The following is a 182,817-nucleotide window of genomic DNA, read 5'->3' on the forward strand; positions in this document are numbered from 1 at the left end:
AACGGTGCGCGAACACGGGCTTGTCGCGCATCAGGAATCGGCCAACACCAAAGGCAAGAACGCCTCGGACATCGGCCTCGTGATCGACGCCATGGACATCCTGCACACCGGGCGTTTCGACGGTTTCGTGCTGGTCTCCTCCGATAGCGACTTTACCGCGCTCGCCAACCGCATCCGCGAACAGGGGCTCGACGTGATCGGCATCGGCGAAGGCAAGACCCCGGAATCGCTGCGCAACGTCTGCAATCGCTTTATCCTGATCGAGAATATCGTCGACGAACCCACGCCCGAGAAATCCGGCGCCCCCGCGAAATCCGGCAAACGTCCGGTGACCGAGGCGATCCCGCTCATCCTCTCTGCGATGGAGAAGATCGAACAGGACGATGAATGGTATGCGCTCGGCCCCCTTGGCCAATATATCACCGCCGAACATTCCGATTTCGACACCCGTTCCTACGGGCACAAGAAACTCTCGGACCTCGTGAAAAGCCTCAAGCGCTTCGAGACCCGCAAGACCGGCAATCAACTCATGGTGCGGCGCGTCGACTGATCGGGCCCGAAACCCCAACAACGTCATGCCCGGCCCATCCGCGGCAAACGCTATCGACAAGGAAATGCGCAAGCGCCTTACGCGTAACCGACCGCCCCTTTTCGGGCAGCGCGTCGTGTTTCGCGCGATAAACCGATGTCTCCGCATCCGTCAGGAACCCACAGCGCGCCACCACCACGTCAAGGCCTGTGGAAAACAGCGTCCGCTCCATCTTGCGCGCCGCGAGAACAACCGGCCACGCGATGAGACCAAGAATCCGGTCCGCCAATCCGCGCGCCGGGAAAAGAAGGGCGGTCGAGGTCACAGCCACCTTCCTGACCCCGGCGTCCCATGCCGCCTCTGCAATCGCCTCTGCCGAGTCTGGATAGACCGACGCCGCCTTGCGTGTCGGGCTGCGTCCCCCAAGGGTCGAGATCACCGCGTCCTGCCCGTGCAGGACTTTCCGCAGGAACCGCGCATCGCACGGGTCTCCGATCACGACGCTAAGCCTCGGGTCCGTCTCTCGCGGCCATTTGGCGACGGAGCGCACGACCGCCGTCACTTCTGCTCCCTCGTCCAACGCCCGCCGCAAGACAAGACGCCCCGTGCGCCCATTGGCGCCAAGAATGACAAGCTTCATATCTGTTCCGATCTTTTCTCTGGTGGCGGGTCCGGCCCATGCTCCGGCCCCGCGCCGCATTGCTCTTTCAAGCGAAACCGTAATACATACGGATTTCGACAGTAAATTTCGAAAATCTGTTGCCTAGCATACGCAAATAGAAGACTGAGACCGTGATGTCCTTCGACTGGAACCATGCCCGCACCTTCCTTGCCGCAGCCGATGCGGGTTCGCTCTCTGCCGCCGCGCGCCTCCTAAACCAGACGCAGCCCACCGTGAGCCGCCAGATTGCCGCCCTTGAGACAGCGCTCGGCGTGACGCTGTTTGAACGCACCGGCCGCTCTGTCCATCTCACGCAGGCCGGGATTGAACTTGTCGAGCATGTCCGCGCGATGCAGGCCGGTGCCAACCTCGTGTCGCTCTCCGCCTCCGGAAAATCGCAATCCATCGAAGGACAGGTCCGCATCACGGCCTCTGACATGGTCGCGGCGCATCTCTTGCCGCCGGTCCTCAAATCGCTCCGCCGTGCCGCTCCACAGCTCGAGATCGACGTGATCGCCGACAACGGCGTCAAGGATCTTGTCCAGCGCGAAGCCGATATCGCAATCCGCCATGCGCGCCCCGAACAACCAGGCCTCGTGACGCGGCGCCTGCGGGACGAAATGCTCCGCTTCTATGCAAGCGAGTCTTATCTCAAAGCCCATGGTGACCCACGCCCCGACGCCCTCGCCCATCACCAGTTCCTGAGCTTTGTCGATGCCGACCGCATGCTCGGCTATCTCTGCCCGCTCGGGCTTGATCTCACCCGCGCGAACTTCCGCATCACAGCGTCAACGCAACTCGCCGCATGGGAACTGGCGCGCAGTGGGCTTGGCATGATGATCATGCACGAAAGCGTCGCCAAAGCATGCCCGGACATGCGCCCGGTCCTGACGGAGATCGAGCCGTTTACCATCCCTGTCTGGCTCGTGGCGCATCGCGAATTGAAGACAAGCCGCCGTATTCGCATGACCTTTGACCTCCTCGCTGACGCCCTCTCCTAACGGGTTCGACCCCCCCGAAACCCATCCGGAGCCCGCCAGATATCCGCTCATCGCAGGGAATCCGTGACCGAAGCGCCAAAATGACCTATGGTAAACTTAGAAAAAAAAGGGGGATTCGATGAAAACGCTAAAGATGCGCGCGCTCGCCACGGCCTGCGCCTTAGTCACCGCCGCCAATGGCGGCATGGTCTCGGCGGACGGCTATACCGTCGCAACGCCGGACCCTGCCCCGACTGCCTCGATACCCGATGTGAACTGGACCGGCTTCTACGGCGGCCTGTTTGTCGGCCATGGCAACGGCGATTCCAACCACTGTGACCAGAGTGCCCCCGGGAATTGCTCCGTCCCGCCGACCGTCGCGAACCAAGTCAGCACCGACCCAAGCGGCGCTGTCTTCGGGATCATGGCTGGCTATAACTACCAGATGGCCAACGACATCGTTCTCGGCATCGAATTCGACTACGCCAAGAGCAATATGGACGCAACATCGCCCAGTTTCGGCCTATTCAACTGCGTCACGAACTGCACGACGGATATCGAGAACATGGCGACGCTCCGGGTCCGCGCAGGCTATGCCGTTGACAATCTCCTGCCCTACGTCACCGCTGGTATCGCAAGCACCGAATACACCGCGACGATCAATGGCACCGGCTCATCGAACCGCGTGACAAGCGCGGTCTACGGCGTCGGTCTCGAATACATGCTGAACGAAAAATGGACCGTGCGCGGCGAATTCCTGCAAGTGCATGATCCGGGCTTGATCGACTATGACGTGGTCAACTCTTGCTTGGCGCCCGGCTGTGCGATCGTGGATAACACCTACCGCATGTTCCGTTTCGGCGCGACCTACCGGTTCTAAGACCACATCGGGGGCGGGCCGCACACCCGCCTCTCACCGTTCCGCGCCGTAGCGCGCCATGAACATCTCGACCGCGCCCGTCAGGACGCGCTCTATCTCCGCTTCGCCGAAATCCTCGTCCATACCAAAAACGAGACGCGGGAAAAGATCGGCCTTGCAAAGCTCCGGGAACTGGCTCGCAGCAAGGTCGAAATCCTCGATCCGCACTTCCCCGCGCGCCGCCGCCTCCTTGAGATAGCATTTCAACCCTTCATGCAGAAACGCAGGCCCGGTCTCATAGAACTTGCGGCCCAGCTCTGGAAAACGATCCGATTCCGCGACCGCGATGCGAAAGACCCGCCGTCCGAACTCGGTCAACATAAAGCTCATCATGCCGCGTCCGACCTGCGGCAACACGGTCTCGGGCGGGGCGTTAAAGTCAAGGCAGGAGGCCATGCGCTCTGCCTGCCCCGCCATCTCGAGCCGCGCCATCTCCATGAAAAGCGCTGATTTATCAGGGAAGTAGCTATAGAGAGTCGCCTTGGAAACCGACGCCGCGCGTGCGATATCATCGACGCTCGCGCCTTCGAAACCGTCGCGCAGGAAAACATCCCGCGCCCCATCCAGAACCTGATCGAATTTGCGCCCTTTGCGGATTTCGGGCTTTTGCACGGTCATCGCGTCCCCCCTTGCACGTGGCTCTGCGCGCCAGACTTCGAATATAAACTGTTCGGTTCAGTTTCGACAAGAACCCCCCTTGCATTCCCGCTCTGCATTCGTATTTTAGAATCGTTCTAAACTGACGGATTCCGATATGCGTTTCTTCTCTCAACGCCGCCATTTCAATGATCTTTCCGAACAAGAGATCATCGCCCTCGCCATTTCCTCCGAAGAAGACGATGCCCGCATTTATCGCTCTTATGCCGAGATCCTGCGCGTCGACTATCCGGCCACGGCCAAGGTCTTCGACGGCATGGCAGCCGAGGAAGACGAGCACCGTAAGCGTCTGATCGACCTTCATACCGACCGCTTTGGCCAAGTGATCCCCCTGATCCGGCGCGAACATGTCGCCGGGTTCTATGCCCGCCGTCCCGTCTGGCTCGTCGAGAATCTTGGCATCGAACGTATTCGCACCGAGGCCGCCGCGATGGAACGGGACGCCGAGCACTTCTACCTCGCCGCCGCCAAGCGCAGCACCGATGCCACCACCCGCGCGCTTCTCGGCGATCTTGCCGCCGCCGAGGCCGGACATCAGGACGCCGCGCAAGACCTCGAGCGCACGCACCTCGATGACGACTGCCGCGCCTCCGAAGACGAGATGGCCAAACGCCAATTCCTCCTGACATGGGTGCAACCCGGTCTCGCAGGCCTCATGGACGGCTCCGTCTCGACCCTTGCCCCGATCTTTGCCACCGCCTTCGCGACCCACGACCCGTGGACAACCTTCCTCGTCGGTCTCGCCGCCTCTGTTGGGGCGGGCATCTCCATGGGCTTTACCGAGGCCGCCTCCGACGATGGCGAATTGTCGGGCCGTGGCTCTCCGATCAAACGCGGCTTTGCCTCGGGTATCATGACGACGCTCGGCGGCTTGGGCCACGCCCTGCCCTACCTGATCCCCGATTTCTGGACCGCGACGACCATCGCCATCCTGATCGTCTTCGTCGAACTTTGGGCCATCGCGTGGATTCAGAACCGATTCATGGAAACGCCCTTCTTCCGCGCCGCCTTTCAGGTCGTGCTCGGCGGCGCGCTTGTCTTCGCCGCCGGTGTCCTGATCGGCAGCGGTTAGGGCGCAGGCGCTGCATACAAACAATTGACCTCGCCGCCGGGGATGCTACGAGTCGCCCATGCTGGCGATCTTCCTCAAAACGCTCCCCTTCTTTGCCGTGATCGGCGTAGGCTACTGGGCCGGGCGCACCCGTTTCTTTAGCGAAGAGGCGACGGGCTACCTGACCAAGTTCGTCTTCTACTTCGCGCTCTCCGCGATGCTGTTCCGCTTTGCCGCGAACCTGTCACTGGCCGAGGTGCTCGACTGGACACTGGTCGGCGCCTATCTCTGGGGCACGGCAGTCGTCTACGCCATCGCCTCCGCCATCGCCTTCCTACGCAAGCTCGATGTCGCCACCACAGCGATCGAGGCCCAATGCGCGGTGATCGGCAATGTGGGGTTCCTAGGCGTGCCGATGCTCGCCCTTCTCTTGGGCGAAGCGGCGATCGGCCCGGTCATGCTCGTCCTCGCGGTCGATTTGATCGTCTTTTCCTCGCTGATCGTGATCCTCATCACTGGCTCGCGTGAAGGCCACCTGCGTCTCTCGATCCTCAAGACCGTCGGTATGGGCCTGCTCAAGAACCCTATGATCGTCGCCATCACGCTTGGCCTCGCATGGTCGGCGCTGGAAATTCCGATCCCCGGCCCCCTGAACGAATTCCTCGCCATCCTCGGCGGCGCCGCCACCCCCGGAGCGCTCTTTGCCATCGGTGCCTCGCTCGCCTCGAAATCCGCCGAGCGCGCCCATGTCGCGCTCTGGCTCTCCTTCTGCAAACTGGCCCTGCATCCGCTCTTTGTCGCCATTGGCGCGCTCTGGCTCTTCCCCGTGGACACCTACTCCGCCGGGGTCATCATTTCCGCTGCTGCGCTTCCTGTCGCGGGCAATGTCTATATGCTCGCCCAACACTATAACGTCGCCCCGCACCGCGCCTCGGCGGCGATCCTCTTCTCCACAGTCCTCAGCATCGCGACCGTTTCCCTCATCATAGGATGGGTAACGACGCTATGAGGAGATAATGGGGCGGTTTTGCTTGCGCCGCTCCGCACCGCTGCGATAGCCCTTGTGGGGTCAGGTCAGCGAAAAGGAAATAAACCATGGAAATCCTCTCCGAAAACAAGGCGTTCGGTGGAACGCAAGGTGTCTACAAGCACAACTCCCATTCCTGCCGCTGTGATATGACCTTCGGGCTCTTCCTCCCGGAAGAGGCGCAATACGGCGCGGTCCCGGTGCTCTGGTATCTCTCCGGCCTGACCTGCACCCACGAGAACGCCATGACCAAGGCCGCGGCCCAAGGATGGGCCGCCGAGCAGGGCATCGCGCTGGTCTTCCCCGACACCTCTCCGCGCGGCGAAGGTGTTGCGGACGACGACGCCTATGATCTCGGTCAGGGCGCGGGCTTCTACGTCAACGCCACACAAGAGCCCTGGGCCAAGCACTTCAACATGTGGGACTACATCACCGAAGATCTCCCCTCGATGTTGCAGGAAAACCTGCCCCTCGACATGACCCGACAGGCGATCACCGGCCACTCAATGGGCGGCCACGGCGCGCTCACCATGGCCATGTCGCTTCCGGGACGGTTCCGCTCGGTCTCGGCCTTCGCGCCGATCTGCAACCCGACCGGCTCCGACTGGGGCCGCAAACAGCTTTCCGCCTATCTCGGTGACGACGAGAGCACATGGGCCGCCCATGACGCCTCCCTCTTGATGACCGAGAAGGGCTTTGACGGCCCGGTCCTCATCGACCAAGGCACAGAGGATCAGTTCCTCGATCTTCTGCGCCCCGAAACGCTGGCCTCTGCGGCCGCCCTGCGTCGTAAGGAAATCACCCACCGGATGCAGAAAGGCTATGACCATAGCTATTTCTTCGTCTCGAGCTTCATGGAAGAGCATATCGCCTTCCACGCTGAAGCCCTCTACGCAGACTAACCCCCGACGCCGGAGCCTCCCCTTGTCCCATTACGATCTCATCATCATAGGCTCCGGCCCCGCAGGTCGGGCCGCCGCCATTCAGGCCGGCAAACTCAAGCGCCGCGTGCTTCTCGTCGATGGCAATGAACGGCTCGGCGGCGTATCGGTCCATACCGGCACCATCCCGTCCAAGACGCTGCGCGAAACCGTGCTGAACCTCTCGGGCTGGCGCGAACGCTCTTTCTATGGCCGGGGCTACCGCGCCAAGGAAGAAATCAGCGCCGAAGACCTCAAGGCGCGCTTGCACATGACCCTCGACCAAGAGGTCGACGCGCTCGAACACCAGCTGAACCGCAACCATGTCGATACAATGATTGGCCGCGCGGTCTTTACCGGACCAAACGAGATCAAGGTGACCCGCGAGGCGGGCAAGATCGTGACCCTCACCGCCGACAAGTTCCTGATCTCGACCGGGACAGTGACCTACCGCCCCGACAACATCCCCTTCAACGGCACGACCATCGTCGATAGCGACGAGTTCCTCGAGATGGGCCAGATCCCCCGGAGCCTGATCGTTGTCGGCGCGGGCGTGATCGGCGTCGAATACGCCTCCATGTTTGCCGCCCTCGATGTCACCGTGACATTGATCGAACCGCGCGAGACCTTCCTCGACTTCATCGACAGCTATACCGTCGCCGAATTCACCCATCAGGTGCGCGACAACGGCATGAGCCTGCGCCTCGGCTCTGCCATCGAAAAGGTCGAGGACGCCGGAGAGCATGTCGAGGTCAGCCTCGAGAACGGCCGCCACGTGCGCGCCGAAATGCTCCTCTTCGCCGCTGGACGCATGGGCGCAACCGCAGGCCTCGGCCTCGACAAGGTGGGCCTTGAGACCGACCACCGGGGCCGGATCGAAGTTGACCGCAAAAGCTATCAGACCGCCGTGCCGCATATCTATGCCGCCGGTGACGTGATCGGCCACCCCTCGCTGGCCTCGACCTCCCTGCAACAGGGCCGCGTCGCCGCCTGCCACGCGCTCGAAACACCGACCCTGCCCGAGAGCCCGTGGTTCCCCTACGGGATCTATTCCGTCCCCGAAATCTCGACCTGTGGCATGTCCGAAGAAGAGGTCAAGGAACGCGGCATCCCCTACGAGGTCGGCATCGCCCGCTTCCGCGAAACCTCTCGCGGCCACATCATGGGCCTGCACCACGGCATGCTGAAAATGCTCGTCAGCCTCAAGACCCGCCGCCTCCTCGGCGTGCAAATCGTCGGCGAAGGCGCGACCGAGTTGATCCACATCGCCCAGGCCGTTTTGAACCTCAAAGGCACCGTCGATTACTTCGTCGAAAACACCTTCAACTACCCCACCCTCGCCGAAGCCTACCGCGTCGCCGGTCTGGATGCCTTCAACCGCATGCCGATCCCGGAGGAATACAAGGTCAAGAAGGCGGGCAAAAAGAAGGCAGCCAAGTGAGCCTCTACATCGACGCCGATGCCTGCCCCGTAAAGGCCGAGGCCGAGCGTGTCGGCACACGCCACAAGACCCGCATCTACATCGTCTCCAACGGCGGCCTGCGCCCCTCGCAAAACCCGCTGGTGGAAACCGTGATCGTCCCCGAAGGCCCCGACGTGGCCGACATGTGGATCGCCGAACGCGCTGGCCCCGGCGATGTGGTCATCACCGGCGACATCCCCCTTGCCGCCAAATGCGTCGAGGCGGGCGCGCGCGTCCTCAAACATAACGGTGAGGCGCTGACACAGGCCAATATCGGCAACATCCTCGCCACCCGCGATCTCATGGCCGACCTGCGCGCCGCCGATCCCTTCCGCCAAGGCGGCGGCAAAGGCTTTACCAAGGCCGACCGCTCCCGCTTCCTCGACGCGCTCGAACGCGAGTTGCGCGCCGCCGCGCGGGGCTGACCCGACGTCCTGTCGCAATCGGGCTAGACCGCCCGTTTCCGACACGGCACCCTCGCCCCATGAATACGCGCATCCCCCTCGGACCGCTCTCCGCCCTCATGGCGACGGTCTTCTTCTCGATCAATGACGTCACGATCAAGTTCCTCTCGGGCGATTATGCCCTGCACGAGATCGTCCTCATCCGCTCCCTGATCGGCCTGTCCCTCCTCCTCGCCATCATCGTCCCGCTTCAGGGCGGCTTTTCCGTCCTGCGCACACGCCGCCTTCCGGCCCATATGCTGCGCGGGGTCTGCGTCGTCTTTGCCAACACCTCCTTCTTCCTCGGCCTCTCGGTCCTGCCGCTGGCCGACGCGGTCGCGGTGTTCTTCGTCTCCCCCCTCATCATCACAGCCTTCTCCGCCCTCTTCCTCGGCGAGAAGATCGGCCCCCGCCGCCTTGGCGCGGTCGCGGCGGGGATGGTCGGCGTCCTCATCATGGTCCGCCCCGGCACCGAAGGCTTCAACGCCGCCCTCCTGTTCCCGGTCGCCGCCGCCTTTGCCTATGCAACGCTTCACGTCATGACCCGCAAGATCGGCGGCACCGAAAGCGCCGCGACCATGGCCGTCTATATCCAGATGGTCTTTGTGATCGTCTCCGGCACGGTCGGCCTCACGGTCGGCCATGGCGCCTATGAGGACGCGGGCGGCGAAATGCTCTCCTTCCTCCTGCGGACATGGCACCCGCCAGCCGCATCCGATCTCTGGCTCCTCGTCCTTCTTGGCGTGGCAAGCGCGGGCGGGGGCTTTTTCATCTCACAGGCCTACCGTCTCTCCGAAGCAAGCCTCATCGCTCCGCTCGAATACGCCGCCATGCCCATGGCCGTGGCCTTTGGCGTGATCGTCTTTGACGAATGGCCCGAACCCGCCACATGGGCAGGCATGGCGCTTATCATCGGGGCCGGGCTCTTCACCTTCTGGCGCGAGGCCCAGCTTCCTGCCGATCCGGCTCTGGACCACCCCCGCACCCGCCGTTAGGGTCGCCCCAAACGCGAGCAACCCAAAGGCCCCCCATGCCCATCGACGCTGTCATCTTCGACATCGGCAATGTCCTCATTCGCTGGAACCCCGAGGCCTACTACGACTCGGTGATCGGCCCTGACCGCCGCCGCGCCTTCTTTGACGAGGTGCCACTTCACCAAGAACACCTGCGCGTTGACGAGGGTGCGTCCTTGCGCGATGTGGTCTATCCGCTGGCGGACCGCTTCCCCCACTGGGGCGATGAAATTCGCATGTGGCACGACAACTGGAACGATCTCGCCGCGCCTGACATTCCCCATTCCGTGCGCCTTCTGCGCGCGCTCAAGGCCCAAGGCACACCGGTCTTCGCCCTGACCAATTTCGGGCATGATAACTACCCCCGCTCGCAAGAGGCCTTTCCTTTCCTGACCCTCTTCGACCGCGAATATGTCTCGGGCCGCCTGCAAATGATCAAGCCCAACGCCGAGATCTACGCCCATGTCGAGGCCGACTGCGGCATCGCGCCCGAGCGCCTGCTCTTTGCCGATGACCGCCCCGAGAATATCGACGCCGCCGCCGCGCGCGGCTGGCAAACCCATCTTTTCGAACACCCCCAAGGCTGGGCCGCAAGGCTTGTCGCCGAGGGGCTCCTAACCCCGGAGGACGCCGCATGACCACGATCATCTCCTTTGCCGAAGGCGAAGCCAATCTCGATTGGATCAAACTGACCGACGCGCTCGCCGCAGGCCACGATCTCCCCAAGGCCGAGATTTCCGATAGCTTCCTCTACCGGGGCAAGGACACGCTCCTGCAACGCCAAGCCTGGATCGACGGCATGGGGATCGGCGTCAAATCCGCAACCGTTTTCCCCGGCAACCCGGCCCAAGGCGTGCCGATGATCCACGGCGGCGTGACGCTCTATGACGACGCGCATGGCATCCTCGAGGCGCTGATCGACTTTCACCTCGTGACCAAGTGGAAGACGGCAGGCGACAGCCTCCTCGCCGCGCGCCGTCTCGCGCGCCCCGATAGCCGCAAGATCCTTATCGTCGGCGCGGGCACCGTGGGCCGAAACCTGCATGCCGCCTATTCCGCCGCCTTCCCCGACGCGCAATTTACCGTCTGGAACCGGACGCAGGCCAATGCCGAAAAAATGGCCGAGGAGATCGAGGGGCTCGCCGTGGCAAACGATCTGGAAACTGCCGTGGGCGAGGCCGACATCATCACCTCCGCCACCATGTCGACGGAGCCAATCCTACGCGGCGACTGGCTCCAACCCGGCCAGCACGTCGACCTGATCGGCGCCTACCGCCCCGACATGCGCGAAATCGACAACACCGCCCTGACCCGCGCCCGGCTCTTCGTCGATAGCTACGACACCACGCTCGACCATATCGGCGAGATGAAGATTCCGCTCGCCGAGGGCGTGATCTCCCGCGACGACATCATCGCCGACTACTACAGTCTTGCGGATTTCACCCGCCAGAGCGACGACGAGATCACCCTCTTCAAGAATGGCGGCGGCGCGCATCTCGACCTGATGACAAGCCGCTTTATCCTCGACCAATTCAAGGGCGCCTAAGGCCTGAGAATTGCCAAAATCATAGACCAAGCGATGTCAAAATCGCTTGGTCCGCCCCGTTAACCCGTGCGGTGCGTTAACCTCCCCGAACATACCCAATACAGACGCGATACCGACGTAATACCGACGTTGGATATGCCGTTAACCTTTGCTCAGGCCGGGGTCGCCGATAGCGACCTCTCGCGGATCGGAAGATGCACGATCGCGCTAAACGCACCGACCCCGACCCCAATCCACCAGACCATCGTGTAGTCGCCAAACGCGTCATACATCCGCCCCCCGAGCCACACCCCGAGGAAGCTGCCGAGCTGGTGGCTGAAGAACACGATCCCATAAAGCGTCCCCATGTAGCGCAGCCCGTAAATATGCGCGACAAGCCCGCTCGTGAGAGGCACTGTAGCAAGCCACAAAGACCCCATCACAATCGAGAAGATGATGACCGAGGTTGGCGTGATCGGCATCATGATGAAAAGCGCCGCGGCAATGGTGCGGCCCGTGTAAATCCCTGCAAGCAAATACTTTTTTGAGTAGGTCTTGCCAAGGTAGCCGGCGAATAGCGTGCCCCCGATATTGGCCAGCCCGATGAGCGAGATCGCCACCGCGCCAAGCGTCGAGGTGGTCGAAACACCGACCGAGGCAAGCGTGCCCGACGGGTCAATCGCGCCACACATCTCGGTGATCATCGCCGGGAAATGCGCGGTGATAAAGGCAAGCTGATAGCCACAGGAAAAGAAGCCAAGGAAGATCAGCGTATAGGACGGATCGCGAAACGCCTTGCGGAGAATCTCGCCCATGCTCTCTTCAAGTTCCGCCTTGCTCGCCACCGGTGCGCGCATCAGCGGCAGCATCAACAAGACCGTCAAAATCGCCGCCGCAAAGATCAGGAACGTGCTCTGCCACGTCATGAACCCCAACATCCACTCCGCCATCGGCGCCCCGAACACCTGCCCGGCCGAACCCGCAGCAGTCGCGATGGCAAGCGACATAGAGCGGTTCTCGTCCGAGCTGGCCCGCCCGACGACCGCGAGAATGACGCCAAAACCCGTGCCCGCAATGCCGAAACCAACAAGGATTTCATAGAGTTGATGCGCGCCCGGCGTGACTGCGAAAGACGAGAGCACAAGCCCCGCCGCATAGATCAGCGCGCCCATGATGATGGCTTTACGATCCCCGATCTTCTCGGCAATCGCGCCAAAAATCGGCTGGCCGATCCCCCATGCAAGGTTCTGGATCGCGATGGCCAGCGAGAATTCCGCCCGCGCCCATCCGAACTCATCTGCAATCGGGATCTGGAAGACCCCGAAACTCGCCCGGATCGCAAAGGACACGAGGATGATGATACAGCCGACGATAAGCACCGGCGTCATAAGCGGTGTCTTCTGATCCATGGGAGCACTCCTGTTGCGCACGCGAACCATAGCCGCCCCACTCCGATGGTCAATTCAGCAAATGTGTATGGCACCATCGCATATCCTTATGCTCATCAGCACCTTTTCACGCCCGCGCCCATTCGCTAAGGGAAAGACATGACGCGCCTGTCCGACATCTACGCCGCCAAGGTGGCCTCCGGCGAACTGCACGCCGACGACGCGCAGGAAGCAATCCTGCCCGAGTTCGACCGCATCCGCGAAGCTGTTGAAACACCTGTGAAAAAAGGCTGGTTCCGCAAGGCCAAGCCGGAATCAGTCAAGGGGCTCTACCTCTGGGGCGGCGTCGGGCGCGGCAAGTCGATGATGATGGATCTCTTCGTAGAGTCGCTGAGCGTGCCGGTCCGCCGGGTGCATTTTCATGCCTTCATGCAGGAAATCCATACCGGCATGCACGAGGCCCGCCAACGTGGCGTCGAAGACGCGCTCGCCCCTGTCGCCGAGGCCGTCGCCGAGAGCGTGCGCGTCCTCGCCTTTGACGAAATGCAGATCACCGACATCACCGACGCCATGATTGTCGGGCGCTTGTTCGAATTCCTCTTTGATGCAGGCGTGGTCGTGGTCACCACTTCGAACCGCATCCCCGATGATCTCTACAAGGACGGCCTCAACCGCCAGCTTTTCTTACCCTTCATCGACCTCATCAAGGAACGCCTGACGGTCTGGGAAATGGCCTCGCCGCGCGATTACCGCCAGAACCGCCTGCAAGGAAATCAGGTCTATTTCGTCCAAGCCAACCGCGAGGCCCGCGCCGATATCGATGCGATCTGGAAAGACCTGACGGGCGGCGAAGCCGAACCGCTTGTATTGACCGTGAAGGGCCGCGCGGTGACCATCCCTGCCTATCGTAACGGCATTGGACGTGCGCGGTTCTATGATCTCTGCGGCGCAATGCTTGGCCCCGGCGACTATCTCGCCATTGCCGACGCTGTGAAGGTTCTCATCCTCGAAAATATCCCAACCCTGTCGCGTTCGAATTTCAACGAGGCCAAGCGTTTCGTGACATTGATCGACGCGCTGTATGAGGCGAAGGTGCGGCTGATCTGTTCCGCGGCGGCAGAACCGGAGATGCTCTATCTCGAAGGCGAAGGCACGTTTGAATTTGAACGTACAGCAAGCCGCCTGCGCGAGATGCAGGACGAGAATTGGGGGCGTGACGAAGGCTAAGGCTCGACCTGCACGCGCCATTTACCTTTTCTTGACGATGCCCCCCTAAAACGGTGAGCATCGCACCAAACGCGGAAAGGGGACGCCGAAGCATCCCCTTTAACCTGCCTGCCTGTCCCGTAAGCCTGCGATGGCGTCCTGTTTTGGTGCTTAGTGATTCGCAAGGATCGCCGAAAACTGATTCGACTATAGGCGCGGTGATTCGCACCCGTCAACCGGGTGATTCGCAAAAACCGAATCGCTTAACCGTTTTCCTGTAGCACCCGCCCAGCAAGGTAGAGCGATCCACAGATCAAAACCCGCGCGCCCGGTGACTCTGCCGCAATCGCTTTGAGAGCCTCCAGAACGCTCTCTGCCGTTGTTGCCTTCATGCCCACAGCCGTCGCTGCCTCCGCGGTCTCTTCTGCCGGAAGCGTGTTCGCCTCGCCCGGAATCGACACCGCCGTGAGGCTCGCCGCCTCGGCCGCCAGCGGCGCAAGATAGCCCTTGATGTCTTTGGTGTTGAGCATCCCGCAGATGAGATGCGTCGGGCGTGTCGGCAAACCCGCGAGCACTTTGCCAAGCGCCTGCCCCGCCGCCGCGTTGTGCCCGCCGTCGAGCCACAACTCGATCTCCGGCGCAGCCTCGACCAAGGGCCCTTTGCGCAGCCGCTGCATTCGCGCGGGCCACTCCGCTCCGGTCATCGCCGCTTCGCAAGCCGCCTCATCCGCGCCGCGATGGCGCAGCGCCGCGATGGCCGCGCCTGCGTTTTGCACCTGGTGCGCCCCGAGAAGGGCTGGCAAAGGCAGGTCGAGTAACCCGGTCTCATCCTGATAAACAAGCCGCCCACGTTCCTCCCAGACATGCCACTGCTGCCCATAGGCAATCAACGGTGCTCCAAGACGCGCTGCCGTGGCTTCGATCACATCCATCGCCTCGTCCGGCTGGGGGCCAACCACACAAGGCACGCCGCGCTTGATGATCCCAGCCTTCTCGCCGGCGATCTTGGCAAGCGTATCACCAAGGAATTGCTCATGGTCGATCGAGATCGGCGTGATGATGGTGAGCGCGGGGTTCGCGATTACGTTGGTCGCATCCAACCGCCCGCCAAGGCCAACCTCAAGAAGCGTATAGTCCGCCTGCGTCCGCGCGAACGCCAGAAGCGCTGCTGCCGTGGTGATCTCGAAATAGGTGATATTCTCGCCGCCATTTTTGGCATAGCACTCGTCAAGAACCTCGGTGAGGTGTCCCTCGCCGATCAAATCCCCGGCAAGGCGAATTCGCTCATGAAACCGCGCCAGATGCGGCGAGGTATAGGCATGAACCGATTGCCCCATCGCCTCAAGCCCCGCGCGGATCATCGCCTGCGTCGATCCCTTGCCATTGGTCCCGGCGATATGGATCACCGGCGGTAGGCGCTCCTCTGGGTGTTCCAACGCCTCGAGCAATCGCCACATCCGGTCAAGCGTCAGGTCGATAATCTTGGGATGCAACGCCATCATGCGCGCAAGGATGGCGTCGGAGGTCTGGTCGGTCTCGGTCATGGGAAGGGTCCGCGAATTGCTGTCGCGCCGCTCATAAAGCAAAGGGGCCCGCGATCAAACACCGCAAGCCCCCTTTCATCCCATAAAAGCGACAGGCTTACCCCTCTTTCGCGGGCGCCTCGTCTTTCGCAACATCTTCCGGCTTCGGCGCGGGCAGGTCGCCCTTGACCGCCGGCGGCAGGCCAAGAAGCATCCGCGTGATGGTAATCAACTCGTCCCGCATCTCGCCGCGCGGCGTCACCCGATCAAGCATCCCGTGATCGAGAAGGTATTCCGCGCGCTGAAACCCCTCTGGGAGCTTTTCGCGGATGGTCTGTTCAATAACCCGCGGCCCGGCAAAACAAATAAGGGCGTTCGGCTCGGCAATCTGCACATCGCCCAGCATCGCATAGGACGCCGTGACGCCGCCCGTGGTCGGATGGGTGAGCACGACGATATAAGGCAGCCCCGCTTCCTTGAGCATCTGTACCGCGACGGTCGTGCGCGGCATCTGCATGAGCGACAGGATACCTTCCTGCATACGCGCGCCGCCAGCGGCCGAGAAAAGAACCAACGGGCGCTTGAGCTTCACTGCGCGCTCGGCGGCGGCGATGATCGCGTTGCCGACATACATCCCCATCGAGCCGCCCATGAACGAAAAGTCCTGACAGGCGGCGACAATCGGTGTGCGCCCGATTTCGCCCTCGGCAACAAGCATCGCTTCCTTCTCGCCGGTGTTTTTCTGCGCCGCTTTCATGCGGTCGGGATATTTTTTCTGATCCCGGAAATGCAACGGATCAGCGAGCGGCGCAGGCACATCGACCTCGGTAAAGATGCCGCCGTCGAAAAGCGCGGAGAACCGATCACGCGGTGTGATCGCCATGTGATGCCCGCAATGGGTGCAGACATTGAGGTTCGCGGAAAGCTCGCGGTGAAAGAGCATCGTGCCGCATTCGTCGCATTTGGACCAAAGGTTGTCCGGCGTTTCGCGGCGCGAAAAGATCGAGTTGATCCGAGGGCGGACGTAGTTGGTGATCCAGTTCATGCGCGCAATCCTTCATGCCATGGAGCGGTTTCTGTCAGATAAGACCCTGCGTCAGGAAATGCAATCAACGCCGTATTGCAACACGTGCCACAAGCCAGCCGCACAGGATCACCAGACCCTCAAGCGGCAAGATAGCCCGTAGGGCCTCGGTATCCTCCGGGCCAAAGGGATAAACGTAGAGCGCGAGCCCGTCCCAGTGATTGCGCATCGCAGAGAACATCATCGCGCTGACATTGTTGAGAAAATGCAGCGCCAGCGCGGGGCCAAGGTTCCCCGCCCGCGCCGTCAGGTCCGCCGCCGCAAGCCCGAAAAGCCCTGACCACGCCGCAAGCCAGATTGCGTTCTCGCCATAGGTCGACGGTTCGTAGTGCAGCGCACCGAAGAGGATCGAGGGAATCACCATCCAAGCAATTGGCGACGAAAACCGCGCCGCAATCTGGCTCTGGAGATACCCCCGGAACAGGAGTTCCTCGGTCCCGATCTGGATAAAGATCAGGAGGAGAGACAGCGGCAAGAGCCGCACCCACGCCCCGAACGCCATGTTCCCGACCGGCTCTGCGCCGCCTGGCGAGGGAATGAGGAACACCACGAGGAAAAGCAGAAGCGCGAGCCGCCCGACCCTTGTGAAATCACGCAGGACAACCCCGAGCGGCCCCGTCAGCGCCGCAAGATTACGACCGTTCAGGAGCCGCGCCGCCAGCACCACCACGATCAAAAGCGGCACAAAATTCCCCAGCATCGCCCAAATGGCCCGCGCAAAACTACCATCGCGCAGTTCGATCCGCAGGGCATTCCACGCGGGAAGGCTCGCAAGTGTTTGGAAATAAGCAATGTTGAGGGCAAGAAAGCCAAGCACAATCAGGACAATAGCAGCCACGAGACGCCAAAGCTCCGCTGTGGGACGGGCCGAGGCAACAAGCGCTTCATGTGGGCGATAGGCAGACATGCTAACGGCATTGCCCGTTTTGCCGACCTCTGGCAAGAGGAGGTGCAGCGGATTGTCGGAACAGCTGATAAAATGATGAAAATCGGTCGCAATTCATCATTGTGAGTTTGTTTCGCTCCAACCAATCCGATACAAAATGAACAATACCGCAGCAGCATTGTTTCTCAGGGTGAAACAAAAATGGGACGGTCGGAGCAGTTGAGAGATGAGTAAGAACGGTGTTGGGGTCCTGCAAAGCATTTATCAACGCGCCGTGTCGCGCTATTGGGCGCGAAGCGCACGGTTGGCCGCCAAGACCGATCTCAGCACCCTGCGCAAGCAACGCGCCCGCGCCCGGACCTTGCGCCACTACCTCGACACCCTGATTGCGATCTCAGAGAGCCGACTCGCCCTGCCGATGATCGGCTCGAACGCCTTTCCAGTACCGCATGGCACCGAATGGTCCTGGCGGCCCGAGGCTTGGCGCGAGCCGCTACCGATCAAGGGGCGCTCCTCCGTCGGCAACCGCGAGATGCTCGGCGACGAAGTTACGCTATTCCACGATTGTCGGCTTTCCGAACTGACCCTGCGCCAGCTTCGTAATCACCGCGAAGCCGATCTTGCACCTTTCGGGCTGCGCATGGACGTGTTCCGTTTCGACGGCTCCTTCCTGTCGCTGGCCATCGACCTGCCGCCAGAAGCCGTGCAGGGCCTAACGCGCAACCACCTCATCCGCCTCGACACCAATGTCGAGATGGAAAAACCGCTCGAGATATTCGCCCGCCTCAACATCAAGCACGGCCCGAACACAGAACAGATCGTGCGCGAACTACCTCTCGACGCCGAGGAAATCTCGGTCGAGTTCGATCTCGCCTACTCCAAACTGAACGAAAAACGGGTCGAACGCGCCTGGCTTGACCTGATCTTCGAAGGACCGGAGATGAACGAGGTAATCTTGCGCGATCTGACCTTCGCCCGACGGCCCCGCGCCGAACTCTGACCCTTTCAGGAGAGCCGACCATGAGCGACTGGACGCTGACCAAAACCCGCCTGTCTCAAGGTGTCTGGGAAGGGGCATTGACGCGCGATGCCGACTCTGGCCCGGCACCAGAGATCCGTGCAACGCACCTCAACGAAACTGTGACCGGGGTCGAACTCAAGGAAGACGTCGCTCACGGTCGTTGGGTGCTGCGCATTCCGATCCCGACCGAGGCAATCGCCGACGGGGTGCAGACCATCCTAGTTCACGACAAGCAAACAGGTGATCTGCTCGACAACATCACACTGATCGCTGGCGAAGCTCTGGCGGGTGACATTCGCGCCGAGATGACGCTCCTGCGCGCAGAACTCGACATGCTCAAACGCGCCTTTCGCCGCCACTGCGTCGAGACGATGTAAATCCAGATCAGTAATGCGCGGTATATCCGCCATCCACGGCCAAGACCTGCCCTGTCACATAGCTTGCGGCCGGTGACGCCAAGAAAAGGATCGCCGGGGCAAGCTCTTCCGGATCGCCCCATCTCCCAAGCGATGTGGCCGCCTCAAGCCGCGCCTGAATGGCGGGATTCTTCGCGGCCTCCCGGTTCGGTTCTGTCAGAAAGAACCCCGGTGCGATTGCATTGACGTTGATACCCTGCGGACCAAGCTCAGCCGCAAGCGCGCGGGTCAAACCGTTGATACCTGCCTTTGCGGTCGTATAGGCAGCATCGCCAGCCTGCGCGATGATCCCCGCAATGGAGGAAATATTCACGATCCGCCCGCCCGGCCCCATCATCGCCGCGGCCTTCTGACAGATCATGAAGGGCGACACGAGGTCCACATCGAGCAACCGATGAACGTCTTCCCGGCTGAACTCCTGAAGGGCCCGACGGTCCCGCATCCCGACGTTGTTGACGAGGATATCAAGACCGCCCTCCTCAGCGATCTCGGCAAAAGCGGCTGCAACCGCCGCCGCGTCCGACACATCAAAAGGCAGTGCTTTGGCCTTGCCTCCCGCTTCTACGATCTCCTGAGCCGCGCGCGCCGTCGTGCCTCTGTCGCGCCCGTTGATCCAGACCATCGCGCCCGCCTCGGCCAAGAGACGCGCCGCAGCAAAACCAAGCCCGCTATTTGACCCGGTCACAAGCGCCTTGCGCCCTGCGAGAGAAAACACACCGTAGTGGGCCATGAAATGCTCCTGTCTGAACCGATTTCATACTGCCAAGGACGCCCGGTGCCTACAAACCCAAAAGCGTCCTGCCGCAACGACACGACGGGCTGACGCGGCGTTTTGGGGTGACAAGCCACGGGGCTTCGGGTCTCCTGCGAGGCAACATATTCAGGGAGGCACCCATGACAGAGTATCCGCATCTGTTGGCACCGCTTGATCTTGGCTTTACCACGCTCAAGAACCGCGTGCTCATGGGCTCGATGCATACCGGGCTCGAAGAAACCAAGGACTGGAACCGCGTCGCCGAGTTCTACGCCGAGCGCGCGCGCGGCCAGGTCGGCCTGATCGTCACCGGCGGCATGGCGCCCAACCGCGAAGGCGGCGTCTTTCCCGGCGCGGCGGGCCTTTTCTCCGACGAGGACATCGCCAACCACAAGATTGTGACGGATCGCGTCCACGATGCGGGCGGCAAGATCGCGATGCAGATCCTTCACGCGGGCCGCTATGCCTATAGCCCCGAATGTGTGTCCTCCTCCGCCGTGAAATCGCCGATCTCCCCTTTCCCGCCAAAGGAACTCGACGAAGACGGGATCGAAAAACAGATCGCGGATTTCGTCACCGCCACGACCCGCGCCCGCGAAGCCGGGTATGACGGGGTCGAGATCATGGGCTCTGAGGGGTATTTCCTGAACCAGTTCCTCGTCACCCATGTCAACAAGCGCACCGATCGTTGGGGCGGCTCCTATGAGAACCGCATGCGCCTTCCGGTCGAAGTCGTGCGCCGTTGTCGCGAAGCAGTGGGCGAGGACTTCATCATCATTTATCGCTTGTCGATGATCGACCTCATACCCAACGGATCGACCCACGCAGAAGTCGTGCAACTCGCCAAGGCCATCGAGGAGGCCGGCGCAACGATCCTCAATACCGGCATCGGCTGGCACGAGGCGCGCATCCCCACCATCGCCACCTCCGTCCCCCGCCGCGCCTTTGCCTGGGTCACGAAAAAACTTATGGGCAAGGTCTCGATCCCGGTCATCACATCGAACCGCATCAACATGCCGGATGTTGCCGAGGATGTGCTCGCCGAGGGTTGCGCCGACATGGTGTCGATGGCGCGCCCATTCCTCGCCGATGCCGACTTCGTCGCCAAGGCCGCGTCCGGCAAAACGGATCAAATCGCGCCCTGTATCGGCTGCAATCAGGCCTGCCTTGATCATACTTTCTCGGGCAAGCTAACGACTTGTCTTGTCAATCCGCGCGCCTGTCACGAGACCGACCTCGAAATCACAAAGACGGATCACCCCAAGACCATCGCCGTGGTTGGTTCCGGCCCTGCAGGCCTTTCCGCCGCCATCACCTCCGCCCAGCGCGGCCATGATGTGACGCTGTTCGATAAAGCAAACACCATCGGCGGCCAGCTCAACATCGCAAAACAAATCCCCGGCAAGGAAGAGTTCTGGGGGCTGGTTGATTGGTATGAAACCATGGTGGCCGAGTCTGGCGTGACCCTGCGCCTAGGCGAGGAAGCGACATCTGAAACACTGATGAATTTCGACGAGGTCGTGATCGCAACCGGAATCATCCCGCGCGACCCCGGCATTCCCGGGCAGGATCGCGCCAATGTGCTCTCCTATGTCGATGTGCTGCGCGACAAGAAACCTGTCGGGAAGAAAGTCGCCGTCATCGGCGCAGGCGGCATCGGGTTCGACGTATCGGAGTTCCTTGTCCACGAAGGCGAGAGCCTGACCGAGAACCTTCCTGAGTGGATGGTCGAATGGGGCGTTGGTGACCCGGAAGAGGTCCGCGGCGGTCTCGCCCCCGCAGGTCCGCAACCGCACGCGCCCGCGCGTCAAGTCTATCTCATGCAGCGCAAAGCAAAGGCCCTTGGCAAAGGGCTTGGCAAGACGACGGGCTGGATCCATCGCGCCGCGCTCAAGATGAAGAATGTCGAGATGATCGGCGGCGTGAACTACGAGAAGATCGACGACGCGGGCCTGCATATTTCCTTCGGCGAGGCGCGTGAGAACCCGCGTGTCTTGGATGTCGATACCGTGGTGATCTGCGCCGGGCAACTTTCCGAACGTTCCCTCGCCGACGCGCTCGAGGAAAAAGGCGTGACCGCGCATGTCATCGGTGGCGCGGATGTCGCGGCCGAGCTGGACGCCAAGCGTGCGATCAATCAGGGTACCCGGCTCGCCGCCACGCTCTAGGTGGCATTTACCATTCGCTAACCATGTCCCGTTAACACTCATTAAGCGTGTGAACGGGGAGTGAAACATGGTGGCTCGCGCCTATACCGTTGCCTTCGAAGGGGTCGATGCGCACCCCGTCGAGGTGCAATGCGCCGTCTCCAACGGGTTGCCGGCGTTCTCCATCGTTGGTTTGCCCGACAAGGCCGTCTCAGAGGCACGTGACCGCGTGCGCGCGGCGCTCAACGCAATGGCCATCGCGCTGCCCTCAAAAAGGATCACGATCAACCTCTCCCCCGCCGATCTGCCCAAGGAAGGAAGCCATTTCGACCTCCCCGTTGCTGTGGCCCTCCTCGCCGCGCTCAACATCATCCCCGAGGATGCCGCCGAGAGCTGTGTCGCGCTTGGGGAATTGTCGCTCGACGGTTCACTTGTTCCAGTGACCGGAGCACTCCCCGCCGCGATGTCCGCTGCCGAAACAGGGCGCAGCTTGCTCTGTCCAGAACCTTCCGGTCCAGAAGCCGCATGGGTCGGCGCGGCACAGGTCATCGCCGCGCGTTCCCTCGCAGACGTGGTGCGCCACTACACAGGTCAATCGCCCCTCCCCCCATCTGAGCCAGGCGAGGTATCGACCGACCCACTCTCAATCGACATGCGCGACGTGAAGGGGCAGGAACGCGCCAAGCGCGCGCTTGAGATCGCCGCCGCCGGGCGGCATCATTTCTTCATGGTCGGCAGTCCCGGCTCAGGCAAATCCATGCTCGCCGCGCGCTTGCCCACGATCCTCCCCCCCCTGACCCCGGCAGAGGCGCTTGAAACCTCGATGATCCATTCCATTGCCGGGCTTCTCGACGCGGGCGGCATCTCGCGCCAGCGGCCCTTCCGGGAGCCACATCACACCGCGTCGATGGCGGCGATCGTCGGCGGTGGTCGCCGCGCAAGCCCCGGCGAGATCAGCCTCGCGCATAACGGCGTCTTGTTCATGGATGAGTTCCCGGAATACTCCCGCTCGGTCCTCGAGACCTTGCGCCAACCCATCGAGACCGGCTCCGTCATGGTCGCCCGCGCCAATGCTCATGTCTCCTACCCGTGTCGGTTCATGCTGGTCGCAGCTGCCAATCCCTGCCGCTGTGGCGAGATGTTCGACCCCAACAAGGCCTGTTCGCGCGCGCCGGTGTGCGGCGAGGACTACCTCGGGCGAATCTCCGGCCCCCTGATGGACCGCTTCGATCTCCGCCTCGAAGTGCCCCCGGTGAGCTTTCAAGACCTTGATCTCCCCGCCAGCGGTGAAACGTCCGCGACCATCGCCGCCCGGGTCGCCGCCGCCCGCGAGACGCAGGCGGCACGCTATGAAGACATCCCCGGCACCCGCGCCAATGCCGATATTCACGGCGCCCTACTAGAGGAAATCACCGCACCGGATAGCGACGGGCGCGCCTTTCTCAACAGCGTCGCAGAGAAGATGGGGCTTTCGGCACGCGGCTATCATCGTATCTTACGAGTCGCGCGCACTATCGCCGATCTTGATGACGCGGACCAAATCAAGCGTCCACATATCGCCGAAGCCGTCAGCTTCCGGCTTCTGTCTGCCAAAGAGAATTGATCCACTCAGCCACGCGTTCGACCGTCTCCCGCGCCTCTGGGATCAATCCTTGGAAGAGCGGCCAAGCATGGGGAGCCTCTGCATGCACCTCAAGCGTAACATGTGCCCCGTCTTCGTTGAGCCGCTCGACCATGCGCAGCGTATCATCGCGCAGGATTTCGCGTTGTGAGACCGTCAGGTAGATTGGTGGCGCACCCTGCATATCGGCGAAGAGCGGTGAGGCGCGCGGGTCTCGTGGATCTTGCCCAGCGAGATAGTATTCGGCACAGACAAACGCCCGTTCCGCAGGCAAGAGCACATCGCACCCCGCGTTCTCGCGAATGCTCGGCGCGGTAAAGCTGAGATCGGTCAGCGGCGACAAGGCGAACACCCCGACTGGCAAGTCTTCACCTTCGGCGATGAGTTGCCCCAACAAAGCGAGCGCCAATCCACCCCCGGCACTATCTCCACCAATGACGATCTGATCGGACCGATAGCCAGAATCGCGCAACAGATCATAGGCAAGGCGCGCATCGTCGATCGCGGCGGGAAAAGGATTTTCCGGGGCGAGGCGATAGCTCGGCATACAGGCCGTAACGCCCGAATAGCGCGACAAGTGGGCGACCAGTGCGCCATGGGTGTGCGGCGAGCCAAAAACATAGGCCCCGCCATGGAAGTAGAGGATTGCGTGATCGTCCGCCGCTTCTGGCCCGGTCACCCAGTGTAGATCAAGCCCCTGCGCCGCCTCATTGCGCCAGGTCGCCCCGCGTGGCCCATGCAGCCAGACCCGCGCCTTCCAATCCAAGGCCCGCCGAAGCGATGTTGGATCCGGCGCTCGTGCCAAAAGCGGTTTCTCGAAGAACCGCATTTGCGCATTTAGGAGAGCGAGGCGGAGGCTCATCCGATGCGCGCCTCGATTGCCTCCCAGATCTTCTCGGCAATATTCACCCCATCGAAGCGCTCAAGCTCTTGGATGCCCGTGGGCGAGGTGACGTTGATCTCGGTGAGGTAGTCGCCGATCACATCGATCCCGACGAAGACTTGCCCCTTTTCGCGCAGAAGCGGGCCTATCGCGGCGCAAATCTCCATGTCGCGTTCGGTGAGGCCGATTTTCTCGGGGCGCCCGCCCACATGCATGTTCGAGCGCGTCTCTCCTGCAGCGGGCACACGGTTGATTGCGCCGACCGGTTCGCCATCAACAAGGATCACGCGCTTGTCGCCATTGCTCACATCCGGCAGGAACTTCTGCACAATAAGTGGTTCGCGGCTGAAGCCGGTGAACAACTCGTGCAGCGAGGTCAGGTTGCGGTCATTGGCATCGAGCCGGAAAACACCCGCGCCACCATTGCCGTAAAGCGGCTTCAGGATCACATCACCATGGCGCTCTTTGAAGGCCTTGATCGTGTCGAGGTCGCGGGCAATCGTCGTTGGTGGGGTGAGGTCTGGAAAATCCAGCACGAGGAGTTTCTCGGGATAGTTTCGAACCCAGAAAGGATCATTCACCACAAGCACCTTGTCTTTGAGACGATCAAGAAGATGCGTCGACGTGATATAGTGCATATCGAACGGCGGATCCTGACGGAGCCAGATAACGTCGAAGTCGGCGAGGTTTACGTGGGTCTCGGGACCGAGGTCAACGTGATTGCCCACCTCGCGCCGCACCACCATGCTTTGGCCGCGAGCGGTGATCTCGCCCTCTTCATAGGCGAGCATGTCCGGGGAATAAAAGAACAGCTCGTGCCCCCGCGCTTGCGCTTCTTCGGCAAGGCGGAAAGAGCTGTCGGCGTTGATGTCGACAGACGTGATCGGGTCCATCTGAAAGGCGATTTTCATGGGCGTTCCTCTGCGCTGCTTGCTCCTTAAATGGCGCATGCCCTCCGCCCTTGCAATGCCTTGTCAGAACGCGCTCTCGAGAATTCGGGTTTCCCCTGTCGCATTGACCAATGCGACATCAAAACGGCAGGGCGTCAATTCGCCCTTTGGCTCACCTGCGAGAAAGTGCGCAGCCCCTGCATGAATGCGCGCGATCTGCCGCTCTGTGACACGGGCTGCCGCGCGTTCGAAATCAGGGGCTTGCTTTACTTCAACAAAGACAACTCCATCCCCATCGCGCAGGATCAGGTCAATCTCGCCACCCCCTTTGCGCCAACGACGTGCCGCAACGGTCAGACCCTGGCGCAGATAGAGGCGCTCCACGCTCTCTTCGGCCGACGCACCCGCGTGCCATGCGCGCCGTCCTCGCTCAGCTTTGCGCATGGTTCTCTCTTCGGCCTCCGTCATGGGCGGCCTCCTTTCGTCATTCTTCAGACGAAAGCTTGAGCGCCAACTGGTAAATCTTTCGTTTATGCACGTTATAGGCCTTGGCCACGCTTTCCGCCGCATCCCGAACGGACATGCTCTCCAACGCTTGACGCACCGCGACCTCGAGATCGGCCTCACCGTGTTCTTCCGTGCCCTGCCGATCAATGAGAACCACGATTTCACCGCGCAAAGCGTCGGTGCCGATATCCTCTGCAAGGCTCTGCAACGTGCCACTCCGTACTTCCTCGAACTTCTTGGTCAACTCGCGACAGAGCACCGCCGCACGTTCTCCGCCAAGAACCTTCGCCGCATCCCGAAGCATCGCGCCGACGCGTTTCGGCGATTCGTAGAACACGAGCGTACCCGGCACCGCCTTCACGGCCTCAAGCGCGCTCTGCCGCGCGCCTTTGGCGTTCGGGAGAAACCCCGCGAAAAAGAACGCATCCGTTGGCAAACCCGCAAGCGTCAAGGCAGTGATGATCGCCGAAGGTCCGGGTGCCGAGGTGACGTTGTGCCCCGCGTCCATCGCTTCACGCGCCAGATGGTAGCCCGGATCGGCAATCAGCGGAGTCCCAGCCTCGGACCCATAAGCTACAGAGTTCCCCTCTTCGAGAAGCTTGAGCAGTTTTGCCCGCCCTTTTGCGCCGGAATGGTCATGGTAAGAGATCAGCGGACGATCGCCGAGCCGCACCCCGTGAATCTCAAGAAGCCGACGCATTGATCGCGTGTCTTCCGCAGCGATGACATCAGCGGAGGCAAGAATATCGAGCGCCCGCAAGGTGATGTCTCGCGCCGTCCCGATGGGCGTGGCAACGAAGTAGAGCCCGGGCTCCAATCTGCGAATTTCGTGATTCAAAGCTGGACCCATCTTCTGTGTTCTCTATGATTTGCCCAAACCGGGCCAGCGCGTTATACGCCAGCCTGACGCCGCAAACCGACCCGCCAAGGGAGTTATCATTCCATGTTGTTCCGTTCTAGCCTTGCCCGCCGGTTTCTGAAAGGGGCCGCTGCCACGCTGGCTCTCGTGGGTCTGACCGCCTGTGTTCCTTCAACGGGACCGGTTATCTCGACGTCGAACCCCGTGCCGGTCGCGCTTCTCGTGCCTTCAGGGTCCGGAGATTCCGGCGATGCCTTGATTGCACAAAGCCTTGAGAACGCGGCACGCCTTGCAATTTCCGATCTCGACGGGGTCAAGATTGACCTGCGCGTCTATTCTACAGCAGGCAAACCCGCGACCGCCGCCGCCGCCGCGCAAAAGGCTGTCGCGGAAGGGGCGAAGATCATCGTTGGCCCGCTCTACGGGGCTGCCGCGAATGCTGCAGGCAAGGCCGTTGCGGGGAATGGCGTCAACGTTCTGACCTTCTCCAACAACACCGAGATCGCGGGCGGCAATGTCTTTGTCCTCGGGTCGACATTTGAGAACACCGCGAACCGGTTGGTGAACTATGCGACGAGCCAAGGGAAACGCAACATCCTGATCGTTCACGCCGATACTGTCCCCGGACAGGTCGGGCGCAATGCGATCATGGGCGCGATCAACGCCTCTTCTGCGTCGAGCGCCGGCACTGTCGCTTATAAATACTCTCAGGATGGCGTGATCGCCGCCGTGGCCGAGATCAAGGCTGCGGTCGAGCAGAACGCGCCGGACACCATCTTCCTGACGGCCTCGACCTCCGGCGCACTGCCGCTCTTCTCGCAAATGCTTCCCGAAGCCGGAATCGACCCCCAGACGGTGCAGTATATCGGACTGACCCGCTGGGATTTGCCGTCGCAAACCGTTGCGCTGCCTGGCGTACAGGGATCGTGGTTCGCACGTCCCGACGAAGCACTGAGCCGCGCCTATACCGATCGCTATGCCCAAGCCTATGGTGGCCTGCCGCATAACCTGAGCGGTCTGGCTTATGACGGCATTGCGGCGATCGGCGCACTGGTCAAAGCCGGCAAAAGCAACGCATTGACCACAAGCGCCCTAACCCAGGGTGCCGGATTCCAAGGGGTGAACGGTATCTTCCGCCTGCGGTCCGATGGAACGAACGAACGCGGCCTGGCGGTTGTCACGATCCGCGACAAACAAGTGGTGACCCTTGACCCTGCGCCAAAAAGTTTCGGCGGCTTCGGTTTCTAAACCGGACGACCTCCCGCTTCCCGCCCCCTCAACCGATCTCGTCCGCCCCGCAGATGACATCCTTGATCGCAAGGCCCTTCTCGACGCCGTTACCGGCGCTCGGGAAGCGCACGCCGACGACAGGGCCTTTCGCAATGCCGTTGTGAAGCTCTTGCTTGCTGCGCGCAAAGCGGCCAATGCCGAGATCGAGGCAGGTTTCCTTGACCGCCCCCGTGACGCGCGCGCTATGAAAAGCGCCTATACATGGGTCACCGATTGCCTTGTTGGGACGGCGCACCATGTCGCCACGACCTACTTGCATCCGCTTCAGACCCCAACAGAAGCCGAACGGATCGCCCTCTTTGCAGTGGGCGGCTATGGGCGCGGCGAGATGGCACCGCAATCCGATGTCGATCTGCTGTTCCTGACACCCTACAAGATCACCCCCTGGGCCGAGAGCGTGATCGAAACCATGCTCTACATCCTGTGGGATTTACGGCTGAAGGTTGGCCACGCCTCACGCACGGTCAAAGACTGTCTGCGGCTTGGCGGCGAGGACTTCACTATTCGCACCGCCTTGCTTGAGAATCGTTTCCTGCGTGGCTATGCCCCACTTGCGGACGAATTGAATGCGCGTCTCGAAAAAGACCTTTTCAAAGGCTCCGAACGCGAGTTCATCGAAGCAAAGCTGCATGAACGCGACGAGCGTCACAAGAAGCAGGGCGAACGCTACATGGTCGAGCCCAATGTCAAAGAGGGCAAAGGCGGCCTTCGCGATCTGCAATCGCTATTTTGGATCGCCAAATACGTCTATCACGTACAACAGGCCCGAGACCTTCTAGACAAGGGGCTGTTCCACAAGGACGAGTATGAGCGTTTCGCCGAGGCCGAGAATTTCCTCTGGGCCGTGCGCGGCCATATGCATATCCTCGCAGGTCGCCCTGTCGAACAACTGACCTTCGATCTGCAAGTGCAGGTCGCAGAACGCATGAGGTATCTCGACAAAGGTGGTCGGCGTGCCGTCGAACACTTCATGCAGGACTATTTCCGTCACGCGACCTCGGTGGGAGATCTGACGCGCATCCTCTTGACCAAGCTCGAAGCTGACCACGCCAAGGCGGCTCCCCTGATGGAGCGCCTCTTCCGTCGCCGCCCAAGGATCAAACCGGGCTATGAGGTCATCAACAATCGTCTGGCGATCACCGACGAAAAGGACTTCCTTGCTGACAAGCTCAATATCCTGCGCTTGTTCGAGGAAGGGTTGCGCACGGGCCTCTTGATCCACCCAGACGCCATGCGGCTTGTGACGGCAAATCTAGACCTGATCGACGACGAATTTCGCGCCAACAAGGACGCCCAGAAGATCTTTCTCGGATTGCTCCTCAAACACGGCAATCCCGAACGCGCGCTCCGCCGGATGAACGAACTTGGTGTGCTCGCCGCTTTCATCCCCGAATTCGCCCCGGTCGTCGCGATGATGCAGTTCAACATGTACCATTCGTACACCGTCGACGAACACACGATTCAGGTGATTTCAAACTACGCCCAGATCGAACGGGAAGAGCTTCAGGTCGAACTGCCGCTCTCCTCGGAGATCATTAAGACCGGGATCAACCGGCGCGTCCTCATGGTCGCGATGCTGTTGCACGACATCGGCAAAGGGCAAGAGACCGACCATTCTATTCTCGGCGCGCAGATCGCCCGCCGCGTCGCGCCTGCGCTTGGTTTGCGCAAAGGCGAATCTGAAACCGTCGAATGGCTCGTGCGCTATCACTTGTTGATGTCCGACACGGCTCAGAAACGAGATATCGCGGACCCGCGCACCGTGCGCGACTTTGCCAAGGCCGTGCGCTCGGTGGACCGACTCAACCTCCTAACGGTGCTGACCGTGTGCGATATTCGCGGTGTTGGCCCCGATGTCTGGAACAACTGGAAAGCCGCGCTCCTGCGCGCACTCTACCGTCAGACACGCGTTGTCCTCGAAGACGGCATGGAGGCCATCAACCGCGAGAACCGCGGCGCCGAAGCCAAGAAAAAGCTTCGCGCGGAACTCAAGGGGTGGTCCGGCAAGGACATCAAGCGCGAAACCACCCGCCACTACGATCCCTATTGGCAGGGCCTGCACATCACTGCCCATAAGGTCTTTGCCGAGCTGCTACGCGATATCGACGACGACGAGGTACGTATCGACCTGCACCCAGACGAGGATCGCGATGCGACCCGCGTCTGTTTTGCCATGTCCGATCACCCCGGCATCTTTAGCCGCATGTGCGGCGCCTTGGCACTGGTCGGGGCAAACATCGTCGACGCCCGCACCTTCACCTCTAAGGACGGCTACGCGACCGCTGCCTTCTGGATTCAGGATGCCGACGGCTCGCCCTATGAAGCCAGCCGCCTCAAACGCCTGCAACAGATGATCGACAAGACCCTCAAGGGCGAAGTGATCGCCACTGAAGCGATCAAATCGCGCGACGTCATCAAGAAACGCGAACGCGCCTTCAAGGTGCCGACGACGATCACCTTCGACAACGAAGGCTCGGAAATCTACACGATTATCGAGGTCGACACCCGCGACCGCCCCGGCCTTCTCTTCGATCTGACGCGCACCCTTGCCAATAACAACGTCTATATCGCCTCCGCCGTTATCGCGACATACGGTGAACAGGTGGTTGATAGCTTCTACGTCAAAGACATGTTCGGCCTGAAATTCCATTCCGCGTCGAAGCAGCAAGCGCTTGAAAAGAAACTGCGTGAAGCAATCGAGCGCGGCGTCGAAAGGGCTATTTCGTGAAGCCGATCCGCCTGATGCGCGGCTTCCTGACCGTGGGGGGCTGGACGATGGCAAGCCGCATCCTCGGCTTCGTGCGTGATATCCTGATCCTCGCTTTCCTCGGCACTGGCCCTCTCTACGAGGCCTATGTCGTGGCGTTCCGCCTGCCCAATATGTTCCGTCGTTTCTTTGCCGAAGGCGCGTTCAACATGGCCTTTGTGCCGATGTTCTCAAAGAAGCTGGAGGGCGAAGAAGACCCACTTGGGTTCGCCCGCGAAGCCTTTGCCGGACTTGCCACGGTGTTGATCGTCCTCACGCTCCTGGCTCAGTTGGTCATGCCTTGGCTTATCCTCGGCCTTGCCTCCGGCTTTGCTGGTCAAGAGCAGTTCGCGCTCTCGGTGGAATTCGGGCGCATCGCCTTTCCCTATATCCTATTCATCTCACTTGCCGCGCTTTTGTCGGGTGTGCTGAACGCGACAGGGCGCTTCGCCGCTGCCGCCGCCGCGCCTGTGTTGCTGAATATCCTTTTGGTGGCGGGCATCTCTGGTGCCGCATGGCTTGGCCTCGATGTTGCGCGCGCTCTGATCTGGATGATCCCGGTCGCCGGTATCGCGCAGCTTGCCCTTGTCTGGGTCGCCGCCGCGCGCGCCGGTTTCCCGCTGACCCTGCAACGGCCGCGCTGGACCCCCGAGTTGAAACGCCTCGTGACCATCGCCATCCCTGCCGCGCTCGCGGGCGGTGTCGTGCAGATCAACCTCCTTGTCGGTCAGCAGGTCGCTTCCTATTTCGACCGTGCCGTGGGTTGGCTCTTCGCCGCCGACCGTCTCTATCAACTGCCGCTCGGCGTTGTCGGCATCGCCATCGGCATCGTGCTCCTGCCCGACCTGTCCCGCCGCCTCAAAGCTGACGACGAGGCCGGATCGCGCACCGCCCTATCCCGCGCGGCCGAAATCTCGCTGGCCCTGACCATCCCTTGTGCTGTGGCACTCATGGTGATTCCGCTACCGCTCGTCTCGGTGCTCTTTGAGCGCGGCGCGACAACCGCCGACGATAGCGCCGCTATTGCGCTTGCCGTTGCGGTCTATGGCCTCGGCCTGCCCTCTTTCGTGATCCAGAAGATCCTGCAACCGCTGTTCTTTGCCCGCGAAGACACCAAAACACCGTTCCGCTACGCGCTCTGGGCGATGGTGGTGAACGCTGTCGTCGCCATCGGCCTCGCGCCGTTCATTGGCTGGATTGCCCCCGCCATCGCGACAACGCTTGCAGGCTGGGTCATGGTCGCGCTGCTCTACAAAGGCACCCGCCCGATGGGCTATGTCGCCAAGTTCGATGAACGCCTGCGCCGACGCCTGCCGCGCATTTGCTTCGCCTCTGCAATCATGGGAGGGGCGCTTTGGGGCCTAACCATCGTCCTTGGCCCGGCGCTTGGCACCGATGGCTGGCGCTATCTTGCGCTCGCGATCCTGATCCTTCTCGGCTCAGTCGTCTACTTCGTCTCGGGGCACATTATTGGCGCCTTCCGCCTCTCCGATTTTCGCCGCGCGGCGAAACGCGGCTGACGCACGCGTCAGTCGCGCTTGCGCAACTTTTCCACAAGATGCTGCCAGCCGCCGGGCGCGAGGACAAAAGACATCAGGAATCCCGCTGCGAAACCGCACACATCCGCAACCCAGTCCTTGTTGCCGCCAAAGAGCAAACCAAAGAGAAGCTGAATCCCCAAAAGGAAACCGATCATCGTGAAAGCCCGCGCCTGATTGGCGCCCAACTGGCCAAGCCGCGTCCAGAGCAGGAAGGTAAACGCTCCGATCAGCCCATACACGCCGGGGAATGCCCCAAAGAGCGGCTGCGACGCCTCGAGGATAAGCGCGTAGCCAAGCGCGCCGGCAATCCCCGACAGAACAAAAATCGCGAGTGTCGCGACCCCCGAAAACACCTCGCCCACCATCTTGCCAAGAGCGAGAAGCATCACGCTGGCAAATGCCGCATGGGTAAAGCTGCCATGCACGAATAGATAGGTCACCGTGCGGATCACATGCTCTACCGGCCAGATATTGTTGACCAGCATCCAGCTAAAAATCTCATCTGCAAACGCATATCTCTGTAGCGCCGAGACGCGCCAGCCGATCGCAGCGGGCCCACCGACAACTCCTTGTGCGCCAAGCGTGAAGACGATCTCGATCCCCGCGATCAGCAGGAAAAGCGCGACCACGACAGGCGGCAGCGGATTGATCGGGTGCGAATGCTCGGGCTGGGACATGCCTGCTCTCCTTGACGGGCTTTTGCCCCATCGGTAAGGCAACGACACCCATAAATCCAGACGGAGTATTCCTCATGAACGAGGCGGTCCAAACGTCCTCTCAATTCACCCCGCGGGTCTTCTCGGGCATCCAACCCTCGGGCAACCTGCACCTCGGCAACTATCTCGGTGCGCTCAAGCGCTTCGTAGATATGCAGAGCGATGATACGGAAACCCTCTACTGCATGGTCGACATGCATGCGATTACCGTCTGGCAAGACCCTGATGACCTCCGCCATGCCACGCGCGAACTCTGCGCCGGGTTCATCGCCGCGGGCCTCGATCCGACAAAATCGATCCTCTTCAACCAGAGTCAGGTTGCTGAACATGCCCAACTCGCATGGATCTTCAACTGTGTCGCGCGGATGGGCTGGATGCAGCGCATGACCCAGTGGAAGGACAAGGCGGGCAAGAACCAGCAGAACGCCTCGCTCGGCCTCTTGGCCTATCCGGCGCTGATGGCGGCGGATATTCTTGTGTATCACGCGACCCATGTGCCCGTCGGTGAGGACCAGAAGCAGCATCTCGAGCTGACCCGCGACATCGCGATCAAGTTCAACCATGACTATGGCGTCGATCATTTTCCGATTACCGAGCCGGTCATCGAAGGCGCGGCGACGCGTGTCATGAGCCTGCGCGACGGGTCCAAAAAGATGTCGAAGTCCGATCCCTCGGATGCCTCCCGGATCAATATGACCGATGACGCCGACACCATTGCTAAGAAGATTCGCAAGGCCAAGACAGACCCCGATGCCCTACCCTCCGAGGCCAAGGGGCTTGAAGAGCGTCCCGAGGCGCGCAACCTCGTCAACATCTACGCCGCGCTCGCGGATACCACTGTTGATGCGGTGCTCGCGGATGTGGGCGGCAAGCAGTTTTCGGAGTTCAAACCGATCCTCTCTGAACTCGCCGTGGAAAAGCTCGCGCCGATCTCGACCGAGATGGCCCGTCTGATGCAGGAAAAGGACGAGATCGACCGCATCCTCGCCTCCGGCGCAAGCCGAGCCCGCGAAATCGCTGCACCGATCCTCAAAAAGACCTACGAGATCGTCGGCATGGTCGGCGCCTGAGGCGCTGACCACTGATCTTCTTCAAACAGCCATGATCAGGCGGTGCTTCAGCATCGCCTGAATGATCTTCCTCACCGCCTGAGACAGATCCTCCCGTGGCTGCTCTGGGAAGGCGGCGGCAAGTGTCTGCGTGATATCTTCTTGCGTTGTCGGCTCCAACAGAAGCGTCCAGATCCCGGTCGTCACCCCGCTGAACGCATGCATGCCCGGTCCCTCGGCGCAGGCGACAAAGACATCCTCTTGAAGCTGAGCCTCGTAGACCGAGGGATTACGTTGGTAGGTGTGATCCCCCGCAACGGCCTTGTCCGTTGTGTAAACTGCATGGCTGTCTGGCGGCAGGTTCGACGGATCAACCCGTGCTGTCGCCCCCCGGGGGTTCGCATCGCACCACGCTTTGAGGTAGGCCGCCGCCTCTTCGCCGTTGCTGTATCGCAGACGAAGGCACTGTGACGTCTCAACCAGCCCGTTGAGCATAGCCAGCACCCGCGCCGGGTTCATGCTGCGAGAAAAATTCTGCCGGATAAGCCGCCGCATGACCTTGGAGGAGGCGACTGGCTCAAGCTCCGCCTCTCCCTCCTCCCGGCGATCCAGAAGGATGATCGTAGAAATGGGCAGCGTCTCACCATGCGGCGCCAGCTGACCGTCGGGAAGGTCAAGGTAGAGATACTGCTGGTTTCGCGGCCCCGCATGATGCTCCATCCATCGCGCGAGACCCTGCGAAAACTCTTTAGGCAATGGCCGACGCAACCGGGGCGCCGCACCGTTTGCAATGCCGCGCATCGCGCCATCCTTGCCGAGGCGTAAAGGCAGGTAGTCATCCGTAAAGACATGCGCGCCCAGTGCAGCAAGACAGGCCGTCAGTGTGCTCTTGCCGGCGCGCCGTTGATTGGGGAACAGCATAAGGCTCCCCTCACGCTCAATCGCGGCACCATGAAAGCACAACAACCCCTGTTCAGCGCGAATTCGCGACCAGGCCAACTCTGCCAACAAAGTGCAGGCAGCATGGAGTGGATCCGAATGGGACTTCGAAAGGTCGTAGTGATCGGAAGAAAAGCAAAATCTCCCGTCCCTCTGTGACACGGTGAGCGTCGGAACGTCCATTCCGCCTTCGACAGGTGCGTAAGGCCAGTCACTGAATATCTCTGGAAGAAGAGAGACGACCGCGTCGGCACCTTCAAAAACAACCGGACCGTCCGTGCCCGTGAAATAGAAACGTTGCGTCGCCGTCATCGGAAACAGTCTCAAATAATCGGATGCCCGGCACCAGCGATTTCTGGCCCCGGGCATCCTCTTTTCTCAGATCACTCTCAACTTAGTGCATGTCCTGCGCGGCGTCGCTTGGTCCGGACGCGGTGGACCCACCGTCATCGGAACCATCATCGGACTCGCCACCGGAAGCGCCGTCATCGGCACCAGAGGCGCCATCGTCGGACTCGCCGCCCGAAGCCCCATCATCACCGCCAGATGCGCCGCCGTCGTCACCACCCGATGCGCCGCCATCGCCGTCTCCGCCCCCGGAACCACCGCCGGAACCACCGCCAGAGCCACCACCGTCACCGCCACCGGAACCACCACCGTCACCACCGCCGGAACCGCCTCCGCCGTCGCCACCGCCGCCGTCACCGCCACCGGACCCGCCGGATGCGTGTGCCATGCTCAGCGTCGTGAAGGCCGGTGCAGCATAGATCGCTGTCGCCCCCAAACCGAGTTTGGCAAGGAATTTGCGGCGATCAACCGCCTCTGTTGTAGTTTCTTCGTTCATGTCGTCCATGATAAGCTCCTCCTTCGGTGGGTTTCCCACTCCTGCTTGAGACGAAGTTTCTTGCGAAACAAATAGCATTTCCTGAATGTGACGTTACGGCATGTAAAATTAGAAATCTGTTAAAAATGTGTCACATTCAATTTTTGCGCGGAATTTCGCGAGAGGTGAGCCAATTGTTGCTACTTCAATCACTGCGGGATCTATCTTCCGGTTGAAAATGTGCCCTTGATAGATGAGTTCCCGCCTCCGGGTGTCATGAACTTGAATCAATAAAACGCTACCCTTGCCTCAATCGCACCCCGCGAGAATTTCTGAGTTCTGTGATTTGAGTTCCAAACCATTCGCCCCCGGTCTTCCCCAGGCCCGGGGGCTTCCCTTTGCCTCTGGACCTCCCGACAGGCCGCGACTAGCATCCGCCGGAGCGAGCGAGGGAGACCAGCATCAATGGCAATCAGCAACACAATCAGAACCTATTTCAACGGCACATGGCATGATGGCGACGTGCCCGTCATGCGCGCCGCAGACCATGGCGCATGGCTTGGCACCACGGTGTTCGACGGCGCACGATATTTCGAGGGCATGTCCCCTGATCTCGAACCGCATCTCGCGCGCATCAATCGCTCGGCCAAGGCGCTGATGCTGACGCCGACGGTCTCGACCGAGGACATGCTCGACATCGCCCGCGAAGGCCTTTCCGCCTTCGGTCCCGAGGATGCTGTCTATATCCGTCCTATGTATTGGGGCATCGACGGCGATATGAGTGTCTCCGCCATCGCCCCGACCGAAGAGGCGACCGGCTTTGCCCTCTGCCTCGAGGCCGTTCCCATGGCCCCGCCCGAGGCCTCCACGACCCTGACGCGGACCCGCTTCCGCCGTCCGGTGCTCGATTGCGCCGTGGTCAACGCCAAGGCCGGGTGCCTTTATCCCAACAACGCCCGAATGCTTGTCGAGGCGCGCTCCAAGGGTTTTGGCAACGCGCTCGTGGCCGACGCGATGGGCAATGTCGCCGAAAGCGCGACGGCGAACGTCTTCATGGTCAAGGATGGTGAAGTCTTTACGCCCATTGAGAACGGCACCTTCCTCGCCGGGATCACCCGCGCGCGCCACATGTCCAACATGCGCGCCGAGGGCATGAAAGTGCATGAAACCGTACTCACTTTCGAAGATTTTGAAGATGCTGACGAGGTTTTCCTCTCTGGCAACTTCTCCAAGGTGACGCCAGTAACGGCCTTCGACGACCGCCAATATCAGATTGGCCCCGTGACCCGCCAGGTGCGTGAGATGTATTGGGACTGGGCGCGCGCCACGGCCTGAGCCCATCGGGGATCTCGCATCAGACGTTGCCTGATCCCCGACCATGCGCCATGATTGCGCCAAGGGAGACCATCAGATGCGCAAATTCCTCGTCGTTCTCGATGATAGCCGCGAATGCCTGAACGCCATGCGTTTCGCCGCCATGCGGGCGGCGAATACGGATGCAGGCGTGCAGATTCTCTCGATCATCCCGCCAGACGAGTTCAACCACTGGATCGGTGTCAGCGACATCATGCGCGAAGAGGCCCGCGAACGCATCATCGCCCATTTCGAGGTCTTCGCCAAATGGATGCGCGATCGGCAAGGCGTGGACCCCGAGTTGGTGATCCGCGAAGGCGAAGCGGTGAAGGAAATCCTTGGCCAGATACAAGATGATCCGCAGATTGGCGTTCTCGTGCTTGGCGCTGGTGTCGACAAGAAAGGCCCCGGCCCGCTTGTCAGCCAATTGACAAAGACCTCTGGAAACCTGCCGGTTCCGATCACCATCGTGCCGGGCGATATGTCCAAGGAACGGCTCGAGTCGATTACCTGACCTGTCGCACCCAGTTTAGAATCATTCCAAACCTTGACTATCCGGGTTCGGAGGCGCATATCTCAAGACGAGATAGAAAAGGTGCATCCGCTATGTTTATTCAGACCGAATCCACGCCGAACCCCGCCACGCTCAAGTTCCTTCCGGGGCAGACCGTGCTTGAAGCAGGCACCGCTGATTTCCCCTCCTCCGAAGGTGCCGAGGCGTCGCCTCTGGCGAGCCGTGTTTTCGCGGTCAAGGGTGTCTCTGCCGTGTTCTTTGGCACCGATTTCATCACCGTGACCAAGGAAGAGGCGGTCGAGTGGGACCACATCAAGCCCTCGATCCTCGGCGCTATCATGGAGCATTTCCAATCCGGTCAACCGGTCATGGCCGGTGCGGCCACCGCCGCCTCCGGGCATGCCGATCATGACGGTCCCGACTCCGAAGTTGTTGGCCAGATCAAGGAACTGCTCGACACCCGCGTGCGTCCCGCCGTGGCCCAAGACGGTGGTGACATCACGTTCCACGGTTTCGACCGCGGTGTTGTCTATCTGCATATGCAGGGCGCCTGCGCGGGCTGCCCCTCTTCGACCCTGACGTTGAAGATGGGTATTGAGAACCTCCTGCGTCATTACATCCCGGAAGTCACCGAGGTGCGCCCGGTTGCCGTCTGATCCTCTGATCCTCGGCTTTGACACATCGGCGGCGCATTGCGCCGCCGCTCTGCTTTGTGGCGACCGCATTCTCGCATCTGCCCAAGAAGAGATGAAACGCGGACAGGCCGAGCGCCTTTTTCCGCTTCTGGAAGGCGTGCTAGCCGAAGCTGGGGTGGCATGGTCTGATCTGTCGGCCATCGGCGTCGGCATCGGCCCCGGCAATTTCACCGGTATCCGCCTTTCGGTCTCTGCCGCGCGCGGCCTTGCCCTCGCACGCGCCATCCCGGCTGTCGGGGTGTCGAGCCTCGACGCCCTAGCGCATGGCGCGAACGGCCCCACGCTCACCTGCCTCGCCGCGCCCCGCGATCACGCCTATATCGCAGGACATCGCATGGCCAAGGCCATCGCGCCGTCGCTGGTCTCCATCGCTGACATCCCCGCCTCCCTTGCCGAACCCGACCTGACCTGCATCGGCTCTGCGTCCGCCCCGGTGGCCGCCGCGCTTGGCGCCGCTGAGGCTGCACCGGCCTACCCGACCGCAGAAGCCATCGCCCGCATCGCGGCAGGCCGCTGGCAGGACACCCCAGACCGTCCGGCCCCGCTCTACCTCAAGCCCGCCGACGCCGCCCCGGCCCGCGACTCCGCGCCGGTCATTCTCTGATGACACCCGACGACCTCGCCGCCCTCCATGCCGCGGCCTTTACCCAAAGCCGTCCTTGGAGTGCCGAGGAATTCACCGCACTTCTTGCCTCGCCCCATTGCTTTCTCGTCGCCCAAGGACAGAGCTTCGCTCTGGGTCGCGCCATCGCTGGGGAGGCCGAACTTCTCACTATTGCGACCCATCCTAAGGCTCGGCGCCAAGGCCTTGCCCGAGCGTGCCTCTCGCAGTTCGAAACCGCCGCCCGCGCGCGCAGCGCCAAAAGCGCCTTTCTCGAAGTTGCCGCCGACAACCCGGCAGCCATCGCGCTCTACCGGGCAGCGGGCTTTACCGATGCCGGGCAACGCAAAGGCTATTACACGCGCCCCGACGGACCTGCAGTTGATGCGTTGATCCTGACCAAGCCCTTGGAGCAACTTGCCTAAGCCGTGACGGAAATCTGAGATTCTTCCGGTGCCCCAATCTCTTGCCCTGTTCACATATTGCATTGCCGTCGCCCCTCCCGCAAAGTGAAGCTATGCAAATCTACCTACCGATCGCCGAAGTCTCCGTTAATGCCTTCCTGCTCCTCGGGCTTGGCGGCATTGTCGGTATTCTCTCGGGCATGTTCGGCGTCGGCGGTGGGTTTCTGATCACGCCGCTTCTGTTCTTTGTCGGCATCCCGCCCGCTGTCGCCGTGGCCACCTCCGCGACCCAGATTGTCGCCTCTTCGGTCTCAGGGGTGCTGGCCCACCTCAAAAGGCGATCCGTGGACCTGAAGATGGGCCTTGTCCTGCTCGCTGGCGGCCTTGTCGGCGCCGCCCTCGGCGTGTTGGTCTTCAACTACCTGAAATCACTGGGTCAGGTCGATCTACTGGTGAAGCTCTGTTATGTGGTCTTCCTCGGCATCATCGGCACTCTGATGTTTATCGAGAGCGTCAACGCGATCCGAAAATCGCGCCGCAACGCCCCCGTCAAGCGACGCAACCATAACTGGATTCACGGCCTGCCATTTAAGATGCGCTTTCGCGTTTCCGGCCTCTACATCTCTGTCATCCCGCCGCTTCTCGTCGGCCTGAGCGTCGGTGTCCTGGCCGCAATCATGGGGGTCGGTGGCGGCTTCATCATGGTGCCCGCCATGATCTACCTATTGTCCATGCCAACCAAGGTCGTGATCGGCACATCGCTTTTCCAGATCATCTTCGTGACCGCCTTCACGACGCTCCTGCACGCCACGACAAACTACACGGTCGACATCGCCCTCGCGGTGCTCTTGCTGATCGGTGGCGTCATCGGCGCCCAGTTCGGAACCCGTATCGGCACCCTTCTCAATGCCGAGCAACTACGCATTCTGCTGTCGCTCATGGTCATTGTGGTCTGCGGCAATCTCGCCCTTGGCCTGCTGCTTCAACCGGACGAGCTTTTTAGCATCGGCGCGGTCGGAGGCCACTGAGATGCGCGCGATCCTTGCCCTTTTCCTCTTCTTCGCCGCGCCGCTCATGGCCGAAGAGGTCGTGCTTGGCCTTAGCAAGAAAAACGTCTCGATCACCGCGAATTTCGACGGTTCCGAAATCCTCATCTTCGGCGCCGTCAAGCGCGAGACCCCGATCATCGAAGATCCGCCGCTGGATGTGGTCATCGCCGTCTCCGGCCCCTTGCAGCCCCTGACCGTGCGCCGCAAGGAAAAACGGTTCGGCATCTGGGTCAACACCGAGAGCGTCGAGATCGACGCCGCTCCAAGTTTCTATGCCGTCGCCACGAGCGCGCCCTTCCGCGAAGCCCTGACTGACGTCGAAGATTTGCGCCACAAGGTCTCGATTCCGCGCGCCATCCGCTCGGTCGGCGCGCCCTATAACGTGCAAGACTCCGCCGCATTTACCCGCGCTGTGATCCGCATCCGAACAGAGAACGGCAATTATCAATTGCGCGAAAACGCTGTCTCCCTTGACCAGCAGACCCTGTTCCGGACCTCCATCGACCTACCCGCCAACCTAACTGAAGGCGACTACGAAACGCGTATCTTCCTCACCCGTGAGGGACAGGTCGTGTCGAAATTCGAAACCGTGATCGGTGTGCGTAAGGTCGGGCTGGAGCGTTGGCTCTATACCTTGTCGCGCCAACAGCCGCTTCTCTACGGGCTCTTGTCACTCTTCATCGCTGTGACCGCTGGTTGGGGTGCCTCGACACTTTTCCGCATCCTACGCCAAGGCTAGCGCGCAAACCCTACCCGCGCCCGATATAAGGCATCTTCGTCGCCATCACCGTCATGAACTGCACATTCGCGTTGAGCGGAAGCTCTGCCATATGCAGCACCGACCGCGCCGCGTCTCGCACGTCCATTGTGGCATTGGGCGGCTGCCCGGCCTCGATCAACCGCGCATTCAACCCGGCGACCATGTCTGTCTCGGCATTGCCGATATCGATCTGCCCACAGGCAATATCGAGCGCCCGCCCATCAAGCGACAGGCTCCGCGTCAACCCGGTGATCGCGTGTTTGGTCGTGGTGTAGCTAACCGATCCCTCGCGCGGCACATGCGCCGAGATTGACCCGTTGTTGATGATCCGTCCGCCGCGCGGGCTCTGCACCCGCATCCGGGCAAAAGCCTCACGGGCACAAATGAACATGCCGCGCAAATTGACATTCACAACCGCATCAAAATCTTCGACCTCTATTTCGTCAATCGCCCCCGGCGCGCCAAACATGCCGGCATTGTTGAAGAGCGCATCAATCCGCCCGGCCTCCGCCACGAAGCGCGCGAACACCTCCCGCATCGCCGCCGCATCCGTCACATCACCGGGAAGCGCCATCGCCCCCTTATGCGCCGCGGCCATCTCCTCGAGCGGCTCTGCCCGCCGCGCCACAAGCCCCACGCACCAGCCCGCCTCGAGGAAAGCTTCCGCTGTCGCCTTTCCAATGCCAGAGCTCGCGCCCGTGATCAGGATCGTCTTCATGCCGCGCCCTCTTCTTCTGCTTCGAGTGTGAGCGGGGCCGGAGCCACCGCGAGGTCATCCGTCCCGAGAGGATGCGTAGGACGCGCCAAACGGTTGCGCACCACCCAATGAAGCCGTTCCGACGCCCGAGTGATCGCCACATAGGCCAACCGTTTCCAAAGTGGCTGCCCCGCTTCGACCCGGCCCATCCGTGCCGCCGCATATAGATCCGGTGCAAAGACCTGCACGTTCTCCCATTGCGAGCCTTGCGCCTTGTGGATCGTAACGGCGGCCCCATGCAAGAACGTCGCGCCCATGCGGGCCGCATAGGGGATAAAAGGCTCTTCTTCCTCTGGCTTCTCGATCTTCACAATCGACGCTGCCGACACGCGCGGGTCTTCCGCCCCGATCACATGCAGCCGCGAAAACCCCGGCTTGCGTCCGGGCCCGAGATAGATCACCTGCGCCCCCTTGATGAGACCCCGCGCCTCGAGGTCGAGCCGCTTCTTACGGTGCTTGAGTGGCAGCTCAATCCCATCACATATGAGCGGCTCCCCCTCAAGAAGCGCATCCTCGGGCGCGCCATGCACCTGCCGGAACGCATTGATGAGACGAATGCGCGTCGCATTGCGCCAGACGAGCACCGGCGAACGCGCCATGAGGTCCACCTCGACCCGCTGCCCCCAGACCACTCGGTCATCGCGCTTGGCCGTTTCCTCGACAAGCCGCTCGAACTCCTCGAACCCCAGCGCCGGATCGCCGAGCGCATGCGCAAGGTCAAGGATCGGGCTATCGGCATCCTGCCGGTGCACCCGGCTCAGCTCGAGCTTGGACGGCGCGGGCATCGCGTCAAACACCATGCTTCCAGACTGGTTCACCGGGGCAAGCTGTGCCGGATCTCCAAAAAGAAGCAGCGTCGGAAAAATCTCTTTCAAGTCCTCGAACTGGCGATCATCCAACATCGACGCCTCATCGACGAACCCGATATCGAGCGGTTCATCGCGGCGCTTCCATCCGGTGATGAAATCCGACCCGCGCAGTCCCGCCGCGGCAAGCGCGCCAGGGATCGACTTGTGCAACTGGTAAAAGGCCTGCGCCCGCGCGAGCGCCTCTTCGGTGAGGCCCTCGATCTCTGGCTTGTCGCCATTGCCGACAAGCCACTCCGCGATGCGTTCGTATTCCGGGTCGTAGACGGGCGTATAGATAATGCGGTGGATCGTCGTCGCAGGGACGCCGCGCATCCGAAGCACACTCGCCGCCTTGTTCGTCGGCGCAAGAATGGCCAACGTGCGGCGGTCCTTGCGCCGCTTGCCTTCATAGTCCCCCGAAACGATATCCACGCCTGCCGCTTCGAGCGCCTTGACCAATTCGGCAAGCAGCAGTGTCTTGCCCGACCCCGCCTTGCCAAGCACCGCGGCAAGCGCCTGTTTGCTCTCGCGTGGCGGTGTCAAAATCCCGTCGTCGAGATCAACGCCCACCCCGCGCAGAAGCTCGGCGATCGTGTCATAGGCTTCGGCCTGGTCATGCGAAAGGGTCAGCGCGTTTGTCATGCGCTGACCCTACCGTTGCCCCGGTCCAAGCGCCAGCGGCTTTGCCTGCCCTCAGGCTGTTTGCGCAAGGGTCTGACGGCACTCACCGCCAAAGGCTCGTTCAAACCACATCCGCGAAGTCTCGGGCGCGATCCCGGCACGTTCTGCGACGGTTCGGCGCGCGGCTTCGCAGAAACCCCAGAGGCCGACACTGATCCTGTCGCGTCCTTCGCCTTGCGCGCCGATGATCTCTGGCGACGCGCCGATCATCCGATAGATCCGCACCATTCGCGCATCGAAAACACCCACGTAGTGCTCGACACCAAACCCCGCCATGACCTCGCCGCCGCCAAGCATCAGCGCGGCTGCCGTCTTCGGCTCGCAATCACGCGCCAGACAGAACCGCGTGCATTCCCAGACGAAAGGCGAGGTGATCCGGACCCCGTTGGTCAGGTCAAGGAAATGATCGTTGACCATACAAGGCCCCGTGGTCGGCAAAAGCCGCATGGAACCGCCATGAGTCCCGTCTGGCTTTTCCCAGAGGACATAGAGAGGGTTCATTTCATCATAGGCGTCACGTTCTTCCCCCGTCGGATCGACCGTCACATCCCAACCGAGACGCGTCTTGAACTGATCCGCACGGTCAAGAAACATGCTGCGTTTCAGCTTGGGGAATCTGTCGATCTCATCGCCATAAATAAACCGGAGCATTCTGCCATCCCTTCCCATTCTCGATAGGGAATAGAGATAGGACGCCATGGTTAATGCCCGGCTAACTTGCCGCGCGCCCTAGACCACGATCAACCCGCGGCTCAGCGCTCGCGCCACTGCATGCGTGGTGTTGAGCGCCCCGAGCTTCGAGCGCGCAGATTCAATATAGACGCGCAGCGTATGCTCCGAGATCGAGAGCGTTTCCGCGACCTGTGCCCGGCTATACCCCATCGCCACAAGGGTCATCGCGTCAATCTCCCGCGGGCTTAGAGCGCGGGATTGCTCCGGGGTGCGCCCCGGCGCCAGTTCGAGCGCCCGCTCGTTGAACCCATGTGCAAAGAGGATTAGGTCACGCCGGTTTGCCTCAGTGAAGCGCGCCCATTCCTCATCGTCGCAAGTGTGGCTCACGGTGAAGAGCGCGAACTGCCCCACAGGACCACGGATCGGAACAGAGAAGCCTTGATTGCCGACGCCGTGGGAAATCGCCTCTGCCTGAAATGCCCGCGCCGCCTTCGAGGACCAGTCGAGCCGCTTCCAGTCGACCGGGTGAAACCGTTGATAACAGCCGATAATGACCGGATCGACGCGCAGATAATCTTGATCGACATAGCGCTGCACCCAAGCGTCCGAATACGTGCCACAGCCAAACTGCTCACCATCCGAACTCACCCAGTGATAGACCATATGATCGACGCGGAAGTGATCCCGAAGGTCTAGGATCGCGGATTGTAGTTGCTCAAGCCCTTGCGCCCGTTCGAGCTCTCCGAGCAATGTCTCCCGTCTTTCGATCTTCCCCATGAGGCCAAGCACCACCCGCCATGTCACCCGATGACGCGATCTCGACCGAGGCAACCATCCGGGTCTGCTCCAGCTCTTGTGCCAGGGCGTTCAGACCGTTGGCCTGGGCGAAGGTTCTCAGGTCCACGAGAACGTCGAGTATCCAGTCATATTTCATGTTAACTCTCGTTTTCAGGGGTTAATGAAAGGTTAATACAAGCATAGCACGAATGCCTTTCAGTCGAATATTCGCAGATTTCCACTCCCCCGAAATGGGGAGGGACCGCATCCTTAAGCCTCTGAATACACCCGAACCTCTTTCGCAAACGTAAATCCCCCGCGAATCCTGTGTGATTCGCGGGGGATCCAAGTCACCTGTCCCGCTAGGCGCGCGGGACGAAACGGCTTACTTGCCGGCTTCGAGCACATCCTCGAGAGTACGCAGGCCGGTCTTCGGGGCCTGCACGAGGACGGACATGTTGCCCGGCTTGTGTTCGTTCTTGAGCATCTTCATATGCGCCGCCGGGATCTCGTCCCACGCGAACACTTCCGACATGCACGGGTCGAGACGACGCTCGCACATCAGACGGTTGGCCGATGCGGCCTGTTTCAGGTTGGCAAAGTGCGACCCCTGAAGACGCTTCTGGTGCATCCACATGTAGCGCACGTCAAAAGTACAGTTGAACCCGGAGGTACCCGCACAGATCACAACGATACCACCTTTCTTGACCACGAGGGTCGAGACAGGGAAAGTCGCCTCGCCGGGGTGTTCGAACACCATGTCGACGCTGACGCCTTTGCCGGTGATGTCCCAGATCGCCTTGCCGAACTTGCGCGCTTCCTTGAGCCACTCGTTGTATTCCGGCGAGTTGACCGTCGGGAGCTGACCCCAGCAGTTGAATTCCTTGCGGTTGATGACGCCCTTGGCGCCCTGATCCATTACGAACTGACGCTTGCTCTCGTCCGAGATCACACCGATCGCGTTGGCGCCTGCTGTGTTGGCAAGCTGGATCGCGTAAGAGCCAAGACCGCCCGACGCGCCCCAAACGAGGACGTTCTGGCCGGGCTTGAGCTCATGCGGGTGGTGACCGAAAAGCATCCGGTACGCGGTCGCAAGCGTCAGCGTGTAGCAGGCAGACTCTTCCCAGGTCAGGTGCTTCGGACGCGGCATGAGCTGCTGAGCCTGCACCTTGGTGAATTGCGAGAACGACCCATCGCCGGTCTCATAGCCCCAGATCCGCTGGGTCGGCGAGAACATCGGATCGCCACCGTTACATTCTTCGTCGTCACCATCGTCCTGGTTACAGTGGATCACGACCTCGTCGCCCACTTTCCAGTTCTTCACCTTGTCACCGACTTTCCAGACGATGCCCGACGCATCGGAACCCGCAATGTGGTAGTCCTGACCATGCACGTCAAAGGGCGAGATCGGCTGGCCGAGACCGGCCCAAACGCCGTTATAGTTCACACCAGCCGCCATCACGAGCACGAGAACTTCGTGGCTGTCGATGTCCCAAGTGTCGACAACTTCGACCTCAAAGGACTTATCCGGCTCGCCATGACGATCACGACGGATCGCCCAAGCGTACATTTTCTTGGGCACATAGCCCATCGGCGGCATTTCACCGACCTCATAGAGGTCTTTTTCCGGGGCGTCGTAGGTGGCCAGACCGTTTTCGGTATCGAGAGCCATTTTCGTCTCCTGATTTTGAACTCTTGCCGCGATGCAGAATCGCGCTTCCTGTCCAGTGAAATAAAGACGGCCGCGCAACATTGCAACCGCAATTGGCATAGTTTTGTAATTTTATGACCGAGCCGATGCAGAAAAATCCTGCCGCAACTGCGAAATCAGGGGAAAAGATGCCCGATTGAGCGTGCGTAGTAGGTCAGAAGGGCGCCCTCCGACGGATTCGCGCTGTAGCACCCGGCTTCGCGACGGATCGCTCCACGCTTCTCAAGGCTGCGCAGGCCAACCTCCGCCGCATAGGCCACATCGCCCCGAGGTAGGTGCACATGTTCCGGCGCAAGCTTCGCGATCCGCTCCCCAAAGGCGTTCTCGACGGCGGCACGGGACAAAGGTGCCTCTGCGCCGTCGATGATCGACGCGACAAGCGGAACAGGCAAAGCCGGCACCACGTCCGAAATGCGCGCCATGAGGGCCTCTGCAAGCGGTTCTGCCACATCGCCGTCCTGCCTCGCCGCAAACGCTGCAAGCGAAAGCGGTTCGCCGAAACTCACCGCCGCATAGCCGAACCTGTGATAGCGTCCGCGGAGACGCAGCCAGAGCTGCTTGAGCAAGAACCCGGCGATGACGCTGATCCGCGCACGGAACCGCCGACGCTTCTTATCCTGCGCGGCAATCAGGATGCGATCCTCCAACACGCGGTCATAGTTGAGCGCCACCGGCACAAACACGACGTCGCGGATCGCCGGGTCGAACCCGTCCACGATATACTTCAGAAGCCCGAGTTTCGGCGGATGAAGCCCGCCATCAACCGACAAGCCCCCTTCCGGGAACATCGCCTGCGTCACACCGCCATCCGTCGCAAGCCGCACGTAGCGCGCAAGCACCTTACGGTAGAGCGCATTGCGCGATTGCCGCCGGATAAAATACGCCCCCATTGCCTTGATGAGGCGGCTAAGCGGCCAGACCCGCGCCCACTCCCCGACCGCATAGGCCAGTGCCGAACGCTCCGCCGCGAGATAGGTCACAAGCACGTAATCCATGTTCGAACGATGGTTCATCACGAAAACCACTGTCGAATCCTTTGGGATATTCTGAATGCCCGCCTCATCGAAATACCCGAGCCGCACACGATAGAGCGCCCTGCTCAGAAGTTTCGCCGCCCGGATGGCAAAACCGAAATAGGTCGAGGCACTAAAGGAAGGCACGATTTCCCGCGCATATCGCTTGGCTTGTTCAAAGGCGACGTTCTCGGGAATACCTTCTTCCTTCGCGTGATCGGCAATCGCTTGGCTAACGTCAGGCGAATAGACAATGCGCTGAATCATGTCATGGCGCCGCAATAGCTTGAACGGCTCAATCGGACGCTCGAGACGCTCGTTCAGACGTGACACCGCCTTTTCCATACGCCGCCGAAAGAACCACCGTACCGATGGAAAAAGAAGATGGCTCGCCGCCGTCACCGCTGCGAATAGCAGGATCAGGATGAAGAGCCAGATCGGAAGTTCGATGGTCGATGTCATAACCTGACTCTTGCAATGGCGGGGCCGCAGGTAAATATCAAATACGACCTTGTTCCGAGAAACCTATGCCCGCACTGACGATCTCAGCCGGCTTTTCCGATGCCGAACGCTCCCTCGCAGCCCGCCTCTACTGGCAGGCGTTCAAGGGCAAGCTCGGCCCGGTCATGCGGCCGACAGCGCGCGCCCTTGCCTTTTTCGAGACAATCCTGGATCCGCGTTTCGCCCTCGTCGCCCGCGACGACAAGGGCGTCCTACTCGGCCTCGCGGGTTTTAAGACCGCCGAAGGCGCCCTCACGGGCGGAAGCCTTGGCGACCTGTGCCGTGCCTATGGATGGATCGGCGGAACGTGGCGCGGCCTCGTGCTCTCGGTGCTCGAACGCGATCTTGCCGCAGACACGCTCCTGATGGATGGCATTTTCGTCTCCGAAGCTGCGCGGGGGCAAGGTGTCGGCACTGCGCTGCTCTCGGCGATCAAGGACGAAGCCCGCGCCCGCGGCCTTTCATGCGTGCGCCTCGACGTGATCGACACCAACTCGCGCGCCCGCGCGCTCTACGAACGCGAGGGTTTTGTCGCCTGCGGCACCGAAGACACCGGACCGTTCCGTTATATCTTTGGCTTCAAGACAAGCACCAAGATGGTTTACCGCCTGCCGTAACGTTCCAATCTGATTTTGCCGCAACGCAGCGAATTGACTTGCACATGATCTTTCGCATATCTACCCTCTGACGCAATAAAATTGCCAAGCTGATTCAAGAGGACGCCCATGTCGCAGACGCAGAAAGATCGCCCCTGGCTGATCCGAACCTATGCTGGCCACTCGACCGCCAAGGCCTCGAACGCGCTTTACCGCTCCAACCTCGAAAGGGGCCAGACAGGGCTCTCGGTCGCCTTCGACCTGCCGACCCAAACTGGCTACGATTCTGACCACGTCCTGTCGCGCGGCGAAGTCGGCAAGGTGGGTGTTCCCGTTTGCCATCTCGGCGACATGCGGACGCTGTTCGACCAGATCCCCCTCGAGCAGATGAACACATCGATGACAATCAATGCCACCGCGCCGTGGCTCCTGTCGCTTTACATCGCCGTGGCCGAGGAACAGGGCGCCGACGTGTCCAAGCTCCAAGGCACCGTGCAGAACGACCTGATCAAGGAATACCTGTCTCGCGGCACCTATATTTGCCCGCCCGCGCCCTCGCTCAAGATGATCGCGGATGTGGCCGAGTATTGCTACACCAACGTGCCCAAATGGAACCCGATGAACGTCTGTTCCTATCACCTGCAAGAGGCCGGCGCGACGCCCGAGCAGGAACTGGCCTTCGCACTGGCAACCGCCATCGCGGTTCTCGACGCGCTGAAACCCCGCGTCCCCGAAGAAGACTTCCCGCGCCTCTGCGGACGGATTTCCTTCTTCGTCAACGCTGGCATCCGCTTCGTCACAGAGATGTGCAAGATGCGCGCCTTCGTCGATCTCTGGGATGAGATCCTTGTCGAACGCTACGGTATCACCGATCCAAAATCCCGCCGCTTCCGCTATGGTGTGCAGGTGAACTCTCTGGGGCTGACCGAACAACAACCCGAGAACAACGTCTATCGTATCCTGATCGAGATGCTCGCCGTGACGCTTTCCAAGAAAGCCCGCGCCCGCGCCGTACAGCTTCCGGCGTGGAACGAGGCGCTTGGCCTGCCGCGTCCTTGGGATCAGCAATGGTCCATGCGCATGCAGCAGATCATGGCCTACGAGACAGACCTCCTCGAGTATGACGACCTGTTCGACAACAACCCCGCCGTCGACAAGAAAGTCGCTGAACTCAAGGACGGCGCGCGCGCCGAGTTGGCGAACCTCGATTCCATGGGCGGCGCCATCAGCGCCATCGACTACATGAAATCGCGGCTTGTTGAATCCAACGCCGAACGCCTCAACCGCATCGAGGCAGGGGAAACCGTCGTGGTGGGTGTCAACAAGTGGCAGCAGGGCGAACCCTCGCCGCTGATGACAGGCGACGGCGGCATCATGGTTGTCGATCCCGCCGTGGAACAGGAGCAAATCGCCCGCCTGAATGACTGGCGAAACGAGCGCGATGACGACGCGGTCTGTGCCGCCCTTACGGCGCTGAAAGAGGCCGCTAGCAAGGGCGAAAACATCATGCCTGCCTCCATCGACTGCGCCAAGGCCGGTGTGACGACCGGCGAATGGGCACAGGAGATGCGCTCGGTGCATGGCGAATACCGCGGCCCGACCGGCGTTTCGCCTTCGCCCTCCAACAAGACCGAAGGCCTCGACGATCTGCGCGCTGCCGTGGATGCGGTTTCTGATCGTCTCGGGCGTCGCCTGAAATTTGTCATCGGCAAACCTGGCCTCGACGGCCACTCGAACGGCGCAGAGCAGATTGCCTTCCGCGCCCGAGATTGCGGCATGGACATCGAATATGACGGCATCCGCCTCACCCCCGAGGAAATCGTCGCTTCGGCCATCGAAACCGAGGCCCATGTCGTTGGGCTATCGATCCTCTCTGGCTCTCATATCCCGCTCGTCGAGGATCTCATGAATCGGATGCGTGAAGCGGGTCTGGGCAATACGCCGGTGATCGTGGGCGGCATTATCCCTGATGACGACGCAGAACGCCTGAAGGCAATGGGCGTGGCGCGGGTCTACACACCCAAGGATTTCGAATTGAATACGATCATGAATGATGTGGTGGTGCTCGTAGATCCCGAAGCTGTCGCCGCTGAATAGCGTCAACCTCGCCTCACAATTCGCTAAACAGATGAAAACCCTCGCCTATTAGGCGAGGGTCTTTCTTTTGCCCTCAACCGGAATACTGCCCCATCAAGAAAAGTCTCAATTCGGCAAAAAATATCTCTTGCCAGTTTTCGTCTTTGCGCCAGATTAAAGGGTTCTAGAAAAGGACAGCATATATGGCACTTGATGGTATGACACGCACCGAGCTTGTCGAACTGAAGACCAAGATCGACATTCAACTCGGTCGCCTTGAGGCACAGCGCAAATCCGACGCCCTAGAAGCGGCGCGCAAAGCCGCTGAGGAATTCGGCTTCTCCCTCGAAGAACTCGCCGATGCCAAGAAAGCCAAGAACGGCAAACTGGTCAAAGGCATGCCGAAATACGCGGACCCCAAAGACATCTCCCGAACCTGGACGGGCAAGGGACGCAAACCGAAATGGTTCGACGAAGCATTGTCCGCCGGTATTCACCCGGAAGACATGGAGCTCTGATCCGGAGTTTCAAGCCGCCTTCGGCTTGACGCTCAGTCGCAAAGTTTGCGCGCCTGCTTTCGTTTGAAGCGGTCGATGCCGATGCTATGGTCTAGGCAAAAGGAGTTACCCATGACCATACATATCGGCGCTGCGCCCGGAGACATCGCGGAAACGGTTCTGATGCCCGGCGACCCGCTGCGCGCGAAATGGGCCGCCGAGCGGTTTCTCGAGAACCCGCGCTGCGTCAACGAAGTGCGCGGCATGTTAGGCTTTACTGGCACATGGCAAGGCCATCCGGTCACGATCCATGGCTCTGGCATGGGGATGCCCTCGCTTTCGATATATGCCAACGAGTTGATCCGCGACTATAGCGCGAAAACCCTGATTCGGATCGGTTCCTGCGGCGCGATGCAGCCCCAAGTGGCGCTGCGCGACCTCGTCCTCGCCATGTCGGCCACCGCTGTCTCGACCCCGTCCTCGACCATCTTCCGCGAATTGACCTACGCACCCACCGCTGACTTCTCCTTGCTCGAAGCTGCCGCCGCCACTGCGCGCGCCCGCGGTCTCGTGCCGCATGTGGGGGGCATCTATTCCTCCGACACCTTCTATGATGAACGCCCCGACCTAGATGAACAGATGGTGCGCCACGGCATTCTCGCCGTCGAGATGGAAGCCGCCGAGCTTTATACGCTCGCAGCACGCTACCAGTGTCGCGCACTCGCGATCCTGACGGTCTCTGATCACCTTCCGAGCGGTGAACGTCTCTCTTCCGCCGACCGCGAACAGAGTTTCTCAGACATGGTCGAGATCGCCCTCGAAACCGCCTTCTCCGCACAGTAAATCAAGAAGCGCCTGCGCCGGTCCGGTTGGCACGCTCCGCATCCCCGCTTCGAGCCATCGGCCCGTCGCCACGCGCGGCCCAAACGGTGCCACCAAGGCACCGCTCCGCAAATGCCGCGCCACAAGCGCGCCATGCCCCATGAGCACCCCCGCACCGTTCACAGTTTCCTCAACCGCCAGCGCATAGAGCGAATACACCGGTCCAGAGACATCAATCTCCCGCTCCACAGCCCTGAGCCAGAGCGCCCAATCCTCACGCCATACCGCATCGCCAAGGCAGGGCACCGTCGCGAGGTCGTCAACAGTCGACAACCCTTTCGCAACCTGCGGCGCGCAGACCGGAAAGATCACGTCCCGCGCAAGGCATAACCCACCCCCATCGCCATAGAACACCGTCAGGTCGAACGGTTCTCGGCCAAGGTTCGGCGGGGTTTCCATCGCGGTGATCGACACCTCAAGCTCGGGCATCGCACGCCGCACCTCTGGCAATCGCGGCGAAAGCCAGAGCTGCGCAATCGCCGGAAGCGCCGCCACATGGAGCCGCTCTGGACGCGCTGCCTCGCGCAGGACCCCGACCGCGAGGCCCATCGCGTCAAACGCCGCGACCATTTTCGGCAACACCCTCTCGCCCACCGATGTAAGGCGCACCCCTTGCGCCCCGCGCTCGAAAAGCGCCGCCCCGGCCCAGGCCTCGAGCGCCTTGACCTGCTGCGCAATCGCCCCCGGCGTCACGCAAAGCTCCTCCGCCGCCCGCGTAAACCCACCAAGCCGCGCCGCCGCCTCAAAGGCGCGCATCGCGTTCATAGGTGGCCCTTGCGGGCGCGGTGGCTGAACCGACATAACATGACCCCTAGATTTCCTATGCCTAGCATACATGAAAACTCGTTTGCGCCAATCTCGCGTTTCCGCTTCGATACCCGCACCAAACTCAAGGATCAGTCCATGCCAACCCTCGCCCTGCGCCCATGGGTGCCTGCCCATTGCGAAACCTATATCCAGACCCTCGCCGACGAGACCGCCCAAGGCACAAGCGCCGCGCTCAACGCCCGGCTCGACGCGCTGGTGGCCGAGAACCGCGCCATCCACGAGCGCGACTGTTTCAACCTCAACCCGGCGACCAACGTGCTCAACCCACGCGCCGAAGCGATGCTCGCCTCTGGCCTCGGGTCGCGCCCCTCGCTTGGCTATCCCGGCGACAAGTACGAGATGGGCCTCGAAGCCATGGAGCAGATCGAAGTCATCGCCGCCGAGCTCGCGGCGGAGATCTTTGACGCGCGCTATGCCGAGATCCGTGTGCCCTCCGGCGCCATCGCCAATCTTTATGGCTTCATGGCCCTGACCAAACCGGGTGACGCCATCATCACGCCCCCGGCCTCCGTGGGCGGCCATGTCACGCATCATGCCGACGGCTGTGCCGGGCTCTATGGGCTGACATCGCACCCAGCCCCGGTCGATGCCGACGGCTATACGATCGACCTTGTTGGATTGCGCGCGCTTGCTCATGAGGTCAAGCCGACGCTCATCACCATCGGCGGCTCCCTGAACCTCCTTGAACACCCGGTCTCTGAGATCCGGACGATTGCCGACGAGGTCGGCGCGCATGTCCTCTTCGACGCAGCACATCAATGCGGCATCATCGCGGGCAAGGCTTGGAAGAACCCGCTGGCCGAGGGCGCCCATATGATGACCATGTCCACCTACAAGAGCCTCGGCGGCCCGCCCTCTGGCCTCATCGTCACCAACGATGCCGAAATTGCCCAGCGCCTCGATGCCATCGCCTTTCCCGGCATGACCGCGAATTTCGACGCCGCCAAATCCGCGGCGCTCGCCGCGACGATGCTCGACTGGCGTGACTTCGGAGCGGCCTACGCCTCCGCCATGATCGACCTCTCTCAATCCCTTGCCGAGGCGCTCAAATCCGAAGGCCTCCCCGTGTTCGAAACCCGTCACGGCCCGACGCAGTCGCATCAGTTCGCCGTCGAAGCCGCCTCTTTCGGTGGTGGACAGGCCGCGTCCAAGACCCTGCGCAAGGCGGGCTTCCTCGCCTGCGGCATCGGCCTGCCCATCCCGGCGGTCGAAGGCGATATGAACGGGTTGCGCATCGGCACACCGGAACTTGTCCGCTGGGGCATGACCCCCGAGGACGCGCCGGAACTGGCCCGACGCATCGCCGCCGCCCTGCGCGCAAACGATCCCGCCACGCTCGCCCCCGAGACGGCCACATGGCGCAAGAGCTTCGACCGGATTCACTATATTCATAGCTGATCACCGTGCGGGCGATTGTGCCCGCGCACCGTTCGGCCTAGACCGTCTGCATGGTGTTCGTCACGATCCTCCTCGGGCTCTTGCCCTCCTTCCTCATGGTCGCCCTTGGCGGCCTCCTGCGCAGTCGCCTCTCGCGTGATGCGTGGCAGGGGCTCGACCGGCTGAACTTCGAAGTCCTGTTTCCCGCGCTGATCTTTGTCGCGGCTTCCTCGCGCCCCATTGCCGTGGCCGACATCTTGCGCATTGGTCCCGCTGTCTGGGCAATCCTCTTCACAGGCCTCGCACTCGGCTATCTTGCCCGTCCCTTTGGCCCGCCACGTTTCGTTGACTTCGCTGGCGCATGGCAGACAGCGTGGCGTTTCAACACCGCGATGGCCTTTGTCGCCGTTGAAACCCTGATCAATCCGCCGCTTGGCGCGCTCGCCGTCGCCGTAGGCCTGGCCATCCCGATGGCGAACCTCCTCGCCGTCTCCGCCCTCTCGCGCGGAAGTGGGTCTCTGATCCAAACCATCCGCCGCGTGGCCACCAATCCCTTCCTGATCGCTTCGGTCTCCGGCGTGATCGTCGGCCTCTCGGGCTTCACGATTCCCGATCCCATCATGGCGCCGCTTGAGATGCTCTCGCGCGCCGCGATCCCCATCGCCCTGATCTCCGTGGGGGCCACGATGAACTGGGGCGCGCTGGCGCGTCTCGACCGCTTTAGCGGCATTATCTGCGCGACAAAGCTCGTCGCCCTGCCCGCCTTGACCTTCACCGCTTGCAAGCTCCTCTCGGTCGAGCCCACCATCGCCCGCACGCTCACACTCTTTGCCGCCATGCCAACTGCGTCTGCGGCCCATGTCCTCGCTGGCGGATTTGGCGCAGACCGCCGCCTCTCGGCCACGCTTGTCGCGCAATCCACACTGCTCGCAGCCCTCACATTGCCCCTCTGGATCACACTGATCGCGCTCTCCTTCTGACGCGAAACAGATCGTTTCGGCGTTTCCAAGTCGCAAACGATCCGCGACAAATCCCCGATATTGTCAGCCCCCTGCCCTGCTTTGGCCCGATTTCGCGCTGATACCTGAGCCTCGACGAACAGTGTTACGAGGACGCAGAACGATGGATCGCCTGACTGAAATGGAAGCCTTTGCCACGGTTGTGGATCAAGGTGGCTTCACCGATGCCGCCAAGAAGATGGGGATTTCCAAGTCCGCCGTGTCCAAGCACGTCTCATCGCTCGAGGCCCGCCTCGGCGCGCGTTTGCTGAACCGGACCACGCGCCGCGTCTCGCCAACAGAGATCGGTCTCGCGTATTACGACCGCGCCCGCCGCGTCCTCAATGATGCGGGCGAAGCCGACTCCCTCGTGACCTCGATGCAGTCCGCCCCCTCCGGCCTCCTGCGCATCTCCGTGGCGACGGACTTTGGCGTCAATCATCTTTCCCCGGTGCTCGGCGACTTCCTCGCCGAGTTCCCCGAGATCAACGTCAACATGGTGCTGAACAACCGCTATGTGGAGCTGATCTCCGAAGGGTTCGACATGGCGATCCGCATTGGCGAGTTGGAGGATTCCTCCCTACGCGCTCGAAAGTTCTCCGAAACCACGCGCCGCATGATCGCAAGCCCCGCCTATATCGAAAAATACGGCCGCCCGGAAAAGATCGACGACCTGAACGAGCACAAGCTCCTGCATTACTCGAGCCAATCGAACGGCGCCGTCTGGAAGCTGACCGCACCTTCGGGCGAAAAGCGTCAAATCCGCACCGCGGGCTGGCTCTCCGTCAATGACGGCCAATCGCTCCTCAACGCCGCAATTGCGGGCCTCGGGATCGCCTACCTGCCGTCCTTCCTCTATGCCGACGCAATGGCACAAGGCCTTGTCGAGGACGTAATCCCCGACCTTCCGGTCGAGACCCAAGGCATCTACGCGGTTTACCCGCCGGGTCGCTTTACCCAGCCCAAGGTTCGCGCCTTCATCGACTTCCTCGTCCATGCCTTCGCAGACAAAGGCCCCACCGACTGGTGAGGCTGGACTTCCCCAGGATTCCCCAAGGCTTTCCGATAGAAAGCTGACTTGCCCGGGCCACCCAAGCGCCCGGGCTTTTTCTTGGCGAAAGAAGGCGTTTCGAAATCGCTTACCAGCACAAACCCTAGGGCCGCACCACGACTTCAACGCGCCGGTTGGCCTTTCGGCCTTCTTCGGTCGCGTTGCTTTTGCGTGGCGCAAGGAACCCGATCCCGCGCGCACTCATCTGTTCGGCGTTGACGCCGTAGTCATTGCTAAGCGCTTCAAGCACCGCCTGCGCCCGCTCTTGCGAAAGCGCGATATTGCGATCAAGGTCTCCCTCGCTATCGGTATGCCCAACGAGAACAACCCGCCGCGTCTCATCGGCCAAAAGCCATGCCGCCAACGCTTCAAGCGTTTCGAACGGCCCCTCTCCTAGCTCTGACGCCCCGGTCTTGAAGGTCAGTCCCGCAAGAACCGCCGCACCGCGCGCCTCAAGCGCCTGCGCCAGCGTCCCCGCCCCGGATCCGGTCACATGCCCCACCTGCGGCGCCTCTCCCGGCGCCGGTGCCGGTGCAAGCGTCAATGGCGCCCCCGCTCCCGGCGAGACGCGCATGATCTGCACCATCGCTGCAAGCACCGTCTGGCTGATCATGATACCAACCGCCTCATCCCCATCGGTGCGCTGCGCCGAAATGAAATGGTAATCGGCGAGATCGACAAACATGCTTGGCGGCGGCAACACTTCGACCGCGAAACGGAAATCGAACCCTCCGCAACGTTGCGAGATACAGTTGAGAACAATCTCATAACCCTGCGCAACAAGCTGTTCTTCGATGCTGCGCGCAATGGCCGCCGTCTTGTCCGAAAGCCCCGGAATACGCCAGCTTCGCCGCGTCACCCGCCCCTCAACCGTCTCGAGCGGAACTGCGCTCCCGTCAAAGACACCAGTCGGCAGGCGATACGCCCCGTCCTCTACAATCTCCGCGGCAAGGGGTTCTGCGCCCTCCGGCAAGGACGCATCAAATGCCGCCGCCATACTCGGCACAAGTAGAACGCATATGGCGGCGAAACGGATCATCTGTGCTGGGCGTGGTATTCGTCGTTGGGGCGCATATCCGTCGCCGAGGCGACACGGTTGGACATATTGAAGAACCCCGTGACATTCGCAATGTCCCAGATGTCGCGGTCGGTGAACCCCAGATCGCGCAGCGCTTGACGGTCCCCTTCGGTGACCGCGCTGCTTTCCTTGGTGATCTTCTCCGCAAAGCCGAGCATCGCGCGCTGGCGATCATCTAGACGCGCGGCCTTCCAATTCATCACCATCAACTCGCCAAGCACCGGATCGCCCGAAAGCTCGCGCACCGCCGCGCCATGCGCAGTAAGGCAATAGAAACACTTGTTGATCGAGGACACGACAACGGCGATCATCTCCCGCTCAAGCTTGCTGAGGTTGCTCTCGCCAAGCATGATATCGTTATAAAGCGCCGTGAACGCGTTGAGCTTATTGATATCAAACGCATGCGCCTTGAGCACATTCGGCACCATGCCAAGCTTCTCGTCACAGATATCAAAATACTTCTGCGTCGCCTCCGGCAACGGATCGACCATCGGCAGATCAAGCGCCGTGGGCTGGTCTGACTGACTCATAATTCCTCCCTTTCAGTCCGACAAAATGCGGTAGTGATACTGTCCCACAACCGTCATGCCGAGGGAAGCATAGAGCCCATTTGCCGCTGCGTTCTCATTGGTGCAAATAACCGAAAGCGTATGCCCGCCATTATCGAGCGTCCAATAGGCCGCCCGCCGCATGAGCCACCGCCCCACCCCCTGACGGCGTTGGAACGGCAGGATTTCCACGGCGTGCACCATGCTGATCCCTTTGTGCATGGCGCAGAAACTCGCGCCCGCCGGCTTGTCGCGCCATCGGCTGACAAACCCGGTCTTCGGCTTGCAGGCTCGAAACATCACGTCAATCCGCGCCTCGTCGATCCCGCCCGCGGCCCAGATTTCGCGCATGATCTGCAACGGTTCCCACGCTTGGATCGCCGCCGTGCGTGGCGGCAGTTCGGTGGCAATATCCTCCGCCTTGGCCGCATACATGGTCACCGGGTCAATGACCTCATAGCCGCGCGCCGCAAGCGCCGCATCAAGCGCCTCATCTCCCGCGCGCACCTGAAATAGCGCCCCCTGGCCCAGCGCCCGCATCGCTGCTTCCGCCGCCGCGATATCCGCCTCTTCAAAAGGACCGGAACAGGTCGCCGCCGAGACCCGCTTACCACCGCCCTTGCCTTCACGAATACGGAACGGCCCGCACTCCGACACCGCCGCTGCGGGCCATGTCGCGTCGATCACGTCATAAAGCTCGGTTGCGCTCGGAAGGCTCATGCGAACATCTCCGCCAGTCTGGTCATCGCCGCGTCAATCTGTGCTCCGTCCGTCCCCCGGATCACGATATTCGCCCCATATGCCCCGTCCTTCTGATAGGGATACGACCCGATCGACAGGTCCGGATAGGCCTCCGCCAAAGCGCGCAGCGGCCCGGCAATCTCGCCTTCGCCCCGCTCAATCCGAAGACTCTGTGACAAGAGCGGCTTGCCCCCGGTCAACGTCGGCAACACACTCGCCACCATCGCCTGAAACACCGCTGGCACCCCTGCCATCACATGCACATTCTCAATCGTAAAGCCCGGCGCGATGGACACAGGGTTTTCGATCAACACCGCATTATCCGGGATCCGCGCCATCCGTTGACGCGCCTCATTGAACTCCATGCCCTGCCGCTCGTAATGCGCCGCGAGAAGCGCGCGCGCATCGTCGCGCACACTGATCCCCTGCCCAAAGGCCTCGGCCATACAATCGGCGGTGATATCATCATGGGTCGGCCCGATACCGCCGCTCGTGAACACATGGTCAAAAAGGTTCGCCAACTCGCGCACCGCGTAGACGATATCGCCCCGGTCGTCGCCAACGATCCGCACCTGCGCAAGGTCGATCCCGAGCTTGGAAAGCTCACAGGCAAGGAAATGCATGTTGCTGTCACGCGTGCGCCCCGAAAGGATTTCATCACCGATGACAAGCATCGCCGCCGTGGGATTGGACATGAAAAGTGCCTCCTTGCCAGATGTCACCTGCATCTATAGGCCCCTGCCCATGCGCTTTCAAACCCCCCTTGTGCCAGCGGTGCTGATCCGCCGCTACAAACGCTTCCTCGCCGACGCCCGGCTTGAGGACGGGCGCGAGGTCACGGCCCATTGCGCCAACCCCGGCTCGATGATGGGGCTCGCCACCCCCGGAAGCCGGATTTGGCTCGAACCCAATGATGACCCGAAGAAAAAGCTCAAATACGGCTGGCGGCTCGTTGAACATGCTGATGGTCACTATACCGGGGTCGACACCTCCGTGCCCAACCGCGCTCTGAAGTCCGCTCTGCGCGCCCATGCCATTCCGGAACTCGCCGACTACCCGCTCGTGCGCCCCGAGGTGAAATACGGCGAAAAAAGCCGGATTGATTTCCTCCTTTCCGGTGACGGCAAGCCCGACCTCTATGTCGAGGTCAAGAGCGTCACCCTCTCGCGCCGCCCCGGTCTTGCCGAGTTCCCCGACAGTGTGACCGCGCGCGGCGCCAAACACCTGAGCGAGCTTCAGGCGATGATCGCAGAGGGCCACCGCGCCATGATGCTCTACCTCGTACAACGGACCGATGCCACGTCCGCGACCCTCGCCGCCGATATCGACCCGGCCTACGCCGCCGCCTTTGACGCAGCCCGTGCCGCAGGGGTCGAGGTTCTGGCCTATGGCTGCCGCATCTCTCCACAGGAAATCGAGATCGGCGCGCCGCTCGCATTTCATCGCTGAGGCGCCACTTCCTCTTGCCAGAAATATCCTGGGGTGAATTGGCCCAACGGGCCAAGAGGGGCAAAGCCCCTGCCCCCTCTGGCATCCGGGCGCATTTCGACGTAAATAGCGCGGGAAAAGATACAAACGGAGCACCGGGCAGATGATCGGCAAAGGGCACCAGACCCGCGACGGGATCAGGATTCACCAAGACGCGGATTTCGCAGGCATGCATAAGGCCGGCGAACTGGCCGCGCGTATCCTCGACGAAATCGCAGAGCATATCTTCCCGGGCCAGACCACGGGCGAAATCGACCGCCTGATCGAAGAGAAAGTCGACGCCGCGGGCGCGACATCCGCCACCATCGGCTATCGCGGCTATCAGCACGCCTCCTGCATTTCCGTGAACCATGTGGTCTGTCATGGCATTCCCGGCGACAAAAAGCTCAAGGATGGTGACATTCTGAATATCGACGTGACCGTGATCGTCGATGGCTGGTTCGGCGACACCTCGCGAATGTATGTCGCGGGCAAGCTCAACCGCAAAGCCGAGCGCCTGATCCAAGTGACCCACGATTCCCTGATGAAAGGGATCGAAGCCGTGAAACCCGGCAACACCTTTGGCGACATCGGCCACGCCATCCAGAGCTTTGTTGAAGGCCATCGCATGTCTGTGGTGCGCGATTTCTGCGGCCACGGCCTCGGCCGTGTGTTCCACGCGCCGCCCAACGTCCTGCACTATGGTCGCGCGGGCACGGGACCGACGCTCGAAGAAGGCATGTTCTTCACCATCGAACCGATGGTCAATCTCGGTCGGCCCGAAACCAAGGTGCTCGCCGATGACTGGACCGCGGTGACCCGTGACAAGTCGCTTTCGGCCCAATTCGAGCATTCCGTCGGCGTCACGGCGACCGGCGTGGAAATTTTTACGCTCTCACCGGCCGGAAAATTTCATCCGACCTACGGCTGATCTTCTTTGCTGCGGGGCGGATCAGGACGCATTTTCCGCCTTTGCTTTACGTAGGGGAAGTTTTACCGAATTTTCCCACACGGTCAAAAATTATTATGACTTTTCAGGGCATTATCGTGGGTGAAAATCGCCTGCGACCCTGAGAACCATTTGAATCGAGAAGACGCATCTCGTATATACCTCCCACGCCGCGGTGCAGAGATGCGCCGATCTGACGTTCATAACCAAAAGGAGGCTCGCGCGATGTTCCACTTCAAGTCCGCAGCCCTCGCCGCCCTACTCGGGCTGACCGCAACCACAAGCTTCGCACAGGAAGTCACCCTACGCTTCCAGCATTTCGTCTCACCGAAATCCGCGAACCCGAAATACTTCATCGAGCCTTGGGCCGAGAAGGTCGAGAAAGACTCAGGCGGCCGCATCAAGGTCGAGATCTATCCCTTCATGCAACTGGGCGGCAAAGCCCCGAGCCAGTATGACCTGATCCGCGATGGCGCGATCGACGGTGGCTGGGTCATCCCCGGCTACCAGCCCGGTCGCTTCCCCGAGGCCGAGGCCATGGAAATGCCCTTCCTCGTGACCAAATCCGCTGAGGAAGCCTCCAAGGCTGCATGGCTCTATACGCAAAAGCACCTGATGGACGACTTCAAGGATGTCCATGTCATCGCCGCGCACATGCACGGCCGTGGCCTCGTGCACAAGAAAGGCCCCGCCGTCGCAGCGGTTGGCGACTTTTCCGGCCTCAAGCTGCGTGGCCCCTCGCGCCCGGCAACGCTGCTGCTGAAAAAGCTCGGTGCAACGCCCATCGGTATGCCCGTGCCTGCCTTCCCCGAAGCGCTCTCCAAGGGCGTGGTCGATGGCGGCGTCATCACATGGGAAATGTCGCCCTCGCTCAAGCTCGACGAGCTGACCGATAGCCACACCGACGTGGCTGGCGACAAGTCGCTCTACAACCTCTATTTCATCTGGGCGATGAACAAAGAGAAATACGAGAGCCTCCCCGATGACCTCAAGGCCGTGATCGACGCCAACTCTGGCTTCTTCGCCTCTGCTTGGGCCGGACGCGCCCACGATACTGGCGACAAAGAAGGCAAGCAGGTCATGACCGATGCGGGCAACGAGATCGCCACGCTGAGCGAGGCCGAGACGGACCGCATCAAGACCCTCGGAGACGAGGTTATCGCGGAATGGATTGCCGATGTGACCAAAAAAGGCCTCGATGGGGCCGCGCTTATCGACGACGCCCGCGCCGCCGTGCAAGTGACGCGCGACGTCTCGGGTCGCGAATACTGATCGCACCGTATATCCCGAAAGAAAAGGCCGCTCCCCGAGCGGCCTTTTTCGTCTCCGGCCTTAAGACCGTTTTTCAAAGAAGATCGTGACCTCGCCAAGCCGAACACCCGCCTTCGACATATAGGCCTTATTGAGCACCCGCCCGTCTTCCATGAGCCACATCCAGTCATCGAATTTGACACGGATCGTCTCGCCGCTCGCACGCGGCAGGTCGATCACATAGGACCAGTTGAACGTATCGCCCCGTTCCTCGCCACGCGCCACGCCCTGCACACCTTCCGCCGTGCCTTCCCAAGTTTCGTCGCCGGTCTTGGTGAGCCGCCAGACGCGCGTTTCCTTGCCGCCATCGTCATAGCGGAACCTCTCCGTGAGCGTGAGAACCTCGCCGTCCCACTCTCCGTCAATCGTAACCTTGAACCGCCGCTGCACCGATCCGAACCGGTCCATGAACTGGCCATAGGCGACGCTCTGCCCATCGAAATAGCGTTCGAGATCGAACTCTCTGTCGCTCAGACTCTCATCGTCAAGCGACGGCGACCCGCAGGCGGCCAAACCGGTCAGAAGGGCAGTGGCAAGAGCAAAACGGCGCATAGACATCTCCTTTGAACTTTCCCGGAATACGGTCCACCCCGCGCTTTGGATGACTTTCCCCCGCCTGTCTCTTCTCTTGCCTGATCGTCCGCCTTGCCCTAAAGCGCCCCCATGCTCGACGATCTTGACGATATTCATCCGCTCTTTCATGGCGCGCCTTCCTCGGCGGGCTTTAAGAAGCTGCGCAAACGCATCGTGCGCCAGACACGCGAAGCGATTGACCAATATGGCATGATTGAACGCGACGGGAAAAAACAGAAATGGCTCGTCTGCCTTTCCGGTGGCAAGGATAGCTACACGCTCCTCGCTGTGCTGCACGAATTGAAATGGCGCGGCCTCTTGCCCGTCGATCTCCTCGCCTGCAACCTCGATCAGGGCCAGCCCGGCTTCCCGGCCACCGTTCTGCCCGAATTCCTCGAGAGAATGGGCGTTGAACACCGGATCGAGTATCAAGACACCTATTCCATCGTGAAGGACAAGGTGCCAGCGGGCCGAACCTATTGTGCGCTCTGCTCGCGCCTGCGCCGCGGAAACCTCTACCGCATTGCCCGTGAAGAGGGCTGTTCGGCGGTCGTGCTCGGCCATCACCGCGACGACATCCTCGAAACCTTCTTCATGAACCTCTTTCATGGTGGGCGCCTCGCCACCATGCCGCCGAAACTCGTCAATGAAGAGGGCGATCTCTTTCTCTACCGCCCGCTCGCCCACGTGGCCGAAGCTGATTGCGAGAAATTTGCCACCGCGATGAACTACCCGATCATCCCCTGCGATCTCTGCGGCTCACAGGACGGGCTTCAGCGCCAGCAGGTAAAACAGATTCTCGACCAATGGGAAAAGAACTCCCCCGGTCGCCGTCAGGTCATTTTCCGGTCTCTGATGAATATCCGCCCCTCCCATATGCTCGACCCGAAACTCTTTGATTTCGCGGGGCTGGCGCTGGGGTCGGAAAAATTTGAACAAATTGACACGGAAATTCCGAAGCTGCGTTAACGGCTGCCTTACAGACCCTCCCCTAGCCTGCGAGCGATGTTTGCAGGGGACGAACCATGTATGCGCTGAGTTGGTTGAGGATGACCTCCCGCTATTTTCAGGTGCTCGCACCGCTGATCGCGATCTGCGGCTATCTGTGGGGTGGGGAAATCTGGCTGCTTGCGGTGCTCGCGCTTTTGCCGCTGGCGGGTTTTCTGGCCGCGCCGCTGGCCAACGCCCGGCCCCACGGCCTCGAACCGCAACAGCGCGATATGCTGACCGGAGTGTTGACGCGTGACGGCTTCGAGAATCAGGTGCGCGCGACCTTTGCGGCCTCTGAAACCGGCCAACACGCAAGCGCGATCCTCCTTCTGGAACTCAACGGGTTTGCCGATATACGCGCCCGTCATGGAGAGGCGGCGGCGGATGCCGTCCTGAAACAGGCTGCGTTGCGCATCCGCGCCGCGTTGCGGCAGGATGATATCCTCGCAAGGGTCGGTGAGGCCCGCATGGGCGTCTGCCTCGCACCCGCCCCCTCTCTCGACGACGAGGCCTGCCTGCAACTTGCCGCCCGGCTTCAGACTGCGCTGGAAGAGCCGGTTGCCCTACCGATGGCCTCGATCCTGCCAGGCTGGACGATTGGCCTGCACCGCGCATCTCTCAGAACCGAGGCGGCCGAGCCTGCAATCGATTGCGCTGCACAGGCGCTCGAGGACGCTCTGCGGGTTGGTCCCTCTGCGCTCCGCCTGTTTACACCTGCCCTTGGCCGTCGCGCCACGCGCCAGCGTCAGATCGCGCTGGATGCGGGCCATGCGCTCGATCGCAATCAGATTGAAGCCTGGTTTCAGCCACAAATTTCAACTGATACCGGCGATATCTCCGGCTTCGAGGCGCTGGCGCGTTGGCGCCACCCGCACCTCGGCCTCGTGCCGCCCTATGATTTCCTCCCCCTTCTGCAGAAATCCGGTCAATCCGAACGGCTTTCCGATCGCATGCTGCATCTCGCGCTTGCCGCTTTGCGCGATTGGGACGCGGCGGGGCTGCACGTGCCGGGAATCGGTGTCAACTTTGCTGCCGAAGACCTCTCCAACCCGGCCCTGCCGGACAAGATCGCCTGGACGCTTGACCGATTCGACCTCACACCGGGGCGGCTATCGGTCGAAATCCTCGAATCCGTCGCCGCTGGCCCCGGTGACAGCATCGTGATCGAGACCGTCAACCGCCTCGCGGCGATGGGATGCGCCATCGACCTCGATGATTTCGGCACTGGTCACACGTCGATCAGCGCGATGCGCCGCCTCGCCGTGTCGCGTCTCAAGATCGACCGTTCCTTCGTGACACATGTCGATTTGGACGGTGAACAACGCCGCATGGTTGCTGCGATCCTGACGATGTGTGAACGGCTTGGCCTCGAAACCGTCGCCGAGGGCGTTGAAACGCCGGGCGAACATGCCATGCTCGCCCAGCTTGGCTGTACCCATGTGCAGGGATTTGGAATCGCCCGCCCCATGCCGCTTGAGGAAACGGCCGAATGGATCGCCGCGCACCGCGCCGCCCTCGCCGCCCCTCCGGCCATCGGTCGCAGCACTGGCTGATCGCCTCTGGCTGGCGTCAAACCCGCCGATTCCCCATAATCCGCTTGACCTTTGCCCCACACCTCTGTTGAACCCTCCCAAAGTTTCAAGGAACAGGTGTCTTCGGCAATGGACGATCAGAACAAGAACCTCATCCTCGCGACCGTGCTGAGCTTCGTCGTGATTTTGGTATGGTTTGTCATGTTTCCCCCCCCCGAAGAGCCGGTGGTCGACCCCAACGCCCCGGCCGTGACGAGTCAGGCCGACACGCCTCAAGCGGCCCCCGTCGCCAATCCGAGCGCGACAACCGGGGATCAGGCCGCCGCCTCTCCCGACGTGACCGCCCTCGCCGAGGCGCCGCGGATCAAGATCGAAACCGCACGCCTGTCCGGCTCGATTTCGCTTCTGGGTGGCCGCATCGACGACCTGCATCTCGATGACTATCGCGAAACCCTTGACCCCGGCGCGCCGACGGTGACTTTCCTCGCCCCCCGTGGTGAACAGGATGCCTTCTACGCGCTTTATGGCTGGGCGCCCGGCGCAGGCCTGTCGCTTGATGCGGTGCCTGGTGCCAACACCGAATGGACCGCCGCCGCCGACGCGACCTTGACCGAGGACAGCCCGGTCACCCTCACATGGGACAACGGCGCTGGCCTGACCTTCCGCCGCACCATCTCGGTCGATGAAAACTACATGTTCTCCATCGACCAAAGCGTCGAGAACACCGGCGCGGGCACCGTATCGCTCGCCCCATATGGCATCCTCGCCCGCCATGGCGAACCGACCGACCTCAAGAACTTCTTCATCCTGCACGAGGGCGTCGTCGGCATGGCCGATGGCGAACTGTCGGAAGTCGATTATGACGAGATCACCGACTTTGCCTTTGACCAGCGTGAAGGCGCCAAGGCCGAAGTCACCCCGGTAACGGAAAACGGCTGGATCGGCTTTACCGATCATTACTGGATGGCAACCCTCATCCCGACCCAGAACAGCCCCTTCAAATCCGTCGTCAAATACGATGACCGCCGCGACATCTACCAGACCGAAGCCGTCATGCCGACCGTGACCCTCGCCGCTGGCGAGACCGTCTCTGTCGACAGCCAGCTTTTCGCCGGTGCCAAGGAATGGGCCACGATCCGCGAATACGAAAAGGACGGTGTGACCGGCTTCCTCGACTCGATCGACTGGGGCTGGTTCTTCTTCCTGACCAAGCCGATCTTCGCGACCCTGCATTGGCTGAACTCGCTGATCGGCAACATGGGCTGGGCGATCATCGGCCTGACCGTGATCCTCAAGATCATCGTCTTCCCGCTGGCCTATAAATCCTATGCCTCCATGGCCAAGATGAAAGAGCTTCAACCGCAAATGGAGAAGCTCAAAGAAGCCGCGGGCGACGACCGTCAGAAGATGCAGCAATCCATGATGGAGCTCTACAAGAAGGAAAAGGTGAACCCTGCCTCGGGCTGTCTGCCGATCCTGATCCAGATCCCCATCTTCTTCTCGCTCTACAAGGTGATCTTCGTAACGCTCGAATTGCGTCACGCGCCTTGGCTCGGCTGGATCACGGACCTTTCCGCCCCGGACCCGTCCTCGATCCTGAACCTCTTCGGCCTGCTGCCCTTTGCAGCGCCCGATCCCGGCTCCTTCCTCGCCATCATCAGCCTCGGCATCCTGCCGATCCTGCTCGGGATTTCCATGTGGCTTCAGCAGAAGCTGAACCCGGCGCCCACCGACCAGACGCAAGCGATGATCTTTGCGTGGATGCCATGGGTCTTCATGTTCATGCTCGGCAGCTTTGCCTCGGGCCTGGTCCTCTACTGGATCACCAACAACGTGATTACCTTCACCCAGCAGTACCTCATCATGCGCAGCCACGGGTATAAGCCCGATGTCTTCGGCAACATCAAATCGAGCTTCTCGCGCAGCAAGAAGACCGACGCGAAATGACCGCGCGTGTCGCGGCCCTCTGGCGACACCCGATCAAGTCGCACGGGCGGGAATCCCTCTCGCACGTGCATCTTGAACAAGGGCAGACCATGCCCTGGGACCGACGCTGGGCCGTGGCACATGAGGACGCCAAGATTGTTGATATGGCAGCTTGGGCACCGTGCCAGAACTTCTCGCGCGGGGCCAAGGCACCGCGCCTGATGGCGATCAACGCGTCGGTCGATGAGACCAGCGGGACAGTGACCCTGAGCCACCCGCACCGCCCAGACCTGCGCTTTGACCCCGACACCGATCAGGCCGCCTTCCTCGACTGGGTGCGCCCTCTGATGCCGGAGAACCGCTCGGCCTCCGCAAAGCTCTTGCGCCCGACACAGAACGGCATGACCGACACGGATTTTCCTTCGGTGAGCCTTCTGAACCTCGCCTCTAACGACGCGCTCTCTTCGGCAATGGGCGGTGCGCCGCTATCGATGCTGCGTTGGCGCGGCAATATCCACCTCGAGGGCCTCGCCCCGTGGGAGGAACAGGGCTGGCTCGGCAAGCGCCTGCGCATCGGCACCGTCGAATTTGAAGTGCGCGAAGAGATCGTGCGCTGCCTTGCGACGACCGCAAACCCCGAGACGGGCGAACGCGATGCCGATACACTCGGCGCGCTCAACGCAACCTTCGGTCATCAGAATTTCGGCGTCTATGCCGTGGTGACGCAATCCGGTGACATCGCGCTTGGTGATCGCCTAGAGGTGCTCTGATGCAGCTTCCCTTCCCCATCGCCGAAGAGCCGGATGAAATCAGCCGCGAGAAGGGCCGCAAGCTCTTTGCCGGAAGCAACGCCGACTTTCTCAAGGGCGTCGTCGCCATGTCCGGCCTGCCGCCCGATGACCGGATCGAGGTCTGCTTTGCCGGGCGCTCAAACGTTGGCAAATCCTCCCTCATCAACGCGCTGACCGGCCGCACCCGCCTCGCGCGGGCCTCCAACACGCCGGGCCGCACGCAAGAGATCAACTACTTCACGCTGGCGGATGATCACTATCTCGTCGACCTCCCCGGCTATGGCTATGCCAATGCCCCGCTCGACGTGATCGCCAAGTGGCAGAAGTTGCTCAAGCAATATCTCTCCGGCCGCGCGACCCTGCGGCGCGCATTCGTCCTCATCGACGCGCGCCACGGGATCAAGGACGTGGACGAGGAAATCATGTCCCTCCTCGATAGCTCCGCCGTGACCTTTCAGGCGGTGCTGACCAAGGCCGACAAGGTCAAGCTGAAGGACCGCGAAAAGGTGCTCGCTCAGGTGCGCGAGAAACTCGCCAAACACCCCGCCGCCTTCCCCGAGATCGTCCTGACCTCGTCCGAAAAAGGCGACGGCCTGCCGACCCTGCGCGCCATCATCGCCAACCTCATCTAGCGCTTTTTCTGAACCAGTCTTCGGCAACGCCCAGCGCGCGGTGCCCCCTCGATTCGCGCAACGCCCGTCGTCTTAGACCGGGTCTTGGCCGAACCGGCACAGACGCAATACCGACGTGATACCGAAAGACATTTTTCCCCCGAAATCAGCGTGTTAACCCTGATTCGCCTAGACGTGCTGCGCGCCGTTGACTTCGATCTCCGCCCCCGAGATATACGAGCTCTCATCTGAGCACAGGAAGTAAATCGCCGAGGCCACTTCCTCGGGCTGACCAAGGCGTTGGAGCGGCAGTTTCTCGACGATCTTGTCCGTGCCGGGACTAAGGATCGCGGTCTCGACTTCCCCCGGTGCAATGGCGTTGACGCGGACCCCTAAGGGCCCGAAATCATGGGCCATTTCTCGGGTGAGCGCCGCAAGCGCCGCCTTCGATGTGGCATAGGCCGCGCCGGCAAACGGGTGCACCCGGCTGCCTGCAATCGAGGTGATGTTGACAACCGATCCTTTCGCCGCCGCCAGCTCGTCCTTGAGCCCGCGCGCCAACACCACGGAGGCGAAGAAATTGACGTGGAACACCTGCCCCCATGTCATCAGATCGGTGTTGAGAGTATTGAGCCGCTCTCCTTCCGGCCCCTTCGGCGACACACCGGCGTTATTGACCAACGCATCCAACCTCCCACCGAGCATTTCTTGAAGGATTCCAATGGCATTGACCGTATCCGCGGCATCCGACAGGTCGAGCATGAGGTGGTTTTCGGGGCTCGCAAATGGGCATTCCGGCGCACAGGGCGTGCGCGACACGGTAACGACCCGCCAGCCTTCGCGATTGAACCGCCGAACCGTCGCGTGGCCGATCCCCCGGCTCGCGCCCGTGATAAGGAGCGTCTTCTGTGAATCGGCCATGTCACACCTCTCTCTGCCCTCCCAAGTCCTGCGCCAAACCGCGTCAAAGGGCAATGGCTCTTGGCAGCCAAGGCCCAAAGGGCTAACACATTTGCCCAAGAGGATCTCAGACATGAAGAAGCAAGACATGAACCGCGACTGGATCGCAACCGCCCGCACACTCTCTCAGGCGCTCCCCTACCTGCAGCGCTACTCCGGCGCTATCGTCGTCATCAAGCTCGGCGGTCACGCCATGGGCAGCGACGAGGCGATGGAAGAATTCGCCCGCGATGTGGTTCTCATGCGACAGGTTGGGGTCAATCCGGTGATCGTCCATGGCGGCGGTCCGATGATCAACGCGATGCTGGAACGTCTTGATATCAAATCCGATTTCGTCAACGGCAAACGTGTCACCGATGCCGCAACGGTCGAAGTGGTCGAGATGGTGCTGTCCGGCATCGTCAACAAGCGTATCGTGCAAGCGATCAATGGTCAGGGGGGCAAGGCCGTCGGCCTTTCGGGCAAGGACGCGAACCTCATGATTTGCGACCAGACCAATCCCGACCTTGGTTTCGTCGGCACGCCATCCGAAATGGATCCCGATATCCTGCACGAGCTTTTCGCCCATGACACGATCCCCGTGATCGCCCCCCTTGGTGCGGGCCGTGATGGCGAAACCTTCAACGTCAATGGCGACACTGCCGCCGGGGCCATCGCCGCCGCCCTCAATGCCGACCGGTTGCTTCTTCTGACGGATGTCGCTGGTGTCAAAGACAAGACCGGAGATGTCATCACCGAGCTCAAGGCCCAGCAAATCCGCGATCTTATTGAAGACGGCACCATCGCGGGCGGCATGATCCCCAAGACCGAAACCGCTCTCTATGCAATTGATGGCGGAGTGCGCGCCGTGGTCATCCTTGATGGTCGCGCGCCTCATGCCTGCTTGCTCGAACTCTATACCGAGCACGGTGCCGGGTCGCTCATTCGTGCGGACTGAGTGATGCAGTATCGCGGACGCTCATGAACTACGAGACGCTGAAATCCGCCGCGAACGCGCTACACCTCGATATCTTGGGCGGGTTTCATCCGGCGCTGGACGACACCGATCTAGATGGATTCGGCACCCTGCTTATGCTCGGCCCGCTCGAGCCCGCCTTCTGGACCCATTTCAAGACCCAGAAAGAGTATCTCGACGGCGGCCCGAACCCGGTTGATCGCTGGTCCTCGCGGGTCGTCACCGCGCTGGCAACCGCACTTGGCGGGCACCCGTTCTTTCCCTATTCCGGCCCGCCCTACATGCCGTTCTATCAGTGGGCGCTGCGCACCGAACGGTGCCATAGCTCTCCTGTAAACCTTCTCGTGCATGATCGTGCTGGTCTGTTCGTGTCGTTCCGCGGCGCGCTCGCCCTGCGCCAGCATGTCGACCTACCCGATTCGCCGCCCTCGCCTTGCGAAACATGCCCGGATCGCCCCTGTATCACCGCCTGCCCCGTCGATGCCTTTGCATCCGGGAGCTACGATGTCGCCGCTTGCCGCAAGGTCATCCGCGATGACGGTCCCGCCTGCTGCCTAACGCGCGGCTGTGCAGTTCGGCGCGCTTGTCCGGCGTCACAAGGCTATGGCAGACTGGAAGAGCAATCGTCTTACCATATGCGAGTCTTCCTCGAAAATGACCCTTAGACTGATCCTCATGCGGCATGCGAAATCGAGCTGGAGACAGACCGACCTTGCCGATCATGAACGCACCCTGAACCAGCGGGGCCGCGACTCGGCTGATGCCATCGGCGACTGGCTGCGCAAGAATGGCTATGCGCCAGACACTGTCTTGAGCTCGTCCTCTGAACGCACGCGCGAAACCTATGCCCACCTGCGGTTCGACGCCAAGCCGACCTACACCCGCAAGCTCTATCTCGCCCCCGCCACGGCCATGTTCGACTGCCTCCGCGAGGCGACGGGCGACACAGTTCTGATGCTCGGCCATAACCCCGGCATTGGCGAATTTGCAGAGCGGCTGGCCAAGAAAATCCCAGAGCATTCGCGTTTTCTCGACTATCCGACCTGCGCAACGACAGTATTCGAATTCAAGGTCGATCGCTGGCAGGATATTCAACTCGGCAAGGGCAAGGTCCGCGCCTTCATCGTCCCGCGCGAGTTGCTCTAACCAAAAGCAAAGAGCCCCGCACTTGGCAGGGCTCTTCTTATTCTCACGCAGCCGCGCTTAGTGTCCGAGGATCTGGCTCAGGAAAAGCTTGGTGCGGTCGCTCTTCGGGTTATTGAAGAACTCTTCCGGCTCGTTCTGCTCCACGATCTGACCCTCATCCATAAAGATCACGCGGTTCGCGACTTGCCGTGCAAAGCCCATCTCATGCGTCACGCAGAGCATCGTCATCCCCTCTTCCGCGAGCTCAATCATGGTATCGAGCACCTCTTTGATCATCTCCGGGTCGAGCGCCGAAGTCGGTTCGTCAAAGAGCATGATACGGGGCTTCATGCAGAGCGAGCGCGCAATCGCCACACGCTGCTGTTGCCCGCCCGAAAGCTGGCCGGGATACTTGTGCGCCTGATCCGGAATTTTCACCTTCTCAAGATAGTGCATCGCCGTTTCCTCGGCTTCCTTCTTGGGTGTCTTGCGAACCCAGATCGGCGCCAACGTGCAGTTCTCAAGGATCGTCAGGTGCGGGAAAAGGTTGAAGTGCTGAAAGCACATGCCAACTTCCGACCGGATCTTGTCGATGTTCTTGAGATCGTTGGTAAGCTCCGTGCCATCGACGACAATACTGCCCGACTGATGCTCCTCGAGGCGGTTGATACAGCGGATCAACGTCGACTTGCCCGACCCCGACGGGCCACAGATCACGATCCGCTCGCCCGAGTTGACGGTTAGGTTGATGTCGCGCAGCACGTGGAACGTACCGTACCACTTGTTCATCGCGTTGATTTCAATGGCAATATCGCTGCCCACTTGCATTTTGGAGCGGTCGATATCGCGTTCAGACATAAGTTCAGACATTTGCAGAACTCCTTAGCGGTGGTCGGTGGCAAGGCGACGCTCGAGCCACTGAGAATATTGAGAGATGCCGTAGCAGACGATGAAGAAAAGCAGGGCCGCAAAGCCAAGCAATTCCCAATAGACGCCGTTCCATTCCGTAGAAGCGAGGATCGGCCCGCGGATCATACCGACAAGGTCGAACATCGAGATCACCGAGACGAGCGTGGTATCTTTAAAAAGACCCACGGCCACATTCACGATGCCCGGAATGGAGATCTTGAGCGCCTGCGGCAAGATGATGAGACGCATCGCCTGCGGGTAGGCAAGGCCGATGCTGTCCGCGGCCTCGTACTGCCCTTTGGGAAGGGCCGCGAGACCGCCACGGATCACCTCTGCGATATAGGCAGAGGCAAACATCGTGATCATGATGACCACACGCAGGAACAGGTCCACCGTGCTCTCTGGCGGGAAGAAGTAGGACAACATCACCGACGCCACGAAGAGCAGCGTGATAAGCGGAACGCCCCTCACGAACTCAATGAAGATCACACAGACCCACTTGATAAGCGGCATGTCCGACTGACGCCCGAGGGCAAGCACGATCCCGATCGGCAGGGAGAGCGACACGCAGGTCGCGCCCAGCATCAGGTTGAGCATGAACCCACCTAGATCACGGCTTGGCACCGAGGACAGGAACGCGTTTTCCGACGCGGATTCCGGGATCAACGCCCCGCCTCCGAGCCAGACAACAAAGGCCGCGATCACCGCCCCGAAGAAGCCGATGGCAAAACTGCCCTTGCTGAAGGTCTGAAAGACCATGCCCGCCACGACGAAGCCGAGAAGTGCGATCAGCGGCACAAAGATCGTCCCGCCCCAGATCAGCCAATAGGCGAGAAACGGATAGATCGCCGTAAAGATAAGAAGCTTGCGCGGCAGGTCGAAGAACAGAACCGGCGCTGCGGCAACGATCATGAACAGAAGTGCCAAGTTCGGGCGCCAATACTCATCCACGGGGTATTTGAACCCATAGAGCAACTGGTTCCAGCGCTCCGTCAGGACCGAGAAACACGCCCCGGTCTCACCGTTCAGAACCTCCCGGCATTGTGCGAGACTGGACGTCGTCCAGACCCCGTTCAACATCCAGGGCATGGTGTTCTTGAGAACGAGAAAGATCACGTAGAGCGAAACGATCGTCAGGATGGAGTTGGGAATATTCGAGAACAGGTTCTCTCGCAGCCATTTGACCGCCCCTGTTTCGCGTGCAGGCGGTGGCGAGGGCGGGATGGTGCCCTCTGCCACGAAAGCCACGGAATTCGTTGATTGATCACTCATGGCTTAGCGCTCCTTCAGCTTGACGGACGCGTTATAGGCATTCATCCCAAGCGAGATCAGCAACGACGCCGTCAGGTAGAACAACATCAACAGCAAGACACTCTCAATCGCACGGCCCGTCTGGTTGAGCGTGATCCCACCAAGCGTTGCGGTGATGTCGGCATAGCCCACGGCAATCGCTAGCGAAGAGTTCTTGGTAATGTTGAGATACTGCGAGATCAGCGGAGGGATGATGACCCGAAGAGCCTGCGGCAGAACCACAAGGTTCATGACACGACGCGGCCGTAGCCCAAGCGCGGCGGCGGCTTCTGTCTGCCCCTTGGAAATCGCTTGGATCCCGGCACGCACGTTCTCTGCGATAAATGCGCCCGTGTAGATCGAAAGCGCGAACCAAAGCGCGATCAACGGTCCACCGATCTTGATACCGCCACGGAAGTTGAAGCCTTTCAACTCCGGGGTTTCCCAACTCAGCCCCATGATGAGCATGAGAACAAGGAAAGGCACAAGCCAGGTCGCAAGAAGCGGCAGGAGCGTCTTGGGGCGAATGCCCGTCGCTTCCTGTTTTACCGTGGCCCAATGATTGATGCGATGCGCAACGAACCAAGAAAGAGCAAATCCAGCCAGCACCAAGAGCCAGTTCATCGTCGGGCTTGCGAAAATCCCGTTCTCGAACCAAGGCATCGGGATATAGACACCGCGGTTCGTGAAGGCGAAAGAGCTAAACAGCATGCTCGCGGCCGGATCATCGCCGCGGAAAGCTCGTGGTCCGGGTAGAACCGCGGTCATGATCGTAAAGATGATGATGATCCAGATCAGGACCGGGATATTGCGGAAGATCTCGACATAGCCGGCCATCAACTTGGACACCAACCAGTTGTTGGACAAACGCAATACGCCGGCGATCACGCCGAAGATCGTTGCGGTCACACAGGCCAGGAAGGCGACAAGTACAGTATTGAGCAGGCCAACCAAGGCAGCCCGCGCGTGGGTTGACTGGCTGTCGTACTCAACGAGACGTTGGTTGATGTCATATCCGGAAGGGTCGCCAAGGAAATCGAAGGCGATGTTCAGCCCGGCGGCACGCAGGTTCTGTATCAGGTTGTTCCCTAGGTACCAGATACAAAGCGCAAGGACGACGGCTGTGATTGCTTGAAACGTGAGTGAACGATACCGGGTATCGTAGATCAGCATAGATAGCCGGAACGACTCCTTGTGAGGGTCGGTCGTTGTTGTCATCTGAGATGTTCCCCGTTGTTCGGCCTTATTTTCAAAGGTGGCTTTTGTGCCGTTGGCCGATCTGTATGGAAAATCGAAGGGGCGCGAAGTTGCCTCCGCGCCCCTCCAATGTCGTTCTTAGCGGAAGGGCGGCGAGTAGAGCAGGCCGCCATTCGTCCACTGGGCGTTCAGCCCGCGTGCGAGGCCAACCGGGGTTTCTTCGCCGATGTTCTTGGCAAAGAGTTCACCATAGTTGCCGCCTGCTGCGATTGCGCGCTTGGCCCAATCTGCGTCAAGGCCGAGCATCTCGCCGAGCGAACCTTCGGTGCCCATCATACGGTTGATTTCCGGGTTGTTCGTGCCCTTGGCCATCTCTTCGAGGTTGGCCGAGGTGATGCCGAGCTCTTCAGACGCGATGAGCGCATTGAGGGTCCAGCGCACAACGTCGCCCCACTCATTGTCGCCGTGGCGCACGAGTGGGCCAAGCGGCTCTTTCGAGATGATTTCCGGAAGAACGGCGTGCTCGCCCGGGTTCTCGAAGGTCGCACGGGTGGCTGCGAGGCCGGATGCGTCGGTGGTGAAGACGTCGCAAGCACCGGCAAGGTACTGCTGCTGTGCTTCTGCGTTGGTTTCGATCGGAACCGGCTCATAGCTGATGTTGTTGGCGCGGAAGAAGTCCGCAAGGTTCAGCTCGGTGGTGGTACCGGTCTGGATGCAGACGGTGGCGCCATCGAGTTCCTTGGCCGAGCTCACGCCGAGCTCTTTCGGAACCATGAAGCCCTGACCGTCGTAGTAGTTCACACCAACGAATTCGAACTTGAGGTCGACGTCGCGCGAGAAGGTCCAGGTGGTGTTACGAGCCAGCATGTCGATCTCACCCGAAGCCAGCGCGGTGAAGCGGGTCTTACCGGTGGTCGGTACAAACTCGACGGCTGTCGGGTCGCCAAGAACAGCAGCTGCAACAGCGCGGCAGACGCCAACGTCAAAGCCATCCCAGTTGCCGTTCGCATCCGGCGCCGCAAAGCCGACGAGACCAGTGGTCACGCCACAGTTCAGCTTGCCGCGTGCTTTCACGTCGTCCAGCGTACCTGCAGCGGCTGCGCCTGCTGCGAGACCGGCTACGGTCAGTGCGCCAAGAATAACGGATTTTTTCATGTTTACCTCTTCCTGATGGTCCGCCCCTACGGGCGTTTTGTCCGGCCATGCATGACCGAATGGGTTACTGGAAAGGGGCAATCCCCTCAGTAAGAGTCAGTTTGGGCGGATTCATCGGAAAACGTCAAGGGCAGTATCACAGGTTACAATCATTCCGATAATGCCTGCCCGAGAATTCAGAAAAACGACAAGTTACTATGCAGTTAGCGGGCCATCGCGAAGAATCGATCAGCATGCAAAAATGCTTCTTTCTTGATTGCGGCCTGCGCTTGCGCCTCTTCATCGACGCCCCACTGCTCTTCTTGCCAGGTTTCGTCGATACGCGAGACGTCCCAAAGCTCGTCAATCGGAGCCCAGCCATGTACCGCAGCGAAACCGATCACCAAAGAGCCCGACAAGCTCACGAGATCATGGAACGCCGCCAGCTCGAATTCGTTCAGCGCGTGAACGCGCTTGCGCAACTCGGCAAGGCTCCGTGCGTCTTGGTCGACATGCATGATCCCAGAGAGCGGCCGCAGTGACGCTGAAAGCTCTTTAGCCGCCCGCTCAAGCAACGGATCCCAAGCCTCTGCTTGTCGTGCGATCAACTCCTGCGGCTGTGCCGCTCGATAACAGAGAAGATCGCTATTGCCATACTCCGCAAGCATGTCCGCCACTTCGCCATGCTGAATCCGTACTTTGTCGATCGCCGCATTGGCACCACGTGTTGTCGGCATGGCGGTCGGATTGATCTCGGCTTCCTGCGCGTCCCACTCTGCCGCGATGGCCTCGGCCATTGCGCGGGTCGGTACGATGAGCGCCGCCTTTGCCGGTGTCTTTACCGCGCGTCCATCGAGGCGCACGCCAAATCCTTCGCCCTCGTCCTCGACCGTTGTCTCTTTCCAGAACCGTTTCTTTGCCCAACCACTCATGTGTCTCGTCTCCAGATATCATCCAAAGCTGCGGGCAGGTCGTCGAATCGCTCGATGATCCGGTCCGCTGCAGAAAGCCGTGCCGCGTCGTGGTAGCCCCAGCCGACGCCAATCCCCCGCATCCCCGCCGCGCGCGCCATGTCCATATCAAAGCTCGTATCACCGATCATCACGGCATCCTGCGCTTGAACACCTGTCTCTGCGAGGGCTGCCTCGAGCATTGCAGGATGAGGTTTGGACGGGTGGAAGTCCGCAACTTGCTCGGTCACGAAAACCCCTTCGAGGCCATGCCCTGCGATCAGTTTGTCGAGACCACGCCGAGACTTTCCCGTCGCCACGCCAAGCAGAAGATCCTCCCGTGCGGCCAGCGACATGAGCGTGTCCCTCGCGCCGGGAAAGAAGGGGGAAGAGAGCTTTGTTCCCTCGCGCGCGCGCAAATCTACGTAGGCACTCTTATAAGCGTCTGCGAGCGCATGATGGGTCTCGCGCGGAGCATCGGGTGCAAGTTCAGCCATCGCTACATCAAGCGAGAGACCAACGATCCCAAGCACGTCCTCACGCGTGGGCTGCGTAACTCCGACCGCCTCAAATGCACGCCGCATGGACTCGAGGATCGTGCGCTGACTATCCACCAACGTCCCGTCGACATCGAACACCACGAGGCGCAATGCGCTCATTGCAGCGCCTCGAAGGGATCATCCGCGGCAAGGTCTGGCGTCCAGCCGAACGTTTCCCATGTTGCGGCCATATGATCCGGCAGGTCCGCCGTGATCGTCATCGCCTCAAACGTCGCGGGATGCTCGAATGTAAAGCTGCGTGCATGAAGGTGGAGCTTGTTGCTGATGACGCCGCCCATATGTGCGCCCCAGCCGTCGCCAAGGTTTTCCTGCCCCGATCCGCCGTATTTGCCATCGCCAATGATCGGATGCCCGATCTCGGCCATGTGCGCCCGAAGTTGGTGCGTGCGCCCGGTGATCGGCTCGAGCGCGACCCAGGCCGCACGGCTAGCCACACGGTAGAGCGTCGCATACTGGGTAATCGCACGCTTGGCGCCCTCTGTCTGAGCCACGTCACGAGGATGGACGCAGAGCATCTTTTCGCCTTCGCCACGCTTACCATGCCCCGGTGCTTTGACGAGGCCGTATTTGATCTCTCCAAGATAAGGCGTCGGCACACCGGCCACCACGGCCCAATAAATCTTGCGTGTGGCATGGTGTCGGAATGCCGTGGTCAGCGCACTCGCCATCTTGCGCGTTCGCGCTAGGATCAGGACACCGGACGTATCCTTGTCGAGCCGGTGCACGAGGCGCGGCTTTTCGTCGAGATCGAACTTCAACGCCTCGGCCAGCCCATCCACGTGCTTGGTCTGTTTGCTACCGCCTTGCGTCGGAAGGCCCGGCGGCTTGTTCAGCGCGATGATGTGATCGTCCTTGTAGATCACGCAATCGCGGATCATCCGTGCATCCGCATCCGAGACGCGTGTCGGGGCCGACTTGCGCGCAGCGGCAACTTCGCCCGCATCTGGCAGAGGCGGAATCCGAACCTGCTGTCCTGCCTGCAATCGCGTCGCCGGTTTGACCCGCCCGCCATCGACCCGAATTTCGCCCTTGCGGCACATCTTCTCGATGCGGATCTGATTGATGTGCGGGAAAATGCGACGCAGCCAACGGTCGAGCCGCTGATCGGAATCGTCTTCGCCAACCTCGATGACCTGAACCTTGCTCATGCGAACATCCCCCGCGCCATCCAAAGCCCTGCAAAAAGAGCGGCTACCGAGCCTACAACCGATATCATCACATAGAGCGCGGCCGCCCCGGTCTGCCCACGTTCAAATAGCGTCACCGCCTCAAGCGAGAAGGCCGAGAATGTCGTGAACCCGCCAAGGAACCCCGTCATGACGAGAGGCGACAAATGGGTCAGGCTGCGCTGCGCCGCAAGGACCACGAAAGCCCCCATTAGGAACGAGCCGAGAATATTCACCACGATCACGCCAAGCGGGAAGCCATGCCCAAACAGGCGGGTGATCCCGATCCCGGAGGCATAGCGCAAGGACGCCCCGGCCGCGCCGCCGATCGCCACATATATAAGGTTTGCAAACATGTCGCGTCTCTCACCTGCCCTTGCTCATTTGTCAAGCAATGCAGGCAAACCCGTCAGCTGTTGCGCTTGATCCTGAGCTTGGAGAAATAGTCGAGCCGCTTCTTCAGCTCCCGTTCAAACCCTCGTTCAACCGGCGAGTAGAGGACCGGGCGTTTCATTGTCTCGGGGAAGTAGTCCTGCCCAGAAAACCCGTCTTCCGCGTCATGATCGTACTGGTAGCCCGAGCCATAGCCCTGCTCTTCCATGAGCCGTGTTGGCGCATTGAGGATATGCTTTGGTGGCGGCTCGGAGCCCGTCTTACGGGCGGCGGCACGAGCTTGTTTGTAGGCCGCGTAGGTAGCGTTCGATTTCGGCGCGAGCGCGAGGTAGACCAGTGCCTGCGCCAATGCCAATTCGCCTTCTGGGCTTCCAAGCCGCTCATAGGTTTGCCAGCTCTGAAGACAGACGTCCTGCGCCTGTGGATCCGCTAGCCCAATATCTTCGACCGCCATCCGGGTGATCCGGCGCGCAAGGAATCGAGGATCTTCCCCCCCTTCGAGCATCCGAGCGAACCAATAGAGCGCGGCATCCGGGTCCGATCCACGCACGGACTTGTGCAGGGCAGAGATCAGATTGTAGTGCTCTTCCCCACCCTTGTCGTATTTTGCAGCGCGTTTCATGAGACGCGTTGCAAGTGCCTGCGAGTCGAGCTTGCCCTTTACGGTCCATGCCGCAACTTGTTCGATCAAGTTGAGCAAAGCACGTCCATCGCCATCCGCCATCTCCAGAAGCGCCTCGCGCGCCGGACCGTCGAGAGGGAGGGCGCGACCGAGATCCTGTTCAGCGCGCTGCGCGAGCCGCTCAAGATCGGCCAAGGAAAGCCTTTCGAGAACAAGGACTTGCGATCGACTCAGCACAGCGGCGTTCAACTCGAAAGAAGGGTTTTCCGTCGTCGCCCCGACAAGGAGGATCGTCCCGTCTTCCATATGCGGTAGAAAACCATCCTGCTGGGCCTTGTTGAAACGGTGGATTTCGTCCACGAACAATAGCGTGCCCTGCCCGTTCTGACGCCTGATCTTGGCGGCTTCAAAGACCTTGCGAAGCTCAGGCACCCCAGTGAAGATCGCACTTATCTGGACAAAATGAAGATTGGTCTCATCCGCGAGGAGCCGCGCGATGGTCGTCTTGCCGACACCCGGCGGCCCCCAGAAGATCAAAGATGACAAAGATCCCGAGGCCAGCATGACACCAAGCGGCGCGTCAGGACCAAGCACCTGTTCTTGACCGATCACCTCACTAAGGGATTTCGGGCGTAGGCGATCCGCAAGGGGACGCGGCGCGTTGCCATCCTTGGGCGAGTCGCCGGGGGATTGATCGAACAGGTCAGCCATCGTTTAGAGACGAAAGCGAGAGACAATGCGTTGGGTTCCGCGCTGAATCTCGAGGGTGATGTTCCGCGATGCTTTGCGCAGGGCGGTTTCCGCGTCTTTGGTGGTCTCAATCTCAACGCCGTCGATGACCCGTAGGATGTCGCCGGGACGCAATCCGATCCGTGCTCCGACCGGGCCGGGGTTCTCGACAGCCACACCGGTCACGTTGAGCGGCAGATTGAACTCGGAAATGACCGCCGGGTTGATGTTCGAGAACGTAAGTTCAGGGACCGCAGAGTCGCTATCGGTCAGGCGAGTCTCCCGATCCGGGCTCTCCGGCGCGACGATCATAGGCACGTCTACCACCGTCTCCTCTCCTGCCATGAGCGCAAGGATCTTCGTCTCATGTCCTATACCTGCCACCGACATGCGAAAGATCATTTCCGCAGGCGTGTTGACCGGTTGACCATCCACCTCAAGGATCACGTCCCCAGGCGCGAACCCTTTGGCCGCAAACGGACTTTCCGGATGAAGGTCGGAAACAAGCACCCCTTCGGGTCGCCCGAGGCCAAGCCCTTCTGCAAGGTCGGAATCGACAGGTTGCCCACCCATACCAGCCCAAGGCCTTGCAAAACTCGCACGGCCCGCGCGAGCCTGTTCAACGAACTCGCGCACAAGCGCCGAGGGGATCGCGAACCCGATCCCGTTCGATCCGCCCGAGCGGGTCAGGATCGAGGTATTCACCCCGACAAGATCGCCATTCACGTCAATGAGCGCGCCGCCGGAATTGCCCGGATTGATCGGCGCGTCAGTTTGCAGGAAATACCCGCGGGCGTTGCCGGTGGCGGTGCCGGAGCGGGCGAGGCCGGAGATGATGCCGGAGGTGACGGTCTGGCCGACGCCGAATGGGTTGCCGATCGCGAGGACCAATTCGCCAACTTCGACCGTATCGCTATCGCGCAGATAGAGGTAGGGCATGGCGTCCGCATCCTCGATCTGAAGGATGGCGAGATCGCTTTCCTGATCGGCGAGAAGCACCTTGGCGGAATACTCACGACGGTCCTTCAGTTGCACGCGAATGTCGGTGGCGTGGCCCACAACATGGAAGTTGGACACGACGATACCATCCTCCGACAGGATCACACCCGAGCCCAAGGAATTCTGCACGCGAGGACGCTGACGTCCTTGATTTCTAAAGAGATTTCCAAAGAATGGATCGCCTGCGAACGGGCTTTCGCGCACGGCAACGACGCGTTTGGCGTATATATTGACGACCGCCGGGGCAGCCTCTTTCACAAGTGGCGCAAAGCCGAGGGAAATCTCGGCCCGGCTCTGAGGAATGCGGGTTTCGGCGTGGGCCGGAACCACGAGGATTACAAGGGCAATCAACAGTCGAAACATGGGGCCTCCGGAAATACCTGACCATGATATGCGGAGACGCGGCACAGATTGCAAGCGCCACGGCCGAATCGGGAGAAAGGCGCAAAAACGCGGGTCTGTATCGCGTCGGTATCACGTCGGTATTGCGTCGGTGCCGGACTCCGAATTCCACCCGTTTCGCACGTTTAATGCAGCGCACGCAGTTACCAAAAGGCAAAGAAAAACCCCCGCCTGAAACCTCAGGCGGGGGCCGTCCAGCGGGCGATGCCCGGCGGAACTTATGCTTCGTCGGCGTCGATCTCTTCGGCGGCAACGCGTGCCTTATCGGCGGCGCCTTTGGCATCGACATCACGGTCAACGAATTCGATGATCGCCATCGGTGCCATGTCGCCATAGCGGAAGCCGGCTTTCAGGATGCGGACATAGCCACCCTGACGGTCGGCAAAGCGCGGGCCGAGCACGTCAAACAGTTTGGTGACATACTGGTCTTCCTTGAGACGGGCACGGGCCTGACGGCGGGCGTGCACGTCGCCGCGCTTGGCGAGGGTGATGAGTTTTTCCACGACCGGGCGCAGTTCTTTCGCCTTGGGCAGGGTGGTCTTGATCTGTTCGTGTTCGATCAGCGAGCCAGCCATGTTGGCGAAGAGCGCCTTGCGGTGCTCGTGGGTACGGTTCAGGCGACGGTAGCCTTTTGCGTGACGCATTGTTCAAATCCTTATCTTGCGTTTTGCTTTGTCTGGCGGCCGATGCGTGTCAGCCGCTCTCCTTGGGGCATGTGCCCAGTTTGTCCCCGGCGGCCCGGGCATTTATGCGGGTGGACCAGAGGCCCACCCGAATTCACTTAGAAGCTGTCTTCGAACTTCTTGGCCAGCTCTTCGATGTTGTCCGGCGGCCAGTCCTCGACGTCCATGCCGAGGTGCAGACCCATGCCCGAGAGCACTTCTTTGATCTCGTTGAGCGACTTGCGGCCGAAGTTCGGGGTGCGGAGCATCTCGGCTTCGGTCTTCTGGATGAGATCGCCAATATAGACGATGTTGTCGTTCTTGAGGCAGTTTGCCGAACGGACCGACAGTTCCAGCTCGTCGACCTTCTTGAGGAGCAGCGGGTTGAATTCGAGACCGTCGTCTTCTTCCTGACGGCCCGCGGATTCGGGCTCTTCGAAGTTGACGAAGATGGTCAGCTGGTCCTGAAGGATGCGCGCGGCGAAGGCCACGGCGTCTTCGGGGGTCAGCGACCCGTCGGTTTCGATCTTCATGGTCAGTTTGTCATAGTCGAGCACCTGGCCCTCGCGGGTCGGCTGCACGTCATAGGAAACTTTCTTGACCGGCGAATAGATGGCGTCGATCGGGATCAGGCCGATGGGCGCGTCTTCGGGCTTGTTCTTGTCAGCCGAGACATAGCCTTTGCCGGTGTTGACCGTCAGTTCAACGTAGAGGTTCGCACCTTCGTCGAGGTGGCAGATCACGTGATCCTTGTTCAGGATCTCGATGCCCGCGCTGTCGGAGATGTCACCAGCGGTCACGGCGCCCGGACCCTTGGCATTAATCGAGAGGCGCTTGGGGCCTTCGACTTCCATGCGGAGGGAAACGCCCTTGAGGTTCAGAATGACGTCGGTCACGTCTTCGCGCACACCGGCGACGGACGAGAACTCGTGCAGCACGTTGTCGATCTGCACCGAGGTGATGGCCGCGCCCTGAAGCGACGACATCAGCACGCGACGCAGCGCGTTGCCGAGCGTCAGGCCAAAGCCACGCTCAAGCGGTTCTGCCACGATGGTGGCCTGACGTGCGGGGTCATTGCCCGGCTTCACGTCAAGTTGGGTCGGCTTGATAAGTTCAGCCCAGTTCTTGTGGATCATGCGTCCCTCCATTCCTGTCTGCCCTCCATGTCCAAAAAAGGTCAGACGCCCGAGGTTTAAAACGGCGAACTGGGGCCGTGAAAATCACGCGGCCCCAGCAGTAAAGTCATGTGTTTAGACGCGGCGGCGTTTCGGCGGGCGGCAGCCGTTGTGCGCGATCGGGGTCACATCACGGATCGAAGTGATGTTGAAACCGATTGCGGCCAGCGCGCGCAGTGCCGATTCACGGCCCGAACCGGGGCCCTGAACCTCGACCTCGAGGGTCTTGACGCCGTGTTCCTGAGCCTTGCGGCCAGCATCTTCTGCAGCCATCTGGGCGGCATAAGGTGTCGACTTACGCGACCCTTTGAAGCCCATGGTGCCGGCGGAGGACCACGAAATCGCGTTGCCCTGCACGTCCGAGATCAGGATCTTGGTGTTGTTGAACGAAGAGTTCACATGTGCAACGCCGGTGGCGATGTTCTTGCGCTCTTTACGCTTGGTACGAGTCTTATCGCGTGCCATTGATCGAACCCTCCCTTATTTCTTCTTACCGGCAATGGCCTTTGCGGGGCCTTTGCGGGTGCGAGCGTTGGTGTGGGTGCGCTGACCGCGAACCGGCAGGTTGCGGCGGTGACGCAGGCCGCGGTAGCAGCCGAGGTCCATGAGACGCTTGATGTTCATCTGAACTTCGCGGCGCAGGTCACCTTCGACGGTGAAGTTGGCGTCGATGTGCTCGCGGATGGCGAGGACTTCTGCGTCGGAGAGTTCGTTCACACGACGGGTGACGTCGATGCCGACCGCGTCGCAGATAGCTTTGGCGGAAGTGTTGCCAATGCCGGTGATATAGGTGAGGGCGATGGGGACCCGCTTTGCAGTCGGGATGTTAACGCCGGCGATACGTGCCACGTGACATTTCCTTTTCGTTGCGGTTCCGTAGTTCCGGAACCTTTTTTCACAACGTAAGCCCGACGATTTTGCGCCGGGCCTCAGCTGATTCAGGTGATCTTGCGATGCGGGTGCGACCCGCAGCAAAAGATTGATTCTCTCTAAAGAGATGGTGCGGTTTATGGGGATTTGCCCCAAGGGTCAAGCCCCTGATTGGCATGGATTTCCCTTCGCGACAGTCATGGAAAGATACGTCCCTCCCCGGCGAGTCAAGATAAAAGATGCGGCTCTTCGTGTCGTTTTTCTTGTCTGATGGGGCGGGCATGCCTGTTTTTATGGCGATTTCGCCTGTAGGCTGTATCGGAACAGCCAATGTTACGGCTGTTTCAGGAAGGAAACGCGCGAGGCCCGGACAACCGGCCAAAGAGCTGGACCAACATCTCCCGGGCTCGTGCCAGTAACGAAAAGGGAGCAAGACGTGTTCAAACACATCATGGTGCCTGTGGACCTTGCCCATGCCGGGCAGCTCGACAAGGCACTGACCTGTGCATCCGACCTCGCAAAGCTATACGGCGCGAAGGTGACCTATGTCGCCGTCACCGCCGGAACGCCCGGGTCTGTCGCACATAACCCGAAGGAATTCGCGGAAAAGCTCGACGCCTTTGCCGCGGATCAGGCCAAGGCGCACGGCATCGACGCAAGCGCCCATGCCGTAACCAGCCACGACCCGACGGTGGATCTCGATCCCACCTTGCTCAAGGCCATGACGGAAACCGGAGCCGATCTTGTCGTGATGGGAAGCCATGTGCCCAACATCACCGACTACATCTGGCCATCGAACGGGGGCACGATCGCGGGGCACGCGAAAGTGACCGTCATGGTGGTGCGCTGATCCTTGCAGGATCGGAGCATCTCAACTGAAACGCGCAAGATGAGGAGGCCACCATGGCCGAAACAAACAACGATCAGGGCATTCCGGAACCGGAAGGTGTCTCTGAAGTGATCGATACCGAATACGAGATCGGTCAAGACAATATCGAAACCCAGATTGGCCCGTTCGGGCTTGATATCCACAACCCGGTGTTCCTTGTATCCGGGCTTAGCATCATGCTGTTCGTGTTCTACGCGCTCGCCCTGCCCGAGCAGGCCGCGTCGATCTTCGGATGGCTGCGTCCCTACCTGACCAGCACCTTCGACTTCTTCTTCCTCGGGGCAGCGAACGTCTTCGTGATCTTCTGCCTCCTGCTGATTGTCTTGCCGCTTGGCAAGGTGCGGCTTGGTGGCGACGACGCGACACCGGACTATAGCTATATCGGCTGGTTCGCGATGCTGTTTGCCGCCGGTATGGGCATCGGCCTGATGTTCTACGGCGTGTCGGAACCGATGAGCCATTTCTCGACCTCGCTTGGCGGGATCGCGGTTGGCGAAGATGGGGCACGCACGGACTGGGCGCCGCTCGGGGCCGCAGCGGGCAACGAGGCCGAGTCGATCCGCCTTGGCATGGCAGCGACGATCTTCCACTGGGGTCTTCACCCTTGGGCGATCTATGCGGTCGTCGCACTGGCGCTGGCCTTGTTCTCTTATAACAAGGGTCTGCCGCTCACCATCCGCTCGGCGTTCTACCCAATCCTCGGCGAACGTGTCTGGGGCTGGTGGGGCCATATCATCGACATCATGGCGGTGTTCGCGACGCTCTTCGGCCTTGCCACATCGCTTGGCTTTGGCGCGACGCAGGCAAACGCGGGCCTGAACGAGCTGTTCGGCGTTCCGGTTGGCTCTGGCACCGAGGTCATCCTCATCAGTGCCATTACGGCAGTGGCGCTTGTCTCGGTCGTGCGCGGCCTTGATGGTGGTGTGAAGGTGCTCTCCGAGATCAACATGGGGCTGGCGTTTATTCTGCTCGCCTTTGTGCTCATCGTAGGGCCGACCATCGCGATCCTGACCGGCTTCTTTGACAGCCTTGGGGCCTATATCGCCTACCTGCCCGCTCTATCGAACCCGGTTGGGCGTGAAGACGCCAACTTCAGCCAGGGCTGGACGGCGTTCTACTGGGCCTGGTGGATCAGCTGGTCCCCGTTCGTCGGCATGTTCATCGCGCGCGTCTCGCGTGGTCGCACCGTGCGGGAATTCGTGATCTGCGTACTGTTGATCCCGAGCCTCGTCTGCGTCCTGTGGATGAGCGTCTTTGGCGGCACCGCGATCCAGCAATACGTTCAGGACGGTGTCACCACCGTGCAGGATGCCTCGCTCGAGCTGAAGCTGTTCAAGATGCTTGCGGAGCTTCCGCTGGCCAGCATCACCAGCTTTGTCGGCATCATCCTTGTCGTGGTCTTCTTCGTGACCTCCTCGGACTCGGGCTCGCTGGTGATCGACACCATCACCGCAGGCGGTAAGGTCGACGCACCGGTTCCGCAGCGTGTGTTCTGGTGCGTGTTCGAAGGCGCGGTGGCGATTGCGCTGTTGCTTGGGGGTGGCCTCGCGTCGCTTCAGGCGATGGTGATCTCGACCGGCCTGCCCTTCACGGTGGTCCTGCTCTTGATGTGCTACGCCATTTGGCGCGGCCTCGTCGCAGAGCGCAAACAGGTCTGAGCACCGCTCACCCAAGAAGCAAGAGAAGGCCCCGGTTTGCGCCGGGGCCTTTTTTCATGTCTTCGCCTCTGGGCGGCAAGGACTTGCCACCCTCGCTGTTTGGTATAAATAAACCAAATCTTTTAGATCTGCGTCTGTCGCGTTAAGGTGACCGCGACGCGCGCTGATAAACTAACCAAGGCCAACTTATGCCTCATCAATTGCTCTACGGTAGCGTCGCGGTGCACACCTTCCCGCATCCGTCCGATTTCGAGATCCTGCGCAAATCGCATGCCAATAATGCGGCCGCCGGAATGACCGGCTTCCTGATCCGGACTCCGGTGCATTTCCTGCAACTCCTCGAAGGCAAGAAAGAAGACATCGACGCGGCCATGGCCCGCATTCAAAGCGACGACCGGCATTTGTCGCTCCGCGTCTTCTATCGTGGCGACGCGGAAGAGCGCGCTTTCAGAAATTGGGAAATGGGGTTTGCCGGGCTGGACGATGACCGGCTTGACGAGGCAATGCGCACCGCGCCAGAAAACGACGCCGAAAGCGCCTTTGCACTGATCGCACTCATGAAGGAACTCTCAAAGGAGCGCCACCAGAGCCATGCGCGGTGGCAGAAGGCGAGCTAAACGGCGCCACTCTGTTGAGGAAAACAAAAACCCCCGGTCAGCGCCGGGGGTTTTGTTTTGTCTTTTCGAGATGCGCGAGGCGTCTTAGCTGTCGAGCGCTGCGGCAATCTCTGCCTTCACGGCGTCGATCTCACCCAAACCATCGACCGACTTCAGATCACCCTTGGCATGGTAGTAGCCAATCAGCGGCGAGGTCTTCTTGTAGTATTCCATCAAGCGGATCTTGAGGCTTTCCTCGTTGTCATCCGCGCGCGCGGCCTGCCCTGCGGCAGCGGCTTCTTTGGCGCGGTTGAGGATACGGTCGACAAGCACATCGTCGTTGACCTGAAGCTCGATCACCGCGTCGAGGGTTTCGCCCTTTTCGGCCAGAAGCTCGCCAAGCGCGTCGGCCTGCGCCAACGTGCGGGGGAAGCCATCAAAGATGAAACCGCCCTTCTTGTCGCCTTCGAGCTTTTCGCGGATCAGACCGATCACGATCTCGTCGGTGACAAGGTCGCCACGTGCCATGACATCGGCAACGATCTTGCCCATCTCCGAACCGCTTTCCTTTGCGGCGCGCAGCATGTCGCCGGTCGAAAGCTGGATCATGTCACGCTCTTCTACGAGCATGGCTGCTTGGGTGCCTTTGCCTGCGCCCGGGGGGCCGAGAAGAATAAGGTTCATCGACGTGCCGCTCCCTTGCGCTTGCGCTTGTTGCGACCTTTGCCGCTCAGCTGCGATTTTTCGATCAGGCCTTCATACTGGTGCGCCAGAAGATGGCTTTGGACCTGCTGAATGGTGTCCATGGTCACGGAGACCACGATGAGCACCGAGGTGCCGCCGAAATAGAACGGGATCGCCAGCTGGCCGCGCAGAACTTCGGGCAGAAGGCAGACAGCCGCGAGATAGGCCGCGCCAAGCACAAGGATACGGTTGGTGACGTATTCGAGGTATTCAGCGGTCTTTTTGCCCGGACGGATACCGGGGACAAAGCCGTTCTGGTTCTTCAGGTTGTCCGCAACCTCGTCCGGTTTGAACGAGACGTTGAAGGTGTAGAAGTAGGCGAAGAACACGATCATCGACACAAAGAACAAAAGGTAGAGCGGCTGGCCGGGGCCGAAATAGGCGAGGATCGTCGACATGATCGGGCCGGTCTGGCTCCCCGAGAAGGTCGAGATCGTGGTCGGCAGCAGCAGGAGCGAGGAGGCGAAGATCGCCGGGATCACGCCCGCCGGGTTGACCTTGATCGGCAGGTGCGAGGAGCCGCCGTCATAGACCTTCATGCCCACCTGGCGGCGGGGGTATTGGATATGGACCTTGCGCAGGGCGCGCTCCATGAACACCACGAAGGCAATCACCGCGATGACCATGACGATCACGCCAATGATCACAGCCGGCGAGATCGCGCCGGAGCGACCTTGCGACAGGAACTGCGCGAGGGCGGCGGGAACCTCGGCGATGATGCCGACGAAGATGATGAGCGAGATACCGTTGCCGATGCCGCGCTGGGTGATCTGTTCCCCAAGCCACATCAGGAACATGGTGCCGCCGACGAGGGTAATCATACAGGCGATGCGGAAGAACATGCCCGGATCATGGGCCAGATCGCCCGCCTCAAGCGAGACCGCGAGGCCGTAGGATTGCAGCGTTGCAAGGGCCACCGTGCCGTAACGGGTATACTGGTTGATCTTCTTGCGGCCCTGTTCGCCCTCTTTCTTGAGCTGTTCCAGCGCCGGGACCATCGAGGTCAGGAGCTGAATGATAATCGAGGCCGAAATGTAGGGCATGATGCCGAGGGCAAAGATGCCCATCCGCCCGAGAGCGCCGCCGGTAAACATCGACAGGATGCCGCCGATGCCCTGTGCCGCGCCTTCCATGAATTCACGCAGCGCCACACCGTCAATGCCGGGCACGGGAATGAACGTGCCGAGGCGGTAGACGATCAGGAGGCCGAGCGTGAACAGGATGCGGTTGCGAAGATCGGTGGCTTTACCAAGCGCGGCCCAGCTTGTGTTGGCCGCCATTTGTTCTGCTGCAGATACCATGCGGATCTCTCTTCGAATGAAAACGCCGCCAAAACCGTTTTCCGGTCAGGCGGCGCTTTGGAAAACTATAGGCTATGTAAGCGGCGAGGCCGCCGCTCACAACCAGTTAATGCCGCCTCAGGCCGATTTGACCTTGAGCGAGCCGCCGGCTTTCTCGACAGCTTCGACAGCCGCCTTGGAAGCGCCGGTCACGTCGAGGTCGAGCTTGGCGGTCACGTCGCCCTTGGCGAGAACGCGGATGCCGTCGAGCTTGCGGCGCACGAGGCCGGACTCAACGAGAACGTCTTCGGTGATCGGGGCTTTGGCGTCGAGTTTCTTGGCGTCGACGAATTTCTGGATCAGGCCGAGGTTGATCACAGCGTATTTCTTGGCGTTGGGCTTGTTGAAGCCACGCTTGGGAAGACGCTGGTAGAGGGGCATCTGGCCACCTTCGTAGCCGTTGATCGCCACACCCGAACGCGACTTCTGACCTTTGATACCACGGCCACCGGTCTTACCTTTGCCGGAACCCGGGCCACGGCCCACACGCATGCGTTTCTTGGTTGCGCCCGCGTTGTCGCGGAGTTCATGAAGTTTCATATCGCTTCTCCTTTGCCGGATGTGACCCCCGAAGCGTTAACGGGCCAACCACGGCGTTTCTTGATTTTGATTCTGTGGTGCTTGACCACCGGGCGCGTATAGACGAGGGGCGGTGGTGATGCAAGTCTCATCAATGGGCGGCCCGACCTTGCGGAAACGCGAAACGCCCCAACCATGGGCGGGGCGTTTGGTGTCTTCGCGGGCAAGGCGTTTCGAAACGCCTTGGCGGTTTCGCTTAGCTCTTGGCGCGACCGCTGAGGTATTCGGTCCAGTGGGGAACCGGCTCGGTGGTGATGAAGGTTTTGAGGTCGCGCAGGAGGGCTGCGAAGGGTTTGAAAACTGCGGTCATGGGAAAGGGTCCGTCGCGTGAGTGATGTGTTGGCGGCTCTCTACGCCGCAGCGCAGAACAACACCAACGCCAATCCAACAGAGCCGGGTTGCGGAAAACGCATGGCTACCCGCATGTTTCCATGCACCGCATGCAAAACGAGAAAAGCCGCCCCCAAAGGGACGGCTTTCCTAATCTTCTGACGAAGGAACGGGGCTTAGCCGCGCTCTTCGATGATCTCGACGAGATGCGGGATCTTGCGGATCATGCCGCGCACCGAGGGGGTATCCTCGAGTTCGCGGGTTTTGTGCATCTTGTTGAGGCCCAGGCCGATCAGCGTTGCGCGCTGTTCTTGGGGGCGACGGATCGGCGAGCCGATCTGTTTGACAACGATGGTTTTAGCCATGTCCTAGGTCTCCTTACGCTTCAGCGGCTTCGGCTGCGTCATCCTTGTGCAGGATATCGGCGACCTTCTTGCCACGGCGAGCTGCAACCTGACGCGGGCTTGCTTCTTTTTGCAGGCCGTTCAGGGTTGCGCGGATCATGTTGTAGGGGTTCTGCGACCCGTTCGACTTCGACACGACGTCTTTGATGCCGAGCATTTCGAACACGGCACGCATCGGACCACCTGCGATGATCCCGGTCCCTTCCGGGGCGGTGCGCATGATGACCTTACCGGCACCGTGACGACCTTCGATGTCGTGGTGCAGGGTGCGGCCCTCACGAAGCGGCACGCGGATCATCTGGCGCTTGGCTTGTTCGGTGGCTTTGCGGATCGCCTCGGGGACTTCTTTGGCTTTACCTTTGCCAAAGCCGACGCGGCCTTTCTGATCGCCGACAACCACGAGTGCAGCAAAGCCGAAGCGTTTACCACCTTTCACGGTTTTCGACACACGGTTGATCGCAACGAGACGATCGGCGAATTCCGGGGTTTCTTCTTCGCGGTTGCGGCCACGACCCCGGCGGTTTTCACGTTCTGCCATTGAGGCACTCCATTGATTTCGGCGGTTCGGCAAGAGCCTTTGCGCCTTGTTTTCTATCAATCCTGGTGAGGTCCACGAGGTGGATCTCCCGGATCATCGGGGGGACGACACAGCCGTCCCCCTCAAGTCTTAGAGCTTCAGGCCACCTTCACGCGCAGCGTCGGCCAGAGCCTTCACCTTGCCGTGGAAGAGGAAGCCGCCGCGGTCGAAGTATGCTTCTTCGATACCGGCTTTCTTGGCACGCTCGGCAATCGCCGCACCCACTTTGGTGGCTGCTTCGATGTTGTTTTTGCCGACAACGCCGAGATCTTTCTCGAGCGTCGATGCTGCGGCCACGGTCACGCCGTTGCGATCGTCGATCAGCTGAACGCTGATGTTCTTGTTCGAACGGTGCACCGAGAGACGCATTTTCGCGTCGCCGTTGACCTTGCGAAGCTTGTTCCGGACGCGCAGGCGGCGCTTGAGGAACAGTTCCCGTTTGCTGTTTGCCATCTGTCTGGTCCTTACTTCTTCTTGCCTTCCTTGCGGAAGATATACTCGTCTTTGTACTTGATGCCTTTGCCTTTGTAGGGCTCGGGCTTGCGCCATTCGCGGATGTTTGCCGCGACCTGGCCGACGAGTTGCGGGTCAGTGCCTTCAACGATGATCTCGGTGGGCTTCGGAGCGGTGACGGTGATACCCGCCGGCACTTCGAAGTTCACCTCGTGGCTGAGGCCGAGCGACAGTTTCAGGGTGTTGCCCTGCATCTGTGCACGATAACCAACACCGTTGATTTCAAGCTCTTTCTTGAAGCCCTGGGTGCAGCCTTGAACCATGTTCGCAACAACCGTGCGCGACATGCCCCACTGTTGACGGGCGCGCTTGGATTTGCCGCGCGGCGTCACGGTGACGGCATTGTCCTCAACGGCGATGGTCACATCGTCGGTTGCGGTGAAGGACTGGGTGTCCTTCGGGCCTTTGATTTCCACGGTCTGGCCGGAGACAGAGGCGGTTACGCCGCTGGGCAGCTCGACCGGGCGTTTACCAATACGAGACATTTCGCTCTCCTTAGAAGACCGTGCAGAGGACTTCGCCGCCAACATTGTTGGAGCGCGCCGCTGCATCCGACATCACACCCTTGGGGGTGGAGACAATCGACACACCCAAGCCCTGACGGACGGTCGGGATGTCATTGACGCCCATGTAGACGCGACGGCCGGGTTTGGAGACCCGCTGCAGTTCGCGAATGACGGGAGCGCCTTCGTAGTATTTCAGGCTGATTTCGAGGGCCGGATGGCCGTCGGTACCAGTCGTTGCTTCGTAGCCGCGAATGTAACCTTCGTCAGCCAGAACATCGAGAACCCAACCGCGCAGTTTCGACGCGGGGGTCGACACGGTCGACTTGCCACGCATCTGGCCGTTGCGGATACGGGTCAGCATATCACCGATAGGATCGTTCATATCTGTCCCTCCTTACCAGCTCGATTTGACCATGCCGGGGATCTGGCCGTTCGAGCCAAGATTCCGCAGTGCGATACGGCTGATCTTCAGCTTACGGTAGTAAGCGTGAGGACGGCCGGTCAGCTGGCAACGGTTGTGAAGACGGGTTGCCGACGAGTTGCGCGGCAGTTTCGCCAGTTTCAGACGCGCCTTGAAGCGCTCTTCCATCGGGCGGTTCTCATCATTCGCGATCTCTTTGAGCTCGGCGCGCTTGGCAGCATATTTTGCCACAAGACGCTCGCGCTTCTTCTCGCGTTCGATCATTGCTTTTTTAGCCATGTCTCTCTTCCTTCCCGATTACGCGGTGAAAGGCATGTTGAAAGCTTTCAACAGGCTCTTTGCTTCGGCATCGGTTTTCGCGTCGGTGGCAATAACGATGTCCATGCCCCAGTTCTCGTCGACTTTGTCGAAGTCGATTTCCGGGAACACGATATGTTCCTTGAGACCCATGGCGAAGTTGCCACGGCCGTCAAAGCTCGGCTTCACACCACGGAAGTCGCGGATACGCGGCATCGCGATGGTGATCAGACGATCAAGGAATTCGTACATGCGGTCGCCGCGCAGAGTTACCTTGGCGCCCATCGGCATGCCTTCGCGAACGCGGAAGCCGGCGATGGAGTTCTTGGCCGAGGTGGTCATGGCTTTTTGACCGGCGATGAGGGTCAGGTCTTCCTGAGCCGACTTCGCTTTTTTGCTGTCTTTGACGGCAGCACGGCCACAACCAATGTTGAGCACGATTTTCTCCAGCTTGGGGATCATCATGTCATTGGAGTAGCCGAACTCCTCTTTCATCGAGCCACGAATGGTCTCGTTGTAGAGGGCCCGAAGACGCGGGGTGTAGTTTGCAGTATCAAGCATCGATCACGTCCCCCGTGGTCTTGGCGAAACGAACCTTCTTGTCGCCTTCCATGCGGAAGCCAACGCGGGTCGGTTTGCCGTTTGCGTCAAGAAGCGCAATGTTCGACAGGTCAAGCGGCATCGCCTTGGGAATGCGGCCACCTTGCGAGGTTTGCGACTGGCGGGTGTGGCGGATGGCCATATTCACGCCATCGACGACAGCCTTGCCGGCTTTCGGATCGACGGAAGCGATGGTGCCTTCCTTACCCTTGTCCTTGCCAGCAAGGACGACGACCTTGTCGCCTTTTTTCAGTTTCGCAGCCATTAGAGCACCTCCGGCGCGAGCGAGATGATCTTCATGAAGTTCTTCGCGCGCAGCTCACGAACCACCGGCCCGAAGATACGGGTGCCGACCGGCTCGTTGTTGTTGTTGAGGATCACGGCCGCGTTCCGATCAAAACGGATCGCGGTGCCGTCTTCACGGCGGACTTCTTTGGCGGTGCGCACGACGACGGCCTTACGGACGTCACCTTTCTTCACGCGGCCGCGCGGGATGGCTTCCTTGACCGAGACGACAATGATGTCGCCAACGGATGCGTATTTACGCTTGGAACCACCCAGAACCTTGATGCACTGAACTCGGCGAGCGCCGGAGTTGTCAGCTACATCCAGATTTGTTTGCATCTGGATCATGTGGTTTCTCCCGACCTTTGGGAACGGACGATGCGTGTCCTAATGTTCCCAGGGTTTCGACAAACTGGAATGTTCGTCGCCAGGAGTCTCTTCAGAGACTCTTAGGCTTCGACGACTTCCCAGCGTTTCGTTTTCGAACGCGGTGCGCATTCGATAATGCGAACAGAGTCACCTACTTTGTAGGTGTTGTTCTCATCGTGAGCCCGGTACTTCTTGGACTTACGAATGGTCTTCTTCAGAACCGGGTGCGTGAAGCGGCGTTCAACCGACACGGTGATGGTCTGGGCGTTGGCGTCCGAGGTCACGGTGCCTTGCAGGATACGTTTGGGCATCTATCTGGCTCCTCTTACTCGGCTGCCGACTGGGCTTTTTCGTTCAGGATGGTCTTCACACGCGCAGCGGCACGACGTGCCTCGCGGATGCGAGCCGGGTTCTCGAGCTGACCAGTGGCCGCCTGAAAACGCAGGTTGAACGATTCTTTCTTGAGGTTGGCCAGCTCTTCACGGAGCTGATCCGGCGTTTTATCACGCAGTTCGTTGGCGTTCATCGCCTCTTCCTTTCTCATACATCAGAAGGCCCCCTGGGTTATGTGAGGGGTTACCTTTTGACCTGATGGACAAATGACAAGCACACGAATCCCCGTAACGGGAATCCGCGAGATGGCGCTCTATACGGGGTGAGCCATGCCTTGGCAAGGGATAGATCAGAGATACTTAGGAAATCCGAAGTTTTACTGCCTCACCTGCGCACGCCCCTACGCCACGAAAAACGCGGCCCCGATTGGAGCCGCGTTTCGAAATCTCAGGCGTGAGCCAGCTTATGCAAGCGCGATGTTGGTCGCCGACTCGCGGCCGTCGCGGCCAGCTTCGAGGTCGTAGGTCACTTTCTGGTCATCGGCGAGGCCGGTGAGGCCTGCGCGCTCAACGGCGGAGATGTGCACAAACACGTCTTTGCCGCCCTGTTCCGGTGCGATGAAACCAAACCCTTTGGTAGAGTTGAACCATTTTACGGTGCCATTGGCCATATCCGTAGTCTCCATAGATAGAATGTTGCCCACACAATGCGGCAACCCGGCGTCGTCGGTCATGATCGAAAGACTGAACGCCGAAGAACGGGAGACAGTGGTCGAAATAGAAAAACGGTAGCCCGGTCTACTTGGGGGCAGTGCGCGGTTTTTACAAGGGGGTTTGGCACAAACCGTGCTTCCAACGCCATGTGGTGCAAAATGCACGCAGTCTATTGCGCGGCCTCATCAGCCTCACCAAGCATCGCTTTCAGGCGCTGGCCCCAATCGGCATCGGGGGTTGCCGATTTCCCAACCGCCTTGAAGCCGAGGAACAAGATCACCACCAAATCGGCCGTAGCGCGGGCCTGCGCCTGAGACGACACCGATTGATAGCGGATCAGGACATTCTGAACAGCCGCGCGCAATTGATCGGTCATGGCGTTGGTTTTTTCGGCCACCTTCGGATTGTCGGCCGCTAGCTCGACAATGGCGTTGCACAGGAAGCAGCCGCGCCGCGTATCACAATCGACCGAGAACATGTGCGACAGACATGCGCTGGCGGTCGCCTCGTGGCAGCCTTCCAGCATTTCGACAGTGCTCGCGATCACTTCGCGGTCATATTGCTCCAGCGCAGCGAGGTAGACGTTTTCTTTGTCGCCGAAGGCTTTGTAGAAGCTGCCGCGCGTGAGACCCATCGCGTCGAGCAGGTCTGGCAAGTTGGTTGCTTTGTACCCCTGACGCCAGAACACCTCCATCGCACCGCGCACCGCAGTGTCCCAGTCGAATTCGCGCGGCCGACCCATGCGCGACGCCCCCTCAATACCTGACATAACAAAACCTCAAGTTTATTTGATTTGTACCATTTGGTTCCAAACTACAGATTGTCAATCATTCAAGGCCACTCACGCCCTGAACACATACCTGTTGAAACCGCCGGCATATCCCATAGGCCCGGCCTGAAATCTGGAAAGTTCCTCCCATGAACGCACTCAAGACCCTCATCTCCGGTACAGCACTGTCTCTGGCGCTGGCAACCTCGGCCCTCGCCCTCGGTGTAGAGCTGAACACCTCGACCACCGGCCTCGCGCTGCAGGGCTATGACCCGGTCGCCTACTTCCTCGACAGCGCTGCCGAGAAAGGTAGCTACAAGATCACGTCTGTCCACAACGGTGCGACCTACCGCTTTGCCAACAAAGAACACAAAGAGGCGTTCGACGCCAACCCGGATGCCTACCTGCCCCAGTATGGCGGCTACTGCGCGTTCGGTACGGCGATGGGCTTCAAGTTCGACGGTGACCCGACCCAGTGGAAGATCGTCGATGGCGAACTGTTCCTGAACCTGTCTTCCGAGATCCACGAGAAATGGCAGGGCGATCAGGCGAACTTTATCACTAAAGCCGACGACAACTGGCCCGAGATCGAAGACAAAGCACCGACCGACCTGCAGAACTAAGCTTACCTTCGCAGTGTCACCTCAGGCCCCCGCTGTCGACTCAGCGGGGGTCTTTTCTTGCGCTCTAGGCCCAGGCGTAGTTGAAGCTCACCGAGATGCGCTCATCCTCGGCCATATTCATCGGCACCTCGTGGCGCAGCCAACTTTCCCAAAGGAAGACTTCGCCGATCTCGGGCTTCATGTAGAGGAACGCCTGCTGTTCGCGCGGCGCATCAGGTTTGCGAGCCGGCGCCGCCATCATGCGCGCAGAGCGTGGGTCTTCGAGCTTCAGCGCCCCTGCCCCGTCGGGCAGCGACACATAGGTCGTGCCGGAGATGACGGAATGGGGATGCAGGTGCGAGGTATGAAGGCCCCCCTCGGGCAGGATGTTGATCCAGATATCCTCAAGCACGAGTTTCTTGTCCTCGAGATTGAAGGCGAGATCCTCGGCAAACGCCGCGACGTGCTGATCGAGCGCCTCGACGATGTCGGCAAAGATCGGGAAGCGCCAAGGCAGATCGGTCAGGGAAGCATAGGAGGTATAGCCGGGATAGCCCTCTTTCTCGCACCATTCCTGCCCCGCTTCGTCATCCTCGGCAATCGAATAGCAGGAGGCGATCAGCTCGTCGTTATCGATGGGTTTGCCATGCTCGGAAAGCAGGGCGCGGTAGAAGCGGGTGACGAAAAGGGATTCGATCTGGGCCATTGAGTGTTCCGATCTCGGTATGCAGGGCGCGTTGCGGCTCTCTTACCGCAAAGCAAAACCCCCGCCAATCTCTTGGCGGGGGTTTCTATTGTCTTTTGCAGAAAACACCCGAGGGCGTTTTTGCCGGACTTACCAGTCTTCGCGAACGACGACGCGGGTCTTGACCGGAAGCTTCATCGCGGCGAGGCGCAGGGCTTCGCGAGCGACTTCGTCCGAGACGCCGTCGATTTCGAACATCACGCGGCCGGGCTTCACTTTGCAGACCCAACGGTCGACAGAGCCTTTACCCTTACCCATACGAACTTCGATGGGTTTTGCGGTCACGGGGGTGTCCGGGAAGATACGGATCCAAACACGACCCTGACGCTTCATGTGACGCGTCATGGCACGACGTGCTGCTTCGATCTGGCGGGCAGTCACACGCTCGGGCGTGGTTGCCTTGAGGCCGAAGGAGCCGAAGTTGAGGTCCGAACCGCCTTTTGCGAGGCCTTTGATCCGGCCTTTGTGCATCTTGCGGAATTTAGTGCGCTTTGGTTGAAGCATTTCTCAAGCCTCCCTTAGCGACGACCGCCAGCACCACGCGGTGCAGGGCCATCCTGGAGTTCCTGTGCCTTACGGTCACGCGCCGCCGGATCGTGCTCCATGATCTCACCTTTGAAGATCCAGACCTTGATCCCGATGATCCCGTAGGGGGTCATCGCTTCGGAATGTGCGTAATCGATGTCGGCACGCAGGGTGTGAAGGGGCACGCGACCTTCGCGATACCATTCGGTGCGTGCGATCTCGGCGCCGCCGAGACGGCCAGCCACGTTGACGCGGATGCCGAGGGCACCCATGCGCATGGCGTTCTGCACGGCACGCTTCATGGCGCGACGGAAGGACACACGACGCTCAAGCTGCTGAGCGATCGACTCACCGACGAGCTGGGCGTCGAGCTCGGGCTTGCGGACCTCAACGATGTTGAGGTGCAGTTCCGAGTCGGTCATCGCGGCGATTTTCTTGCGCAGGGTTTCGATGTCTGCGCCTTTCTTGCCGATGATGACGCCGGGACGCGCGGTCTGGATCGTGACGCGGCACTTCTTGTGCGGACGTTCGATGATCACGCGAGCCACGCCGGCTTGCTTGCACTCTTCCTTGATGAACTCACGGATTTTGAGGTCTTCGAGAAGAAGATCACCGTAGTCCTTGGTATCTGCGTACCAACGGCTGTCCCAGGTGCGGTTCACCTGAAGACGCATGCCGACCGGATTTACTTTGTTACCCATTAGGCTTGCTCCTCAACTTGACGCACCGTGATGGTGAGTTCCGAGAACGGCTTCACGATCTTGCCGAAACGACCACGGGCCCGCGGACGACCGCGTTTCATGGTCAGGTTTTTGCCGACATAGGCCTCGGAGACGATGAGCTCATCGACGTCGAGGTTGTGGTTGTTCTCGGCATTGGCGATCGCGGACTGAAGGCATTTCTTCACGTCCTGCGCAATCCGCTTCTTGGAGAAAGTCAGGTCGGTCAGAGCCTTCTCAACTTTCTTGCCGCGGATCATCGCTGCAACCAGGTTCAGTTTCTGCGGGCTGGTGCGAAGCATACGGACTTTGGCCATTGCTTCGTTGTCTGCCACGCGGCGGGGGTTCTTTGCCTTGCCCATGACTTACTTCCGCTTCGCTTTCTTGTCGGCAGCGTGCCCGTAGTAGGTACGGGTCGGCGAATATTCACCGAATTTCTGACCGATCATGTCTTCGGATACCAGCACGGGAACGTGCTTCTGGCCGTTGTAGACGCCAAACGTCAGACCCACGAATTGGGGCAGGATCGTCGAGCGGCGCGACCAGATCTTGATGACTTCATTGCGGCCCGAGTCGCGTGCTGCTTCGGCTTTCTTAAGCACGTAAGCATCCACGAAGGGACCTTTCCATACAGAGCGAGACATATGTTAGCGCCCTTTCTTCTTGGCGTGACGCGAGCGGATGATGAGCTTCTGCGACGCCTTGTTTTTGTTGCGGGTGCGCTTACCCTTGGTCGGCTTACCCCAGGGGGTCACCGGGTGACGACCACCCGAAGTCCGGCCTTCACCACCACCATGGGGGTGGTCGATCGGGTTCATAACGACACCACGGACCGACGGACGTTTGCCCTTGTGGCGCATACGACCGGCTTTACCGTAGTTCTGGTTGCTGTTGTCGGGGTTCGACACGGCACCGACGGTGGCCATGCATTCCTGACGAACGAGACGCAGTTCACCCGAGGAGAGGCGGATCTGGGCGTAGCCACCGTCACGACCGACGAACTGGGCATAGGTGCCCGCGGCGCGTGCGATCTGACCGCCTTTGCCCGGCTTCAGCTCGATGTTGTGAACGATGGTACCGATCGGCATCCCCGAGAACGGCATTGCGTTACCCGGCTTGATGTCGGCCTTGGCAGACGCGACAACCTTGTCACCTTCAGCGAGACGCTGGGGCGCGAGGATGTAGGCCTGTTCGCCGTCATCATATTTGATCAGTGCGATGAATGCGGTCCGGTTCGGGTCGTATTCGATCCGCTCGACGGTTGCCGCCACATCAAATTTGTTCCGTTTGAAGTCAACGATCCGGTAGAGGCGTTTTGCCCCGCCACCACGACGACGCGAGGTGATCCGTCCGGTGTTGTTCCGGCCGCCCGATTTGGTCAGACCCTCAGTGAGAGATTTGACCGGACGCCCTTTCCAAAGCTCCGAACGGTCGATCAGCACCAGCCCACGCTGGCCCGGCGTCGTCGGCTTGTACGACTTAAGTGCCATGCTTTCTGTCTTCCGTATAGCGTGCCAGACCTTAGGTTCTTGTCTTTGGTCCGGCTATGTTAAAGCCCCCCGAAGGTGGCCTGTGATATAGGGCCCCGAAGGTCCCCGCTTGCAAAAATCACCGGCCCCGGAACGAATCCGAGGCCGCGAGATTGGGCGTCTTTAGCAGGGGTTCTTGGAGGAGTCTATAGGCGGCGTTGTTTTATTGGCAAAAGCCGTGCCAGCGCCGTCCCGAGGGGTGGCGCCGCGACGGATGAGCGTGCCCCTTTATCTCACCAAATCCGTGAAAGCCCGAAACGAAGCGACGGCCCTCAACAGCGCCGCCCCATGGGGGCGGGACGGCGCTGGCACGGCGGCCTATCGGCCTTGGTTCCGTGCGAGCAGCATTTCGCGAAAAAGCCCCCCGGCTCTCACCGAGGGGCTTTTCATTTTCTTCACCTGAAAGGCAGTCTCTTAGAGACCGGTCGACACGTCGATCGTGTTGCCTTCTTCGAGGGTCACGTAAGCCTTTTTGACGTCTTTACGCTTGCCGAGTTGGCCGCGGAAACGTTTGACTTTACCCTTGGTGATGGTGGTGTTGACCGCTTTGACCTTCACACCAAAGAGAGCTTCAACAGCTTCTTTGATCTGGGGTTTGTTGGCGTCGATCGCCACTTCGAACACAACCGCGCCGGATTCGGACGCCATGGTTGCCTTCTCGGTGATGACCGGCTTGCGGATCACGTCGTAATGTTCTGCCTTCGCACTCATTTCAGACGAGCCTCCAGAGCTTCGATCCCCGCTTTGGTGATCACCAGGGTGTCACGCTTGAGGATGTCATACACGTTTGCACCCATCGTCGGCAGGATATCCAGACCTTCGATGTTGCGCGATGCCTTGAGGAACCCTTCGTTCACGGTCGCGCCGTCGATGACCAGAGCGCGTTTCCAGCCGAGGTTCTTCACCTGCTTGGCCAGGGCTGCGGTCTTGCCTTCTGCGTCGGCGTTCTCGATCACGACAAGCTCACCGGCTTTCGCCTTGGCGCTGAGCGCGTGGCGCAGGCCGAGCTTGCGGAACTTCTTGGGCAGGTCGTGGCCGTGCGAACGCGGCGTCGGGCCTTTGTAGATACCACCTTTACGGAAGATCGGCGCGTTACGGTCACCGTGGCGTGCGCCGCCGGTGCCCTTCTGGCGATAGATCTTCTTGGTCGAGTAGGAGGTTTCCGAGCGGGTCTTGACCTTGTGGGTGCCAGCCTGCGCGTTGTTGCGCTGCCAACGGACCACACGGTGCAGGATGTCCGCACGCGGCTCGAGACCGAACAGGTCTTCCGACAGTTCGATGTTGCCGGCTTTGCCGCCGTCGAGTTTGATCACGTCAAGTTTCATGCTTCACCACCTTCCGCGGAAGCTTCTTCCGCCGGTGCTTCGGTTGCTGCGACCTTGAGCGCTGCCGGGAACGGCAGGCCTTCCGGCGCTTTCTTCTTCACGGCGTCCTTGACGGTGACCCAGCCACCTTTCGAGCCGGGCACAGCGCCCTTGATGAAGACGAGGCCACGGTCGGCATCGGTCTTCACGACTTCGAGGTTCTGGGTGGTCACGCGCACAGCGCCCATGTGACCGGCCATCTTTTTGCCTTTGAAGACGCGGCCCGGGTCCTGACACTGACCGGTCGAACCGTGCGAACGGTGCGAGATCGAAACACCGTGCGTCGCGCGCAGACCGCCGAAGTTGTGGCGCTTCATCGCACCGGCAAAACCTTTACCGATGGTGGTGCCTGCAACGTCGACCTTCTGGCCTTCGACAAAGTGCTCGGCCGAGATTTCGGCGCCGACTTCGATCAGGGCATCTTCCGACACGCGGAACTCTGCAACCTTACGCTTGGGTTCCACGCCTGCCTTGGCATAGTGACCACGCATGGCTTGCGAGGTGCGCTTTGCCTTGGCCGAACCGGCGCCAAGCTGAACGGCGGTGTAGCCGTCGGTTTCAGTGGTGCGCTGAGCGACGACCTGAAGGCCGTCCAGCTGAAGAACGGTGACAGGGATCTGCTTGCCGTCTTCCATGAACAGGCGGGTCATGCCCACCTTTTTCGCGATAATACCAGAGCGCATATTCCTATACCCTCCTTAAACCGAGATCTGGACGTCCACGCCGGCCGCGAGGTCGAGCTTCATCAGCGCGTCCACGGTCTGCGGGGTCGGATCAACGATGTCGAGAAGACGCTTGTGCGTGCGGATCTCGAACTGATCGCGGGATTTCTTGTCAACGTGGGGACCACGAAGAACGGTGAACTTCTCAATCTTGTTGGGAAGCGGGATCGGGCCACGAACCTGCGCGCCGGTGCGCTTTGCAGTGTTCACGATTTCCTGCGTCGATGCATCGAGGACGCGGTAATCGAATGCCTTCAGCCGAATGCGAATGTTTTGGCTTTGCATTGCATATGCCTTTATTGGCGTTGGAGTTGAGAGGAGGAGAAGCGCTCATCGCGACCCCTCTTCGAACCCAAACGGCGGGAATCACCCCGCCGCGATGTTCTTGAAGAGAACCCGCGCGCTATACAGGGGCAAATGCCACGTGACAAGGGGCAAATCCATTTGTCGCCCCTTTCCCTTCATTGCCCGTCGAAGACCGCGACCATGCTATCACGCAACCGCGCCACATCCATGTCAACCGACGCGGTGGGGTCACAGCGAAAGGGCGGCAGGACCACCACGCGGATCGCACCCGGCTTTGGCCAGACCCGACCGTGTGGCAGGAGGCGCTCAGAATCGAGGATCACGATGGGACGGATCGTGCGCCCGGTTTCCCGCGCAACGACTACGGCACCCGCCTTGAAGGGGCCAAGGGTTTCCGTCTTGGTGCGCGTCCCTTCGGGAAAGAGCACCACAGAGCGGCGCGCGGGCATGTCGCGCACCACCTGTCCGAGGGTCTCCATCGCCAGCTTGCCGTTCTTGCGATTGATCTCGACCAGCCCTGCGCCTTTGAACCCAGTGCGCAGCAGGCGCGCATCGAAGAGTTCCTTCTTTGCGGCAAAGGTGAACCATTTGGCGTCAGGGATCGCATCCATCAGGGCAAAACCATCGAGGTGACTCCGATGATTGATGACGATGACGCTCTCGGTATCGGCGGCCAGGTCGGCCTTGGCGGCCTCGGACATCTCCACACGGATGCTCAGGAGCCAGAGAAGCCGCGAACAGGCGCGCTTCACGCTGCGCCAGTACCAGCCACGAAACCCTTTACGCCGCGCGCAGAAGAGAGGCGCAAAGGCGATGACGAAGAAATAGAGCGGTCCGAGAAGGATAAGCACGGCACGTTTCAGAATGCGGATCGGCAGCGGATCATGGGCCACGCGGGTCGGGGAAGTCTGGGTCATGGTGTCCTGACGCGGAGAGCGCCCCAAAGGGGTCGTGGAGCCATGAGACCCGAGCAGCCCGGAAATCAGCGTCATGACATGCGCTTGTCCTGCCCCGAAAGGCAGACGGGCGCTTATCGGTCAATTCACGAACCGCGGCAATGCGAAACTGCCGCTGCGGCAACATCGCCGCCAAAAGAAAAGGCCCCGCCGTTTGGCGGGGCCTTCTGGTCTTTCAGGTCAAACCTGGCTTAGTCGAGGATCTTCGACACAACGCCGGAGCCGACGGTGCGGCCACCTTCGCGGATGGCGAAGCGCAGGCCTTCTTCCATCGCGATCGGCGCGATCAGTTCCACAGCGAACTTCAGGTTGTCGCCCGGCATCACCATCTCGGTGCCCGACGGCAGTTCAACGGTCCCGGTCACGTCGGTCGTGCGGAAGTAGAACTGCGGACGGTAGTTCGCGAAGAACGGCGTGTGACGGCCACCTTCATCCTTGGTCAGGATGTAGGCTTCGGCTTCGAACTTGGTGTGCGGGTTCACGGAGCCCGGCTTGCAGAGAACCTGGCCACGCTCAACCGCTTCACGGTCCACACCGCGCAGCAGCGCGCCGATGTTGTCGCCTGCTTCACCGCGGTCAAGCAGCTTGCGGAACATTTCAACGCCAGTACAGGTCGTCTTCTGGGTGTCCTTGATGCCGACGATTTCGATCTCGTCGCCCACGTTGATCACACCACGCTCAACACGGCCGGTCACAACCGTACCACGACCCGAGATCGAGAACACGTCTTCGATCGGCATCAGGAACGGCTGGTCGGTGGCGCGCGGCGGCTGCGGGATGTACTCGTCAACAGCGGCCATCAGCTCAGCAATCTTCTGCTCGCCGATTTCCGGGTCGCGACCTTCGAGAGCGGCCAGAGCCGAACCCGCGATGATCGGGATATCGTCGCCCGGGAAGTCGTATTCGGAGAGAAGTTCACGCACTTCCATCTCGACGAGCTCGAGGAGCTCTTCGTCGTCGACCTGGTCAACTTTGTTGAGGAACACGACCATCGCCGGGATGCCGACCTGACGGCCAAGCAGGATGTGCTCGCGGGTCTGCGGCATCGGGCCGTCAGCAGCGTTCACAACCAGGATCGCGCCGTCCATCTGGGCCGCACCGGTGATCATGTTCTTCACGTAGTCGGCGTGGCCGGGGCAGTCGACGTGGGCGTAGTGACGCGCGTCGGTCTCGTATTCCACGTGCGCGGTCGAGATGGTGATGCCGCGGGCTTTCTCTTCCGGCGCGCCGTCAATCTCGTCATAGGCTTTGAAGTCACCAAATTGCTTGGTGATCGCTGCCGTCAGGGTCGTCTTGCCGTGGTCAACGTGACCAATCGTGCCGATGTTGCAGTGCGGTTTGCTGCGTTCAAACTTTTCCTTAGCCATGATGGCCTCCTTGATGTTGGAGGGGAAAGCGGTCTCCCGCTTCCCCAATTTCGCTTAGGCGTATTTCGCCTGAATTTCGTCCGAGATGTTCTGCGGAACCGGATCGTAGTGATCGAACTGCATGGTGAACTGGGCGCGGCCCGACGACATCGAACGAAGGGTGTTGATGTAGCCAAACATATTCGCCAGCGGCACGAAGGCGTCGATCGCCACGGCGTTGCCGCGCGGCTCTTGCCCCGAAACCTGACCACGACGCGAGGTGAGGTCGCCGATGATACCGCCGGTATATTCTTCCGGGGTGATCACTTCGACTTTCATCATCGGTTCGAGCAGTTTCGCACCAGCCAGTTTCAGACCTTCGCGCATACACATCCGCGATGCGATTTCAAAGGCGAGAACCGAGGAGTCCACGTCGTGGAACTTACCGTCGAGAAGCGCGACTTTGAAGTCGATCACCGGGAAGCCTGCCAGCGGACCGGAGTCCATGACCGACTGGATGCCCTTTTCGACACCGGGGATGTATTCCTTCGGAACAGCACCACCGACGATGCGGCTTTCGAAGGAGTAACCCTCGCCCGGCTCTGTCGGCATGATCTCGAGTTTGACCTCACCGAACTGACCCGAACCACCCGACTGTTTCTTGTGGGTGTAGGTGTGCTCGATCGGGCGCGAGATGGTTTCGCGATAGGCCACCTGCGGTGCACCGATGTTCGCTTCGACCTTGAATTCACGCTTCAGACGATCGACGAGAATGTCGAGGTGAAGTTCGCCCATGCCCTTCATGATGGTCTGGCCGGACTCGAGGTCGGTTTCGACGCGGAAGGACGGGTCTTCGGCGGCGAGGCGCGCGAGACCTTGAGACATCTTCTCTTGGTCGTTCTTGGTCTTCGGCTCGACCGCGATCTCGATCACCGGATCGGGGAAGGTCATGGTTTCGAGAACGACAGGTGCTTTCGGGTCGCAGAGGGTATCACCGGTGGTGGTATCCTTGAGGCCCGCGAGCGCGATAATGTCGCCTGCAAACGCTTCTTCGATCTCTTCACGGTTGTTCGAGTGCATCATCATCATACGACCGATGCGCTCTTTCTTGCCTTTGGTCGCGTTGAGAACGGTCTCACCTTTGTTCATGGTACCCGAATAGATACGGGTAAAGGTGAGCGAGCCCACGAAGGGGTCGTTCATGATCTTGAACGCGAGACCAGCGAAGGGCATGTCGTCGTCCGCGCGGCGGGCGATGTTACGCTCTTCGGTTTCGTCATCCGGCGAGAAGCCCATGTAATCGACAACGTCGAGCGGGCTCGGGAGGTAGTCGATCACGGCGTTGAGCAGCGGCTGCACGCCTTTGTTCTTGAACGCGGAACCACCGAGAACCGGAACGAAGGACATGTTCAGCGTGCCCTTGCGCAGCAGTTTGCGCATGGTTGCGACATCGGGCTCGTCACCTTCGAGATAGGCTTCCATCGCGTCGTCGTCTTGCTCGACGGCGGCTTCGACCATCTTCTCGCGCCATTCGGCGGCCATGTCCTGAAGGCTCTCGCGGATCGGGGCCTTGACCCAGGACGCGCCCAGATCTTCACCCTGCCACAGCCACTCTTCCATGGTCACGAGGTCAACCAGACCTTCGAGCTCGTTTTCCGCACCAATCGGGATACCGACGGGAATGGCGCGCGCGCCGGTGCGGTCTTCGATCATGCGAACGCAGTTGAAGAAGTCCGCGCCGATTTTGTCCATCTTGTTGACGAACACCATACGCGGAACCTTGTAGCGGTCAGCCTGACGCCACACGGTTTCGGTCTGGGGCTCAACACCTGCGTTGGCGTCGAGAACACAGACGGCACCGTCGAGCACGGCCAGCGAGCGTTCGACTTCGATGGTGAAGTCCACGTGGCCGGGGGTGTCGATGATGTTCAGGCGGTGCTTTTCGGAATCGGCAGACTGGCCATCTTCGGTGCGCTCCCAGAAGGTGGTCGTCGCAGCCGAGGTGATGGTGATGCCGCGTTCCTGCTCCTGCTCCATCCAGTCCATGGTGGCTGCACCGTCGTGCACCTCACCGATGTTGTGGGATTTGCCGGTGTAGAAAAGGATACGCTCAGAGCAGGTGGTCTTGCCTGCATCAATGTGCGCCATGATACCGAAGTTGCGGTACCGGTCGAGGGGATAGTCGCGTGCCATTGGTCAGAATTCTCTCTTGAGGATTACCAGCGATAATGGCTGAAGGCTTTGTTTGCCTCGGCCATCTTGTGAGTGTCTTCCCGCTTCTTGACGGCGGTACCGCGCGAGTTCACGGCATCCAGAAGTTCGCCTGCGAGGCGTTCTTCCATGGTGTTCTCGTTACGGTTGCGCGAGGCGGTGATGAGCCAACGAATGGCCAGAGCTTCGCGGCGCTCGGGGCGCACTTCAACCGGAACCTGATAGGTTGCACCACCGACGCGGCGCGAGCGCACTTCGACGGAGGGTTTGATGTTGTCGAGCGCTTCATGGAACACTTCGACGGGGGCGCGTTTGACCTTGGTCTCAACGCGATCAAGCGCGTTATAGACGATCTTTTCCGCAACCGACTTTTTACCGTCGATCATGAGGTTGTTCATGAATTTGCTCAGGACCTTATCGCCATATTTGGCGTCGGGCAGGATTTCGCGCTTCTCAGCGGCGTGACGACGAGACATCTATTCTTATCCTTCTTACTTAGGACGCTTCGCGCCGTATTTCGAGCGACGCTGCTTACGGTCTTTGACGCCCTGGGTATCCAGAACACCACGCAGGATGTGGTAACGGACACCCGGAAGGTCTTTCACACGGCCGCCGCGGATCAGGACAACGGAGTGTTCCTGAAGGTTGTGGCTTTCACCGGGGATGTAGGAGATCACCTCGTAGCCGTTGGTCAGGCGCACCTTGGCAACCTTCCGCATAGCGGAGTTCGGCTTTTTCGGGGTGGTGGTGTAAACGCGGGTGCAAACGCCGCGTTTCTGGGGGCATTGCTCGAGGTGCTGGGACTTCGAGCGCTTGACTTTGGGCTGACGCGGCTTGCGGATCAGCTGCTGGATCGTTGGCATAAGGGTCTCTTCCCGTTTTGCTTCATGTGCTGCACAGGAGCGCAGCCCCATGCGGTTAAGTGTGCTGCCTGCGCGTCCACAAGCAAAAAACCCGCGAACGTTCCCATTCCGAGGCGAACGACGCGGTGGGGTTTCAGAGGGTGCACGCTTCAAAGTAGCGCGGACCTTGACCACTACAGGTTTGAATTCGGCATACAGGGGCGGCCCCCTTACCGGATGCTGCGGCGTATAGGGGGAGTCGCCGGGCTTGTCAACAGCTTGCCCTGCCCCGGCGCTGCCTCTGCCCTCCCGAGGTATAAGAAACGCCACCGCCGAGCAATCGGCTGTTTCTCTGGCAGCGGCGATGCACTCCATCGCTTTCGCAAGAGTGCCGCTTGCCACGTGTTCGCGCCAATGCGAAAGTCGCAACAGGGCAAGGAGATCGAGACCGGGAATGGACAGCAAAGACATGCAGGTGGTCGGGCTATGCCGGTTTTCCTATCCGGCGCTCGGCGGGTTCCAGGTTCAACATGAAACCGCCGAGGCGCGCGCCGCCTATCTCTATGATCCGGCGCGGATCGACGATCGGTTTCGCATGTTCGAAGCCTTCACCCTCCCGGCCCTGCGCGCTCAGACAGATCCCGATTTTACCTTTGTGGTGGTGATCGGAGACGACCTACCTGACGCGATGCGCGCGCGGCTTGAGTCGCTTCTTGCAGGGTTGCCACAGGCACAGATCCAAGCATGGCCCGCCGGCCCGCACCGTGACGTCATGCGAGAGGCGATCAACGCGGCCCGTGATGCGCGCTCAGAGCCGTGTCTTCAGTTCCGCATGGATGACGATGATGCGGTCTCGATCCATTTCGTCGAACGCCTGCGCGCCTTGGCACAAGAATGCCGTCCGCTTCTGCGTCATAATCCACATGTGACCTTTGATTTCAACACTGGCTGGGTCGCGTCTCCCGGTCGGGAAGGCATTCGCGCGGCGCAAGTGGTCGAGACGCTCTGGACCCCGGCCCTCGCTATGTCCGCCAAGGGCAAGCATCGCAACACCATCATGAATTTCGGACATACCCGGCTAGGGCGGTTCATGCCTGTGGTCAGCATGCCGACCCCGCATATGTTTCTGCGTGGTCACAACGATCACAATGACTCGCGTCAGAAAGAGAACATCCGCCGCTTCAAGCTCGAACCCCTCGATGCGGAGGGCGAGGCGCTGTTTCAATCAGAGTTCAATGTCGATTCCGACAAGGTACGCGCGCTCTATGCGCGCCGCTGACGATCCCCACGCAGGATCGTGAAGATCCCGGTGATCACGATGATCGCCGCGCCAAGGAGCGTCAGGCTATCGGGCCAATCCCCGAAGATCACGAAGCCAAGCAACAACCCCCAAAGCAGACCAGTATAGCGGAACGGCGCGACGAAGGAGACCTCGCCGACGCGCATCACAAGGACGGAGAAGAGATAGCCGCCAATGATGAACACCGCCGCCCCCACGAGAAGCGCCGCGTCGCGCGTGGTCACGGGCACCCAGGTCTCGCCAAGGGTCGCAATGGCTGCAAAAAGCGTTATGCCCACCGACGCGGCAAGTGTGACGGTCATCGAAGGCACAACGGGCGACATGCGCCGCGTGGCAAGGTCGCGCGCTGTGACGCAGACCACGGCGGCAAGGGCATAGAGCGCATAGATGTCAAAGCCCTCCGGCCCGGGGCGCACGATCAGGAGCATACCGGCAAATCCCACACCGATCGCCGAAAGACGTCGCCACCCCACCGGCTCGCGGTAAAACAGCAACCCGCCAAGGGTTACAGTCAATGGCAACATCTGCAGGACCGCCATGACATTGGCCAGAGGCAGGTTGCGCAGGGCCGTGATAAAGAAATAGGCCGCCCCGATTTCCGAAATCGTGCGCAACGCGATGCGTCCCCAGTCGCGGCGCGGCAAGTTGAGGCGGATTGCCCCCATGCTGCGCGCCATGATCCAAATGCAAAACGTCGTCAGCAGACCGCGCAGCAACAAGAGCTGAAACAGCGGCATATCGGCATTCATCAGCTTGATGCAGGCATCATTGAAGGTGAAGGCCGCCATGGAGCAGATCATCAGGATCGCCCCCTTCATATTGTCCGACATTGCCTTGACCTGTCCCTGCTGCTCCTGACCGAGCGACACTAGACCGGGCTTTTAGGCGCGCCAAGCCCCCGCGCGCACTGTGCCCGGGCTTCCTCTTGGCAGAAAACCTCTCGCCAAAGACAAGAAAGGCCCCCGGCTCGGTGCCGGGGGCCTTTCTTTCATTCAGTGGCCGGATGGCCGCGCGATCAATCTTCGTCGCGGCTTTCCGGGGTTTCCACGAGACCGCTGTCAAACACGTCGTCGACGGTGGCATCCTCGGTCGGAGCAGCCAGCGCCGCAGCCGCTTCGGCTTCCTCGCGGCGCGCCTCGATCACAATATTGTCGCGATCTTGCGCCACACGGCGGACGTTCTGGGTCGCGCCGCCGGTACCGGCCGGGATGAGGCGGCCCACGATGACGTTCTCCTTGAGGCCCACGAGCTTGTCCTTCTTGCCCTGCACCGAAGCCTCGGTAAGAACGCGGGTGGTCTCCTGGAAGGAGGCCGCCGAGATGAAGGAGCGGGTCTGGAGCGACGCCTTGGTGATGCCGAGCAGGATCGGTTCGCCGGATGCCGGGCGGCGGCCTTCGGCCAGCGCCTTTTCATTGGCAGCGTCGAATTCCTGCTTGTCCACATGTTCGCCCTTGAGCAGCGTGGTTTCGCCGGAGTCGAGGATCTCCCATTTCTGGAGCATCTGACGCACGATGACTTCGATGTGCTTGTCGTTAATCTTCACACCCTGAAGGCGATAAACGTCCTGCACCTCGTTGATCATGTAATCCGCCAGCGCCTCGACACCCATGATCGACAGGATGTCGTGCGGGGCCGGGTTACCGTCCATGATGTAGTCACCCTTCTGCACGAAGTCGCCTTCCTGCACCGGGATGTGCTTGCCCTTGGGCACCATGTATTCGACGGGCTCCATCGACTCGTCTGCCGGTTCGATCGAGATGCGGCGCTTGTTCTTGTAGTCGCGACCAAAGCGCACGTAACCATCGATTTCGGCGATGATCGCGTGGTCCTTGGGACGACGGGCTTCGAACAGTTCGGCCACACGCGGCAGACCACCGGTAATGTCCTTGGTCTTGGCGCCTTCACGCGGAATACGCGCAACCACGTCACCTGCGTTGATCTGTTGGCCATCTTCGACCGACAGGATCGCGTCCACGGACATCGGGTAGTGCACCGGGTTGCCCGCATCGTTGCGCACCGGCTCGCCGTTTTCATCGACAAGGATGACTTCCGGCTTGAGCTCGTTGCCCTTCGGAGCCGCACGCCAGTCGGCGACGATCTTCTGGGTCATGCCGGTCGCGTCATCGGTTTCTTCGCGCACGGCGATACCGGAGACAAGATCGACATATTTCGTGGTGCCCGATTTCTCGGCAAGGATCGGCAGAGTGTACGGATCCCATTCGAACAGCTTTTCGCCGCGCTTGATGCTCTGGCCGTCCTTGACGAAGAGCTTGGTACCGTAGCCGATCTTGTGGCTGGCGCGTTCCTCGCCGGTCTCGTCCTGGATGATGAGCTTCATGTTGCGGCCCATGACGAGCGCTTCGCCATGCACGTTCTCGAGGATCTGAGCGTTCTCGAAGACGATGGTGCCGTCCTGGCTCGCTTCGAGGAACGACTGCTGACCACCTTGAGCAACGCCACCGATGTGGAAGGTCCGCATCGTCAGCTGTGTACCGGGTTCACCAATCGACTGTGCCGCGATGATGCCCACGGCTTCGCCAGTGTTGACGATGGTACCGCGCGCAAGGTCACGACCATAGCACTGGGCGCAGACGCCTTCCTCAGCCTCACAGGTGAGCGGGCTGCGGATACGCATGGAGGCCACACCGGCTTCGTCGATGGTGTCGGCCATGCGTTCGTCGATCAGCTCGCCCTGTGCCACGATCACCTCATCGGTGCCCGGACGCAGAACATCATCCGCGGCCACACGACCGAGGACACGCTCTGCGAGCGAGGCGACGACTTCGCCGTCGTTGACCGCGGCTTCTGCGGTGATCGCGTTCTCGGTGCCACAATCGTTCATGCGCACGATGCAGTCCTGCGCCACGTCGACGAGGCGACGGGTCAGGTAACCGGAGTTCGCGGTCTTCAGAGCCGTATCCGACAGACCCTTACGGGCGCCGTGGGTCGAGTTGAAGTATTCAAGAACGGTCAGGCCTTCCTTGAAGTTCGAAATGATCGGTGTCTCGATGATGTCGCCGTTCGGCTTGGCCATCAGGCCGCGCATCCCGCCGAGCTGTTTCATCTGAGTGACCGAGCCACGCGCACCGGAGTGGGCCATCATGTAGACCGAGTTCGGTTCCGCTTCGGCGCCGTTCTCATCGGTCTGTGCCGCCGAGATGGTGCCCATCATGGCGTCGGTGACCTTGTCGTTACACTTCGACCATGCGTCCACGACTTTGTTGTACTTTTCGCCCTGAGTGATCAGACCGTCCATGTACTGCTGTTCAAAGTCCTTCACCTGATCGCGGGTTTCATCAACGATGGTCCACTTGGTGTCGGGAATAACCATGTCGTCCTTGCCGAAGGAAATCCCGGCCTTGAACGCTTCTTTGAAGCCCATGGACATGATCTGGTCGCAGAAGATGACCGACTCTTTCTGACCGCAGTAGCGGTAGACGGTGTCGATGACGTTCTGCACTTCTTTCTTGCGAAGCAGCTTGTTCACAAGCTCGAACGGGGCCTTGGCGTTCTGCGGAAGCAGCGCCCCGAGGCGCACGCGACCGGGGGTGGTCTCGAAACGCTTCATGACCTCAAGACCGTTCTCGTCGATCTGCGGAATACGCGCAGTGATCTTCGCGTGCAGGTGCACCGCGCCGGTATCAAGAGCGTATTGCACTTCGTCAATCGAGGAGAAGACCATGCCTTCGCCCTTCATGCCTTCGCGCATGATCGTCGTGTAGTAGAGGCCGAGGATCATATCCTGCGACGGAACGATGATCGGCGAGCCGTTGGCGGGCGACAGAACGTTGTTCGTCGACATCATCAGGACGCGCGCTTCGAGCTGAGCTTCAAGGCTCAGCGGGACGTGCACGGCCATCTGGTCACCGTCGAAGTCAGCGTTGAACGCCGAACAGACGAGCGGGTGCAGCTGGATCGCTTTACCTTCGATAAGAACCGGTTCGAACGCCTGAATACCAAGACGGTGCAGCGTCGGCGCACGGTTGAGCATCACCGGGTGTTCGCGGATCACCTCGTCGAGGATATCCCAAACTTCGGGGCGTTCCTTCTCGACCAGCTTCTTGGCCTGTTTCACGGTGCTCGAAAGACCTTTGGCTTCGAGGCGCGAATAGATGAAGGGCTTGAACAGCTCGAGCGCCATCTTCTTGGGCAGACCACACTGGTGCAGCTTGAGTTCCGGGCCGGTCACAATGACCGAACGGCCCGAGAAGTCGACGCGCTTACCGAGAAGGTTCTGACGGAAGCGGCCCTGCTTACCTTTGAGCATGTCCGAGAGCGATTTCAGCGGACGCTTGTTCGCGCCGGTAATGACGCGGCCACGGCGACCGTTGTCAAACAGAGCGTCGACGGATTCCTGAAGCATCCGCTTTTCGTTGCGCACGATGATATCCGGCGCGCGGAGTTCGATCAGCCGCTTGAGGCGGTTGTTCCGGTTGATGACGCGGCGATAGAGATCATTGAGATCCGACGTCGCGAAACGGCCACCATCGAGCGGCACCAGCGGGCGCAGTTCCGGCGGAATGACCGGGATCACGGTCAGGATCATCCATTCGGGGCGGTTGCCCGACTCTAGGAAGGATTCCACGACCTTGAGGCGCTTGATGATCTTCTTCGGCTTCAGTTCGCCCGTCGCTTCCGCGAGGTCTGCGCGAAGCTGTTCGGCCTCGGATTCGAGGTCGATCTGGGAGAGCATCTCGCGGATCGCTTCGGCACCGATATTGGCGGTGAAGGCGTCCATGCCATAGGCATCCTGCGCGTCCATATACTCTTCTTCTGTGAGCATCTGGCCGTAGGTCAGGTCGGTAAGGCCCGGTTCGATCACGACGTAGTTTTCGAAGTAGAGCACGCGCTCGAGATCACGCAGGGTCATGTCGAGCATGAGACCGATGCGCGACGGCAGCGATTTCAGGAACCAGATATGTGCGACGGGCGCGGCCAGTTCGATATGGCCCATACGCTCGCGGCGCACTTTCTGGAGGGTGACTTCGACGCCGCATTTTTCGCAGACGACGCCGCGATACTTCATGCGCTTATACTTGCCGCAGAGGCATTCGTAGTCCTTGATCGGGCCAAAGATACGCGCACAGAAGAGACCGTCACGCTCGGGCTTGAACGTGCGGTAGTTGATGGTTTCCGGCTTCTTGATCTCACCATAGGACCACGAGAGGATCCGCTCCGGCGAGGCCAGCGATACCTTGATCTCGTCGAACACTTTCGGCGGGGTCAGCGGGTTGAACGGGTTGTTGGTCAGTTCCTGGTTCATTTTGATATCCTAAATCTTGTGCGGAAGGGATGATGGGGTAAGGGCGCGGGGCCCTTACTCGTCCACCTCCGCATCCAGGAGTTCCATGTTCAGGCCGAGGCCGCGGACTTCCTTCACGAGAACGTTGAAGGATTCCGGGACGCCCGCTTCGAAGTTGTCTTCGCCTTTGACGATCGACTCGTAGACCTTGGTCCGGCCCGCCACGTCATCCGACTTGACGGTGAGCATCTCTTGCAGCGTGTAGGCCGCGCCATATGCTTCCAGAGCCCAGACCTCCATCTCCCCGAAACGCTGACCACCGAACTGTGCCTTACCACCGAGCGGCTGCTGGGTGACGAGGCTGTACGGGCCGGTCGAACGGGCGTGGATCTTGTCGTCGACAAGGTGGTGCAGCTTGAGCAGGTACTTGATCCCGACGGTGACCGGGCGTGCAAACTGCTCGCCGGTGCGGCCGTCGAACAGGATCGACTGACCGGATTCGGAGAAGCCTGCGCGCACAAGTGCGTCGTTCACGTCTGCCTCTTTGGCGCCGTCGAAGACCGGAGTCGCGATCGGCACACCACGGGTCACGTTGCCAGCGGCTTCGAGAAGCGCGGGCTCGTCCATGGAGGTGATGCCTTCTTCGTAGACATCTTCGCCATAGGCCAGCTTCATCGCTTCGCGCACCGGGGTCAGATCGCCCGAGCGGCGGTATTCCTGAAGCGCTTCATCGACGTTCAGACCAAGACCGCGTGCGGCCCAACCCATGTGGGTCTCGAGGATCTGACCGACGTTCATACGCGACGGAACACCGAGCGGGTTGAGGCAGAAGTCGACCGGGGTGCCATCTGCGAGGAACGGCATGTCCTCCATCGGAACCACTTTCGAGATCACACCTTTGTTCCCGTGACGACCGGCCATCTTATCGCCCGGCTGAAGCTTGCGCTTCACGGCGATGAAGACCTTGACCATCTTCATCACACCCGGCGGCAGGTCATCGCCGCGGCGGACCTTCTCGACCTTGTCCTCGAAACGGGCATCAAGCGCGCGCTTCTGGATCTCATACTGCTCGTGCAGGGCCTCGACGATCTGTGCATCGGCTTCTTCCGCAAGCGCGAGTTGCCACCACTGACCACGGGTCAGGGTTTCGAGCAGATCCTCGGTAATTTCCGAGTTCGCCTTGACGCCTTTGGGGCCTTTCACGGCGGTCTTGCCGAGGATCAGACCCTTGAGGCGGGCATAGATGTTGCGGTCGAGGATGGCGAGTTCGTCGTCGCGGTCACGCGCCAGACGTTCCACCTCTTCACGCTCGATCTGAAGCGCACGTTCGTCTTTCTCGACACCGTGACGGTTGAAGACGCGGACCTCGACAACCGTGCCGAAGTCGCCCGGCTTCACGCGCAGCGAGGTGTCGCGCACGTCCGAGGCCTTCTCGCCGAAGATGGCGCGCAGAAGTTTCTCTTCCGGCGTCATCGGGCTTTCGCCCTTCGGCGTGATCTTCCCGACGAGAATATCGCCCGGCTCCACATCGGCACCGATATAGACGATGCCCGCCTCATCGAGGTTGCGCAGGGCTTCCTCGCCGACGTTGGGGATGTCGCGGGTGATCTCTTCCGGGCCGAGCTTCGTGTCACGGGCGGAGACTTCGAATTCCTCGATGTGGATCGAGGTAAAGACGTCGTCACGCGCGATACGCTCGGAGATCAGGATCGAGTCTTCGTAGTTGTAGCCGTTCCAAGGCATGAAGGCGACGACGACGTTCTTGCCGAGCGCCAGTTCACCGATATCCGTCGACGGACCATCGGCGATCACTTCGCCTTTCTGAACCGTGTCACCCACCTTCACCAGCGGGCGCTGGTTGATACAGGTGTTCTGGTTCGACCGCTGGAACTTGCGCATCCGGTAGATGTCGACGCCGGCATCGCCAAGCTCGAGATCTTCGGTGGCGCGCACAACGATACGCTGGGCGTCGACCTGGTCGATGATGCCGCCGCGGGTCGCCATGATCGCAGCGCCCGAGTCGCGGGCCACGATTTCCTCGATGCCGGTGCCGACGAGCGGCGCCTCGGCACGCAGGAGCGGCACGGCCTGACGTTGCATGTTCGAACCCATGAGAGCGCGGTTGGCGTCGTCGTTTTCAAGGAACGGGATGAGCGAGGCCGCGACCGAAACCAGCTGTTTCGGGGAGACGTCGATCAGGTCCACGTTCTCGCGCGGTGCGAGGGTGTAGTCGCCGTTCTGACGGGTCGAGACGAGATCGTTCTCGAATTTGCCCTCGGTGTTGAGGTTGGCGTTCGCCTGAGCCACGGTGTGGCGCATCTCTTCGGTGGCCGACATGTAATGCACTTCGTCGGTGACCTTCGCATCTTTCACGACACGATACGGGGTCTCGATGAAGCCATACTTGTTGACGCGCGCGAAAGTTGCGAGCGAGTTGATAAGACCGATGTTCGGGCCTTCCGGCGTTTCAATCGGGCACATGCGGCCATAATGGGTCGGGTGCACGTCGCGCACCTCAAAGCCTGCGCGTTCGCGAGTCAGGCCGCCCGGGCCAAGCGCCGAGAGGCGACGCTTGTGCGTCACTTCCGAAAGCGGGTTGGTCTGGTCCATGAACTGCGACAGCTGCGACGAGCCGAAGAATTCACGCACAGCCGCCGCGGCCGGTTTGGCGTTGATAAGGTCTTGCGGCATGACGGTGTCGATTTCGACCGACGACATGCGTTCCTTGATGGCACGTTCCATGCGCAGGAGACCCACGCGATACTGGTTCTCCATCAATTCGCCGACCGAGCGCACACGACGGTTGCCGAGGTGGTCGATGTCGTCCACGTCGCCCTTGCCGTCACGAAGCTCAACGAGCGCCTTGATACAAGCAACGATGTCTTCCTTGCGCAGGGTGCGCTGGGTGTCTTCGGCGTCGAGCGCAAGACGCATGTTCATCTTCACGCGACCAACGGCCGAGAGGTCATAGCGCTCGCTGTCGAAGAAGAGCGTGTCGAACAGGGCCGACGCGGCTTCGACCGTGGGCGGCTCGCCCGGGCGCATGACGCGGTAGATGTCCATGAGCGCGGTTTCGCGGTTCATGTTCTTGTCCTGCGCCATGGTGTTGCGCATGTAGGGGCCGACGTTGACGTTGTCGATGTCGAGGACCGGGATATCGGTGATGCCCGCGTCGAGCAGCTCTTTCAGGGAGCCACCGATGACTTCGCCGTCCTTGTCGTATTCCATCGTCAATTCGTCACCGGCTTCGACATAGATCGCACCAGTTTCTTCGTTGATGATGTCCTTGGAGACGTATTTCCCGACAATGTGGTCGAAGGGTACGAGAAGGTTGGTGATCTTGCCTTCGTCGATGATTTTCTTGACCGCACGCGGCGTGACTTTCTTGCCCGCTTCGCAGATCACTTCGCCAGTGGCCGCGTCGACGAGATCGTAGGTCGGACGGGTGCCGCGCACGCGTTCGGGGAAGAACTTGGTGACCCAACCCTTGTTCTTCTCGAGCTTGAAGTCGACGGTTTCGTAATAGGCATCCATGATGCTTTCTTGGTCGAGACCAAGCGCATAAAGAAGCGTTGTGACCGGCAGCTTGCGGCGACGGTCGATACGGGCGAACACGATGTCCTTGGCGTCGAATTCGAAGTCGAGCCAGGAGCCGCGATACGGGATGATGCGGCAGGCGAACAGGAGTTTACCCGAGGAATGCGTTTTGCCCTTATCGTGGTCAAAGAACACGCCCGGCGAACGGTGCATCTGGGAGACGATCACACGCTCGGTGCCGTTGACGACAAAGGTGCCGTTCGGGGTCATCAGGGGCATGTCGCCCATAAAGACGTCTTGTTCCTTGATGTCCTTGACCGACTTGGCGCCGGTGTCTTCGTCCACATCGAACACGATCAGGCGCAGCGTGACCTTGAGCGGCGCCGAATAGGTCATGTCGCGCTGCATGCACTCTTCGACGTCATATTTCGGCTTTTCAAGCTCGTAGTTCACGAACTCGAGCACGGAGGTCTCGTTGAAATCCTTGATCGGGAAGACCGATTGGAAAACACCCTTGATGCCTTCACCGTCCATCGGGAGCGCTTCGTCGCCGGAGCGCAGGAAGAGATCGTAGGAGGATTTCTGAACCTCGATGAGGTTCGGCATTTCGAGGACTTCGCGGATCTTGCCGTAATACTTACGCAGACGTTTTTGGCCAAGGTAGGTCTGAGCCATGGTCGATGTCACCTTTCACTTCTCTTGCGAGTGTGCCGACCGTCGGGCCCCGGTCGCACACCCATCCGAGATGGTCGAGTTCAGATCAATTCCCGGTCGCCGTCCCGAGTGGCAACCTCCCGATCTTTGAACCTCGCCTTAGAAAAGGCTTTGTTGAAAAAGCCCTCTCTGAGACAGGTTCGGCTGGACGCGGTATAACCCGCATCCAGCCTGACAAATCTGGTGGAACGCGCCGGTTGCCCGGTCCGTTCCCGCCGGATTACTTGACTTCGACTTCTGCGCCAGCTGCTTCCAGCTTGCCCTTGATGTCTTCGGCTTCTTCTTTCGAAACGCCTTCTTTGACAGCCTTGCCGCCGGCTTCGACCAGCTCTTTGGCTTCTTTGAGGCCCAGGCCGGTGATGCCGCGGACTTCTTTGATGACGTTGATTTTCGAGGCGCCGGCCGACTTCAGGATGACGTCGAATTCGGTTTTCTCTTCCTCAGCTGCACCGCCGGCGTCGCCACCAGCTGCGCCTGCGACCATGACGGCGCCGCCAGCTGCGGGCTCAATGCCGTACTCGTCTTTGAGGATGGTTTTCAGTTCTTGTGCTTCGAGAAGGGTCAGACCCACGATCTCTTCTGCAAGTTTTTTCAGATCAGCCATTTTAGACTCTTTCCGTTTCTAGGTATGTGTTCCAACGTTGGGCGATAGTGCCTACGCGGTTCCAAAGTTGCTTACGCAGCCTCTGCCTTTTCCTCGATGGTAGACAGGATGGATGCGATGTTCGAAGCAGGTGCGCCAATCGCGCCAGCGATGTTCGAAGCAGGTGCGCCGATGCAGCCGACGATCGAAGCAATAAGCTCCTCGCGCGACGGCATTTTCGACACGGCTTCAACGCCGGCACGGTCAAGAGCGTTCTCACCCATTGCACCGCCAAGGATTTCGAACTTTTTGTTCGTCTTGGCAAAGTCCTCGGCGACCTTGGCTGCTGCCACGGGGTCTTCCGAGTAGGTCAGAACGGTCATACCCGTAAGAAGGTCTGCCATGCTCTCGCAGGGCTTGTCCTTAAGGGCGATCTTGGCGAGCCTGTTCTTGGCGACACGAACAGCACCACCCGCGTCACGAGCACGTGCGCGAAGGTCCTGCATGTCAGCAACCGTGAGACCGGCGTAGTGGGCTACCACGACGACGCCAGAGCTTTCAAAGATCTGGCCGAGTTCCTCGACCACTTTCTCTTTCTGGGCTCTATCCACAGTTTCACTCCAAATTTGGAAGGCTCTCACCTTCCGGCTCATGTTTGCGCAAACCCGAGGGCTCACGCGTTCAGGTCCAAACTTACGGGTAAGGAGTCCAGGATCGCTCGAAGGATGGCCTTCCAGAATTCTTGTCTCGTTCCCCATCTCAGGAAGGAATTATTCATGGCCAAAGCGCCGTGAACCCTCCGTCTTGGACAGGCCAAACCTGAAAAGGGACCCGTATACACGAATCCCTTCCGGCTTGGACAGGGGTTCATTAAAGGCCATAGCCCGGTTTGTCTATCGTCTTTTTGATTTTCAGCGCCACCAGAGCTTGCGCTTCAAAGAAAAACGGGCGGAGCCATGCCCCGCCCGTCTCTCAATTCTGTCGTTGCGACGGCTTACTGAGCCGCTGCGCTGTCCACGTCGATGGTCACACCCGGGCCCATGGTCGAGCTCAGAGCGATCTTCTTGACGTATGCACCTTTGGCGCCCGACGGCTTGGCCTTGAGAACGGCTTCCATGAAGGCACGCACGTTTTCGACCAGTTTACCTTCGTCGAAGGACACCTTGCCGAGTCCCGCATGCACAACACCGGCCTTCTCGGCCTTGAACTGCACTTCGCCGCCCTTGGCCGCTTCAACAGCTGCCTTGACGTCCATGGTCACGGTGCCGACCTTCGGGTTCGGCATCAGGTTACGCGGGCCGAGGACTTTACCAAGGCGACCGACGATCGGCATCATGTCCGGGGTCGCGATGCAGCGATCGAACTCGATGGTGCCGCCCTGAACGGTTTCCATGAGGTCTTCTGCACCAACGATATCCGCACCAGCGGCCTGAGCTTCTTCAGCCTTCGGGCCACGAGCGAACACGGCGACGCGAACGGTTTTGCCGGTGCCGTTCGGCAGGCCGACAACGCCGCGGACCATCTGGTCTGCGTGGCGCGGATCAACACCGAGCTGCACTGCGATCTCGACGGTTTCGTCGAATTTCGCGTTGGCGTTACCTTTGACGAGAGCAACAGCCTCTTCGACGGTCAGGTTTTCCTTGCCTGCAAACGCTTCACGCGCTGCGGCAGTACGCTTACCAAGTTTCGCCATTACTTCACCTCGATGCCCATGGAGTTCGCCGAACCAACGATGATCTTCATCGCGGCCTCGATGTCATTGGCGTTGAGATCCTTCATCTTGGCTTCCGCGATCTCACGCACCTGCTTGACGGTGACCGAACCCACGGTTTCGCGCGACGGGTTGGTCGCACCGGATTTCAGTTTCGCCGCCTTCTTCAGGTAATAGGACGCCGGCGGCGTCTTGATGTCCATGGTGAAGGACTTGTCCTGATAGTAGGTGATCACGGTCGGGCACGGCGCACCGGGCTCCATATCCTGCGTCTTGGCGTTGAACGCCTTGCAGAATTCCATGATGTTGATGCCGCGCTGACCCAGCGCCGGACCGACCGGCGGAGAGGGGTTCGCTTGACCGGCGGGCACTTGCAATTTCATCGTGCCTGCGAGCTTCTTGGCCATAAGCCTTTTCCTTTTCCAACATCCTCGGGGCGCGCCCTTCGGATTGCTACGTTGTGTGGTCTGGTCCGGGCATCGCGATGCCCTCGCCTCCCACGCGGGGGTGGCGCCCGAAGGCGCCGCTCACATCAGGCCTGTTTGGTGACCTGCGTGAATTCCAGTTCGACCGGGGTTTCCCGACCGAAGATCGACACCGTCACCTTGAGGCGCTGGTTGTCGTCGTCCACTTCCTCGACCATGCCGTCGAAATCTTCGAACGGGCCGTCGTTGACCTTGACCTTCTCACCAACCTCGAAGGTGATGAGGGTGCGCGGTGCTTCCTGACCTTCCTCGACGCGGCCAAGGATACCCTGCACTTCTGCGTCGCGCATCGGCATCGGGCGGCCTTGCGGGCCAAGGAAACCGGTGACCCGGTTGATCGAGTTGATGAGGTGATAGCCGCGGTCGCTCATCTCCATGTGCACGAGCACGTAGCCCGGCATGAAGCGGCGCTCGGTCGTGACCTTCTTGCCGCGACGCACCTCAATGACCTCTTCGGTCGGCACCAGAACCTCGTCGATCTCGTCTTCGAGATCGCTTTCGATCACCGACTGGCGGATCTGTTCTGCGATCTTCTTTTCGAAGTTCGACAGCACGCTAACCGAATACCACCGTTTCGCCATCTGATCGTTCTTTCCCGTCTTGCGCCGATCCCGAAGGATCAAGAATTTCCAAATATCACCCGGCCTTCTATGACCGGTCCCGAACAAAAAATCGGCGCGTGGCTCGAATCGCCGCGCGCCATGTGTAGGGGATGCGCGTCGGGATAGTCCCGAACGCCCCCGATTTCAAGCGTTTTTCAGGCTCGAGCGGATCAGCCGAAGATCGACAGGACCATCTGAAGACCGCCGCGGATAAGGATATCCACCAGCGAGAAGAACACGGCCGTCAACGCCGCCATGATGAAAACCATGACCGTTGTCAGAAGGACTTCGCGGCGGGTCGGCCATACGACCTTTGCGACCTCGGCACGGACCTGCTGGATGAACGTAAGCGGATTGGTTTTGGCCATGATGTGTCTTCTTAGCTTGAATCAGGGGCCGACATACGCGGCGCGTCAGGGAATTTCAAGGCCGGATTGGCGCTTGTCGCTCCGAGCGCCGCGGAAACCCTCAGAGCGCGGTGCGCAACCAGCTGTCAATCCGATCGCGCAGATGTTGAATTGCTTTACGCAAAACCACGATCTCGTGCTTCCAAAGACCTACAAACGCGCGCCAAAGCGCGGCGCTATAATCCCGCGCGCGCTCGGGACCAACCGCAACGGAGACCGCAAGGAAGAGCACCACCCCCCAGACCCCAAGGCGTAGAACCGGCAAGGGGTTGGCCGTGGCCGAAGCCATCAGCATCACAAGCGCGGCAAGGCGCGGACGCGGCCACTTGGCATCGTGATGCGCGCGGCGGCGGGCCTTGGCGGCGGCGACTTCTTCGGGCGTCCCTCCGGCAAGGTCAGGCGCATTGCGACGCATGGCTTGCTCTACACGCGAAAGCGTGGACGGTGCCGGCTGTGTCTCAGGCGAAAGAGTCGCGAAACGACGACTCGCCTCCCCTTCGAGCCGTGCCCGGTCTGCAGGGGGGAGATTCTGTGCCTCGCACTTGCGCTGGCGCACTTTCTGAATTCCGACCGTATGGAACGGCCCCATGCCATCTTGCTTCATCTCGCACCTATCGCGTCTCGTCCTGGCCGGTGGGACTCGCGCAGACCCTACCGACGCCAACACGACAGCAGTGGCGCAGAAAACAGGTGCTCTCGGGGCGCAATTGCGGAAACCCTGAGGCGCGAATGAAGCAATATGTCTGGAAAGTGGCAGGGGCAGCAGGGTTCGAACCCGCGACCTACGGTTTTGGAGACCGTCGCTCTACCAGCTGAGCTATACCCCTAAAGTGCGTGGACTGTTACGGAATCGCTTACGAGAATTCAAGCGCAAAAACGCCCTTCCCTACCGGAGTTTTCGCCCTAGGGCTTGGTCTTGAAACGAAACGCCGCTCGTTGACCGGGATTGGCTTTGACCGACGCAATGAGCTGGCGCATTTCGCGATCGATCCGCAGGGGTTTGACGACCTGTTTCATATCCCTGAGATGCGCGATGATCTCACCATCCTCCATCCCGGCCACGTTCAGCCCCGCAAGCACTTCGGCGGGCAGTTTTCTCTTGTAGAGAAACGAGACCGAATCCCGATGCACATGCGCCACCGGCTCAAAATACTCTGACAGGACCGCCATCTGCACCGCGATCCAAGGTTGTTGCCACCAAAGGAAATCCTGTTGCACAACAATTGACCGCCCCGGAACGAGATGCGGGAAGAAAAGCGCGCTCATCTGGTCCATCGTGGCGGCGGTCTTGGAGGCGTCCATCACCAGCACTTCGATATCGCCCCCCTCCCAGCCGATATCTTCGATCTGCCCTTTCCTGAGACTGATCCCCTCGCCCCAGGGCGCTAGAAACCGCTCGGCAATCGGTAAGAGGTCCGTGCCAAACGGTCCAAGGAGCGGCGGGGTCTCGTGCGGACTCTCAGAGGACGGCGGGTTGTTGCAATATTGGCGATAGCGTTTGCGGAAAATCTCGAAATCGCCAACCTCGAACTTGTCATAGCCATGCACGACCTGATCGCGCCCAGCCTGCGCCACGCCCTCCGCAAGACAGGCGGCCGAGCCACCCGCGAATGATCCGAGATCGACAATCGCCCCTGCCCCCGTCGCCCAATCGCGGGTCAGCGCCACGTAGTAGGCCTGTTCGTCAAATTGCAGCATGGTCGGAATTTTGGCGGCTGGGCCAAGATCGGCGGGCGAGAAATCGTCCCAGATACGATCTTCAAAGAAACGGTCGGTCAAGGGGCTCTCTCCGTTGCGCCACGCTACAAAGAAGTCTCGGAGGAATGGCGCGGGAAGGCAAGCGGCCAAGTGGTCCCACCAAACCATCGCCCCCAAAAGAAAAGGCCCCGCCGTTTGGCGGGGCCTTCTGATCTTTCAGGTCAAACCTGGCTTAGTCGAGGATCTTCGACACAACGCCGGAGCCGACGGTACGGCCACCTTCGCGGATGGCGAAGCGCAGGCCTTCTTCCATCGCGATCGGCGCGATCAGTTCCACGGCGAACTTCAGGTTGTCGCCCGGCATCACCATCTCGGTGCCCGACGGCAGTTCAACGGTCCCGGTCACGTCGGTCGTGCGGAAGTAGAACTGCGGACGGTAGTTCGCGAAGAACGGCGTGTGACGGCCACCTTCATCCTTGGTCAGGATGTAGGCTTCGGCTTCGAACTTGGTGTGCGGGTTCACGGAGCCCGGCTTGCAGAGAACCTGGCCACGCTCAACCGCTTCACGGTCCACACCGCGCAGCAGCGCGCCGATGTTGTCGCCTGCTTCACCGCGGTCAAGCAGCTTGCGGAACATTTCAACGCCAGTACAGGTCGTCTTCTGGGTGTCCTTGATGCCGACGATTTCGATCTCGTCGCCCACGTTGATCACACCACGCTCAACACGGCCGGTCACAACCGTACCACGACCCGAGATCGAGAACACGTCTTCGATCGGCATCAGGAACGGCTGGTCGGTGGCGCGCGGCGGCTGCGGGATGTACTCGTCAACAGCGGCCATCAGCTCAGCAATCTTCTGCTCGCCGATTTCCGGGTCGCGACCTTCGAGAGCGGCCAGAGCCGAACCCGCGATGATCGGGATATCGTCGCCCGGGAAGTCGTATTCGGAGAGAAGTTCACGCACTTCCATCTCGACGAGCTCGAGGAGCTCTTCGTCGTCGACCTGGTCAACTTTGTTGAGGAACACGACCATCGCCGGGATGCCGACCTGACGGCCAAGCAGGATGTGCTCGCGGGTCTGCGGCATCGGGCCGTCAGCAGCGTTCACAACCAGGATCGCGCCGTCCATCTGGGCCGCACCGGTGATCATGTTCTTCACGTAGTCGGCGTGGCCGGGGCAGTCGACGTGGGCGTAGTGACGCGCGTCGGTCTCGTATTCCACGTGCGCGGTCGAGATGGTGATGCCGCGGGCTTTCTCTTCCGGCGCGCCGTCAATCTCGTCATAGGCTTTGAAGTCACCAAATTGCTTGGTGATCGCTGCCGTCAGGGTCGTCTTGCCGTGGTCAACGTGACCAATCGTGCCGATGTTGCAGTGCGGTTTACTGCGCTCAAACTTTTCCTTAGCCATCTCGAGGCGCCTTCCATGTGATGAGTGGGCACGCTGCCCGTATTTATCTACCGCGCGCGACATATTTGGTTGCGCGGGAAAAATCAAGCGTGACTTGACGCGATTACTGGCTGCCGTCCTGCTCTTTCTTCTTGTCCTTCCAACAGGCCGCGAGTTCTTCGGCACTCGGGGACTCTGTCATGCAAGCGCGGTTCTCGTGGAGCCAGTCCTCGAGAGCCTTGGCCACGTTGTGCGACAGGTTCGCCATCTGCTCTTCGGCAGTCATGGTCAGACCAGAGCCGACAATGCTTGCCCCGGTGAAGGTCTCAAGCACGGTGATCATCTTCGGCTCATCGTGGAACTTGCCACCGGCGCGGTCATCCCATGCCGTAACCGTAATAATAAGCGCGGATTTCGGCGCGAGAAGAATCGGCACGCCCGGCTGGGCAAGCACATAGCCCGACACGTTCACACCAAGATGGACAAGTCGCGTCCCGTTGTAGCGACCAAGACGCGCGTCAATTGCACCTTTGACCGAAGCGATCCACTCTTCCTTGCTCGCCTCGCGCGACAGCGGCCCCTTGGTCAGGTCCGGTGCGACGACGATATTATGGCCAAGTTTGAAATCGCCAAGATCGACCGGCGCTTCGGTCACCTCTTTTTGCGGCACGGCGCAGGCAGCGACGACAAGGAGGGTCGAAAGCAGGGCAAAGATTCGGAGCATCAGGCGTGTCCTTTTGATCAGGGTCACGAAGCGGCATATCCGAAACCTGCCAACCGCGCAATCTGGCGCGGTGATCTCAGCGGCCTCGCGCTTGGTTTGCCGCTTGACCACTGGCGCACTATCATCCCGGAGACAGGAGTCTTTTCCATGAACGATCCCGCGTTCGATACCCTTGCACCATTGCCAGCACGCGCGCCGCTCGCGACCGAGCCATTGGGTCTATTGGGGTCGCTCCGCGCGGCACGGAGCAATCTCCTGAGCATTCTGCCGGAACTCGCCGTGCGGCAGCCCATGGTCTCGGGCCACACCGGGCTTCGCTGGCACATGATCATGGAGCCGGGGGCGATCCGGCGCGTGCTTCTTGAAGCTGTGGAGACCTACCCCAAGTCCCGCGCCACCAAGAACATTCTGCGGCCTGCCATCGGCGATAGCCTCTTTATCGCCGAGGATACACATTGGCGCTGGCAACGCCGCGCCGCCGCGCCGGTTTTCTCGCATCGCAACGTGATGAACCTCGCCCCGGTCATGTCCGCCGCTGCGACCCGAAGCGCCGAACGCATCGCCAAAGCCGAGGGGCGCGCGGTCGATATGCTCGACGAGATGGTGCGCACGACCTTTGATGTCATCGCCGAAGTGACCTTTTCCGGTGAGGGCCAGTTTGATGCCCCCGCTGTGCATCGCGCCATCGACGCCTATATTGCGGCCGCGGGCAAAATCTCGCTCTTTGATATGCTCGGTCTGCCGGATTGGCTCCCACGGCCCTCGCGCTTTACCTCGGGCCCAGTGGTGAACGAGATGAAGCGCGTCGCCGATGAGGCCATTGAGGCACGCCGCATCCGTGGCGCAGGCGATGTGCCGGACTTGCTCGACCTGTTGCTTGCAGGGGAAGACCCCGAGACCAAGCGGCGCATGAATACATCGGAACTGCGCGACAATCTCCTGACCTTCATCGTCGCAGGACACGAAACCACGGCGCTGACGCTGGCCTGGTCCCTCTATCTCTGCGCCTTCGACACAGAGGTGCAGGATCGCGCAAGGGCCGAGGCGCAATCGGTGCTGTCGGGCGGGGCGGCAACCGGCGCAGATCTCGAACGCCTCCCCTTTATCCGCCAGATCGTCGATGAGGCGCTTCGGCTCTATCCGCCTGCTGGTATCCTGTCGCGCACGGCGCAGGCACCGGATACGCTCTGCGGTCGCGAGGTCAAACGCGGCGATACGGTGATGATCCCGATCTACGCCTTACACCGCCATCATATGCTCTGGGACGACCCGGATGCCTTTCGTCCGGATCGGTTCTCGGATCGCAAGGGGATCGACCGCTATGCCTACCTGCCCTTCGGCGACGGGCCGCGCATCTGTATCGGAGCGAGCTTCGCCATTCAGGAGGCGGTCATCATTCTTGCGACGCTGCTTGCGCGGTTCCGGTTCGATCTCGTCGCAACGCGCCCGCCTGAGCCTGTCATGATCCTGACGCTGCGACCCAATGGCGGTGTCTGGCTTACAGCAGAGCCCGCCTAGCGCGCACAGATCCCCTTCAGCGCCGCCCATTCCGCCTCGGAGAGGATTGGACGCGCGGCAAACCCTTTCGGCGTGGCCACCCGCGCGGCCTCGATCCGGTCGCCAAGTGCGGGGTGACTTAGGAAATGGGCGGCAAGCCCCTCGGCATCTCCCGATTTTGCCCGAAACCTCTCGAACATCGCCCCGAGCGCGGAGGGGGCAACACCCGCCTTGGCCAGCACACTGTAGGCAAAGACATCTGCATCGCTCTCTGCGCCTTGGGAGTATTTCGCTTCGATCAACTGCTCGGCAAGGAACAGGACGAGCGCACCGCCAGCGAAATCGCCGAAAATCAGACCAAGAACCCCGATCGACCCGGCCGAGCGCAACGCGTGGCGCGTTGGATCGCGCGAAGCAACATGACCCATCTCATGCGCGAAGACGGCGGCGACTTCTTCTGCGGTTCCGGCCTCTTTCAAAAGACCGCGCATAAAGACGATATGCCCACCGGGCAGCGCGAAGGCATTGACCATCGGGTGATCGAGCACCGTCACCGTCAGGTCCACCGGGAGGTCCACCCCCGCCGCGAGCCGCTCTGTCATCGCGTCAAACGCGCGGACACCCTCGGGATCGCGACACACCCTCACACCGATACTCGAATTCTCGTTCAGCGCGCCTCGGATCTGGCCCAGCGTCGCGTCGCCAAGCGCCTTTTCTCCCTCGGGCGGGATGAACCGCGCGAGTTGGTCTGCCATCGTCGGCACAAGCACGAACACAATGAGCGCGACCGAGGCCACAGCCGCCAGCGCCCAGCGCAGGATACGTCCTCTGTCGACTTGTTTCACAGGTCGATGGCGCGCCGGAAAGGACTCGGCAAGATCACGGTGGGCGGTGAACAAGCGCTGCATCGGGGCGGTGGCAGAACGCAGTACGAGCCCACCCTGCCCGGCCTGATCCGGCACGAGACGAACCTCGGCGAGTTTCCATGTCACGTCGATGCCTTCACCACGCAACAAGAGCAGCCCCGCGCCTTCATCGAGGACGATACGCACCTCATGCGCGGCGGCGCTTTCGCCATCAAAGAAGACACCTTGGCGCGCCTCGCGAGGCACGGCTGGGATGATCCCGCTCATATTGCAGCCCCCACATCCAGAGCCTCGGCGAAGCCCTCCGCCTCTTCGAAGTCGTCCCGCGCGCGTTGACGAATATGCCCAAGACTGCCCGGATCAATGACGGTCAGGGTCTCAGAGAAATGCGCCCAGAGCGGCAAGGTGACAAACGCATGGGTCACGGCGGACCATGCGAGGAAGAAGGCAAAGTAGGACAGGATACCGATCAGGGTCAGCGTACCGCTGGCGAAGGTCTCGAGAACCATGCCGGTGCTGTTCTCAAGCCCGATCAGCGTGCCGAGCATGGCAACCGCCGCAAGGCCAAGCGGCACGAGGAAGAACGAGGCCACAAGCCCACCAAGGAGGTTGCCCCAGAGATAGATACCAAAGACACGCATCGGACGCGGCTTCGAAAGAAACACGATATCGCCCGCGCGCTTTGCGTTGGTCAGAAGCTCGAACGACTTGGCGCGGTAATATGCGAGACCAAAGGCAAACCACGGCAAACAGAACAGAGGCAGAAGAAACGCGGCCGGGATCGCGTAGAGCCCGACTCCGATGCTCAACCCACCGACCAGAAGCGCAAGCAGCATATGCCGCATGGCGGGCAAGAGCATGGTCCAGCGGCCTTCCTGCTCCAGCTTGCAGTCGCCATACCATGTCCGGTCTGTGCGGTACTTCTCGAGCCGGAATGTCATCAGAGGCCAGAGCAACCCGCCCGAAATTAGCGTGATAAACCAATAGAGTATGGCCCGCCAGGCATAGCCCCAGGCGCCGGGTTCGAGGCCAAAACGGATCCCGCGCCAACGGGTGCGGGCAAGCACATAGCGCCGGGCGCGGTAGCGGGCATAGAACCAGAGCGGCACAACGCCGACGAAGCTTAGGAGATAGGCGACGAAATTATCCTGAAAAAGCGAGTAGCTCAGGAACATCAGGGCAAGGTTCACCACCCCGATATAGAAGGCAAGGATCACCACGGCGAAGAGAAAACCGAGAAGCTTTTCAAGGGGATCGCCAAGGTATTCCGCCGGAACGCCACCAAAGCGGACCGAGGACCAATAGAACCTGCGCAGGCGGGTCTTCATCCAGAACCGGTAGATGCCGAGCGTCAGAACAGTGAAGATCCCGGTGCGCAGCGCGAGCGCGAAAACCCGCCCGCGATTGCCGACGAAATCGCCATCAAGGGGCGTCGGATCGGCACGTCGGTATTGCGTCGGTATCGCGTCTGTATCGCGGTGGTCCCATGGGCCGGACCCGGAAGGTTCAGTCAAACCAAAATCCCATCAATCGAAACTTACTCGGCCCCATTGTGACCAAGTCGCGGCCCGAGCGCGAGTCCCCTCTTCACCTTGATGAAAATACTCCGTCCCGAAGGGGCGAGAGGGGGCCGCGCCCCTCTCGCTTAGCGGAACTTGTAATTGCGCGGGAACCCATAGGGCGGCTTCTTGCCCACGCCAGCGCGCTTGCCGAGCCAATCGCTCAGGTCCGGTTCGTGCCGTGTCTTGCCGCCGCCCATCTCCCAGCTCAGGCCCTCGTCCCATGTAAAGGTCGTGATGTCCGAGAGCCCGCCGTCCAGTTCGAGCGTGCCCTGACGCCCGCGCGCCATGTTGTATTTCTGAAGCCGCACGCCCTTGCCGCGCCCCATCTCGGGCAGTTCATCAACAGGAAAGACGAGGAACTTGCCGTTCTCCGACACCACGGCCACGTGATCGCCGATCACAGGCAGGCAGATCTTGGCCTTCACATCGTCCTTGACGTTCAGCACCTGACGGCCGTTTCGGGTCTGGGCGATGACATCCTTCTCGGGCACGATAAACCCATCCCCCGCCGTCGACGCGACAAGCAGCTTGCGCTCGGGCTGATGGATGAAGATGTCGATGATCTCGGCCTCGTTGGGGATATCCACCATGAGACGCAGCGGCTCGCCCATACCGCGCCCACCGGGCAGGTTGGCGGCGCTCACCGTGTAAAAGCGTCCATTGGAAGCAAAGACCAAAAGCCGATCGGTCGTCTCGGCATGGAAGATGAACCGCGGCCCGTCGCCATCCTTGAACTTCAACTCGCGTCCAAGGTCGATATGGCCCGACATGGCCCGGATCCAGCCCATCTGTGAACAGACGACCGTGATTGGTTCCTTGTCGATCATTGCCTCAAGCGGCACCTCTTCGACCTCGCCCGCCTCGGCAAAGGCCGAACGGCGCGCGCCGTATTCGTGGTCCTTACCGAAGGTCTTCTTGGCCTCTTTGAGCTGTTCTGCGATGCGCGCCCATTGCAGCGCCTCGCTTTCGAGCAGATCTTCGAGACCGGCGCGTTCTTCCATGAGCGTGTCGCGCTCTCGGATGAGGGCTTCTTCCTCGAGTCGGCGCAAGCTGCGCAGGCGCATATTGAGGATCGCCTCGGCCTGCACGTCCGAAAGGCCGTTCTCACGCCCGGCAAAGGATTTCGGAATGGCGCGGGTGCCATCGTCGCTTTCGACAAGAACGCCCGTGGCTTCGGCCTCTTCGTCGACGATCAGCGCCAGGCTCGACACATCCACACCGGCCAGTGGCGAGCGGTAGTCGCCCTCGTTCAAGGCGCGACTGATCGTGTCCTGATGCGGGCGCGACCAGTCTTCATACATGAGCGCCGATTTCGGATCATCGTCATAGCGGATGATGTCGATCACGCGGTCGAGATTAAGGAAGGCCGTGATAAGCCCCTGCAACACCTCAAGCCGGTTGTCGATCTTGGCCATGCGGTGCCGCGACCGGCGAATAAGCACTTCGCGGCGGAAATCGAGGAAAGCGCGCAGCACTTCCTTCATCGAACAGACCTTGGGCGTGACCCCGTCGATCAGCACGTTCATGTTGAGCGAGAAGCGCACCTCGAGATCTGAGTTGCGGAACATCAGCCCCATGAGAACCTCAGGGTCCACGTTCTTGGAGCGCGGCTCGAGGATCATGCGGATGTCGTCGGCGCTTTCATCGCGGATGTCGGCGAGGATCGGGACTTTCTTGGTCTGGATCAGCTCGGCAATCTTTTCGATGAGCCTTGATTTCTGCACCTGATAGGGAATCTCGGTGACCACGATCTGCCATTGGCCGCGACCAAGGTCTTCGATCTCCCATTTACAGCGCAGACGGAACGAGCCGCGCCCTGTGCGATAGGCTTGGGCAATATTCTCGCGCGGCTCGACGATAACGCCGCCGGTCGGGAAATCCGGCCCCGGCACGAAGTTGAGAAGCGTATCGTCGCGCGCGTCCGGTGTCTTGATGAGATGCAGGCAGGCGTCGCAAAGCTCGGCGATATTGTGCGGCGGAATATTCGTCGCCATGCCGACCGCGATCCCGCTCGAGCCATTGGCAAGCAGGTTCGGGAAGGTCGCCGGAAGCACCACTGGTTCGCTCAGCGTGCCATCGTAGTTCTCGCGAAAATCGACAGCGTTCTCGTTCAGGCCCTGAAGCATCGCTTCGGCGACCGAGGTCAGGCGCGCTTCGGTATAGCGCGAGGCGGCCGGGTTATCGCCGTCGATATTGCCGAAGTTCCCCTGCCCGTCGACAAGCGGATAACGGACGTTGAAATCCTGTGCGAGGCGGGCCATCGCGTCATAGATCGCGGCGTCGCCATGCGGGTGATAGTTGCCCATCACGTCGCCGGAGATCTTGGCCGATTTACGAAAGCCCCCGGTCGAGGTCAGCTTCAATTCGCGCATCGCATAGAGAATGCGGCGGTGCACGGGTTTAAGCCCGTCTCGCGCATCCGGAAGGGCGCGGTGCATGATCGTGGAAAGCGCATAGGTGAGATAGCGCTCGCCAATGGCACGGCGCAGCGGTTCACTCACTTCGGCAAGGGGCAGGTCGTCGTCGATCTGGTCGGTCATGCAAATCGGTGTAGCCGCAAGACGAGGGGCGCTCAAGCGAGCACGCGCATCGGGGGCGATTTTTTCGCACCGAGGGCGCTCTGTGATTTGCGGGAATCGGCTGACCTGCCGTAAAGTCGTGACGTGCCATCGTTAGGCGATTTGAAATGACGCGTTTTGTATTTTTGAGTTTCGCTTTTATCGGCTGGGCCTTTTATGAGGTCAGCGGCGGGCAAGATTTTGCGCCCGTGCCCCCTGAGCGGCTTGCCGTGCTTGAACGTGCTGAGGCACAGCCGGCCACGGCGCAACAAGAGGGCCCCCGCGACGAGACCGATGTCGATATCAGCGCCGCGCTGGCGGCCGAATCCGCTCCTCTCCCCAAGCCAATCCCCGTGTCCATCGTCTCTGCGCCGGTGGCGACCCCGGATCAGGAACGGGTCGCACTCATTCCGTCGCCGGAAGAGCTCGCTTCGGTGGTGGTCGTCGAAGAAACCCCGGCCGATATTCGCGAGGTCCGTGGCAGCCGGGTCAATATGCGCTCTGGCCCGGGCACACAGTTCAGCGTGCTTGGCACCCTGCGCCGTGGCGAGCGCGTCGAGGTTCTGCGCGAGCCGGGCAACGGTTGGGCCAAGCTTAAGGTCGAAGACACAGGGCGCATCGGTTGGATGGCCTCACGTCTGCTGCAATCGACGGATTAGACCAAGCATTTTCGTCGGAATTGACAATCTGACTGTTTTTGTCGTATTCACGCCCGACTCGAACGGAGCGTGACCATGATCATCTGTAGCTGCGAAGGCATTCGGGACCGCGACATCCATGCCGCCATCGATTGGATGCGCGCCTCGGATCCGACCGCGATCATCACCCCCGGCAAGATCTACCACGCCCTCGGTAAGTCCCCGGACTGCGGCGGCTGCATGAAGCTTTTTGTTGCGTCCATGCGTGAGAACCCTAACTTGGAAGTACCTGCGGAACTGCGCGGGCTACGCAAAACCAACACAGCCAGGGAGACACGCTATGAAGGGCGAACAGAAAGTTATTGACCACCTGAACAAGGCCCTCCGGATGGAGCTCACTGCGGTGAGCCAGTACTGGCTGCACTTCCGGCTTCTCAAGGATTGGGGCTTTGGCAAACTCGCCGCGAAGATGCGCGAGGAAAGCATCGAAGAGATGGTCCACGCCGACAAACTCATCGACCGCATCATCTTTCTCGAAGGCCATCCGAACCTGCAATCTCTCGACCCGCTGCGAATCGGCGAGAACGTGCGCGAAGTGATCAAATGCGATCTCGCAGGGGAACTGGAAGCGGTGGAATTCTATCGCAAGGCGCGCAAGGACTGTATGGAACTCGGCGACTACGTCTCAATGGAGGTTTTCCAAGAGCTTCTCACCGACGAAGAGGGCCATGTGGACTATCTCGAAACGCAGCTTGAGCTGATGGATAGCATCGGCGAACAGAACTATGGTCAGCTCAACGCTGACAGCGCCGACGCAGAGGACTGATCCGACACACCATGCCCGGGAAATCCATTCTCATCACCGGATGCTCTTCGGGCATCGGCCTCGACGCCGCGCGCGGCCTACGGGCGCGCGGCTGGCGCGTTTTCGCGGCCTGCCGCCAAGAGGCGGATTGCGGCCGCCTGCGCAACGAGGGCTTTGAAAGCCCCCGGATCGACTATGAAGACGCCGCGAGCGTGCGCGATGGGCTGGCCGAGGTTCTGGCTGCGACTGGCGGCACGCTGGATGCGCTTTACAACAATGGTGCCTATGCGATCCCCGGCGCGGTCGAAGACCTGCCGCGCGACGCTCTTGCCACGATCCTTCAGGCCAATCTCATCGGCTGGCACGATCTTACGATTCAGGTCATTCCGGTGATGCGCGCCCAAGGCCACGGGCGGATCGTCAACTGTTCCTCGGTCCTTGGCATGGTGCCGATGAAATGGCGCGGGGCCTATAACGCGACCAAGTTCGCGCTCGAGGGGCTAACCGATACGCTGCGGCTTGAGATGCGAGATGCCCCGATTGAGGTCTGCCTGATCGACCCCGGCCCCATCACCTCGGATTTTCGCAAGAACGCGGTGAAACAGTTCGAACGTTGGATCGACTGGGAAAACAGCGCGCGCGCCGATCAATACCGCGCCAGCCTGTTGAAACGGCTCTATTCCGCCTCTGACGCGCCGGACCGGTTCGAACTTGGACCCGAGGCGGTGACTGCGAAGCTCGTCCACGCGCTTGAATCGCCGCGCCCGAAGCCGCGCTACTATGTCACTACCCCGACCTACATGATGAATATCGCGCGCCGCGTCCTGCCGACGCGGATGCTCGATTGGGTGCTTGCCAAAGGCTGATCGACTGTTAAATCCGCAGGATCACCCCTATAACGCGGGTCCGTCCGCAGCTTTGGAGTTCAGACATGAATGAAACCGGTCTTGCCAGCGATCCCCTGTTCTGGGTCGTGGCCGTCGCTACCCTCGGTGTCCTTGTCATCCTGATGATCGGCATCGGCGGCTTTGCCAAGGGCGGCGATTTCAACCGCAAGCACGCCAACCGCATCATGCGTTATCGCATCGCGGCACAGTTCGTGGCCGTGCTTCTCATTCTTCTTTTCGTCTGGCTCCGCCGGGGAGGTTAATCATGGTTGTTCTGAACAAGATCTACACGCGCTCGGGCGACAAGGGCACCACGGCGCTTGGCAATGGCGATCGGGTCGCCAAGCATGACGCGCGCGTCAACGCCTATGGCACCTCGGACGAATTGAACGCCACTGTCGGCATGGCGCGGCTCCACGCCGAGGGCGTCATGGACGAGCGTCTTGCTCTGATCCAGAACGACCTGTTCGACCTTGGCGCAGACTTGTGCCGTCCCGACATGGCCAAAGATGCCGAGTCCGAGTACCCACCGCTGCGCATGGTCGAGGAACAGGTGACCCGCCTTGAGGCCGAGATCGACGAGATGAACGCCGACCTCGCCCCGTTGCGCAGCTTCGTGCTGCCCGGCGGTTCGGCCCTTGCGGCACATCTCCACCTTTGCCGCACCGTGGCGCGCCGGGCCGAGCGCCTTGCCACCACCCTTGCCGAAATCGAAGAGATCAACACCCACGCGGTCAAATACCTCAACCGCCTGAGCGATTGGTTTTTCGTCGCCTCCCGCGTCGCCAATGGCAACGGCGCCGATGACGTGCTTTGGGTGCCGGGCGCCAACCGCTAAACCGGTTCCGGGGCGCGGATCAGCGCCCCTTGAAGACCGGCTTGGTCTTGGTCAGGAACGCGGCGATGGCGGCCCCGGAATCCTCGGAATTGGCGCATTTATTCTGATATTCGCTCTCCATGAGCGCGGTTTGCGCGTGGCTCTGGGTATGGGCGGCGCGCAGGAGACGCTTGGAATAGGCAAGGCTGAGCGGCGCGCGCTCGGCCAATGACGCGGCCCAGTCTGCCGCGGCCTCCGCAAGCTCGGCCTCGGGCACAACGCGGTTCACCAGCCCCATCTCGAGGCAGTCCGCCGCTTTGATATGAGTCGCCTCGGCGATCGCCTCAAAGGCGCGCTTCGATCCCATGTGTTGCAAGAGGAGCCAGCTTAGCCCCCCGTCCGGCACCAGCGAGATATTGGAGAACGGTGCGAAACAGGTCGCGGTCTCCCCCATGATCGCAAGATCACAGCTCAGCGCCACCGAAAGCCCAATGCCGCCCGCGACCCCGTTGATCGCCGCAATATAGATCATGTCGCTCTGGGTGATGCCGTCGATGATCGGCTTGTAGTCGCGCACCGAGATATCGAACATCCCGTGCTTGGTGCGAAACTCCGTCAGCTCCTTGAGATCGGTGCCCGAGCTGAAGGCCCGGCCAGTGCCGGTCAGGACGACAATGCGCACCTCCGGGTCTGCCTCGGCCGCCTCCTGCGCGGCGCGAATGCCTGCGCGCGTCGCCCCGTCCATCGCGTTCATCGCATTCTCGCGGTCGATGCGGATCGTCGCGACATGCCCGTCCTTGGCATAGTCGACATTGTGAAACTCGGTCATGGTGCTGTCTCCTCCGTGGTTGCGCCTATGAAAAACCGGAAACGCGCCCGAGCAAACCCCCTGAGTTCCACGACGTTGGGGCATCTATTCCACGACATCTCCCAAGGCCGGAATGTCGAAACATTCTCGCAATAAATCTGGTGTGAAACCGGGAAACGCGACGTCGAATAGCCTCAACATGACGATTTTACGCTGTTTAACCGCGGCGCAAGATTATATCACGTGCCAGAGACGTTTTGGTCGAGTCGTTTCGCGGCTCACACAATTGAAGGAGAGTTACGCCCATGAAGGTACTTGTGCCTGTGAAGCGCGTGATTGACTACAACGTGAAGGTTCGCGTGAAAGCGGACGGTAGCGGAGTTGATCTCGCCAACGTGAAGATGTCGATGAACCCGTTCGACGAGATTGCCGTTGAAGAGGCGATCCGTCTCAAGGAAGCGGGCAAGGCGGACGAAGTGATCGCCGTTTCGATCGGCGTGAAGCAAGCGCAGGAAACGCTGCGCACGGCGCTGGCGATGGGTGCGGACCGCGCGATCCTCGTCGTGGCCGCCGATGATGTCCATCAGGACATCGAGCCGCTTGCCGTTGCCAAGATCCTCGCCAAGGTTGTCGAAGAAGAGCAGCCCGGCCTCGTGATCGCGGGTAAACAGGCGATCGACAACGACATGAACGCCACCGGCCAGATGCTTTCCGCCCTTCTCGGCTGGAGCCAGGCGACCTTTGCCTCCGAGCTCGACATCGACGGCGACAGCGCCAAGGTGACGCGCGAAGTTGACGGCGGGTTGCAGACCATCTCGGTCAAGATGCCCGCCATCGTGACCGCCGACCTGCGCCTCAACGAGCCGCGCTATGCGTCGCTTCCGAACATCATGAAGGCGAAGAAAAAGCCGCTCGACGAAAAGACCGCCGCCGATTACGGCGTCGACGTCACGCCGCGCCTCGAGATCGTCAAGACCTCCGAGCCGGCCGAACGCGCCGCAGGGATCACCGTCGGCTCGGTTGACGAGCTTGTTGCCAAACTCAAAGAAGCGGGGGCTGTGTAATGGCTGTTCTTCTTCTCGCAGAAGTCAATAACGGCGAGCTGGCGCTGGACGCCACCGCCAAAGCTGTCTCCGCCGCGAAAGCGCTTGGTGACGTGACCGTGCTCTGCGCCGGTGCCTCGGCAGCCGCCGCAGGCGACGCCGCCGCCAAGATCGACGGCGTGGCCAAGGTTCTCGTGGCCGAAGACGCCTCGCTCGGTCATCGCCTTGCCGAACCGACCGCGGCCCTGATGGTCTCGCTCGCTGGCGATTACGAGCACATCGTGGCCCCCGCGACCACCGACGCCAAGAACGTCATGCCGCGCGTGGCCGCCCTGCTCGACGTGATGGTGCTTTCGGATGTGACCGCCGTGGTTGACGGTGCGACCTTCGAGCGCCCGATCTACGCCGGTAACGCCATGCAGACCGTGAAGTCGAACGACGCCAAGAAGGTCATCACCTTCCGCACCTCGACCTTCGACGCGGCAGGTGAAGGCGGGTCTGCCTCGGTCGAAAGCATCTCTGCTGCTGACAACCCGGGCCTTTCCGAATGGGTCGAGGACAAGGTCGCCGAGAGCGATCGTCCGGAACTCACCTCCGCAGGCATCGTCGTTTCCGGCGGCCGTGGCGTGGGTTCGGAAGACGACTTCGCGCTGATCGAAAAGCTCGCCGACAAGCTTGGCGCGGCTGTGGGTGCATCGCGCGCCGCGGTCGACTCGGGCTATGCGCCGAACGATCTTCAGGTGGGTCAGACCGGTAAGGTCGTGGCGCCGGAACTCTACATCGCCGTGGGCATCTCGGGTGCGATCCAGCACCTTGCCGGCATGAAAGATTCCAAGATCATCGTCGCCATCAACAAGGACGAAGAAGCCCCGATCTTCCAGGTCGCCGACTTCGGCCTCGTCGCAGACCTCTTCGACGCCGTTCCGGAACTCACCGAGAAACTCGGCTAAGCCGAACGGTTCAGAAAATAGCAAAAGGCCCGCCTCAACAGGCGGGCCTTCTTCGTTGCCGGATGGCGACATCCTCGCCCCCTCTCAAACCCCGTGCGCCTTGATCCAGGCCGCGACGGCCGCGGCGGCGTCCGCATGGGCCGCCGGGCCAAAGAGGCGCTGCGCGACCGGCAGGTCCATCTCTCGGCAGATCATCCCCTCGGTGCCGCGCGCCAACGCCTCCTCGCTCACCACCGCCTCAACAACCCCCGCAACACGCGGGCGCAACTGCTCGATCATCGCGCGTTCGACAAAAAGCGGATCGCGGCCAAGCCCATACGGCGTCTCGGCGCCTGCCGGGGCATGATCGGCAAACCAAAGGAGCAGCACCTTCTCGGCCCCGATCCTTTCGATCAGTGTTTTCATCCGCGCCACCCAAGCCTGCTGCAACTCGGTGCGCAGCACGGCGTAGCGTTCCGGAGCGCGCGCCGCGAGGGCGCCAAGCATGTGGCGCGTGAAGTGGAACTCGGTAAAGTCGATTTCGCGGAACACCATCTTCATGACCTGCGAAGCCCCGGTAAAGCGGTCATTGCGGCGCGGATGCACCGTGTAGTACCGGTTCGACATGTTCTGTGCGCCCGGCAGCTGTACCACGGCAAGCCGCGCCCGCCGCGCCAGTTCGAGGATCGACGGCTCTGCAAGAAAGACATCAACCCCGGCATTCATCACCCCGAGATTGACGCAAGGCCCGCGCGTTGCCTTGGCCACCAGCGCGGGAAAGGGATCGGCCACGTATTTTCCATAGGTCTCGGTTCCGCCAATGCAGACCACCGGATTTCCCGACAGGTCCGGTTTGGGACCGCGAAAGGCTATCCGCGATTCCCCGAGCCGATACGGCATGTAATCGAGGGCCGCGCCCCCGGTATTTTCATAGGACATAACACCCACCACAAATTTTCACCCGAGGTCGAGAATCGCAGGGACGGGTTGCCAAATCGCTAATGCGCGCGCTTGTCATAAATTTTAACCGATCGCGGGCCTTGCAGCGCCCTCCTGCCCACGCGTAATGTCAATGCGAGGTCAGAAGGATTGAAGCATGGAAATCAAGACTATCGGTGTTGTCGGAGCCGGGCAGATGGGCAACGGGATCGCGCATGTTATGGCGCTCGCGGGCTATGACGTGAAGCTCAACGATATCAGCCAGGAGGCGCTCGACGCCGCTGTGGCGCGAATCGACAAGAACATGGAACGCCAAGTCTCGCGCGAGGCGATCAGCGCCGAGGAAAAGGCCACCGCCATGGCGCGCATCACAACCACGCTCGACCTGCCCGATCTCGGCAAGACCGACCTCGTGATCGAGGCGGCAACCGAGCGCGAGGAGATCAAACACCAGATCTTTGACGCGCTGCTGCCGCATCTTGAACCGCACACAATCCTGACCTCGAACACCTCTTCGATCTCCATCACGCGCCTAGCAAGCCGCACTGACCGACCGGAGCGTTTCATGGGGTTCCACTTCATGAATCCTGTGCCGCTGATGAAGCTTGTGGAGTTGATCCGCGGAATCGCCACCGATGAGGACACTTATCAGGCCTGTCTCGCCATTGTTGAGAAGCTTGGCAAGACTGCGGCCAGTGCCGAGGATTTCCCGGCCTTCATCGTCAACCGCATCCTGATCCCGATGATCAACGAGGCGTGTTACACGCTTTATGAAGGGGTCGGAAACGTGGCGTCGATCGACAACGCGATGAAGCTTGGGGCGAACCATCCGATGGGTCCGCTTGAACTGGCCGATTTCATCGGGCTTGATACCTGTCTCGCGATCATGAACGTGCTGCATGACGGTCTAGCCGATACGAAATATCGCCCCTGCCCGCTGCTGACGAAATATGTTGAGGCTGGCTGGCTTGGACGCAAGAGCGGGCGCGGTTTTTACGACTATCGCGGCGAGGTCCCGATGCCGACGCGCTAAGAGAGCAGTGGATCGGAGCGCGCCCAAGGGCGCGCGCAGGTCTTGCAGGCCCAATGGGGCCTGCGATTGAGAGTATTTTCACAAAGGAGAAGGGATCAATCGGCGCTCTTGCCGAGAGCAAGCGTGTGGTCCCGCAGCCAAGCGATGAAACCGCGTGGATCGGTTTCGAGCCGCGCCATCTGGGTCTCGGTCAGCGGCGCGCCGACCACAGGGGCTTGTGGCTTGTTGCAGGAGCGCACGATCTCGTGGAGCAAGAGCCCCTGACGCAAGATCGGAGAGATCTTGCAGGCCCATTGATACCAGCGCGAGTTCGAGCCGGGGAAGAAAATCGGCACCACCTGCGCGCCGGAGCGGCGGATCATCTTGGCGGTGAAGAGGTTCCATTCCTGTTCGATCGCCGGGCCCATCCATGTCTCTGACGACATCACGACACCGGAGGGAAAGAGCGCCACGACGCCGCCCTGAGCGAGATGGGCCATGGCCTTGCCGCGCATCTCGACCATTTTGCGCTGCGCCTCGGGGTCGTGGGGGAAAGGCACCGGGATCATGAAAGAGCTGGCCGATTCATCCAGACCGGTCAGGACCGAGCGGGTCAGAATGCGGTAATCCTCGCGCACGCGCCCAATCAGATCGGCAAAGATCATACCATCGACCATGCCGTGCGGATGATTGGCGACGACGACCACCGGGCCGTCCTTGGGGATGCGGGCGATCTGGTCTTCCGGGGTGGTGAGCGGGATACCCATGATATCGAGCGCCCCGCGCCAGAAATCCTGTCCGCGATACTCGGCGTTGCGGCGTTCGAACTTCTTGACCATACGCAACACCGTGATCTTGCCGGTGAGCCATTCGATGGCGCGGATCGCGGTCGAGGTCCAGAAGCTATCGAAACTATTGGCATAGGTGAGCGCGGCGCGGTCATAGGTTTCGACCGTGCTCTCGGCATCGACTTTGCGGCCGCCCACCGGTTGCGTCATCTTGTTCATCCCGTTTCGTTCCTGTCCGGCCGTTCCGTTCAACCGGCTCAGTTCCCCTCGCCGAACTTGTCCACGACCAGCGCCTCGATGGCGGCGGCCAGAGGTTCGGCGTCGGGGCCGGATGTCTCGACATCAATGGTCGAGCCCTTGGCAGCGGCCAGCATCAAGAGCCCCATGATACTATCCCCCGAGGCGCTCATACCATCCTTGGACACCTCTGCCGACGCGTCGAAGCCTTCGACCACCTCGACCAATTTCGCCGAGGCACGGGCGTGCAGCCCCTTCTGGTTCACGATCTTAAGCGAACGCGTAACGGTCGTACTCATAGGGTTCTGTCCATATTTATATTTTGGCTGTCGATGTATTTGCGCCCTGCCTCAAGCGACGCGCGCACGGCCTCGACCACGGGGAGGTTGCGGCTCTTGGCGAGTTTGATGAGCATCGGCAGGTTGGCGCCAAACATCATGCGCCGATTGTCCGGCGCGCAGGCCGGAAGGCTTAGGTTCGAGGGCGATCCACCAAACATATCGGTAACGATGACCACGCCATCGCCCATATCGACGGAATCGGCGGCGGCGCAGATCTCGGTCTGTTTCGCGCTGCGGTCATGTTCGTTCTCGATCGTGATGGCGAGGATGCCCGGCTGGTTGCCGACCACATGCTCGACCGCCGCGAGGTACTCCCGCGCCAGCCCGCCATGTGCCACGATCACGATCCCAATCACGCTTGCCCATCCTTTGCGTTGCCCCCGGATCGGTCCTCCGACGCCAAGGCGGCGCGGCGGTCCAATTCGCGGTGCCTAATTGACACCTGCCAGCCCTGTTGCGCAAGGGCCGCTGCCAATCTTTCGGCGGTAAATACGGACCGATGTTGACCACCGGTACAGCCAAAGCCGATCGAGACATGCGACCGGCCCTCTGCAAGATAGGCCGGGAGAAGCATATCGACCATATCGGTCAGCTTGGAGAAGAAGGCCGCAAAGCGCTCATCCGCCTCCACATAGGCGGCAACGCCGTCGTCGAGCCCGTTCTTCGTGCGCAGCGAGGGTTCCCAATAAGGGTTGCGCAGAAAGCGGCAATCGAACACCAGATCGACCCCGGTTGGCAGGCCACGCTTATAGCTAAAGGACTGAACCGTAAGGCCAAGTCGCGGCCCGGTCTTGGACGCGAACCAGCGGTCGATCTCGGCCCGGAGTGCATGCGGCGAGAGCTCTGACGTGTCGATAAGGACATCGGCGCGCGCGCGGATCGGTTTGAGGAGATCAATTTCTTGCGATATGCCCTCGAGCGGGCTCTCGCCGGGGGCGAGCGGGTGGCGACGGCGAGTCTCGGAGTAGCGCCGCTGCAGCACGTCAGGCTGGCAATCAAGGTAGAGCAGTTCCGGTGCGACGCCATCGGTTTCCGCGAGCAGGTCCAGCGCCTCGATCAGCGCGATTTGCGAGAAGTCCCGGTTCCGCACATCCAAGCCAAGTGCCATCGGTCGCTCAAGCACCGGCCCCGAGAACAACCGCTCGAGAAGTCCGAAAGGCAGGTTGTCGATGGTTTCATACCCGGCATCTTCCAACGCCTTGATCGCCGTGGAACGCCCGGCACCAGAGGGGCCGGTGACGAGCACGAGACGCTGAAGCGCGGAGCCGGAAGCGGGGGACATCAATCAAGCCTTTCTGCCATGTGCGAGCAGGTGAATCACTGCTGCCGGGAAATGATCCGCATCGACACGGTAAAGCAAGGGACGGGTTTGGCCGAGCAGGTCGGTGTTGCGTTTTGGCGGCAAACGGTCCTGTTCGAGGTGGTCCAGATCAACCACAAGCCGCACCGGCGCCTGTTCGAGCGCCTCTGCGGCGAGCACCCCGACAAAGCGCGCCTCGATCATGCCGCGGATCGCAGGCGGACAGCGGGCGATCACCTCATCGCCGGTGCGCGTCAGTTCGGTGCGATCATCCGCGACCAGTGTGGCCCCAAGCGCCATGAGGCGCAATGCGAGGGCGGACTTACCGCGCCCCGAAGCTCCACGGATAAGAACCGCCCGCCCTTCATGGGCGACGCAAGACGCATGGACGGTTTCGGATACGCCGGTCTTGGAGGTGCGCGCCAAGATCAGATCGGCAGGCCGACGACGAAGCGCGCGCCAAGCGGCTCCGAGGTTACGTCGGCATCGGTCGGGCGGATGTTCTCGGCCCAGATCACCCCGCCATGTGCCTCGACGATCTGCTTGGAGATGGCGAGGCCGAGGCCGGAGTTATTGCCGAAGTCATCCTCGGGACGTTGCGAATAGAACCGGTTGAAAATCTTGTTGAGCGCCTGATCCGGGATACCGGGCCCGGTATCCTCGACCACGACAAGCACACGGTTCTCCCGCCGACGCGCCCAGACGCGAATGGCGTCACCATCTTCACAGAAGCTGATTGCGTTGGTGATCAGGTTGACGAACACCTGCGCGAGCCGCGCCTCAAGACCGTGAATGACAATCGCCTGATCCGGAAGGTCGGTGATAAAGTCGATACCCTTGTTGCGCGCATCCTCGCCAAGATACTGGGTCAGGTTGCCCATCATGGTGAGCAGGTTGAATTCTTCCTGCTCTTCTTTGACCAGTTCGGAATCGAGCCGTGAAGCATTGGAGATGTCGCTCACAAGGCGATCGAGGCGGCGCACATCATGATCGATCACGTCAAGGAGCTTGGCGCGATACTCTTCTTTCTTGACCATGCGGAGCGAGCCGACAGCGGAGCGCAGCGAGGCAAGCGGGTTCTTGATCTCATGCGCCACGTCGGCGGCGAATTGTTCGTTGCTATCGATGCGTTCATAAAGCGCCGATACCATGCCGCGCAGCGCCCCGGATAGGCGGCCGATCTCGTCGGGGCGCGCGGTCAGGTCGGGGATACGCACCCGCCCGGCATTGACGGCGCGGCTATCATTGTCGCGGTCGCGGCCGATCTCGGCAGCGGCGGCCAGATCGGAAAGCGGGTTAGAGATGGTCGAAGCAAGCACCATCGAGAGGCCGATCGAAACCACCGTCGCAATCAGGAACATCTGCAACACGCGCTCGCGCTCGGAGCGAACCATATCGTCAAGTTCACCTGCCGCACTGGTCAGGACGACGATGCCGACATTGCCCGTGCTCTGGCCAAAGGGGACGGCGACGGCGAAGAGCGTGCTCCCTTCCGGGCCATCCAGCGTGGTGAGAACTTCGCCTTGCCCGCTGACACTTCCAGCGAGGGCAGTGGCTTGGTCGACAACGCTCGACGCGTTGCGGTTAACGGTATCGGCCTCGCCCGCGACATGGCCCCAAATCCAGTTGATCGCGCTGGTGAATGGCGTGCCTTTTGGGCGTTCCGCAAGCTTGTCGGCCTCGTCAGACAGTTCCGTCCCGGTCGCCGTGCTGATCAGGTTCTCGGAGGTGTCATAGACATAAAGATAGGTGCCTTTGCGCATGCGCAGCTTCTCGAGCGTGCGCTCAACGTTCACACCGTCGCCCGTGACGAGGTTGACCGGCGCGCCCTCCGGCATCTGAGCCTCGAAGGCCCCCGCGATCAGGCGTGCTTCGGAAAGCAATCCGGCGGCGCGCTGAACGGCAAGGCTATCGCGGGCGGAATTGAGATAGAGGATCCCGGCCACAAGAATACAGAGCGCGATCAGATTGAAGGTAATGATCTTGCGAGTCAGCGGGGATTTGGACAGCGGAAGCAGGCGGCGACGTTCCCGCCTGCCGCGCATTTCCGTTTCCATACTGTCTTCCGGCGCGACCCAATCATCACCAAGAACAACGTCACCGTCGCGTCCCTGGGACATATCGCGCAGATCTATCCGTTCGGCCAAGGCCATCTCACCGGTTACTCTTCGTTGTACCTATAGCCAATGCCATAGAGCGTCTCAATCGCAGAAAATTCCGCGTCGACCATGCGCATCTTCTTGCGCAAGCGCTTGATGTGGCTGTCGATCGTGCGGTCATCGACATAGACCTGATCGTCATAGGCCACATCCATGAGCTGATCCCGGCTCTTGACGAAACCGGGGCGCTGCGCGAGCGCCTGAAGCAGGAGGAATTCCGTGACCGTCAGCGTCACATCCTGCCCTTTCCACGTCACAGCGTGGCGCAGCGGATCCATCGTCAGTTCGCCACGTTCCATCGTCTTGGTGTCTTCGGTATCGCCCACGATATTGCCGTCGACCGCATCCTGCCGACGCAGGAGCGCCCGGATGCGTTCCACGAGAAGGCGTTGCGAGAATGGTTTCTTGACGTAATCGTCGGCCCCCATGCGCAGGCCAAGAACCTCGTCAATCTCATCGTCCTTCGAGGTCAGGAAGATGACCGGCATGCTGGTCTTCTGGCGCAGGCGCTGCAACAGGTCCATGCCGTCCATACGGGGCATCTTGATGTCAAGAACCGCCATGTCCGGCAGTTTCTTGTTGAAGGCGTCAAGCGCCTGTTGCCCGTCATTATATGTTTCGACCTCGAACCCTTCCGCCTCGAGGGTCATGGCTACGGATGTCAGGATATTCCTGTCATCATCGACCAAAGCGATCTTCGACATTGGCTGAAATCCTTATTCTGCTCTGATTTTTATGCCTGATTTTTTCAGACAGTATGCGCTTTTCCTGCAATTCAGATCAATCCAAAAGTGCGAATCAGGCGCCGCACCGCATCAATTACAGCCGGAATTCTTTGACCAATGGCTAAAATGACTCACCTTCGTCGGCGAAAATCGACCAATGCGGCAGGTGGTGGCGCTAACGTGCAAGTGGTTGCGCTAACTGCGTTAAACCGACCTGTTCAACTATCAAATCGTCATGTTATGAGCGCCCATCTAGGGCTTGGACCGGCCGCGATGCGCCGGCGTTTGTGCCTTTGATGAATGACAACCGCCGCCTCTCAGGGGTCGGCTACAGGAGTTAGAACATGACATTTGGACGGGTGAACCCGCAATTCCGCCTCGAAGATCAAGGGATCGAAGGGCTGGGTAATGTCTTTTATAACCTCATGGAGCCCGCTCTGATCGAAGCGGCCCTGAAAAACGGCGAAGGCAGCCTCGGCAATGGCGGCGCCTTTCTCGTTTCGACCGGCAAGTTCACCGGCCGTTCCCCGAAGGACAAGCACGTCGTCAAAACCGATAGCGTGGCCGACACCATCTGGTGGGAGAACAACGCCGAGATGACGCCGGAAGGGTTCGACAACCTCTATGCCGACATGATCGCGCATATGAAGGACAAGGACTACCACGTGCAGGATCTCGTCGGCGGCGCCGACCCCAAGCACGCGATCAACGTGCGCATGGTGACCGAACTGGCATGGCACGGCCTTTTCATCCGCCACATGCTGCGCCGTCCCGACCGTGACGCGCTGAACGATTTCGTGGCGGATTTCACCGTCATCAACTGCCCCTCGTTCCAAGCCAACCCCGAGCGTCACAACTGCCGTTCGGAAACCGTGATCGCGCTCAACTTTGATCGTAAGATGATCCTGATCGGTGGCACAGAATACGCAGGCGAGAACAAGAAATCGGTCTTCACCCTGCTGAACTACCTGCTGCCCGAAAAAGGCATCATGCCGATGCACTGCTCGGCCAACCACGCCAAGGACAACCCTGTGGACGCGGCCGTGTTCTTCGGCCTCTCGGGCACCGGCAAAACCACCCTGTCCGCCGACCCGGATCGCGTTCTGATCGGCGACGACGAACATGGCTGGTCCGACAACGGCACCTTCAACTTCGAGGGCGGCTGCTACGCCAAGACCATCAACCTCAACCCCGAGGCCGAGCCGGAAATCTACGCCACCACCGGCAAGTTCGGCACCGTGATCGAGAACATGGTTTTTGATGAAGAGACCAAGGAACTCGATTTCGAGGATGACAGCCTGACCGCCAACATGCGCTGCGCCTACCCGCTGCATTACATCTCGAACGCTTCGGAAACCGCCGTCGGCGGCCACCCGAAGAATATCATCATGCTGACCTGTGATGCGTTCGGCGTTCTGCCTCCGATTGCCCGCCTCACCCCGGCGCAGGCGATGTATCACTTCCTCTCTGGCTTTACCTCCAAGGTCGCCGGAACCGAGCGCGGCGTGACCGAGCCCGAGCCCACCTTCTCGACCTGCTTCGGCGCGCCCTTCATGCCGCGTCGTCCCGAGGTCTATGGCAACCTGCTGCGCGAAAAGATCGCGACCCACGGCGCGACCTGCTGGCTCGTCAACACCGGTTGGACCGGTGGCGCCTACGGCACCGGTTCGCGTATGCCGATCCGCGCGACCCGCGCCCTGCTGACCGCCGCCCTCGACGGCAGCCTGAGCGAAGTGGAATTCCGCAAGGATCCAAACTTTGGCTTCGAAGTGCCGGTGGACGTGCCGGGCGTGGCCGAAGTGCTGCTCGACCCGCGCCGCACCTGGGATGACGGCGAAGCCTATGACCGTCAGGCCGCGAAACTGGTGCAGATGTTCTCGGACAACTTCGAGCAATACCTGCCCTATATCGACGCCGACGTGAAAGCCGCCGCCATCGGCTAAGTCCCTGGGACAGTGAACAAAATAAAGCCCCGGCCAATCGGTCGGGGCTTTTTCGTTTTGCATCGACTACATCAAACGCCGATCTGCGCCGCCTGATGCCGCCGCAAAAGCGCCGCGAGCGCGACCGACCCAACCTTGGCCCGCAGGCTGTCGGCGCGGCCATTGGCGATGATCGGGACACGCGCGCCAAGGATCACCCCCGCGGCCTCGGCCCCGGCAAGATGCACGAGCTGTTTGGCGATGACATTCCCCGCCTCAAGCCCCGGCGCCATGAGCACATCCGCCTGCCCCGCTACGCCCGGCTTGCCCGGAAACTGCGCCGCGATGCGGGCCGAGATCGCCGTATCAAACCCCATCGGACCGTCGAGTGTCCCGCCTGTGATCTGCCCCCGCTGCGCCATCTTGCAAAGCGCGGCGGCATCAATCGTGGCCGCAATATCCGGCGTGACCTCCTCCAGCGCCGACAAGAGCGCGACCTTCGGATTCGCCACACCAAGCGCATGAGCAAGCTCAATCGCGTTCTGAAGGATGTCCGCCTTGGTCTCGAGATCCGGCTTTGTATTGATAAGCCCGTCGGTGACGATCAACGGCTTGTCATAGCCCGGCACGTCCAGCGCGAAGGCATGGCTCATGACCCGCGCCGTCGCCAATGCCGGGCGCACGCCGCGTACTAGGGGCCGCAACCGCGCAGAGCCCTCGTCGAGCGCATCGACCTGCCCCGCGCCGACCATCTCAACCGCGCGGGCAATCGCCGCTTGCGCCGATCCGGCCTCGTGGACCATCACACCGGAAAGATCGACACCGATCTCTTCCGCCAGATCACGAATATCGCCCTCTGGCCCGATCAACACCGCCTCGCTCAACCCCATGCGTGCCGCTTCCATCGCGCCTTCCAACGCGCGCGGCGTCACCGGCATCACCGAGGCCACCCGGATCACCGGCGCGGCCTTGGCGGCCTGAAGCAGGGTCTCGTAGGCGCGGCCATGATGATGCAGGTGCACATCCGGCAGGTGCGCCCGCGGGCGGCGGATCTTGTGATCCGGCGCGATGACCTCGGCCTCGCCCTTGATGACCGCCTTGCCCGCGTCATTGAGGCATAGGCACTCAAGGATCACATGCCCCTTCTCTCCCTTCTCGCGCACCGTCACCCGCACGGTGATCCGATCCCCAAGCCCGACCGGACGGCGAAAGCTCAGAGACTGATTGAGGTAGATCGTCCCCGGCCCCGGCAGTTCCGTACCAAGCACTGCCGAAATAAGCGCCCCGCCCCACATGCCATGCGCGATGACCTTGTGGAAAACCTCGTCGCGCGCGAACTCCGCATCAAGATGCGCGGGGTTCACATCGCCCGACATGATGGCGAAAAGGTCGATATCCGCCGCGGTCAGGGTGCGCACCATCTCGGCGCTATCGCCCACCGCGATCTCGTCATAGGTGCGGTTCTCGATATATTGCATGGCCCGCCCCTCAGGACATCACGTGATAGCCGCCATCGACATACATGACGTTGCCCGTCATGGCCGAGGACTGCTCTGACAAGAGGCAGAGCGCCGCCTGCCCAACCTCACGGATCGTCACGAGACGGCGCAGCGGTGCACGGGTTTCGGCATTGTGGGTGAGGTCGTCGAAATGGTCGATCCCCGACGCCGCCCGCGTCATGAGCGGCCCCGGTGAGATGGCGTTGACCCGGATGCCCTCCGGCCCCAACTCCGCCGCCATGTAGCGCGTGAGGCTCTCAAGCGCGGCCTTCACTGGTCCCATGACGTTGTAATGATCGACAACCTTTTCGGCGCCATAATAGCTCACCGTGAGGAGGCTTCCCCCGTCGCGCATCAACGGCTCGGCAAGCCGCGCCATACGGGCGAAGGAATGCACCGAGATATCCATCGCAAGGGTGAACCCCTCGCGCGAACTATCCGTCACCCGCCCATGAAGGTCGTCCTTGGGACAAAACGCGATGGAGTGCAGCAGAAAGTCCAAGCCGCCCCATTCACGCGCGATCTTGTCGAACGCTGCCTCCATCTGTGCATCGTCCGTCACATCAAGCGGCAAGAGCATCTCTGCGCCGACCGCCTCGGCCACGGGCTCCACGAATCCCTTGGCCTTGTCCGACAGATAGCTAAGCGCGAGCGTCGCGCCTGCTTCCGAGAGCACCTCGGCACAGCCTGCGGCGATGGAATGGTGATTGGCAACGCCGACGATCAAGCCGCGTTTGCCTGCGAGAGGTCCGGTTTTCGGGGTCATGGCTTACTCCATCAGGATGTAGGTGCCGGGCGCATCGCAAAGCGCTTTGCCCATTTTCGGCGGCTTGACCGCATCGCCGGACCGGTCGTCCAGCCATTTGGTCCATGCAGGCCACCACGAGCCCTCCTCCCGATCCGCAACCTCCTGCCAGTGATCCGGCGAGAGATAGCGGTCCTTGTCGTTTGATGTGTGCACCATGTAGTGACGGCGCGGGTGGCCGGGTTCAGACACCACACCCGCGTTATGCCCGCCATTGGTCAGCACAAAGGTCACATCCGAGCGCGTCAGCGCCTCGATCTTGAACGCCGATTTCCACGGCGCAACATGGTCTGTTTCGGTCCCCACCGCAAAGATCGGCACCGTAATATCACCGGGGAACACCGGTTCGTCTCCGACCATGAACTTGCCATCGGCAAACTGGTTCTCAAGGAACAGCTTGCGCAGGTATTCCGAATGCATCCGGTAGGGCATCCGCGTCGTATCCGCGTTCCACGACATCAGGTCGTTATAGCGCGGCTTCTCTCCCATGAGGTATTCATGCTGGATGCGCGACCAAACAAGGTCGGCCGAGCGCAAAAGCTGAAACGCGCCCGACATTTGTGTCGCGTCGAGATAACCCTTCTTCCACATCATGTCCTCAAGGAAGGCGACCTGGCTCTCGTTGATGAAAAGCATCAACTCGCCCGCCTCGGTGAAATCGACCTGCGCCGCGAAAAGCGTCATCGACGCCAGCCGCTCATCCCCATCGCGCGCCATCGTTGCCGCCGCCACCGACAGGAGCGTGCCACCAAGGCAATAGCCCGCGCTATGGATTTTCTGCGCCCCGGTGATCTTTTCGATCTCATCAAGCGCCGCCATCGGCCCTTGAAGGCGGTAGTCGTCAAAGCCAAGCTCTGCGTCGTCGGCATCCGGGTTGCGCCATGAGATCATGAATACGGTATAGCCCTGCTCGGTCAGGTATTTGACCATCGAGTTATGCGCGCTGAGGTCGAGGATATAGTATTTCATGATCCACGCCGGCACGATCAGCACCGGCTCCGGGCGCACCTTGGCGGTCGCCGGTTCATACTGGATCAATTCGATGAGATGATTGCGATAGACGACCTTGCCGGGCGTCACGGCAAGCGTCTTGCCAACGGCATAGTCCGACTCCGCCCCGAACCGTTCATGCAGCATCGTGTGTTGCAGATCGTCGAGGTAATTGCGCATCCCCGCAACGATATTCGTGCCGTTGCTCTCGACCGTCTTCTCGATGATCTCGGGGTTGGTGACCGGGAAATTCGCAGGCGAAAGCGCGTCGAGCACTTGTCGTGCGGCGAATCTTACGGCCTTTTCATCCGCCTCGCTCACACCGCGCACATTGCTTGTCGCCTCTTCCCACCATTCCTGCGCCAGGAGAAAGGCCTCCTTATAGGCCGAGAAGGGTTTCGCCTCCCAATCGGGATGGCGGAACCTGCGATCCTTGCGTTGCTCTGCGGAACAGCGCCCCGTGCTGCCCCCCATGGCACAACGGGTCAGGTATTGCGCAAATTCGGTCTGTTTCTCAAAGGCGGAATACGCCAACTCGGCCTGCTTGCCGGGCGACGCCGCAAGGTGCAGCGCCCAATCCATGTAAACAAGCCCAAGCGCCGCCGGGGAAAGGCCGCCGGTCAACTCGCTGAACATCGCGTGCGTGGCGGTGTCCACAGTGCTTGCAACCTCGGCGACACTATCCTTGGCGCGGGGCTTTTCGGGTCTATCGGGGCGGTCGAAATGGGGGTGGCCTGTCATCTGTCGTTCCAATCCTGGTTTCAGCGACGCGACTCCCCCGATCTGCCCCTCCTGACAGACCCCGCATCTCGCAGCTACGCCGCCCAAAAGACGGCGACATTGACCTATCTCAAGCCTGCAACATACGGGCGGCGCTTGTCCGTAAATTTTTTCTGCGCGCGCGAAAAACGCCCAGAAACAAGGCAGCAGATGCCGGATTTATATGGCTCTTTTATGAATGCATATGCAGCATGCGTTTATGTCGCAGCAGCAATGGCCTCGATCTCGACCACGAATTCAGGCCGGGTAAAGCCGCTCACGATGACAAGCGTCGAGGCGGGCAAGACGGCAAGCCCCGCCGTGAACCGATCCCGCGCCGCCATGTAGCCCGCCATATGCGCGCGATCCGTCACATAGGCATTGAGACGCAGGATATCGCCGCGCCCAAGCCCTCCTTCGGCAAGGATCGCGTCGATATTGGCGAAACAGAGATCGGCCTGCGCCTCAGCCCCCTCCGGCACATGGCCCTCCGCATCGACCGCAAGCTGCCCGCTGGTCACGACAAGCCGCGTCGCCTCGGTCGCGATACCGTGGCTATAGGCGGCAAAGGGCTTGGCTATGCTGTCAGGGGTCAGGGCTTTCATGCGGCTCTCCTCTCGGGCAACGCTGCCCATCATGCCAGAGCCCTGCGCGCGCGAGAAGGCGAAATGCGACGCCAGAGAATTCCATTCACAGGAGCGCACGTGGGGCATAGTCTCTTCCTCATTCGAGCGATGCAAAACGAGCCCTTGCATCATATTCGTTTTTTTGCATATAAATGCGAAACCCGGTGTTCGAGGAGTTCTCCACCATGCGACAACCGATTCTTGGTCCGATGATTGGCCTCTGCCTCGTCCTGACCTCGTTTTCCCAAACCGCCGCCGCAGAAACCGCAAGGGCGGTGACGCTCACGGAGTGGAAGTCCGTCTTCGGACGCGTCGAAGCCCGCGATATGATCCCCGCGCGCTCGCGCATTGGCGGTGTCGTGGTCGAGATCACGGTCGAAGAAGGCGACAGTGTTGCCAAGGATGCGGTGATCGCCACGATCCGCGACGAAAAACTCGCCCTGCAACTCGACGCTGTGCAGGCCCAGATCGACGCCCTTGGCTCACAGCTCGACAATGCCCGCGCCGAACTCAAACGCGGCGAAGACCTCCTTGAACGCGGCGTGACCACGGCCCAGCGCCTCGACGCGCTCCGAACCCAAGTCGAGGTGCTCGAGAACCAGATCGACGCCACCCGCGCCGAAAAAAGCGTCGTCGAACAACAGGCCGCAGAGGGCGCGGTCCTAGCCCCACTGGCCGGCAAGGTGCTCGACGTGCCGCTCACCTCCGGCACCGTCATCATGCCCGGCGAGGTGGTGGCCCAGATCGGCGGTGGCGGCTTCTTCCTGCGCCTCGCCGTACCGGAACGCCACGCCGCCCACCTTGCGGAAGGGGCCGAGATCATGGTCGGCGAGAACGGGGCCGAGACCACGGGCCGCCTCGCCAAGGTTTATCCCAATATCGAAAACGGCCGCGTCATCGCCGATGTCGAAATCCCCAACCTCAATAGCGATTTCGTCAATGCCCGCGTCCTCGTCCGCCTCCCCATCGGCACACGCGAGGCCGTGGTGGTGCCCGAATCCGCGCTCACCACGCGCATGGGACTGGATTTCGTCACTGTCGCAGGGCCGGACGGCACCCCGGTGCGCCGCACGGTCGTGCCCGGCGCGCGTTCGATGCAGGACGGTGTGGCGGTCGTGGAAATCCTGAGCGGCCTGTCGGGCGGCGAAACGCTGGTGGACCCGACCGATGACTGACGACACCACGCCCCCCCAAGAGAAACGCGGCCCGCTCGGCATCGCCGGGGCGCTCACCCGCGCCTTCATCAAGTCGCCCCTGACACCGCTGATGATCCTCGCCGCGCTGGCCGTGGGCCTTGTCGCGCTCATAAGCCTACCGCGAGAGGAAGAGCCGCAAATCTCGGTCCCCCTCGTCGATATCCACATCCAAGCGCCGGGGCTTCGGGCCGAAGATGCGATCAAGCTTGTGACCGAACCGATGGAAACCATCGTCAAGGGCATCAACGAGGTCGAGCACGTCTATTCCTCGACCCGCGATGACTACGCGATGGTCACTGCGCGCTTTCTCGTCGGCACCTCCGCCGACGCCGCGATTCTGCGCGTGCATGAGAAAATCCGCGCCAACAAAGACCGCATCCCGGTTGGCATCGACGACCCCCTCATTGTCGGGCGTGGCATCGACGATGTGGCCATCGTCTCGCTGACCCTGACACCCGAAGACACGGGCGGCGACATGACCGCCAACGACCTTACCCGCATCGCCCGCGAGCTTCAGGTCGAGGTCGCCAAGATCGAAAACGTCGGCCTGACCTATATCGTTGGCGACAGCCCCGAGGCGATCCGCATCGCCCCCGATCCCGAACGCCTCGCCCTTTTCGGCATCACCCTGCAACAACTCGCCGGTAAGGTCGAAGGCGCCAACCGCGCCATGCCCGCGGGCCTTGTGCGTGATGGCGGCGACCAGATCGCGCTTGTCGCGGGCGAAACCCTCTCGGCCCCGTCCGAGATTGCCAATCTCCTGCTGACAGCGCGCGACGGTCGTCCCGTCTATGTGCGCGACGTGGCCGATGTCTCCTATATCCCCGACACCTCCCAAAGCATCGTCGCCAACCTCACCCGTGCGGGCGACACGACGACAGCAACCCCTGCCGTTACCCTCGCCATCGCCAAGCGCGCAGGCGCCAATGCCGTGGTCGTGGCCGAGGAAATCCTGCACCGCGTCCATAGCCTCGAACACAACCTGATCCCCGATAGCGTCCAGATCGACGTGACCCGCGACTACGGCGAGACCGCCAACGAGAAAGCCAACGAGCTTCTGTTCCACCTTGGCCTTGCGACGGTCTCTATCGTGGCGCTCGTTCTCTTTGCCATTGGCTGGCGCGAGAGCATCGTGGTCGCCGTGGTGATCCCGGTGACGATCCTGCTGACGCTCTTTGCGGCCTGGATCATGGGCTATACGCTCAACCGCGTCTCTCTCTTCGCGCTGATCTTTTCGATCGGCATCCTTGTCGATGACGCCATCGTGGTGATCGAAAACATCGCCCGCCACTGGGGCATGAAAGGCGAAGGCAGCCGCGCCGAAAAGGCGATCCGCGCTGTGGCCGAGGTCGGCAACCCGACCATCGTCGCAACGCTGACCGTGGTCGCCGCGCTTTTGCCGATGTTGTTCGTCTCGGGACTCATGGGGCCCTACATGTCGCCGATCCCGGCCAACGCCTCTGCCGCGATGATTTTCTCCTTCTTCGTCGCGGTCATCATCACGCCCTGGCTCATGCTCAAGATCGCGGGCAACGCGCCCCTGCATGACCATGGCGATGGGCATGGCGGTCGCCTCGGGCGCCTCTACCGCGTCGTCGCTGTGCCGCTCCTCAAGACCAAGGCGCGTAGCGGGCTCTTCATCCTCGCCGCCTTCATCCTGAGCTTCGGCTCCATGACGGCGTTCTATACCAAGGACGTGACGGTCAAACTCCTGCCCTTTGACAACAAGTCCGAGCTGGCCGTGGTCATTGACCTGCCCGAAGGCGCGGCGGTTGAAGACACCGACGCCGTGGCCCGCGCCGTCGCCTCCGAAGTGCTCAAGATGCCCGAGGTGATCTCGGCCCAGACCTATGCCGGCACCGCCGCACCGTTCAACTTCAACGGCCTCGTGCGCCACTACTACCTGCGCGAAGAGCCGCAGCTTGGCGACGTGCAGATCAACCTCGCCGCCAAACACGACCGCGACCGCACCAGCCACGAGATCGCGTTGGAGATTCGCGAGCGGATCATGGCGCTCGACGTGCCGCCCGGCACCTCTCTCAAGACGGTCGAGCCGCCCCCCGGCCCGCCGGTCATCGCCACGCTTCTGGCCGAGGTCTATGGCCCCGATGGCGAGACCCGCCGCGCCGCCGCCGCGAAAATTCGCGAAGCCTTCGAAAGCGTGCCCTTCGTGGTCGATGTCGACGACAGCTTCGGGGAACAGGCCCGCAAGCTGCGCGTCTCTCTCGACACCGACCAGATGGAATTCTTCGGCGTGCAGGAGGCGGATGTCTTCTCGACCATCGGAATCCTGAACGGCGGCGCGACCGTCGGCTATTCGCACCGCGAAGACGGCCGCCGCCCGATCCCCATCGTGGTCGAGCGCGACAAGGCCGACCGCGTGGTAGACGAGCGCTTCCTCTCGACCCCGATCCCCGCCAACGTCCTTCCCGGCGCGCGCGGCGTGGTCGAGCTTGGCGACGTGGTCCACATCGAAGAGGAAACCTCATCTTACCCGATCTTCCGGCACAATGGCCGCCCAGCCGAAATGGTCACCGCCGAGTTGGCCGGGGATTTCGAAGCACCGCTCTACGGGATGCTCGCCGTGGCAGAGGCGCTCGATGCGATGGACTGGCCCGAAGGCACCAAGCCCGTTATCGCCCTCAACGGCCAACCTGAGGATGAAACCCACGTCACCCTTCTGTGGGACGGCGAATGGGAGGTCACATGGGTCACCTTCCGCGACATGGGCGCGGCCTTTGCCGTCGCCCTTCTCGGCATCTACATCCTCGTCGTGGCGCAGTTCGGCTCGTTCCGCCTTCCGCTCGTGGTGCTGACGCCGGTGCCGCTGACCTTCCTCGGGATCATCGGCGGGCATTGGCTCTTTGGTGCGCCTTTCTCGGCGACCTCGATGATCGGCTTTATCGCGCTTGCGGGCATCATTGTGCGCAACTCGATCCTTCTCGTGGACTTTATCCGCCACGAAGGCCGCGACGAGACCCCGCTTGTGGAGACGCTCATCGCCGCCGGGTCGATCCGCTTCAAGCCGATCTTGCTCACAGCCATTGCCGCCATGATCGGCGCGGTGGTGATCCTCGCGGACCCGATCTTTCAGGGTCTCGCGATCTCGCTCTTGTTTGGCTTGCTAAGTTCGACGCTTCTCACCGTCTTGGTGATCCCGGCGATCTACCGCGTCTTCAAGACCTGACACCGCCGCACAACGGGACAGGGGGGCCAGTCCCCCCTGCCCTCGGCGCACCGCCTACGCGGGAGTAAGCGCAACCGGCACACCATTGAACGCGGCATTGCCGCTTAGGGGGTCGATCCGCGTATCATCCGTCAGATCGTTGATCGAGACCGAGCCGACGCCCGCTGCCTCGCGTATCTTGCCGTTCTTCTGGCCCCAGCCCTGCGGGATCGACACCACCCCCGGCGCCATCTCGTCGCTGATCTCGACCGGCATGGTGACGCTTCCAACCCGGCTCGCAACCCGCGCCTCGCCACCCTCTTCAAGGCCAATCCGCGCCGCATCTTCGGGATGCACCTGAACCGTCACCCGATTGCGCCCCTTCACCAGCCGCGCGCTATTCTGGGTCCAGCTATTGTGGTTGCGCACCAACCTCCGCCCGATCATCTGGAGCGGGAACTCCCGGTTCTCCTCCGGTGCAAAGGCCAAGAGCCGCGGCAGATCATCAAGATAGACCTGCGGCGCGAGGTGAAGCTTTCCGTCCGGCGTCTCAAGCCGCGCTTCAAGGTTCGGAACCAGCGGCCCAAGATCCAACGCCGTGCCGCTCTCGAGCATCGCCGTGAGGGTCACTTGATCGCCATGAAACCCGCGCGGCAAGAGCCCCTCAAGCATCTGGTGCGGCGAGGGCATCGGCGCATTGGTCCCGGCAATCCGCGCCGCCAGCGTCGCGATGATCTCCCATTCCTGCGGATTGCCATGCGGCGGTTCGAAAAGCGCCTCGGCAAACCCCGCCGTATTGCGCACGGCAAAGCTGTGGAACACCATGTCATACATGATTTCCTCAAGCGCGACTGTGCCGGGCAGGATCAGGTCCGCATGACGCGTGGTGTCGTTCACATGAATGTCGATCGACAGCATGAAATCGAGGGTCTCCATCGCCGCCTCGATCCGCCGCCCGTTCGGCGCGGTGAGGACTGGGTTGCCCGCAATGGTGACAAGCGCCTTGATCTGCCCGGCGCCGGGGGTCTCCATTTCCTCGGCCATGACCGAAACCGGGTATTCCCCGTTGTAGAGCGGCTGCCCAGACACGCGCGAGCGTCGCTCCGGGTAGCTGCGCACCTTGCCCTTGCGCGAGGTCATACCGACATAATCAAGCGCAGGCGTGGTGAACATCGCACCCCCCGGCGCATCGAAATTCCCGGTAAGAATGTTGAGCGCGTTATTGGCCCATTGGCACAAGCCGCCGAAACTCTGCGTCGAGGCCCCCATCCGCGCATAGCACACCGCCGAAGGCGCGCTCGCAAAGTCCCGCGCGAGACCCTTGATGACCTCCTCCGCGATTCCCGTGCGTTGCGCGGCCAGAGCCGCAGTGAAAGGCTGCACCGCGTCGCGTAGCGTTTCGATCCCCGTCACAGGCAGCGCCGCAGGCCGCTCGAGCCCTTGCGCAAACACCTCGTGGATCAAGGCGAGCAGAAGGAAAGCATCCGTCTCGGGGCGGATGAAATGATGTTCGCCCGCCTTGACCGCCGTTTCCGTGCGGCGCGGATCGATGACGACAACCCGTCCGCCCCGCGCCTTAATCTCATCCATGCGCTTGCCAAACCCCGGCGCCGTCATCATCGAGCCGTTCGACACGATCGGATTGCCACCAAGGATGAGCATGAACTCCGTTCGCTCCACATCCGGCACCGGGATCAGCATCGGATGCCCGAGCATGTGGATCGACGCGACATGATGCGGGATCTGATCCGCCGTGGCCGAAGAATAACGGTTCCCTGTTCCCAACGCCCGCACAAGGCCGGGGATATTCATCAGGTTGGCGAACTTATGCGCATTGGGATTGCCGAGATAGACGCCAACCCCGTCTTTGCCATGCGCTTCCTGAACCATACGCAACCGTTCTGCGGCATAATCGAACGCCTCTTCCCAGCCGATCTCGACAAACACGCCATCCACCTTCTTCAACGGTTTCGTGACCCGGTCGGGATCTGTGCGAAAGTCTTGAAGCGCGACCGCCTTGGGACAGATATGGCCCCGCGACAGGGGATCCTCCGGGTCCGGTTTGATCGACAGGACGTTTTCCCCGTCATGCTGAATCACAAGGCCGCACATGGCCTCGCAGATATTGCACCCCCGGCGATGCTCCTGAACCTCTCCCATGGTCGTCTCCCCCTTAGATTCCGGCCTCCCGCAAGAGCCAATCCGCGTGACAGGCGCTATCGCCCAGATACTCGATGCTGGCCCGCGCCTTCTTCATGAATAACCCGATGTCGAGCGCGTCGGTCATGCCGATCCCGCCATGCATCTGCACCGCTTCGCGCACGGCAAGCGAGGCGGTCTTATTCGCCTTCGCCTTGGCCACCCGCGACAGGGTCTCAGCCTCGTCGCTGCCCTCATCAATCGCCGTAAGCGCCGCAGCAACGGCGGCTTCGGTCGTCTGAATGCGCGTGTAGAGATCGGCGGCGCGATGCTGCAACGCCTGAAAACTCGCGATGGTGATGCCGAACTGCTTGCGCTCCTTGAGATAGGCCACCGTGCGCTCCGAGGCTTCCTTGGCGACGCCACAGAGTTCCGCAGCCGCAACCGCCCGCCCTGTGCGCAGCGCCGATGCCATCGCCGCCTCAGCGCCCTCGCCGCTGGCAATCCGCGCCGCACCGTCAAGCTGCACGCCCTCGAACATGAGATCGGCGGCATTGCGGCTATCGACCGTGGCAAAGGCCCGCGTCGTCACGCCGTCCTGCGATGGATCGACAAGGAAAAGCCCAAGCCCCTCCTCCGTCATCGCCGGCACGATGACACGATCCGCGCCCACCGCGTCCGATACGAACCGCTTTGCCCCACTAAGGACAAACCCGTTCCCCGACGCCTCGGCCCGCGTGGTGATCGGCCCGGCCTCATGCTTGCCATGTTCATCCGCCGCAAAGGCCACGACCGCCTCGCCCGAGGCGATCTTCGCGGCCCAATCGCCCTCGCCCGCCGCACAGAGCGCCGCCGCCGAGAGGACACCGGACGACAGGAACGGCGACGCGGTCAGCCGTCGGCCCATTTCCTCGGCCACAAGCCCCGCCGCCATCGCGCCCATATCGACGCCCCCGGCTTCTTCACCCACAAGCATCCCGAACCAACCCATCCCGGCCATCTCGCCCATGAGGCCCTTGTCATATCCAAGCGCTGCGCCTTCATCGCGCAACGCGCGCAGGGCCGATACCGGGGCTTTCTCCTCGAGGAACCCCGCCGCCATATCGCGGACCATGGTCTGTTCTTCTGTCAAAAGCTGCATCGTGCTTACCCCAGTTCCAGAACCGCTTTGGAGAGGATCGACAGCATCACTTCGGACGTGCCCCCCTCGATCGAATTCGCCTTGGACCGAAGCCAGAGCGAGGCCTTCTCATTGCTTTCCGCATCCGCGAAATCCCATTCGAGCGCATCGAACCCGCCAGATTCCATATTGATCTCTTGGCGCAGCTTGTTGAGCTCGGTGCCGGTATATTTGAGCGTTGCGGATTCAACCCCGATCTGGTTGCCGGCCCGCGACCACGCCTTGGCGCGCTCCAACTCGACCTTGAAGGCCATCTCGTCGACAAGGAACTCTCCGATCTTCGCCCGTAGCAACGGATCGGCCAGCCGCCCCTCGCCATCAAGCCCCACTGCCGCACGCGCCGCATCGACAACGCTCTCCGACCGGAACAACGCCGAGTCGGTCGAGCCGATCATCTCACGCTCATGGGTCAGGAGGTATTTCGCAATGGTCCAGCCCTTGCCGCGCTCTCCGACGATCTGCTCTTTCGGGACTTTCACACCGTCAAAGAACGTCTCGCAGAAGGGCGACGCGCCCGAGATCAACTTGATCGGTTTCGTGGAAACCCCTTCGCTCTCCATATCGAACAAAAGGAAGGAAATGCCCTTATGCTTGGGCGCGTCCGGCTCAGTGCGCACGAGACAGAAAATCCAATCCGCCTTGTCGGCATATGAGGTCCAGATTTTCTGACCCGTCACCTCAAAATACGCACCCGTATCGACGCCCTTGGTCTGCACACCAGCAAGGTCCGATCCCGCGCCGGGTTCGGAATAGCCCTGACACCAGCGGATTTCGCCGCGCGCGATCTGTGGCAGGTAGTGGCGCTTTTGCTCTTCCGATCCGAACTGAAGCAATGCCGGGCCAAGCATCCAGATGCCAAAGCTCTGCAACGGGGGGCGCGCGTTGATCCGGCGCATCTCCTCACGCAGAACCCGGTCCTCATCCCCCGAGAGGCCACCGCCGCCATAGGCTTCGGGCCATGTCGGCACCGTCCAGCCGCGCGCCGCCATCCGCTCAAGCCAGATACGCTGTGCATCGCTCTGAAAAACCCAGTTGCGCCCGCCCCAGCAAACATCCGCCTCGCTCATCGGCTGGCGCATTTCCTGCGGGCAATTCTCCTCCAGCCACGCCCGTGTAGAGGCGCGAAATTCTTGCAAATCGCTCATGATGTCACCTGATAGAAAGTCAAAGGGCGCCCGCACCGGCAGGCGCCCTTCCAATGGTCCTTACTTCGCTTCGTGGACCTTTTTCCAAGCACCGTTCTCGACGATGTTGACATAGACCGAGTCCGCGCCTTGGTGGTCGTCGGGGCCGTAGGTCATGTAGTTGCCCACAAGCTCGTCTTCGAACTCAAGCGTCTCCATCGCGGCGATAAAGCTCTCCTGCGTGAGGTCCGGGCCAGCCGCCTCGAGCGCCTTCACGGTCAGGTCTGCCGCCGCATAGCCGAGCATCGAGAAGCCAACCGGATCTTCGCCGGTCGCGGCTTTGTATTCCTCGATAAAGGCTTTCGGGGCCGGCTCATCCGCGCGCGCCCAAAGATCCTGCCAGCTTGCCGCCGCATAGAACCCTTCGGTCACGCCGCCGGGCACCTTGGCCACAACGGTGAGGAAGCTCGCCGAAGTGCCGAGGAATTTCATGTCCGAAAGGCCCATCTTCTTGGCGGTGCCAACGATGGTGATCGCCTGACGCACACCCACGGCCATCGACACGACATCACAACCCGCGTCTTTGAGCTTGGAAAGCGAGCCAACGAAATCGGTCTCGTCCGGCTTGTGCGTGGTCTCTGCGGCAAAGGTCACACCCGCCGCTTCTGCACCGGCCTTGGTCCCGGCAAGGATTTCCTCGCCAAAGTCGGTCGGCAGGTACATCGAACAGATCTCTTCCGCGCCGAACTCATTGGCAAGATACTGCACGCCGACAATCGCCTGATCGTAGTAGGACGAGAAGGACGTAAACTTGTTCTTCATCGGATCCTGAAGCATCTGACGCGCTGCCGAGAGCGGGCCGATGTTCGGAATGCCCTTCGGATCGAGAAGCTTGAACCCGGCAAGGTTCATCGGCGTCCCGAGGCTGAGCAGCATCGCAAAGACCTTGTCGCGGTTCAGAAGCTTGTTATAGCCCTGCATCGCGCGCGGCATCTGGTACCCGTTGTCCTCCACAACGAACCGGATCTTGCGGCCATGAACGCCACCCGCGGCGTTGATCTTGTCGAAATAGACATTCGCGCCCTTCACGGCGGGCACGCCCACCGCGGCGAAGATCCCTGAAAGGTCATTCACCGAGCCGATGACGATCTCGTCATCCGTAACGCCTTGGGCTTGCGCCGAGGCCATGGTCGCGGCGGCGGTCAGACCCGCAGCGAGCGACAGTTTCTTTACCAAATTTTTCATGGTTCTCCTCCCGTTGGTAAATAGTAGTTCGCGTGTCGTCCTAGTACATCTCCTCGATCAGATGAGCGTGCGCCTTCTCAACGTAGCTGCGCTTGAGCTTCATCGTCGCGGTGAGCTCTTCATCTTCCGCCGTCAACAGAACGTCGATGAGACGGAAGTCCTTGATCTGCTCGACGCGGGCAAACTCCTTGTTCACCGCATCGACCTCTCCCTTGATAAGGTCCTTGACCTCCTTCGCCGCACAGAGCGACGCGAAATTCGAGAACGGCACCTTATTGTCCTGAGCGTATTTCTCGACGTTCTCCTGATCAATCATAATGAGCGCCGTGAGGTATTTTCTCCGATCCCCGATGATGACCGCATCCGAGATATAATGCGAGAACTTCAACCGGCTCTCGATCTCCGCCGGGGTGATGTTCTTGCCGCCCGCGGTGATGATGATGTCCTTGAGGCGGCCGGTGATGGTCACGTATCCATCCTCGTCCATCCGTCCGACATCGCCCGTGCGCAGCCAACCATCGGCGGTAAAGGTCTCCGCCGTCTTCTCGTTGTTGCGCCAATAGCCCTGGAAGTTGTTGAGACCCTTAGTCTGAATCTCACCATCCTCGGCGATCCGCACCTGATAGCCCGGTACAGGTGTGCCGATGGTGCCGATCCGGTTGTCGCCGCGCGTGTTGATCGTGGCAAGGCCCGAGGTCTCGGTCATGCCATAGCCCTCGACAAGCGGCACACCGATCGCCCAGAACCACTTGAGCAGTTCCGGTGAGATTGGCGCCGCACCCGTGCCACCCCGGCGCATCCGGTCAAGCCCAAGCATCCGCCGCAGATTGCGCAGCACAAGCCGATCCCAGATCTTGAACTGTGCCGTGACCATCGCGGGGGCGGGTTTGTTGTCGACAAGGTATTCCGCCCGTTTCATCCCGGCCTTGATCGCCTGATGATAGGCCCAGCGCCCAAGCGGCGTTGCCTCCTGCGCAAGGATAAGCACCTGCGAATAGATCTTTTCCCAGACGCGCGGCACCGCCGTGAACGTGTTGGGGGACACTTCTTGCAGGTTGTTAAAGACGGTCTCCGGGCTTTCCGCGAAGTTGACGACCGCCTTACCCGCCAGCGGGAAATAGATCGACACATCCCGCTCAAGGATATGGCAGAGCGGCAGGAAACAAAGCTGGCTATCGGTCTCGAGGCACTGCAACCGCCGCGCCCCGGCTTCGATGGCGGCGACGATATTCTCATTCGAGATCATCGCGCCCTTGGGCATGCCCGTCGTCCCCGAAGTATAGACGAGGATCGCCGTATCCTGCGGCTCGGCCTTTTCGATCTCGGCCTCAAACACACCCGGCTCTTCCGCCGCCGCCTTGCGCCCGATCTCATATAGATCGTCGATCATCATACAGCGATGATGCTCAAGATCATGCAGCCCCTCGTCCTCGAGAATGATGACATTGAGAAGCCCCGGCACCTCGTCTTCGATCTGAAGATACTTGTCGAGTTGCTCTTCGTCCTCGACGATCAGGAACCGGCTGTCGCTGTTGTTGACGAGGTAGGACAGCTGTTTCGCGGAATCCGTTGTATAGATCCCCGACGCGACACCGCCGACCGCTTGGATGCCCATGTCGAAATAGGCCCATTCCTTGCGATCCTCCGACAGGATCGACACCGCCTCGCCGCGCTTGAGACCAAGCTTGCGCAGCGCCATGCCGATCCACATCGCGTGGTTCCAATAGTCGGTCCACGTAAAAGGTTTCCAGATCCCGAGATCCTTCTCTCGATGCGCCGTGCGATCCTTGAGTGTCTCACAGCGATACCGGAAGAGCTGCGGGATGGTGATGCAGCCATCGACATGCACCGGACGTTGCCCCGCTTCGGCGTTGAACCGGACCCCGTTGATGATGGTCTGTTCGATATTCGTGCTCGTATCCAACATGCTTACCTCCACGTCTTTCTGCGCTTCCAACGGCGCTGTTCGCGCGGGCCTTCTTCCTGAACACCAAGATAGAAGTTCTGGATGTCCTCGGACTTGAGCAGTTCTTCTGCCGTGCCGTCCATCACGATCCGGCCAACCTCCATCACATAGCCATCATGCGCGAGGTTGAGCGCCGCACTGGCGTTCTGCTCGACAAGCATCATGGTCATATGCCGCTCTTCATTGAGCCGCTTCAGGATCTCGAAAATCTCCTGCACAAGTAGCGGCGACAGGCCAAGCGACGGCTCATCGAGAAGCATCACCTTCGGCCGCCCCATGAGGCCGCGCCCGATGGCAAGCATCTGTTGCTGGCCGCCTGAAAGCGTCCCGGCCTCCTGATTGCGGCGTTCTTTGAGGATCGGGAAATAGCTAAAGACCATTTCGCGGTCTTCCTCGATCCCGGCCTTGTCATGGCGCGTATAAGCACCAAGGCTCAGGTTTTCATCCACGGTCAAAAGAGGAAAAACCTCGCGCCCTTCCGGCACATGCACGACCCCATCATGGACGATCTTGTGCGGCTCCTGGCCCTGAATTTCGCGGCCTTCGAAAATGACTTTCCCCTTCTCGGGGTCCATCACGCCAGAAACCGTTTTCATCAACGTGGTCTTGCCCGCGCCATTCGCCCCGAGGATCGACACAATGCGCCCCGGATGCACGTCAAGCGACACACCCCGAATGGCCATGATCGGTCCGTAAAAGCTCTCGACGTTGCGGATTTTTAGGATCGGTTCGCTCATGACGCTTTCCCCAGATATGCTTCGATCACGGCCGGGTCGGATTGGACTTCCGACGGCGTGCCAAGCGCAAGCCGCGCTCCATCCGCCATGGCAAGCACGCGGTCCGACACCCCGGACACCAGCCCCATGTCATGTTCCACCATCAGAACGGTGATCCCCATCTGCCGACGAATTTCGTCAATCCACCAGCGCATGTCCGTCGTCTCCTCGACCGACAGGCCCGAGGCCGGTTCGTCGAGCAAGAGAAGCTTCGGATCGGTCGCCAGCGCACGCGCCACCTCGACCACCTTGCGCACACCATAGGGCAGGCCCGCGATCCGCTTTTCGCGGTAGGCCTGAAGGTCAAGAAAGTCGATGACCTCTTCGACGAAATGGCGGTTCTGCAATTCCTGCTTGCGCACCGACGGCGTAAAGAACAACTCGGTAAGGAAGTTGCTACCGCGGTGGCGATGCCGTCCAACGAGCAGGTTCTCCAGTACCGTCGCATGTTCGAACAGTTCGATATTCTGAAACGTCCGCGCCACGCCAAAGTTCGCCACGCTCGAGGCCTTTTCCTTGAGCAGGTCGTGGCCATCGAAACGGATCTTTCCATTCACCGGCGTATAGAACCGCGAGATCAGGTTGAAGACCGTCGATTTCCCCGCCCCGTTCGGCCCGACGATGGCAAAGACCTCGCCTTGCTCGACCGAGAAGCTCAGGTTGTCGACCGCTGTGAGACCGCCGAATTTCAGCGTCACGTTTTCCAGTTCAAGAAGGCTCATCTCAGACGCTCCGTCTTCAGGTAGGATTTCTGGCGCTTGAACATGTCCTTGCGGTAGAACGGAAACAGCTCAAACCACGTCCGGATCTTGAGCCAGCGCCCGTAGATGCCCATCGGCTCGAACAGGATGAACACGATCAGGATCACGCCAAAGATGCCGAACTCGAGGCCGGGGATGGCGACATTGCTGCCCCCGAAAAGCGCCCCGACCCATTCCTTGGAGATCGACAGGAACTGCGGCAGGAAGCCGATGACAATGGCACCAAAGAACGCGCCATGGATCGACCCAAGCCCGCCAATCACGATCATCATCAAGAGTTGGATCGAAATGACGACGCTAAAGGTCTCGTTGTTGAACGCCCCGGCGAAAAGCCCCATGAGCGCCCCGGCCAGCCCGGTGATCGCACAAGAGACCCCGAAGGAAATCGCCTTGCTCCGCGACACGTCGATGCCCATCGCCTGCGCCGACACTTCCGAGTCGCGCACCGCGATAAAGCTCCGCCCCAAGGGTGCGCGCAGCAGATTGATATATCCAAGCGTGACAAGGATCGTGACCCCAAGCGTCAGGTAATAGAACGCGGTCGGCGTGCCCCAACGGTCGATCATGAACCCAAAGACATTGACCGGCGGCGCAAACTTGCCGCCAACGCCACCTGTCCAGTGATCGGTCAGAACGATGATGTCATCGACAAGGATCGACATCGCCAGCGTCGCAATCGCAAGGTAGATCCCGTGCAGCCGGAGCGCCGGGATGGCGACGATCATGCCAACGATCCCGGTGATGATCCCGGCCAGCGGAAAGGCGAGCATGAACGGCACGCCGGCTTCCATGAGGATGATATTGGCATAACACCCCATCGCAAGGAACGCCGCATGGCCAAGGCTCGCCTGCCCGGTGTGCCCGGTCAGAACCATGAGGCCAAGACCCGCCAGCGCCCAGATCAGCACGTTGGTCAACTCCCCAAGGAAGAACACATCGATCAGGAACGGCGCCGCCACGGCAAGCGCGATCAGGATAAGATAGAGCGAGAGCTGATAGCCGTCTTTCCACGGGCGCAGGTCTTGCATGTAGTCGGTTTTGAAAATGATCCGCATCGCTTTACACCTTCTTCACGCGCACTTGGCTAAACAGGCCGTGGGGACGGAAGATCAGCACCGCCAGCAGAAGCGCATAGGGCGCGATCTGGCTATAGCCCGCCGCGATGTAGCGCGCCGCGAACGGTTCGATCACACCGACGATAAGCCCGCCTGCAAGGGCGCCCGGAAGGCTCCCGAACCCGCCGATGACGGCGGCGGCAAAGGCCTTGATCCCAAGAAGCCCGGTATTCGGGTCCACCGCGCCTTTCGCGGCAAAGAGAATACCCGCGATACAGGCGACACCGCCCGCAAGCGCCCAGATAAAGCCCTGCACCCGCTTGACCGGCACCCCCATGTAATAGGCGGCAAGCTGGTTCTGCGACGCGCCCTGCATCGCAAGGCCAAGCTTGGTGCGGTTGAAGAACTCATAGAGACCCCAGGTCAGCAGGATCGTCACCACGATGACCGCCACGTCCTCCATCCCAAGGACCAACCCGCCAAAGGCGACCTCCTTGCCCGCGAACGGGTTCTGAAGCGATTGCGGCTCATGGCCCCAGATGACGCCGGCCACGAACCGGATCACAAAGCCAAGCGCGATGGTCAGGATGACGACCGCCGTCTGGCTCTCGCCGAACATGAGCCGGATAACAAAGCGATCAAGCAGGTAGCCGAGGATCGCCATGATGACGATCGAGATCGGCACCGCGACCCAGAAGGGCAATCCCATATATCCCGCGTTGGTCAGGCCAATGGTCACAAAGGCCCCGAGCATCATGAAATCGCCCTGGGCGAAGTTCACAGACTCGGTCGCCTTGTAGATCAGAACGAAGCCAAGAGCGATCAGGCCATAGACACAGCCATTCGCCAGCCCGCTAATCAAGAGCTGTAGAGTATCCAATTTTTTCCTCCCTGCGCCGGGTTCTCCCGGCTGCAAATCATGTTGGCCGACCCCTCCCCGAGTCGGTGCCTTCATGGGTTATGGTGAGATCATCACCTTTCCGTCCGTATTTTTCAAAGCTTCTGCGAGTTGTGACACTACGTCACGAAGCCCAAGGCGGCTTGAAACGTCGGTATGCCAACGCCCATCGACAAACCGCGCCTGCACCTCGCCGATCACCCGCATCTGATCTTGCGGCGGGGTCGAGCGCATCCACGAGGTAAGCCAGAAACCCTCGATCCGCTTGCCCATGAAGATGAGTTGCCCCATCTGCGTGAGCTTGGGCAGTTCCGCATCGAGCTTGCCATAGCTGATCCAACGCGCGCCATTCGGCATCGCGACAAAGATCTGCTCCGAAAGCTGATCCGACACCGCATCAAGGAACACCCGCGGCTTGAGCGCCTTGCTTGCCGCTGCGAATTTCTTGGCGACCTCCGGATCGGTGGTCACGAAAACCTCTTCCGCACCCTTGTCTTTCAGGATCGCCACCGCCTCTTCACGGCGCACAAAGGCAATCGGCTTAAGCCCCAAATCCCAACCAAGCGAGACCATCAGCTTGCCAAGTTGGCTCGACGCCGCCGAAACGACAAAGCTCTCGCCCGCCTGTTTCGCGATATCGACCATCGCCATCGCCGTCATCGGATTGACGATCTGCGCCGCGCCGTCCTCGTCGCGCAAATCCGGGCGTAGCGGCACACAGTTGATCGCATCCGTGAGCGCGTAGTCCGCCCAGGCCCCCGAGCCGCCCATTGCCACGACGAACGCAACGCGTTGACCGACAAGGCCCTCTGCGCCTTCGCCTGCTGCCACGACATCGCCGCAGCCTTCAAATCCCGCCGGAGCGCCCTTCACGCGGGGCTGGCCGTATTCGCCTTTGATGAAATGCAAATCCGACGGGTTCACCGAGGACATACGCACACGTATGGCCACTTGCCCCTTGCCCGGTGTCGGCACCGGGATCTCCGCCAGTTCGAGATACTTGGACGCATCGTCGATCTGCGGCCCCTCGGACGTGCCGGAATAGCCATCACCGGTTTGCAGGACGGCGGTCATGGTCTTTGGCAAGTCAGACATGGGCGGGTTCTTTCAATCTGTGCAGGGCCTTGGTTTTCTCTGGCGTCCAGTCAACGCCAAGTCCTTGCATGGCAAATAGGGTGATTTCATCGGCGATCCGGGAGTATTTTTCCGGGCCGTCGCCGTCGCGGTAGACGTACCAGAAGACAGGCCCGTTCACCGCGGCAAAGAAGCTGCGCGATACCACAGGCAGGTCTCCGACCCGAAGCGCGCCGTCCTCATCGGCAAGCCGCAGAACCTCGAGATACCGCGCCTCGAACGCATCGCGTTGTTCAAGGTGGCGCTTCATCGCCTTGCGTTGAAACTCTGTCGTTGCGCCATAGCGGCGCTGGCGCAGCCCGTCGAGCAGCACCTGCATATAGGCGCTGTGCTCCATCATCGCATAGGTCTGACCATGCGCCATGAGCGCAAGCCGCTCGACCGCGCTGGCCTTGGCTTCATAGCCGGGTCGGATGGCTTCAAAGGAATGTTCCATCCCCCGGTCGCGCACCGCATTGAACAGGTCCATCTTCGAGGGGAAATAGTGATAGATACGCCCCTTGGTCGACCCAAGGTAGCGCGCCACCGCGTCAATGGATGTAGAGGCAAACCCCTGCTGGCAGAAACACTCTGCCGCCGCCGTGAGAATCTCCTCATAGCGGTCAGGTTTCTTGCCCTGATCGGCGACCGACACCACTGCACTCCTCCCGTCGCAGTCGTTGACGTTGGATCAAGGCAAACATACTACCGGGTATGCTGTCAAATGCGCACAACTTCATGACGCGACGTCATTCGCTTGCTGCACCTGCAGAAAACACCGCGACTCAGGCGCGGATTTCCTTCTCTAAGTCACTGTCTTGCAATAGATATTCAAGAAAGGTGCGCGCCGCACCGGTCAATCGCTTTTCTTTGCGATGCGCGACGTACCAACGCCGGTGCAATGGGAAACCGTCCACATCGAGCACCGCGATCTCCCCCGATGCCAACTCGAGCCGCATCGCATGCATCGACAGAAAGGCGATTCCCAGTCCGGAAATCACCCCCTGTTTGATCGCCTCGCTGTCGTCGAACTCCATATGTGTCCCAAGGCTGAGACCCTCTGCCTGAAAGGTCCGCTCGACCGCCTTGCGCGTCCCCGATCCGCGTTCCCGGCGGATGACATTCTCTTCCGCGATCCGGCGCAGCGGGATGCCCCGCTCCCCGACAAGCGGATGATGCGGCCAGGCGACGGGCACGATGATGTTCTCGCGGAATGGTTCGGCGATGACGGCGTGCTCTTCCGGCGGCTGCCCCATAATATAAAGATCGTCGCGATTGCCCTCCATACGCTCAAGTATGGTTTCGCGGTTGGTGATCTGAAGCCTTGGCTCGACTTTGGGGTAGGCGCGTTTGAAGCGGCCAAGAAGCTGCGGCAGAAAATAGCGCGCCGTCGACACCACGGCGACCGACACCGGCCCCGCCACTTCGCTCTGCATATCCGAAAGCGCCGCCTCCATATCCGCAAGCCGCGCCAACACGTCGCGCGCCGTCGCCGCGACCTCCTCGCCGGCATGAGTCAGGTGCAATGCCTTTCCGACCTGTTCGGTCAACGCCATGCCGACCTTCTCTTCAAGCGCCTTGACCTGCATCGACACCGTCGGCTGGGTGAGGTGAACCTCCTCCGCCGCCCGCGTGATCGACCCGCGCCGCGCCACCGCCTCGAACAGGCGCAATTGCTGAACCGTGGGGGGAATGATCCTATCCATAGAATTTACTCTATGCATTATATCAAAACAATCTAGTGTTATTTATTTTGGCACCTCCCTAAGACTCGATCCCGAAGCGCGACCATTGGGAGGAGCCTGAGATGCCCAAAGACCAAGTGAAGACGTACAACGCCGGTGTGAAAGACTACCGCGAAACCTATTGGATGCCGGAGTATACCCCGCTCGCCACCGACTTCCTCGCCTGTTTCAAGGTGATTCCGCAGGACGGTGTGCCGCGCGAGGAAGCTGCCGCCGCTGTGGCCGCCGAAAGCTCGACCGGCACTTGGACGACGGTTTGGACCGACCTGCTGACCGATCTCGACTACTACAAGGGCCGCGCCTACGCGATCGAGGACGTGCCCGGCAATGACGAAGCTTTCTACGCCTTCATCGCCTATCCCATCGACCTTTTCGAAGAAGGTTCCGTCGTCAACATCCTGACATCGCTCGTCGGCAACGTCTTTGGCTTCAAGGCGGTGCGCGCCCTGCGCCTCGAGGACGTGCGCGTGCCCATCGCCTATGTCAAAACCTGTGGCGGTCCCCCGAACGGCATCCAGGTTGAGCGCGACAAGCTCAACAAGTATGGCCGCCCGATGCTCGGCTGCACGATCAAGCCGAAACTCGGCCTGTCGGCCAAGAACTATGGCCGCGCCGTCTACGAGGTGCTGCGCGGTGGTCTCGACTTTGCCAAGGACGACGAGAACGTCAACTCGCAGCCCTTCATGCGCTGGCGTGACCGCTATGACTACGTGATGGAAGCGATCCAGAAGGCCGAGGCCGAAACCGGCGAGAAGAAAGGCTCTTACCTGAACGTCACCGCGCCGACCCCGGAAGAGATGTACAAACGCGCCGAATACGCCAAGGAGCTTGGCGCGCCGATCATCATGCATGACTACCTGACCGCGGGCTTCACCGCCAACACCGGGCTGGCCAACTGGTGCCGCGAAAATGGCATGCTGCTGCACATCCACCGCGCCATGCACGCCGTGATCGACCGCAACCCCAACCACGGGATTCACTTCCGCGTGCTGACCAAGATGCTGCGCCTCTCGGGTGGCGATCACCTGCACTCCGGCACCGTTGTGGGCAAGCTCGAAGGCGACCGCGAGGCGACGCTGGGCTGGATCGACACGATGCGCGACAGCTTCGTCAAGGAAGACCGCTCGCGCGGGATCATGTTCGATCAGGACTGGGGCTCCATGCCGGGCGTTTTCCCGGTCGCCTCGGGCGGCATCCATGTCTGGCACATGCCCGCCCTCGTCTCGATCTTCGGCGACGACTCGGTGCTGCAATTCGGCGGTGGCACGCTCGGCCACCCGTGGGGCAACGCAGCCGGGGCAGCGGCCAACCGCGTCGCGCTCGAGGCCTGTGTGCAGGCCCGCAACGAGGGCCGCGAACTCGAGAAGGAAGGCAAGGACATCCTGACCACCGCCGCCAAATCCTCGCCCGAACTCGCGACCGCGATGGAAACCTGGAAAGAGATCAAGTTCGAGTTCGACACCGTCGACAAGCTCGACGTGCAGCACCGCTGATCTGATCCGAGACAAGAAAGGAATATCCCATGTCTGACATGCAGGACTACAACTCGTCGCTTTCCGACGTCACAAGCCGCAAGTTCGAAACCTTCTCCTACCTGCCGGAGATGACCACCGAACAGACTCGCAAACAGGTCGAATACATCGTCTCCAAGGGCTGGAACCCGGCCATTGAGCACACTGAACCAGAGAACGCCGCGGGAAGCTACTGGTACATGTGGAAGCTGCCGATGTTCGGCGAGACGGATGTCGATCGCATCCTCGGCGAGGCCGACGCCTGCCACAAGGCCCACCCCAACAACCACGTGCGCCTTGTCGGGTATGACAACTACACCCAATCCAAGGGTGCCGAGATGGTCATCTATCGCGGCAAGCCCGTCTGATAGGACCATTGCCGCCGCGGCCTGCCTCCATTCGGGCCGCGGCATCTTTCTCACGCCACGCCCAGACCGGGAGATCCCCATGACCGCGCATGACATCAATCAGTTCAAAGTCGCCACGGAACCCTTCTACCGCGTGAGCACCGGCGAAGACGCGCTCTATGAGGCCGCCTATGCCCGCCGTATGCCTGTCATGCTCAAGGGGCCAACGGGCTGCGGCAAATCCCGTTTCGTGGAATACATGGCCTGGAAACTTGGCCGCCCCCTCATCACCGTCGCCTGCAACGAGGACATGACCGCCTCCGACCTCGTGGGCCGCTTCCTTCTCGATAAGGACGGCACCAAATGGCAGGACGGCCCGCTGACGACCGCCGCCCGCATCGGTGCAATCTGCTACCTCGATGAGATCGTCGAAGCGCGCCAGGATACGACCGTCGTCATCCATCCGCTGACAGATCACCGCCGCCAACTTCCCCTTGATAAAAAGGGCGAAATCATCGACGCCCACCCCGATTTTCAACTCGTGATCTCTTACAACCCCGGCTACCAGTCGTTGATGAAAGACCTCAAACAGTCGACCAAGCAACGTTTCGCCGCGCTCGATTTCGACTACCCGGAGGCCGGGATCGAGGCCGAGATCGTCGCCCGTGAAACCGGTGTCGATCCCGAGACGGCGGACAAGCTGGTGCAGGTCGCGCACCGCACCCGCAACCTCAAAGGCCACGGCCTTGACGAGGGCATCTCGACCCGCCTTCTCGTCTATGCAGGTCAGATGATCGCCGAAGGCGTCGATCCGACCGCCGCCTGTCTGATGACCCTCGTGACGCCGCTCACGGATGACCCCGACATGCGGCAAACGCTTCAGGCCGCCGTGGAAACCTTCTTCGTCTAACCACGGAGACAGGACCAATGACCGTCACCCTCGAAGACTACCGCGACTGTTTCGCCAAGGCGCCGCCCGAAATCTTCGACACGCTCGAAGCGACGTTTCACGACGCCGCCCGCGTTATGTCTCCGCAAGGCTTGGCCGACTACATGAAAGGGGCCAAGGGCCTGTGCAAACTCGGTCGCGGCCATGATCTCGTACTGGCCTGGCTCGAGAACATGCCCGCCGTCGTCAAAGAGTGCGGCGAGGACGTGATCCGCGATTGCCTCGGCGCGGCGATGAAACTCTCCTCCATGACCTCCGGCGAGGTCATCGCGCTCCTCTTCGCGTCGCTGCCAACCGCCGCCCGCCGCCTTGGCGACGCCGACCTCCTACGCGGCTACCTGAACCTCATCCATCAACTTTCCGCCAAATCCGCCCGTGGCCTGCGCCCCATGCTTGGCGTGATCGACGAATTGCTTTCTAAGCTGACACTCTCCGGCCTGCGCCGCTGGGCCAACTACGGCGCCGACGCCTACCGTCGCGACCTGCCCCGGCTGGCCGACTACTTCGCCCTCAAAAGCCCCGATTCCCGCAAAGTGCTGCAACAGGAACGCCGGGGCACGCTCTTCATCGACACCCAACGCAAACTGAACTTCTACCTCCGCGCGCTTTGGGGCCGGGATTTCTTCCTCCGCCCGACAGCGGCCGATCATGAAGGCTTCCGCCCCTATATCGACGCGCATGTCATGCACCTGCCCGACGCCGTGGACGACATGGATGGGCTGACCGGTGTCGAGCTCTACCGCGCCATGGCCGCGCATCAGGCGGCGCATCTCCACTACACCACCACGCCGCTCTCTGCCGAACAGCTTTCGCAGGCGCAGATGGTCTTTATCGGACTCATCGAGGACGCCCGCATCGAATACCTCGCCGGGCGCGATTTTCCCGGCCTTGCCAAGCTCTGGGGCCGCCTCCTTGCGCGCGACCACACCGACGCCCCCGAACACCCGACCGTGCAGGCGCTCGAACGCTTCGCCCGCCGTCTCAACGATCCGACCCATGCCACAGACGACACCGATCTCGACGCGCTGGCCGACCGCTTTCATGCCGTGATCGATAGCCGCGCCCACGACAACAAGCTTTCTTGGGACATCGGCATGGAACTGTTCCATGTCTTCGCCGCCCGGCGCGATGTCCCTTCGCTGCGCATCCTGCAATCGCTGCGCATTCCCTATCGCGACGACAACCGCCTGATCTGGGACTACGAAGAGATCGACTGGAACACCGCAGGCAGCCACACCCCCGCCGCACAACGCCAGACCCGCAAATACGTCTCGGTTATGGAAATGGCGCACGAGGTCGATGCCGAACTCGCCGGGGACGACGCGCAGGAAATCTGGGTCTGCAAAGATGAATTCCGCCCCTACGAAGACGCAGGCGAGGCCACCACCTCCTTCAACGAGATGTGGGGCAAGGAACCGATCTCTCCCCCCTACCATTACCACGAATGGGACCATCAGGTGCAGCTCTTCCGCCCCGACTGGGCCACGGTCTATGAACGCCGCGCGACCAAGGGTGACCCGACCACAGTCGATGATATCCTCCTGACCCACAAACCCATCGCAAGCCGCATCCGCCAGATCATCGACATGCTCTCCCCCGCCGGGGTCCAACGCGTGCGCGGTATGGAGGATGGTGACGAGATCGACATCAACGCCGCCGTCGACGCCATGATCGCCATCCGCATGGGCGCCCAGCCCGACACCCGCATCACCATGCGCAACGTCATCAATTCCCGCGATCTTGCGGTGACCGTTCTGCTCGACCTCTCGGAAAGCACCAACGACACGATGGACGGCTCCGACAAAACAGTGCTCGACCTGACGCGCGAAGCGGCGGCGCTGGTCGCGCTCGCCATCGAGGGCATCGGCGATCCCTTCGCCGTGCATGGCTTTGCCTCTGATGGTCGCCACGACGTGCAGTACTACAAGTTCAAGGATTTCGCCCAATCCTTCGACGCCGAGGCCAAGGCCCGGCTCGATGGAATGAAAGGCGGGCTTTCAACCCGCATGGGCGCCGCCCTGCGCCATGCCGGGGCGGGCCTCCTGAAACAGCCCGAACGCCGCAAGCTCATCCTCTTGGTGACCGACGGCGCCCCCGCCGACATCGACGAACGCGATCCGCAACAACTGCGCCATGATACGCGCAAGGCGGTCGAGGAACTCGCCGCCAAAGGGGTGCAGAGCTACTGCCTGACGCTCGACCCACACGCCGACACCTACGTCAAACGCATCTTTGGCGAAAACAACTATACGATCGTCGATCACGTCGCGCGCCTGCCCGAAAAGCTCCCGACCCTCTTTGCCACCCTGACACGCTAGGACACGCCATGCTCAAACCGAAAACCTATGTTGGCCTCGACAACGATCTCAACGGCGGCATGACCGATACAGGCAAGATCATCCGAGACGCCCGCGCCTTCGGCCTCATCCCCGAAAACGAAACCTGCGCGGGCTGGCTCCCGCATCAGATCGAAGCCATCTGGGAGCGCGCCAATGCCGAGTGGGAAAAATACGGCTTTCGCGTCTCCGCCATGCCGGAAAATCTGCGCACCAAATACATGCGCATCCAATCACAAGCCATGGCCCAAGCCCGCACCGCCGGTTGGACCGGTGCACAAGAACTCGACGACGACTGAGCGGACCTGAACAAGTCTGCACAGGTCTTGTGCAAGGGGGGGCCTTTTGCGCACACTCGCACAGCTCTAGTTTGATCGCATCAACAACAGATGCGATCGGACCAAACCCATGTCCCTCATGCCCACCTTCTTTATCTCGCACGGCGGCGGCCCATGGCCGTGGCTTCCGGCCTGGCGGTCGGAATTCGCGCCCCTCGAGGACTCGCTGCGCGCCATGCCCGGCCAACTCCCGGAAAAACCCAAGGCCGTGCTTTCGATCTCCGGTCATTGGGAGGCCGACGCCTTTACCGTCATGTCCGCCGCCAAACCGCCGATGGAATACGACTATCACGGCTTCCCGCCCGAAACCTACGAGATCACCTACCCCGCTCCCGGCGCGCCCGACATTGCCGCCAAGACGGCGGAATTGATCTCTGCCGCCGGCCTCCCCGCGCGCCTCGACGATACACAAGGCTTTGACCACGGCACCTTTGTGCCGCTCCATGTCATGTATCCGGACGCAGATGTGCCGCTGTTTCAGGTCTCGCTGCAATCGGGCTATGACCCGGCGGCGCATGTGGCGCTTGGCCGTGCCCTCGCGCCTTTGCGTGAACAGGGCGTGCTCATCATCGGCTCGGGGCTAAGCTATCATAACCTGCGCTTGATGAACCTGACGGCACGTGTGCCTTCCGAAGCCTTCGACGCATGGCTGACCGAGACCCTCGCCCTCGACCCAGAGGCCCGTACCAAGGCGCTTCTCGATTGGGAAAGCGCGCCCCACGCCCGAACCTGCCACGAAAAAGAGGATCACTTCGCGCCGATCTTCGCCGCCCTCGGCGCGGCCGAAGCGGGCAAGGCAACGCGCATCTACCACCAAGAGAATATCTTTGGCGGCGTCACCGCCTCGGGCTATCGCTTCGATTGAACAAGAAAGGGTAGGGCCGCTTGGCCCTACTCGCCGTGCCGCAACAGGCGCTGTTTCTGACGGCCCCAGTCGCGTTTCGCCTCGGTGGCGCGCTTGTCGTGGTTCTTCTTACCCTTGGCGATGCCGATCTTAAGCTTCACCAGACCCTTGTGATTGAAATACATGACCAGCGGCACAAGGGTCATCCCCTTGCGCTGGGTCTCGGTCCACAGGTTGCCAAGTTCCTTGCGACTCACCAGAAGCTTGCGGCGCTGCCGCTCCTGATGGCTGAACATCGCGCGGTCATATGGCGCGATATAGGAATTCACGAGCCAGAGCTCCCCATCCTCGACCGCCGCATAGCTCTCGGCGATATTGGCGCTGTTCTCGCGCAGGGATTTCACCTCGGACCCCGAGAGTACGATGCCGCACTCGATATCGTCCTCGATCGCATAATCGAAGCGGGCGCGCCGGTTCTCGGCGATGACCTTGTAATTCGGGTCAGAGTTCTTTGCAGGTTTCTTGGCCATGATCGGGCCTGATTATCGCGCCTTGGGCCCCGAGTCCATCGCTTGGGTTTCTCTCAGGCCCAAACCGGAATCTTCAAGAAATTCCGGGCCGATTTCTTCAAAAGAAGTCGCGCCACCGCACGCCCCCTTTACCCCGGCCCTGCGCCCCGGCGCACAGCTGCAATACCGACGTGATACCGACGCGATACCGACATTGGTTTTCCGCCCCCGCAGACCGTTTGGATTTGTCACGCACCAGACCGGCGAGTCCTCGCTTTGGACATATCTCTCGCAGAACTCTGGACCTATTGATTCCCGCAGTTTTCATATGAGGATGAACCAAACCCCGCCGGACCCGTCCGGCTTGTTTTCATTGATCCACCAGTTCGGCAAGAAGCGAGGTGCCCCATGGATGGCAAACTGAACAGCAATGATCTCGAACGTGTCGTCTCCGCCGACAAGGCCCATGTCTGGCACCACCTGATCCAGCACAAACCCTTTGAGACCAATGATCCCAGGATCATCATCGAAGGCAAGGGGATGCGCGTTTGGGATCAGAACGGCAAGGAGTATATCGACGCCGTCTCTGGCGCGGTCTGGACCGTCAACGTCGGCTATGGCCGTGAAAGCATCGCCAAGGCGGTTCAGGATCAGCTGATGAAGATGTGCTATTTCGCGCAGGCCGCGGGCTCGATCCCCGGCGCGCTCTTTGCCGAGAAACTGATCGAGAAGATGCCCGGCATGAGCCGCGTTTACTATACGAATTCCGGCTCCGAGGCGAACGAGAAAGCCTTCAAGATGGTGCGCCAAATCGCGCATAAAAAATATGGTGGCAAGAAGACCAAAATCCTCTTCCGCGACCGCGATTACCACGGCGGCACCCTCGCCACCATGTCCGCCGGCGGCCAAGACGAACGCGTCCTGCAATACGGCCCTCTGGCCCCTGGTTTCGTGCGTGTGCCGCATTGCATGGAGTACCGCAAGCACGAGCTTGGCCTCGAGCATTTGTCGGGCCGCGACTTCGGCATTGCTGCGGCGAACCTCATCGAAGAGGTGATCCTGCGCGAAGGCCCCGAGACCGTTGGCGCGCTTTGCCTCGAACCTGTCACCGCCGGTGGCGGCGTCATCACGCCCCCCGAAGGCTATTGGGAGCGGGTGCAGGAGATCTGCACCAAGTATGACATCCTCCTTCATATCGATGAGGTGGTCTGCGGCATCGGGCGTACCGGGACCGAATGGTTCGGCTACCAACACTTTGGAGTCAAACCGGATTTCGTGACCATGGCCAAGGGCGTCGCCTCGGGCTATGCGGCGATTGCCTGTATGGTCACGACGGAAGAAGTCTTCGAGATGTTCAAGTCGGACCCCACTGACAAGCTCGACCATTTCCGCGATATTTCGACCTTCGGTGGCTGCGCGAGCGGCCCAGCAGCGGCGCTTGAAAACATGCGCATCATCGAGGATGAAGGCCTTCTTGAGAACTGCACCGAGATGGGCCATCGCCTGACCGCGAACCTCACCGCCCTGATGGACAAACATGCCGTGATCGGGGACGTGCGCGGGCTCGGTCTTTTCCAAGGCGTCGAATTGGTCAAGGACCGCGAGACCAAGGAGCCGGTTTCTGAAGCCGAGGTTGCAGCGGTGGTGGCCGAATGTGGCGCGCTTGGCGTCATCATCGGCGCGCTGAACCGCTCGGTCCCCGAGCGCAACAACGTGCTGTGCTTCTCGCCCGCCCTGATCGCGACCCCGGCGGATATCGACGCCATCACCGATGCGGTGGACAAAGCCCTCGCAAAGGTCTTCGGCTAGAGCTACACCCCCCAGACGACAGGGCCGGGGCACGTCCCCGGCCTTTTTCTTGAAAGGACACACCATGTGGCCCACGCCCGTCACGCTTGAAGGACAACACGTGACCCTCGCGCCGCTCTCGTCTGCCCACGCAGCCGACCTTGCCGAAGCCGCCGCCGACGGTGACCTGCATCGGCTCTGGTATACCAAAGTGCCACCGCCCGAGGGCATCCCGGCCGAGATCGACCGCCGCCTCGCCGCGCAAGAGGCCGGAACCCTGCTGCCCTTTGCCGTGCTGCTGCCGGATGGCAAGGCCGTCGGCATGACGACCTAAATGAACATCGACGCCGCCAATCGCCGGGTGGAAATCGGCTCGACTTGGTATCGTCAATCGGTGCAACGCGGCCCCCTCAATAGCGAGGCCAAGCTCCTCTTGCTCGGACACGCCTTCGACGCGCTCGACTGTATTGCCGTCGAATTCCGCACCCATTTCATGAACCAACAATCCCGCCGCGCCATCGAACGGCTTGGCGCAAAGCTCGACGGGATTCTGCGCAATCATATGGTCATGGACAACGGCACCCTGCGTGACACGGCCGTCTATTCGATCTTGCCGCATGAATGGCCAGCAGTGCGCGCAAATCTGGAACACAAACTGGCGCGCTAGGGGGCGCGCCAATCATACCAGATTGCACCCGGGATAAGTCCAGCCTATCTTCGCCCGCATGGCCATTCCCGTCGATACGTTCTTTCTCGCACCGCACTCACAAGGCACGCTCCAGGCCCAGATCCAGGAGATGATCGCCGAGGCGATCCTCTCGGGACGCTTGCGCAAAGGCGAGCGCCTGCCCTCAACCCGCAAACTCGCGACCCATCTCGGGGTGAGCCGGATCACGGTCACGCTTGCCTATACCGAACTGCTCTCCAACGACTACCTGACTTCGCAAGGGCGCTCGGGCTATTTCGTCTCGCAAAATGCCCCGGTGCCGCCGGTCTATACACCGACGCCGCGCGGCGAGGATCTTGTCGATTGGAACCGCATCACCGGACGGCGCTTTACCGAGGGCGACACCCCCGAAAAGCCGCATGATTGGGCAAGCTTCCGCTATCCTTTCATCTATGGCCAGACCGACCCAACCCTGTTCGACCACGCCAATTGGCGACACTGCGCCCTACGTGCGCTCGGACAAAAGGACTTCACTGCCCTGACCACGGACTACTACGACAGGGACGATCCCCGCCTTGTCGAATTCATCGCCCGCAACACCCTGCCCCGACGCGGGATCAAGGCCCATCCAGACGAAATTCTGATCACCCTCGGTGCGCAAAACGCGCTCTGGCTCGCAACACAAGTTCTCCTGACCCAGCGTCGCACGGCCACCATCGAAAACCCCTGCTATCCCGCGCTGCGCGATATCCTGACCCAATCGCGCTGCCATGTGGTGCCGGTCGATGTAGATCGCGATGGCCTGCCGCCCGGCGCAATCCCGGATCAGACCGATGTGATCTTCACCACCCCGAGCCACCAATGCCCGACAAGTGCCACGATGCCCATGGCACGGCGTCAGGAACTTCTGCAGAAAGCCCGCGAGATTGACGCAGTGATCGTCGAGGACGACTATGAATTCGAGATGTCCTTCCTCAACACGCCCTCACCCGCGCTCAAATCGCTTGATGGCGACGGCCGCGTGATCCATGTCGGCAGCTTTTCCAAATCGCTCTTCCCGGGGCTGCGCCTTGGCTATCTCGTGGGCTCCGCCCCGTTCATTCGCGAGGCCCGGGCCTTGCGGGCCAGCGTCCTGCGCCACCCACCCGGCCATATCCAGCGCACCACTGCCTATTTCCTCTCCCTCGGTCATTACAACGCGCTGATCCGGCGCATTCGCAACGTCCTGCGCGACCGGCGCGCCGTCATGCAAGAGGCCATCGAAGCCAACGGCCTGACCATCGCGGGCAAGGGGGTGCATGGCGGATCCTCTTTCTGGATGCAGGTGCCCGATGGCATCGACACCGACAACCTCGCAAAGGCGCTTGCCGAGAAGGATGTGCTGATCGAACCCGGCCACTCCTTCTTTCGCCGGGATCAACGCGAGACACGGTTCTACCGGCTCGCCTATTCCTCGATTCCTTCGGAACGCATCCCCGAAGGTGTGGCGCGCATCGCCGAAACCATCGCCGAACTTTGATCTGGTCTCACGCGGGGGGCAGAACTGGCCCTATTCGCCTTCTTGGGCAGACCGTAGGTATTTGCCAACAGATCAACAAGCCACCCCCCGCGACAGGACACCTCTGAGATGAAGATGACGACCGAAGAAGCTTTTGTGAAGACGTTGCAGATGCATGGAATTGAGCATGCGTTTGGGATTATCGGGTCGGCGTTCATGCCGATTTCGGATTTGTTTCCGCG

The 182,817-nt window shown here is 60.9% G+C and carries 186 protein-coding genes, 1 tRNA gene and 1 pseudogene (1 of these 188 only partly in view); 73 read left to right on the forward strand and 115 right to left on the reverse strand.

Translation table 11 applies throughout. From position 1 onward, the window contains the following. Positions 1 to 550: the 3' portion of an NYN domain-containing protein gene (locus MK745_RS01190; protein WP_243611446.1), read on the forward strand. The gene continues 164 nt to the left of window position 1, outside the view; 550 of the gene's 714 nt are visible here — the last part of the coding sequence; its start codon lies off the left edge, out of view; it ends in the stop codon at positions 548 to 550. Here the strand turns inward: MK745_RS01190 and MK745_RS01195 are convergent. Then, a complete protein-coding gene (locus MK745_RS01195) occupies positions 528 to 1,169 on the reverse strand; it encodes an NAD(P)-dependent oxidoreductase (RefSeq protein ID WP_243611447.1) in 642 nt (213 codons plus the stop codon). The genes MK745_RS01190 and MK745_RS01195 overlap by 23 nt on opposite strands. A 155-nt stretch (positions 1,170 to 1,324) precedes the next feature. On the opposite strand from MK745_RS01195, the gene MK745_RS01200 reads away from it, so the two are divergent. Together MK745_RS01200 and MK745_RS01205 are read left to right on the forward strand one after the other, a co-directional pair. Beyond that, positions 1,325 to 2,191: a LysR family transcriptional regulator gene (locus tag MK745_RS01200; RefSeq protein WP_279391694.1), complete on the forward strand. Its 867-nt coding sequence runs from the start codon at positions 1,325 to 1,327 to the stop codon at positions 2,189 to 2,191. 118 nt (positions 2,192 to 2,309) lie between these two features. Beyond that, positions 2,310 to 3,050 carry an outer membrane protein gene (locus MK745_RS01205; RefSeq protein ID WP_243611449.1) on the forward strand — a complete coding sequence of 247 codons (741 nt, stop codon included), beginning with the start codon at positions 2,310 to 2,312 and terminating at the stop codon, positions 3,048 to 3,050. Between the two features lie 33 nt (positions 3,051 to 3,083). Here MK745_RS01205 and MK745_RS01210 read toward each other — a convergent pair whose 3' ends face one another. After that, on the reverse strand, positions 3,084 to 3,707 hold the full coding sequence (locus MK745_RS01210) for a TetR/AcrR family transcriptional regulator (RefSeq protein ID WP_243611450.1): 624 nt from the start codon (positions 3,705 to 3,707) through the stop codon (positions 3,084 to 3,086). A 136-nt stretch (positions 3,708 to 3,843) separates the two neighbouring features. On the opposite strand from MK745_RS01210, the gene mbfA reads away from it, so the two are divergent. The 8 genes from mbfA (at position 3,844) to MK745_RS01250 (ending at position 11,208) form a co-directional block, all read left to right on the forward strand. Next, the gene (gene mbfA, locus MK745_RS01215; RefSeq protein ID WP_243611451.1) at positions 3,844 to 4,818 is read left to right on the forward strand and encodes an iron exporter MbfA; all 975 of its coding nucleotides are present in this window, start codon (positions 3,844 to 3,846) and stop codon (positions 4,816 to 4,818) included. A gap of 58 nt (positions 4,819 to 4,876) precedes the next feature. Then, positions 4,877 to 5,806 (forward strand): AEC family transporter, encoded by a 930-nt coding sequence (locus tag MK745_RS01220; protein WP_243611452.1) that lies wholly within the window; start codon positions 4,877 to 4,879, stop codon positions 5,804 to 5,806. 86 nt (positions 5,807 to 5,892) lie between these two features. Continuing rightward, positions 5,893 to 6,726 carry an S-formylglutathione hydrolase gene (gene fghA, locus MK745_RS01225; protein WP_243611453.1) on the forward strand — a complete coding sequence of 278 codons (834 nt, stop codon included), beginning with the start codon at positions 5,893 to 5,895 and terminating at the stop codon, positions 6,724 to 6,726. 22 nt (positions 6,727 to 6,748) lie between these two features. Beyond that, positions 6,749 to 8,185, forward strand: coding sequence for a Si-specific NAD(P)(+) transhydrogenase (gene sthA, locus MK745_RS01230; protein WP_243611454.1), 1,437 nt, complete (start codon positions 6,749 to 6,751; stop codon positions 8,183 to 8,185). Further along, positions 8,182 to 8,631: a YaiI/YqxD family protein gene (locus tag MK745_RS01235; protein WP_243611455.1), complete on the forward strand. Its 450-nt coding sequence runs from the start codon at positions 8,182 to 8,184 to the stop codon at positions 8,629 to 8,631. The genes sthA and MK745_RS01235 overlap by 4 nt, the downstream gene beginning before the upstream one ends. A gap of 59 nt (positions 8,632 to 8,690) precedes the next feature. Further along, entirely contained in the window at positions 8,691 to 9,644 is a 954-nt protein-coding gene (locus MK745_RS01240; protein ID WP_243611456.1) for a DMT family transporter, read from the forward strand. A 35-nt stretch (positions 9,645 to 9,679) separates the two neighbouring features. Further along, on the forward strand, positions 9,680 to 10,300 hold the full coding sequence (locus MK745_RS01245) for an HAD family hydrolase (RefSeq protein ID WP_243611457.1): 621 nt from the start codon (positions 9,680 to 9,682) through the stop codon (positions 10,298 to 10,300). Beyond that, positions 10,297 to 11,208: an ornithine cyclodeaminase family protein gene (locus MK745_RS01250; RefSeq protein ID WP_243611458.1), complete on the forward strand. Its 912-nt coding sequence runs from the start codon at positions 10,297 to 10,299 to the stop codon at positions 11,206 to 11,208. The genes MK745_RS01245 and MK745_RS01250 overlap by 4 nt, the downstream gene beginning before the upstream one ends. A gap of 152 nt (positions 11,209 to 11,360) precedes the next feature. On the opposite strand, the gene MK745_RS01255 is transcribed toward MK745_RS01250, so the two are convergent. After that, the gene (locus MK745_RS01255; protein WP_243611459.1) at positions 11,361 to 12,596 is read right to left on the reverse strand and encodes an MFS transporter; all 1,236 of its coding nucleotides are present in this window, start codon (positions 12,594 to 12,596) and stop codon (positions 11,361 to 11,363) included. A 138-nt stretch (positions 12,597 to 12,734) separates the two neighbouring features. Here MK745_RS01255 and zapE point away from each other — a divergent pair, with 138 nt between their 5' ends. Continuing rightward, a complete protein-coding gene (gene zapE / locus MK745_RS01260; RefSeq protein ID WP_243611460.1) occupies positions 12,735 to 13,802 on the forward strand; it encodes a cell division protein ZapE in 1,068 nt (355 codons plus the stop codon). Between the two features lie 242 nt (positions 13,803 to 14,044). Here the strand turns inward: zapE and MK745_RS01265 are convergent, their stop codons facing one another. From MK745_RS01265 to MK745_RS01275, 3 genes are all read right to left on the reverse strand, one after another. After that, positions 14,045 to 15,325 (reverse strand): bifunctional folylpolyglutamate synthase/dihydrofolate synthase, encoded by a 1,281-nt coding sequence (locus tag MK745_RS01265; RefSeq protein ID WP_243611461.1) that lies wholly within the window; start codon positions 15,323 to 15,325, stop codon positions 14,045 to 14,047. 97 nt (positions 15,326 to 15,422) lie between these two features. Then, positions 15,423 to 16,349 carry an acetyl-CoA carboxylase, carboxyltransferase subunit beta gene (gene accD / locus MK745_RS01270; protein ID WP_243611462.1) on the reverse strand — a complete coding sequence of 309 codons (927 nt, stop codon included), beginning with the start codon at positions 16,347 to 16,349 and terminating at the stop codon, positions 15,423 to 15,425. Between the two features lie 64 nt (positions 16,350 to 16,413). Then, entirely contained in the window at positions 16,414 to 17,295 is an 882-nt protein-coding gene (locus MK745_RS01275) for a CPBP family intramembrane glutamic endopeptidase (protein ID WP_243611463.1), read from the reverse strand. Between the two features lie 205 nt (positions 17,296 to 17,500). On the opposite strand from MK745_RS01275, the gene MK745_RS01280 reads away from it, so the two are divergent. Both MK745_RS01280 and MK745_RS01285 read left to right on the forward strand, forming a co-directional pair. Next, entirely contained in the window at positions 17,501 to 18,274 is a 774-nt protein-coding gene (locus tag MK745_RS01280) for a DUF6478 family protein (protein ID WP_243611464.1), read from the forward strand. Positions 18,275 to 18,294: 20 nt separating this feature from the next. Then, positions 18,295 to 18,672 (forward strand): hypothetical protein, encoded by a 378-nt coding sequence (locus tag MK745_RS01285; protein WP_243611465.1) that lies wholly within the window; start codon positions 18,295 to 18,297, stop codon positions 18,670 to 18,672. A 7-nt stretch (positions 18,673 to 18,679) separates the two neighbouring features. Here the strand turns inward: MK745_RS01285 and MK745_RS01290 are convergent, their stop codons facing one another. Then, on the reverse strand, positions 18,680 to 19,441 hold the full coding sequence (locus MK745_RS01290) for an SDR family oxidoreductase (protein WP_243611466.1): 762 nt from the start codon (positions 19,439 to 19,441) through the stop codon (positions 18,680 to 18,682). A gap of 164 nt (positions 19,442 to 19,605) precedes the next feature. On the opposite strand from MK745_RS01290, the gene MK745_RS01295 reads away from it, so the two are divergent. Together MK745_RS01295 and MK745_RS01300 are read left to right on the forward strand one after the other, a co-directional pair. After that, positions 19,606 to 21,633, forward strand: a complete 2,028-nt coding sequence (locus MK745_RS01295; protein ID WP_243611467.1) for an NADPH-dependent 2,4-dienoyl-CoA reductase — start codon at positions 19,606 to 19,608, stop codon at positions 21,631 to 21,633. 67 nt (positions 21,634 to 21,700) lie between these two features. After that, complete coding sequence (locus MK745_RS01300; RefSeq protein WP_243611468.1) at positions 21,701 to 23,215, forward strand: YifB family Mg chelatase-like AAA ATPase; 1,515 nt, start codon at positions 21,701 to 21,703, stop codon at positions 23,213 to 23,215. On the opposite strand, the gene MK745_RS01305 is transcribed toward MK745_RS01300, so the two are convergent. From MK745_RS01305 to rsmI, 4 genes are all read right to left on the reverse strand, one after another. Beyond that, a complete protein-coding gene (locus MK745_RS01305; protein WP_243611469.1) occupies positions 23,181 to 24,095 on the reverse strand; it encodes an alpha/beta hydrolase in 915 nt (304 codons plus the stop codon). The two genes, MK745_RS01300 and MK745_RS01305, sit on opposite strands and share 35 nt — an antisense overlap. Then, entirely contained in the window at positions 24,092 to 25,027 is a 936-nt protein-coding gene (gene gshB, locus MK745_RS01310; protein ID WP_243611470.1) for a glutathione synthase, read from the reverse strand. The genes MK745_RS01305 and gshB overlap by 4 nt, the downstream gene beginning before the upstream one ends. A 63-nt stretch (positions 25,028 to 25,090) precedes the next feature. Continuing rightward, positions 25,091 to 25,474 (reverse strand): YraN family protein, encoded by a 384-nt coding sequence (locus tag MK745_RS01315; protein WP_243611471.1) that lies wholly within the window; start codon positions 25,472 to 25,474, stop codon positions 25,091 to 25,093. Positions 25,475 to 25,490: 16 nt separating this feature from the next. After that, the gene (rsmI, locus tag MK745_RS01320; RefSeq protein WP_243611629.1) at positions 25,491 to 26,351 is read right to left on the reverse strand and encodes a 16S rRNA (cytidine(1402)-2'-O)-methyltransferase; all 861 of its coding nucleotides are present in this window, start codon (positions 26,349 to 26,351) and stop codon (positions 25,491 to 25,493) included. 105 nt (positions 26,352 to 26,456) lie between these two features. Between rsmI and MK745_RS01325 the strand changes: the two genes are divergently transcribed. From MK745_RS01325 to murJ, 3 genes are read left to right on the forward strand one after another with little or no spacing between them, the layout of a single operon-like run. Next, on the forward strand, positions 26,457 to 27,620 hold the full coding sequence (locus MK745_RS01325; protein WP_243611472.1) for a penicillin-binding protein activator: 1,164 nt from the start codon (positions 26,457 to 26,459) through the stop codon (positions 27,618 to 27,620). Next, complete coding sequence (locus MK745_RS01330) at positions 27,580 to 30,390, forward strand: [protein-PII] uridylyltransferase (protein WP_431978957.1); 2,811 nt, start codon at positions 27,580 to 27,582, stop codon at positions 30,388 to 30,390. Before MK745_RS01325 ends, MK745_RS01330 begins: the two co-directional genes overlap by 41 nt. Beyond that, positions 30,387 to 31,928, forward strand: a complete 1,542-nt coding sequence (murJ, locus tag MK745_RS01335; RefSeq protein WP_243611473.1) for a murein biosynthesis integral membrane protein MurJ — start codon at positions 30,387 to 30,389, stop codon at positions 31,926 to 31,928. The genes MK745_RS01330 and murJ overlap by 4 nt, the downstream gene beginning before the upstream one ends. An 8-nt stretch (positions 31,929 to 31,936) precedes the next feature. Here murJ and MK745_RS01340 read toward each other — a convergent pair whose 3' ends face one another. Beyond that, the gene (locus MK745_RS01340; protein WP_243611474.1) at positions 31,937 to 32,626 is read right to left on the reverse strand and encodes a rhomboid family intramembrane serine protease; all 690 of its coding nucleotides are present in this window, start codon (positions 32,624 to 32,626) and stop codon (positions 31,937 to 31,939) included. Between the two features lie 74 nt (positions 32,627 to 32,700). Here MK745_RS01340 and trpS point away from each other — a divergent pair, with 74 nt between their 5' ends. Continuing rightward, a complete protein-coding gene (gene trpS, locus MK745_RS01345; protein WP_243611475.1) occupies positions 32,701 to 33,735 on the forward strand; it encodes a tryptophan--tRNA ligase in 1,035 nt (344 codons plus the stop codon). A 21-nt stretch (positions 33,736 to 33,756) separates the two neighbouring features. On the opposite strand, the gene MK745_RS01350 is transcribed toward trpS, so the two are convergent. Beyond that, complete coding sequence (locus MK745_RS01350) at positions 33,757 to 34,635, reverse strand: PqqD family protein (protein WP_243611476.1); 879 nt, start codon at positions 34,633 to 34,635, stop codon at positions 33,757 to 33,759. Positions 34,636 to 35,047: 412 nt separating this feature from the next. Beyond that, positions 35,048 to 35,506, reverse strand: coding sequence for a hypothetical protein (locus MK745_RS01355; protein WP_243611477.1), 459 nt, complete (start codon positions 35,504 to 35,506; stop codon positions 35,048 to 35,050). Between the two features lie 435 nt (positions 35,507 to 35,941). Here MK745_RS01355 and MK745_RS01360 point away from each other — a divergent pair, with 435 nt between their 5' ends. From MK745_RS01360 to MK745_RS01390, 7 genes are all read left to right on the forward strand, one after another. Then, entirely contained in the window at positions 35,942 to 36,811 is an 870-nt protein-coding gene (locus MK745_RS01360; protein WP_243611478.1) for a branched-chain amino acid aminotransferase, read from the forward strand. Positions 36,812 to 36,887: 76 nt separating this feature from the next. Beyond that, positions 36,888 to 37,343 carry a universal stress protein gene (locus MK745_RS01365; RefSeq protein WP_243611479.1) on the forward strand — a complete coding sequence of 152 codons (456 nt, stop codon included), beginning with the start codon at positions 36,888 to 36,890 and terminating at the stop codon, positions 37,341 to 37,343. A gap of 92 nt (positions 37,344 to 37,435) precedes the next feature. Then, entirely contained in the window at positions 37,436 to 37,999 is a 564-nt protein-coding gene (locus tag MK745_RS01370; protein WP_243611480.1) for a NifU family protein, read from the forward strand. After that, the gene (gene tsaB / locus MK745_RS01375; RefSeq protein ID WP_243611481.1) at positions 37,989 to 38,642 is read left to right on the forward strand and encodes a tRNA (adenosine(37)-N6)-threonylcarbamoyltransferase complex dimerization subunit type 1 TsaB; all 654 of its coding nucleotides are present in this window, start codon (positions 37,989 to 37,991) and stop codon (positions 38,640 to 38,642) included. Before MK745_RS01370 ends, tsaB begins: the two co-directional genes overlap by 11 nt. After that, entirely contained in the window at positions 38,642 to 39,064 is a 423-nt protein-coding gene (locus MK745_RS01380; RefSeq protein ID WP_243611482.1) for a GNAT family N-acetyltransferase, read from the forward strand. Before tsaB ends, MK745_RS01380 begins: the two co-directional genes overlap by 1 nt. A gap of 92 nt (positions 39,065 to 39,156) precedes the next feature. Next, positions 39,157 to 40,071, forward strand: a complete 915-nt coding sequence (locus MK745_RS01385; RefSeq protein ID WP_243611483.1) for a sulfite exporter TauE/SafE family protein — start codon at positions 39,157 to 39,159, stop codon at positions 40,069 to 40,071. Between the two features lies 1 nt (position 40,072). Beyond that, positions 40,073 to 40,831, forward strand: coding sequence for a TIGR02186 family protein (locus MK745_RS01390; RefSeq protein ID WP_243611484.1), 759 nt, complete (start codon positions 40,073 to 40,075; stop codon positions 40,829 to 40,831). A 10-nt stretch (positions 40,832 to 40,841) separates the two neighbouring features. On the opposite strand, the gene MK745_RS01395 is transcribed toward MK745_RS01390, so the two are convergent. From MK745_RS01395 to MK745_RS01420, 6 genes are all read right to left on the reverse strand, one after another. After that, the gene (locus MK745_RS01395) at positions 40,842 to 41,570 is read right to left on the reverse strand and encodes an SDR family oxidoreductase (protein ID WP_243611485.1); all 729 of its coding nucleotides are present in this window, start codon (positions 41,568 to 41,570) and stop codon (positions 40,842 to 40,844) included. After that, the gene (locus MK745_RS01400; RefSeq protein ID WP_243611486.1) at positions 41,567 to 43,099 is read right to left on the reverse strand and encodes an ATP-dependent DNA helicase; all 1,533 of its coding nucleotides are present in this window, start codon (positions 43,097 to 43,099) and stop codon (positions 41,567 to 41,569) included. Before MK745_RS01400 ends, MK745_RS01395 begins: the two co-directional genes overlap by 4 nt. 51 nt (positions 43,100 to 43,150) lie before the next feature. After that, positions 43,151 to 43,789, reverse strand: a complete 639-nt coding sequence (locus tag MK745_RS01405; protein WP_243611487.1) for an acyl-homoserine-lactone synthase — start codon at positions 43,787 to 43,789, stop codon at positions 43,151 to 43,153. Positions 43,790 to 43,867: 78 nt separating this feature from the next. Then, the gene (locus MK745_RS01410; protein ID WP_243611631.1) at positions 43,868 to 44,587 is read right to left on the reverse strand and encodes a helix-turn-helix transcriptional regulator; all 720 of its coding nucleotides are present in this window, start codon (positions 44,585 to 44,587) and stop codon (positions 43,868 to 43,870) included. A 385-nt stretch (positions 44,588 to 44,972) separates the two neighbouring features. After that, positions 44,973 to 46,259 (reverse strand): crotonyl-CoA carboxylase/reductase, encoded by a 1,287-nt coding sequence (ccrA, locus tag MK745_RS01415; RefSeq protein ID WP_243611488.1) that lies wholly within the window; start codon positions 46,257 to 46,259, stop codon positions 44,973 to 44,975. A 155-nt stretch (positions 46,260 to 46,414) separates the two neighbouring features. After that, positions 46,415 to 47,773, reverse strand: a complete 1,359-nt coding sequence (locus MK745_RS01420; protein WP_243611489.1) for a 1-acyl-sn-glycerol-3-phosphate acyltransferase — start codon at positions 47,771 to 47,773, stop codon at positions 46,415 to 46,417. A 65-nt stretch (positions 47,774 to 47,838) separates the two neighbouring features. On the opposite strand from MK745_RS01420, the gene MK745_RS01425 reads away from it, so the two are divergent. The 4 genes and pseudogenes from MK745_RS01425 (at position 47,839) to deoD (ending at position 51,824) form a co-directional block, all read left to right on the forward strand. Continuing rightward, entirely contained in the window at positions 47,839 to 48,429 is a 591-nt protein-coding gene (locus MK745_RS01425; protein WP_243611490.1) for a GNAT family N-acetyltransferase, read from the forward strand. Between the two features lie 105 nt (positions 48,430 to 48,534). Beyond that, positions 48,535 to 50,505: pseudogene (locus MK745_RS01430) on the forward strand (methylmalonyl-CoA mutase family protein); the annotation flags it as partial. 182 nt (positions 50,506 to 50,687) lie between these two features. After that, positions 50,688 to 51,002 (forward strand): H-NS family nucleoid-associated regulatory protein, encoded by a 315-nt coding sequence (locus MK745_RS01435; RefSeq protein ID WP_243611492.1) that lies wholly within the window; start codon positions 50,688 to 50,690, stop codon positions 51,000 to 51,002. 111 nt (positions 51,003 to 51,113) lie between these two features. Continuing rightward, positions 51,114 to 51,824 (forward strand): purine-nucleoside phosphorylase, encoded by a 711-nt coding sequence (deoD, locus tag MK745_RS01440; RefSeq protein ID WP_243611493.1) that lies wholly within the window; start codon positions 51,114 to 51,116, stop codon positions 51,822 to 51,824. On the opposite strand, the gene MK745_RS01445 is transcribed toward deoD, so the two are convergent. Further along, positions 51,777 to 52,628 (reverse strand): LysR family transcriptional regulator, encoded by an 852-nt coding sequence (locus MK745_RS01445; RefSeq protein WP_243611494.1) that lies wholly within the window; start codon positions 52,626 to 52,628, stop codon positions 51,777 to 51,779. The two genes, deoD and MK745_RS01445, sit on opposite strands and share 48 nt — an antisense overlap. 138 nt (positions 52,629 to 52,766) lie before the next feature. On the opposite strand from MK745_RS01445, the gene glyA reads away from it, so the two are divergent. From glyA to MK745_RS01460, 3 genes are all read left to right on the forward strand, one after another. Then, on the forward strand, positions 52,767 to 54,089 hold the full coding sequence (glyA, locus tag MK745_RS01450) for a serine hydroxymethyltransferase (RefSeq protein WP_243611495.1): 1,323 nt from the start codon (positions 52,767 to 52,769) through the stop codon (positions 54,087 to 54,089). A gap of 50 nt (positions 54,090 to 54,139) precedes the next feature. Further along, complete coding sequence (locus MK745_RS01455; RefSeq protein WP_243611496.1) at positions 54,140 to 55,048, forward strand: AEC family transporter; 909 nt, start codon at positions 54,140 to 54,142, stop codon at positions 55,046 to 55,048. Positions 55,049 to 55,190: 142 nt separating this feature from the next. Further along, positions 55,191 to 56,096 (forward strand): LysR family transcriptional regulator, encoded by a 906-nt coding sequence (locus tag MK745_RS01460; protein WP_243611497.1) that lies wholly within the window; start codon positions 55,191 to 55,193, stop codon positions 56,094 to 56,096. A gap of 124 nt (positions 56,097 to 56,220) precedes the next feature. On the opposite strand, the gene MK745_RS01465 is transcribed toward MK745_RS01460, so the two are convergent. Genes MK745_RS01465 through MK745_RS01480 form a run of 4 tightly spaced genes read right to left on the reverse strand, consistent with a single transcriptional unit; the run spans position 56,221 to position 59,179 of the window. After that, on the reverse strand, positions 56,221 to 57,114 hold the full coding sequence (locus MK745_RS01465; protein WP_243611498.1) for an OmpA family protein: 894 nt from the start codon (positions 57,112 to 57,114) through the stop codon (positions 56,221 to 56,223). A 38-nt stretch (positions 57,115 to 57,152) separates the two neighbouring features. Then, the gene (locus tag MK745_RS01470; protein ID WP_243611499.1) at positions 57,153 to 57,725 is read right to left on the reverse strand and encodes a peroxidase-related enzyme; all 573 of its coding nucleotides are present in this window, start codon (positions 57,723 to 57,725) and stop codon (positions 57,153 to 57,155) included. A gap of 12 nt (positions 57,726 to 57,737) precedes the next feature. Then, complete coding sequence (locus tag MK745_RS01475; protein WP_243611500.1) at positions 57,738 to 58,463, reverse strand: GNAT family N-acetyltransferase; 726 nt, start codon at positions 58,461 to 58,463, stop codon at positions 57,738 to 57,740. Next, positions 58,460 to 59,179: a competence/damage-inducible protein A gene (locus tag MK745_RS01480; protein WP_243611501.1), complete on the reverse strand. Its 720-nt coding sequence runs from the start codon at positions 59,177 to 59,179 to the stop codon at positions 58,460 to 58,462. The genes MK745_RS01475 and MK745_RS01480 overlap by 4 nt, the downstream gene beginning before the upstream one ends. Before the next feature lie 49 nt (positions 59,180 to 59,228). Between MK745_RS01480 and sfsA the strand changes: the two genes are divergently transcribed. From sfsA to MK745_RS01495, 3 genes are all read left to right on the forward strand, one after another. Then, positions 59,229 to 59,933 (forward strand): DNA/RNA nuclease SfsA, encoded by a 705-nt coding sequence (gene sfsA, locus MK745_RS01485; protein WP_243611502.1) that lies wholly within the window; start codon positions 59,229 to 59,231, stop codon positions 59,931 to 59,933. A gap of 142 nt (positions 59,934 to 60,075) precedes the next feature. Beyond that, positions 60,076 to 60,882 (forward strand): type I methionyl aminopeptidase, encoded by an 807-nt coding sequence (gene map, locus MK745_RS01490; protein WP_243611503.1) that lies wholly within the window; start codon positions 60,076 to 60,078, stop codon positions 60,880 to 60,882. 243 nt (positions 60,883 to 61,125) lie between these two features. Further along, the gene (locus tag MK745_RS01495) at positions 61,126 to 62,172 is read left to right on the forward strand and encodes a TRAP transporter substrate-binding protein (RefSeq protein ID WP_243611504.1); all 1,047 of its coding nucleotides are present in this window, start codon (positions 61,126 to 61,128) and stop codon (positions 62,170 to 62,172) included. Positions 62,173 to 62,232: 60 nt separating this feature from the next. Here MK745_RS01495 and MK745_RS01500 read toward each other — a convergent pair whose 3' ends face one another. Beyond that, the gene (locus tag MK745_RS01500) at positions 62,233 to 62,769 is read right to left on the reverse strand and encodes a DUF3833 domain-containing protein (RefSeq protein WP_431978958.1); all 537 of its coding nucleotides are present in this window, start codon (positions 62,767 to 62,769) and stop codon (positions 62,233 to 62,235) included. 105 nt (positions 62,770 to 62,874) lie between these two features. Here MK745_RS01500 and ttcA point away from each other — a divergent pair, with 105 nt between their 5' ends. From ttcA to yihA, 5 genes are all read left to right on the forward strand, one after another. Beyond that, complete coding sequence (ttcA, locus tag MK745_RS01505; RefSeq protein ID WP_243611506.1) at positions 62,875 to 63,753, forward strand: tRNA 2-thiocytidine(32) synthetase TtcA; 879 nt, start codon at positions 62,875 to 62,877, stop codon at positions 63,751 to 63,753. Positions 63,754 to 63,809: 56 nt separating this feature from the next. After that, positions 63,810 to 65,327 carry a putative bifunctional diguanylate cyclase/phosphodiesterase gene (locus MK745_RS01510; protein WP_243611507.1) on the forward strand — a complete coding sequence of 506 codons (1,518 nt, stop codon included), beginning with the start codon at positions 63,810 to 63,812 and terminating at the stop codon, positions 65,325 to 65,327. Between the two features lie 108 nt (positions 65,328 to 65,435). Beyond that, complete coding sequence (yidC, locus tag MK745_RS01515) at positions 65,436 to 67,253, forward strand: membrane protein insertase YidC (RefSeq protein WP_243611508.1); 1,818 nt, start codon at positions 65,436 to 65,438, stop codon at positions 67,251 to 67,253. Next, complete coding sequence (locus MK745_RS01520; protein ID WP_243611509.1) at positions 67,250 to 68,002, forward strand: MOSC domain-containing protein; 753 nt, start codon at positions 67,250 to 67,252, stop codon at positions 68,000 to 68,002. Before yidC ends, MK745_RS01520 begins: the two co-directional genes overlap by 4 nt. After that, positions 68,002 to 68,655, forward strand: a complete 654-nt coding sequence (gene yihA, locus MK745_RS01525; protein ID WP_243611510.1) for a ribosome biogenesis GTP-binding protein YihA/YsxC — start codon at positions 68,002 to 68,004, stop codon at positions 68,653 to 68,655. Before MK745_RS01520 ends, yihA begins: the two co-directional genes overlap by 1 nt. 168 nt (positions 68,656 to 68,823) lie before the next feature. Here yihA and MK745_RS01530 read toward each other — a convergent pair whose 3' ends face one another. After that, positions 68,824 to 69,555, reverse strand: coding sequence for an SDR family NAD(P)-dependent oxidoreductase (locus MK745_RS01530; RefSeq protein WP_243611511.1), 732 nt, complete (start codon positions 69,553 to 69,555; stop codon positions 68,824 to 68,826). Positions 69,556 to 69,667: 112 nt separating this feature from the next. Here MK745_RS01530 and argB point away from each other — a divergent pair, with 112 nt between their 5' ends. From argB to MK745_RS01545, 3 genes are read left to right on the forward strand one after another with little or no spacing between them, the layout of a single operon-like run. Continuing rightward, complete coding sequence (gene argB, locus MK745_RS01535) at positions 69,668 to 70,531, forward strand: acetylglutamate kinase (RefSeq protein WP_243611512.1); 864 nt, start codon at positions 69,668 to 69,670, stop codon at positions 70,529 to 70,531. A gap of 23 nt (positions 70,532 to 70,554) precedes the next feature. After that, a complete protein-coding gene (locus tag MK745_RS01540) occupies positions 70,555 to 71,214 on the forward strand; it encodes a ferredoxin (RefSeq protein WP_243611513.1) in 660 nt (219 codons plus the stop codon). Continuing rightward, a complete protein-coding gene (locus MK745_RS01545) occupies positions 71,204 to 71,695 on the forward strand; it encodes a SixA phosphatase family protein (RefSeq protein ID WP_243611514.1) in 492 nt (163 codons plus the stop codon). Before MK745_RS01540 ends, MK745_RS01545 begins: the two co-directional genes overlap by 11 nt. Before the next feature lie 57 nt (positions 71,696 to 71,752). Here the strand turns inward: MK745_RS01545 and MK745_RS01550 are convergent, their stop codons facing one another. The 14 genes from MK745_RS01550 to rpsM form a co-directional block, all read right to left on the reverse strand. Then, positions 71,753 to 72,544 (reverse strand): amino acid ABC transporter ATP-binding protein, encoded by a 792-nt coding sequence (locus tag MK745_RS01550; protein WP_279391695.1) that lies wholly within the window; start codon positions 72,542 to 72,544, stop codon positions 71,753 to 71,755. Positions 72,545 to 72,556: 12 nt separating this feature from the next. Continuing rightward, entirely contained in the window at positions 72,557 to 73,855 is a 1,299-nt protein-coding gene (locus MK745_RS01555; protein ID WP_243611515.1) for an amino acid ABC transporter permease, read from the reverse strand. Between the two features lie 3 nt (positions 73,856 to 73,858). After that, positions 73,859 to 75,091 (reverse strand): amino acid ABC transporter permease, encoded by a 1,233-nt coding sequence (locus MK745_RS01560; RefSeq protein ID WP_243611516.1) that lies wholly within the window; start codon positions 75,089 to 75,091, stop codon positions 73,859 to 73,861. Positions 75,092 to 75,208: 117 nt separating this feature from the next. Beyond that, positions 75,209 to 76,225, reverse strand: a complete 1,017-nt coding sequence (locus tag MK745_RS01565; RefSeq protein WP_243611517.1) for an amino acid ABC transporter substrate-binding protein — start codon at positions 76,223 to 76,225, stop codon at positions 75,209 to 75,211. A 203-nt stretch (positions 76,226 to 76,428) separates the two neighbouring features. Then, positions 76,429 to 77,136 carry an ATP12 family chaperone protein gene (locus MK745_RS01570; protein ID WP_243611518.1) on the reverse strand — a complete coding sequence of 236 codons (708 nt, stop codon included), beginning with the start codon at positions 77,134 to 77,136 and terminating at the stop codon, positions 76,429 to 76,431. Beyond that, the gene (locus MK745_RS01575; protein WP_243611519.1) at positions 77,133 to 77,813 is read right to left on the reverse strand and encodes an HAD-IA family hydrolase; all 681 of its coding nucleotides are present in this window, start codon (positions 77,811 to 77,813) and stop codon (positions 77,133 to 77,135) included. The genes MK745_RS01570 and MK745_RS01575 overlap by 4 nt, the downstream gene beginning before the upstream one ends. Beyond that, a complete protein-coding gene (locus MK745_RS01580) occupies positions 77,810 to 78,862 on the reverse strand; it encodes an RluA family pseudouridine synthase (RefSeq protein WP_243611520.1) in 1,053 nt (350 codons plus the stop codon). Before MK745_RS01580 ends, MK745_RS01575 begins: the two co-directional genes overlap by 4 nt. Continuing rightward, complete coding sequence (gene crcB / locus MK745_RS01585) at positions 78,859 to 79,236, reverse strand: fluoride efflux transporter CrcB (protein WP_243611521.1); 378 nt, start codon at positions 79,234 to 79,236, stop codon at positions 78,859 to 78,861. Before crcB ends, MK745_RS01580 begins: the two co-directional genes overlap by 4 nt. A gap of 53 nt (positions 79,237 to 79,289) precedes the next feature. Then, on the reverse strand, positions 79,290 to 80,606 hold the full coding sequence (locus MK745_RS01590) for a replication-associated recombination protein A (protein ID WP_243611522.1): 1,317 nt from the start codon (positions 80,604 to 80,606) through the stop codon (positions 79,290 to 79,292). A 3-nt stretch (positions 80,607 to 80,609) separates the two neighbouring features. Next, complete coding sequence (locus MK745_RS01595) at positions 80,610 to 81,986, reverse strand: trypsin-like peptidase domain-containing protein (RefSeq protein ID WP_243611523.1); 1,377 nt, start codon at positions 81,984 to 81,986, stop codon at positions 80,610 to 80,612. A 257-nt stretch (positions 81,987 to 82,243) separates the two neighbouring features. Beyond that, complete coding sequence (rplQ, locus tag MK745_RS01600; RefSeq protein WP_243611524.1) at positions 82,244 to 82,669, reverse strand: 50S ribosomal protein L17; 426 nt, start codon at positions 82,667 to 82,669, stop codon at positions 82,244 to 82,246. A gap of 137 nt (positions 82,670 to 82,806) precedes the next feature. After that, positions 82,807 to 83,823 (reverse strand): DNA-directed RNA polymerase subunit alpha, encoded by a 1,017-nt coding sequence (locus MK745_RS01605; protein ID WP_243611525.1) that lies wholly within the window; start codon positions 83,821 to 83,823, stop codon positions 82,807 to 82,809. 114 nt (positions 83,824 to 83,937) lie between these two features. Further along, the gene (gene rpsK / locus MK745_RS01610; protein ID WP_243611526.1) at positions 83,938 to 84,327 is read right to left on the reverse strand and encodes a 30S ribosomal protein S11; all 390 of its coding nucleotides are present in this window, start codon (positions 84,325 to 84,327) and stop codon (positions 83,938 to 83,940) included. A gap of 15 nt (positions 84,328 to 84,342) precedes the next feature. Then, entirely contained in the window at positions 84,343 to 84,711 is a 369-nt protein-coding gene (gene rpsM, locus MK745_RS01615) for a 30S ribosomal protein S13 (protein WP_243611527.1), read from the reverse strand. 457 nt (positions 84,712 to 85,168) lie between these two features. On the opposite strand from rpsM, the gene MK745_RS01620 reads away from it, so the two are divergent. The 3 genes from MK745_RS01620 to MK745_RS01630 all read left to right on the forward strand — a co-directional run bounded on the left by MK745_RS01620 (position 85,169) and on the right by MK745_RS01630 (position 87,896). Further along, entirely contained in the window at positions 85,169 to 85,582 is a 414-nt protein-coding gene (locus MK745_RS01620; protein WP_243611528.1) for a universal stress protein, read from the forward strand. Between the two features lie 53 nt (positions 85,583 to 85,635). Next, positions 85,636 to 87,279, forward strand: coding sequence for a BCCT family transporter (locus tag MK745_RS01625; protein WP_243611529.1), 1,644 nt, complete (start codon positions 85,636 to 85,638; stop codon positions 87,277 to 87,279). Positions 87,280 to 87,467: 188 nt separating this feature from the next. Continuing rightward, positions 87,468 to 87,896: a BLUF domain-containing protein gene (locus tag MK745_RS01630; RefSeq protein WP_243611530.1), complete on the forward strand. Its 429-nt coding sequence runs from the start codon at positions 87,468 to 87,470 to the stop codon at positions 87,894 to 87,896. A gap of 84 nt (positions 87,897 to 87,980) precedes the next feature. Here the strand turns inward: MK745_RS01630 and MK745_RS01635 are convergent, their stop codons facing one another. From MK745_RS01635 to MK745_RS01710, 16 genes are all read right to left on the reverse strand, one after another. Further along, entirely contained in the window at positions 87,981 to 88,559 is a 579-nt protein-coding gene (locus MK745_RS01635) for an adenylate kinase (protein ID WP_243611531.1), read from the reverse strand. After that, positions 88,556 to 89,920: a preprotein translocase subunit SecY gene (gene secY, locus MK745_RS01640; protein ID WP_243611532.1), complete on the reverse strand. Its 1,365-nt coding sequence runs from the start codon at positions 89,918 to 89,920 to the stop codon at positions 88,556 to 88,558. Before secY ends, MK745_RS01635 begins: the two co-directional genes overlap by 4 nt. Positions 89,921 to 90,037: 117 nt before the next feature. After that, complete coding sequence (gene rplO, locus MK745_RS01645) at positions 90,038 to 90,499, reverse strand: 50S ribosomal protein L15 (RefSeq protein ID WP_243611533.1); 462 nt, start codon at positions 90,497 to 90,499, stop codon at positions 90,038 to 90,040. A 545-nt stretch (positions 90,500 to 91,044) separates the two neighbouring features. Next, the gene (gene rpmD, locus MK745_RS01650; RefSeq protein WP_243611534.1) at positions 91,045 to 91,233 is read right to left on the reverse strand and encodes a 50S ribosomal protein L30; all 189 of its coding nucleotides are present in this window, start codon (positions 91,231 to 91,233) and stop codon (positions 91,045 to 91,047) included. A 13-nt stretch (positions 91,234 to 91,246) separates the two neighbouring features. Then, the gene (gene rpsE / locus MK745_RS01655; protein ID WP_243611535.1) at positions 91,247 to 91,810 is read right to left on the reverse strand and encodes a 30S ribosomal protein S5; all 564 of its coding nucleotides are present in this window, start codon (positions 91,808 to 91,810) and stop codon (positions 91,247 to 91,249) included. Positions 91,811 to 91,939: 129 nt separating this feature from the next. After that, positions 91,940 to 92,302, reverse strand: coding sequence for a 50S ribosomal protein L18 (gene rplR / locus MK745_RS01660; protein ID WP_243611536.1), 363 nt, complete (start codon positions 92,300 to 92,302; stop codon positions 91,940 to 91,942). Between the two features lie 11 nt (positions 92,303 to 92,313). After that, positions 92,314 to 92,847: a 50S ribosomal protein L6 gene (gene rplF / locus MK745_RS01665; protein WP_243611537.1), complete on the reverse strand. Its 534-nt coding sequence runs from the start codon at positions 92,845 to 92,847 to the stop codon at positions 92,314 to 92,316. Positions 92,848 to 92,857: 10 nt separating this feature from the next. Next, positions 92,858 to 93,250, reverse strand: a complete 393-nt coding sequence (rpsH, locus tag MK745_RS01670) for a 30S ribosomal protein S8 (RefSeq protein ID WP_243611538.1) — start codon at positions 93,248 to 93,250, stop codon at positions 92,858 to 92,860. 12 nt (positions 93,251 to 93,262) lie between these two features. Continuing rightward, entirely contained in the window at positions 93,263 to 93,568 is a 306-nt protein-coding gene (rpsN, locus tag MK745_RS01675; RefSeq protein ID WP_243611539.1) for a 30S ribosomal protein S14, read from the reverse strand. Between the two features lie 18 nt (positions 93,569 to 93,586). Next, positions 93,587 to 94,147, reverse strand: coding sequence for a 50S ribosomal protein L5 (gene rplE / locus MK745_RS01680; RefSeq protein WP_243611540.1), 561 nt, complete (start codon positions 94,145 to 94,147; stop codon positions 93,587 to 93,589). Beyond that, positions 94,140 to 94,451, reverse strand: a complete 312-nt coding sequence (rplX, locus tag MK745_RS01685; RefSeq protein ID WP_243611541.1) for a 50S ribosomal protein L24 — start codon at positions 94,449 to 94,451, stop codon at positions 94,140 to 94,142. The genes rplE and rplX overlap by 8 nt, the downstream gene beginning before the upstream one ends. Continuing rightward, positions 94,451 to 94,819 (reverse strand): 50S ribosomal protein L14, encoded by a 369-nt coding sequence (gene rplN / locus MK745_RS01690; RefSeq protein ID WP_005621870.1) that lies wholly within the window; start codon positions 94,817 to 94,819, stop codon positions 94,451 to 94,453. Before rplN ends, rplX begins: the two co-directional genes overlap by 1 nt. A gap of 101 nt (positions 94,820 to 94,920) precedes the next feature. Beyond that, positions 94,921 to 95,151 carry a 30S ribosomal protein S17 gene (gene rpsQ / locus MK745_RS01695; RefSeq protein WP_243611542.1) on the reverse strand — a complete coding sequence of 77 codons (231 nt, stop codon included), beginning with the start codon at positions 95,149 to 95,151 and terminating at the stop codon, positions 94,921 to 94,923. Positions 95,152 to 95,165: 14 nt separating this feature from the next. Continuing rightward, the gene (gene rpmC / locus MK745_RS01700; RefSeq protein ID WP_243611543.1) at positions 95,166 to 95,366 is read right to left on the reverse strand and encodes a 50S ribosomal protein L29; all 201 of its coding nucleotides are present in this window, start codon (positions 95,364 to 95,366) and stop codon (positions 95,166 to 95,168) included. A 270-nt stretch (positions 95,367 to 95,636) separates the two neighbouring features. Further along, complete coding sequence (locus tag MK745_RS01705; RefSeq protein WP_243611633.1) at positions 95,637 to 95,843, reverse strand: cold-shock protein; 207 nt, start codon at positions 95,841 to 95,843, stop codon at positions 95,637 to 95,639. Positions 95,844 to 96,055: 212 nt separating this feature from the next. Continuing rightward, entirely contained in the window at positions 96,056 to 96,628 is a 573-nt protein-coding gene (locus MK745_RS01710; RefSeq protein ID WP_243611544.1) for a TetR/AcrR family transcriptional regulator, read from the reverse strand. A 176-nt stretch (positions 96,629 to 96,804) separates the two neighbouring features. On the opposite strand from MK745_RS01710, the gene MK745_RS01715 reads away from it, so the two are divergent. Further along, the gene (locus MK745_RS01715; protein ID WP_243611545.1) at positions 96,805 to 97,278 is read left to right on the forward strand and encodes a YHS domain-containing (seleno)protein; all 474 of its coding nucleotides are present in this window, start codon (positions 96,805 to 96,807) and stop codon (positions 97,276 to 97,278) included. A 64-nt stretch (positions 97,279 to 97,342) separates the two neighbouring features. On the opposite strand, the gene MK745_RS01720 is transcribed toward MK745_RS01715, so the two are convergent. The 15 genes from MK745_RS01720 to rpsL all read right to left on the reverse strand — a co-directional run bounded on the left by MK745_RS01720 (position 97,343) and on the right by rpsL (position 108,543). After that, entirely contained in the window at positions 97,343 to 97,963 is a 621-nt protein-coding gene (locus MK745_RS01720) for a TIGR02466 family protein (RefSeq protein ID WP_243611546.1), read from the reverse strand. A gap of 129 nt (positions 97,964 to 98,092) precedes the next feature. After that, on the reverse strand, positions 98,093 to 98,506 hold the full coding sequence (rplP, locus tag MK745_RS01725) for a 50S ribosomal protein L16 (RefSeq protein WP_243611547.1): 414 nt from the start codon (positions 98,504 to 98,506) through the stop codon (positions 98,093 to 98,095). A 14-nt stretch (positions 98,507 to 98,520) separates the two neighbouring features. Further along, entirely contained in the window at positions 98,521 to 99,228 is a 708-nt protein-coding gene (gene rpsC, locus MK745_RS01730) for a 30S ribosomal protein S3 (protein ID WP_243611548.1), read from the reverse strand. Next, a complete protein-coding gene (rplV, locus tag MK745_RS01735; protein ID WP_243611549.1) occupies positions 99,228 to 99,608 on the reverse strand; it encodes a 50S ribosomal protein L22 in 381 nt (126 codons plus the stop codon). Before rplV ends, rpsC begins: the two co-directional genes overlap by 1 nt. Positions 99,609 to 99,611: 3 nt before the next feature. Continuing rightward, the gene (gene rpsS, locus MK745_RS01740) at positions 99,612 to 99,890 is read right to left on the reverse strand and encodes a 30S ribosomal protein S19 (RefSeq protein ID WP_243611550.1); all 279 of its coding nucleotides are present in this window, start codon (positions 99,888 to 99,890) and stop codon (positions 99,612 to 99,614) included. A 3-nt stretch (positions 99,891 to 99,893) separates the two neighbouring features. Continuing rightward, a complete protein-coding gene (gene rplB, locus MK745_RS01745) occupies positions 99,894 to 100,736 on the reverse strand; it encodes a 50S ribosomal protein L2 (protein ID WP_243611551.1) in 843 nt (280 codons plus the stop codon). A gap of 453 nt (positions 100,737 to 101,189) precedes the next feature. Next, positions 101,190 to 101,486, reverse strand: a complete 297-nt coding sequence (locus tag MK745_RS01750; protein WP_243611552.1) for a 50S ribosomal protein L23 — start codon at positions 101,484 to 101,486, stop codon at positions 101,190 to 101,192. After that, on the reverse strand, positions 101,483 to 102,100 hold the full coding sequence (gene rplD / locus MK745_RS01755) for a 50S ribosomal protein L4 (RefSeq protein WP_243611553.1): 618 nt from the start codon (positions 102,098 to 102,100) through the stop codon (positions 101,483 to 101,485). The genes MK745_RS01750 and rplD overlap by 4 nt, the downstream gene beginning before the upstream one ends. Next, positions 102,097 to 102,822, reverse strand: a complete 726-nt coding sequence (rplC, locus tag MK745_RS01760; RefSeq protein WP_243611554.1) for a 50S ribosomal protein L3 — start codon at positions 102,820 to 102,822, stop codon at positions 102,097 to 102,099. The genes rplD and rplC overlap by 4 nt, the downstream gene beginning before the upstream one ends. 15 nt (positions 102,823 to 102,837) lie before the next feature. Further along, a complete protein-coding gene (gene rpsJ, locus MK745_RS01765) occupies positions 102,838 to 103,146 on the reverse strand; it encodes a 30S ribosomal protein S10 (RefSeq protein ID WP_044028221.1) in 309 nt (102 codons plus the stop codon). Positions 103,147 to 103,322: 176 nt separating this feature from the next. Next, positions 103,323 to 104,159, reverse strand: a complete 837-nt coding sequence (locus MK745_RS01770) for a lysophospholipid acyltransferase family protein (protein ID WP_243611555.1) — start codon at positions 104,157 to 104,159, stop codon at positions 103,323 to 103,325. A gap of 155 nt (positions 104,160 to 104,314) precedes the next feature. After that, a complete protein-coding gene (gene tuf, locus MK745_RS01775) occupies positions 104,315 to 105,490 on the reverse strand; it encodes an elongation factor Tu (protein WP_243611556.1) in 1,176 nt (391 codons plus the stop codon). Positions 105,491 to 105,544: 54 nt separating this feature from the next. Further along, on the reverse strand, positions 105,545 to 107,662 hold the full coding sequence (gene fusA, locus MK745_RS01780; protein WP_243611557.1) for an elongation factor G: 2,118 nt from the start codon (positions 107,660 to 107,662) through the stop codon (positions 105,545 to 105,547). 23 nt (positions 107,663 to 107,685) lie between these two features. Continuing rightward, the gene (rpsG, locus tag MK745_RS01785) at positions 107,686 to 108,156 is read right to left on the reverse strand and encodes a 30S ribosomal protein S7 (RefSeq protein WP_243611558.1); all 471 of its coding nucleotides are present in this window, start codon (positions 108,154 to 108,156) and stop codon (positions 107,686 to 107,688) included. A gap of 15 nt (positions 108,157 to 108,171) precedes the next feature. Further along, positions 108,172 to 108,543: a 30S ribosomal protein S12 gene (rpsL, locus tag MK745_RS01790; protein ID WP_005862801.1), complete on the reverse strand. Its 372-nt coding sequence runs from the start codon at positions 108,541 to 108,543 to the stop codon at positions 108,172 to 108,174. A 433-nt stretch (positions 108,544 to 108,976) separates the two neighbouring features. Between rpsL and MK745_RS01795 the strand changes: the two genes are divergently transcribed. Continuing rightward, the gene (locus tag MK745_RS01795; protein ID WP_243611559.1) at positions 108,977 to 109,801 is read left to right on the forward strand and encodes a putative rhamnosyl transferase; all 825 of its coding nucleotides are present in this window, start codon (positions 108,977 to 108,979) and stop codon (positions 109,799 to 109,801) included. Here MK745_RS01795 and MK745_RS01800 read toward each other — a convergent pair. The 14 genes from MK745_RS01800 to MK745_RS01865 all read right to left on the reverse strand — a co-directional run bounded on the left by MK745_RS01800 (position 109,786) and on the right by MK745_RS01865 (position 126,912). Continuing rightward, positions 109,786 to 110,652, reverse strand: coding sequence for a DMT family transporter (locus MK745_RS01800; RefSeq protein ID WP_243611560.1), 867 nt, complete (start codon positions 110,650 to 110,652; stop codon positions 109,786 to 109,788). The genes MK745_RS01795 and MK745_RS01800 overlap by 16 nt on opposite strands. Before the next feature lie 185 nt (positions 110,653 to 110,837). Then, entirely contained in the window at positions 110,838 to 115,085 is a 4,248-nt protein-coding gene (gene rpoC, locus MK745_RS01805; protein ID WP_243611561.1) for a DNA-directed RNA polymerase subunit beta', read from the reverse strand. A 54-nt stretch (positions 115,086 to 115,139) separates the two neighbouring features. Beyond that, positions 115,140 to 119,276, reverse strand: coding sequence for a DNA-directed RNA polymerase subunit beta (gene rpoB / locus MK745_RS01810; RefSeq protein WP_243611562.1), 4,137 nt, complete (start codon positions 119,274 to 119,276; stop codon positions 115,140 to 115,142). 259 nt (positions 119,277 to 119,535) lie between these two features. After that, positions 119,536 to 119,919 carry a 50S ribosomal protein L7/L12 gene (gene rplL, locus MK745_RS01815; protein WP_243611563.1) on the reverse strand — a complete coding sequence of 128 codons (384 nt, stop codon included), beginning with the start codon at positions 119,917 to 119,919 and terminating at the stop codon, positions 119,536 to 119,538. Positions 119,920 to 119,990: 71 nt separating this feature from the next. Continuing rightward, on the reverse strand, positions 119,991 to 120,509 hold the full coding sequence (rplJ, locus tag MK745_RS01820; protein ID WP_243611564.1) for a 50S ribosomal protein L10: 519 nt from the start codon (positions 120,507 to 120,509) through the stop codon (positions 119,991 to 119,993). Positions 120,510 to 120,892: 383 nt separating this feature from the next. Then, complete coding sequence (gene rplA, locus MK745_RS01825; protein WP_243611565.1) at positions 120,893 to 121,591, reverse strand: 50S ribosomal protein L1; 699 nt, start codon at positions 121,589 to 121,591, stop codon at positions 120,893 to 120,895. After that, complete coding sequence (gene rplK / locus MK745_RS01830) at positions 121,591 to 122,016, reverse strand: 50S ribosomal protein L11 (RefSeq protein WP_243611566.1); 426 nt, start codon at positions 122,014 to 122,016, stop codon at positions 121,591 to 121,593. Before rplK ends, rplA begins: the two co-directional genes overlap by 1 nt. A 125-nt stretch (positions 122,017 to 122,141) precedes the next feature. After that, positions 122,142 to 122,675 (reverse strand): transcription termination/antitermination protein NusG, encoded by a 534-nt coding sequence (nusG, locus tag MK745_RS01835; protein ID WP_243611567.1) that lies wholly within the window; start codon positions 122,673 to 122,675, stop codon positions 122,142 to 122,144. 191 nt (positions 122,676 to 122,866) lie between these two features. Further along, positions 122,867 to 123,064 (reverse strand): preprotein translocase subunit SecE, encoded by a 198-nt coding sequence (gene secE, locus MK745_RS01840; RefSeq protein WP_243611568.1) that lies wholly within the window; start codon positions 123,062 to 123,064, stop codon positions 122,867 to 122,869. A gap of 100 nt (positions 123,065 to 123,164) precedes the next feature. Continuing rightward, positions 123,165 to 123,707: a hypothetical protein gene (locus MK745_RS01845; protein ID WP_243611569.1), complete on the reverse strand. Its 543-nt coding sequence runs from the start codon at positions 123,705 to 123,707 to the stop codon at positions 123,165 to 123,167. A gap of 147 nt (positions 123,708 to 123,854) precedes the next feature. Then, positions 123,855 to 123,930, reverse strand: a tRNA-Trp gene (locus MK745_RS01850). Positions 123,931 to 124,006: 76 nt separating this feature from the next. Beyond that, positions 124,007 to 124,882: a hypothetical protein gene (locus MK745_RS01855; RefSeq protein ID WP_243611570.1), complete on the reverse strand. Its 876-nt coding sequence runs from the start codon at positions 124,880 to 124,882 to the stop codon at positions 124,007 to 124,009. A 151-nt stretch (positions 124,883 to 125,033) separates the two neighbouring features. Continuing rightward, the gene (tuf, locus tag MK745_RS01860; RefSeq protein ID WP_243611556.1) at positions 125,034 to 126,209 is read right to left on the reverse strand and encodes an elongation factor Tu; all 1,176 of its coding nucleotides are present in this window, start codon (positions 126,207 to 126,209) and stop codon (positions 125,034 to 125,036) included. A 103-nt stretch (positions 126,210 to 126,312) separates the two neighbouring features. Continuing rightward, positions 126,313 to 126,912 (reverse strand): hypothetical protein, encoded by a 600-nt coding sequence (locus MK745_RS01865; RefSeq protein WP_243611571.1) that lies wholly within the window; start codon positions 126,910 to 126,912, stop codon positions 126,313 to 126,315. 147 nt (positions 126,913 to 127,059) lie between these two features. Here MK745_RS01865 and MK745_RS01870 point away from each other — a divergent pair, with 147 nt between their 5' ends. Next, positions 127,060 to 128,430 (forward strand): cytochrome P450, encoded by a 1,371-nt coding sequence (locus tag MK745_RS01870; RefSeq protein WP_243611572.1) that lies wholly within the window; start codon positions 127,060 to 127,062, stop codon positions 128,428 to 128,430. Here MK745_RS01870 and MK745_RS01875 read toward each other — a convergent pair. From MK745_RS01875 to MK745_RS01885, 3 genes are all read right to left on the reverse strand, one after another. After that, positions 128,427 to 129,542 carry a M48 family metallopeptidase gene (locus MK745_RS01875; protein ID WP_243611573.1) on the reverse strand — a complete coding sequence of 372 codons (1,116 nt, stop codon included), beginning with the start codon at positions 129,540 to 129,542 and terminating at the stop codon, positions 128,427 to 128,429. The genes MK745_RS01870 and MK745_RS01875 overlap by 4 nt on opposite strands. Beyond that, complete coding sequence (locus MK745_RS01880) at positions 129,539 to 130,789, reverse strand: DUF898 family protein (RefSeq protein ID WP_243611574.1); 1,251 nt, start codon at positions 130,787 to 130,789, stop codon at positions 129,539 to 129,541. Before MK745_RS01880 ends, MK745_RS01875 begins: the two co-directional genes overlap by 4 nt. 131 nt (positions 130,790 to 130,920) lie before the next feature. Then, on the reverse strand, positions 130,921 to 133,377 hold the full coding sequence (locus tag MK745_RS01885; RefSeq protein WP_243611575.1) for a DNA topoisomerase IV subunit A: 2,457 nt from the start codon (positions 133,375 to 133,377) through the stop codon (positions 130,921 to 130,923). 146 nt (positions 133,378 to 133,523) lie between these two features. On the opposite strand from MK745_RS01885, the gene MK745_RS01890 reads away from it, so the two are divergent. The 6 genes from MK745_RS01890 (at position 133,524) to MK745_RS01915 (ending at position 136,563) form a co-directional block, all read left to right on the forward strand. After that, a complete protein-coding gene (locus tag MK745_RS01890; RefSeq protein WP_243611576.1) occupies positions 133,524 to 134,054 on the forward strand; it encodes an SH3 domain-containing protein in 531 nt (176 codons plus the stop codon). A gap of 75 nt (positions 134,055 to 134,129) precedes the next feature. Beyond that, positions 134,130 to 134,399: a (2Fe-2S)-binding protein gene (locus tag MK745_RS01895; RefSeq protein ID WP_243611577.1), complete on the forward strand. Its 270-nt coding sequence runs from the start codon at positions 134,130 to 134,132 to the stop codon at positions 134,397 to 134,399. Next, on the forward strand, positions 134,374 to 134,859 hold the full coding sequence (gene bfr, locus MK745_RS01900; protein WP_243611578.1) for a bacterioferritin: 486 nt from the start codon (positions 134,374 to 134,376) through the stop codon (positions 134,857 to 134,859). Before MK745_RS01895 ends, bfr begins: the two co-directional genes overlap by 26 nt. Before the next feature lie 11 nt (positions 134,860 to 134,870). Continuing rightward, positions 134,871 to 135,704 carry an SDR family NAD(P)-dependent oxidoreductase gene (locus MK745_RS01905; RefSeq protein WP_243611579.1) on the forward strand — a complete coding sequence of 278 codons (834 nt, stop codon included), beginning with the start codon at positions 134,871 to 134,873 and terminating at the stop codon, positions 135,702 to 135,704. A 65-nt stretch (positions 135,705 to 135,769) separates the two neighbouring features. Then, on the forward strand, positions 135,770 to 135,988 hold the full coding sequence (locus MK745_RS01910; RefSeq protein WP_243611580.1) for a twin transmembrane helix small protein: 219 nt from the start codon (positions 135,770 to 135,772) through the stop codon (positions 135,986 to 135,988). A 2-nt stretch (positions 135,989 to 135,990) separates the two neighbouring features. Continuing rightward, the gene (locus MK745_RS01915) at positions 135,991 to 136,563 is read left to right on the forward strand and encodes a cob(I)yrinic acid a,c-diamide adenosyltransferase (RefSeq protein WP_243611581.1); all 573 of its coding nucleotides are present in this window, start codon (positions 135,991 to 135,993) and stop codon (positions 136,561 to 136,563) included. Between the two features lie 19 nt (positions 136,564 to 136,582). On the opposite strand, the gene MK745_RS01920 is transcribed toward MK745_RS01915, so the two are convergent. After that, positions 136,583 to 137,371 (reverse strand): enoyl-CoA hydratase/isomerase family protein, encoded by a 789-nt coding sequence (locus tag MK745_RS01920; RefSeq protein WP_243611582.1) that lies wholly within the window; start codon positions 137,369 to 137,371, stop codon positions 136,583 to 136,585. Between the two features lie 284 nt (positions 137,372 to 137,655). Between MK745_RS01920 and MK745_RS01925 the strand changes: the two genes are divergently transcribed. Together MK745_RS01925 and MK745_RS01930 are read left to right on the forward strand one after the other, a co-directional pair. Then, complete coding sequence (locus MK745_RS01925) at positions 137,656 to 138,414, forward strand: electron transfer flavoprotein subunit beta/FixA family protein (RefSeq protein ID WP_243611583.1); 759 nt, start codon at positions 137,656 to 137,658, stop codon at positions 138,412 to 138,414. Further along, positions 138,414 to 139,343 carry an electron transfer flavoprotein subunit alpha/FixB family protein gene (locus MK745_RS01930; protein ID WP_243611584.1) on the forward strand — a complete coding sequence of 310 codons (930 nt, stop codon included), beginning with the start codon at positions 138,414 to 138,416 and terminating at the stop codon, positions 139,341 to 139,343. The genes MK745_RS01925 and MK745_RS01930 overlap by 1 nt, the downstream gene beginning before the upstream one ends. A gap of 84 nt (positions 139,344 to 139,427) precedes the next feature. Here MK745_RS01930 and MK745_RS01935 read toward each other — a convergent pair whose 3' ends face one another. After that, entirely contained in the window at positions 139,428 to 140,261 is an 834-nt protein-coding gene (locus tag MK745_RS01935; protein WP_243611585.1) for a DUF6473 family protein, read from the reverse strand. 157 nt (positions 140,262 to 140,418) lie between these two features. Between MK745_RS01935 and MK745_RS01940 the strand changes: the two genes are divergently transcribed. Further along, a complete protein-coding gene (locus MK745_RS01940) occupies positions 140,419 to 141,294 on the forward strand; it encodes a 3-hydroxybutyryl-CoA dehydrogenase (protein WP_243611586.1) in 876 nt (291 codons plus the stop codon). A 95-nt stretch (positions 141,295 to 141,389) separates the two neighbouring features. On the opposite strand, the gene MK745_RS01945 is transcribed toward MK745_RS01940, so the two are convergent. Genes MK745_RS01945 through MK745_RS01975 form a run of 7 tightly spaced genes read right to left on the reverse strand, consistent with a single transcriptional unit; the run spans position 141,390 to position 146,802 of the window. Further along, positions 141,390 to 142,271, reverse strand: coding sequence for a lysophospholipid acyltransferase family protein (locus MK745_RS01945; protein ID WP_243611587.1), 882 nt, complete (start codon positions 142,269 to 142,271; stop codon positions 141,390 to 141,392). A 47-nt stretch (positions 142,272 to 142,318) separates the two neighbouring features. Continuing rightward, positions 142,319 to 142,597: an HPr family phosphocarrier protein gene (locus MK745_RS01950; protein WP_243611588.1), complete on the reverse strand. Its 279-nt coding sequence runs from the start codon at positions 142,595 to 142,597 to the stop codon at positions 142,319 to 142,321. After that, the gene (locus tag MK745_RS01955) at positions 142,594 to 142,995 is read right to left on the reverse strand and encodes a PTS sugar transporter subunit IIA (protein WP_243611589.1); all 402 of its coding nucleotides are present in this window, start codon (positions 142,993 to 142,995) and stop codon (positions 142,594 to 142,596) included. Before MK745_RS01955 ends, MK745_RS01950 begins: the two co-directional genes overlap by 4 nt. Further along, positions 142,992 to 143,921, reverse strand: a complete 930-nt coding sequence (gene rapZ, locus MK745_RS01960; protein WP_243611590.1) for an RNase adapter RapZ — start codon at positions 143,919 to 143,921, stop codon at positions 142,992 to 142,994. Before rapZ ends, MK745_RS01955 begins: the two co-directional genes overlap by 4 nt. 3 nt (positions 143,922 to 143,924) lie before the next feature. Then, positions 143,925 to 144,365, reverse strand: a complete 441-nt coding sequence (locus tag MK745_RS01965; RefSeq protein WP_243611591.1) for an HPr kinase/phosphorylase — start codon at positions 144,363 to 144,365, stop codon at positions 143,925 to 143,927. A 2-nt stretch (positions 144,366 to 144,367) separates the two neighbouring features. Then, positions 144,368 to 146,092 carry a sensor histidine kinase gene (locus tag MK745_RS01970; protein WP_243611592.1) on the reverse strand — a complete coding sequence of 575 codons (1,725 nt, stop codon included), beginning with the start codon at positions 146,090 to 146,092 and terminating at the stop codon, positions 144,368 to 144,370. An 8-nt stretch (positions 146,093 to 146,100) separates the two neighbouring features. Next, entirely contained in the window at positions 146,101 to 146,802 is a 702-nt protein-coding gene (locus MK745_RS01975) for a response regulator transcription factor (protein ID WP_243611593.1), read from the reverse strand. 365 nt (positions 146,803 to 147,167) lie between these two features. Here MK745_RS01975 and MK745_RS01980 point away from each other — a divergent pair, with 365 nt between their 5' ends. Continuing rightward, a complete protein-coding gene (locus tag MK745_RS01980) occupies positions 147,168 to 148,766 on the forward strand; it encodes a phosphoenolpyruvate carboxykinase (RefSeq protein ID WP_243611594.1) in 1,599 nt (532 codons plus the stop codon). A 71-nt stretch (positions 148,767 to 148,837) separates the two neighbouring features. Here the strand turns inward: MK745_RS01980 and MK745_RS01985 are convergent, their stop codons facing one another. The 4 genes from MK745_RS01985 to MK745_RS02000 form a co-directional block, all read right to left on the reverse strand. Beyond that, positions 148,838 to 150,223, reverse strand: a complete 1,386-nt coding sequence (locus MK745_RS01985; protein WP_243611595.1) for a bifunctional enoyl-CoA hydratase/phosphate acetyltransferase — start codon at positions 150,221 to 150,223, stop codon at positions 148,838 to 148,840. A gap of 10 nt (positions 150,224 to 150,233) precedes the next feature. Continuing rightward, positions 150,234 to 151,010: an enoyl-ACP reductase FabI gene (fabI, locus tag MK745_RS01990; RefSeq protein ID WP_243611596.1), complete on the reverse strand. Its 777-nt coding sequence runs from the start codon at positions 151,008 to 151,010 to the stop codon at positions 150,234 to 150,236. Between the two features lie 3 nt (positions 151,011 to 151,013). Continuing rightward, positions 151,014 to 152,780 carry a PHA/PHB synthase family protein gene (locus MK745_RS01995; RefSeq protein WP_243611597.1) on the reverse strand — a complete coding sequence of 589 codons (1,767 nt, stop codon included), beginning with the start codon at positions 152,778 to 152,780 and terminating at the stop codon, positions 151,014 to 151,016. A gap of 236 nt (positions 152,781 to 153,016) precedes the next feature. Then, entirely contained in the window at positions 153,017 to 153,511 is a 495-nt protein-coding gene (locus MK745_RS02000; protein WP_347813635.1) for a RidA family protein, read from the reverse strand. Positions 153,512 to 153,609: 98 nt separating this feature from the next. Here MK745_RS02000 and MK745_RS02005 point away from each other — a divergent pair, with 98 nt between their 5' ends. Together MK745_RS02005 and MK745_RS02010 are read left to right on the forward strand one after the other, a co-directional pair. Then, positions 153,610 to 154,599 carry an efflux RND transporter periplasmic adaptor subunit gene (locus tag MK745_RS02005; protein WP_243611598.1) on the forward strand — a complete coding sequence of 330 codons (990 nt, stop codon included), beginning with the start codon at positions 153,610 to 153,612 and terminating at the stop codon, positions 154,597 to 154,599. Continuing rightward, on the forward strand, positions 154,592 to 157,807 hold the full coding sequence (locus tag MK745_RS02010) for an efflux RND transporter permease subunit (RefSeq protein ID WP_243611599.1): 3,216 nt from the start codon (positions 154,592 to 154,594) through the stop codon (positions 157,805 to 157,807). The genes MK745_RS02005 and MK745_RS02010 overlap by 8 nt, the downstream gene beginning before the upstream one ends. Before the next feature lie 54 nt (positions 157,808 to 157,861). Here the strand turns inward: MK745_RS02010 and MK745_RS02015 are convergent, their stop codons facing one another. The 12 genes from MK745_RS02015 to MK745_RS02070 all read right to left on the reverse strand — a co-directional run bounded on the left by MK745_RS02015 (position 157,862) and on the right by MK745_RS02070 (position 171,749). After that, a complete protein-coding gene (locus MK745_RS02015; RefSeq protein WP_243611600.1) occupies positions 157,862 to 159,946 on the reverse strand; it encodes a molybdopterin-dependent oxidoreductase in 2,085 nt (694 codons plus the stop codon). A 13-nt stretch (positions 159,947 to 159,959) separates the two neighbouring features. Then, a complete protein-coding gene (locus MK745_RS02020; RefSeq protein ID WP_243611601.1) occupies positions 159,960 to 161,066 on the reverse strand; it encodes an acyl-CoA dehydrogenase family protein in 1,107 nt (368 codons plus the stop codon). Between the two features lie 5 nt (positions 161,067 to 161,071). Then, positions 161,072 to 162,250, reverse strand: coding sequence for an acyl-CoA dehydrogenase family protein (locus tag MK745_RS02025; RefSeq protein WP_243611602.1), 1,179 nt, complete (start codon positions 162,248 to 162,250; stop codon positions 161,072 to 161,074). A gap of 60 nt (positions 162,251 to 162,310) precedes the next feature. Next, positions 162,311 to 163,474, reverse strand: coding sequence for an ABC transporter substrate-binding protein (locus MK745_RS02030; RefSeq protein ID WP_243611603.1), 1,164 nt, complete (start codon positions 163,472 to 163,474; stop codon positions 162,311 to 162,313). A gap of 40 nt (positions 163,475 to 163,514) precedes the next feature. Further along, complete coding sequence (locus MK745_RS02035) at positions 163,515 to 165,401, reverse strand: AMP-dependent synthetase/ligase (RefSeq protein ID WP_243611604.1); 1,887 nt, start codon at positions 165,399 to 165,401, stop codon at positions 163,515 to 163,517. Positions 165,402 to 165,403: 2 nt separating this feature from the next. Beyond that, positions 165,404 to 166,177, reverse strand: coding sequence for an ABC transporter ATP-binding protein (locus tag MK745_RS02040; RefSeq protein WP_243611605.1), 774 nt, complete (start codon positions 166,175 to 166,177; stop codon positions 165,404 to 165,406). Next, a complete protein-coding gene (locus tag MK745_RS02045; protein ID WP_243611606.1) occupies positions 166,174 to 166,938 on the reverse strand; it encodes an ABC transporter ATP-binding protein in 765 nt (254 codons plus the stop codon). The genes MK745_RS02040 and MK745_RS02045 overlap by 4 nt, the downstream gene beginning before the upstream one ends. Further along, on the reverse strand, positions 166,935 to 168,032 hold the full coding sequence (locus MK745_RS02050; protein ID WP_243611607.1) for a branched-chain amino acid ABC transporter permease: 1,098 nt from the start codon (positions 168,030 to 168,032) through the stop codon (positions 166,935 to 166,937). The genes MK745_RS02045 and MK745_RS02050 overlap by 4 nt, the downstream gene beginning before the upstream one ends. A 4-nt stretch (positions 168,033 to 168,036) precedes the next feature. Continuing rightward, positions 168,037 to 168,912, reverse strand: coding sequence for a branched-chain amino acid ABC transporter permease (locus tag MK745_RS02055; RefSeq protein ID WP_243611608.1), 876 nt, complete (start codon positions 168,910 to 168,912; stop codon positions 168,037 to 168,039). A 78-nt stretch (positions 168,913 to 168,990) separates the two neighbouring features. Beyond that, complete coding sequence (locus MK745_RS02060) at positions 168,991 to 170,025, reverse strand: alcohol dehydrogenase catalytic domain-containing protein (RefSeq protein WP_243611609.1); 1,035 nt, start codon at positions 170,023 to 170,025, stop codon at positions 168,991 to 168,993. After that, positions 170,018 to 170,698: a TetR/AcrR family transcriptional regulator gene (locus MK745_RS02065; RefSeq protein ID WP_243611610.1), complete on the reverse strand. Its 681-nt coding sequence runs from the start codon at positions 170,696 to 170,698 to the stop codon at positions 170,018 to 170,020. The genes MK745_RS02060 and MK745_RS02065 overlap by 8 nt, the downstream gene beginning before the upstream one ends. Before the next feature lie 130 nt (positions 170,699 to 170,828). After that, a complete protein-coding gene (locus MK745_RS02070; protein WP_243611611.1) occupies positions 170,829 to 171,749 on the reverse strand; it encodes a LysR family transcriptional regulator in 921 nt (306 codons plus the stop codon). Between the two features lie 101 nt (positions 171,750 to 171,850). Here MK745_RS02070 and MK745_RS02075 point away from each other — a divergent pair, with 101 nt between their 5' ends. The 6 genes from MK745_RS02075 (at position 171,851) to MK745_RS02100 (ending at position 178,134) form a co-directional block, all read left to right on the forward strand. Beyond that, positions 171,851 to 173,281 (forward strand): form I ribulose bisphosphate carboxylase large subunit, encoded by a 1,431-nt coding sequence (locus MK745_RS02075; protein ID WP_243611612.1) that lies wholly within the window; start codon positions 171,851 to 171,853, stop codon positions 173,279 to 173,281. Positions 173,282 to 173,310: 29 nt separating this feature from the next. Further along, positions 173,311 to 173,667, forward strand: coding sequence for a ribulose bisphosphate carboxylase small subunit (locus tag MK745_RS02080; protein ID WP_243611613.1), 357 nt, complete (start codon positions 173,311 to 173,313; stop codon positions 173,665 to 173,667). 79 nt (positions 173,668 to 173,746) lie between these two features. Beyond that, a complete protein-coding gene (locus MK745_RS02085) occupies positions 173,747 to 174,556 on the forward strand; it encodes a CbbQ/NirQ/NorQ/GpvN family protein (RefSeq protein ID WP_243611614.1) in 810 nt (269 codons plus the stop codon). A 17-nt stretch (positions 174,557 to 174,573) separates the two neighbouring features. After that, complete coding sequence (locus tag MK745_RS02090) at positions 174,574 to 176,913, forward strand: nitric oxide reductase activation protein NorD (RefSeq protein WP_243611615.1); 2,340 nt, start codon at positions 174,574 to 174,576, stop codon at positions 176,911 to 176,913. A gap of 8 nt (positions 176,914 to 176,921) precedes the next feature. Beyond that, entirely contained in the window at positions 176,922 to 177,230 is a 309-nt protein-coding gene (locus MK745_RS02095; RefSeq protein ID WP_243611616.1) for a hypothetical protein, read from the forward strand. 109 nt (positions 177,231 to 177,339) lie between these two features. Beyond that, entirely contained in the window at positions 177,340 to 178,134 is a 795-nt protein-coding gene (locus MK745_RS02100; RefSeq protein WP_243611617.1) for a DODA-type extradiol aromatic ring-opening family dioxygenase, read from the forward strand. A gap of 26 nt (positions 178,135 to 178,160) precedes the next feature. Here the strand turns inward: MK745_RS02100 and smpB are convergent, their stop codons facing one another. Next, positions 178,161 to 178,643: an SsrA-binding protein SmpB gene (gene smpB / locus MK745_RS02105; RefSeq protein ID WP_243611618.1), complete on the reverse strand. Its 483-nt coding sequence runs from the start codon at positions 178,641 to 178,643 to the stop codon at positions 178,161 to 178,163. Between the two features lie 387 nt (positions 178,644 to 179,030). On the opposite strand from smpB, the gene MK745_RS02110 reads away from it, so the two are divergent. From MK745_RS02110 to MK745_RS02120, 4 genes are all read left to right on the forward strand, one after another. Further along, positions 179,031 to 180,431, forward strand: coding sequence for an aspartate aminotransferase family protein (locus MK745_RS02110; protein WP_243611619.1), 1,401 nt, complete (start codon positions 179,031 to 179,033; stop codon positions 180,429 to 180,431). 64 nt (positions 180,432 to 180,495) lie between these two features. Further along, positions 180,496 to 180,744 (forward strand): hypothetical protein, encoded by a 249-nt coding sequence (locus MK745_RS19820; RefSeq protein WP_347813636.1) that lies wholly within the window; start codon positions 180,496 to 180,498, stop codon positions 180,742 to 180,744. Continuing rightward, on the forward strand, positions 180,745 to 181,077 hold the full coding sequence (locus MK745_RS19825; RefSeq protein WP_347813637.1) for a GNAT family N-acetyltransferase: 333 nt from the start codon (positions 180,745 to 180,747) through the stop codon (positions 181,075 to 181,077). A 58-nt stretch (positions 181,078 to 181,135) separates the two neighbouring features. Further along, on the forward strand, positions 181,136 to 182,596 hold the full coding sequence (locus tag MK745_RS02120) for a PLP-dependent aminotransferase family protein (RefSeq protein ID WP_243611620.1): 1,461 nt from the start codon (positions 181,136 to 181,138) through the stop codon (positions 182,594 to 182,596). Positions 182,597 to 182,817: the final 221 nt, after the last annotated feature.

This window comes from Shimia aestuarii (assembly GCF_022814865.1).
GTDB classification, from domain to species: domain Bacteria; phylum Pseudomonadota; class Alphaproteobacteria; order Rhodobacterales; family Rhodobacteraceae; genus Shimia; species Shimia aestuarii_A.

What these genes read in the sequence shown, in the direction of transcription:
- MK745_RS01195 (WP_243611447.1), bottom strand. Translation starts at nt 1,169, where the DNA reads ATGAAGCTTGTCATTCTTGGCGCCAATGGGCGCACGGGGCGTCTTGTC.
- MK745_RS01200 (WP_279391694.1), top strand. Translation starts at nt 1,325, where the DNA reads ATGTCCTTCGACTGGAACCATGCCCGCACCTTCCTTGCCGCAGCCGAT.
- MK745_RS01205 (WP_243611449.1), top strand. Translation starts at nt 2,310, where the DNA reads ATGAAAACGCTAAAGATGCGCGCGCTCGCCACGGCCTGCGCCTTAGTC.
- MK745_RS01210 (WP_243611450.1), bottom strand. Translation starts at nt 3,707, where the DNA reads ATGACCGTGCAAAAGCCCGAAATCCGCAAAGGGCGCAAATTCGATCAG.
- mbfA (WP_243611451.1), top strand. Translation starts at nt 3,844, where the DNA reads ATGCGTTTCTTCTCTCAACGCCGCCATTTCAATGATCTTTCCGAACAA.
- MK745_RS01220 (WP_243611452.1), top strand. Translation starts at nt 4,877, where the DNA reads ATGCTGGCGATCTTCCTCAAAACGCTCCCCTTCTTTGCCGTGATCGGC.
- fghA (WP_243611453.1), top strand. Translation starts at nt 5,893, where the DNA reads ATGGAAATCCTCTCCGAAAACAAGGCGTTCGGTGGAACGCAAGGTGTC.
- MK745_RS01240 (WP_243611456.1), top strand. Translation starts at nt 8,691, where the DNA reads ATGAATACGCGCATCCCCCTCGGACCGCTCTCCGCCCTCATGGCGACG.
- MK745_RS01245 (WP_243611457.1), top strand. Translation starts at nt 9,680, where the DNA reads ATGCCCATCGACGCTGTCATCTTCGACATCGGCAATGTCCTCATTCGC.
- MK745_RS01250 (WP_243611458.1), top strand. Translation starts at nt 10,297, where the DNA reads ATGACCACGATCATCTCCTTTGCCGAAGGCGAAGCCAATCTCGATTGG.
- MK745_RS01255 (WP_243611459.1), bottom strand. Translation starts at nt 12,596, where the DNA reads ATGGATCAGAAGACACCGCTTATGACGCCGGTGCTTATCGTCGGCTGT.
- zapE (WP_243611460.1), top strand. Translation starts at nt 12,735, where the DNA reads ATGACGCGCCTGTCCGACATCTACGCCGCCAAGGTGGCCTCCGGCGAA.
- MK745_RS01265 (WP_243611461.1), bottom strand. Translation starts at nt 15,325, where the DNA reads ATGACCGAGACCGACCAGACCTCCGACGCCATCCTTGCGCGCATGATG.
- accD (WP_243611462.1), bottom strand. Translation starts at nt 16,349, where the DNA reads ATGAACTGGATCACCAACTACGTCCGCCCTCGGATCAACTCGATCTTT.
- MK745_RS01275 (WP_243611463.1), bottom strand. Translation starts at nt 17,295, where the DNA reads ATGTCTGCCTATCGCCCACATGAAGCGCTTGTTGCCTCGGCCCGTCCC.
- MK745_RS01280 (WP_243611464.1), top strand. Translation starts at nt 17,501, where the DNA reads ATGAGTAAGAACGGTGTTGGGGTCCTGCAAAGCATTTATCAACGCGCC.
- MK745_RS01285 (WP_243611465.1), top strand. Translation starts at nt 18,295, where the DNA reads ATGAGCGACTGGACGCTGACCAAAACCCGCCTGTCTCAAGGTGTCTGG.
- MK745_RS01290 (WP_243611466.1), bottom strand. Translation starts at nt 19,441, where the DNA reads ATGGCCCACTACGGTGTGTTTTCTCTCGCAGGGCGCAAGGCGCTTGTG.
- MK745_RS01295 (WP_243611467.1), top strand. Translation starts at nt 19,606, where the DNA reads ATGACAGAGTATCCGCATCTGTTGGCACCGCTTGATCTTGGCTTTACC.
- MK745_RS01300 (WP_243611468.1), top strand. Translation starts at nt 21,701, where the DNA reads ATGGTGGCTCGCGCCTATACCGTTGCCTTCGAAGGGGTCGATGCGCAC.
- MK745_RS01305 (WP_243611469.1), bottom strand. Translation starts at nt 24,095, where the DNA reads ATGAGCCTCCGCCTCGCTCTCCTAAATGCGCAAATGCGGTTCTTCGAG.
- gshB (WP_243611470.1), bottom strand. Translation starts at nt 25,027, where the DNA reads ATGAAAATCGCCTTTCAGATGGACCCGATCACGTCTGTCGACATCAAC.
- MK745_RS01315 (WP_243611471.1), bottom strand. Translation starts at nt 25,474, where the DNA reads ATGACGGAGGCCGAAGAGAGAACCATGCGCAAAGCTGAGCGAGGACGG.
- MK745_RS01325 (WP_243611472.1), top strand. Translation starts at nt 26,457, where the DNA reads ATGTTGTTCCGTTCTAGCCTTGCCCGCCGGTTTCTGAAAGGGGCCGCT.
- MK745_RS01340 (WP_243611474.1), bottom strand. Translation starts at nt 32,626, where the DNA reads ATGTCCCAGCCCGAGCATTCGCACCCGATCAATCCGCTGCCGCCTGTC.
- trpS (WP_243611475.1), top strand. Translation starts at nt 32,701, where the DNA reads ATGAACGAGGCGGTCCAAACGTCCTCTCAATTCACCCCGCGGGTCTTC.
- MK745_RS01350 (WP_243611476.1), bottom strand. Translation starts at nt 34,635, where the DNA reads ATGCTGTTCCCCAATCAACGGCGCGCCGGCAAGAGCACACTGACGGCC.
- MK745_RS01355 (WP_243611477.1), bottom strand. Translation starts at nt 35,506, where the DNA reads ATGGACGACATGAACGAAGAAACTACAACAGAGGCGGTTGATCGCCGC.
- MK745_RS01360 (WP_243611478.1), top strand. Translation starts at nt 35,942, where the DNA reads ATGGCAATCAGCAACACAATCAGAACCTATTTCAACGGCACATGGCAT.
- MK745_RS01365 (WP_243611479.1), top strand. Translation starts at nt 36,888, where the DNA reads ATGCGCAAATTCCTCGTCGTTCTCGATGATAGCCGCGAATGCCTGAAC.
- MK745_RS01370 (WP_243611480.1), top strand. Translation starts at nt 37,436, where the DNA reads ATGTTTATTCAGACCGAATCCACGCCGAACCCCGCCACGCTCAAGTTC.
- MK745_RS01380 (WP_243611482.1), top strand. Translation starts at nt 38,642, where the DNA reads ATGACACCCGACGACCTCGCCGCCCTCCATGCCGCGGCCTTTACCCAA.
- MK745_RS01385 (WP_243611483.1), top strand. Translation starts at nt 39,157, where the DNA reads ATGCAAATCTACCTACCGATCGCCGAAGTCTCCGTTAATGCCTTCCTG.
- MK745_RS01390 (WP_243611484.1), top strand. Translation starts at nt 40,073, where the DNA reads ATGCGCGCGATCCTTGCCCTTTTCCTCTTCTTCGCCGCGCCGCTCATG.
- MK745_RS01395 (WP_243611485.1), bottom strand. Translation starts at nt 41,570, where the DNA reads ATGAAGACGATCCTGATCACGGGCGCGAGCTCTGGCATTGGAAAGGCG.
- MK745_RS01400 (WP_243611486.1), bottom strand. Translation starts at nt 43,099, where the DNA reads ATGACAAACGCGCTGACCCTTTCGCATGACCAGGCCGAAGCCTATGAC.
- MK745_RS01405 (WP_243611487.1), bottom strand. Translation starts at nt 43,789, where the DNA reads ATGCTCCGGTTTATTTATGGCGATGAGATCGACAGATTCCCCAAGCTG.
- MK745_RS01410 (WP_243611631.1), bottom strand. Translation starts at nt 44,587, where the DNA reads ATGGGGAAGATCGAAAGACGGGAGACATTGCTCGGAGAGCTCGAACGG.
- ccrA (WP_243611488.1), bottom strand. Translation starts at nt 46,259, where the DNA reads ATGGCTCTCGATACCGAAAACGGTCTGGCCACCTACGACGCCCCGGAA.
- MK745_RS01420 (WP_243611489.1), bottom strand. Translation starts at nt 47,773, where the DNA reads ATGACATCGACCATCGAACTTCCGATCTGGCTCTTCATCCTGATCCTG.
- MK745_RS01425 (WP_243611490.1), top strand. Translation starts at nt 47,839, where the DNA reads ATGCCCGCACTGACGATCTCAGCCGGCTTTTCCGATGCCGAACGCTCC.
- MK745_RS01435 (WP_243611492.1), top strand. Translation starts at nt 50,688, where the DNA reads ATGGCACTTGATGGTATGACACGCACCGAGCTTGTCGAACTGAAGACC.
- deoD (WP_243611493.1), top strand. Translation starts at nt 51,114, where the DNA reads ATGACCATACATATCGGCGCTGCGCCCGGAGACATCGCGGAAACGGTT.
- MK745_RS01445 (WP_243611494.1), bottom strand. Translation starts at nt 52,628, where the DNA reads ATGAACGCGATGCGCGCCTTTGAGGCGGCGGCGCGGCTTGGTGGGTTT.
- glyA (WP_243611495.1), top strand. Translation starts at nt 52,767, where the DNA reads ATGCCAACCCTCGCCCTGCGCCCATGGGTGCCTGCCCATTGCGAAACC.
- MK745_RS01455 (WP_243611496.1), top strand. Translation starts at nt 54,140, where the DNA reads ATGGTGTTCGTCACGATCCTCCTCGGGCTCTTGCCCTCCTTCCTCATG.
- MK745_RS01460 (WP_243611497.1), top strand. Translation starts at nt 55,191, where the DNA reads ATGGATCGCCTGACTGAAATGGAAGCCTTTGCCACGGTTGTGGATCAA.
- MK745_RS01465 (WP_243611498.1), bottom strand. Translation starts at nt 57,114, where the DNA reads ATGGCGGCGGCATTTGATGCGTCCTTGCCGGAGGGCGCAGAACCCCTT.
- MK745_RS01470 (WP_243611499.1), bottom strand. Translation starts at nt 57,725, where the DNA reads ATGAGTCAGTCAGACCAGCCCACGGCGCTTGATCTGCCGATGGTCGAT.
- MK745_RS01475 (WP_243611500.1), bottom strand. Translation starts at nt 58,463, where the DNA reads ATGAGCCTTCCGAGCGCAACCGAGCTTTATGACGTGATCGACGCGACA.
- MK745_RS01480 (WP_243611501.1), bottom strand. Translation starts at nt 59,179, where the DNA reads ATGTCCAATCCCACGGCGGCGATGCTTGTCATCGGTGATGAAATCCTT.
- sfsA (WP_243611502.1), top strand. Translation starts at nt 59,229, where the DNA reads ATGCGCTTTCAAACCCCCCTTGTGCCAGCGGTGCTGATCCGCCGCTAC.
- map (WP_243611503.1), top strand. Translation starts at nt 60,076, where the DNA reads ATGATCGGCAAAGGGCACCAGACCCGCGACGGGATCAGGATTCACCAA.
- MK745_RS01495 (WP_243611504.1), top strand. Translation starts at nt 61,126, where the DNA reads ATGTTCCACTTCAAGTCCGCAGCCCTCGCCGCCCTACTCGGGCTGACC.
- MK745_RS01500 (WP_431978958.1), bottom strand. Translation starts at nt 62,769, where the DNA reads ATGTCTATGCGCCGTTTTGCTCTTGCCACTGCCCTTCTGACCGGTTTG.
- ttcA (WP_243611506.1), top strand. Translation starts at nt 62,875, where the DNA reads ATGCTCGACGATCTTGACGATATTCATCCGCTCTTTCATGGCGCGCCT.
- MK745_RS01510 (WP_243611507.1), top strand. Translation starts at nt 63,810, where the DNA reads ATGTATGCGCTGAGTTGGTTGAGGATGACCTCCCGCTATTTTCAGGTG.
- yidC (WP_243611508.1), top strand. Translation starts at nt 65,436, where the DNA reads ATGGACGATCAGAACAAGAACCTCATCCTCGCGACCGTGCTGAGCTTC.
- MK745_RS01520 (WP_243611509.1), top strand. Translation starts at nt 67,250, where the DNA reads ATGACCGCGCGTGTCGCGGCCCTCTGGCGACACCCGATCAAGTCGCAC.
- yihA (WP_243611510.1), top strand. Translation starts at nt 68,002, where the DNA reads ATGCAGCTTCCCTTCCCCATCGCCGAAGAGCCGGATGAAATCAGCCGC.
- MK745_RS01530 (WP_243611511.1), bottom strand. Translation starts at nt 69,555, where the DNA reads ATGGCCGATTCACAGAAGACGCTCCTTATCACGGGCGCGAGCCGGGGG.
- argB (WP_243611512.1), top strand. Translation starts at nt 69,668, where the DNA reads ATGAAGAAGCAAGACATGAACCGCGACTGGATCGCAACCGCCCGCACA.
- MK745_RS01540 (WP_243611513.1), top strand. Translation starts at nt 70,555, where the DNA reads ATGAACTACGAGACGCTGAAATCCGCCGCGAACGCGCTACACCTCGAT.
- MK745_RS01545 (WP_243611514.1), top strand. Translation starts at nt 71,204, where the DNA reads ATGACCCTTAGACTGATCCTCATGCGGCATGCGAAATCGAGCTGGAGA.
- MK745_RS01550 (WP_279391695.1), bottom strand. Translation starts at nt 72,544, where the DNA reads ATGTCTGAACTTATGTCTGAACGCGATATCGACCGCTCCAAAATGCAA.
- MK745_RS01555 (WP_243611515.1), bottom strand. Translation starts at nt 73,855, where the DNA reads ATGAGTGATCAATCAACGAATTCCGTGGCTTTCGTGGCAGAGGGCACC.
- MK745_RS01560 (WP_243611516.1), bottom strand. Translation starts at nt 75,091, where the DNA reads ATGACAACAACGACCGACCCTCACAAGGAGTCGTTCCGGCTATCTATG.
- MK745_RS01565 (WP_243611517.1), bottom strand. Translation starts at nt 76,225, where the DNA reads ATGAAAAAATCCGTTATTCTTGGCGCACTGACCGTAGCCGGTCTCGCA.
- MK745_RS01570 (WP_243611518.1), bottom strand. Translation starts at nt 77,136, where the DNA reads ATGAGTGGTTGGGCAAAGAAACGGTTCTGGAAAGAGACAACGGTCGAG.
- MK745_RS01575 (WP_243611519.1), bottom strand. Translation starts at nt 77,813, where the DNA reads ATGAGCGCATTGCGCCTCGTGGTGTTCGATGTCGACGGGACGTTGGTG.
- MK745_RS01580 (WP_243611520.1), bottom strand. Translation starts at nt 78,862, where the DNA reads ATGAGCAAGGTTCAGGTCATCGAGGTTGGCGAAGACGATTCCGATCAG.
- crcB (WP_243611521.1), bottom strand. Translation starts at nt 79,236, where the DNA reads ATGTTTGCAAACCTTATATATGTGGCGATCGGCGGCGCGGCCGGGGCG.
- MK745_RS01590 (WP_243611522.1), bottom strand. Translation starts at nt 80,606, where the DNA reads ATGGCTGACCTGTTCGATCAATCCCCCGGCGACTCGCCCAAGGATGGC.
- MK745_RS01595 (WP_243611523.1), bottom strand. Translation starts at nt 81,986, where the DNA reads ATGTTTCGACTGTTGATTGCCCTTGTAATCCTCGTGGTTCCGGCCCAC.
- rplQ (WP_243611524.1), bottom strand. Translation starts at nt 82,669, where the DNA reads ATGCGTCACGCAAAAGGCTACCGTCGCCTGAACCGTACCCACGAGCAC.
- MK745_RS01605 (WP_243611525.1), bottom strand. Translation starts at nt 83,823, where the DNA reads ATGATCCACAAGAACTGGGCTGAACTTATCAAGCCGACCCAACTTGAC.
- rpsK (WP_243611526.1), bottom strand. Translation starts at nt 84,327, where the DNA reads ATGGCACGCGATAAGACTCGTACCAAGCGTAAAGAGCGCAAGAACATC.
- MK745_RS01625 (WP_243611529.1), top strand. Translation starts at nt 85,636, where the DNA reads ATGGCCGAAACAAACAACGATCAGGGCATTCCGGAACCGGAAGGTGTC.
- MK745_RS01630 (WP_243611530.1), top strand. Translation starts at nt 87,468, where the DNA reads ATGCCTCATCAATTGCTCTACGGTAGCGTCGCGGTGCACACCTTCCCG.
- MK745_RS01635 (WP_243611531.1), bottom strand. Translation starts at nt 88,559, where the DNA reads ATGAACCTTATTCTTCTCGGCCCCCCGGGCGCAGGCAAAGGCACCCAA.
- secY (WP_243611532.1), bottom strand. Translation starts at nt 89,920, where the DNA reads ATGGTATCTGCAGCAGAACAAATGGCGGCCAACACAAGCTGGGCCGCG.
- rplO (WP_243611533.1), bottom strand. Translation starts at nt 90,499, where the DNA reads ATGAAACTTCATGAACTCCGCGACAACGCGGGCGCAACCAAGAAACGC.
- rpmD (WP_243611534.1), bottom strand. Translation starts at nt 91,233, where the DNA reads ATGGCTAAAACCATCGTTGTCAAACAGATCGGCTCGCCGATCCGTCGC.
- rpsE (WP_243611535.1), bottom strand. Translation starts at nt 91,810, where the DNA reads ATGGCAGAACGTGAAAACCGCCGGGGTCGTGGCCGCAACCGCGAAGAA.
- rplR (WP_243611536.1), bottom strand. Translation starts at nt 92,302, where the DNA reads ATGGCAAACAGCAAACGGGAACTGTTCCTCAAGCGCCGCCTGCGCGTC.
- rplF (WP_243611537.1), bottom strand. Translation starts at nt 92,847, where the DNA reads ATGTCTCGTATTGGTAAACGCCCGGTCGAGCTGCCCAGCGGCGTAACC.
- rpsH (WP_243611538.1), bottom strand. Translation starts at nt 93,250, where the DNA reads ATGAACGATCCTATCGGTGATATGCTGACCCGTATCCGCAACGGCCAG.
- rpsN (WP_243611539.1), bottom strand. Translation starts at nt 93,568, where the DNA reads ATGGCTAAAAAAGCAATGATCGAACGCGAGAAGAAGCGCGAGCGTCTT.
- rplE (WP_243611540.1), bottom strand. Translation starts at nt 94,147, where the DNA reads ATGCTTGATACTGCAAACTACACCCCGCGTCTTCGGGCCCTCTACAAC.
- rplX (WP_243611541.1), bottom strand. Translation starts at nt 94,451, where the DNA reads ATGGCTGCGAAACTGAAAAAAGGCGACAAGGTCGTCGTCCTTGCTGGC.
- rplN (WP_005621870.1), bottom strand. Translation starts at nt 94,819, where the DNA reads ATGATCCAGATGCAAACAAATCTGGATGTAGCTGACAACTCCGGCGCT.
- rpsQ (WP_243611542.1), bottom strand. Translation starts at nt 95,151, where the DNA reads ATGCCCAAACGTATCCTGCAAGGCACCGTGACCTCGGACGCCAACGCC.
- rpmC (WP_243611543.1), bottom strand. Translation starts at nt 95,366, where the DNA reads ATGAACGCCAACGAACTGCGTGATAAAACGCCGGATCAGCTCCGTGAA.
- MK745_RS01705 (WP_243611633.1), bottom strand. Translation starts at nt 95,843, where the DNA reads ATGGCCAATGGCACCGTAAAATGGTTCAACTCTACCAAAGGGTTTGGT.
- MK745_RS01710 (WP_243611544.1), bottom strand. Translation starts at nt 96,628, where the DNA reads ATGGGTCGGCCGCGCGAATTCGACTGGGACACTGCGGTGCGCGGTGCG.
- MK745_RS01715 (WP_243611545.1), top strand. Translation starts at nt 96,805, where the DNA reads ATGAACGCACTCAAGACCCTCATCTCCGGTACAGCACTGTCTCTGGCG.
- MK745_RS01720 (WP_243611546.1), bottom strand. Translation starts at nt 97,963, where the DNA reads ATGGCCCAGATCGAATCCCTTTTCGTCACCCGCTTCTACCGCGCCCTG.
- rplP (WP_243611547.1), bottom strand. Translation starts at nt 98,506, where the DNA reads ATGCTTCAACCAAAGCGCACTAAATTCCGCAAGATGCACAAAGGCCGG.
- rpsC (WP_243611548.1), bottom strand. Translation starts at nt 99,228, where the DNA reads ATGGGTAACAAAGTAAATCCGGTCGGCATGCGTCTTCAGGTGAACCGC.
- rplV (WP_243611549.1), bottom strand. Translation starts at nt 99,608, where the DNA reads ATGGGCAAGGCAAAGAACCCCCGCCGCGTGGCAGACAACGAAGCAATG.
- rpsS (WP_243611550.1), bottom strand. Translation starts at nt 99,890, where the DNA reads ATGTCTCGCTCTGTATGGAAAGGTCCCTTCGTGGATGCTTACGTGCTT.
- rplB (WP_243611551.1), bottom strand. Translation starts at nt 100,736, where the DNA reads ATGGCACTTAAGTCGTACAAGCCGACGACGCCGGGCCAGCGTGGGCTG.
- MK745_RS01750 (WP_243611552.1), bottom strand. Translation starts at nt 101,486, where the DNA reads ATGAGTGCGAAGGCAGAACATTACGACGTGATCCGCAAGCCGGTCATC.
- rplD (WP_243611553.1), bottom strand. Translation starts at nt 102,100, where the DNA reads ATGAAACTTGACGTGATCAAACTCGACGGCGGCAAAGCCGGCAACATC.
- rplC (WP_243611554.1), bottom strand. Translation starts at nt 102,822, where the DNA reads ATGCGCTCTGGTATTATCGCGAAAAAGGTGGGCATGACCCGCCTGTTC.
- rpsJ (WP_044028221.1), bottom strand. Translation starts at nt 103,146, where the DNA reads ATGCAAAGCCAAAACATTCGCATTCGGCTGAAGGCATTCGATTACCGC.
- MK745_RS01770 (WP_243611555.1), bottom strand. Translation starts at nt 104,159, where the DNA reads ATGACGCTGATTTCCGGGCTGCTCGGGTCTCATGGCTCCACGACCCCT.
- tuf (WP_243611556.1), bottom strand. Translation starts at nt 105,490, where the DNA reads ATGGCTAAGGAAAAGTTTGAACGCAGCAAACCGCACTGCAACATCGGC.
- fusA (WP_243611557.1), bottom strand. Translation starts at nt 107,662, where the DNA reads ATGGCACGCGACTATCCCCTCGACCGGTACCGCAACTTCGGTATCATG.
- rpsG (WP_243611558.1), bottom strand. Translation starts at nt 108,156, where the DNA reads ATGTCTCGTCGTCACGCCGCTGAGAAGCGCGAAATCCTGCCCGACGCC.
- rpsL (WP_005862801.1), bottom strand. Translation starts at nt 108,543, where the DNA reads ATGCCAACGATCCAGCAGCTGATCCGCAAGCCGCGTCAGCCCAAAGTC.
- MK745_RS01795 (WP_243611559.1), top strand. Translation starts at nt 108,977, where the DNA reads ATGGACAGCAAAGACATGCAGGTGGTCGGGCTATGCCGGTTTTCCTAT.
- MK745_RS01800 (WP_243611560.1), bottom strand. Translation starts at nt 110,652, where the DNA reads ATGTCGGACAATATGAAGGGGGCGATCCTGATGATCTGCTCCATGGCG.
- rpoC (WP_243611561.1), bottom strand. Translation starts at nt 115,085, where the DNA reads ATGAACCAGGAACTGACCAACAACCCGTTCAACCCGCTGACCCCGCCG.
- rpoB (WP_243611562.1), bottom strand. Translation starts at nt 119,276, where the DNA reads ATGGCTCAGACCTACCTTGGCCAAAAACGTCTGCGTAAGTATTACGGC.
- rplL (WP_243611563.1), bottom strand. Translation starts at nt 119,919, where the DNA reads ATGGCTGATCTGAAAAAACTTGCAGAAGAGATCGTGGGTCTGACCCTT.
- rplA (WP_243611565.1), bottom strand. Translation starts at nt 121,591, where the DNA reads ATGGCGAAACTTGGTAAGCGTACTGCCGCAGCGCGTGAAGCGTTTGCA.
- rplK (WP_243611566.1), bottom strand. Translation starts at nt 122,016, where the DNA reads ATGGCCAAGAAGCTCGCAGGCACGATGAAATTGCAAGTGCCCGCCGGT.
- nusG (WP_243611567.1), bottom strand. Translation starts at nt 122,675, where the DNA reads ATGGCGAAACGGTGGTATTCGGTTAGCGTGCTGTCGAACTTCGAAAAG.
- secE (WP_243611568.1), bottom strand. Translation starts at nt 123,064, where the DNA reads ATGGCCAAAACCAATCCGCTTACGTTCATCCAGCAGGTCCGTGCCGAG.
- MK745_RS01845 (WP_243611569.1), bottom strand. Translation starts at nt 123,707, where the DNA reads ATGAAGCAAGATGGCATGGGGCCGTTCCATACGGTCGGAATTCAGAAA.
- tuf (WP_243611556.1), bottom strand. Translation starts at nt 126,209, where the DNA reads ATGGCTAAGGAAAAGTTTGAGCGCAGTAAACCGCACTGCAACATCGGC.
- MK745_RS01865 (WP_243611571.1), bottom strand. Translation starts at nt 126,912, where the DNA reads ATGCTCCGAATCTTTGCCCTGCTTTCGACCCTCCTTGTCGTCGCTGCC.
- MK745_RS01870 (WP_243611572.1), top strand. Translation starts at nt 127,060, where the DNA reads ATGAACGATCCCGCGTTCGATACCCTTGCACCATTGCCAGCACGCGCG.
- MK745_RS01875 (WP_243611573.1), bottom strand. Translation starts at nt 129,542, where the DNA reads ATGAGCGGGATCATCCCAGCCGTGCCTCGCGAGGCGCGCCAAGGTGTC.
- MK745_RS01885 (WP_243611575.1), bottom strand. Translation starts at nt 133,377, where the DNA reads ATGACCGACCAGATCGACGACGACCTGCCCCTTGCCGAAGTGAGTGAA.
- MK745_RS01890 (WP_243611576.1), top strand. Translation starts at nt 133,524, where the DNA reads ATGACGCGTTTTGTATTTTTGAGTTTCGCTTTTATCGGCTGGGCCTTT.
- MK745_RS01895 (WP_243611577.1), top strand. Translation starts at nt 134,130, where the DNA reads ATGATCATCTGTAGCTGCGAAGGCATTCGGGACCGCGACATCCATGCC.
- bfr (WP_243611578.1), top strand. Translation starts at nt 134,374, where the DNA reads ATGAAGGGCGAACAGAAAGTTATTGACCACCTGAACAAGGCCCTCCGG.
- MK745_RS01905 (WP_243611579.1), top strand. Translation starts at nt 134,871, where the DNA reads ATGCCCGGGAAATCCATTCTCATCACCGGATGCTCTTCGGGCATCGGC.
- MK745_RS01910 (WP_243611580.1), top strand. Translation starts at nt 135,770, where the DNA reads ATGAATGAAACCGGTCTTGCCAGCGATCCCCTGTTCTGGGTCGTGGCC.
- MK745_RS01915 (WP_243611581.1), top strand. Translation starts at nt 135,991, where the DNA reads ATGGTTGTTCTGAACAAGATCTACACGCGCTCGGGCGACAAGGGCACC.
- MK745_RS01920 (WP_243611582.1), bottom strand. Translation starts at nt 137,371, where the DNA reads ATGACCGAGTTTCACAATGTCGACTATGCCAAGGACGGGCATGTCGCG.
- MK745_RS01925 (WP_243611583.1), top strand. Translation starts at nt 137,656, where the DNA reads ATGAAGGTACTTGTGCCTGTGAAGCGCGTGATTGACTACAACGTGAAG.
- MK745_RS01930 (WP_243611584.1), top strand. Translation starts at nt 138,414, where the DNA reads ATGGCTGTTCTTCTTCTCGCAGAAGTCAATAACGGCGAGCTGGCGCTG.
- MK745_RS01935 (WP_243611585.1), bottom strand. Translation starts at nt 140,261, where the DNA reads ATGTCCTATGAAAATACCGGGGGCGCGGCCCTCGATTACATGCCGTAT.
- MK745_RS01940 (WP_243611586.1), top strand. Translation starts at nt 140,419, where the DNA reads ATGGAAATCAAGACTATCGGTGTTGTCGGAGCCGGGCAGATGGGCAAC.
- MK745_RS01945 (WP_243611587.1), bottom strand. Translation starts at nt 142,271, where the DNA reads ATGACGCAACCGGTGGGCGGCCGCAAAGTCGATGCCGAGAGCACGGTC.
- MK745_RS01950 (WP_243611588.1), bottom strand. Translation starts at nt 142,597, where the DNA reads ATGAGTACGACCGTTACGCGTTCGCTTAAGATCGTGAACCAGAAGGGG.
- rapZ (WP_243611590.1), bottom strand. Translation starts at nt 143,921, where the DNA reads ATGTCCCCCGCTTCCGGCTCCGCGCTTCAGCGTCTCGTGCTCGTCACC.
- MK745_RS01970 (WP_243611592.1), bottom strand. Translation starts at nt 146,092, where the DNA reads ATGGCCTTGGCCGAACGGATAGATCTGCGCGATATGTCCCAGGGACGC.
- MK745_RS01975 (WP_243611593.1), bottom strand. Translation starts at nt 146,802, where the DNA reads ATGTCGAAGATCGCTTTGGTCGATGATGACAGGAATATCCTGACATCC.
- MK745_RS01980 (WP_243611594.1), top strand. Translation starts at nt 147,168, where the DNA reads ATGACATTTGGACGGGTGAACCCGCAATTCCGCCTCGAAGATCAAGGG.
- MK745_RS01985 (WP_243611595.1), bottom strand. Translation starts at nt 150,223, where the DNA reads ATGCAATATATCGAGAACCGCACCTATGACGAGATCGCGGTGGGCGAT.
- fabI (WP_243611596.1), bottom strand. Translation starts at nt 151,010, where the DNA reads ATGACCCCGAAAACCGGACCTCTCGCAGGCAAACGCGGCTTGATCGTC.
- MK745_RS01995 (WP_243611597.1), bottom strand. Translation starts at nt 152,780, where the DNA reads ATGACAGGCCACCCCCATTTCGACCGCCCCGATAGACCCGAAAAGCCC.
- MK745_RS02000 (WP_347813635.1), bottom strand. Translation starts at nt 153,511, where the DNA reads ATGCCCCACGTGCGCTCCTGTGAATGGAATTCTCTGGCGTCGCATTTC.
- MK745_RS02005 (WP_243611598.1), top strand. Translation starts at nt 153,610, where the DNA reads ATGCGACAACCGATTCTTGGTCCGATGATTGGCCTCTGCCTCGTCCTG.
- MK745_RS02010 (WP_243611599.1), top strand. Translation starts at nt 154,592, where the DNA reads ATGACTGACGACACCACGCCCCCCCAAGAGAAACGCGGCCCGCTCGGC.
- MK745_RS02015 (WP_243611600.1), bottom strand. Translation starts at nt 159,946, where the DNA reads ATGGGAGAGGTTCAGGAGCATCGCCGGGGGTGCAATATCTGCGAGGCC.
- MK745_RS02020 (WP_243611601.1), bottom strand. Translation starts at nt 161,066, where the DNA reads ATGCAGCTTTTGACAGAAGAACAGACCATGGTCCGCGATATGGCGGCG.
- MK745_RS02025 (WP_243611602.1), bottom strand. Translation starts at nt 162,250, where the DNA reads ATGAGCGATTTGCAAGAATTTCGCGCCTCTACACGGGCGTGGCTGGAG.
- MK745_RS02030 (WP_243611603.1), bottom strand. Translation starts at nt 163,474, where the DNA reads ATGAAAAATTTGGTAAAGAAACTGTCGCTCGCTGCGGGTCTGACCGCC.
- MK745_RS02035 (WP_243611604.1), bottom strand. Translation starts at nt 165,401, where the DNA reads ATGTTGGATACGAGCACGAATATCGAACAGACCATCATCAACGGGGTC.
- MK745_RS02040 (WP_243611605.1), bottom strand. Translation starts at nt 166,177, where the DNA reads ATGAGCGAACCGATCCTAAAAATCCGCAACGTCGAGAGCTTTTACGGA.
- MK745_RS02045 (WP_243611606.1), bottom strand. Translation starts at nt 166,938, where the DNA reads ATGAGCCTTCTTGAACTGGAAAACGTGACGCTGAAATTCGGCGGTCTC.
- MK745_RS02050 (WP_243611607.1), bottom strand. Translation starts at nt 168,032, where the DNA reads ATGCGGATCATTTTCAAAACCGACTACATGCAAGACCTGCGCCCGTGG.
- MK745_RS02060 (WP_243611609.1), bottom strand. Translation starts at nt 170,025, where the DNA reads ATGTCTGACTTGCCAAAGACCATGACCGCCGTCCTGCAAACCGGTGAT.
- MK745_RS02070 (WP_243611611.1), bottom strand. Translation starts at nt 171,749, where the DNA reads ATGGATAGGATCATTCCCCCCACGGTTCAGCAATTGCGCCTGTTCGAG.
- MK745_RS02075 (WP_243611612.1), top strand. Translation starts at nt 171,851, where the DNA reads ATGCCCAAAGACCAAGTGAAGACGTACAACGCCGGTGTGAAAGACTAC.
- MK745_RS02080 (WP_243611613.1), top strand. Translation starts at nt 173,311, where the DNA reads ATGTCTGACATGCAGGACTACAACTCGTCGCTTTCCGACGTCACAAGC.
- MK745_RS02085 (WP_243611614.1), top strand. Translation starts at nt 173,747, where the DNA reads ATGACCGCGCATGACATCAATCAGTTCAAAGTCGCCACGGAACCCTTC.
- MK745_RS02090 (WP_243611615.1), top strand. Translation starts at nt 174,574, where the DNA reads ATGACCGTCACCCTCGAAGACTACCGCGACTGTTTCGCCAAGGCGCCG.
- MK745_RS02095 (WP_243611616.1), top strand. Translation starts at nt 176,922, where the DNA reads ATGCTCAAACCGAAAACCTATGTTGGCCTCGACAACGATCTCAACGGC.
- MK745_RS02100 (WP_243611617.1), top strand. Translation starts at nt 177,340, where the DNA reads ATGTCCCTCATGCCCACCTTCTTTATCTCGCACGGCGGCGGCCCATGG.
- smpB (WP_243611618.1), bottom strand. Translation starts at nt 178,643, where the DNA reads ATGGCCAAGAAACCTGCAAAGAACTCTGACCCGAATTACAAGGTCATC.
- MK745_RS02110 (WP_243611619.1), top strand. Translation starts at nt 179,031, where the DNA reads ATGGATGGCAAACTGAACAGCAATGATCTCGAACGTGTCGTCTCCGCC.
- MK745_RS19820 (WP_347813636.1), top strand. Translation starts at nt 180,496, where the DNA reads ATGTGGCCCACGCCCGTCACGCTTGAAGGACAACACGTGACCCTCGCG.
- MK745_RS19825 (WP_347813637.1), top strand. Translation starts at nt 180,745, where the DNA reads ATGAACATCGACGCCGCCAATCGCCGGGTGGAAATCGGCTCGACTTGG.
- MK745_RS02120 (WP_243611620.1), top strand. Translation starts at nt 181,136, where the DNA reads ATGGCCATTCCCGTCGATACGTTCTTTCTCGCACCGCACTCACAAGGC.